The sequence below is a fragment of the Oceanithermus profundus DSM 14977 genome (genome assembly GCF_000183745.1).
Taxonomy (GTDB): domain Bacteria; phylum Deinococcota; class Deinococci; order Deinococcales; family Marinithermaceae; genus Oceanithermus; species Oceanithermus profundus.
In genome coordinates this window covers 1,830,128-2,054,010 of the sequence record NC_014761.1, presented here as the reverse complement: position 1 = coordinate 2,054,010, position 223,883 = coordinate 1,830,128, and the positions used below count along the sequence as shown (strand labels likewise).

Annotated in this window: 206 protein-coding genes, 5 tRNA genes and 2 rRNA genes (2 of these 213 running past the window's edge); 121 read left to right on the top strand and 92 right to left on the bottom strand. The window is 70.4% G+C overall.

Going from position 1 to position 223,883, the window contains the following annotated elements:
• The 6 genes from trpE to OCEPR_RS10180 all read right to left on the bottom strand — a co-directional run.
• On the bottom strand, positions 1–1,082 hold the 5' portion of the coding sequence (trpE, locus tag OCEPR_RS10205) for an anthranilate synthase component I (protein ID WP_013458642.1). 322 nt of this gene lie to the left of the window's left edge; the window shows 1,082 of its 1,404 coding nt (coding positions 1–1,082); it begins with the start codon at positions 1,080–1,082; its stop codon lies off the left edge, out of view.
• Positions 1,083–1,246: 164 nt separating this feature from the next.
• Positions 1,247–1,771 carry a hypothetical protein gene (locus tag OCEPR_RS10200; RefSeq protein WP_013458641.1) on the bottom strand — a complete coding sequence of 175 codons (525 nt, stop codon included), beginning with the start codon at positions 1,769–1,771 and terminating at the stop codon, positions 1,247–1,249.
• Positions 1,772–1,790: 19 nt separating this feature from the next.
• The gene (locus OCEPR_RS10195; RefSeq protein WP_013458640.1) at positions 1,791–2,660 is read right to left on the bottom strand and encodes a CPBP family intramembrane glutamic endopeptidase; all 870 of its coding nucleotides are present in this window, start codon (positions 2,658–2,660) and stop codon (positions 1,791–1,793) included.
• 1 nt (position 2,661) lies between these two features.
• Entirely contained in the window at positions 2,662–3,183 is a 522-nt protein-coding gene (locus OCEPR_RS10190) for a PH domain-containing protein (protein WP_013458639.1), read from the bottom strand.
• Complete coding sequence (locus OCEPR_RS10185; RefSeq protein ID WP_013458638.1) at positions 3,170–3,352, bottom strand: type II toxin-antitoxin system antitoxin; 183 nt, start codon at positions 3,350–3,352, stop codon at positions 3,170–3,172. Before OCEPR_RS10185 ends, OCEPR_RS10190 begins: the two co-directional genes overlap by 14 nt.
• Positions 3,353–3,501: 149 nt before the next feature.
• Positions 3,502–4,386, bottom strand: a complete 885-nt coding sequence (locus OCEPR_RS10180; RefSeq protein WP_013458637.1) for an SPFH domain-containing protein — start codon at positions 4,384–4,386, stop codon at positions 3,502–3,504.
• Positions 4,387–4,471: 85 nt separating this feature from the next.
• On the opposite strand from OCEPR_RS10180, the gene OCEPR_RS10175 reads away from it, so the two are divergent.
• The gene (locus tag OCEPR_RS10175) at positions 4,472–5,014 is read left to right on the top strand and encodes a GNAT family N-acetyltransferase (protein ID WP_013458636.1); all 543 of its coding nucleotides are present in this window, start codon (positions 4,472–4,474) and stop codon (positions 5,012–5,014) included.
• On the opposite strand, the gene truB is transcribed toward OCEPR_RS10175, so the two are convergent.
• Both truB and OCEPR_RS10165 read right to left on the bottom strand, forming a co-directional pair.
• Positions 5,011–5,946, bottom strand: a complete 936-nt coding sequence (gene truB / locus OCEPR_RS10170; protein WP_013458635.1) for a tRNA pseudouridine(55) synthase TruB — start codon at positions 5,944–5,946, stop codon at positions 5,011–5,013. The genes OCEPR_RS10175 and truB overlap by 4 nt on opposite strands.
• Before the next feature lie 15 nt (positions 5,947–5,961).
• Positions 5,962–6,960, bottom strand: a complete 999-nt coding sequence (locus OCEPR_RS10165; RefSeq protein WP_013458634.1) for an Lcl C-terminal domain-containing protein — start codon at positions 6,958–6,960, stop codon at positions 5,962–5,964.
• Positions 6,961–7,020: 60 nt separating this feature from the next.
• On the opposite strand from OCEPR_RS10165, the gene OCEPR_RS10160 reads away from it, so the two are divergent.
• From OCEPR_RS10160 to OCEPR_RS10145, 4 genes are all read left to right on the top strand, one after another.
• Positions 7,021–7,770: a pseudouridine synthase gene (locus OCEPR_RS10160; protein ID WP_049773544.1), complete on the top strand. Its 750-nt coding sequence runs from the start codon at positions 7,021–7,023 to the stop codon at positions 7,768–7,770.
• A gap of 79 nt (positions 7,771–7,849) precedes the next feature.
• A complete protein-coding gene (locus OCEPR_RS10155) occupies positions 7,850–8,074 on the top strand; it encodes a FeoA family protein (RefSeq protein WP_013458632.1) in 225 nt (74 codons plus the stop codon).
• 2 nt (positions 8,075–8,076) lie between these two features.
• Entirely contained in the window at positions 8,077–10,197 is a 2,121-nt protein-coding gene (feoB, locus tag OCEPR_RS10150; RefSeq protein ID WP_013458631.1) for a ferrous iron transport protein B, read from the top strand.
• Between the two features lies 1 nt (position 10,198).
• Positions 10,199–10,480, top strand: a complete 282-nt coding sequence (locus OCEPR_RS10145) for a helix-turn-helix domain-containing protein (RefSeq protein ID WP_013458630.1) — start codon at positions 10,199–10,201, stop codon at positions 10,478–10,480.
• Here the strand turns inward: OCEPR_RS10145 and mqnB are convergent.
• Positions 10,463–11,119: a futalosine hydrolase gene (mqnB, locus tag OCEPR_RS10140; RefSeq protein ID WP_013458629.1), complete on the bottom strand. Its 657-nt coding sequence runs from the start codon at positions 11,117–11,119 to the stop codon at positions 10,463–10,465. The two genes, OCEPR_RS10145 and mqnB, sit on opposite strands and share 18 nt — an antisense overlap.
• Before the next feature lie 2 nt (positions 11,120–11,121).
• Positions 11,122–11,328 carry a hypothetical protein gene (locus OCEPR_RS10135; RefSeq protein ID WP_013458628.1) on the bottom strand — a complete coding sequence of 69 codons (207 nt, stop codon included), beginning with the start codon at positions 11,326–11,328 and terminating at the stop codon, positions 11,122–11,124.
• A 107-nt stretch (positions 11,329–11,435) separates the two neighbouring features.
• Between OCEPR_RS10135 and infC the strand changes: the two genes are divergently transcribed.
• From infC to OCEPR_RS10100, 7 genes are all read left to right on the top strand, one after another.
• The gene (gene infC, locus OCEPR_RS10130) at positions 11,436–12,053 is read left to right on the top strand and encodes a translation initiation factor IF-3 (protein WP_013458627.1); all 618 of its coding nucleotides are present in this window, start codon (positions 11,436–11,438) and stop codon (positions 12,051–12,053) included.
• 288 nt (positions 12,054–12,341) lie between these two features.
• Entirely contained in the window at positions 12,342–12,539 is a 198-nt protein-coding gene (gene rpmI / locus OCEPR_RS10125) for a 50S ribosomal protein L35 (RefSeq protein WP_013458626.1), read from the top strand.
• A gap of 10 nt (positions 12,540–12,549) precedes the next feature.
• On the top strand, positions 12,550–12,900 hold the full coding sequence (rplT, locus tag OCEPR_RS10120; RefSeq protein ID WP_013458625.1) for a 50S ribosomal protein L20: 351 nt from the start codon (positions 12,550–12,552) through the stop codon (positions 12,898–12,900).
• 42 nt (positions 12,901–12,942) lie between these two features.
• On the top strand, positions 12,943–13,437 hold the full coding sequence (locus OCEPR_RS10115) for a COG2426 family protein (protein ID WP_049773606.1): 495 nt from the start codon (positions 12,943–12,945) through the stop codon (positions 13,435–13,437).
• Positions 13,438–13,475: 38 nt separating this feature from the next.
• On the top strand, positions 13,476–15,155 hold the full coding sequence (locus tag OCEPR_RS10110; RefSeq protein WP_013458623.1) for a glycerol-3-phosphate acyltransferase: 1,680 nt from the start codon (positions 13,476–13,478) through the stop codon (positions 15,153–15,155).
• Positions 15,156–15,207: 52 nt separating this feature from the next.
• Positions 15,208–16,050 carry a serine O-acetyltransferase EpsC gene (gene epsC / locus OCEPR_RS10105; RefSeq protein WP_013458622.1) on the top strand — a complete coding sequence of 281 codons (843 nt, stop codon included), beginning with the start codon at positions 15,208–15,210 and terminating at the stop codon, positions 16,048–16,050.
• Between the two features lie 52 nt (positions 16,051–16,102).
• On the top strand, positions 16,103–16,894 hold the full coding sequence (locus OCEPR_RS10100) for an SDR family NAD(P)-dependent oxidoreductase (protein ID WP_013458621.1): 792 nt from the start codon (positions 16,103–16,105) through the stop codon (positions 16,892–16,894).
• 394 nt (positions 16,895–17,288) lie between these two features.
• Here OCEPR_RS10100 and OCEPR_RS13050 read toward each other — a convergent pair whose 3' ends face one another.
• From OCEPR_RS13050 to OCEPR_RS10090, 3 genes are read right to left on the bottom strand one after another with little or no spacing between them, the layout of a single operon-like run.
• Complete coding sequence (locus OCEPR_RS13050; protein ID WP_187288492.1) at positions 17,289–17,462, bottom strand: hypothetical protein; 174 nt, start codon at positions 17,460–17,462, stop codon at positions 17,289–17,291.
• 12 nt (positions 17,463–17,474) lie between these two features.
• Positions 17,475–18,446, bottom strand: coding sequence for an Ig-like domain-containing domain (locus OCEPR_RS10095; protein WP_013458620.1), 972 nt, complete (start codon positions 18,444–18,446; stop codon positions 17,475–17,477).
• A gap of 11 nt (positions 18,447–18,457) precedes the next feature.
• Positions 18,458–19,429, bottom strand: coding sequence for an Ig-like domain-containing domain (locus OCEPR_RS10090; RefSeq protein ID WP_013458619.1), 972 nt, complete (start codon positions 19,427–19,429; stop codon positions 18,458–18,460).
• Positions 19,430–19,495: 66 nt separating this feature from the next.
• On the opposite strand from OCEPR_RS10090, the gene OCEPR_RS10085 reads away from it, so the two are divergent.
• A complete protein-coding gene (locus tag OCEPR_RS10085) occupies positions 19,496–20,305 on the top strand; it encodes a polyphosphate kinase 2 family protein (RefSeq protein WP_013458618.1) in 810 nt (269 codons plus the stop codon).
• 37 nt (positions 20,306–20,342) lie between these two features.
• On the top strand, positions 20,343–21,119 hold the full coding sequence (locus OCEPR_RS10080) for an enoyl-CoA hydratase/isomerase family protein (protein ID WP_013458617.1): 777 nt from the start codon (positions 20,343–20,345) through the stop codon (positions 21,117–21,119).
• Here the strand turns inward: OCEPR_RS10080 and OCEPR_RS10075 are convergent.
• Entirely contained in the window at positions 21,116–21,595 is a 480-nt protein-coding gene (locus OCEPR_RS10075) for an Lrp/AsnC family transcriptional regulator (protein WP_013458616.1), read from the bottom strand. The genes OCEPR_RS10080 and OCEPR_RS10075 overlap by 4 nt on opposite strands.
• A 107-nt stretch (positions 21,596–21,702) precedes the next feature.
• Here OCEPR_RS10075 and ald point away from each other — a divergent pair, with 107 nt between their 5' ends.
• From ald to OCEPR_RS10050, 5 genes are all read left to right on the top strand, one after another.
• Complete coding sequence (gene ald, locus OCEPR_RS10070; RefSeq protein WP_013458615.1) at positions 21,703–22,812, top strand: alanine dehydrogenase; 1,110 nt, start codon at positions 21,703–21,705, stop codon at positions 22,810–22,812.
• Positions 22,813–22,874: 62 nt separating this feature from the next.
• Positions 22,875–23,579: a DUF3108 domain-containing protein gene (locus OCEPR_RS10065; RefSeq protein ID WP_013458614.1), complete on the top strand. Its 705-nt coding sequence runs from the start codon at positions 22,875–22,877 to the stop codon at positions 23,577–23,579.
• Positions 23,580–23,601: 22 nt separating this feature from the next.
• Positions 23,602–23,943 carry an Asp23/Gls24 family envelope stress response protein gene (locus tag OCEPR_RS10060; protein ID WP_013458613.1) on the top strand — a complete coding sequence of 114 codons (342 nt, stop codon included), beginning with the start codon at positions 23,602–23,604 and terminating at the stop codon, positions 23,941–23,943.
• Complete coding sequence (locus tag OCEPR_RS10055) at positions 23,936–25,543, top strand: DAK2 domain-containing protein (protein ID WP_013458612.1); 1,608 nt, start codon at positions 23,936–23,938, stop codon at positions 25,541–25,543. The genes OCEPR_RS10060 and OCEPR_RS10055 overlap by 8 nt, the downstream gene beginning before the upstream one ends.
• Positions 25,544–25,628: 85 nt before the next feature.
• Positions 25,629–26,414: a hypothetical protein gene (locus OCEPR_RS10050; protein ID WP_013458611.1), complete on the top strand. Its 786-nt coding sequence runs from the start codon at positions 25,629–25,631 to the stop codon at positions 26,412–26,414.
• Here OCEPR_RS10050 and OCEPR_RS10045 read toward each other — a convergent pair.
• Entirely contained in the window at positions 26,404–27,072 is a 669-nt protein-coding gene (locus OCEPR_RS10045; RefSeq protein WP_013458610.1) for a hypothetical protein, read from the bottom strand. The genes OCEPR_RS10050 and OCEPR_RS10045 overlap by 11 nt on opposite strands.
• 187 nt (positions 27,073–27,259) lie before the next feature.
• On the opposite strand from OCEPR_RS10045, the gene OCEPR_RS10040 reads away from it, so the two are divergent.
• On the top strand, positions 27,260–27,694 hold the full coding sequence (locus OCEPR_RS10040) for a 3D domain-containing protein (RefSeq protein WP_013458609.1): 435 nt from the start codon (positions 27,260–27,262) through the stop codon (positions 27,692–27,694).
• 9 nt (positions 27,695–27,703) lie between these two features.
• The gene (locus OCEPR_RS10035; protein ID WP_013458608.1) at positions 27,704–28,831 is read left to right on the top strand and encodes an ABC transporter permease; all 1,128 of its coding nucleotides are present in this window, start codon (positions 27,704–27,706) and stop codon (positions 28,829–28,831) included.
• Here the strand turns inward: OCEPR_RS10035 and OCEPR_RS10030 are convergent.
• Positions 28,767–29,744: a Wzz/FepE/Etk N-terminal domain-containing protein gene (locus tag OCEPR_RS10030; protein ID WP_013458607.1), complete on the bottom strand. Its 978-nt coding sequence runs from the start codon at positions 29,742–29,744 to the stop codon at positions 28,767–28,769. The genes OCEPR_RS10035 and OCEPR_RS10030 overlap by 65 nt on opposite strands.
• A gap of 77 nt (positions 29,745–29,821) precedes the next feature.
• Between OCEPR_RS10030 and OCEPR_RS10025 the strand changes: the two genes are divergently transcribed.
• Complete coding sequence (locus OCEPR_RS10025; protein WP_013458606.1) at positions 29,822–32,086, top strand: endonuclease MutS2; 2,265 nt, start codon at positions 29,822–29,824, stop codon at positions 32,084–32,086.
• 3 nt (positions 32,087–32,089) lie between these two features.
• Here OCEPR_RS10025 and OCEPR_RS10020 read toward each other — a convergent pair whose 3' ends face one another.
• The 3 genes from OCEPR_RS10020 to OCEPR_RS10010 all read right to left on the bottom strand — a co-directional run bounded on the left by OCEPR_RS10020 (position 32,090) and on the right by OCEPR_RS10010 (position 36,550).
• Complete coding sequence (locus OCEPR_RS10020; RefSeq protein ID WP_013458605.1) at positions 32,090–34,729, bottom strand: PKD domain-containing protein; 2,640 nt, start codon at positions 34,727–34,729, stop codon at positions 32,090–32,092.
• A gap of 57 nt (positions 34,730–34,786) precedes the next feature.
• Positions 34,787–35,959: a glycerophosphodiester phosphodiesterase family protein gene (locus OCEPR_RS10015; protein WP_013458604.1), complete on the bottom strand. Its 1,173-nt coding sequence runs from the start codon at positions 35,957–35,959 to the stop codon at positions 34,787–34,789.
• A 63-nt stretch (positions 35,960–36,022) separates the two neighbouring features.
• Positions 36,023–36,550 (bottom strand): lipoprotein, encoded by a 528-nt coding sequence (locus OCEPR_RS10010; protein ID WP_013458603.1) that lies wholly within the window; start codon positions 36,548–36,550, stop codon positions 36,023–36,025.
• An 80-nt stretch (positions 36,551–36,630) separates the two neighbouring features.
• On the opposite strand from OCEPR_RS10010, the gene OCEPR_RS10005 reads away from it, so the two are divergent.
• The 3 genes from OCEPR_RS10005 (at position 36,631) to rlmN (ending at position 38,612) form a co-directional block, all read left to right on the top strand.
• Positions 36,631–37,083 (top strand): TlpA family protein disulfide reductase, encoded by a 453-nt coding sequence (locus OCEPR_RS10005; RefSeq protein WP_013458602.1) that lies wholly within the window; start codon positions 36,631–36,633, stop codon positions 37,081–37,083.
• A 14-nt stretch (positions 37,084–37,097) separates the two neighbouring features.
• Entirely contained in the window at positions 37,098–37,427 is a 330-nt protein-coding gene (locus OCEPR_RS10000) for a DMT family transporter (protein ID WP_013458601.1), read from the top strand.
• A 72-nt stretch (positions 37,428–37,499) separates the two neighbouring features.
• Positions 37,500–38,612, top strand: a complete 1,113-nt coding sequence (gene rlmN, locus OCEPR_RS09995) for a dual-specificity RNA methyltransferase RlmN (protein ID WP_013458600.1) — start codon at positions 37,500–37,502, stop codon at positions 38,610–38,612.
• Between the two features lie 9 nt (positions 38,613–38,621).
• Here the strand turns inward: rlmN and OCEPR_RS09990 are convergent, their stop codons facing one another.
• A complete protein-coding gene (locus tag OCEPR_RS09990) occupies positions 38,622–39,377 on the bottom strand; it encodes an ABC transporter permease (RefSeq protein ID WP_013458599.1) in 756 nt (251 codons plus the stop codon).
• Positions 39,361–40,293 (bottom strand): ABC transporter ATP-binding protein, encoded by a 933-nt coding sequence (locus OCEPR_RS09985; protein WP_013458598.1) that lies wholly within the window; start codon positions 40,291–40,293, stop codon positions 39,361–39,363. Before OCEPR_RS09985 ends, OCEPR_RS09990 begins: the two co-directional genes overlap by 17 nt.
• Before the next feature lie 164 nt (positions 40,294–40,457).
• Here OCEPR_RS09985 and OCEPR_RS09980 point away from each other — a divergent pair, with 164 nt between their 5' ends.
• The 5 genes from OCEPR_RS09980 to OCEPR_RS09960 all read left to right on the top strand — a co-directional run bounded on the left by OCEPR_RS09980 (position 40,458) and on the right by OCEPR_RS09960 (position 50,304).
• On the top strand, positions 40,458–41,843 hold the full coding sequence (locus OCEPR_RS09980; protein ID WP_013458597.1) for a glutamine synthetase family protein: 1,386 nt from the start codon (positions 40,458–40,460) through the stop codon (positions 41,841–41,843).
• Positions 41,844–41,915: 72 nt separating this feature from the next.
• A complete protein-coding gene (locus tag OCEPR_RS09975; protein WP_013458596.1) occupies positions 41,916–42,689 on the top strand; it encodes a glucose 1-dehydrogenase in 774 nt (257 codons plus the stop codon).
• Positions 42,690–42,698: 9 nt separating this feature from the next.
• Entirely contained in the window at positions 42,699–44,087 is a 1,389-nt protein-coding gene (locus OCEPR_RS09970; RefSeq protein WP_013458595.1) for an aldehyde dehydrogenase family protein, read from the top strand.
• A gap of 153 nt (positions 44,088–44,240) precedes the next feature.
• Positions 44,241–48,068, top strand: coding sequence for a hypothetical protein (locus OCEPR_RS12350; RefSeq protein ID WP_013458594.1), 3,828 nt, complete (start codon positions 44,241–44,243; stop codon positions 48,066–48,068).
• A gap of 262 nt (positions 48,069–48,330) precedes the next feature.
• Positions 48,331–50,304, top strand: coding sequence for an HD-GYP domain-containing protein (locus tag OCEPR_RS09960; protein WP_013458593.1), 1,974 nt, complete (start codon positions 48,331–48,333; stop codon positions 50,302–50,304).
• 234 nt (positions 50,305–50,538) lie between these two features.
• Here the strand turns inward: OCEPR_RS09960 and OCEPR_RS12885 are convergent, their stop codons facing one another.
• From OCEPR_RS12885 to OCEPR_RS12875, 3 genes are all read right to left on the bottom strand, one after another.
• Positions 50,539–51,642 carry a hypothetical protein gene (locus OCEPR_RS12885; protein ID WP_222829116.1) on the bottom strand — a complete coding sequence of 368 codons (1,104 nt, stop codon included), beginning with the start codon at positions 51,640–51,642 and terminating at the stop codon, positions 50,539–50,541.
• A 200-nt stretch (positions 51,643–51,842) separates the two neighbouring features.
• Positions 51,843–52,367: a peptide-methionine (S)-S-oxide reductase MsrA gene (msrA, locus tag OCEPR_RS12880; RefSeq protein WP_013458591.1), complete on the bottom strand. Its 525-nt coding sequence runs from the start codon at positions 52,365–52,367 to the stop codon at positions 51,843–51,845.
• Positions 52,364–52,873, bottom strand: coding sequence for a ferritin (locus tag OCEPR_RS12875; RefSeq protein WP_013458590.1), 510 nt, complete (start codon positions 52,871–52,873; stop codon positions 52,364–52,366). The genes msrA and OCEPR_RS12875 overlap by 4 nt, the downstream gene beginning before the upstream one ends.
• Before the next feature lie 89 nt (positions 52,874–52,962).
• On the opposite strand from OCEPR_RS12875, the gene OCEPR_RS09945 reads away from it, so the two are divergent.
• Positions 52,963–54,156: an MFS transporter gene (locus OCEPR_RS09945; RefSeq protein ID WP_041554211.1), complete on the top strand. Its 1,194-nt coding sequence runs from the start codon at positions 52,963–52,965 to the stop codon at positions 54,154–54,156.
• 45 nt (positions 54,157–54,201) lie between these two features.
• On the opposite strand, the gene OCEPR_RS09940 is transcribed toward OCEPR_RS09945, so the two are convergent.
• Together OCEPR_RS09940 and OCEPR_RS09935 are read right to left on the bottom strand one after the other, a co-directional pair.
• Positions 54,202–55,143 carry a branched-chain amino acid transaminase gene (locus OCEPR_RS09940; RefSeq protein WP_013458588.1) on the bottom strand — a complete coding sequence of 314 codons (942 nt, stop codon included), beginning with the start codon at positions 55,141–55,143 and terminating at the stop codon, positions 54,202–54,204.
• 52 nt (positions 55,144–55,195) lie between these two features.
• Positions 55,196–56,005 (bottom strand): DciA family protein, encoded by an 810-nt coding sequence (locus tag OCEPR_RS09935; RefSeq protein WP_013458587.1) that lies wholly within the window; start codon positions 56,003–56,005, stop codon positions 55,196–55,198.
• Positions 56,006–56,040: 35 nt separating this feature from the next.
• Between OCEPR_RS09935 and OCEPR_RS09930 the strand changes: the two genes are divergently transcribed.
• On the top strand, positions 56,041–56,520 hold the full coding sequence (locus tag OCEPR_RS09930) for a macro domain-containing protein (RefSeq protein ID WP_013458586.1): 480 nt from the start codon (positions 56,041–56,043) through the stop codon (positions 56,518–56,520).
• Positions 56,517–57,551 carry a DNA replication/repair protein RecF gene (gene recF, locus OCEPR_RS09925; RefSeq protein ID WP_013458585.1) on the top strand — a complete coding sequence of 345 codons (1,035 nt, stop codon included), beginning with the start codon at positions 56,517–56,519 and terminating at the stop codon, positions 57,549–57,551. Before OCEPR_RS09930 ends, recF begins: the two co-directional genes overlap by 4 nt.
• Here recF and dxs read toward each other — a convergent pair.
• From dxs to OCEPR_RS09910, 3 genes are read right to left on the bottom strand one after another with little or no spacing between them, the layout of a single operon-like run.
• A complete protein-coding gene (dxs, locus tag OCEPR_RS09920; RefSeq protein ID WP_013458584.1) occupies positions 57,548–59,407 on the bottom strand; it encodes a 1-deoxy-D-xylulose-5-phosphate synthase in 1,860 nt (619 codons plus the stop codon). The genes recF and dxs overlap by 4 nt on opposite strands.
• An 8-nt stretch (positions 59,408–59,415) precedes the next feature.
• Positions 59,416–60,078, bottom strand: a complete 663-nt coding sequence (locus OCEPR_RS09915) for a hypothetical protein (protein WP_041554209.1) — start codon at positions 60,076–60,078, stop codon at positions 59,416–59,418.
• A gap of 5 nt (positions 60,079–60,083) precedes the next feature.
• Positions 60,084–60,554, bottom strand: a complete 471-nt coding sequence (locus tag OCEPR_RS09910) for a hypothetical protein (protein ID WP_041554208.1) — start codon at positions 60,552–60,554, stop codon at positions 60,084–60,086.
• Positions 60,555–60,809: 255 nt separating this feature from the next.
• Here OCEPR_RS09910 and OCEPR_RS09905 point away from each other — a divergent pair.
• Together OCEPR_RS09905 and rrf are read left to right on the top strand one after the other, a co-directional pair.
• A 23S ribosomal RNA gene (locus OCEPR_RS09905) occupies positions 60,810–63,729 on the top strand.
• 141 nt (positions 63,730–63,870) lie between these two features.
• Positions 63,871–63,987: ribosomal RNA gene (rrf, locus tag OCEPR_RS09900) — 5S ribosomal RNA — on the top strand.
• An 888-nt stretch (positions 63,988–64,875) separates the two neighbouring features.
• Here the strand turns inward: rrf and OCEPR_RS09895 are convergent.
• Together OCEPR_RS09895 and OCEPR_RS12870 are read right to left on the bottom strand one after the other, a co-directional pair.
• Positions 64,876–65,265 carry a hypothetical protein gene (locus tag OCEPR_RS09895; protein WP_013458581.1) on the bottom strand — a complete coding sequence of 130 codons (390 nt, stop codon included), beginning with the start codon at positions 65,263–65,265 and terminating at the stop codon, positions 64,876–64,878.
• Positions 65,243–65,905 (bottom strand): nitroreductase family protein, encoded by a 663-nt coding sequence (locus OCEPR_RS12870; protein WP_013458580.1) that lies wholly within the window; start codon positions 65,903–65,905, stop codon positions 65,243–65,245. The genes OCEPR_RS09895 and OCEPR_RS12870 overlap by 23 nt, the downstream gene beginning before the upstream one ends.
• A 48-nt stretch (positions 65,906–65,953) precedes the next feature.
• Here OCEPR_RS12870 and ispE point away from each other — a divergent pair, with 48 nt between their 5' ends.
• Genes ispE through OCEPR_RS09875 form a run of 3 tightly spaced genes read left to right on the top strand, consistent with a single transcriptional unit; the run spans position 65,954 to position 68,475 of the window.
• Positions 65,954–66,805, top strand: coding sequence for a 4-(cytidine 5'-diphospho)-2-C-methyl-D-erythritol kinase (gene ispE, locus OCEPR_RS12865; RefSeq protein WP_013458579.1), 852 nt, complete (start codon positions 65,954–65,956; stop codon positions 66,803–66,805).
• Positions 66,806–67,195 (top strand): hypothetical protein, encoded by a 390-nt coding sequence (locus OCEPR_RS12345; RefSeq protein WP_013458578.1) that lies wholly within the window; start codon positions 66,806–66,808, stop codon positions 67,193–67,195. It begins immediately after the preceding gene.
• Positions 67,195–68,475, top strand: coding sequence for an MATE family efflux transporter (locus OCEPR_RS09875; RefSeq protein WP_013458577.1), 1,281 nt, complete (start codon positions 67,195–67,197; stop codon positions 68,473–68,475). Before OCEPR_RS12345 ends, OCEPR_RS09875 begins: the two co-directional genes overlap by 1 nt.
• A gap of 49 nt (positions 68,476–68,524) precedes the next feature.
• Here the strand turns inward: OCEPR_RS09875 and OCEPR_RS09870 are convergent, their stop codons facing one another.
• Both OCEPR_RS09870 and OCEPR_RS12860 read right to left on the bottom strand, forming a co-directional pair.
• Positions 68,525–69,040, bottom strand: coding sequence for a hypothetical protein (locus OCEPR_RS09870; RefSeq protein WP_013458576.1), 516 nt, complete (start codon positions 69,038–69,040; stop codon positions 68,525–68,527).
• A 30-nt stretch (positions 69,041–69,070) separates the two neighbouring features.
• On the bottom strand, positions 69,071–69,217 hold the full coding sequence (locus OCEPR_RS12860; RefSeq protein ID WP_013458575.1) for a hypothetical protein: 147 nt from the start codon (positions 69,215–69,217) through the stop codon (positions 69,071–69,073).
• 180 nt (positions 69,218–69,397) lie between these two features.
• Here OCEPR_RS12860 and OCEPR_RS13045 point away from each other — a divergent pair, with 180 nt between their 5' ends.
• The 9 genes from OCEPR_RS13045 to OCEPR_RS09825 all read left to right on the top strand — a co-directional run bounded on the left by OCEPR_RS13045 (position 69,398) and on the right by OCEPR_RS09825 (position 78,688).
• Complete coding sequence (locus OCEPR_RS13045) at positions 69,398–69,856, top strand: hypothetical protein (protein ID WP_013458574.1); 459 nt, start codon at positions 69,398–69,400, stop codon at positions 69,854–69,856.
• A 56-nt stretch (positions 69,857–69,912) separates the two neighbouring features.
• Positions 69,913–72,576 (top strand): ATP-binding protein, encoded by a 2,664-nt coding sequence (locus OCEPR_RS09860; RefSeq protein WP_041554204.1) that lies wholly within the window; start codon positions 69,913–69,915, stop codon positions 72,574–72,576.
• Between the two features lie 34 nt (positions 72,577–72,610).
• Positions 72,611–72,790 carry a hypothetical protein gene (locus OCEPR_RS09855; RefSeq protein ID WP_013458572.1) on the top strand — a complete coding sequence of 60 codons (180 nt, stop codon included), beginning with the start codon at positions 72,611–72,613 and terminating at the stop codon, positions 72,788–72,790.
• Positions 72,791–72,878: 88 nt separating this feature from the next.
• Entirely contained in the window at positions 72,879–73,307 is a 429-nt protein-coding gene (locus OCEPR_RS09850) for a ferritin-like domain-containing protein (protein ID WP_013458571.1), read from the top strand.
• A gap of 63 nt (positions 73,308–73,370) precedes the next feature.
• Entirely contained in the window at positions 73,371–73,844 is a 474-nt protein-coding gene (locus tag OCEPR_RS09845; RefSeq protein ID WP_013458570.1) for a Fur family transcriptional regulator, read from the top strand.
• A 47-nt stretch (positions 73,845–73,891) separates the two neighbouring features.
• Positions 73,892–75,142, top strand: coding sequence for a Na+/H+ antiporter NhaA (gene nhaA / locus OCEPR_RS09840; protein ID WP_013458569.1), 1,251 nt, complete (start codon positions 73,892–73,894; stop codon positions 75,140–75,142).
• Between the two features lie 101 nt (positions 75,143–75,243).
• Complete coding sequence (katG, locus tag OCEPR_RS09835; protein ID WP_013458568.1) at positions 75,244–77,448, top strand: catalase/peroxidase HPI; 2,205 nt, start codon at positions 75,244–75,246, stop codon at positions 77,446–77,448.
• Positions 77,449–77,501: 53 nt separating this feature from the next.
• The gene (locus OCEPR_RS09830) at positions 77,502–78,410 is read left to right on the top strand and encodes a ribokinase (RefSeq protein WP_013458567.1); all 909 of its coding nucleotides are present in this window, start codon (positions 77,502–77,504) and stop codon (positions 78,408–78,410) included.
• Between the two features lie 5 nt (positions 78,411–78,415).
• Positions 78,416–78,688 (top strand): hypothetical protein, encoded by a 273-nt coding sequence (locus OCEPR_RS09825; RefSeq protein WP_013458566.1) that lies wholly within the window; start codon positions 78,416–78,418, stop codon positions 78,686–78,688.
• 18 nt (positions 78,689–78,706) lie between these two features.
• On the opposite strand, the gene OCEPR_RS09820 is transcribed toward OCEPR_RS09825, so the two are convergent.
• Both OCEPR_RS09820 and OCEPR_RS09815 read right to left on the bottom strand, forming a co-directional pair.
• The gene (locus OCEPR_RS09820) at positions 78,707–80,461 is read right to left on the bottom strand and encodes a chloride channel protein (protein WP_013458565.1); all 1,755 of its coding nucleotides are present in this window, start codon (positions 80,459–80,461) and stop codon (positions 78,707–78,709) included.
• Positions 80,462–80,600: 139 nt separating this feature from the next.
• Positions 80,601–80,948 (bottom strand): hypothetical protein, encoded by a 348-nt coding sequence (locus OCEPR_RS09815; RefSeq protein WP_013458564.1) that lies wholly within the window; start codon positions 80,946–80,948, stop codon positions 80,601–80,603.
• A gap of 99 nt (positions 80,949–81,047) precedes the next feature.
• Between OCEPR_RS09815 and OCEPR_RS09810 the strand changes: the two genes are divergently transcribed.
• From OCEPR_RS09810 to OCEPR_RS09770, 9 genes are all read left to right on the top strand, one after another.
• Complete coding sequence (locus tag OCEPR_RS09810; RefSeq protein ID WP_013458563.1) at positions 81,048–81,518, top strand: S-ribosylhomocysteine lyase; 471 nt, start codon at positions 81,048–81,050, stop codon at positions 81,516–81,518.
• 1 nt (position 81,519) lies between these two features.
• Positions 81,520–82,221, top strand: a complete 702-nt coding sequence (locus OCEPR_RS09805) for a 5'-methylthioadenosine/adenosylhomocysteine nucleosidase (protein ID WP_013458562.1) — start codon at positions 81,520–81,522, stop codon at positions 82,219–82,221.
• Positions 82,222–82,239: 18 nt separating this feature from the next.
• Positions 82,240–83,160, top strand: coding sequence for a ribose-phosphate diphosphokinase (locus OCEPR_RS09800; protein WP_013458561.1), 921 nt, complete (start codon positions 82,240–82,242; stop codon positions 83,158–83,160).
• 136 nt (positions 83,161–83,296) lie between these two features.
• Positions 83,297–83,935, top strand: coding sequence for a 50S ribosomal protein L25 (locus tag OCEPR_RS09795; protein ID WP_013458560.1), 639 nt, complete (start codon positions 83,297–83,299; stop codon positions 83,933–83,935).
• A 98-nt stretch (positions 83,936–84,033) separates the two neighbouring features.
• Positions 84,034–84,651 carry an aminoacyl-tRNA hydrolase gene (gene pth, locus OCEPR_RS09790; protein ID WP_049773605.1) on the top strand — a complete coding sequence of 206 codons (618 nt, stop codon included), beginning with the start codon at positions 84,034–84,036 and terminating at the stop codon, positions 84,649–84,651.
• A gap of 294 nt (positions 84,652–84,945) precedes the next feature.
• The gene (locus OCEPR_RS09785) at positions 84,946–85,917 is read left to right on the top strand and encodes a D-alanine--D-alanine ligase family protein (protein WP_013458558.1); all 972 of its coding nucleotides are present in this window, start codon (positions 84,946–84,948) and stop codon (positions 85,915–85,917) included.
• Entirely contained in the window at positions 85,914–88,361 is a 2,448-nt protein-coding gene (locus OCEPR_RS09780) for an ATP-binding protein (protein ID WP_013458557.1), read from the top strand. Before OCEPR_RS09785 ends, OCEPR_RS09780 begins: the two co-directional genes overlap by 4 nt.
• 50 nt (positions 88,362–88,411) lie before the next feature.
• Entirely contained in the window at positions 88,412–89,491 is a 1,080-nt protein-coding gene (locus OCEPR_RS09775; RefSeq protein WP_041554199.1) for an ankyrin repeat domain-containing protein, read from the top strand.
• Positions 89,492–89,527: 36 nt separating this feature from the next.
• A complete protein-coding gene (locus OCEPR_RS09770) occupies positions 89,528–91,132 on the top strand; it encodes an ankyrin repeat domain-containing protein (protein ID WP_013458555.1) in 1,605 nt (534 codons plus the stop codon).
• A 53-nt stretch (positions 91,133–91,185) separates the two neighbouring features.
• Here the strand turns inward: OCEPR_RS09770 and ftsH (OCEPR_RS09765) are convergent, their stop codons facing one another.
• Positions 91,186–93,042 carry an ATP-dependent zinc metalloprotease FtsH gene (ftsH, locus tag OCEPR_RS09765; protein ID WP_013458554.1) on the bottom strand — a complete coding sequence of 619 codons (1,857 nt, stop codon included), beginning with the start codon at positions 93,040–93,042 and terminating at the stop codon, positions 91,186–91,188.
• A gap of 98 nt (positions 93,043–93,140) precedes the next feature.
• Here ftsH (OCEPR_RS09765) and OCEPR_RS09760 point away from each other — a divergent pair, with 98 nt between their 5' ends.
• From OCEPR_RS09760 to OCEPR_RS12340, 9 genes are all read left to right on the top strand, one after another.
• Positions 93,141–94,496 (top strand): hypothetical protein, encoded by a 1,356-nt coding sequence (locus tag OCEPR_RS09760; protein ID WP_013458553.1) that lies wholly within the window; start codon positions 93,141–93,143, stop codon positions 94,494–94,496.
• 58 nt (positions 94,497–94,554) lie between these two features.
• A tRNA-Pro gene (locus OCEPR_RS09755) sits at positions 94,555–94,631 on the top strand.
• A 55-nt stretch (positions 94,632–94,686) separates the two neighbouring features.
• Positions 94,687–95,016, top strand: a complete 330-nt coding sequence (locus tag OCEPR_RS12560; RefSeq protein ID WP_013458552.1) for a DsrE family protein — start codon at positions 94,687–94,689, stop codon at positions 95,014–95,016.
• A 2-nt stretch (positions 95,017–95,018) separates the two neighbouring features.
• The gene (locus tag OCEPR_RS09745) at positions 95,019–95,717 is read left to right on the top strand and encodes a DNA alkylation repair protein (protein WP_013458551.1); all 699 of its coding nucleotides are present in this window, start codon (positions 95,019–95,021) and stop codon (positions 95,715–95,717) included.
• Positions 95,718–96,307: 590 nt separating this feature from the next.
• Positions 96,308–96,384 (top strand) — tRNA-Arg (locus tag OCEPR_RS09740).
• An 88-nt stretch (positions 96,385–96,472) separates the two neighbouring features.
• On the top strand, positions 96,473–97,480 hold the full coding sequence (locus OCEPR_RS09735) for an LptF/LptG family permease (RefSeq protein ID WP_013458550.1): 1,008 nt from the start codon (positions 96,473–96,475) through the stop codon (positions 97,478–97,480).
• Positions 97,477–98,517, top strand: coding sequence for an LptF/LptG family permease (locus OCEPR_RS09730; RefSeq protein ID WP_013458549.1), 1,041 nt, complete (start codon positions 97,477–97,479; stop codon positions 98,515–98,517). The genes OCEPR_RS09735 and OCEPR_RS09730 overlap by 4 nt, the downstream gene beginning before the upstream one ends.
• Complete coding sequence (locus OCEPR_RS09725; protein WP_013458548.1) at positions 98,514–101,120, top strand: LPS-assembly protein LptD; 2,607 nt, start codon at positions 98,514–98,516, stop codon at positions 101,118–101,120. Before OCEPR_RS09730 ends, OCEPR_RS09725 begins: the two co-directional genes overlap by 4 nt.
• Positions 101,117–102,094, top strand: a complete 978-nt coding sequence (locus OCEPR_RS12340; protein WP_013458547.1) for a hypothetical protein — start codon at positions 101,117–101,119, stop codon at positions 102,092–102,094. The genes OCEPR_RS09725 and OCEPR_RS12340 overlap by 4 nt, the downstream gene beginning before the upstream one ends.
• Here OCEPR_RS12340 and OCEPR_RS09715 read toward each other — a convergent pair.
• Positions 102,073–103,110, bottom strand: a complete 1,038-nt coding sequence (locus tag OCEPR_RS09715) for a CE1 family esterase (protein ID WP_013458546.1) — start codon at positions 103,108–103,110, stop codon at positions 102,073–102,075. The genes OCEPR_RS12340 and OCEPR_RS09715 overlap by 22 nt on opposite strands.
• A 351-nt stretch (positions 103,111–103,461) precedes the next feature.
• Between OCEPR_RS09715 and OCEPR_RS12555 the strand changes: the two genes are divergently transcribed.
• A complete protein-coding gene (locus OCEPR_RS12555) occupies positions 103,462–104,532 on the top strand; it encodes a hypothetical protein (protein WP_222829115.1) in 1,071 nt (356 codons plus the stop codon).
• Between the two features lie 140 nt (positions 104,533–104,672).
• On the opposite strand, the gene OCEPR_RS09710 is transcribed toward OCEPR_RS12555, so the two are convergent.
• The 5 genes from OCEPR_RS09710 to OCEPR_RS09690 form a co-directional block, all read right to left on the bottom strand.
• The gene (locus OCEPR_RS09710) at positions 104,673–106,121 is read right to left on the bottom strand and encodes a TrkH family potassium uptake protein (protein WP_013458544.1); all 1,449 of its coding nucleotides are present in this window, start codon (positions 106,119–106,121) and stop codon (positions 104,673–104,675) included.
• A gap of 2 nt (positions 106,122–106,123) precedes the next feature.
• The gene (trkA, locus tag OCEPR_RS09705) at positions 106,124–107,467 is read right to left on the bottom strand and encodes a Trk system potassium transporter TrkA (protein ID WP_013458543.1); all 1,344 of its coding nucleotides are present in this window, start codon (positions 107,465–107,467) and stop codon (positions 106,124–106,126) included.
• Positions 107,468–107,482: 15 nt separating this feature from the next.
• Positions 107,483–108,814, bottom strand: coding sequence for a 30S ribosomal protein S12 methylthiotransferase RimO (gene rimO, locus OCEPR_RS09700; RefSeq protein ID WP_013458542.1), 1,332 nt, complete (start codon positions 108,812–108,814; stop codon positions 107,483–107,485).
• A 27-nt stretch (positions 108,815–108,841) separates the two neighbouring features.
• Positions 108,842–109,732, bottom strand: a complete 891-nt coding sequence (locus OCEPR_RS09695) for a RodZ domain-containing protein (RefSeq protein WP_013458541.1) — start codon at positions 109,730–109,732, stop codon at positions 108,842–108,844.
• A 62-nt stretch (positions 109,733–109,794) separates the two neighbouring features.
• Positions 109,795–110,682 (bottom strand): pseudouridine-5'-phosphate glycosidase, encoded by an 888-nt coding sequence (locus OCEPR_RS09690; protein WP_013458540.1) that lies wholly within the window; start codon positions 110,680–110,682, stop codon positions 109,795–109,797.
• Positions 110,683–110,841: 159 nt separating this feature from the next.
• Between OCEPR_RS09690 and OCEPR_RS13175 the strand changes: the two genes are divergently transcribed.
• A complete protein-coding gene (locus OCEPR_RS13175) occupies positions 110,842–112,239 on the top strand; it encodes a peptidase associated/transthyretin-like domain-containing protein (RefSeq protein ID WP_013458539.1) in 1,398 nt (465 codons plus the stop codon).
• 61 nt (positions 112,240–112,300) lie between these two features.
• Positions 112,301–112,843 carry an LOG family protein gene (locus OCEPR_RS09680; RefSeq protein ID WP_013458538.1) on the top strand — a complete coding sequence of 181 codons (543 nt, stop codon included), beginning with the start codon at positions 112,301–112,303 and terminating at the stop codon, positions 112,841–112,843.
• Here OCEPR_RS09680 and OCEPR_RS09675 read toward each other — a convergent pair.
• From OCEPR_RS09675 to OCEPR_RS09655, 5 genes are read right to left on the bottom strand one after another with little or no spacing between them, the layout of a single operon-like run.
• Positions 112,826–113,878, bottom strand: a complete 1,053-nt coding sequence (locus OCEPR_RS09675; protein ID WP_013458537.1) for an RMD1 family protein — start codon at positions 113,876–113,878, stop codon at positions 112,826–112,828. The genes OCEPR_RS09680 and OCEPR_RS09675 overlap by 18 nt on opposite strands.
• 5 nt (positions 113,879–113,883) lie before the next feature.
• On the bottom strand, positions 113,884–114,495 hold the full coding sequence (locus tag OCEPR_RS09670) for an XTP/dITP diphosphatase (protein WP_013458536.1): 612 nt from the start codon (positions 114,493–114,495) through the stop codon (positions 113,884–113,886).
• A 5-nt stretch (positions 114,496–114,500) separates the two neighbouring features.
• Entirely contained in the window at positions 114,501–115,223 is a 723-nt protein-coding gene (gene rph, locus OCEPR_RS09665; protein WP_013458535.1) for a ribonuclease PH, read from the bottom strand.
• Positions 115,220–116,002, bottom strand: coding sequence for a glutamate racemase (murI, locus tag OCEPR_RS09660; RefSeq protein ID WP_013458534.1), 783 nt, complete (start codon positions 116,000–116,002; stop codon positions 115,220–115,222). The genes rph and murI overlap by 4 nt, the downstream gene beginning before the upstream one ends.
• A gap of 16 nt (positions 116,003–116,018) precedes the next feature.
• Positions 116,019–117,149: an MFS transporter gene (locus OCEPR_RS09655; protein ID WP_041554193.1), complete on the bottom strand. Its 1,131-nt coding sequence runs from the start codon at positions 117,147–117,149 to the stop codon at positions 116,019–116,021.
• A gap of 33 nt (positions 117,150–117,182) precedes the next feature.
• Here OCEPR_RS09655 and OCEPR_RS09650 point away from each other — a divergent pair, with 33 nt between their 5' ends.
• Genes OCEPR_RS09650 through OCEPR_RS09635 form a run of 4 tightly spaced genes read left to right on the top strand, consistent with a single transcriptional unit; the run spans position 117,183 to position 121,500 of the window.
• Complete coding sequence (locus OCEPR_RS09650) at positions 117,183–118,130, top strand: ABC transporter substrate-binding protein (protein WP_013458532.1); 948 nt, start codon at positions 117,183–117,185, stop codon at positions 118,128–118,130.
• Entirely contained in the window at positions 118,127–119,896 is a 1,770-nt protein-coding gene (locus tag OCEPR_RS12335) for a sensor histidine kinase (RefSeq protein ID WP_013458531.1), read from the top strand. The genes OCEPR_RS09650 and OCEPR_RS12335 overlap by 4 nt, the downstream gene beginning before the upstream one ends.
• Complete coding sequence (locus tag OCEPR_RS09640; protein ID WP_013458530.1) at positions 119,889–120,551, top strand: response regulator transcription factor; 663 nt, start codon at positions 119,889–119,891, stop codon at positions 120,549–120,551. Before OCEPR_RS12335 ends, OCEPR_RS09640 begins: the two co-directional genes overlap by 8 nt.
• 46 nt (positions 120,552–120,597) lie before the next feature.
• On the top strand, positions 120,598–121,500 hold the full coding sequence (locus OCEPR_RS09635) for a c-type cytochrome (RefSeq protein ID WP_013458529.1): 903 nt from the start codon (positions 120,598–120,600) through the stop codon (positions 121,498–121,500).
• 287 nt (positions 121,501–121,787) lie between these two features.
• Here OCEPR_RS09635 and OCEPR_RS09630 read toward each other — a convergent pair whose 3' ends face one another.
• The 7 genes from OCEPR_RS09630 to OCEPR_RS12330 form a co-directional block, all read right to left on the bottom strand.
• Complete coding sequence (locus OCEPR_RS09630; RefSeq protein WP_013458528.1) at positions 121,788–122,234, bottom strand: hypothetical protein; 447 nt, start codon at positions 122,232–122,234, stop codon at positions 121,788–121,790.
• 291 nt (positions 122,235–122,525) lie between these two features.
• On the bottom strand, positions 122,526–123,647 hold the full coding sequence (gene ychF / locus OCEPR_RS09625; protein WP_013458527.1) for a redox-regulated ATPase YchF: 1,122 nt from the start codon (positions 123,645–123,647) through the stop codon (positions 122,526–122,528).
• 25 nt (positions 123,648–123,672) lie between these two features.
• Entirely contained in the window at positions 123,673–124,221 is a 549-nt protein-coding gene (locus tag OCEPR_RS09620; RefSeq protein ID WP_013458526.1) for a type 1 glutamine amidotransferase family protein, read from the bottom strand.
• 97 nt (positions 124,222–124,318) lie between these two features.
• Positions 124,319–125,617, bottom strand: coding sequence for a KamA family radical SAM protein (locus tag OCEPR_RS09615; RefSeq protein WP_013458525.1), 1,299 nt, complete (start codon positions 125,615–125,617; stop codon positions 124,319–124,321).
• Positions 125,618–125,750: 133 nt separating this feature from the next.
• Positions 125,751–126,605: an NAD(P)H-dependent flavin oxidoreductase gene (locus tag OCEPR_RS09610; RefSeq protein ID WP_041554872.1), complete on the bottom strand. Its 855-nt coding sequence runs from the start codon at positions 126,603–126,605 to the stop codon at positions 125,751–125,753.
• A gap of 38 nt (positions 126,606–126,643) precedes the next feature.
• Positions 126,644–126,961 (bottom strand): hypothetical protein, encoded by a 318-nt coding sequence (locus OCEPR_RS09605; RefSeq protein WP_013458523.1) that lies wholly within the window; start codon positions 126,959–126,961, stop codon positions 126,644–126,646.
• Between the two features lie 9 nt (positions 126,962–126,970).
• Positions 126,971–127,330, bottom strand: a complete 360-nt coding sequence (locus OCEPR_RS12330; protein WP_013458522.1) for a DUF309 domain-containing protein — start codon at positions 127,328–127,330, stop codon at positions 126,971–126,973.
• A 29-nt stretch (positions 127,331–127,359) separates the two neighbouring features.
• Here OCEPR_RS12330 and trxA point away from each other — a divergent pair, with 29 nt between their 5' ends.
• From trxA to OCEPR_RS09565, 7 genes are read left to right on the top strand one after another with little or no spacing between them, the layout of a single operon-like run.
• The gene (trxA, locus tag OCEPR_RS09595) at positions 127,360–127,686 is read left to right on the top strand and encodes a thioredoxin (RefSeq protein WP_013458521.1); all 327 of its coding nucleotides are present in this window, start codon (positions 127,360–127,362) and stop codon (positions 127,684–127,686) included.
• Between the two features lies 1 nt (position 127,687).
• Positions 127,688–128,665 (top strand): phosphate acyltransferase PlsX, encoded by a 978-nt coding sequence (plsX, locus tag OCEPR_RS09590; protein ID WP_013458520.1) that lies wholly within the window; start codon positions 127,688–127,690, stop codon positions 128,663–128,665.
• 4 nt (positions 128,666–128,669) lie between these two features.
• Positions 128,670–129,770: a mechanosensitive ion channel family protein gene (locus tag OCEPR_RS09585; protein WP_013458519.1), complete on the top strand. Its 1,101-nt coding sequence runs from the start codon at positions 128,670–128,672 to the stop codon at positions 129,768–129,770.
• Positions 129,767–131,320 (top strand): carboxylesterase/lipase family protein, encoded by a 1,554-nt coding sequence (locus tag OCEPR_RS09580; protein ID WP_013458518.1) that lies wholly within the window; start codon positions 129,767–129,769, stop codon positions 131,318–131,320. The genes OCEPR_RS09585 and OCEPR_RS09580 overlap by 4 nt, the downstream gene beginning before the upstream one ends.
• Before the next feature lie 41 nt (positions 131,321–131,361).
• Positions 131,362–132,018 (top strand): FAD-binding oxidoreductase, encoded by a 657-nt coding sequence (locus tag OCEPR_RS09575; protein ID WP_013458517.1) that lies wholly within the window; start codon positions 131,362–131,364, stop codon positions 132,016–132,018.
• Entirely contained in the window at positions 132,015–133,109 is a 1,095-nt protein-coding gene (gene nagA / locus OCEPR_RS09570; RefSeq protein ID WP_013458516.1) for an N-acetylglucosamine-6-phosphate deacetylase, read from the top strand. The genes OCEPR_RS09575 and nagA overlap by 4 nt, the downstream gene beginning before the upstream one ends.
• A gap of 4 nt (positions 133,110–133,113) precedes the next feature.
• Positions 133,114–134,136: an SIS domain-containing protein gene (locus OCEPR_RS09565; protein WP_013458515.1), complete on the top strand. Its 1,023-nt coding sequence runs from the start codon at positions 133,114–133,116 to the stop codon at positions 134,134–134,136.
• Here the strand turns inward: OCEPR_RS09565 and OCEPR_RS09560 are convergent.
• Together OCEPR_RS09560 and ftsH (OCEPR_RS09555) are read right to left on the bottom strand one after the other, a co-directional pair.
• Positions 134,133–134,768: a DUF1648 domain-containing protein gene (locus OCEPR_RS09560; protein ID WP_041554189.1), complete on the bottom strand. Its 636-nt coding sequence runs from the start codon at positions 134,766–134,768 to the stop codon at positions 134,133–134,135. The two genes, OCEPR_RS09565 and OCEPR_RS09560, sit on opposite strands and share 4 nt — an antisense overlap.
• Positions 134,769–135,157: 389 nt before the next feature.
• Positions 135,158–137,050: an ATP-dependent zinc metalloprotease FtsH gene (ftsH, locus tag OCEPR_RS09555; RefSeq protein ID WP_013458513.1), complete on the bottom strand. Its 1,893-nt coding sequence runs from the start codon at positions 137,048–137,050 to the stop codon at positions 135,158–135,160.
• 148 nt (positions 137,051–137,198) lie between these two features.
• On the opposite strand from ftsH (OCEPR_RS09555), the gene dnaK reads away from it, so the two are divergent.
• Genes dnaK through OCEPR_RS09535 form a run of 4 tightly spaced genes read left to right on the top strand, consistent with a single transcriptional unit; the run spans position 137,199 to position 140,866 of the window.
• Positions 137,199–139,070, top strand: a complete 1,872-nt coding sequence (gene dnaK, locus OCEPR_RS09550; RefSeq protein ID WP_013458512.1) for a molecular chaperone DnaK — start codon at positions 137,199–137,201, stop codon at positions 139,068–139,070.
• Between the two features lie 53 nt (positions 139,071–139,123).
• Entirely contained in the window at positions 139,124–139,699 is a 576-nt protein-coding gene (locus OCEPR_RS09545; protein ID WP_013458511.1) for a nucleotide exchange factor GrpE, read from the top strand.
• 52 nt (positions 139,700–139,751) lie between these two features.
• Complete coding sequence (locus OCEPR_RS09540) at positions 139,752–140,621, top strand: DnaJ C-terminal domain-containing protein (RefSeq protein ID WP_013458510.1); 870 nt, start codon at positions 139,752–139,754, stop codon at positions 140,619–140,621.
• On the top strand, positions 140,618–140,866 hold the full coding sequence (locus OCEPR_RS09535) for a chaperone modulator CbpM (protein WP_013458509.1): 249 nt from the start codon (positions 140,618–140,620) through the stop codon (positions 140,864–140,866). The genes OCEPR_RS09540 and OCEPR_RS09535 overlap by 4 nt, the downstream gene beginning before the upstream one ends.
• A gap of 68 nt (positions 140,867–140,934) precedes the next feature.
• On the opposite strand, the gene OCEPR_RS09530 is transcribed toward OCEPR_RS09535, so the two are convergent.
• Positions 140,935–141,291 carry a carboxymuconolactone decarboxylase family protein gene (locus tag OCEPR_RS09530; protein ID WP_013458508.1) on the bottom strand — a complete coding sequence of 119 codons (357 nt, stop codon included), beginning with the start codon at positions 141,289–141,291 and terminating at the stop codon, positions 140,935–140,937.
• Positions 141,288–141,935 carry an HAD family hydrolase gene (locus OCEPR_RS09525; protein WP_013458507.1) on the bottom strand — a complete coding sequence of 216 codons (648 nt, stop codon included), beginning with the start codon at positions 141,933–141,935 and terminating at the stop codon, positions 141,288–141,290. Before OCEPR_RS09525 ends, OCEPR_RS09530 begins: the two co-directional genes overlap by 4 nt.
• 116 nt (positions 141,936–142,051) lie before the next feature.
• Here OCEPR_RS09525 and OCEPR_RS09520 point away from each other — a divergent pair.
• The 3 genes from OCEPR_RS09520 to OCEPR_RS09510 all read left to right on the top strand — a co-directional run bounded on the left by OCEPR_RS09520 (position 142,052) and on the right by OCEPR_RS09510 (position 143,587).
• Positions 142,052–142,128 (top strand) — tRNA-Asp (locus OCEPR_RS09520).
• A gap of 5 nt (positions 142,129–142,133) precedes the next feature.
• Positions 142,134–142,209 (top strand) — tRNA-Phe (locus OCEPR_RS09515).
• Positions 142,210–142,354: 145 nt separating this feature from the next.
• Positions 142,355–143,587, top strand: a complete 1,233-nt coding sequence (locus OCEPR_RS09510) for a cation:proton antiporter (RefSeq protein ID WP_013458506.1) — start codon at positions 142,355–142,357, stop codon at positions 143,585–143,587.
• Here the strand turns inward: OCEPR_RS09510 and OCEPR_RS09505 are convergent.
• From OCEPR_RS09505 to OCEPR_RS09490, 4 genes are all read right to left on the bottom strand, one after another.
• Positions 143,584–144,744 (bottom strand): metal-dependent hydrolase family protein, encoded by a 1,161-nt coding sequence (locus OCEPR_RS09505; protein ID WP_013458505.1) that lies wholly within the window; start codon positions 144,742–144,744, stop codon positions 143,584–143,586. The genes OCEPR_RS09510 and OCEPR_RS09505 overlap by 4 nt on opposite strands.
• Before the next feature lie 309 nt (positions 144,745–145,053).
• Positions 145,054–145,878 carry an ABC transporter permease gene (locus tag OCEPR_RS09500; protein ID WP_013458504.1) on the bottom strand — a complete coding sequence of 275 codons (825 nt, stop codon included), beginning with the start codon at positions 145,876–145,878 and terminating at the stop codon, positions 145,054–145,056.
• Positions 145,875–146,792: an ABC transporter permease gene (locus OCEPR_RS09495; protein ID WP_013458503.1), complete on the bottom strand. Its 918-nt coding sequence runs from the start codon at positions 146,790–146,792 to the stop codon at positions 145,875–145,877. The genes OCEPR_RS09500 and OCEPR_RS09495 overlap by 4 nt, the downstream gene beginning before the upstream one ends.
• Positions 146,793–146,860: 68 nt before the next feature.
• Positions 146,861–148,378, bottom strand: a complete 1,518-nt coding sequence (locus tag OCEPR_RS09490) for an ABC transporter substrate-binding protein (RefSeq protein WP_013458502.1) — start codon at positions 148,376–148,378, stop codon at positions 146,861–146,863.
• A gap of 154 nt (positions 148,379–148,532) precedes the next feature.
• Here OCEPR_RS09490 and OCEPR_RS09485 point away from each other — a divergent pair, with 154 nt between their 5' ends.
• Positions 148,533–150,296, top strand: a complete 1,764-nt coding sequence (locus tag OCEPR_RS09485) for a menaquinone biosynthesis decarboxylase (RefSeq protein ID WP_013458501.1) — start codon at positions 148,533–148,535, stop codon at positions 150,294–150,296.
• 47 nt (positions 150,297–150,343) lie between these two features.
• On the opposite strand, the gene OCEPR_RS09480 is transcribed toward OCEPR_RS09485, so the two are convergent.
• A complete protein-coding gene (locus tag OCEPR_RS09480) occupies positions 150,344–152,131 on the bottom strand; it encodes an SBBP repeat-containing protein (RefSeq protein ID WP_013458500.1) in 1,788 nt (595 codons plus the stop codon).
• A gap of 86 nt (positions 152,132–152,217) precedes the next feature.
• Here OCEPR_RS09480 and OCEPR_RS09475 point away from each other — a divergent pair, with 86 nt between their 5' ends.
• The 4 genes from OCEPR_RS09475 to OCEPR_RS09460 are packed head-to-tail and all read left to right on the top strand — an operon-like array spanning position 152,218 to position 155,277.
• Positions 152,218–152,658: a hypothetical protein gene (locus OCEPR_RS09475; protein ID WP_041554186.1), complete on the top strand. Its 441-nt coding sequence runs from the start codon at positions 152,218–152,220 to the stop codon at positions 152,656–152,658.
• Positions 152,659–152,699: 41 nt separating this feature from the next.
• On the top strand, positions 152,700–153,611 hold the full coding sequence (gene hemC / locus OCEPR_RS09470; RefSeq protein ID WP_013458498.1) for a hydroxymethylbilane synthase: 912 nt from the start codon (positions 152,700–152,702) through the stop codon (positions 153,609–153,611).
• Between the two features lie 53 nt (positions 153,612–153,664).
• Positions 153,665–154,060: a manganese-dependent transcriptional regulator PerR gene (gene perR / locus OCEPR_RS09465; RefSeq protein ID WP_013458497.1), complete on the top strand. Its 396-nt coding sequence runs from the start codon at positions 153,665–153,667 to the stop codon at positions 154,058–154,060.
• A complete protein-coding gene (locus tag OCEPR_RS09460) occupies positions 154,057–155,277 on the top strand; it encodes a bifunctional folylpolyglutamate synthase/dihydrofolate synthase (protein ID WP_013458496.1) in 1,221 nt (406 codons plus the stop codon). The genes perR and OCEPR_RS09460 overlap by 4 nt, the downstream gene beginning before the upstream one ends.
• Here OCEPR_RS09460 and folK read toward each other — a convergent pair.
• From folK to folP, 4 genes are read right to left on the bottom strand one after another with little or no spacing between them, the layout of a single operon-like run.
• Positions 155,274–155,768 (bottom strand): 2-amino-4-hydroxy-6-hydroxymethyldihydropteridine diphosphokinase, encoded by a 495-nt coding sequence (gene folK / locus OCEPR_RS09455; protein WP_013458495.1) that lies wholly within the window; start codon positions 155,766–155,768, stop codon positions 155,274–155,276. The genes OCEPR_RS09460 and folK overlap by 4 nt on opposite strands.
• Before the next feature lie 14 nt (positions 155,769–155,782).
• Positions 155,783–158,425 carry a plasma-membrane proton-efflux P-type ATPase gene (locus OCEPR_RS09450; RefSeq protein ID WP_013458494.1) on the bottom strand — a complete coding sequence of 881 codons (2,643 nt, stop codon included), beginning with the start codon at positions 158,423–158,425 and terminating at the stop codon, positions 155,783–155,785.
• A 52-nt stretch (positions 158,426–158,477) separates the two neighbouring features.
• Positions 158,478–158,843: a dihydroneopterin aldolase gene (folB, locus tag OCEPR_RS09445; RefSeq protein ID WP_013458493.1), complete on the bottom strand. Its 366-nt coding sequence runs from the start codon at positions 158,841–158,843 to the stop codon at positions 158,478–158,480.
• Positions 158,844–159,614 (bottom strand): dihydropteroate synthase, encoded by a 771-nt coding sequence (gene folP, locus OCEPR_RS09440; protein ID WP_049773600.1) that lies wholly within the window; start codon positions 159,612–159,614, stop codon positions 158,844–158,846. It lies immediately after the preceding gene.
• A gap of 124 nt (positions 159,615–159,738) precedes the next feature.
• Between folP and OCEPR_RS09435 the strand changes: the two genes are divergently transcribed.
• Genes OCEPR_RS09435 through OCEPR_RS09420 form a run of 4 tightly spaced genes read left to right on the top strand, consistent with a single transcriptional unit; the run spans position 159,739 to position 163,862 of the window.
• On the top strand, positions 159,739–160,608 hold the full coding sequence (locus OCEPR_RS09435; protein WP_013458491.1) for a universal stress protein: 870 nt from the start codon (positions 159,739–159,741) through the stop codon (positions 160,606–160,608).
• Between the two features lie 30 nt (positions 160,609–160,638).
• Positions 160,639–161,868, top strand: a complete 1,230-nt coding sequence (locus tag OCEPR_RS09430; protein ID WP_013458490.1) for an MFS transporter — start codon at positions 160,639–160,641, stop codon at positions 161,866–161,868.
• Positions 161,869–161,928: 60 nt separating this feature from the next.
• Positions 161,929–162,489, top strand: a complete 561-nt coding sequence (locus OCEPR_RS09425) for a TRAP transporter small permease subunit (RefSeq protein WP_013458489.1) — start codon at positions 161,929–161,931, stop codon at positions 162,487–162,489.
• Positions 162,486–163,862: a TRAP transporter large permease gene (locus tag OCEPR_RS09420; RefSeq protein WP_013458488.1), complete on the top strand. Its 1,377-nt coding sequence runs from the start codon at positions 162,486–162,488 to the stop codon at positions 163,860–163,862. Before OCEPR_RS09425 ends, OCEPR_RS09420 begins: the two co-directional genes overlap by 4 nt.
• Before the next feature lie 84 nt (positions 163,863–163,946).
• On the opposite strand, the gene OCEPR_RS09415 is transcribed toward OCEPR_RS09420, so the two are convergent.
• The 4 genes from OCEPR_RS09415 to OCEPR_RS09400 all read right to left on the bottom strand — a co-directional run bounded on the left by OCEPR_RS09415 (position 163,947) and on the right by OCEPR_RS09400 (position 166,949).
• Positions 163,947–165,026, bottom strand: coding sequence for a TRAP transporter substrate-binding protein (locus OCEPR_RS09415; protein WP_013458487.1), 1,080 nt, complete (start codon positions 165,024–165,026; stop codon positions 163,947–163,949).
• 96 nt (positions 165,027–165,122) lie between these two features.
• The gene (locus OCEPR_RS09410) at positions 165,123–165,629 is read right to left on the bottom strand and encodes a DUF4384 domain-containing protein (protein WP_013458486.1); all 507 of its coding nucleotides are present in this window, start codon (positions 165,627–165,629) and stop codon (positions 165,123–165,125) included.
• 65 nt (positions 165,630–165,694) lie between these two features.
• Positions 165,695–166,288, bottom strand: a complete 594-nt coding sequence (locus OCEPR_RS09405; RefSeq protein WP_013458485.1) for a ribonuclease HII — start codon at positions 166,286–166,288, stop codon at positions 165,695–165,697.
• Entirely contained in the window at positions 166,281–166,949 is a 669-nt protein-coding gene (locus tag OCEPR_RS09400; RefSeq protein WP_013458484.1) for an LOG family protein, read from the bottom strand. The genes OCEPR_RS09405 and OCEPR_RS09400 overlap by 8 nt, the downstream gene beginning before the upstream one ends.
• A gap of 56 nt (positions 166,950–167,005) precedes the next feature.
• On the opposite strand from OCEPR_RS09400, the gene OCEPR_RS09395 reads away from it, so the two are divergent.
• On the top strand, positions 167,006–167,356 hold the full coding sequence (locus OCEPR_RS09395) for a DsrE family protein (protein ID WP_013458483.1): 351 nt from the start codon (positions 167,006–167,008) through the stop codon (positions 167,354–167,356).
• A gap of 3 nt (positions 167,357–167,359) precedes the next feature.
• Here OCEPR_RS09395 and OCEPR_RS09390 read toward each other — a convergent pair whose 3' ends face one another.
• The 3 genes from OCEPR_RS09390 to OCEPR_RS09380 form a co-directional block, all read right to left on the bottom strand.
• Positions 167,360–168,883, bottom strand: a complete 1,524-nt coding sequence (locus OCEPR_RS09390) for a PASTA domain-containing protein (RefSeq protein WP_148229290.1) — start codon at positions 168,881–168,883, stop codon at positions 167,360–167,362.
• Between the two features lie 84 nt (positions 168,884–168,967).
• Positions 168,968–171,505 carry a S8 family serine peptidase gene (locus OCEPR_RS09385; protein WP_013458481.1) on the bottom strand — a complete coding sequence of 846 codons (2,538 nt, stop codon included), beginning with the start codon at positions 171,503–171,505 and terminating at the stop codon, positions 168,968–168,970.
• 3 nt (positions 171,506–171,508) lie between these two features.
• Positions 171,509–173,161 carry a carboxypeptidase regulatory-like domain-containing protein gene (locus tag OCEPR_RS09380; RefSeq protein ID WP_013458480.1) on the bottom strand — a complete coding sequence of 551 codons (1,653 nt, stop codon included), beginning with the start codon at positions 173,159–173,161 and terminating at the stop codon, positions 171,509–171,511.
• Between the two features lie 164 nt (positions 173,162–173,325).
• Here OCEPR_RS09380 and OCEPR_RS09375 point away from each other — a divergent pair, with 164 nt between their 5' ends.
• Positions 173,326–174,267 (top strand): prohibitin family protein, encoded by a 942-nt coding sequence (locus tag OCEPR_RS09375; protein WP_013458479.1) that lies wholly within the window; start codon positions 173,326–173,328, stop codon positions 174,265–174,267.
• Positions 174,268–174,326: 59 nt separating this feature from the next.
• Here OCEPR_RS09375 and phnE read toward each other — a convergent pair whose 3' ends face one another.
• Genes phnE through OCEPR_RS09360 form a run of 3 tightly spaced genes read right to left on the bottom strand, consistent with a single transcriptional unit; the run spans position 174,327 to position 177,579 of the window.
• Positions 174,327–175,937, bottom strand: a complete 1,611-nt coding sequence (phnE, locus tag OCEPR_RS09370) for a phosphonate ABC transporter, permease protein PhnE (protein ID WP_013458478.1) — start codon at positions 175,935–175,937, stop codon at positions 174,327–174,329.
• Positions 175,934–176,683, bottom strand: coding sequence for a phosphonate ABC transporter ATP-binding protein (gene phnC, locus OCEPR_RS09365; protein WP_013458477.1), 750 nt, complete (start codon positions 176,681–176,683; stop codon positions 175,934–175,936). Before phnC ends, phnE begins: the two co-directional genes overlap by 4 nt.
• A gap of 17 nt (positions 176,684–176,700) precedes the next feature.
• Entirely contained in the window at positions 176,701–177,579 is an 879-nt protein-coding gene (locus OCEPR_RS09360) for a phosphate/phosphite/phosphonate ABC transporter substrate-binding protein (RefSeq protein ID WP_013458476.1), read from the bottom strand.
• Between the two features lie 188 nt (positions 177,580–177,767).
• On the opposite strand from OCEPR_RS09360, the gene OCEPR_RS09355 reads away from it, so the two are divergent.
• Together OCEPR_RS09355 and dnaE are read left to right on the top strand one after the other, a co-directional pair.
• Positions 177,768–178,565, top strand: a complete 798-nt coding sequence (locus tag OCEPR_RS09355; protein WP_013458475.1) for a class I SAM-dependent methyltransferase — start codon at positions 177,768–177,770, stop codon at positions 178,563–178,565.
• Positions 178,566–179,291: 726 nt separating this feature from the next.
• Complete coding sequence (gene dnaE / locus OCEPR_RS09345; RefSeq protein WP_013458474.1) at positions 179,292–182,960, top strand: DNA polymerase III subunit alpha; 3,669 nt, start codon at positions 179,292–179,294, stop codon at positions 182,958–182,960.
• A 539-nt stretch (positions 182,961–183,499) separates the two neighbouring features.
• Here the strand turns inward: dnaE and OCEPR_RS09340 are convergent.
• Positions 183,500–183,781: a hypothetical protein gene (locus tag OCEPR_RS09340; RefSeq protein ID WP_013458473.1), complete on the bottom strand. Its 282-nt coding sequence runs from the start codon at positions 183,779–183,781 to the stop codon at positions 183,500–183,502.
• Positions 183,765–184,037, bottom strand: a complete 273-nt coding sequence (locus tag OCEPR_RS09335) for a septum formation initiator family protein (protein ID WP_013458472.1) — start codon at positions 184,035–184,037, stop codon at positions 183,765–183,767. Before OCEPR_RS09335 ends, OCEPR_RS09340 begins: the two co-directional genes overlap by 17 nt.
• Before the next feature lie 135 nt (positions 184,038–184,172).
• Between OCEPR_RS09335 and OCEPR_RS09330 the strand changes: the two genes are divergently transcribed.
• Positions 184,173–184,613: a Fur family transcriptional regulator gene (locus tag OCEPR_RS09330; RefSeq protein ID WP_013458471.1), complete on the top strand. Its 441-nt coding sequence runs from the start codon at positions 184,173–184,175 to the stop codon at positions 184,611–184,613.
• A gap of 61 nt (positions 184,614–184,674) precedes the next feature.
• Here OCEPR_RS09330 and OCEPR_RS09325 read toward each other — a convergent pair whose 3' ends face one another.
• From OCEPR_RS09325 to OCEPR_RS09315, 3 genes are all read right to left on the bottom strand, one after another.
• Complete coding sequence (locus tag OCEPR_RS09325) at positions 184,675–186,861, bottom strand: transglycosylase domain-containing protein (RefSeq protein ID WP_013458470.1); 2,187 nt, start codon at positions 186,859–186,861, stop codon at positions 184,675–184,677.
• A gap of 10 nt (positions 186,862–186,871) precedes the next feature.
• Entirely contained in the window at positions 186,872–187,234 is a 363-nt protein-coding gene (locus OCEPR_RS09320) for a PleD family two-component system response regulator (RefSeq protein ID WP_187288490.1), read from the bottom strand.
• Between the two features lie 85 nt (positions 187,235–187,319).
• A tRNA-Gln gene (locus tag OCEPR_RS09315) sits at positions 187,320–187,393 on the bottom strand.
• A gap of 83 nt (positions 187,394–187,476) precedes the next feature.
• On the opposite strand from OCEPR_RS09315, the gene OCEPR_RS09310 reads away from it, so the two are divergent.
• Positions 187,477–189,129: a lytic transglycosylase domain-containing protein gene (locus tag OCEPR_RS09310; protein ID WP_013458468.1), complete on the top strand. Its 1,653-nt coding sequence runs from the start codon at positions 187,477–187,479 to the stop codon at positions 189,127–189,129.
• On the opposite strand, the gene mnmA is transcribed toward OCEPR_RS09310, so the two are convergent.
• Together mnmA and OCEPR_RS09300 are read right to left on the bottom strand one after the other, a co-directional pair.
• Entirely contained in the window at positions 189,126–190,235 is a 1,110-nt protein-coding gene (gene mnmA / locus OCEPR_RS09305) for a tRNA 2-thiouridine(34) synthase MnmA (RefSeq protein ID WP_013458467.1), read from the bottom strand. The genes OCEPR_RS09310 and mnmA overlap by 4 nt on opposite strands.
• Before the next feature lie 46 nt (positions 190,236–190,281).
• On the bottom strand, positions 190,282–191,166 hold the full coding sequence (locus OCEPR_RS09300) for a DUF1385 domain-containing protein (protein WP_013458466.1): 885 nt from the start codon (positions 191,164–191,166) through the stop codon (positions 190,282–190,284).
• Between the two features lie 65 nt (positions 191,167–191,231).
• Here OCEPR_RS09300 and OCEPR_RS09295 point away from each other — a divergent pair, with 65 nt between their 5' ends.
• Genes OCEPR_RS09295 through OCEPR_RS09285 form a run of 3 tightly spaced genes read left to right on the top strand, consistent with a single transcriptional unit; the run spans position 191,232 to position 195,046 of the window.
• Positions 191,232–192,686: a leucyl aminopeptidase gene (locus OCEPR_RS09295; RefSeq protein ID WP_013458465.1), complete on the top strand. Its 1,455-nt coding sequence runs from the start codon at positions 191,232–191,234 to the stop codon at positions 192,684–192,686.
• A 34-nt stretch (positions 192,687–192,720) separates the two neighbouring features.
• Positions 192,721–193,443, top strand: coding sequence for an RNA methyltransferase (locus OCEPR_RS09290; RefSeq protein WP_013458464.1), 723 nt, complete (start codon positions 192,721–192,723; stop codon positions 193,441–193,443).
• Complete coding sequence (locus tag OCEPR_RS09285; RefSeq protein WP_013458463.1) at positions 193,436–195,046, top strand: sensor histidine kinase; 1,611 nt, start codon at positions 193,436–193,438, stop codon at positions 195,044–195,046. Before OCEPR_RS09290 ends, OCEPR_RS09285 begins: the two co-directional genes overlap by 8 nt.
• A gap of 12 nt (positions 195,047–195,058) precedes the next feature.
• Here the strand turns inward: OCEPR_RS09285 and OCEPR_RS09280 are convergent, their stop codons facing one another.
• Entirely contained in the window at positions 195,059–196,402 is a 1,344-nt protein-coding gene (locus OCEPR_RS09280) for an MBL fold metallo-hydrolase (protein WP_013458462.1), read from the bottom strand.
• A gap of 68 nt (positions 196,403–196,470) precedes the next feature.
• Between OCEPR_RS09280 and OCEPR_RS09275 the strand changes: the two genes are divergently transcribed.
• The 9 genes from OCEPR_RS09275 to OCEPR_RS09235 are packed head-to-tail and all read left to right on the top strand — an operon-like array spanning position 196,471 to position 203,612.
• Positions 196,471–197,187 (top strand): PhnD/SsuA/transferrin family substrate-binding protein, encoded by a 717-nt coding sequence (locus OCEPR_RS09275; protein WP_013458461.1) that lies wholly within the window; start codon positions 196,471–196,473, stop codon positions 197,185–197,187.
• Positions 197,188–197,220: 33 nt separating this feature from the next.
• Entirely contained in the window at positions 197,221–197,880 is a 660-nt protein-coding gene (locus tag OCEPR_RS09270; protein ID WP_013458460.1) for a response regulator transcription factor, read from the top strand.
• Positions 197,877–198,782, top strand: a complete 906-nt coding sequence (locus OCEPR_RS09265) for a sensor histidine kinase (RefSeq protein ID WP_013458459.1) — start codon at positions 197,877–197,879, stop codon at positions 198,780–198,782. Before OCEPR_RS09270 ends, OCEPR_RS09265 begins: the two co-directional genes overlap by 4 nt.
• Positions 198,775–199,434: a phosphate signaling complex protein PhoU gene (gene phoU / locus OCEPR_RS09260; RefSeq protein ID WP_013458458.1), complete on the top strand. Its 660-nt coding sequence runs from the start codon at positions 198,775–198,777 to the stop codon at positions 199,432–199,434. The genes OCEPR_RS09265 and phoU overlap by 8 nt, the downstream gene beginning before the upstream one ends.
• Before the next feature lie 48 nt (positions 199,435–199,482).
• Positions 199,483–200,538 carry a phosphate ABC transporter substrate-binding protein PstS gene (gene pstS / locus OCEPR_RS09255; RefSeq protein WP_013458457.1) on the top strand — a complete coding sequence of 352 codons (1,056 nt, stop codon included), beginning with the start codon at positions 199,483–199,485 and terminating at the stop codon, positions 200,536–200,538.
• Positions 200,539–200,597: 59 nt separating this feature from the next.
• Positions 200,598–201,542, top strand: coding sequence for a phosphate ABC transporter permease subunit PstC (pstC, locus tag OCEPR_RS09250; RefSeq protein ID WP_013458456.1), 945 nt, complete (start codon positions 200,598–200,600; stop codon positions 201,540–201,542).
• Positions 201,539–202,366, top strand: coding sequence for a phosphate ABC transporter permease PstA (gene pstA / locus OCEPR_RS09245; protein ID WP_013458455.1), 828 nt, complete (start codon positions 201,539–201,541; stop codon positions 202,364–202,366). The genes pstC and pstA overlap by 4 nt, the downstream gene beginning before the upstream one ends.
• 26 nt (positions 202,367–202,392) lie before the next feature.
• A complete protein-coding gene (gene pstB / locus OCEPR_RS09240; RefSeq protein WP_041554177.1) occupies positions 202,393–203,139 on the top strand; it encodes a phosphate ABC transporter ATP-binding protein PstB in 747 nt (248 codons plus the stop codon).
• Positions 203,139–203,612, top strand: coding sequence for a SixA phosphatase family protein (locus tag OCEPR_RS09235; RefSeq protein WP_013458453.1), 474 nt, complete (start codon positions 203,139–203,141; stop codon positions 203,610–203,612). The genes pstB and OCEPR_RS09235 overlap by 1 nt, the downstream gene beginning before the upstream one ends.
• On the opposite strand, the gene OCEPR_RS09230 is transcribed toward OCEPR_RS09235, so the two are convergent.
• On the bottom strand, positions 203,607–205,106 hold the full coding sequence (locus tag OCEPR_RS09230; RefSeq protein ID WP_013458452.1) for a Ppx/GppA phosphatase family protein: 1,500 nt from the start codon (positions 205,104–205,106) through the stop codon (positions 203,607–203,609). The two genes, OCEPR_RS09235 and OCEPR_RS09230, sit on opposite strands and share 6 nt — an antisense overlap.
• Positions 205,107–205,132: 26 nt before the next feature.
• Here OCEPR_RS09230 and OCEPR_RS09225 point away from each other — a divergent pair, with 26 nt between their 5' ends.
• Complete coding sequence (locus OCEPR_RS09225) at positions 205,133–206,986, top strand: polyphosphate kinase (RefSeq protein WP_013458451.1); 1,854 nt, start codon at positions 205,133–205,135, stop codon at positions 206,984–206,986.
• A 34-nt stretch (positions 206,987–207,020) separates the two neighbouring features.
• Complete coding sequence (locus tag OCEPR_RS09220; RefSeq protein ID WP_041554175.1) at positions 207,021–209,198, top strand: sensor domain-containing diguanylate cyclase; 2,178 nt, start codon at positions 207,021–207,023, stop codon at positions 209,196–209,198.
• A gap of 6 nt (positions 209,199–209,204) precedes the next feature.
• Here the strand turns inward: OCEPR_RS09220 and OCEPR_RS09215 are convergent, their stop codons facing one another.
• Together OCEPR_RS09215 and OCEPR_RS09210 are read right to left on the bottom strand one after the other, a co-directional pair.
• The gene (locus OCEPR_RS09215) at positions 209,205–209,885 is read right to left on the bottom strand and encodes an ABC transporter ATP-binding protein (RefSeq protein ID WP_013458449.1); all 681 of its coding nucleotides are present in this window, start codon (positions 209,883–209,885) and stop codon (positions 209,205–209,207) included.
• Positions 209,885–211,024, bottom strand: coding sequence for an ABC transporter permease (locus OCEPR_RS09210; RefSeq protein WP_013458448.1), 1,140 nt, complete (start codon positions 211,022–211,024; stop codon positions 209,885–209,887). The genes OCEPR_RS09215 and OCEPR_RS09210 overlap by 1 nt, the downstream gene beginning before the upstream one ends.
• Positions 211,025–211,083: 59 nt before the next feature.
• On the opposite strand from OCEPR_RS09210, the gene alaS reads away from it, so the two are divergent.
• The 3 genes from alaS (at position 211,084) to mltG (ending at position 215,401) form a co-directional block, all read left to right on the top strand.
• Positions 211,084–213,771 (top strand): alanine--tRNA ligase, encoded by a 2,688-nt coding sequence (alaS, locus tag OCEPR_RS09205; RefSeq protein WP_013458447.1) that lies wholly within the window; start codon positions 211,084–211,086, stop codon positions 213,769–213,771.
• Positions 213,772–213,968: 197 nt separating this feature from the next.
• Complete coding sequence (gene ruvX, locus OCEPR_RS09200) at positions 213,969–214,376, top strand: Holliday junction resolvase RuvX (protein ID WP_041554173.1); 408 nt, start codon at positions 213,969–213,971, stop codon at positions 214,374–214,376.
• The gene (gene mltG, locus OCEPR_RS09195; RefSeq protein ID WP_013458445.1) at positions 214,373–215,401 is read left to right on the top strand and encodes an endolytic transglycosylase MltG; all 1,029 of its coding nucleotides are present in this window, start codon (positions 214,373–214,375) and stop codon (positions 215,399–215,401) included. Before ruvX ends, mltG begins: the two co-directional genes overlap by 4 nt.
• On the opposite strand, the gene OCEPR_RS09190 is transcribed toward mltG, so the two are convergent.
• The 3 genes from OCEPR_RS09190 to OCEPR_RS09180 form a co-directional block, all read right to left on the bottom strand.
• Positions 215,382–215,993 carry a VOC family protein gene (locus tag OCEPR_RS09190; RefSeq protein ID WP_013458444.1) on the bottom strand — a complete coding sequence of 204 codons (612 nt, stop codon included), beginning with the start codon at positions 215,991–215,993 and terminating at the stop codon, positions 215,382–215,384. The genes mltG and OCEPR_RS09190 overlap by 20 nt on opposite strands.
• Positions 215,994–216,055: 62 nt before the next feature.
• Positions 216,056–218,506: a TRAP transporter permease gene (locus tag OCEPR_RS12325; protein WP_013458443.1), complete on the bottom strand. Its 2,451-nt coding sequence runs from the start codon at positions 218,504–218,506 to the stop codon at positions 216,056–216,058.
• Between the two features lie 101 nt (positions 218,507–218,607).
• A complete protein-coding gene (locus tag OCEPR_RS09180) occupies positions 218,608–219,594 on the bottom strand; it encodes a TAXI family TRAP transporter solute-binding subunit (RefSeq protein ID WP_013458442.1) in 987 nt (328 codons plus the stop codon).
• A 238-nt stretch (positions 219,595–219,832) separates the two neighbouring features.
• Here OCEPR_RS09180 and OCEPR_RS09175 point away from each other — a divergent pair, with 238 nt between their 5' ends.
• The 3 genes from OCEPR_RS09175 (at position 219,833) to OCEPR_RS13040 (ending at position 223,219) form a co-directional block, all read left to right on the top strand.
• Positions 219,833–220,855, top strand: coding sequence for an aminopeptidase (locus OCEPR_RS09175; RefSeq protein WP_013458441.1), 1,023 nt, complete (start codon positions 219,833–219,835; stop codon positions 220,853–220,855).
• A gap of 11 nt (positions 220,856–220,866) precedes the next feature.
• Entirely contained in the window at positions 220,867–222,084 is a 1,218-nt protein-coding gene (locus tag OCEPR_RS09170; protein WP_013458440.1) for a CaiB/BaiF CoA transferase family protein, read from the top strand.
• A 148-nt stretch (positions 222,085–222,232) separates the two neighbouring features.
• Positions 222,233–223,219: a hypothetical protein gene (locus OCEPR_RS13040; protein WP_013458439.1), complete on the top strand. Its 987-nt coding sequence runs from the start codon at positions 222,233–222,235 to the stop codon at positions 223,217–223,219.
• Positions 223,220–223,267: 48 nt separating this feature from the next.
• On the opposite strand, the gene OCEPR_RS09160 is transcribed toward OCEPR_RS13040, so the two are convergent.
• Positions 223,268–223,883, bottom strand: the 3' portion of a protein-coding gene (locus tag OCEPR_RS09160) for a nitroreductase family protein (protein WP_013458438.1). The gene runs 344 nt beyond the window's last position; only the last 616 of its 960 coding nucleotides appear in the window; its start codon lies off the right edge, out of view; it ends in the stop codon at positions 223,268–223,270.

Here is a 223,883-nt window from a genome sequence, read left to right as displayed (position 1 = left end):
TTGTCCTCCTTCAGCTCCCCGGTCACGGTGCTGACGATGTGCATGACGTGCGAGTAGTGCTCCACCACCATCAGCTCGTCCACCTTGACGCTGCCGTGCTTGGCCACCCGGCCGATGTCGTTGCGGCTCAGGTCCACCAGCATCACGTGTTCGGCGCGCTCCTTCTCGTCGGCCAGCAGCTCCTCGGCGAGCGCGCGGTCCTCCTCGGGCGTCTTGCCGCGCGGCCGGGTGCCGGCGATGGGCCGCGTGGTCACGGTGCGGCCGCTGGCGCGCAGCAGGCTCTCGGGGCTGGCAGAGACCAGCGTCACCTCGCCCAGGTCCAGGTAACCCATGTAGGGGCTGGGGTTGACGCTCCGGAGCGCCCGGTAGAGGGCGAAGGGGTGCACGCCCAGCTCGGCCGAGAAGCGCACCGAGGGCACCACCTGGAAGATGTCGCCGGCGCGGATGTACGCCTTGCTCTTTTCCACGATGCGGGCGTAGTCTTCCGGGCTCAGGTTGGCGCTGAACGCGGTCCGGCGCCCGCCGCGCCCGCCCGGCACGCCCGGCAGCGGCCCCCGCAGCCGGCGCTCGGCGGCGTCCAGCAGCTCCCGGGCGCGGGCGGTGGCCGAGGGGCCGTCGCCCAGCGCCGGGGCCACCAGGTGCAGCACCTGCTTGAAGTGGTCGAAGACGACGACGAGCTCGGGCTCGACGAAGAGCAGGTCGGGCGCGCCGATCTCGTCGGGGTTCTCGTCGGGCAGTTCTTCGTAGTGGCGCACCAGGTCGTAGGCCACGTAACCCACCGCGCCGCCCCAGAACGGCGGCAGCTCGTGGCCGTTTTCCACCTCGCGGTGGACCGCTCCGTACAGGGTGGCCAGCGGGTCTGCGGCCTCCACCTCGGTGCCGTCGATGGTGAAGACGCCGCCGGCCAGCCGGAAGGTCCTGCGCGCCCCCACGCCGATGATCGAGTAGCGGCTCCAGCGCTTGCCCGCCTCCACCGATTCGAGCAAGAAGCTCACCGGCGCTTTTTCGGCGAGCTTGAGGTAGGCGGTCACCGGCGTTTCCAGGTCGGCGAGCAGGGTCTTGACCACGGGTTTCGTCTTCATCGTCGTTTCCCCTTCCTAAAAAGAAAAACTCCCGGCGTGCCGCACCCCGGGAATCAAGCAAACGCCGTCCGCCCCGGGGTTAACCGGGCCACCACCAGAAGCGAACGGCGAAGCGCTTCATTGCGCTCACTATAACCGCGCCCACGGCCGCCGGGCAAGCGGGCTCAGCGGGAAGCGTAGACGACGAAGGCGTAGCGGAAGCCGGGGCGGCCGCCGGAGACGTCCGTCGTGCACGGCGGGCAGAAATCGGGCACGAAGGCCCCGCTCCAGAAGAAGCGCTGCTTGGGGTTGGGGGAGGGGCGGTCCGCGTAGACGTAGATGCGGTAGGGCCGGCCGGGATGGACCCGCAGCGGGGCGTCGAAGGGGAGGTAGACCCAGCCGCTCGCGCGTACGGCGCGCACGAACCGGACCAGAACCGCGTCTTCCGCATCGCGGATCTCCACGATCAGCTTCCCCGGGTCCCCGACGACGCCCACGTGCAGGGCCAGAGCGCGCAGGCTGTCGTGGACCGGGTAGAACACCTGCCAGCGCGGCACGCTTTGGTCGAAGCGGAAGCCGTAGCCCACCTGGGTTTGCGCGACGTCCACGGGCCAGGGGACGTCCGCGGGTTGCCCCCGGACCGCAAGCGCGAGCACCGCGCCCAGGCACACCAGAAGCAGCGTCCAAGAACGCGCCGCACCCGCTTTCACCGCGACCTCCACCTTCAGCTTAGGACGGCCGGGATTCGTCTTCAAGGGGCCGCTCGGGCGGGCGCAGCCGCCGCAGGTACAGGTTCGAAAGCGCCAGCACCACGAACCCGCCCAGGCCGGTGAGGCCCACCAGGAGGTCGTTCGTGCGGGCCAGCGGATCGGCGCTGCCTGCGAAGACGAGGAGGGGCAGCCCGGCCACGGCGTTGAGGGTGCCGTGGAATAGGGCCGGCACCGCGACCGCCCCGCCCTTTTCACGCAGGTAGAGCATCCAGGGGGTAAGCAATACCGTGAAGACCACCATGAAGAAGACCCCCAGGAAGCGGTGCTCGGGGTAGTTGTAGCCCAGGAAGTAGACGAGCGGGGCGTGCCACGCGCCCCAGACGACGCCGATGTAGAGCGACGCGGGCCAGAAGCCGAGCTCGCGCGTGCGCTCCCAGAGGTAGCCGCGCCACATCAGCTCCTCGCCCAGCGCAAAGAGCAGGTTGATCGTCGCGCCCGCCAGCAGCCCCTGGACGATCAGCGCCGTCCACAGGGCCCACTCGGGCAGGCCCGCCCCTTCGGCCCCGGTGCGCGCGGCGATGGCCTCGCGGACCTGGGCGAGGCCCACGTAGGTGTCGAGGGGGAGGCTGGCGACGATGCTGGCGAGGGCAAACAGCACCGGCAGCAGAAGGGCGAGCAACCACCAGCGGTTCGGTCGGCTCCAGATCTGCAGGCGCAGCCCCTCCCGCCGCGCCAGCACCAGGGCGACGATGCCCGGAATCCACATGTAGACCAGGCTGAACCCCAGGAACCAGGGGCTCGAGAGCGTGCCCACCTCCACGTAGTAGACCGCGAACAAAAGCCAGCTGAGGACGATGGTCAGGGTTACGGCTCGGTCGGCTTGGTTCACCTTAGGCCTCCTCGGCGCCTTCGCGGGTTGCGCGCTGCAGCCGCGTCCGCATCAGACCGGCCCGCTTGGGGGCGAGCAGCACCTGCTCGCCGGTGTGGAGCACGAGCAGGAGCCCCTCGCCCGCGGCGCGTCCGGTGTAGGCGGTGACGCGGCCCAGGTTGCTCTGGAACCGCCCCACGTAGTACCCCGGCAACGCGGCGCTGCCGCTGCGGCGGCCCAGCGCGAAGGTGACTTCGTGGACCTCGCGCAGGTTTTCGAGCTGAATGCGGCGGCGGCCCAGAAAGTGCTGGATTTCCAGGGCCTCGTCCGACAGCGCGTACCGCAGCCGCGCCGGCATCCACCACAAGAGCCCCACGAAGACGGCCACGATCAGAAAGACCCAAAGCGCCACCAGCGCCCGTGCCAGCGGCAGCCCCGCAGCCGTGCCGTAGGCGTAGTAGGCCAGGGCGGCCCCCATGAGAAGCAGGCCGGCGGCGCGCAACGGGCGTCCGGCGGTGTCGAGGTCGGGGTCAAACGTCTCCACCTTGCGTCTCCTTGCGTTCCTCCTCCCGCGGAAGGCGGCCCGCCTCCTTCAGCGCCTTGGTGAGCAGGTACTCGATCTGGGCGTTGACGCTGCGCAGGTCGTCGGCCGCCCACTTGGCGAGGGCATCGTACACCTTGGGATCGAGGCGGAGGAGGAAGCGTTTTTTCATAGTTGGGATGTGGGATGTGGGTGGGGTGTAGGAAGCGGCATCCTCATCGCAGCTTCTTAGCTCGTTGCTTCCGGGGTAATGCGCAAGTGGTTACGTAAGAAATCTGCACGGGCTTCCTACCTCCTACCTCCCACACCCTTACCTCCTGCTTAACCGTAAAGGGTTCCGGTATTAATCACCGGACTCGCCGACTGGTCGCCGGTCAGCACCACCATCAGGTTGTTGACCATGGCGGCCTTCTTTTCTTCGTCGAGCGCGACCACGTTTTGGCGCTCCAGGTGCTCGAGCGCCTGCTGCACCATCCCCACCGCCGCGTCCACGATGAGGCGGCGCGCCGAGATGATGGCCTGCGCTTGCTGGCGCCGCAGCATCGCCTGGGCGATCTCCGGCGCGTAGGCGAGGTGGCTGATGCGGGCTTCGAGCACCTTCACCCCGGCCACCTTGAGCCGTTCCTGCACCTCGTCGGTGAGGGCCTGGGCCACCGCGTCGGGGCTGCCGCGCAACGAGAGCTCGTGCTCCTCGGCGTCGTAAGGGTAGCGGCTCGCCAGCGCCCGGATGGCCGTCTCGACCTGCACCCGGACGAACTCCTCGTAGTCGTCCACGTCGAAGACGGCCTTGGCCGTGTCCACCACCTGCCAGACCACCACGGTGCCGATCTCGATGGGGTTGCCGTGCTTGTCGTTGACCTTGAGCACGTCGGAGTTAAAGTTGCGCACCCGCAGGCTGACGGCCACCTTGCCGGTGAAGGGGTTGGCCCACCAGAAGCCGTCGTCGCGCACGCTCCCGGTGTACTTGCCGAAGAAGATGAGCACCTTGGCCCGGTTGGGCTGGACGGTGAAGAATCCGGGTACGAGGAGGAAGAAGGCGATCAGGGCGAGCGTGCTCCACGCGAGGGCGCCCCAGTTCGTGCGCAGGGTGATCTCGGCGAAGAAGCGCCAGCCCTCCCAGCCGCTGAAGACGAGCAGCGCGAGGACCACCAGCAGCATGGCGAATCCATTGATCTTGAACGCCGGTTTCTCGGCAATCTGTTTCATCCGCACCTCCTGGTATCAGGATGATATCATAATGATGTTATTCCCGTCCAGCGGTCCCGCCCTCGGACCCCGCGTACAATGAGCCATGCTGCGCGAAGACCTGGGGGCGGGGCTCGAGCTGGCTCTGGCCGTGCCCCAGCACGCCGAAGCCCTTTTCGAACTGATCGACGCGGGCCGCGAACACCTGCGCCGCTGGCTGCCCTTCGTGGACACCACGCGGGACGTCGACCACACCCGCGCCTTCCTGAAGGACCAGCTGCGCGAGCTGGCCGAGGGGCGGGCGCTTACCCTGGTCCTCTTCCACCACGGGCGGGCGGTGGGGGTGTTGGGGCTGAACCGCGTGGACGCGGTGAACCGGGTGGCGTCGGTCGGCTACTGGCTCGCCGAGGACGCCACCGGACAGGGGCTGATGACGCGGGCGGTGCGGCGCCTCGTCGAGCTCGCCTTCGCGCACTTCCCCGTGGACCGGATCGAGATCCACTGCGCGGTGGACAACCGGGCGAGCTGCGCCATTCCCGAACGGCTGGGCTTCACCCGCGAAGCGGTGCTGCGCCGGGCGCTGCGCGCCCACGAGTTCGTAGACGACCGTGTGGTCTGGGGGCTCTTGCGCGAGGAGTGGGAGGGTTAGTCCTCGGGCCGGAAGACGCGCCGCACCTTGAGCTTGAAACCGTCGCCCTCGGCCACGGCCACGAGCCGGCCCTGGCGGTCGGTAAGGGCAACCAGGCCGCGGGCGGGGATGGGCAAGGGTACGCCCTGGAGCACCCGCCGCACCTCGGTGTGGTCGAGTTCGACGGCGGGGAAGGGGAGCACCTCGGCCGCAGCCAGCGGGCGCGCCTGGGCGAGCGTCTCGGCGGGTACGGTCTGCTCGAGCCCCACCCGCCCCACGCGCGTGCGCACCAGGCCGCTGAGGAAGGCGCCGGTACCCAGCGCCGCGCCCAGGTCGCGGGCGAAGGCGCGCACGTAGGTGCCCGAGCCCACGACCAGCCGCACCACCGCGGTGGGGAGGGGCGCGAGTTCCGGCGGCAGCTCCACCGCCTGTCCCCGGGGGTCGGGCCGCCAGCCCTCGGCGCCCGGGGCGATGCGCAGCGGTTCGGGGCGCTCCTGCAGGGCCAGCAGCTCCACCTGGTGGTAGCGCACCGGCCGGGGCTCGAGCGCCAGCGCCTCGCCCCTGCGGGCCGCCTCGTAGGCCTTGACCCCGCCCACCTTGACCGCCGAGTAGGCGGGCGGTACCTGCTCTTCGAGCTCCAGGAACCTCGCCAGCGCCCGCCTCAGGGCCGCCTCGTCGGGCCGCCAGGGGGCGGCTGGCTCGAGCGGCCCCTCGGCGTCGAGGGTGGGGGTGCTGCCGCCGAAGCTGATCCAGGCGAGGTACTCCTTGTCCTCGCCCGACAGGAAGGGCACGAGCTTGGTGTGCGAGCCGGTGGCCAGCACCAGCACGCCGGTGGCCAGGGGGTCGAGGGTGCCGGTGTGGCCCACCTTCTTGGTGGCCAGCACCCGGCGCGCCGTCTCCACGACGTCGTGCGAGGTGGCGCCCAGGGGTTTGTAGACGGCGTAGACGGCCACAGCACACGGATTGTATCACCGCAGGCGGCGGACGCAGCGGTAGCCGTGGCGCGGGTTGCCCCAGTCCGCCGGCTGGTGGGCGATGCGGCCGCCGTAGCGCAGGCCGCCGGTGTAGGGCACGTACCAGGCCTCGCCCGCGGGCGCGGTGTCGGCCGTCCAGTAGTAGACCGCGGGGGCGGCCGGGTCCCAAAGCGGCCCCTCCTTGTTCGGCACCCGGTCGCAGTCGGCGCGGGACGCCCCCTCGCGGTAGCGGCAGCCCGCCAGCTCGCCGCCGCGCACCAGCGAGGCCGCCAGCTCGGCGCGCGTGGGCAGCCGCCAGACGCCCACGCGTTCGCGCGTAAGCCGCGTACCCGCAGGGTCCAGGAAGGCGCACAACCCCTCGCGCTCCGGGTCGTAGGGGCCCGGTTTCTCGGCGAGGCCCACCGGTTCCCGCCCGTAGGCGGCCAGCTCCGCCCACGAAGGGTAGCGCGCGCCGAGGCGCAGGTTCCACCCCGGCCCCGCGGAGGCCCACTCGAGCCCCCCCGCCGCGGTGGCCACCCGCCACGCTTCCGGTCGGGCGGGCGCGCGCCCGGAAACGTAGGGGAGGTAGTAGACGGCGACGGCCAGCACGACGGCCGGCGGCGCGGCCAGCGCCCAGAAGCGGCGGGCGCTCCGCGGCCCGGGTGCGCGGCCCTCGAGCCACCACAGCCCCCCCACCAGCGCCAGGGCCAGGCTGACCGGAGCGGTGCCGAGGGCGCGCTGCAGGTCGAAAAGGCCGCGTGCGGCCATCGACCCCCACCACCAGGCGGTGAAGCCCAGCCCCACGACCACGAGCGAGATCCCGCCCCAGCGGGGGTGCGCGAGCGCCAGCGCCCCCAGGAGCCACAGCGCCGCCGCCGGCACGAAGTAGGCCCAGCCGGGGTTCTCGGGCACCCCGTAGCCTTCGAAGAAGTACTCCCCCGCGCCCCAGTAGGCCCAGAGCGCGGCGGCCAGGAGCCACAGCGCGGTCGCGATCCAGCCGGCCCGGGTTTTCATGCCGTACCCCCCTCAGTATGCGCCTGTTCAAAACGGGAAATCTAGGGCAAAATGGTAAGGATGGACGGGATCCGCCTGCAAAAGTACCTGGTGCTCGCCGGGGCCGCACCCAGCCGCCGCAAGGCCGAGGACCTGATCCGTGCGGGCCGCGTCTCCGTCAACGGCGCCGTGGTGGGGCTGGGGGCCAGGGTCTACCCGGGGGACGAGGTGCGCGTCGGCGGCCGCCGGGCCGAGCTGCCCGAACGCCGGGTCGTGCTCGCCCTGCACAAGCCCAAGGGTTACGAAACCACCCGCCAAAGCCGCTCGGGGGCGCCCACGGTCTACGAACTGCTGCCCGACCTGCCCGGGCTGCACCCGGTGGGCCGCCTCGACCGCGACTCGGAGGGGCTTCTGCTTTTCACCAACGACGGCGCGCTCACCCAGCGCCTCACCCACCCGCGCTACGGGGTCAAGAAGGTCTACCGCGTCTGGAGCCGGAAGGGCACGCCCCCGCCCGACCTGCTGCGCAAGCTGGAGCGGGGGCTCGTCCTCAAGTCGGGCGTGCGCGTGCAGGCGCTCAAGGCCCGCCCCAAGGACGGCGGCGCCGTCATCACCCTGACCGAGGGCAAGAAGCGCGAGGTGCGCTACATGATGGCCGCGATCGGCTACCCCGTCGAGCGGCTGGTGCGGGTGAAGATGGGCCCGATCCGGCTGGGCGGGCAGAAGCCGGGAACCTGGCGCGAGCTCAGTGCTTCCGAGTTGAAGGCCCTAGACCGGGCGGCCTTCGGCCCGGAGGAGGACGAGGCGAAGCCGCGTTCCGCAAAGCGATAACGATTCGCATTCTCAAAGCCAAGAAATCCGACCGGCATTGACGGGATTCAACCCCCGGGACTAGAATGCCGGTGGAACGATGCGACGCCTATCCGACCTGCCCGAAGACACCCCCGCGCGCATCCGCGCGCTGCGCACGCCGCCGCTGCTCCGGCGGCGCTTGCTGGCGCTTGGGGTGCGGCCGGGGGCGGAAGTCCGCGTGGTGCGCCGGGCCCCCCTGGGCGACCCCATGGAGATCGCCGTGGGCGATACCCTGATCGCCATCCGCCACGCCGAGGCGGCGGGTGTGGAGCTGGAGGAGTAGGCGTGGGTTGCCCCGAGTGCCACGGAACGGTGGCCACGGCCCCGCGGACGGATGGGACCCGGGTCGTCACCGTGGGCAACCCCAACACCGGCAAGACGACGCTGATCAACGCCCTCGCGGGGTCCAACCTCAAGGTGGGCAACTGGCCGGGGACCACCGTGGACCGCCTGGAGGCGCGGCTGCGGTTGCCCGGGGGCACGGTCCGGCTCGTCGACCTGCCCGGAGCGTACAGCCTGAACCCCACCACCCCGGAGGAGGCGCTGGCCGCCCGCGAGCTGCTGGCCCATCCGCCCGACGTGGTGGTCAACGTCGTGGACGCCGGCAACCTCGAGCGCAACCTGCACCTCACCCTCGAGCTGGCCGAGCTGGGTCTGCCCATGGTGGTGGCCCTGAACCTCATGGACGAGGCCGAGGCCAAGGGGTACACCCTGGACCCGGCGGCGCTGGAGCGGGCGCTGGGGGTTCCGGTGGTGCCGCTCGTCGCCAGCCGCGGGCGCGGTACGGACGAGCTGCTCGCGGCGCTGGAGCGGGCCCGCGTCCCCGGGTTGCGCCTGCGGTACCCGGGGGAGCTGGACCGCGCGGCGGTGCGGCTCGCCGACCGGATCGACCACCCCGGACGGCGCTGGATCGCCCTTGCCCTGCTGGCGGGCGAGGAGGTGCCGCTCGAGCTGGACGGCGAGCTGCTCGAGCTGGCGCGGCGGCTGCGCGCCGAGCTCGAGCGCGTCGGCATCGACCCCTACCTCGAGATCGAGAACGCCCGCTACGTGCGGGCGCACGAACTGGCGCAGACCGCGCTCTTGGGGTCGGAACCGCGCCTGACGCTCACCGACCGCGTCGACCGCTGGGTGCTGCACCCGCTCTTGGGCGGGCCCATCTTCCTGCTGGGCATGCTGCTGGCGTTCCGCTTCACCTTCCTCTTTTCGACGCCCTGGGTGGACTTCATCGGCGCGGTGCAGGAGGTGCTGGCCGGCTGGATCGCCGCCCTGCCACTGCCCCCCCTCGTCGCCTCGTTCTTCGCCGACGGCCTCGTCGGCGGGGTGGGGACGGTGATCAGCTTTGCCCCGGTCCTCTTCTTCCTCTACGTGGCCCTCGCCTTCCTGGAGACGAGCGGCTTCCTCGCGCGCGCGGCCTTCATCGCCGACAAGATGATGCTGCTCGCGGGGCTTCCGGGCCGGGCCTTCATCCCCCTGATCCTCGGCTTCGGCTGCAACGTGCCCGCCGTCTACAGCACCCGCATCCTCACCGGGCGTTTCGACCGCCTGCGCGTCGGGCTCGCGATCCCCTTCATGAGCTGCAGCGCCCGGCTCGTCGTCTTCACCCTCTTCGCCGCGGTCTTCTTTCCCCGGCAGGCGGCCTGGGTGGTCTTCGGCCTCTACCTGCTGGGGATGGCCGTGGGTCTGCTCACCGCCTGGGGGCTGGGCCGGGCCGCGGGGCAGCCGGCGAGCAGCGGCCTCATGGAGCTGCCGCCGTACCGCCTGCCCACGATGCAGGTGGTGCTGAAGCAGGCCTGGGCCCGCACCCGCAGCTTCCTGGAGGGCGCGGGCGGCCCGATCCTGCTGGCGGTGCTCTTCGTCTGGCTGCTGCTCAACCTGCCGCCCGGCGACCTCGAGGGCAGCCTCTACGCGCGCGTCGCCGGTTGGCTGGCCCCGCTCTTCGCGCCGCTGGGGATCGGCGACTGGCGGCTCCTGGGGGCGCTCATCCCCGGCTTCGTGGCCAAGGAGGTGGTCGTGGGCACCCTCGCGGTCAGCTACCTGGGGGCCGAGCCCACCGCGGCGCTGGGCTTCGTGCAGGGCCTGGGGCAGATCCTGGCCACCTTCTGGGCCTCGCTCCTGACCACGCTGGGGGCGGTGCCCGCGCTCTTCGGCCTGCCGCAGCTGGCTCCTCCGCCGCCGGAGGCGCCCACCGCGCTGCAGGCGGCGCTGCGCGCCTCGGTGGCCCCGGCGGCGGCGCTCGCCTACATGGTCTACGTGCTGCTCTACACGCCCTGCGTGGCCACGGTGACCGCGCTCAAGAACGAGTTCGGGCGCTTCTGGGCCGCGGTCGCGGTGGTCTACGAGCTGATCCTCGCCTGGGTGCTGGCCTGGGGGGTCTACCGCCTGGCCCTGCTGTGGCTGGGGGGCTAGGGTGCTGCGCCGGGTCCTGAGCGAACTGGAGCGCCCGCAAACGCTGGCGCAGGTGGCCGCGCGGGTCGGCGTCGAGCCGGGCGCGCTCTGGGGGATGCTCGAGACTTTGCAGCAAGGCGGTTACGTGGGGCTGGCCTACTCCGAGAGCCCGGCCTGCAACGTCGCCTGCGGCGGGTGCGCCCTGAGGAACCTCTGCCCCGCGGCGGACAGCGAGACCCCGCCGCCCACGCCGGTCTGGCGCCTGACGCCCAAGGGCCGCCGCGCCCTAGAGCAGGGGCTCTAGGGACCGCGCCAGCGCCTCGAGGGCCCGGGGCACGTCCCAGCGGGTCTTGTCGCGCACGCCGGCCAGGTTCGAGACCGCCCGCACCTCGGCCCAGGGCACGCCGAACCAGAGGGCCGTCTGGGCCACCGCGGCCCCCTCCATGTTCTCCACCGCCGCGCCCCAGCGGCGTTCCAGCTCGGCCGCCTCTTCGTGGGTCTCGCTCACCGCGTCGCGGGTGAGGAAAGGGCGCGGGGTCAGGCCCAGGAGCGCGTGCAGCTGCGAGGTCCAGAGGGGGTCGGCGGGCAGGTGGTTGTAGTAACGGCGCGCCTCCAGTTCCAGGGCCGGCATGCCCAGCGACTCGAGCCCCCCGACGGTGCCCAGGTCGGCCTGGATCTCCTGGGCGGCCAGGACCACGTCCCCTGCGCGCAGGCCCGCGCCCGGGTAGGCGCCGGCGATGCCCACGAGCAGCACCTGGCGCACCTCCGGGTGGGCCTCGAGGAAGGCCCCCAGCGTCATCGCCGCGTTGGCCTTGCCCAGCCCCAGCTCCAGCGCCTGCCAGTCCCGCCCCACGAGCCGCTCGCGCCCGCGCCAGCTCGCCTGCTCCAGCGCGCGTTCGCGCAGAAAACCGGCCTCGCCGCGGGTGGGGTAGACGATCAGCATGGTCAGGTGTCCTGGTCGCGGTAGAGCTCGAGGTTCTCGAGCATGTAGAGCGCGTCTTCCAGGGGCCATTCGCGTCCGGTGCCGTCGCGCAGCACCCCGTCGGGCCAGGCGTAGAGGCTGCACTTGGAGTTGCCGTCGAGCCGTACCGCCTTCCCCGTGCGCCGTGCTTCGTCCAGGGCGCGTTCGATGCGGTCCTTGCGTTCTTTCACCCGCTCAGGCTACCAAACCTTGAATTGCGGTGCAGCGGCCGGGGCTGGTACACTCAGTTCGGCTGACCCGAACGACGGTTGGACCATTCACCTGGAGGTGAGCAAGGATTAGAAGAAGAGGAAGGGTACCCCCACCGACCAAGACCCAGCACCGCATCAACGAACAAATTCGCGTACGGCAGGTCCGCGTCATCGACGAATCCGGCGAACAGCTCGGCATCATGGAGACCCGGCAGGCCCTCGACCTGGCGAAGCAGAAGGACCTGGACCTCGTCCTGGTCGGCCCCACGGCCAGCCCGCCGGTGGCCAAGCTGCTCGATTACGGCAAGTGGCGCTACGAGCAGCAGCAGGCCGAGAAAGAGGCCCGCAAGAAGGCCAAGCGCCAGGAGATGAAGTCGATCAAGTTCCGGGTCAAGATCGACGAACACGACTATCAAACCAAGCTTGGCCACGTGCGCCGCTTCCTCGAGGCCGGGCACAAGGTCAAGGTGACGATCATGTTCCGCGGCCGCGAGATGGCCCACCCCGAACTGGGCAAGAAGATCCTCGACCGCGTGGCCGAGGACCTTTCCGAGATCGCCGTGGTGGAGATGAAGCCGCTGATGGCCGGACGCGACATGAACATGGTGCTCGCCCCCATCCCGCCCGAAAAGCGCGGCAAGGCCCGCCCCGAGCGCGAGGAGGCGGCCCCCCCGGCGCCCGAGCAGGAAGCGGCGCAGGAGTAACCCGAACCCTCACCCTTTCCGCGGCCCCCGGGCCGCGTTCGTTTTTTCCGCCCGCAGAGAATTCCGCTCCTCGTCGGGTTATGGGGTCGCGCGGGGAGACCTGCCGCTAACGACCTATTGGTGCAAAGGACGAAAATCGACACGTAACGTGTCGGATTTCAACACGCAGCGTGTCAATTTGCAGGTCCTGCAAGGTGACGGGGGCGGGGCCGGTGTGCTAGACTGGCGTTTGCTGCGTCCGGGCTCAGCAAGACCCTACGGGGCGCCCGGCCGGCGGAGGTAAGAGGAATGCCGAAGATGAAGACCCACAAGGGCGCCAAGGGGCGGCTGAAAGTGACCGCCCGTGGCAAGGTGATGGCATCCAAGCCCGGCAAGCGCCACCTCAACTGGCACAAGTCGGGCAAGAGGATCCGCAGCAAGGGCAAGAAGTTCGTGCTTGCCGAGGGCGAGGCGCGTCGCATCCGCGAGCTCCTGCCCTACGACTAGGAGGCGCGTCATGCCGAGAGCGAAAACGGGCGTCGTCCGCCGCCGCAAGCACAAGAAGATCCTCAAGCAGGCCAAGGGTTACTGGGGCAGCCGCTCCAAGAACATCAAGCGCGCCAAGGAGACCCTCCTCAACGCGGCCGAGCACAGCTACGCCGACCGCCGCAAGAAGAAGCGGGTCTTCCGCCGCCTCTGGATCGCCCGCATCAACGCCGCGGCGCGCCAGAACGGCCTCAGCTACTCCAAACTGATGCACGGCCTCAAGGCCGCGGGCATCGAGATCGACCGCAAGATGCTGGCCGACATCGCCGTGCGCGACCCCGAAGGGTTCGCGGCGCTGGTGGAGCAGGCCAAGAACGCCTGACCGCGCATGCGGCCCTACGGCGCGGCCGCGGCCGCGCCGTTTATGCTGGAGATCGTGACGCTTTCCGAGGTTTCCGCCTGGCTCTGGGTCGCCTTCGTGAGCATGCTCCCGGTGGTGGAGCTGCGCGGGGCGATTCCCCTGGGGCTGGGGCTGGGGCTTTCGCCGCTGGCGGCGCTGGCCGCGGCGCTTCTGGGCAACCTGCTCGTGGTGCCGCTGCTGCTTTGGCTGGTTCCGGGGGCGGTGGCCTGGCTCGAGCGCTTCCCCGCCTTCAAGCGCTGGTGGGACCGGCTCGAGGCGCGCGTGCGCCTGAAGAGCGAGGACACCGTGCAGCGGTTCGGAGCGCTCGGCCTGCTGCTCTTCGTGGCCGTGCCGCTGCCCGGCAGCGGCGCCTGGACGGGCGCGCTGATTGCCGTGGTGCTGGGGCTCAAGAAGCGGTTCGCCGGCCCCGCGATCGCGCTGGGGGTGCTGCTCGCGGGCGTGCTGGTCACGCTGGCGGCCACGGGCGTGCTCAAGGGGCTCGAATGGATGGCCCGCTAGCGGCCTGAAGTAAACTGGACCCGCTAGGGAGGCTCGACTTGACCTGGACCTTACTTCCCCTCGCGCTGCTCGCCTACCTGATCGGCGCCGTGCCGGTCGGCTACTGGGCGGTGCGCCGGCTCTCGGGCAAGAGCCCGCGCCTGGCCTCGGTCTACAACCTGGGCTTCGAGAGCGCCGCGCGCGTGCTGGGCGCGGGGCCGGTGCTGCTGGCCTTCGGCCTCGACGTCTTCAAGGGGTTCCTCGCGGTCTACCTGGCCCGGGGGCTGGGGCTTGAGGCCGCGCTCCTCTTCGCCGTGGCCGCCTACCTGGGCCACCTCTATCCGCCGCCCTTCCTCGCGCCCGAGCGCCCCTTCCGCCCGCGCGGCGGGGCGCTGCTCGTCGGCTTGCTCGCCGGCCTCTCGGTGACCGGCTACCCCTACCTGCAGGCCTTCCTGCCGCTCGTCTTCGCCCTCATCGTCTACGCCCTCACCGGCTACGCCTCGCTGGCCGTGGTCACGGTCGCCTTTTCGCTCGCCCTCGTCCTCATGTTCCTGCCCGTCGGTCCGCTCGCGCAGGGGCTCGCCTGGGTGCTGGCCGCCCTGGTCGTCTGGCGTTACAAGGAGAACCTGGGCCGCATCCTCGAGGGCACCGAGCCCAAGCTGGGCGAGCCCGCGCCGCTCCCTGGCGAGGACCAGGTCGTCTGCGCCTTCATGATCCACCCGCTCACCCTCGAGGACTTCTGGCAGAGCCCCCGCTTCGCCTGGCTGCGCCCGCTGGTGCGCGCCGGTCTGGTCCGGCAGGCCTGGGTCGAGCGCATCGCCGAGTTTTTCCGCCCGATGAAGGTGGGCGAGATCCGCGGGGTGCGCACCAAGGACGGGCGCGAGGTCCGCTGTTACCTCATCTCGGCCCCGCTCCTGCCGCACCAGATCACCGGCAAGCCCGAGCTGGCCACCCGCCGCGCCGTCCAGGGCGCGCGGCTGGCCGCCGAGCTGGGGGCGACGGTCTTCGGCCTCGGGGCCTTCTGGAGCGTGGTGGGCGAGAAGGGGTTGAAGGTGCAGGAGGCCGTGCCCGAGATCCAGGTAACCAACGGCGGGGCCTACACCGCCGGCACCGTCAAGGCGGCGATCCCGCAGATCCTCGAACGCTTCGAGCGCGAAGGCAAACCCCTCTCCGAGGTGACCGCCGCGGTGGTGGGCGCGAACGGGGTGGTGGCCTTCGGCATCGCCCGCCAGATCGCGCCGCTGGTGGGGCGGCTGATCCTGGTGGGGCGCAACCTCGAGCGCCTCGAGAAGAGCGCCGAGACGCTGCGCCGGCTGGTGGCCCGCAAGGGGGCGCAGACCGAGATCGTGACGACGACCGAGATCCCCGCCATCAAGGAGGCCGACCTGGTCTTCACCGCCACCTCCGACCCGGGCGCGGTTATCTTCCCCGACTTCGTCAAGCCCGGCGCCTGGATCTACGACGAGGGCGTGCCCCCCGACGTGGACCCGGCGGTGAAGGACGTGCCGGGCGTGCGCGTCATCCCCGGAGGGGTCGTGCGCCTGCCCGGAGAGGCCGAGGTGAACCTCGACCTGCGCTTCGGCGGGCCCGACCTGGTGCCGGCCTGCCTGGCCGAGACGATGATCCTCGCGGCCGAGGAGGCCTGGGAGCGAAAGAGCCTGGGCGGGCAGACCAAGAGCGAGAACATCCAGTTCTTCGTGGACCGCGCCGCCGAGCTGGGGTTCGAGGTGGTGGACTGAGCCGTGCGGAGTGGGTGCATGGAGCCCGCGGATTGGCGCTAAGCTGGACGCTATGAACGTTTCTTTGGAGGAGCTGGCCGCCCGATTGACGGAGGGCACGCAGGAGCTCCGGCTCGAGCGCCTGCCGCGCCCCGGTGTGATCCACGAAGCCGTGGAGCGGCTGCGGAGCCTGCTCTTTCCCGCGGGCGACGTGGAGTCGAACGCGCTGGCGGTGCTGCGCGAGGTGCGGGCCGAGATGGTGGTCCAGGTGGGCCGGGCGCTCGACTTCGCCCGGGTGCGGGCGCTGCCGCAGACCTCGCAACCCGAACCGCAGCACGACAGCCCCGAGGCCCTCGTGGACGCCTGGCTCGAGCGCCTTCCCGAGGTGCGGCGCATGCTCGAGCTGGACGCGCAGGCCGCCTACGAGGGCGACCCCGCGGCGACGAGCCCCGAGGAGGTGGCCTGCTGCTACCCGGGTTTCCTGGCGATCGCCTACCACCGCCTCGCTCACGAGCTCTACCGCCTGGGGGTGCCGCTGGTGCCCCGGGCCATCAGCGAGCGCGCCCACAGCCTCACCGGGATCGACATCCACCCGGGCGCCCGGATCGGCGAGCGGTTCTTCATCGACCACGGCACCGGCATCGTGGTGGGGGAGACGGCCGTGCTGGGGCGCGGCGTGAGCCTGTACCAGGGGGTGACCCTGGGGGCCAAGAAGTTCGAGCTCGACGAGCACGGCAACCCCGTCAAGGGCGTGCCCCGCCACCCCATCCTGGAGGACGGCGTCATCGTCTACGCCGGGGCGACGATCCTGGGGCGGGTGACGATCGGCCGCGGCTCGGTCATCGGCGGCAACGTCTGGCTTACCGAGAGCGTGCCGCCGGGCAGCAAGATCACCCACAGCAGCGAGAAGATCTAGCCTCCCCGCGGTCCGGCTTCGGAGTGCGCCCGGAGGGTACAATCGGGGGTACATGAGCGGAAAAAGGTTCCAACGGGTTTGGATCACCGGGGGCTCGAGCGGCATCGGGCGGGCCCTGGCGCGGCACTACGCCCGCCAGGGGGCGTACGTGCTGGTCTCGGGGCGCAGCGCGGAGCGCCTGGAGGAGGTGGCGCGCGAAACCGGCGGCGCGGCCTACCCGCTCGACGTCACCGACGCCGAGGCGGTGGCGCGGACGGTGGCCGCCGTCTGGGAGGACGCCGGCCCCCTGGACCTGGCCGTCCTGAACGCGGGGGCGGCGTTCAAGCGCGCCGGGCGCGACGACACCGCGGAAAACCTCAGGAAACACCTCGACGTCAACCTGCTGGGCGTGGCCTACGCCCTCGACGCCCTCAGGCCGCGCATGCGCGCCGCCGGTGGGGGCACGATCGCGCTGGTGGGTTCGCTGGCCGGCTACGTGGGCCTGCCGCGCACCAGCGGCTACGGCACCAGCAAGGCGGCGCTCGGCTACTACGCCGAGGCGCTGTGGGCCGAGCTGCAGCGTGAGAACATCGACTTGAAGCTCGTGAGCCCCGGCTTCGTGAAGACGCCGATCGTCGCCGCCAACGAGTTCCCCATGCCCTTCATGCTCGAGGCGGACGAGGCGGCGCGCATCATTGCCCGCGGGCTGGCGGGCCGCGCCTTCGAGGTGGCCTTCCCGCGCCGGCTGGCCTGGCCGCTGCGCCTCCTGCGGGCGCTGCCGGCGAGCTGGCGGGTGCGCCTGATCGCCGCGGCCGAACGCGCGGCCGCCCCGAAGGGCGGCCGCAATGGGGAGCGGAAAGCCTAGGGGCCCTAGCCGGCGAGCTCCAGCGCGGGCAGCAGGTCCGCGCCCACCGCGTCCTCGGCCCGCGGCCAGGCAAAGCCGAGGCAGCCGCGGACGCCGTGGTCGCCGGTGTTGTCGCCCCGGCCAGGTTGCCGGCGTCGGCCGCCGTCTGGCCGGGAACGGCGAAGCCGTCGAACGCCGCTTCGCTATACGACGTCGCCGTCAGCGTTCGCATCGTGCTGAAGGTGACCCGCAGCGGTTCGTCCAGGTGGCGGCCGTTCCGTCGGCCGGTTCCGTGCCCATCTCGAAGCCGTAGAAGGCGTAGTCGTCGGTGGGGCTGCAGGCCAGGGGCTTGCCGGGCTGGATGACGATCCTCCGGCCGCCGTCTTCGTGGACCCGTAGGCCTCCAGGAAGCGGTTCAGGCCCACCGGGGCGCCGAACCCGATCGTGATCGCGTCGGCCTGCGAAAGCCGTGGCAGCCGTCGGGCGGGAAGACGCGGGTGACCCGGAGCGGCCCCGGGGCCGGCGCGCCGCAGCCCGCCAGCCAGGCGGCGAAGAGCGCCAGCCGCGGCGGGGCCTTCCGCATCGTCACGTTCCTCCGTTCTCAGGGCGCCAGGAACTCGACGTAGACGTAGGGGGCGTTGCCGTTCGTGTCCTCGCTGGTGACGAGGGTTAGATAATCGTGCTGACCGTCGCCGTCGCTGCAGACGGGGAAACGGTAACGAACCTGGAAGTGCGCCCGGCCCGCCTCGAGGTCTCGACGCAGCCAGTCCTGCAGCACGGGTACGGCGTACCAGCCGCTCGTCCAGGCCGTGGCCACCTGGCGGGTCTCGGGGTCGCCGTTCGCGTCGGTGAGCGGCGGCAGGTCGGCGTCGGCGTCCTCCAGGGTTTCGCCGTAGTCCACGTGGTCGAGCTCGAGCGCCCCGCCCAGGTCGGCATAAGGGGTGCCGGCCGCTCCACTGGCGTAAACGACGAGGGCGGCGTCCTTCAGGGAGACGAGGTCCGCCGGGAGCGCGCCCGGGTCGAAGGAGAAGAAGGCGTAGGCGCACTTGCCGGTGTCGCGGTCGCCGACCCAGGCGTAGGTTGCGGTCGAGTTGCTCAGCTCGACGGTGCCCGAGGGCGCGAAGGTCATGCCGTCGATGGCCTCGGCGGGGAGCCGGGTCGTGAGCGTGCGCAGCGTCGTGAAACGGGCCTGGTGGGACCGCGGCAGGGGGTTGCCGGCGGGGTCCTTGGCGGTGTCCGCCAGCTTCCAGAGGAAGGTTTCGTCGTCGCTGTTGGGGCTGTAGGGCAGCGGCGGGTTGGGCTGGATGCGGACGCGGCGGCCGCCGTCCTCCCAGGCGTAGGTCACCGGCCACGCGGTCGCGCCGTCGCGCGTGAGCACGAAGGCGGCTTCGACGGAGGCGGTGTCCATGGGTTCGCTGAACTCGAGCACGATCTGCTCGCCCGCCTGGAAGCCGCGGTAGCCGTCGCCCGGGAAAGCCGAGAGCAGCTCGGGCGGCGTGGTGTCGGGGGGCGGGGTGCGTCCGCAGCCTGCGAAGGCCGCAATCAGAAGCAAGTAGGGCAGTAGCTTGCGCATCGTTTACCTCCTCAAGGTGCGTAGTAGCCGATCTCGAGCCGCGGCGGGCGGTCGCCGTGCTCGCCGGTGGTCGGGTTGACGCTGTCCTCGTTGCCGTCGTTGTCGCTCTCCTGCTCGAAGCGCAGCCGCACCTGCAGGTAGCGGTCGCCGGCGCTCATTGCGCTCCTGACCCAGTCGTCCACCGCCACCTCGACCGCCTCGCCCGTTGGCCAGGCGACCACCGGGTCCGCGCCGGCTGCGGCTTCGGCCGCATAGTCGCCGGCGTCGAGGCTACCGTCGTCCAGGTACTCGACCCGCTCGGGAATCAGGTTGCCCAGCGCGGCCGGGCCGAACGGCGCCCCGTAGACTGCGTTGTTGTACAGGCTCAGGTGAGCGAAGGCGACGTCGGAGGGGTCGAAGGTCAGCCCGTTCAGGTCGAAAGCGAAGAAGCTGCGCACGCCGATGTCGGCCGCGGTGTCCCCGGTGCGGGCCGTGGGGTAGAGGGAGGGGTCGTTGGGGTCGTTGTAGACGAAACCCCGTGCCGAAACCGCGCCGTCGAGGGCGGCCACGGAGTCGCGCACCACGGTCAGCGTCCGCAGGGTGCTGAAGGTCACGTCCAGCCCCGCCTCGAGCGCCACGCCTTGCTGGGAACGGGCGCCGGTCGAGAGCAGGTAGCGGTAGTTCAGGTACTGGTCGTCAGGACTGTAGGCCACGGGGTCGGTCGGGGTGGCCCGCAGGCGGCGGCCGCCGTCTTCCCAGGTGAAGGTCACCGCCACCGGGGCCCCGTGCGGGTCGAGCAGCTGGAAGGCCGCTTCGGTGGCCGCGGCGTCCATGGGTTCGCTGAAGGCGATCGCCACGGCCTCGCCGCGGCGGAAGCCGTGGTAGCCGTCGGGCGGGTAGAAGCTCAGCACCTGGGGCGGGGCCGCGCCCTGAGGTCCGCAGGCCACCAGGGCCAGGACCAGGGCCGCCGGGAGGATACGGACGAAGACCTTGCGCATGCTCATCACCGGTTCCTTGGTACCCTCCGGGGCGTCACAAGAGCGTCACAAGCCCAGGGCGTAGACTGGATCATGGACGTTTCCCGGTACCGCGTTCCTCCGGGCTCGGGCTTCGACCCCGAAGCCTGGCCCACCCGCGAGGACGACGACTTCGCGGGCGGCAAGAAGGAAGCCAAGAAGGAGCTGGCCCGCCTGGCGGTCCGGCTGGGCGAGCTGCAGGCGCGGCTCTACGCCGAGGGCCGGCAGGCGCTCTTGATCGTGCTCCAGGGGATGGACACCGCCGGCAAGGACGGCACCATCCGCCACGTCTTCCGGGCGGTGAACCCCCAGGGGGTGCGGGTGACCTCGTTCAAGAAACCCACGGCGCTGGAGCTGGCCCACGACTACCTCTGGCGGGTGCACCGGCATGCGCCCGCCCGCGGCGAGATCGGCATCTTCAACCGCAGCCACTACGAAGACGTGCTTGTGGTGCGGGTGCATGAACTGGTGCCGCCGGAGGTCTGGGGGCGGCGCTACGACCACATCAACGCCTTCGAGCGGCTGCTTGCCGACGAGGGCACCCGCATCGTCAAGTTCTTTTTGCACATCTCCAAAGACGAGCAGAAGCGCCGGCTCGAGGCCCGGCTGGAAAACCCCAGGAAGCACTGGAAGTTCAACCCCGCGGACCTCTCCGAGCGGGCCCGCTGGGGCGACTACGCCGCCGCCTACGCCGAGGCGCTCTCGCGCACCAGCAGCGACCGCGCCCCCTGGTACGCGGTGCCTGCCGACCGCAAGTGGCAGCGCAACCGCATCGTCGCCCAGGTGCTGGTCGACGCCCTGGAGGCCATGGACCCCCGCTTCCCGCGGGTGGACTTCGACCCCGCCTCCGTGCGCGTGGAGTAGGCGCGGGGTGCCCCGCGCGCTGGTTTAGGCTAGGGGCATGAGCGAAAACCTGGTTCTCCGCCACGACCACGGCCGCGTCCGGCTGCTCACCCTGAACGACCCCGAGCGTAGAAACCCGCTTTCCGACGCGCTGGCGGACGCACTGGAGGCCGAGCTCGCGGCCGCCGAGCGCGACCCCGAGGTGCGGGCCGTGGTGCTGACCGGCGCCGGCAAGGCCTTCTCCGCGGGGGCCGACCTGGCCTTCCTGAAACGCGTCCGCGCCGAGACCGCCGAGGCCAACCTGGCCCACTCCCAGCGGCTCGCCGACCTCTTCCTGCGCGTCTACACCTTTCCCAAGCCCACCCTCGCCGCCGTCAACGGCCCGGCGGTGGCGGGCGGGGCGGGGCTTGCGACCGCCTGTGACCTGGTGGTGATGGACGAGGCGGCGCGCATCGGCTACACCGAGGTGAAGATCGGCTTCGTGGCCGCGCTGGTGGGGGTGCTGCTGGTGCGGGCGGTGGGCGAGAAGCACGCCCGCGAGCTGCTGCTCGGCGGCGACCTGGTCGACGCCGCCACGGCCTACCGCATGGGCCTCGTCAACCGGGTGGCGGCTGCGGGCGAGAGCGTGGACGAGGCGCTCGCCTGGGCCGCGCGGCTGGCCGAGAACGCCCCCAGCTCGCTGGCGCTCACCAAGCAGCTGCTGGCCTCGTTCTACGGCATGGGCCTGGAGGACGCGCTGCGCTACGCCGCCGCCGCCGGCGCCTGGATCCGCCAGAGCGAGGACCTGCGCGAAGGCCTCGACGCCTTCTTCGAGAAGCGCAGGCCCCGCTTCTAGTCCTCGCGGCCGACCAGGGCCTCGAGGTCGAAGCGGGTCTTGATGATCGGGGAGGCCAGGGCCACCGAGGTGCGGGTGCTCCCGTAGACGCTCATCTCCTCGATGATGCGGCGCAGGTTGTCGATCGAGCGCGCGACCACCCGCACGATGAACGAGGCCCCGCCCGTCACGAAGTGGCACTCCTGCACCTCGGGGGTGCGGGCGGCGTAGCGGCCCACCTCGTCGTAATGGGCGGGGGTGGTCGTCAGCTCGATCAGCGCGATCACCGAAAAACCCAGCGCCGCCGGGTTCACCTGGGCGCGGTAGCCCTCGATGATCCCGGCCTCTTCCAGTTTGCGCACGCGTTCGGCCACGGCGGGGGCGCTGCGGCCCACGCGCCGGGCCAGCTCGCTGATCGAGATGCGGGCGTCGGCCTGGAGCTCGGTGAGGATGGCCAGATCGATCGGATCGATCCGACTTCGATTTCGTGAACCCATATGCCCATTATGCTTTATGAACCGAAAACCAAGGCCGGCTTCGGCCTTCGGTTTCCCCTTCCCTTTACGAATCCGCTTGGCGTAGCCTCGAATCAAGGAGGCCCGCTATGAAGATCGGAGTACCCAAGGAGATCAAGACGCTGGAGAACCGCGTGGCCATGACCCCTGGAGGCGTGGAGAGCCTGGTCAAGCGGGGGCACGAGGTCTGGGTCGAGCGCGGCGCGGGCGTGGGTTCGGGGCTGGCCGACGCCGAGTACGAGGCCGCCGGGGCCCGGCTCGTGAGCGCCGAGGAGGCCTGGAGCACCGAGATGGTGGTCAAGGTCAAGGAGCCGCTGCCCGAGGAGTACAAGTACCTGCGCTCCGACCTGATCCTCTTTACCTACCTGCACCTGGCGGCGAGCGAGGAGCTGACCCGGGCGATGCTCGAGTCGGGCGTGATCGGCATCGCCTACGAGACGGTGCAGACCGAGGACGGCGCGCTGCCGCTGCTCGTGCCGATGAGCGAGGTGGCCGGGCGCATGGCCACCCAGGAGGGCGCGAAGTACCTGGAGAAGTCGTTCGGCGGCCGCGGGGTGCTGCTCGGCGGGGTGCCGGGCGTGGCCCCGGCCGACGTGGTGATCCTGGGCGGCGGCACCGTGGGCATCAACGCCGCCAAGATTGCCGTGGGCATGGGGGCCCATGTGACGATCCTGGACGTCAACCACGCCCGCCTGCAGTACCTCGACGACGTCTTCGCGGGGCGCCTGACCACGCTGACCTCGACCGAGGCCAACATCAAGAAGGCGGTGCGCTACGCCGACGTGCTGATCGGCGCCGTGCTCATCCCCGGGGCCAAGGCGCCGCACCTGGTGACCCGCGAGATGCTGCCGACGATGAAGGAAGGCTCGGTGATCGTGGACGTGGCCGTGGACCAGGGCGGCTGCGTGGAGACGATCAAGCCCACGACCCACGCCGAGCCCACCTACGTCATCGACGGGGTGGTGCACTACGGCGTGGCCAACATGCCCGGCGCGGTGCCGCGCACCAGCACCTTCGCCCTCACCAACCAGACCCTGCCCTACGCCCTCAAGCTGGCCGAGAAGGGCGTGGCGGCGCTCGAGGAGGACCCCGCGCTCCTGAAGGGCCTGAACACCTACCACGGCCGGCTCACCTACGCCGCCGTGGCCGAGGCCTTCGGCCTCCCCTACACCCCGCCCGAGGACGCGCTGAACGGCTGACGCCTCCCCCTCCCCACCGCCCCGGCGCCGCGGCGCCGGGGCGGCCCCGTTAGAGTGGGGGTATGCGCCGTACCGTGGTGGGGCTGGCGCTCGCGCTGGCCGCCTTCGCCCTGGCGGGGTCCGACCTGCCCGAGCCTCCGCCCGTCCCCTGGCCCAACGGCGAGCGGCTCGTCTACGTGTTGCGCTGGAAGGGGCTGGTCGTGGGGCACCAGGCCATCGAGGCCGTCCGCACCGGGAGCGGCTGGCACTACGCCGGACGGGTCCGCGGCGGCGGGCTGGCGCAGCTGGTGGGCTTCGACCTGGTCTCGGACTCGTACACCCGGCGCGACCTCTTCACCCGCCGCTTTCAGCGGGACCTGACCGTGCCCGGCGAGGGGCGGCGCGTCCTCACCGCCGTGGTGGGGCAGGAAACCGCGGTGCGCTTCGTCTGGGTCACGGGCCAGGTGTACACCTTCCGCGAGCCACAGACCGACGTGCTGGACGATTTGTCGGTCCTGTATTATGTCAGGGTGCACCCCGAGCCGAAGCCACTTTGGTTGATCAACTACCCCCGTCTGGTTCGGGCCCCGCTCGAGCCCCTGGGGGTGCGGCGGCTTTCGTCGCCCGTCGGCCGGATCGAGGCCGAGGGCTACCGTTTCGAAGGCGAAGGGGCGCGCATCGAGGTGTGGTACGGGCGCAACGAAGCGCGCTGGCCGCTACGCATTTACTTCGGACAGCAGTGGGGCGGACTCTCCGCCGAGCTCGTCCGGGTGGAACGCATCCGTTGAAGCGAACGGGGAAGGAGATGCCATGAAGGGGAACATCACCGTAACCGAACAGGCCCTGGCGGCCATCGTGGGGCTGGCGGCCCACGAGGTCCCGGGCGTGGTGGGCATGAGCCCGGTGGGCATCCGTGACGGCCTCAGCCGCATCCTGGGCCGCAGCGAGGCCAGCCAGGGGGTCGTCATCAAGGCCGACCCCGCCAAGCCGGGCCACTACCAGGCCGACCTCTACGTCGTCGTGGCCTTCGGGGTCAAGGTGCCGACCGTGGTCGAGGGCATCGCCGAGCGCGCCGAATGGGCGGCCGAGAAGCTGGCCGGGGTGAAGCTCGAGCGCGTGCACGTCCACGTCGTGGGGGTCAGCCGTGGATAGCTGGACCCCCGAGCGGCTGGCCAGCGCCTTCCGCTTCGCCACCGACTGGTTCGCCGTCTACGTGGAGGAGGTCAACGCCCTCAACGTCTACCCCGTCCCCGACGGCGACACCGGCACCAACATGCACCTCACCCTGCAGTCGGTGCGGCGCGAGCTCGACCTCTGCGACAACACCAAGATGCGCGAGGTGGCGCGGGCGCTCGCCTACGGCAGCCTGCTGGGGGCGCGCGGCAACTCGGGCGTCATCCTCTCGCAGCTGCTGAAGGGCTTTTCCGAGACGATCAAGCGCAGCCCCGCGGTGACCCCCGAGCTGCTCGCCGAGGCCCTCGAGGCCGGGGCGCAGTCGGCTTACCGCGCGGTGATGAAGCCCGTCGAGGGCACCATCCTCACCGTGGCCCGGGGCGTGGCCGAGGGCGCGGCCGCGGCCGTGAAGGAGGGGGCCGACAGCCTGGAGGCGGTGCTCGCGGGGGCGCTGGAGCGCGGCCGCGAGCTGCTCGAGCAGACCCCGGAGATGCTGCCGGTGCTCAAGACCGCGGGCGTCGTCGACGCCGGCGGCAAGGGCTACCTCTACCTCGTCGAGGGGCTCGAGGGGTACGTGCTGGAAAAGCCCCTGCCCGAGCCCCCCAAGATCGAGAAGTACGCCCAGGAAGCCTTCGAGGAAGAAGAGTACGGCTACTGCACCGAGTTCCTAATGGAGGACGTCAAGGAGCCCATCGAGAAGATCCGCGAGCTCGTCGCGCCCTTCGGCGACTCGCTCCTCGTCGTGGGGGCCGAGGGGTTCGTCAAGGGGCACATCCACACCAACGAGCCCGACGCCCTGCTGGCCACCGTGGCGCGCTACGGCAGGATGAAGCGCACCAAGGTGGAGGACATGTCCGAGCAGCACTCGGAGATCCTCTCGGCGGTGGGCGCCGCCGACGAGGCTCCTCCGCCCACGGGGCTGGTGGCCGTCGCCAGCGGTTGGGGCGTGATCAAGGCCTTCCGCGGCCTGGGGGCGCGCATCGTCGCCGGGGGGCAGACGCAGAACCCCAGCGTGCAGGACATTCTCGACGCCATCAAGAGCCTGCCCAACCCCGAGGTGATCGTGCTGCCCAACAACAAGAACGTGATCCTCGCCGCCGAAAAGGCCGCCGAGCTGGCCGAGAAGGAGGGCAAGAAGGTGCACGTCGTGCCCACCCGCACCCTGGGCCAGGGGCTGGCCGCGGCGGTGCTCTACGCCCCCGAGTCGGACGCCGCGGGCCTGGTGGAGGAGATGAAGGAGGCGGCCGCGCACGCCGTGACCTTCGAGGTGACCCGCGCCAGCCGCGACGCGGTCGTCGAGGAGGTGGGCGAGGTCAGCGAGGGGCAGGTGATCGGGCTGCGCGACGGGAAGCTCGCGGTGGTGGCCGACGATCCCGACGAGGCGCTCTTGAACCTGCTCAAGCTGACGCTGGACGGCGCGGACGACTACGAGATCCTCACCCTCTTTCACAGCCCCGCGGTTCCCGAGGAGAAGGTTCGCGCGCTGGTGGAGAAGATCGAGTCCGCCTACGAGGACCTGGACGTTGAGGTGCACCCCGGCGGGCCGGACCTCTACGACTACCTGGCGGTGCTCGAGTGAGGCCGTCGCCGCGTTTAGGTTTTCTTAATCGTTTCCAAAGGATGGCCTCGGGGGCTGCGCTAGAATGGAACGGAGGAGGGGTTCGATGAAGAAGTGGATGCTGGGGGCGTTGCTCCTGGGGCTCCTGTCCGCCTGCAACATCAACATCATCCTGCCGGGGACGAGCGTCGTCGTGGACGGCCCGGCGGTCGAATCGGGGGTGCTGGGCGAGGGCGAGTCCGCGCGCTTCGAGCTGCTGGTGGGCACGGACCCGGTGCGCATCGACGCCACCGACGTGACCAACGGCGCCGCCGGCTCGCTGCGCCTGCGCGTCTTCGACGCCAACAACGCCGTCTACGCGCAGACGGTGAGCCGCCAGTACTTCACGGCGCCGCAGCCGGAGGTGCTGGACCTGGGCGCGGTCGGGCTCGGCATCACCCCGAACCCGATCTACTCGATCAACCTGCCCGCGAACTTCGGCAAGGCCTACGTCGAGGTCACGAACCTGAGCGCCGACCCCACGGTGGTCCGGGTCGCCGCGGTCACCCGGCAGGACGGCATCGAGAAGAACAACGCCTTCACCTTCAATGCCACCGTTACCGGCGCCCTGCTCTACCTGGGCCAGCTCGACACCTGGACCTATACCGGAACCGGTCCGGCGACGCTCGAGCTCGTGGGCGGCACCACCGTTCACGCCCGGGCCAAGGTCGTGCGCGGCTTCGACACCCAGACGGTCCTCGAGCCGGGTGAGGAGTTCACCGACCTGCAAAACGGCGACGTCGTCTACGTCCAGGCGCAGGGCAGCGGGGCGCTCGCGGGCTTCTGCAGCACCCTTCCAGGGTGCGCCGACGGCATCACCAGCGGCGAGTACACGCTGCAGGTTACTCCCTGACCTGCGCGAGCACCCGCGCGATCTCGGCGGCGCGTTCGGCGCCGCCCTTTTCCAGGCAGCCCGCGACGAGCTCGGGGTTTTGGGGATCGCTCAACGCGGCCAGGCAGCCCAGCTCGGCGTCGGTTAGCACCTCGGTGTTGACGGTGCCCAACTCGGCGGCGCGGAGGCTGCGCCAGCGGGCGAGGGCGCGGAAGACAGTCGCGTCGGCCCGCCTCGGCGCGGCGGGCGCCGGCGCGGCCGGCGGCCGCAGCAGCAGGTAGGCCCCGAAGGCCAGCAGCGCCAGGGCCACGAACAGACCCCCGGGCGACTCCCAGAAGAAGACCAGCGCCCCTGCGGCGAGGAGGGCCCCGCCGCCCCAGGCCGCGAGCTCCCGCCGCTCGAGTCCGCCCCAGAGCCCCAGGCCCAACCCCGCCCCCACCAGCTTGAGGGACTGCAGGCCGGTGGCGTCGGCGGCCAGCGCCCCCAGCGCCCAGCCGATCAAGAGGCTGCCGAGGCCCGCCGCCTCGGCCGGGGCGCCGCGCCGGGCCAGCAGCAGGAAGAGGCCGCCGCCCAACAGGCCCCACAGCCAGCCCGGTCCCCCGGGGGGCCGCCCCACCAGGTAGAGCACCCCCAGCGCCACCAGGGCGAGTCCGAGCCAGCCGTGCCGCGACGTCTTCATGAGAGTCCGGGTCCCCTCCTTAACCTAGCCGCAGTCTAGCATGGGCGGGGAGCGCCGTTGGGGACGCGTCTGCCGCAGGCGGGCGGGGTCGGCACGGCCGCGGGAACGCCAAGATGAGAAAATCTGCGTCCGGCTCTTAAACAATTTATTTGTTTTTTTCTACACTTTCGTTTGGGAGGTGAGGGGTATGCGGTGGATGCGAACGCTGGCTCTGTTGACGCTCGCCGTGGCGTTGCCGCTGGGCGTGCAGGCGTCGGGGCCCGAAGTGCTCGTGCTCAAGGCGACCGCGTACACCTCGTCGGTGCGCGAAACCGACTCGACCCCGTTCGTCACCGCCACCGGGGCGCGGACGCGCTTCGGCATCATCGCCGTGAGCCGCGACCTGCTCGGTTCCGACCTCCCCTACGGCTCCAAGGTCAAGATCGAGGACCTGGGCGAATGGCGCACGGGCCGCGGCAAGGGCCGCTTCGACGCCATGCTCAAGGACGTCGTCTTCGTCGTCGAGGACACCATGCACAAGCGCAAGCGGCAGCAGATCGACGTCTGGATGCCCGACCGCTCGCTCGCGCTCAAGTGGGGGGTGCGGCGGGTCCGCATCACCGTGCTCCAGCGCGGGCGGTAGAGTGAGGGCGTGCGTTTCGCCTGGTTCCTGGCCCTCAAGCACCTGACCTACCGGAAAACCCAGAGTCTGATCACGGTGCTGGGGGTGGCCGCGGGCGTGGCCGTGCTGACCACGGCGCTCTCGCTCACCAACGGCTTCACCGCGGGGTTGATCGAGGCGACCCTGCGCGCGGTGCCGCACGTGACCCTGACGGCGCTCGATCCCGAGGACGCGCCCCGCCCCGAACACCCCGAGATCGTCGCCGAGACGCCGGTGCTGATCGCCAAGGCGCTGCTCACCCGCCGCGCCGGCGAGGGGCGGCGTGCGGGGGTCGACTTCGGGACCCTGATCGGCGTGGGCCCGGGGGCGGCGCGGGTCTACCCGGGGCTGGGGCTCGAGGCGCTGACGCCGGGAGGCGTGATCCTCGGTTCGGCGCTCGCCCGTTCGCTCGGGGCCTGGCCCGGCGACACCGTCTACGCCCTGTCGGTCAACCAGCAACGGCGGCCGTTTCGCGTGATCGGCCGCTTCGTGACCGGAAACTACCTGATCGACTCGGTCTTCGCCTTCGCTCCGCTCGCGGACGTTCAGGCCCTGCTGGAGACGCCGGGCGCCGTCGGCGGCTGGCACCTGCGCCTCGCCGACCCCGAGAAGGCCCCGGAGGTGGCGCGGGCGCTGGAGGCCGACGGCCGCTACGTGGCCCAGACCTGGCAGGACGCCAACCGCACCCTGATCGAGCAGCTCGCCCTGCAAAAGCGGGTCATCGGCATCGTCGTCTTCCTCATCGTCGTCGTCGCGGCGCTGGGGATCGCCAACGTGCTCGTGCTCGTTGTTTTGGAGAAGAAGGCCGACATCGCCATCCTGCGCGTCCTCGGCGCCGGCGCCGGCCAGGTGGCGGGGGCCTTCGCGCTCGAGGCGGTGCTGCTGGGCGGGGCCGGGGTGGCCCTGGGCGACCTGCTGGGCTGGGCGCTTTCGAGCTACTTTGCCCTGCGGCCGGTGACGATTCCCGGCGAGCTCTACTTCATCACCCAGCTGCCGGTACGGATTCAGCCCGCCGACTTCGCCTGGGTCAGCGGGCTGGCGTTCGGCACCGTGCTTATTTCGGCGTGGTTGCCGCTTCGTCGGGCTCTAGGCGTGAAGCCGGGGCAGGTGCTGCGTTGACCCCGGGCTCGGCGGCCACCGCCTCGCGCAGGAAGGCGAGGAAGACGGCGAGCATCAGCGAGAGCACGGCGGCGAGCGCGGTGTTGAGCAGCACCCGGGGGGCGACCGGCTCCTTGGGGACGGCGGGCGGGCTGAGCACGTTCACCTGGGCGACCTGTTCGCTGAGCCGGCGCAGCTGGGCCGGGTCGCTGGCCAGGGCCTCGAGCGAGGCGATCTCGGCGTTGAGGTTGGCGAGCTGCGCCTGCTGCTTGGCGAGCTCGAGCCCCAGGTAGGCGAGCGCCGGGTTGCTGGCGCGGGCCACGTTGGGCGGCACGTCCGCGGACTCGAGCGCCGTCTGGGTGTCGGTTCCGGCGTTCACGCGCGGCACCTTGTCCAGCGAGGCCTCGAGCTCGCCGATCTGCGACTGCACCGAGGTGAGCTTGAGCCGCGACTGCGCGAGCGCGCCGGCCAGGTTGGCGCCGGCGCTTTGGAAGACGCGGTCCTTGACGTAGTCGTCGAAGGCGCTGAGCAGGTCGAGGGCGAACTGCCAGGTCTCCTCGGGGTCGCCGCCGCGCACCGTGATCGTGAGCAGGTTCTTCTTGTCGTCGAAACGGGCCTTGGCCTCGATGGGGGCGTTCCCCACGACCCGGGCCACGTAGGGGCCCTTGGTCTCGATCTGCTTGTTGAAACCGACCCCCAGCGCGGGGCCGGCGGGCAGGGTGCGGAAGACGTAGGCCGCCGCGGGGAAGCCGAGGTCGTTGCCGTCCTGGTTCAGCACCAGCGCCTGGGCCACTGCCTCGCTCTCGTAGGTGGGCGGCCAGAGGCTGCTGACGGCGAAGACCGCCGCGGTCACGAGGACGGTCACCGCCAGGATCCAGCGGCTCTGCCGCTTGAGCATCAGGTAGAGGTCGCGCAAGCTGATTTCGTCTTCCATGCTGCGTCCAGTATAGGTCCTTTTTCGGGAGTAAAAGATGAAAAACTCGAAACGGTATAGTTAAGGATGGTAACGCCGTGACGGACGATACGCTGCAGACCCTCGACTTCGAACGCATCCGCCGGGCGCTCGCGGAGCGGGTCTCCACGCGCCTGGGGGAGGACCGGGTGCGCGCCTGGGGGCCGCTGCCCACGCCCGAGGAGGCCGCGCGCTTCCGCCGGGCCACGCAGGAGGCGGCCGCCCTGGGCTACCGCCTGGGCGGGGTCTTCGATCCGCGGCCGCTGCTCGCGCGCATCCGCCGCGGCGAACGGCCCGAGGGGGCCGAGCTGGTGGAGGCGGCGGCCACGCTGGAGCGCGCCGCCGAGCTCAAGCGCGAGATCCTGGCCGCCGGCGAGGGCGAGCTGGCGCGCGTCGCCGCCCGCATCGGCGAGCACGCCCTCTTCCGCCGGCGCGTGGCCGAGTCGCTCGACGAGGCCGGCGAGGTGAAGGACGACGCCACCCCCAAGCTGAAGCGCATCCGCCGCAGCCTGAACCCCCTGCGCGAGCGCATCATCCGCCGCCTCGAGGCGGTGATGGACGCCCACCCCGAGGCCGTGCAGGAACGCTACGTGACGCTGCGCCGCGACCGCTACGTCATCCCCGTGCGCGCACAGCAGCAGCGCCAGATCGGGGGGATCGTGCTGGCCCAGTCCGACACCGGGGCGACCGTCTTCATGGAGCCCGCCTCGGTGGTGCCGCTGAACAACGAACTCGCGCAGCTGCGCCTGGAGGAGGAGGCCGAGGTCCTCAAGGTGCTGGCCGAGCTGGCGGGCCTCCTCGCCGGCGACGCCGAGCTCGAGGCCACGCTGGACGCGCTGGCCTGGCTGGACGCCGTCCGCGCCGCCGCGCTGCTGGCCGAGGATTGGGAGCTGACGCCGGCGCAGGACGGGCCGGTCGGCCGCTACCACCTCGTGGGGGCGCGCCACCCGCTGCTCGACGACCCGGTGCCCAACGACCTTCACCTGTCGGAACGCACCCGCATCCTCCTCGTCACCGGCCCCAACATGGGGGGCAAGACGGTGCTCCTCAAGACCCTGGGGCTGGCGGTGCTCATGCACCAGGCGGGGCTGTTCGTGGCCGCCGAGGCGGCCGAGCTGGGCTGGGTGCGCCGGCTCGAGGTCGACATCGGCGACGAGCAGAGCCTGGAGGGCGGGCTCTCCACCTTCGCCGCGCACCTGAAGAAGCTCGACCGCATCCTCGATTCCGCGGCCCCCGACGCCCTGGTGCTCGTCGACGAGCTGGGGTCGGGCACCGACCCCGAGGAGGGCGCCGCGCTCGCCCAGGCGGTGATCCTGCGGCTGCTCGACAAGGGCGCGCGGGGCATCGTGACCACCCACTTGACGCCGCTCAAGGCGCTCGCGGGCCGGGCCGCGGGGCTCGAGAACGCCAGCATGGGGTTCGTGCTCGAAGAGTTCCGCCCCACCTACCGGCTGCAGGTGGGCCTGCCGGGGCGCAGCTACGCGCTGGCCGTCGCCCGCCGCCTGGGCCTCGACGAGGAGGTGCTGCGCGCCGCCGAGCGTTTCCTGGGCGAGGGCGGGGCGCGCGTCGAGGAGCTGCTCGAGCGCCTGGAGCGGCAGCAGGCCGAGCTCGAAACGCGCTTGGCCGCGGCCGAGCGGGCGCGGCGCGAGGCCGAGGCCGTGCGGGGCGAACTGCAGGCGCGGCTCGAGCGGATCGACCGCGAGCGCGAGGCGCTGCTGGAGGCGGCCCGCGCCGAAGTGGACCGCATGCTCGAGGAGGCCCACCGCCAGATCCGCGAGCTGCGGGCGAAGGCGCGCAAGGGCGGGTCGGGCAAGCGCGACGCCTTGCGCGAGGTGATGGCGATTCGGGAGCGCACCAAGCCGCGCACCGCGGCGGGGGCGAACCCGCTGCCGGGGCTGGAGCCGGGGATGCTCGTCGAGGTGCCCAGCTACCGCCAGAAGGGGCGGGTGGTGCGCGTCGAGGGCGAGGAGACGCTGGTGCAGATCGGCCAGGTCAAGATCCGCGTGCCCACCGCGGAGCTGCGCCCCCGCGGCGAGGGGGCGCCCCGGCCCAAGCAGGCGGTGGTCGTGGAGTCGGGGTTCGAGACCGAGCTCAACGTGCGCGGCCTCACCGCCGCCGAGGCGCTCGAGGCCGTCCACGACTTCCTCGCCGAGGCCGTCGCCACTGGCAACTCCCCGGTGCGCATCCTGCACGGCAAGGGCACCGGGGTGCTGCGCCGCGAGATCCAGAACTTCCTGCGCCACGACCGCCGCGTCGAGCGCTTCCACGACGCCATGCCCAACGAGGGCGGCCACGGCGTCACCGTGGTGCACCTGCGGGTCTGAGGCTCAGTCGACGCGCAGCTCGACCGCGGCCAGGTCCTCGCCTCCGCCGGCGTCGGTCGCCCAGAGGACCGCGCGGTAGAGGCCGGGCCGCTCGTAGACGTGCCGGACGGCCAGCTGCGCGGGGCAGCCGCGCGGCCAGGTGCGCGGCGGGCTGCCGTCGCCGAAGTCCAGCGCGCAGGCGGTGCGGGCGCCGGGGGGCGCCCGCACGCCCAGCCGGAAGGTGACGGCCAGCGAAGCCGCCCCCCCGTTGCGGTCGGCCTCGAGCCAGGGAACGGCCCGCGGCCCCGGCTCGCAGACGACGTCGACGGGCACGACGACGGCGGGCAGATCCGGATCGTTGGTGTAGAGGGGCAGTGCGGTGGCGAAGCGGCCGGCGGTCTCCGGGCAGTCGGCGGTGAGCCGCTGGTAACCCCAAAGCCCGGCGGCGAGGGCCAGCTTGCGCGGCTGCGCCCGGACCGCCCCTTCGCGGGGCGTCCAGACCCGCAGGGTGCTGGTGAGCTCGACCGGCGTTCCGTCCGGGAAGACGCCGCCGAGGGCGGCGTTGCGGTAGCGCAACACCCCCACGGCCGCCCCGCCGGGCGCGCCGCGCAGCTCGAGCGCGAGCGGCAGGCCCTGGAGGTCGGGGCTCTGCACCAGGAGCCACGGGTCCGGCGGCCGCCCCGCGTAGGGATGCCGCGCCCCCACCGCCCCCAGGCGGTAGCGGAAGAAGACCTCGTACACCCCGCGGTCGTCCTTTTCGGGCCGCCAGACGAGCGGCCCGTCGGGTTCGTCGGTCGCGGCGACGCGCTGGAGCGGTCCTGAAAAGCAGTCGGCGGCGTTCGCGCAGGCGCCGCCCCGCAGCCAGACCTCCACCCGGCCGGCCTCGGGAGGGTCGGCCTCGAAGCTGAAGCGGGCCGCGGGTTCGGCGGCGGCCTCGCCCAGGTCGAGCCGCCGCACCCCGCCGGTGTCGAGGTGCCCCCAGACCCGCGGCGGCCCGGCCAGCCGCAACGGCGCGGTTCCGGAGCCGCCGGACGCGGGCGGGCGCAGCCCGGCCACCGAGGAGAGCAGGGCCGCCAGGCCGCCGGGGCCACCGGCGGCCCCGGGGGTCCAGGCGAGCTCCCAGTCGGGGCCGCGGTAGTCGGGGTCGGCGGGGTCGAGCGGCCCTTCGAGCGCGGCCGTGAGCAGGAGGGCCTCCTCCTGCGCGGCCAGCGTCCCCTCGCCGAGCGGCGTGCCCTGGGCCCGCACCTCGCCGGTGAGCCGCAGCCGCCGCTCGAGGCGCAGCCGCAGGCGGCCGGGTTCGGCGAACCCGATCCCCGGTTCGGCTTGCGGCCCGGGGGCGGCGGCCTGCGGGCCGCCCGAGGTCGCGGCGGCGGCGTCCCAGGTGCGCGCGGCGCGGAAGCGGACGCGCCCGCCGGGCCAGACCAGGCGCGCGGGCGCGGGGTCGGGGTCCAGGGCGCTGCGGGCGTCGAGCTCGGCGCCCAGACGGAGCGAGAAGAGCAGCCACGAGAGCGGGGGCAGCCGGGTCTCCAGCCGCACCAGGGTGCAGCCCGTCGCGGCGGCCGCGGTGTCCAGGGTGAACCCCGCGTCCTCGAGCTCGCCCGCGAGGTCCAGGTCCCAGCGCGCGGCCTCGAGGGCGCCGTCGACGACGCGCAGCTCCAGGGAGGCGCGCGCCTCGATCCGCCCGTCGGCGCCCGCGCCGCGCTCCAGCCCCGGGCAGGCCGCGGCCGCGGCCAGGCGCTCCCCGCCGTCGGCGCCCCGGGCCAGCTGCGCCCCCTCCCCGGAGGAAGCCGCCAGCGTCACCGGGTAGGGGGGCAGCTCCGCCCGGTAGTCGAGGTTCCAGAAGACGTCGCTCAGCCCCGCGGGGCCCAGGTCCAGCGCCAGCCGCGCCCCCTCGGCGTGGACCGCTTCGACCCGCCCCCAGACGCCGGCGCGGTCGCCGCTGAAGACGACCTGGCCCGGGCGCAGGGCCTCGGTCTCCGGGGTCCGCTCAAGGACGAGCCCGGTCCAGGCGAGGGCGTCCGCGTCCCAGGTCGCGCCCAGGATCCAGGCGTCCTCGAGCCGCGCCGTTTCGGGGCGCAGTTCGGCCGTCACCGCCCAGGCGTAGGTTTCAGCCTCCTGCGTGCGAATCCATAGCCGCACGGTGCCCGGATCGGCCGCGAGCGCGCGCACGCGCGCGGTCTGCGGCCCCGTCGCCTCCACGGCCACCCGCGTGGGGTCGTCGCTGCCGAAGCGGACCTCGGCCTCGGGGTCGGGCCGGCCGGCGGCGTCGTAGACCACCACCGCGAGCTCGCGCGTCTCTCCGGGGCGCGTGAAGACGAGGGCGAGGTCGCTGCGGACGCGGATGCGCGGGGCGAGGACGCCCGAGCCGCGTACGCGCACCAGCACCTCCACGCGTTCGCGCGGGTTGGAGCCGCGCACGACCTCGATCCGGTCGTCCACCGCGTAGTCGGGGGCGCGGTAGCGGGCCTGCGCCCCTTCGGGGATCAGGGTGCCGTGTTCGGCGGTCCAGACCAGGTCGTCGGCGTCTACGCCGGCGGCGGTGAGGACGAGCTCCTCCCCGGGCTCGAGCGTCGCTTCCGCGGGGCTGACGCGCAGCCCCGTCGGGGGGGCGGAACAGGCCACGAACAGCCCGAGCGCCAGCAGCAGCCAAAGCCAACGTCGCAACGCCTACCTCCGTGTAAACCGTAGTCTACGCAACCGCGCCGCGCCGCGGGTGAGGCGTCACCTGCGCCCGCAGGCGTCGAAGAAGGCCACCGTGGCCGGCCAGTCGGAGAAGATCGCGCGGACGCCAATCTCGTTCACCAGCACGTCGAGCACGCGGTAGACGTCGCCGTCCGAGCGGATCGCCGGCCGCACGCTCTGGTAGTACCAGCCGCCGCCGGACGCGAGCGGCCCCGAGCGCTCGAGCGTCCAGGGGACGAGCTCGAGCCCCGCTTCGCGCGCCGCGCGCGCGTAGGCCGAGGGAACGATCCCGCCGCCGGCGTCCAGCGTCAGTAGCACCCACAGCGGCGGGCTCAGGTAGCGCAGGCCCTCTTTCGCCAGCTCCTCCATCGTCGGCTCGAGCCGCTCGGGGTGCGCCGGGTCGAAGCCCCGTTCCTTGTAGCGGCCGTCGAGCCAGACGGCGTTCCTGGCGTACGCGGGGGCGTAGCGGCGCCAGTAGCGGATGTCGGCCAGGTCGAAGCTCTGCAGGAAGACCCGCTCGGGCGGCACGCCGAGTTCGCGGTAGTCGTCCACGATCCGCCGCCGGTAGGCCTCCAGGCTCAGCCCCGGCGGCCGCTCGGCCTTCTTGAGTTCGGGGATGAAGTTCACCCCGGTGGGCAGCAAGAGCTTGATGTAGCCGCGGTGGCTCATCACCGTGCCCGGGGCGTAGGCCAGGGTGCGCCAGGCGGCCGCGGCGCGGTAGTAGTCCTCGGGTCTGCGGGCGTCTTCGTTGCGGCCTTCGGGCCAGCCCTCCAGGCTCAGGAACTCGGCCAGGGTCAGGTCGGTGGTGCGGCAGTCGGGCCCCTGCCCCGGTCGGAAGCCGCGGCGGCACTTGGCGGCCAGGGGCGTGGAGAGGACGTTGGTGGTCTCGGCGAGGTCACGATCCGAGTGGCGGCAGACGAGCGCGCCGTCACGGGTCGGCACCGTGTCGCACTCCACGAAGCCCGCCCCCTGGCGCACCGCCGCCAGGTAGCCCTCGCGGGTGTGCTCGGGGAAGAAGAGCGCCGCGCCCCGGTGGCCGACGGCCAGGGGCGAGCGCGGGTAGGCCTCCGTGCGGGCGGCGCAGGCGGCCAGCCGCTCCTGGAGCGGACCCGCGGCCAGCCGGTCGAGCAGGTAGAAGGGGCGCGGCCCCAGCTGGGCGGGCTGGGCGAGCGCCAGACCCCCCAGGAGGAGCCCCAGCCACCAGGTGCGCATACCCCACTCTAGCGCGCGAAGGGGCGGCCCGAAGGCCGCCCCGGGATTCCCGTCCGCTGGAGGTTAGAAGAAGGCCACCTTTAGGACGAGCCGATCGAAACGGTAGCCCACCGTGGCCGTTCCGTTGGCCGTGCCGACGATGCGGGCGCCCACCGTGAGCGTACCCGACATCAGCGTGTCGATCTGCTGGGGGCTGAGCTCCAGGCTGCCGGAGAGGGTGGTGGAGGTCTGGCCGAGGTCCACCGCGATCGGGTCGCCGACCTGCTCCGAGGCGTTCCAGAGGTCGGCGCCGGCGGGGGCGAGGTAGAAGCGCAGCTCCGCGCCGCCGCTCAAGCCGCCGTCCTGTTCGAGGACCAGGGCGTACTCGAGCTTGACCTGGTTCGGGCGCAGCGAGGGCACCTCGTAGCCGCTCACCCCGTAGCCGCCCGCGTCGGGGAGCATCAGGTCCAGGTCCCCCGCGGCCGTGACCGTCTGGGTGCCGGCGTCGGCGCCGTTTTGCTGGAGGGTGGGCAGCAGGTCGATCGTGATCGGCGCCAGGCTGCACGCGGCGAGCGTCAGGCTGAGGCCCAGGAAGAGCAGGATCCGTTTCATGCCCTCAGCCTAGGCCGCCGCGGCCGTTGGCGGCACCCCAAAGTGGGGGATGGGCGCGTGTGCTAGACTGTCCGTTTGGTATGGGAGACTGGCCGACCGACTTCGTCTGGATGGACCCGGTGCCGCCACCCGAGCAGTGGGAGAAGCCCGGCATCGTGATGTTCTTCAACCTCGAGTGCCCGGGCTGCATCGCCCGCGGTATCCCTTTCCTTAAGCAGCTCGTCCGCGAGTACGGCGACCGGCTGCAGGTCCTGACGGTGCACACCGCCTACGGGCACAAGCGCTTCGAGCGCGACGAGGTCGTGCCTCAGCTCGAGTACTTCGCGCGCGACTACGCCAAACTGCCCTTCCCGGTGGCGCTCGACCTCACGGGCGAGCTGGCCCGGAGCTGGGGGGTGGAGGGCACGCCCCACTGGCTCGTCTTCGCTCCGGGCGGCGAGCTCTTGCGCAGCATCTACGGTTCGCAAGACAACGCGCGGATGCGCCTCGAGTACCTGATGGAAGAGCTGGCGGGCGAGCCCGCCGGCGACTGACCCCTTCTCACGCCATGGCCTACCTCTACCTGACCCTGGCGATCCTGGCCGAGGTGATCGGCACCAGCGCCCTCAAGGCCGCCGAGGGCTTCACCCGGCCGTGGCCCAGTCTGGCCGTGGCCCTGGGGTACGGGGCCGCCTTCTACTTCATGAGCCTGACCCTCAAGACGATTCCCCTGGGCGTCACCTACGCGGTCTGGTCGGGCGTGGGCATCGTCCTCATCACCCTCGCGGGCTGGTGGCTCTACGGCCAGGTGCCCGACCTGGCCGCGGTGGCGGGGATGGGGCTGATCGTCCTGGGCGTGGCCGTACTCTTCCTGTTCTCCAAAACGGTCCCGCACTAGCGCGGCGGCACGGCCTTCCAGCCCCGCGGCCCCCGGGGTAAACTCAGCGGACGGGGCGAGGCCCCCACGACCATGAAGAAGCCATCCTTCGAGTTCCACACCCCCGCCGCCGGCGAGGGCGGGGCCTGCTACGTGCCCGTACAGGCCCCGGAAGCGTTGGTGGCGGGCGACGACCGCAAGCCCATCCTGCTGCCCGCACCGCCGGACGAGCTGCCCGGCAAGGGCTACCGCAAGGGCCAGATCGCCAGCTGGCTCTACAAGAAGGGCGCGCGCGAGTTCGAAGAGATGACCGACCTGCCCCGCCGCCTGCGCGAGGCGCTGGAGCAGGACTGGCGCATCAGCGAGTTCGCCCTGGTGCAGGCGTTCCCCTCGAGCGACGGCTCGGTCAAGTACCTCTTCACCCTCCACGACGGCCGCCGCACCGAGGCCGTCTACCTGCCGTACGCCGACCGCAAGACGGTCTGCATCTCCAGCCAGGTCGGCTGCCCCGCCGGCTGCACCTTCTGCGCCACCGGCAAGATGGGCTTCGGCCGCAACCTGACGGGCCCCGAGATCCTCGACCAGATCCTGGCCGTCGCCTACCACCAGGGCCTGGGCCCGCGCGAGATCCGCAACGTGGTGCTCATGGGCATGGGCGAGCCGCTGCTCAACTACGAGAACATCGCCTGGGCGGTGCGGCGGATGCTCGACAAGAACGCCCTGGCGATGAGCCCGCGCCGCATCACCCTCTCGACCGTCGGCATTCCCGGAGGCATCCGCCGCTTGGCCGAAGGCGACCTGGGCGTCAAGCTGGCCCTAAGCCTGCACGCCCCCGACGACGAGACCCGCCGGAGGATCATCCCCACCGCCCACCGCTACTCGATCGCCGAGATCATGGAGGCGGTGCGGGCCTACTTCGACCGCACCAAACGCCGGGTGACGATCGAGTACACCATGCTGCGGGACGTCAACGACCGCGAGGAGCAGGCCCGCGAGCTGGCCCGGATCCTGAAGGGGCTGGTGGCCCACGTCAACCTGATTCCCTTCAACCCTTGGGAGGGCGCGCCGGTGGCGGGCAGCGGCAAGAAGCGGATTCAGCGCTTCGCCGCGGTGCTCGAGCGCGAGGGCGTGCCCGTAACCGTCCGCTGGAGCCGCGGCGTGGACGTGGGCGCGGCCTGCGGCCAGCTGGCGCTCAAAGAGGGCTAGATTTTCCCCTCAATACATGCTCAGATTGCCTTTGCGGCGCACCACCCCGTAGACCCAGCGGAAAAGACCGAGGCCGACGAGGAAGAGCGCGAGGGAGTTGATTAGCGCTGCGGTTGCCATGGCGGTCGTGATCGGCTCACCGCCCACGAAGGAGCGAAAGACCAGGTGCAGCGCCGGGGCCAGGGGCAGCAGCGCCTGGCCGGCGAAGGCGTCCTTCGCGGCCAGGATGAAGGGCAGGAAGCCAAATTGGATGATGGTAAACAGCATCGAAACGTCCTTGAAGTAGAGCGCCAGCGCTCCCAGCGCCAGCGACATCCCCACGACGCCCAACGCCAGGATCAAAAGTGTCGGCAGGCCGCCGAGATTGAAGTGCAGGCGGACGCCGGTCACCGTCTGAAGCGCGACCACGATGATCAGGGCCATCAGCAGCGAGACGACCACGGTGAACGCGCTGCGGACCACGAAGAGCGTCTCCAGCCGGTAGCGCCCCAGCGCCAGCTGTTCCAGGGTGCCGCGGGTGGCCTCGGTCTGGATTTCTTGGGCGATTCCGTGGAGGATGCCCAGGGTGAAGGTCCAGACCACGAACCCCAGTACCAGGCTGGAGAGGCTGTTGCCCTCGAGCGGGGCGCGAACGAAGAGGGCGATACCGTAAAACAGGCCGTAGAAGAACAGCACCATGATCCCGAGGCTGAGGAGGCTGTTGAGGAAGTAGCGCCGGAATTGGGCGAAGCTGAGGATCATTTCGGCTTTAAGAAGCGTCCACATCGTGGCCCTCCCCTTGAATTTCCATGAAGACGTCTTCCAGCGAGGCGGATTCCTTTTCCAGGGCCGTCACCTCAAGTTCGGAGGCGGCGCAGAGATCGCGCCGGAGCTCTTCCCAGTCGCCGGTGAAGATTAGGGTGTGCGCGTCCCTCCGCCGCCAGCGGCTTGCGCCTTGCCACGCCGGGGGCAGGTCCCCAACCTCTTTGGCGGTGCGCACCAAGTACCAGGGTTTCTCGTAGCGGCGGAGGATCCGTGCGGTGGCGTCGTCGAGCACTACCCTACCTTCGCGAATGAAGACCACGCGGTCTGCCGTGCGCTGGATGAACCCCAGGTCGTGGGAGGCAATCAACAATCCCTTGCCCGCGTCCACTAGGTCTCGAACGATCTTTTCTAGCTCGAGCCGGCTACCCGGGTCGAGCCCCAGGGTGGGCTCGTCGAGGATGACGAAGTCGGGATCGTGCAACAGGCTGATCGCCAACGCCGCCTTTTGCTGCATGCCGCGGGAGAAGGTGGCCAGCGGCCGCTGCAACACCTCCTCGTCCAGTCCGAACCGCGCCGCCCAGCGGCGGAAGCGCCCGGCGGCCATCCGCGGCGCGACGCCCCTCGTAGCGGCAAAATAGACGGCATTGGTCATCGCGGGGATGTTGGCGTAAAAATTTCGGTTGCCCTCCATGACCACGCCGATGCGTCCGGCTGCGACGCGCGCCTCGCCTTCGGCCGTACGCAGGAAGACCCGACCGGTGTCGGCGAGCAGGAGCCCCAGCACGATCTTGATCAGGGTTGTCTTGCCTGCTCCGTTGGGGCCCAGCAGCCCCACCACCTGACCCCGCTGGACTTCGAGCGAAACACCCTTCAGCGCGTGTTTCCCGTTGAAGTTCTTCGAGACACCGTCGGCCACCACCGCCTGGGCTGGTTCCATGTCACCTCCCCGCCCGTCACCCGCTCCCCTACGGAGGCGCGGGGCCGACGGGCTGCGCACATCGCCGCTGCCGTTCGGCTTATTTTAAACCATTTCCAGGGCTAGCGGTTCCGTGGTGCGGTGGCGGCCGTCGACGGACGGTATACTGACCCAAAGGAGCCAAGATGCCCCACCCACGCGGCAAACTCACGCTCGACGCCCTGGCCGGTCTGGTGGCCGAGGGTGAGATCGACACCGTCGTCGTCGCCTTCCCCGACCTCTACGGGCGCTTGATGGGCAAGCGCTTCGACGCCGAGTTCTTCCTCGAGGCGGCCGCCCGCACGGGCACCCACGCCTGCGACTACCTGCTCACCGTGGACATGGAGATGAACCCGGTGCCGGGTTACGCCTTCGCCAACTGGGAGCGCGGCTACGGCGACGTGCACCTGGTGCCCGACCTCGACACGCTGCGCCCCGCCCCCTGGCACTGGACCTCGAACAGCGCGATCGTCCTCGCCGACGTGGTGAGCACCGAGACCCACGAGCCCGTGCCCGTGGCCCCGCGCAACCTGCTGAAGGCGCAGCTCGCGCGCGCCGCCGAGGCGGGGTTCGCGGTCATGGCCGCTTCCGAGCTCGAGTACTACCTCTACGAGACCCCCTACCGCGAGTTCGCCGAACGCGGCTTCGCCGCCCTCCGGCCCGCGGGCTGGTACCTGGAGGATTACCACGTCTTCCAGGGCTCGCGCACCGAGACCTTCCACTTCGCCGCCCGGCGCGACCTGCGGGACGCGGGCATCCCCGTCGAGAGCACCAAGGGTGAGTGGGGGCGGGGGCAGCACGAGCTCAACCTGCGCTACACCGAAGCCCTGGAGATGGCCGACCGCCACGTCCTAATGAAGGAGGCGCTCAAGGAGATCGCCGACCAGCAGGAGATGAGCGTCACCTTCATGGCCAAGCCCGCGGGCGGTCAGGCGGGCTCGAGCTCCCACGTGCACATGAGCCTCTGGACCGGGGGGCAGAACGCCTTCGCCGGCGAGCGTTCCATCGGCCGCGCCCAGGTGTCCGAGACCTTCTTGCACTTCCTCGGGGGCCTGATCCGCTACGCCCCCGACTGGATGGTCTTCTACGCCCCCACGGTCAACAGCTACAAGCGCTACGAGGACGCCTCCTGGGCGCCCACGCGCCTGGCCTGGAGCTACGACAACCGCACCGCCGGTTTCCGGGTGGTGGGCGCGGGCGGCTCGCTGCGGGTGGAAAACCGCATCCCCGGCGCCGACGTCAACCCCTACCTGGCCTACACCGCCATGCTGGCCAGCGGCCTGGCGGGCATCAAGGAGAAGCTCGAGCCGCCGCCTATCTTCGAGGGCGACGTCTACGCCGCGGCCGAGCTGCCGCGGGTGCCCTACAGCCTGCGCGAGGCGGCCGACCTGTTCGAGGCCAGCGAGCTCGCCCGGCGGGTGCTGGGGGAGGAGGTGCACCGCCACTACCTCCACTTCTTCCGCACCGAGTGGAAGGCCTACGAGCAAGCGGTGACCGACTGGGACCGCAAGCGCTACTTCGAGCGCATCTGACGCCCCGCGCCGAGAAGCCCCTAGGATATTCTTCGCCCGCGCCGCGGTGTAGCCTGAGGCGTGGAGGTACGTATGCGACTTAAGGACAAGGTGGCCCTCATCACCGGCGCGGGCAGCGGCATCGGGCGCGAGTCGGCGCTGCTGTTTGCCCGCGAAGGCGCGGCCGTGGCCGTGGTGGACGTCAACGAAGAGTCCGGCCAGGCCGTGGTGGACGAGATCTTACGCCAGGGCGGCAAGGCCGTCTTCATCAAGGCCGACGTCTCCAAGGCCGCCGACGCCGAGCGCATGGTGGCCGAGACCGAGAAGGCCTTCGGCAAGCTGAACGTGCTCTTCAACAACGCCGGGGTGATGATCTCCTCGGACGGCGACGCCATCAGCACGCCCGAGGACGTCTGGGACCTGACGCTCGACATCAACGCCAAGGGCGTCTTCCTGGGCTGCAAGTACGGCATCCCGGCGCTCCGGCGCGCCGGCGGCGGCTCGGTGATCAACACCGCCTCCTTCGTGGCCACGCTGGGCGCGGCGACGCCGCAGATCGCCTACACCGCCAGCAAGGGCGCGGTCCTCTCGATGACCCGCGAGCTGGCGGTCATCCACGCGCGCGAGAACATCCGCGTGAACGCCCTCAGCCCCGGCCCCCTGCGCACCGAGCTGCTGATGAAGTTCCTCGACACCGAGGAGAAGAAGCAGCGGCGGCTGGTGCACATCCCCATGGGTCGCTTCGGCGAGGCCAGCGAGATGGCCAAGGCCGCGCTCTTCCTGGCCTCCGACGAGTCGAGCTACATGACCGGCGCCGACCTGCGCGTGGACGGCGGCATCACCGCCGCCTACGTCACGCCGGAATAGGAGCGGACCATGCCCAAGTTCAAGGTCGTCAGTCCAGTGGACGGTTCGGTCTACGTCGAGCGCGAGGTGGCGACGGACGCCGAGATCGAGGCGACGCTCGAGCGGGCGGCGCGGGCCCGCACAGGCTGGCGCGCCCGCCCGCTGGAAGAACGCCAGGAGCTGGTGCAGCGCGCCGTGGACTATTTGGTGGAGCGCGCGGACGTGCTCGCCGAGGAGCTCACCTGGCAGATGGGCCGCCCCATCGCCCACACCCCCTTCGAGATCACCCGCGGCTTCAAGGAGCGCGCCGACTACATGATCCGCATCGCCCCGCGGGCCCTGGCCGACCTGGTGCCGGAGCCGATGGAGGGCTTCACCCGCTTCATCCGGCGCGAGCCGCTGGGCACGGTGCTGGTGCTGGCGCCGTGGAACTACCCCTGGCTCACCTCGGTCAACAGCGTGGTGCCGGCGCTGGTGGCGGGGAACACGGTCATCCTCAAGATGTCCACCCAGACGCCGCTCGTGGCCGAGCGCTACCAGGAGGCCTTTGACGCTGCGGGGCTGCCCGAAGGGGTCTTCCAGTACCTGCACACCGGGCACAAGGCGGTGGAGCGGATGATCGGTGACGAGCGCATCGACTTCGTGGCCTTCACCGGCTCGGTGCCGGGCGGGCACGCGGTGGTCAAGGCGGCCTCGGACCGCTTCATCGGCACGGGGCTAGAGCTCGGGGGCAAGGACCCGGCCTACGTCATGGAGGACGCCGACCTCGACTTCACCGTGGAGAACACCGTGGACGGCGCCTTCTTCAACGCCGGCCAGTCGTGCTGCGCCATAGAGCGCATCTACGTCCACGAGAAGGTCTACGACGCGTTCGTCGAACGCTACGTCGAGCTGGTGAAGCAGTACAAGCTGGGCGACCCCACCGACCCCGAGACCACCCTGGGGCCGCTGGTGCGCACCTCCGCGGCCGACTGGGTGCGCGAGCAGATCGCCGAGGCCGTCAGCAAGGGGGCCAAGGCGCTCATCGACCCGGCGCTTTTTCCTCAGGCCAGGGAGGGCACCCCCTACCTGGCGCCGCAGGTGCTGGTGGACGTCAACCACCGGATGAGCGTCATGACCGAGGAGACCTTCGGCCCCGTGGTGGGCATCATGAAGGTTCGCAGCGACGAAGAGGCCCTGGCGCTGATGAACGACAGCAAGTATGGCCTCACCGCCTCGCTGTGGACGCGCGACCTGGAGCGGGCCGAAACGCTGGGGGCGCAGATCGAGACCGGCACGGTCTTCATGAACCGGGCCGACTACCTCGACCCGGCGCTGGCCTGGACCGGCGTCAAGGACACCGGCCGCGGCATCACCCTCTCCGAGCTGGGTTACCACCAGCTGACGCGGGTGAAGTCGTACCACTTGCGGCACCGCTAGCGGCGTCGCGGATCCTGCGGGGGCGCGGTTCGCGCCCCCGTTCTTCGTGGCGTTCACGCCGCGGTTCCGTGCGGGACATTGCTACCGAATACAAAATGCGATTGTAAACAAGAGGTACCATCCTCCAGCAGCAACTTCAGGCAGGAGGCCAGCATGCTGACACACCTTCGCTACCGCGTTCGGTTCGCCGCGTTCGTCCTCGGGGTCATGGGGTTGCTCGCGGCCTGTTCCCAGCCCGCCGGCGGCGCCGGCGGCTTTAGCCTGTCGCTCGAGCCCACCTCCGTTACCGTGGCCGCGGGCGGCTCGACCACGGTGCGGCTCGACGTGGGGAGCGAAGGAGGGTTCTCGGGCGAGGTGAGCCTGGCGCTCGAGGGCCTGGCCGGAGCGACCGTGAGCCCGGCCCGGGTGCAGGTGCCCGGCGGGCCCTACACCCTGACGCTCGCCGTAGACGACTCGGTGGCCCCCGGTAGCTACGACCTCGCCCTGGTGGGCGCTTCGGGCTCGCTCATGGGCCGGGCCACGTTTACCCTGGCGGTCACCGACGCCACCCCGGACTTCGAGCTCGCCCTCAGCGCGGTCGATCTCGCGGCCGATCCCGGCGGATCGGTAGGTACTGCGCTCACGGTCACGCCTTCGGGCGGCTTCGCGGGCACCCTGACCCTTTCCCTCGTCGACGCAAGCGACGCGCCCGCGGCCGGCTTCACGCTGGTGCCTGCGTCGCTATACGTGAGCGGGATCGTGCAGCAGCCCCTCTCGATCCAGGTGGCCGGCGACGTCGGGCCGGGCACCTACCCTTTGCGGCTCAAGGTGACGGGGGACGGCGTGACCCACTACGCCGACCTCGCCGTGACGGTCAGCGGGCTCGAGCTGGCGCTGACGAGCACCGAGCTCTACGCCCCACAAGGAGGGACCGCGACGGCGACGCTGCTCGTGAACGCCGTGGGGGTGAGCGGCGACCTGGCGCTGGCGCTCGCGAGCGCGGACGGCGGCCCCGCCCCTACGGGCCTGGCGCTGCAACCGAGCTCCGTGGCCGTTCCGGGCGGCCCCTACGCGCTCTCGCTCTCGGTGGACGCGGGCGTGGCCACGGGCAGCTACGACCTGCTCCTCAAGGGGACCCTGGGCAGCTTTGAGCGCAGCGTGGCGTTCACGCTCACGGTACAGCCGCCGCCGGAGTTCACCACCAGCGTGAGTCCCGACGCCCTCACCGTCGAGGTGGGGTCCTCGGGCACGCTCTATCTGGAGCTCACCTTCCAGGCCGACTTCAACGGGGACATCGGCTTTGCGCTCGAGTTGGCCGACGGTTCGGCCGCACCCGCGGGCCTCGCCCTCGACCCCACCGTCGTCAGCATGGCCGCCAACTCCGGCGACACCAACTACGTCGCGCTCGACCTGGCCGTGGCCGACACGATGGCGCCGGGCACCTACGCGTTGCGCGTCCGAGCCTCCTCGAGCAACACCACCCAGTACGCCGGCTTTAGCCTGACCGTTCCCGTGCCCCCCGACTTCACCCTGAGCCTCGATCCCACGATCGCCGACGTGGTGGCGGGCGGCTCGACCACGGTGCGGCTCGACGCCGTCCCCCACAACGGTTTCGCGGGGGTGGTGCAGCTTTCGCTGGTGGATTCGTCGAACGGCGCCGCGCCATCGGGGATGACGCTCGAGCCGACGAGCGTAGACCTCTCTGGAGGCGCGGTGAGCCAGACCCTGACCCTGCGGGTGGACGAGGGCGTGCTGGTGGACCGCTACCACCTGCAGGTCGTGGGCAGCGGCGGCGGCACGACCCAGACCGCGAACCTCTCGCTTTCGGTGCAGGACTTCAGCCTCTCCTTTGGCACCACCACCCCCTCGTTGGCCGCGGACCAGGGGGGCAGCGCCACGACGACCTTGACCGTGCAGGTGAGCCAGCCCGACACCTACAGCACCTTCCCCGGCCCGGTGGCGCTCGAGCTCGCCACCCAGGACGGATCGCCCCTTCCACCGGGCCTCACCCTCTCGCCGGTGAGCGTCGACCTCTCCTCGGGCTACGTCAACGTCAACCTGACCGTTACCGCGGACGCGTCCACGCCGCCCGGGAGCTATGCCCTGATGGTGATCGGCCGCGCCGGGGGCACGGCGCGCGCCGCCGCGTTCGGCCTGAACGTCCGCGGCTTCGATGTTGCGCTGGGCGCTTCCGAGCTCGCCTTCTGGACGGAAGGCTCGGGCGACCTCGGCCTCACCCTTACCCCCGGCGGCGGCTTCGACGGTACGGTGAGCCTCAGCCTGGAGGCGCAGGACGGCTCGGCCGCCCCTGCGGGCCTAACGCTCAGCCCGAGCAGCGTGAGCGTCTCATCCACCACCTCGGTGACGCTCAGCGTCGCCGCCGACGCCAGCGTGGCCGCCGGCGTCTACCCGCTGCGCCTCAAGGCCGTTTCGGGCAGCATCGTGCACTACGCCGACTTCACCCTCAAGGTGGGCGACTTCGACCTGGCGCTGGACGCCTCGTCCCTGGCCGTCTGGCAGAACGACCGGAGCGGGTTCGGGGTCACGGTCACGCCGTCGGGCGGCTTTGCGGGCACGGTGAACCTCTATCTCGCGCCCCAGGTTGGCGCCACCGGCCCCACGGGCGTTTCGCTGGATCCGTCCGCGCTCGACGTGAGCGGCGGCGTGAGTCAGACCGTCAACGTGGTGGCCGCGGATGCAGCGAGCCCGGGCAGCTTCGCCATGCAACTGGAGGCCCGGGCCTACCTCGGCGGCGTGGCGCGCTCGCGCACCGTGCCGTTTACGCTGGAGGTCAAGGGCTTCCTGGTCGAGCTTTCCGAAGATAACTACTTCGAGGCTCGCGGGGGCAGCGCCTCCGGCCAGCTCACGCTGACCGCCTACGGCCTCAACGACGTGGTGGCGCTCGCCCTGCTCGACCCCTCGGGCGCGGCGCCTGCAGGCATCGCGCTCGCGCCCGCCTCGGTCGCCGCCAGCGACGGCGCCGGTACCCACACCATCACGATCGGCACCGACGCGAACGTAGACTACGACCGCACCTATGGCCTCGACCTGGTCGCGACCTGGGGTTCGCTGGAAAGGCGCCTCGCGATCAACCTGACCGTCTACCGCCTGACGGAGTACTGGGTTCCGCGCGATCCCGGAACCGACTACGACCTGTGGGGCGTGGCCTACGGCGAGGTGAACGGTAGCGGCCTCTTCGTGGCCGTGGGCGGCGGGCAGCTGAGCTTGAACGGGTCGAGCTACGGCGTGGCCGCGACCTCGACCGACGGCGCCAGCTGGTCCCTGACCGAGGACATCAGCAGCAACCCGCTCCTGGGGATTGGCTACGGCGGTGGAACCTTCGTGGCCGTCGGCCGCGCTTGCGAGATCGTGACCTACGACGGTACCGGCTGGACCACACGCGCCAACCCGGACGCCTATTGCAGCGCCAACCTCAACGACGTCGCTTACAGTGGTACGCGGTTCGTCGCCGTGGGCGACAGCGGCACGGTCTTGTGGTCCAACGACGGCGCCAGCTGGTCCTCGGCAACGAGCGGCGTTTCCGGCGATCTGTACGCCATAACTTACGGCAACGGCACCTTCGTGGCCGTGGGCGCGGGCGGCACCGTGCTCACCTCCACGGACGGACTCAGCTGGTCGGCGCAGGCCTCCGGCACCACCGCCGACCTCAGCGGCATCGCCTACGGCGACGGCACCTTCGTGGCCGTGGGCGCGGGCGGCACCGTGCTCACCTCCACGGACGGCGCCAGCTGGAGCCTGGGCGACCTCGGCACTTCGGGCGACGCCACCGGGGTGGCTTATGGCTACGACTGGGACAACGTGGGCGTCTTCGTCGTCACCACGAACGAGCCCAACACCGGCATTCACACCTCGAGCGACGCGGGGTCCAGCTGGTCGTCGCAGAGCTCGGGTGGGCTCGGGGACGCGCTCGAGGCGGCGGGGTACGGTGACCACGTCTTCGTGGTCGTGGGGCAGCTGGGCGCCTTGGGGACCTCCCCCTGACCGACCCGGGCGACCGATTGGGGTCTCCGGTGGCGCAGCGTTTCCGGACGGCCGGGGGGCGCCCCCCGGCCGTCCGTCGCTGCCCGTGCAGTTTGCCCGATGCCGCGGCGGAGCCGCCCGGTACGGTCCGAACGTTTCCTTCACAACCGTTTCCTGTGATGGCAGCGAAGTTTCGGGTCATATCCCGTTGTGCGGTCCCGGCGGCCCATGATAGTACGGGTGATGTACGACAAGAACGGCGGGAAGGTTTAGCAAAGGGGCGGTGGCTACGGAGTTAACGATCGATCAGGTACGCGAGCGTGTAGCGGCGGAAGCCGCAACGCGCAAGCGCCCGCGGATCCTGCTCGTCGAGCTCGGCGAGCTGGCGCAGCAGACCCGGCTGCGGCACCTGCCGCTCTTTCCCACCCCCGAGGAACCCCTGCAGGTCGCCGCGTTGTACCTGATCCGCCTGTTCAAGTCGCTGCCGCACGAGCGGCGGGCGGCCTTCTACCGGGCCGCTTACCCCTTTTTCATTGCCGCGCAAGGACAGGAGGAGCTCGAGCGGCTGATCCTGAAAGGCGAGCTCAAGAAGTTCTTCCTGTCGCTGCAGGCCTTCCAGTTCCTGGCCTACTTCGGGGAAGCCCTGCTGCCCGAAGAAGCCCCCGGATACTGGAACGACAGCGTTACCCGCTCCATCACGCGCAGCAGCCTGGCGCTGCTGTCTGCGCACTACCTGCTCTCGCCCGCGTCGTTCGCGTTGCGCCTGCAGAAACTCTCGAACGAAGCGGGCAACGCCTTTGCGATGACCCTGGTGCGCAATGAGAAGACCTTCACCGAATACCTGTACGAACACGTCCCCGAGGCTCTGGTCGCCATCAGCGCGCTGTTCCCGCGCGACGTGGCCCAGTTCGTGCTCTGGGAAAACGCCCTGTTCACCGGCCTGTTTGTGCGGGGGTTGTACCCGGACCTTCAGGTGACCTACAGCGCCATTCCCAGGCCGGTCGGTGAGGGGGACGTCATCGTCTCGCCCCGAGCACGCCTGAGGTTTCCCAAGTCTTCATGGCTGCGCAGCTTCGCCGTGGTCAGGCGGAACCTGCTTCGTTTCGCCCGCTCGGTGGCGCAGAAAAAGCAGCGGGACGAAACCCTGGCCAGCGAGGGGGTCTTGATCGACAGCGACGCCGGCGCCCTTTTCCAGAAGTTGCTTCCCAAGTGGCACCGTCGCAGGGTCACGCTGCTGAACCGTTTCCGGTCTGGCGCGGCGCACGAGCCGTACTTCGAACTCCCCTTGTCCTGCCGGGTGGACAGCGTCAGACCGCAGACGACCTCGATCTTCGAGACCATCGAAGAGCAAGCCCACCTGCGCGCGCTCCGGGGTGCGAAGAGCCTGCGGCAGGAGCTCCTGGACACCAGCCTCCAGATCGCCGGGGGCGTGATGGGGCAGCTTTCGTTTACCTCGCTGGAAAGCCTCATCCGCACGACGCACGCGTTCTACCGCAGGCACGACCCCGACGACACCTTCCACGGCCACAGCCATCGGGTGGGCATGATCCTTACGGCGCTCGCGACCCTGTACCCCGACTTCATCCTGCCCTCGACGCTCCGGGTCTACGCCTTAGGACTACTGCACGACCTCGGCAAGCTGCTCATTCCTCCGGAGGTGTTGACGAAGAAAGGGCGGCTCGACGAGATCGAGTGGATGTTCATCCGCCTGCACCCCCTCGTAGGAGCCCTGCTTTTTTCGCCGTGCGTAAAGGAGCAGGGGCAGGTCACCTGCGTGCAGCTGGCGTTCATGAACCTGCTCCACCACGAGAACTGGGCCAGCGGTGGGTACCCCTACGGGATCGCGCTGCGCAGCGCCGGGGCGCTGCCGCTGGAAGACCGGCTTGCGGCCGAGGCGTCTTCGACCCGGTTCTTGGTCAGGCTCCTGCGCATCGCCGACAGCCTCGAAGCGATGATCAGCAAGGCGTTCCAACCCAAACCCGGCGAACGTGCTTACCACGTCACCATCGCGCAGGACGCGGACGAAGAAAGCCTGGTGCGCTACGTCGTCAAGGACTTGCGGGCTCGAGCCGGGGACTGGTACGACCCGGCGCTGGTCGACCGACTTTCGCGCGAGCGGATCGCCGCCCTGGTGGCCGCCTACCGCAGGTTGGCCGCCACGGGCGGGGTGCTCGTCCCGCCCGGGTTCGCGGACGTCCCCGGGGGACGAGCGCTCTTGGGGTTGTTGCGGGAGATCGGGATCTTCGCCCGGAAGTAGCCGCTTCGTATCGCGAAAACGAAACCGGCGATGCCGGCCCCTGGACCGGGGTCAAGGACCCAGTCGCGGCATCGCCCTCTCCGAGCTGGGTTACCACCAGCTTACGCGGGTGAAGTCGTACCACCTGCGGCACCGCTGAGTCTCCCGGGAGTGGTAGGGGAGGGTTTAAAAGCCCTCCCTAATATATGTATGAAATACAAAATGCAACTAAATTATAATTTTAATTAAGTTAACTTAATAGCTAAGATCAGGAAAAAGTGGCAATAAATGCCCCGAGCCTTCGTCGTATTCCCATTCGACTTCCCAAAACTGCCATTTTTCGCCATCCAGCTCTGCCCGACTAATTGTGAAACTGCGATAGTGCCCACTGTGCTTCCAGGCCTTGGGGCTTTTTCTGAGCCTAGCTGCTTTCTTCTTTAATAATTCGCAGATGGAGAGATAGACCCAAGCCATCTTCTCAGCCCGGGAGCCAAGTTTTGCGAACAACTTGGGCGCCGCCGTTTCGGGTGGGCACAGTCCGTGATAGCTTCCGTCAGCGACAAAGCGAACTGCTCCGAGGAGAAGGTCGGCAACTTGGAGAAGTTCACAGTCGTCGTAATCTCGAGTTCCAGGGGTATGCGTTTTAGGGTCGGAGTCAACCGCGCGGATTTCAAAGTCGGGTGAAATCGCGAGTCCCGGGCGAAGCTCCCCACGAAGGCGTTCAATCACGCGGTCTTGATCAATGGGCCGCTTTAAATGCTCATCACCATCGAGTATTAGTCCAAGTATTGTTACTTCGATTTTTGGATACACCTGTTCAAGATCTGAATATCCATAATGGAGAACTCCCTTGATAGCCATCCGCATGAGGGTTTCGAAATATTGAATCTTTTTTTCGGGGTCATCGCCTGAGTAGAATGTCCGTAGACTAGGTGTCTTGGGTGGAAAGAACAGCGCTCCAAACCGGAAGAAGGGGGCGGGAAGCTCGCCTTTGGGTCCCTTATGGCGGAGAAATTCTGATGCGAGATCAAGGACTCGAGCCCCACAGCATTCACGCTTTCCCCACTGTTTTCCACTCATACTGGAAGCATGCAGCTCGCCACTATATTGTGTGTCCGTTCGTATCTCCTGGATCCTGAACAGAAACTCACTTCTTGGTGTAGTCACCTCGGGATCAGCTTCGAACAGTGTCTGCATGCCGTGCGGCGACTCGAGAGTGAGCCTCTCAGGAACAACAAGGATTATGTGGGCGTGTCGCTTCCCCTCCTTTAGATCAGCATCTTTGGTCTCGTCGTGGTAAAGCCAGACTTCTAAAAATGCGTGCGGATTGGCAGCGCCCATTGTTTTAGTTTCCCACACCTGCAGCGATTGCCCTCACAATTTTGCACCCAATATGGCCCTTCCTCTCCCGATCGGGGACCGTATGACTCAACAATATGCGTTGAATAGGACATGTGCTTAATAAGCGCGAATCGACCTCGCCATCCTGATGCTGGCTCGACCGCGGTTAGGCTGGAGCACTTCTTTTCTTAGACGCTAACGCGGTTTTGCGCGCGTTCTTATTTCAGCAGCGGCCGGAAGCTCTGCACCACCTTGCGCACCTTCGGGGCGATGACGGCCTGGCAGTACGGGTCCTGCGGGTACTTGTCGTAGTAGCGGTGGTGCTCCGGTTCCGCGGGCCAGAAGCGCTCGAGCGGTTTCACCTCGGTGACGATGCGGGGCTTGAAGAGGCCGGAGAGCGCCCGGATCTTGCGCAGGGCCACCTCCTTTTGCGCCTCGTCTTCGTACAGGACGATCGAGCGGTACTGCGGCCCCACGTCGGCCCCCTGGCGGTCCTTGGTCGTAGGGTCGTGCACGGCGAAGAAGACGTCGAGCAGCTGCTCGTAAGTTATCGCGTCCGGATCGTACTCGACGCGCACCACCTCGGCGTGGCCGGTGGTGCCGGTCGAAACCTGTTCGTAGCTGGGGTTTTCGACGTGGCCGCCGGCGTAGCCCGGCACCACGTCGACCACCCCCTTAAGCGGGCGGAAGGCCGCCTCCAGGCACCAGAAGCAGCCTCCGCCCAGGGTCGCGGACGCGCTCACGCCCCCGCTTCGGCCCCGGCCTCGCCGCCGGCGTGCGGCGTGGGCAGGTAGTCCTGCGCCTGGAAGAGGTTGATGCCGCTCTGCACCAGGTCGAGCAGCTTGCCCATCGTGGCCTCCTCCTCGATCTGCTCGTTCAAAAACCACTGGAGCAGCGGCACCGCCCGGTAGTCGTTTTCTTGGTGGGCGATGGCCATCATCGCCTCGAACTGGGTGGTGACCGTGCGCTCGGCCTTGACCGCACTGGCCACCGCCTCCACCGCGTCGGTGAAGGCCGGCTTGGCCTCCGCCGCCTCGGGGATGCGCGGGGCCACGTCGTTGTCGAGCAGGAAGTGCAGGATCTTCATCGCGTGGCCCCGCTCCTCCTCGGCCTGACGGAAGAAGAAGTCCGCCCAGCCGTCGAGCGAGCGGTTCGCAAAGTAGACCGCGATGGCCAGGTAGTGGTTGTGGGCGCTGAGTTCGTGCCCGATCTGTTCGTTGAGGGCGTTCGAAAGCGTGCTGCTGATCATAAGGACCTCCTCGTACGCCCGCAGTATCCGCGAAATCCGGGTGAGGATCGTTATTGAAACAGGTTATCAGCAAGCGTAGAATGCCGTCTATGAGCCCGATGGCGCTCCTCTTCCTCACCCTCTTCAACAGCATGCTCGGCCTCTCGGTGCTGTTTCCCATCGTGGCGCCGCTGGCGCGCGAGCTGGGGCTCAGCGAGTTTCAGGTCGGGACCTTCTCCACCGCCTACGCGTTGATGCAGTTCCTGCTCGCGCCCTACTGGGGGCGGCTCAGCGAGGTGAAGGGGCGCAAACCCATCCTGCTCATGGGCATCCTGGGGTTCTCGATTTCGTTCTTCGCCTTCGCCTTCGTGGCCCAGCTGGGGCTCGCGGGCGCGCTCGGCACCGGCCTGATCTACGGTCTGATGCTCGCGGCGCGTCTGTTCGGCGGCACCTTCTCCTCGGCCACGTTGCCCACCGCCCAGGCCTACGTGGCCGACGTGACCGGCAAGGCCGACCGCACCGCGGGCATGGCCGTGATCGGCGCGGCCTTCGGCCTGGGGGTGATCTTCGGGCCGGCCATCGGCGCGGCGCTGGCGGGGATCAGCCTGCTCGTGCCCGTCTACTTCTCGGCCACGCTGGCGCTCTTCAACGCCCTCTTCGTCTGGTTCATGCTGCCCGAACCCGCGCGGCACGTTCACCTGCACAAGCCCCCCTCGCTCAGCTTCCTCGACCCGCGGGTGCTGCCGCTGCTGGTCGTGGGCCTGGCCGTTAGCCTGAGCTCGGTGGCCATGGAGACCACGGTGGCCTTCTACTTCCAAGACCGCTTGGGGCTGACCCCCGAGGGCACGGCGCGGGCCGTGGGCATCGCGCTGGTGATCTACGGGCTGGTGGCCGTCTTCGTGCAGGGCTTCTTGATCCGCAAGTTCAAGTGGCCGGCGATGGGGATGCTGAAAAGCGGCATCCCCATCGCCGCCGTGGGTTTCCTGATCTTCGTCTTCGCTTCCGGCTTTTCCTGGCTCACGCTGGCGCTGGTGCTACAGGGGTTGGGGCAGGGGCTCGCGGCCCCGGCGGTGACGGCGGCCCTCAGCCTTTCGGTGGGCGAAGGGCTCCAGGGGGCGGTGGCGGGGCTCAACTCGAGCGCCCAGGCGCTGGGCCGGATGCTGGGGCCGCTCGCCGGCACCTGGCTCTACCAGAACGTCGCCCACACCGCTCCGTACGTCTTCAGCGCGGGGCTCTTGCTGGTGGCCTGGATCTTCGTGATGTGGGGCCGGGCTTCGCGGGTGCGGGTGGACGCGGGCGACTAAAAAGAAGCCCCCGGCGCATGGCCGGGGGCGCTTTAACGGTTCTGGCTACTTCACGAACGTCAGCCACTTGCGGTACTCGGACCGCTGGCCGGTGACCGCCTCGAGGTAGACCTTGCGCAGCTGCATGGTGATCTCCCCGGCGCTGCCCGTGCCGATGGGGCGGTGGTCGATCATCGAGACCGGGGTCACCTCGGCTGCGGTGCCGGTCATGAAGACCTCATCGGCGGTGAAGAGGATCTCGCGGGTCACGCGGTAGGCCTCCTTGACGGTGAAGCCCAGGTCCTCGGCGATCTCGATGACCGAGTCGCGGGTGATGCCGGGCAGGTTGACCGAGTGCTCGATCGCGTGGATCACGCCGTTCTTGACGAAGAAGAGGTTCTCGCCCGAGCCCTCGGCGACGTAGCCCTCCTTGTCGAGCAAGAGCGCCTCGTCGGCTCCGGCGGCCAGCGCGTCCATCTTGGCCAGGGCGCTGTTGACGTAGTTGCCGCCGGCCTTGGCCTTGCCGGGCATCACGTCGCCGGGGAAGCGGCGCCAGGAGCTGGTGACCAGCTTTGCGCCCTTGCGGACGGCCTCCTCGCCCAGGTAGGCGCCCCACTCCCAGGTGGCGATCATCACGTCGGCGGGGTTGTTCGGCAGCGGGTTGACGCCCAGCGAGGTGGCGCCGAACCAGGCGAGCGGGCGGATGTAGCACGACTTCCAGCCGTTGGTGCGCACGGTCTCGACGATCGCGCTCGCGATCTGCTCCGGGGTGTAAGGGATCTCGAGGCGCAGGATCTTCGCGGAGTGGAAGAGGCGCTCGACGTGTTCTTCTAGTCGGAAGATCGCCGGACCCTCGTCGGTCGCGTAGGCGCGGATGCCCTCGAAGACGCTGGTGCCGTAGTGCAGGGCGTGGGCCAGCACGCTCACCTTGGCCTCTTCCTGCGGCACCAGCTCGCCGTTGAGCCAGATCTTGCCAGCGTGGATGCGGGTGTCACCGCCTTTTCCCATGGTGTCCTCCCCTGGCCGCACGCGGCGGCCCGTGGTTTCAGGATACTCGGGACTAACGCGGCTTTGCCAGGGAACGGGCGGCGGGGGAGAGGCGCTCGAGGCGCGCTTCGGGGGTCGCGCCGGCGATCGGGACCCGCGCGAAGCGCTGGACGCGGTCGTGGAAGAGCGCCCGCAGCCGCGGCTCCCGGGTCACCTGGGGGGCGAGTTCCTCGATCTGCCCGCGCAGGCGCTCGGCGGCCAGCCAGCGGGCGGCGGCGAGCAGGTCGCCCTCGAGCGGCTCGGCCTCGGGTTCGCGCTCGATCCGGCGGGCCGCCCGCCGCACCAGCGGATCCTCCAGCAGCGCCGCGCAGAAGCGGCAGGGCGTGGCCTCGCCGACCCGGCCGCAGACGGCGCAGACGTCGCCTTCCCGCTCCAGCTGCGCGGCCAGCACCGCGCGGCCGGCGCGCTCCACCGCACCCTGCAGCTCCTCGGGGACGGCGCGGGTCCAGGCTTCCAGCTTGCGGGCCAGCTCGAGCGGCAGGGCCACCGGTTCCGGCGCCGGCGCCGGCGCGGCGGCGGCCTCGGGGGCCTTCGGCCGCCCGGTCACGAAGCGCACGTTCGTCACCGTGCCCTCGCCAAGGCGGGCCGCGTAGCGGCGGACGAACTCCTCGCGCTGGTAGGTGAGCTGGTGCGCCAAGGCCGCGCTCTCGGCACGCACCAGGAGCTCGCCGCGCTCAAGCTTGAGCGGCTCGGTCAGCCGCGCCAGCATCTCGCCGGCGATCTCGGGCCAGAGCGCCAGCACCCGGCCGCGGCGCAGCCCGGCCTCGAGCTTGTAGCGCTTCAGCAGCTGGCCCAGCAGTTCTCCGGCGCGGTTTTCGCCCACGCCCCCATGCTAGCAGGCGCGGCTAGAATGAAGGCGTGGCGCTGATTCGTATAGCCAAGGGGGACATCACCACGTTCGAGGGCGACGCCGTCGTCAACGCCGCCAACGACCGGCTGATCCTCGGCTCCGGCGTGGCCGGGGCGATCCGCAAGAAGGGCGGGCCCGAGATCCAGGAAGAATGCGACCGCCACGGCCCCATCCGCGTGGGCGAGGCGGCGGTCACGGGGGCGGGGCGGCTGCCGGTGCGTTACGTCATCCACGCCGCGGTCCTGGGTTCGGAGCCGGCCAGCTACGACTCGGTTCGCCGCGCGACCCAGGCGGCCCTGGCGAAGGCGCGCGAGCTGGGGCTACGTACCGTGGCCTTCCCGCTGCTCGGCACCGGGGTGGGCGGCCTCGACGCCCAGGAGGTGGCCCGCATCATGACCGAGGAGTTCAAGAACGCCCCCGACGACCTCGAGGTCACCCTCTACGGCTACACCGACGCGGACGTGGAGGCCATCCGCCGCGCCCTATGATCCTCACCCGGCTGCGCCAGCAGAACTTCCGCAACCTGACGAGCCTGGAGCTGGTGCTGCCGCCGGGCCCGCTGGCGCTGGTGGGCCCCAACGCCAGCGGCAAGACCAACCTGCTCGAGGCCATCTTCCTGGCCCTGGGCGGCGAGGTGCGGGGGGCGCTGGCCGACCGGGTGCGCTTCGGCGCGGCCGAGGCGCGGCTGTTCGCCGAGGTGGAGACCCAGCTGGGGGTGGTGCGCTTCGAGCAGCGCTTCGGCCGCGGCGGGCGCGAGATCCGGCTCAACGAGGCCCCGGCGAGCCTGCGCGAGCTGGCCGAGTACGCCGGGGCGGTCTGGATCCGGCCCGAGGACATCGCCCTGGTGCGCGGCGGCCCCGAGGAGCGACGGCGCTGGCTCGACCAGGCGCTCATGCGCTTCTCGCCCCGCTACCGGGCGCTGCTCTCGGCCTACGAGAAGACGCTGCGCCAGCGCAACGCCGCCCTCAAGACGAGCCCGCGCGGCCTCGGGGTCTGGAACGAGCGGCTGGCCGGCTATGGCGAGCAGGTGCTGCACTGGCGGCGGCGCATCCTCGAGCGTCTGGCCCCGCTGGCGGCCGCGGCCTACCGCGAGCTCGACGCCGCACCGCTGGTGCTGGAGCTGCGCGAGACCGCCCCGCCCGAACGGCTGGCCGAGGTGCTGGAGGCCAACCTGCAGGAAGAGCTCGAGCGCGGCGTCACCCTGGCGGGGCCCCACCGCGACGACGTGCGCCTGTTGCTGGGCGGCCTCGACGCGGTCAAGTTCGCCAGCCGCGGCGAGGCCCGCAGCGTGGCGCTGGCGCTGCGCCTGGCCGAGCACCGGCTCCTGGCCGAACACCACGGCGAGCCGCCGCTCTTGCTCGTCGACGACTTCGCCGCCGAGCTCGACGCCCGCCGCCAGGCGGCGCTCCTGGCCTACGCGAGCGGGCTGCCGCAGGCGGTGCTCAGCGGCACCCACGCCCCGGAGGGGTGGTCCCGGACGCTGCGCATCGAGGCCGGGGTCTGGAACCTGGAAGGCTAGCCCGCTCGCGGCGCGGAGACGTTCACGTTCACGCCCAGCTCCGCCAGCGCCCGCCGGATCCCCGCGGCGTCGATGCCGGCTTTGGCGTGCAGGCTTTCGACCTTGCCCTGATCGGTGAAGCGGTCAGGCAGGCCGAGGCGGCGCACCTCGGGGCGGAGGCCCAGCTCCTCCAGGGCCTCGAGCACCGCGGCGCCGAAACCGCCGGCGAGCTGGTGGTCCTCGACGGTCACGAGCGCGTGGTTCGCGGCCAGCTCCGCCAGCACCTCGCGGTCCAGGGGCTTGAGGAAGCGGGCGTTCACCACGCCCACCCGGGGGTCGGCACCGGCCGCCTCCAGGGCGTAGCCCAGCGTTTTGCCGAAAGCGAGCAGGTAGACCTCGCTCCCGGGCTTGAGCACCTCCCAGCGGCCCCAGGCGCACTCGGGCCAGGCCCCCTCGGGGGCGGGCTCAACCGCCCCGCGGGGCCAGCGCAGCGCCACCGGGCCGTTTTGTTCGAGCGCGGCGGTGAGCATGGCCCGCAGCTCGAGCGCGTCCTTGGGGGCGGCGATCTGCATTCCCGGCACCGTGCGCAGGAAGGCGAGGTCGAAGACGCCGTGGTGGGTGGGACCGTCGGCGCCCACCAGCCCGGCGCGGTCGATGGCGAAGACGACGTTCAGCTTCTCGATGGCCACGTCGTGGATCACCTGATCCACGGCCCGTTGCAGGAAGGTCGAGTAGATGGCCACCACCGGCTTCATCCCCGCCAGCGCCAGGCCGGCGGCGGTGGTCACCGCCACGTCCTCGGCGATGCCCACGTCGAGGTAGCGGTCGGGCCAGGTCTGGGCGTAGCGCACCAGCCCCGAGCCCTCGCGCATCGCCGGGGTGAGCACGACCAGCTTCTCCTCGCGCTCCGCCAGCTCGGTGACGGCGTCGCCGAAGGCGAGCGACCAGGTGTAGCTGCCCTTCTTCTTGGTGGGGGCCTCGGGGTTGAAGGGGCTGGCCCCGTGCCAGTGGGTGGGGTCCTCCTCGGCCACCTTGTAGCCCTTGCCCTTCTTGGTGACGATGTGCAGCAGGGTGGGGCCGGAAAGGTCCTTTAGCTTTTCCAGCAGGTAGACGAGCCCCTTGAGGTCGTGACCGTCCACCGGGCCGACGTAGCGCAGGTTCCAGGCGTAGAAGGGGTTCTCCTGGTGCAGGATCATCTTGGTGGCTTCCTTGGCGCGGTCGGCCAGCTCGAAGAGCCGCGGCGAGATGCGCTCGAGGAAGCCCTTGCCCAGCTTCTCGGCGTCCTGCACCCACTTCTGCACCTGCAGGGTCTTGAAGTAGCCGGCGAGGGCGCCCACGTTGGGGCTGATGGACATCTCGTTGTCGTTAAGCACGATGAGCATGTCCTTGCCCATTTCGCCGATCTTGTTGAGCGCGGCCAGGGCCATGCCGCCGGTGAGGGCGCCGTCGCCGATCACGGCCACGATCTTGTGGTCCTGCCCCTGGAGGTCGCGCGCCACGGCCATGCCCAGGGCGTTGGCCAGGCTCGTGGAGGCGTGGCCCACGGTGATGGCGTCGTGCTCCGACTCGCTCACCTTGGTGAAGCCCGAGAGGCCGCCTTCCTGGCGCAGGGTGTGGAAGCGGTCCTGGCGGCCGGTGAGCAGCTTGTGGGCGTAGGCCTGGTGGCCCACGTCGAAGAGGATGCGGTCGCGGGGCGAGTCGAAGACGCGGTGCAGCGCCACGATCAGCTCCACCGCGCCCAGGCTGCTGGCCAGGTGGCCGCCGGTCTCGGCGGTGACGCGGATGATCTCGCTGCGCAGCTCCTCGACGAGCTCGTGGAGCTCTTCCTCGGACAGCGCCTTCAGGTCCTCGGGACCGCGGATACGGCTAAGCAGCATCGACCCTCCTAGAAGTTCTTCTCGATGAGGACCAGGCCCTCACGGGTGCGCACCTCGCCCACGTGGGGCACGAACCAGATCTCCTGCACCGTCTGGTTGCCCTTTTCGTCGGTCACGGTCAGCTCGATCACGTAGGCTTCGAACAGCCCCGCGGGCACCTCGACCCGGCTCTTGCCCTTGACCTCGTAGCTGTACTCGAGTTGCAAGGTGGCCTGCTCCTGCGCCCCGGTGGGCAGCAGGAAGACGCTCTGGGTCACGGTGCGCCCGCCCCAGCGGTACCCCGGGCGCAGCAGCTCCTCGGGCGGGTACTCGAGCATCGGGGGATCGAAGGAGACCCGCGTCAGCGTGATCTGCTCCTTGAAGCCCAACAGCTCCACCCCCGCCTCGCCGAAACGGCGGAAGTAGACGCGCTCCTGCCCGCGGCCCACGAACCGCATCTGGGTGGCGGGCTCCTTGTCCCACTGCCCCGGGCCCAGCACGCTCAGCTTGAAGGTGGGGTAGTCGGGCGGATCGGTCTGGGGCAGGTAGACCCAGTAGAGCCCGATGTTGTGGGGGTAGAACTCCACGGGTCCCTGCTCCCGGGCGAAGGGCTCCGGAGCGGGGGTCTGGGTTTGCGGCGTGCAGGCGGCCACCAGCACGAGCAGGGCCAGCACGAAGGTAAGGCGCTTCATCGGCATCAGTTTACCCCTTCTTTTTCCGCGGGCGATTCCAGGGCCTTCTGCAGGCCCAGCCGGGTCCGGGTCAGCCGGGCCGCGGCCGCGGGCAGGTCCAGGGGTTCGCGCGCCCACAGCTCGGCGGCCAGGCGCTCGAGCAAGGCCGCACCGGACTCGAGCTGCTCCTCCATCTCCGCAAGGCGTTCCTCCAGCCGCCGGCGGGCGACCGCGTCCAGGTCGCGCGCCCCCAGGAAACGCCGCAGTTCGCGGGCCTTGGCGTCGAGGCGCTCCAGGGCCGCGGCCAGCTGCCGGGCCTCGTCGAGCAGCGCCTTCTCTTCCGGGTGCAGGCGGCGGCCGCGGCGCAGCACCTCGCCAAGGGCGCGCCGCACCCGCCGTACGAAGCGGGCGTCGGGGTTCGGGGCCGTCGCCTGCAGCACCAGCAGCACGAACGCCACGAGGAGCGCCAGGAGGAAGAGCCAGCGGAGCAGGACCACCCTCCTATTCTGCCACCTTTCCAGCCCCAACAACCCCACCCCACCCCCCTTGACTCCCCCTCCCCCCTTTGATATCTTGAGTCTTGCGCCCAGTAAGGACCACGGTCCTCTACCCGGCGCAGGGATCTTGAAAGGTGGCGTGACGTAAGTACCGTCCTGAAGCGGACAAGCGGCGGGTGGTGGCTTTTTCTTTTCCCACATCCCACAACCCACCTCCTACATCCTGCTTGTCTGCACATCATCCTTGTCCTGAAAGGTCAAGATACGAAGGGCGCACGGTGGATGCCTTGGCACCCGAGCCGATGAAGGACGTGGCTACCTGCGATAAGCCAGGGGGAGCCGGTAGCGGGCTTCGATCCCTGGATCTCCGAATGGGGAAACCCGGCCGGTGGGAACACCGGTCACCGTCACCTCGGTGACGGGGGGAACGTGGGGAACTGAAACATCTAAGTACCCACAGGAGAGGAAAGCGAATGCGACTCCCTGAGTAGCGGCGAGCGAAAGGGGACCAGCCTAAACCGCAGTGCTTGCACTGCGGGGTTGTGGGGCCTCCAACATGCCGAATCCGTAGCCTAGCCGAAGCGTTCTGGGAAGGCGCGCCAGAGAAGGTGAAAGCCCTGTAGGCGAAAGGTGAGCGGATAGGCGGAGGTACCCGAGTAGCGTGGGGTTCGTGGAACCCTGCGTGAATCTGCGCGGCCCACCGCGTAAGGCTAAGTACTCCGGGTGACCGATAGCGAACCAGTACCGTGAGGGAAAGGTGAAAAGAACCCCGGGAGGGGAGTGAAATAGAACCTGAAACCGTGCGCTTACAAGCAATCACGGCCCTACGTCTTCGATTCGTCGAAGGCACGGGTTGTGGTGTGCCTATTGAAGCATGAGCCTGCGACTTACGTGGGCCGGCGAGCTTAAGCCGTCGAGGCGGAGGCGAAGCGAAAGCGAGTCCGAATAGGGCGACTGAGTCGGTCCGCGTAGACCCGAAACCGGGCGAGCTAGCCCTGGCCAGGCTGAAGCGCGGGTGAAACCGCGTGGAGGGCCGAACCGGTAAGAGATGCAAATCTTTCGGATGAGCTGGGGTTAGGAGTGAAAAGCTAACCGAGCCCGGAGATAGCTGGTTCTCTCCGAAATGACTTTAGGGTCAGCCTCAGGTGGCAACGTACGCCTGTAAAGCACTGCTAGGGCTAGGGGGCCTACCAGCCTACCAACCCCTGGCAAACTCGGAAGGGCGTACGTGAAGGCCTGGGAGTGAGGGCGCGAGCGATAACGTCCGTGTCCTAACGGCGGAACAACGCAGACCGCCAGCTAAGGTCCCCAAGTCTGGACTAAGTGGGAAAGGATGTGAGGGCGCCCAGACAGCCAGGAGGTTGGCTTAGAAGCAGCCATCCTTTAAAGAGTGCGTAATAGCTCACTGGTCGAGTGCCCTCGCGCCGAAAATGATCGGGGCTCAAGTCCAGCACCGAAGCTGCGGGTGCAGCGGGATGACCGCTGCGCGGTAGGAGAGCGTTCCCCATGCCGATGAAGGTCGACCGTGAGGGCGGCTGGAGGTACGGGAAGTGCGAATGCAGGCATAAGTAACGATAAAAGGGGTGAGAATCCCCTTCGCCGTAAGCCCAAGGGTTCCTACGCAACGGTCGTCGGCGTAGGGTTAGGCGGGACCTAAGGCGTACCCGAGAGGGGAAGCCGATGGACAGCCGGTTAATATTCCGGCCCCACTCCACTGGAGCGATGGGGGGACGCTTTAGGCTAGGCGGACCGGAGCCATGGATGAGCCCGGCCGCGGTCCGGGGGGCGCAGGGTAGGCAAATCCGCCCTGCACACGCTCGCCGGCCGCGGGGAAGCCCGTAGGGGTGATAACCCGCTGACGCCAGGGAGCCGAGAAAAGCCTCTAAGCGATGAAGGTGGAGTGCCCGTACCGTAAACCGACACAGGTGGGCGGGTGCAAGTGCACTAAGGCGCGCGAGAGAACCCTCGCTAAGGAACTCTGCAAAATGGCCCCGTAACTTCGGGAGAAGGGGTGCTGCGCGTAGGGTGATGAGCCCGAGGCAGCCGCAGTGAACAGGCTCTGGCGACTGTTTACCAAAAACACAGCTCTCTGCGAACACGTAAGTGGACGTATAGGGAGCGACGCTTGCCCGGTGCCGGAAGGTCAAGGGGAGGGGTGCAAGCTCCGAACCGAAGCCCCGGTGAACGGCGGCCGTAACTATAACGGTCCTAAGGTAGCGAAATTCCTTGTCGGGTAAGTTCCGACCTGCACGAAAAGCGTAACGATCGGAGCGCTGTCTCAGCGAGGGACTCGGTGAAATTGAACTGGCCGTCAAGATGCGGCCTACCCGTGGCAGGACGAAAAGACCCCGTGGAGCTTTACTGTAGCCTGGCGTTGGTCTTTGGACACGTCTGTGTAGGATAGGTGGGAGCCTGCGAACCCGGCCCGCCAGGGTCGGGGGAGGCGCCGGTGAAATACCACCCTGACGTGTTCGGAGGCCTAACCGGCATCGGCCGGGACAGCGCTTGGTGGGCAGTTTGACTGGGGCGGTCGCCTCCTAAAGCGTAACGGAGGCGCCCAAAGGTTCCCTCAGCGCGGACGGAAACCGCGCGGAGAGCGCAAGGGTACAAGGGAGCTTGACTGCGAGGCCTGCAAGCCGAGCAGGGACGAAAGTCGGGCCTAGTGAACCGGTGGTTCCGTGTGGAAGGGCCATCGATCAACGGATAAAAGTTACCCCGGGGATAACAGGCTGATCTCCCCCGAGCGTCCACAGCGGCGGGGAGGTTTGGCACCTCGATGTCGGCTCGTCGCATCCTGGGGCTGAAGAAGGTCCCAAGGGTTGGGCTGTTCGCCCATTAAAGCGGCACGCGAGCTGGGTTCAGAACGTCGTGAGACAGTTCGGTCTCTATCCGCCACGGGCGCAGGAGGTTTGAGGGGAGCTGCTCCTAGTACGAGAGGACCGGAGTGGACGTACCTCTGGTATCCCTGCTGTCCCTCCCGGGGCATAAGCAGGGTAGCCATGTACGGTCGGGATAACCGCTGAAAGCATCTAAGCGGGAAGCCCACCCCAAGATGAGACCTCCCACTGGGTCAACCAGGTAAGGACCCCGGTAGATCACCGGGTTGATAGGCCGGAGGTGTAAGCGCGGCGACGCGTTGAGCTGACCGGTCCTAATCGTCCGAGGTCTTGACCTTTTTCTGCACTCATAGAAGGACGGTCACAACTTCCTACATCCCACTTCCTACATCCCACGTCCCAACCGCGTCACGCCACCGAAAGATCCACTCGTGGAATCCACGTTCGAACCAAGAATCGAACGCACAACATCGGATTCCCCCCGTGCCCATAGCGGCGTGGTCCCACCCGTTCCCATACCGAACACGGAAGTGAAACACGCCAGCGCCGATGATACTTGGACCGCAGGGTCCTGGGAAAGTAGGGCGGTGCGGGGGGTTTTTCTTTTTATCAAAGGCAAAAACAGGATGTGGGAGGTGGGGTGTGGGAGGCGGGTTTTGTTTTTCAAAAGCACGCGGGCGAGCTTGAGTGCTGTCGGTCAAAGCACACAACCGGTCTTCCCACCTCCCACCCCCTACATCCCACCCCCTACATCCCACATCCAGGTAACGTGTCCCCGGCCACGCGGGTCACCTTGACCCGCGCGAGCCGGGCTTGCCCCGGACCTGATCCGGGGGCCCATGCCGTACCCAAAACTCCACGATTTTGTCGCCGAGAAAACGAATCTCCCTCCCCTTGGGGAGGGTTGGGGTGGGGGTTGTTGGCGCTAACGAAGCCATCGCCCATCATTCGAATCGTGGCCAACCCACATCCTACCCCCGACACACTTTATCCTCAAAAAACAACCCCCCACCGGCCTTCGGCCACCTCCCCCGAGGGGGAGGTTTCGGTGTCGTTCTGGGCCGAACCGTTTCGCTTGCCGCATTGCTTGAAGTGGCCGTTTTTTCCCCCGTGAGGAGGGCCGAGGAGGGGGTTGTTGGTGACGCAAAGCCTAAACGTTCCGCTCTTGTTGCATAATCTGCAACGCGTTTGCTGTCCGCAACCAAGTCCCGGATCAGCACCCAGCATGGACCCTGAATCAAGTTCAGGGCAGGCTCCCGGGTCTCGTTCGCAACATAGCTCACTCGCCCGGGGAAACGAAAAAGGTAGGGGCAGGAAGTGGGATGTGGGTTTTGTTTTGCAGGGCCGGTTATCGAGCCCAAGGTAACGTACCAAAACATGAAACTCGAACTTTCACTTCCTGCTTCCCAAGTCCTGGTTGGGGTACGAAGAAGGGGACCGAGGCTGGTGTGGCAGCGTTCTGTCGGGCAGCACGGCCGTTTCGGTCAACCGAAGCGGCGCTCTTCGATCAGGTTTCGGACCGCGGCCCGGTAGCGCTCGAAGCCGGGCGGCCAGGCGTCGCGGCCGGAGGCCTTGAGGGTGCGGCCGCCGTGCTCGATCCAGACGGCCCACTGGGTGCCGCCGCAGGTGGGGTATTCGGGTTCGTAGTAGGGCTCCCAGCTCCAGACGCCCAGCTCGTCGAGCGCGCGCCAGAAGGTGCGCCAGGCTTCTTCGCTGGGCCGGAGCCGGGCCTCTTCCAGCACGTCGCCGGCGCCGCTGGTGCGCTGCCATATGAGCGCGTCGCCGTCCCAGTAGACGCGGTGACCGTCCACGCTGCCAATGCCGAGGTCGAGCCGCTGGGGGAGGTGGGGTTCAGACGAAGCGGGCGGTTTCATCGAAGGCCTTCCTGCTGAGGACGGGCACCCGGGCCCCGTCCGCGGGGTAGCCGGTGACGACGAGCATGACCGGGCGTTCGTTTTCGGGCCGGTCCAGGATCTCGCGCAGGAAGTTCATGGGGCTGGGGGTGTGGGTGAGCGTGGCCAGGCCGGCGGTGTGCAGCGCGGCGACGAGCAGGCCGGCGGCGAGGCCGACCGATTCCTGAACGTAGTAGTGCTTGACCTTGTTGCCTTTTTCGTCCAGGCCGTAGCTCTGGGCGAAGACGGCGATCAGCCAGGGGGCGGTTTCCAGGAAGGGCTTCTCGGGGCCGGTGCCCAGGTGGTCGAGGGCTTCGAGCCACGCCTTTGGGGCGCGTTCCCGGTAAAACCGGCGCTCTTCTGCCTCGGCGGCGAGGCGGATGCGGCGCTTGGTCTGGGGGTCGGAGACGGCCGTAAAGAACCAGGGCTGCTGGTTGGCGCCGCTGGGGGCGCTGGCGGCGGTGCGCAGCGCCAGCTCGATGACCTCGCGCGGTACGGGCCGGTCCGAAAAGTCGCGCACGCTGCGCCGGGTGCGCATCTGCTCGTAGAAGGCGCGGGCGCGGCGCAGCATCTCGTCCGGTTCGGGCGGGGTGTAGGCCAGCGGCTGGAAACGGGCGGGCATGGCCCCATTAAAGCAGAGCCGGAGGGCGGAGGTGCCATACTGGAGGGCGTGGAGGGGGTCGTCGAGCACGCTTGCGCCAAGCTGAACCTGGGCCTCGCGGTGCGCGGCCGCCGCGCAGACGGCTACCACGAGCTGCACACGCTGTTCGCCACGGTGGACGTCTGCGACGAGGTGCGCCTCGCGCCCCGGGCGGAGGGCGTGCGCCTGCGGGTGGCCGGCGAGGTGGCCGTGCCCGAGGGGCCGGAGAACATGGCCTGGCGGGCGGCCGCGGCCTACCTGGAGGCCGCGGGCGTGCCGGGCGGCGTGGAGATCGAGCTGGCGAAGCGCGTGCCCGCGGGCGCGGGGCTCGGCGGCGGCTCGGCCGACGCCGCGGCGGTGCTGCGGGGGCTCGGGAAGGTGTATCCGGCCGGGGTGGACCTGGCCGCGCTGGCGCGCGGGCTGGGGGCCGACGTGCCCTTCCTGCTGCGCGGCGGGCTGGCCGAGGCGCGGGGGGTGGGCGAGGAGTTGCGCTTCCTGGAGCCCGTGGAGGCCCACTTCGTGCTGGTCAAGCCGCCCTTCGAGGTGCCCACGGCCGCGGCCTACGCGGCGCTCGAGCCGGGCGATTTCGGCCCCGAGCTGGACGTCTCCGGCATCCTTGGGGCCCTGTGCCGGGGGACGCCGCCGCCCTGGCGCAACGACCTGGAGCGGGCGGTCTTCTTCGCCTACCCGCCGCTCGCCGACCTGAAGCGGCTGCTCGAGGAACACGGGCTCGGAGGCGTGCTGATGAGCGGCAGCGGAAGCACCCTCTTCGCCCCGGTGGAAAGCCGGGAAATGGCCGGGCGGTACGCGGACGCGCTGGCGCGGCGCTATCCCGGGTTCTGGGTGCGGGCGGCGTCGCTGGTGGGCGGGGAGGGGGTTTGAGTGGAGCGCGTCTGGGCGTTTTCTTCGAGCGCCTTCCCCCTGGAGCCCGGCGAGGCGGAGGCGGTCAACCCGGGGCTGGGCGGCCGGGCGCTGTGCGGCTACCTGGCCGGGGCGCTCGCCGCGCGCGGGGTGGCGCCGGGCGCGCCGGCTGCGGAGGACTGGGGTTGGCGGCTGGAGCTCGCCTTCGAGGGCCGCCGTTTCTGGATGGGTTGCGGCGTCGTGACCGGCGAACCGGAAGGCTTCGTCGTATTCCTCAAGACCCGCCGGGGGCTGCGCGGGCTGCTGGCCGGCGCGGTCTGGCGCGCCAGCTTCGAGCGGCTCGCCGCCCTCGTCGAACAGGTGCTGCGGGAACACCCGGATATCCGCGACCTGGGGGAGGAGCCGGCTTGATGCGGCTGGGGCAGCTCGACCGCGAGATCGTCCGGCTGGCGCTGCCGGCGCTGGGGGCGCTGGCGGTCGAACCGCTGGTGAGCATGACGGACACCGCCTTCGTGGGGCGGCTGGGGGCCGAGCCGCTGGCGGCGCTGGGCATTACCACCGCGCTGCTGGCGCTCTTCTTCGTCGTCTTCAACTTCCTCTCCTACGCCACCACCCCGCGGGTGGCGCGCTCGCTGGGCGCGGCCGGGCGCGAGGCGGCGATGGAGCAGGCGGGGCACGCGTTGTGGCTGGCGCTGGTGCTGGGGCTCGCGGCCACGGCGGTGCTCGAGCTGCTGGCCCCCTGGCTGGTGCAGCTGATGGGGGCGGAGGGCGCGGTCGAGCCGCTGGCGCTCGGCTACCTGCGGCTCAGGGCGCTCGCGGGGCTCGCGATCCTGTGGCTGATGGCCGCCCACGGCATCTACCGCGGCCTCCAGGACACCCGCACCCCCTTCTGGGTCACCTTCTGGGTCAACGCCGCCAACGTGGTCCTCGACTACCTCTTCATCTTTCCGCTGGGGATGGGCCTCATGGGCGCGGCGCTGGCCAGCGTGCTGGCCCAGAGCGCCGGCGCGGTCTGGTTTTACCTGAACCTGCGCCGCCTGGGGGCGGTGCGGCCCTGGCCGGGCCCGGCTCCGCTACTGCCCTTCCTGAAGGTGGGCGGCGAGATGCTGGTGCGCACCCTCAGCCTGGTGGGGGCGATCACCCTGGCGGCGGCGGTGGCCGCGCGCGTGGGCACGGTGGCCGTGGCGGCGCACCAGGTGGCCTGGCAGATCTGGCTCTTCCTCGCCATGTCGGTGGACGCACTGGCCATCGCCGCCCAAGCGCTGGTGGCGCGCTTTCGCGGCGAGGACCCGGCGCGGGTGCGCGCCGTGGCCGACCGCCTGCTCGCCTGGGGGCTGGCGGTGGGCGTGCTGATCGCGGCGCTGCTGGCGCTGGGCCGCCCCTGGATCCCGCGCATCTTCACCGACGACGCCGAGGTGCTGTCCGCGGTGGGGGCGATCTGGGTGCTGCTCTGGGCGCCCCAGCCCCTCAACGCCCTGGTCTTCGTCTGGGACGGCATCTTCATGGCCGCCGAGCGCTTTCGCTTCCTCGCCGCGGCGATGCTGCTGGCCGCGGGCGCGGGCGCGGTGGAGATGCTGCTCGTCGTGCCCTTGGGGTGGGGGCTCGCGGGCGTGTGGTGGGGGATGATCCTGATCAACGCGGTGCGCGCGGCCACGCTGGCCTGGGGGTACTGGCGCACGCGGATGGTGTGAGCGCCGGCCCCCGCGGACCCGGCCCGCGGGGGCCGCGCGCGGCGGAAGCTCAGCGCACGACGGTGATGTAGAAGGCGGTGGCCACCGCGGTGCCGTCGTAGTTGAAGCAGTTGATCGTAACGGTGTCGGCGCCGCTCGAAATGGGGGTGTTGGTGCAGATCTGGGGCTTCGTCGAGTCGACGACGGCGAGCATCAGCCCGCTTTGGCTCAGGTCGAGGTTCTCGAAGGTGACCGTGTACTTCCCGGTCGCCTCGTAGGTGACGCTCACGGCGCCGCCCGTGGAGTTGAAGGCGTAGTAGAGGTTGTCCGCCGGGGCGTTGTTGTCGACGTAGGCGTAGGCGAGCACGCCGGCGCTCGAGGGCAGCGCCTTCTGCGCGGCCTGCACCTCCGAGAGCTTGGCCTCGAGCGCGGTCACCGCCTCGGCCAGGGTCTGGAAGTTCACGTTGACCTTGCTCGAGCTGACCACGTCCCCCTCGTGGAAGGTGTGGGGAACCGTCACCGCCACGGCCCAGAGGCCGAGGAGCACGACGAAGGCCCCAAGAAACACGTACTTCACCTGTTTCATGCTTCACCTCCCCTTTTCCTCCTTGCGGGTTCAGGGTCCGAAGACGGTGCCGGGATCGTCGAAGACGCAGCTTGGATGGTCGAACTCGGCGGGTTGCGGGCACCCCTTGGTCGTCGCCGGCCCGCCGCAGGCGGCGAGCACGATCGCCAGGGCCAGCCAGACCAGCCACCTCCGCATCGTTCTCACCCCCTCGTCCGTTACGCTAGGCGGCGCAGGGTCACAAGACCGTCACAAGCCGCAGCGCCGATGGCGACGGGGCGAACGGGCACCGCCGCCACAGACGGATGGGTACCTTCACGGGGTATCTCACCAGGAAGGCGGAGCGGACGTTTTACACTGGTTTGGAAAAGAGGCCGTATGCGACGCATCGTTTGGACGCTGTTCCTGGCCATTGCCGGCGGAGCCTGGGCCATCGGCGGCGCGGGGCTGTACGGCGGCTGGCCCGAGGTCTTCGGCATCCAGTTCGTGACCCCCGAGGGCTGGCGCATGAGCGTCGGCCTCGCACCCGAACGGGCCGACCCCACACGCTATTCGGTGGCCGTCTCGCTGGATCTGGTGCTGGCCGCGGGTACGCTCTACTCCGACGGCGGCGAGGCGGTCGACCTCGCCTACTACGCGGGGGCGGGCGCGACCGGCAGCCTCCTGAGGGCCGACCCCGAGGTGAACGGGCACGCGATGCTGGGGCTCGAGGCCTACTTCACCGCGATGAAGAGCGTGGGGCTGTTCGCGGAGATGCAGCTGGGCCAGCGCTTCTGGTTCGCGCCGCTCTCGACCCGGCCCTACCTGGGGTTCCGCCTGGGCGTCTCCCTGCGCTAGAGCTGGAGGAAGGGACGTTTGACCCGGGCGGGGCCGCGTCCGTAGAATCAGGCAAGGTGAGCCAACCGGGCGAAGTGCGCTTGCTGGGGCCGCCGGAGGTGCGTGTGGGCGGCGGCTGGCTGCCCCTGGCGGGGCGCCGGCGCGCCGCGATTCTGGCCTACCTGGCGGTCGAGGGCCCCAGCGAGCGAACCCTACTGGCCGAGATGTTGTGGGGAACCGAGCACGCCATGCGCAACCTGCGCGTGGAGCTGCACCGGCTCGAGCAGCGGTTCCCGGGGCTGGTCGTGCGCCGCGGCTCGCTGCTCGAGCTGGGGGTCGACGCCGACGTTCGCGCCTTCGAAGAGGCCCTCGAGCGCGCCGACTTCGCCCGGGCGCTCGACCTCTACCGCGGCCGCCTGCTCGAGGGGGCGGCCGCCGGGGTGCCGCCGGCGTTCGAAGACTGGCTGCTGATCGTGCGCGAGCGCTTTGAGGAACGCTACGTCGACGCCCTGGTGGCGCAGGCCGAGCGGCTGGCGGGCCGCGACCCGCGCGCGGCACTGGCCCTGCAGCGCAGGGTGCTCGAGCGCGACCCCCTGCGCGAGGCTTCCTGCCGGGCGATCATGCGCCTCTACGCCCAGCTGGGGGAGGTGCGCAAGGCGCTGGAGTTCTACGAGGGGTACGCCGACTTTCTGGACCGGGAGCTGCAGCTGCCCCCGGTGCAGGCGACGCGCCGCCTCGCCGAGGAGCTGCGCACCGGCAAGGCCCAGGTGCGCCGCTGGAAGCGCACTCCGCTGGCCGGCCGCGAGCACGAGCTCGAGCGCATGGAACGGGCGTGGCGCGAGGGGCGGCACGTGATCCTGCTGGGCGAGCCGGGGATCGGCAAGACCCGCCTCCTGCACGAGTTCGCCCGCGCCCTGGGGCGGCGGCCGCTGCTCCTGCGGGGCCGGCCCGAGGACCACGCGGTCCCGCTGGCCACGGTCGCGCGCGGCCTGCGCGTGGTGCTGGAGCAGCGCGAGCCGCTGCCGGACTGGGCGCGGCGGGAGCTGGCGCGGGTGCTGCCCGAACTGGGCGAGCCGCCTTCCGCCCCCTCGCCGCAGCGCTTCCTGGCCGCGATCGGCGAGCTGCTCGCCCCATTCGACGACGCGGACTGGTTCTGGGGGGTCGACGACCTGCAGTTCTTCGACGAGGGCAGCCTGGAGCTGCTGATGCAGCTGCGCTCGCTGGGGCTCACGCGCCCCCTGGCCGTGGCCTACCGCAGCGGCACCCTGAGCCCCCGGGCGCAGACCTGGATCCAGTCGCTGGTGGAGCGGCAGGGGGCGGAGCTCGTTGAGCTCGAGCCCCTGCCGCCGGACGCGGTCGCCCGCATGTTCGGCGACGGCGCGAAGCCCGAGGACGCCTGGGTGCGTGCGCTGCACCGCTTCACCGGCGGCAACCCCTTCTTCATCGTGCAGCTCTCGGAGTCGTGGCGGGCCCGGGGGGAGCCCCCCGAGGGGGCCAGCCCCGCACTGAGCGACCGCCTGCACGCGTTGCTGCGGCAGCGCATCGGCGCCGTTCCGGCGCGTGCGCGCAGCCTCCTGCGGCTGGCGGCGGTGGCGGGGGAGGCCTACTCGCCGCAGCTCGCGGGCGCGGTGATGGGGCTGGCGCCGCTGGAAGTGGCCGAGGCGGCCGACGTCCTCGAATACCAGGGGCTGTTCCGCCGGGGCCGGCTCGCCCACGACCTGGTGCGCGAGGCCACCCTGCGCGACCTCGACCCCGAGACGGTCCGGGCGCTGCACGCTCAGGTGGCCGAGCAGATCAAGGACCGGGCCGCCCCCGGCCTGGTGGCGGCCCACTACGAGCGGGCGGGGATGCCCGAGCGCGCGGTGCCGCTGCGCCTCAAGGCGGCCGCGGGGGCGATCCGCGGTTTCGCCTACCTGGAGGCCTTCGAGCAGTTCCACCGCGCCTTCGAGTTGTCGCAGGGGGAGGCGCGCGCCCGCCTGATCGCCCAGACGCTGATCACCCGCTACCGCATCGGCGTGGCCACCGGCGACTGGCCGCGGCTGGAGCGCGAACTCGACCTGACGGAGGCGGCGGCGCGCGAGCTGGGCGACGCCTACACCCTCAAGAACGTGCAGGTCGGACGGGTGGACCTCAACTTCCGCCGGCTCGACCTCGACCGGGCGGTGCGGCTGGGCCGGCAGCTGCTCGCGGAGGGCGGCCTGACGCCGGACCAGGAGGCGATGGCGACCTACGCGCTGGCCCAGGCCCTCCTCTTCCGCGATCCCGACACCCATCCCGAGGTGGCCCGCCTTTGCCGCCGCGCCCTCGAGCTTACCGACGAGGACTGGTACATGTGGGGCTGGCCGTTCACCACCCTGGCCCTGTGCTGCATCAAGGGGGGCGGGCTCGAGGAGGCGGAGGGCTGGTGCGCCAAGGCCGAGGCCCATTTCGCGGCCGCGGACGACCTCGCCGGGCTGGCCACGGTGCAACGCACCCGCGCCCTGGTCGCCTGGTGGCGGGGCGACGCCGAAGCGGCCGCCGCGGCCGCCGAACGGGCGCTGGAGCTGGCGCGCAAGGCGGACTTCCGCACCATCGTCTTCATGGCCCTCGACACCGCCGTGGGCCTCTACCGCGCGCTCGGCGACGAGGCGCGGGTGCGCGCGCTGACCGCCGAGGCCGAGCGGCGGGGGTTCCGCCTCGAGCGCGGCGATCTGTGGCGCCTGCGGCTCGAGCCCCCGCTCCGACCTGAAACGCTGCTGTAACGCCCGCCGTGCCAGCCTGGTTTCGGGAGGCGCTATGGAACGGCGCGTGCAGGTCTTCGTGCTCAGGTTGTGGCGCGACGAGGAGGGCGTGCGCATCGAGGTCCGGGACGCCGCGGAAGGCGTGCGCTACTTCCCCAACCTCGAACGGCTGGTCGAGCACCTGCGGAGCCGCAGCGCGGCGGAGCGCGATCCGGAGGCCGCGGACCCCTCTTGACGAGCGGGGCGGGCGGCCCCCGGGCGGCGGGACCGGGGGGTTGCAAAACATATGCATAACCGTTATGATTATATTCGAGGTGATGAGGATGACCACGAAGCAAGAACTTATCGACGGACTCAACCAGGACCTGGCCCACGAGTACCAAGCCGTGATCGCCTACACGGTCTACGCCGCCGAGGTGGCGGGCCCCTTCCGCCCCGCGCTGCGCGACTTCTTCCTCGCGGAGGCGGCCGACGAGTTGAAGCACGCCCAGGTGCTGGCCGACAAGATCTCGGCCCTTGGCGGGGTGCCCACGGCCGAGCCGGCCCCGGTGGCCAAGGCCACGACCCCGCGCGCGATGCTGGAGGCGGTGCTCGCCGCCGAGACCGAGACGATCGAGCGCTACACCCGCCGCATGGCCCAGGCTGAGGAGGCCGGGGAGCTGGCCCTGGTGGCGCAGCTGCACGACATGATCGTGGACGAGACCCACCACAAGGAAGAGGTCGCCAAGCTGCTCGAGGGCTTCCCGGAGTAAGGGACGTGAAAAGAAAGGGGGCTTCCATTGTGAGGCCCCCGTTTTGTCATAATGGAAGTGTTTATGGCCTGTAACCGCGAGCAGTTGACCCAACTCATCGAGCAGAGGCACCTTCGGGCCACCGAGGCGCGTTGCCGCATCCTCGAGCTCCTGCACGAAACCCACGAGCACTACACCCCCGAGGAGATGCTGGAGGCGCTGCGCGAGCGCGGCAAGCCGCTCTCGATCGCGACCCTCTACCAGAACCTGGCCAAGCTGGCCGAGGCGGGCCTGATCTCCCGCTTCGTGGGGCCCGACGGCCATACCCGCTACGACGTCAACACCGAGCCCCACCACCACCTGGTCTGCAAGATCTGCGGGCGCATGGTCGACGTGGGGGTCGAGGGGCCGCTCGAGCGGCTGCGGCCCACGGCGCTCTTCGAGGAAGAAGAAGACGAGGTCGCGGCCTGGAGCGTGGGCGACGTGCACCTCGAGTTCCACGGGGTCTGCCCCGCTTGCCGGGCCAAGATGGCCCACGAAGAAAAACGCACCGCGTGAGCCCGGCGACGTCCGGTTTCCGTCGACCTGCGGGGTAATCTATACCTATGCGCCCAATCAAACGACTGGTTGAACAATTCCTGGAAAGCGAGGCCAAGGGCGGGATCCTGCTGTTCACCACCGCCCTGATCGCTTTTCTGCTGAGCAACTCCCCCTGGGCCCAGGCCTACTTCGACCTGCGCGACGTCTACCTCAAGCTGCAGGTGGGCGACTGGGTGCTGAAGAAGAGCCTGCTCCACTTCGTCAACGACTTCCTCATGGCCTTCTTCTTCCTGCTGGTGGGGCTCGAGCTCAAGCGCGAGCTGTTGCAGGGCGAGCTCAAGAACCCCAAGCAGGCGGGCCTCGCCGTCGCCGCGGCGCTGGGGGGGATGGTCACCCCCGCGCTCATCTACACCGCGCTCAACTACGGGGGCGCGGGGGCGGCGGGCTGGGGCGTGCCCATGGCCACCGACATCGCCTTCGCCCTGGGGGTGCTCTCGCTTTTGGGCAAGCGGGTGCCGCTCTCGCTCAAGGTCTTCCTCACCGCGCTGGCCATCGTCGACGACCTGGGGGCGGTGCTGGTGATCGCGCTCTTCTACACGAGCAACCTCGACCCCGGGGCGCTGGGCGTGGCCGCGCTGGTCTTCGGTTTCGCCCTGCTGCTGGGGGCGCTGCGGGTGCGCTCGCTGCCGGCGTACCTGCTCGTCGGCCTGGTGCTCTGGTACTTCGTGCTGCTTTCGGGGGTGCACGCCACCATCGCCGGGGTGCTGCTCGCGTTCGCGGTTCCGATCGGCAAGGCGCGGCCGCTTCCCGACCACAGCGACGCGGCGGCCGCCGACCCGGAGCTGCAAGAGGCGCGGCTCGAGCACCTCGAGGACGCGGCGCGCGAGGCCCAGTCGCCGCTGCACCGGCTGGAACACATGCTCCACCCCTACGTGGCCTACTTCATCATGCCCGTCTTCGCCTTCTTCAACGCCGGGGTGGCGCTCGAGGGCACCCAGGTGGGGGCCGTAGCCCTCGGCATCTTCCTGGGGCTGCTGCTCGGCAAGCCGCTGGGCATCCTGCTCTTCGCCTTCCTGGCGGTGCGCCTGGGCCTGGCCAAGCTGCCCGAGGGGGTGAGCTGGCGGGCGATCGGGGGCGTCGGGCTGGTCGCGGGCATCGGCTTCACCATGGCCCTCTTCATCGCCGGCCTCGCCTTCGACGCGGCGCTGCTGGACGAGGCCAAGCTGGGCATCCTCTCCGCCTCGGTCACCGCGGCGGTCCTGGGGGTCGCCGTGCTCTGGCGCACGGGCGGCGGGCCCGCCGCGCGCCGGGCGTAGCCGGAGCAAAAGGGTCCCCGCTCACACTCGAGGGCTCGGGCGGGGGCTATAGTGTAGCTACATATTCATAGCGGTAATGAATATGTACCAAGGAGGACACGATGGCTAGCGAAGCGGAAAGCAAGTGCCCGGTCACGGGCGACGCCTACAAGCACACCACCCTGGGGGGCAGCCTGGTTCGCAACTGGTGGCCGAACCAGCTCAACCTGAAGATCCTGCACCAGAACCCGGCCGAGCTCAGGCCCACGGACCCGGACTTCGACTACGCCGAGGCCTTCGCCAAGCTCGACCTCGAGGCCGTCAAGCAGGACCTGCGCGAGCTGATGACGACCTCGCAGGACTGGTGGCCCGCCGACTACGGCCACTACGGCCCGCTCTTCATCCGCATGGCCTGGCACTCGGCGGGAACCTACCGCGTCTTCGACGGCCGCGGCGGGGGCAACACCGGCAACCAGCGCTTCGCCCCGGTGAACAGCTGGCCCGACAACGTCAACCTCGACAAGGCGCGCCGGCTGCTCTGGCCCGTCAAGAAGAAGTACGGCGACGCCATCTCCTGGGCCGACCTGATGATCCTCGCGGGCAACGTCGCCCTCGAGTCGATGGGCTTCAAGACCTTCGGTTTCGGCGGCGGCCGGGTGGACATCTGGGAGCCCGAGGAGGACGTCTACTGGGGCCCCGAGTCCGAGTGGCTGGCCGACGAGCGCCACCCCGAAGGCGAGCTCGAGAAGCCGCTGGCCGCCGACCACATGGGCCTGATCTACGTCAACCCCGAGGGCCCGGGCGGCGAGCCCAACGTGCTCGAGTCGGCCAAGCACATCCGCGAGAGCTTCCGGCGCATGGGCATGAACGACGAGGAGACCGTGGCGCTGATCGCCGGCGGGCACACCTTCGGCAAGAGCCACGGCGCCGCCAGCACCGACCACCTGGGCCCCGAGCCCGAGGCCGCGCCGCTCGAGGAGGTGGGGCTGGGCTGGAAGAACAGCTATGGGAGCGGCAAGGGCCCCGACACCATCACCAGCGGCCTCGAAGGCGCCTGGACGCCCACCCCCACGAAGTGGGACAACAGCTTCCTCGAGCTCCTCTTCAAATACGACTGGAACCTGGAGAAGAGCCCGGCCGGCGCCTGGCAGTGGGTGGCCGTCGATCCCGATCCCGAGGACATGGTCCCCGACGCCCACGACCCCGAGAAGAAGCACAAGCCCTTCATGCTCACCACCGACCTGGCGCTGCGCATGGACCCCGAGTACGGCAAGATCGCCCGCCGCTTCCTCGAGGACCCCGACGCCTTCGCCGACGCCTTCGCCCGCGCCTGGTTCAAGCTGACCCACCGCGACATGGGGCCGCGTTCGCGCTACCTGGGGCCCGAGGTGCCCGACGAAGAGCTGATCTGGCAGGACCCGATTCCGCCGGTGGAGCACGAGCTGATCGACGAGGCCGACGTCGCCGAGCTGAAGAAGCGCCTCCTCGCCTCCGGCCTGAGCGTGCCCGAGCTCGTCTACACCGCCTGGTCGGCCGCCTCCACCTACCGCGACTCCGACAAGCGCGGCGGGGCCAACGGCGGCCGCCTGCGCCTCGAGCCTCAGCGCGGCTGGGAGGTCAACCGCCCCGAGCGGCTGGCGCGGGTGCTCGAGGTGCTGGAAGGCATCCAACAGGCCTTTAACGCCGAGCAGAAGAACGGCAAGCGGGTCTCGCTCGCCGACTTGATCGTCCTCGGCGGCGTGGCCGCGGTGGAGAAGGCGGCGCGCGACGCCGGCTTCGAGGTGGCGGTGCCCTTCACCCCCGGCCGCACCGACGCGAGCCAGGAGCAGACCGACGTCGAGTCGTTCGGCTACCTCGAGCCCGTGGCCGACGGCTTCCGCAACTACCTCCACCCCGCGTGCAAGCTGCCCGCCGAGCAGGCGCTCGTCGACAAGGCCCAGCTGCTCACGCTGACCGTGCCCGAGATGACCGTGCTCGTCGGCGGCATGCGCGTGCTGGGGGCGACCTACGCCGACAACCCGCACGGCTACTTCACCGAGCGCCCGGGAACGCTTTCCAACGACTTCTTCGTCAACCTGCTGGACCTGGGGCTCGAGTGGAAGCCGGCGGACGAGGACGGCCAGGTCTTCACCGGCCAAGACCGCGCCACCGGGGCGCTCAAGTGGACGGCCACCCGGGTCGACCTGGTCTTCGCCTCCAACTCGCAGCTGCGGGCCCAGGCCGAGTTCTACGCCGAGGACGACAAGAAGGAAAAGTTCGTGCGCGACTTCGTGCGCGCCTGGGACAAGGTGATGAACCTCGACCGCTTCGACCTGCGCTGGCGCTGAGCCGCACCATTCGAAACGGCCCCTGCGGGGGCCGTTTCTGCGTACCATGGGGCATGGAATCCGCGAGCGTGCTGGTGGTCGGCAGCCTCAACATGGACCTGGTGGTGCCGGTGCCGCGCCACCCCAAACCCGGGGAGACCGTCGTCGGCGGCGACCTGCGGCGCTTCCCCGGCGGCAAGGGGGCCAACCAGGCGGTGGCCGCGGCCCGGCTGGGGGCGCGGGTGCGGATGATCGGCCGCGTCGGGGCCGACGCCTACGGCGCCGAGCTGAAGCGCGGCCTGGAAGCCGAGGGCATCGCGACCGAGGACGTGGCCGAGCTGGACGTGCCCACCGGCGTGGCCCTGATCAGCGTGGGTGAGGACGGCCAGAACGCCATCGTCGTCTCGCCCGGGGCCAACGCCCGCCTGTGGCCGGATGACCTCAGCCCCGAGCGGTTCGCGGCGGCCGGGGTCGTCGTCTTGCAGCTGGAAACGCCGCTCGAAACGGTCCAGCGGGCCGCCGAGCTGGGGCGGGCGGCGGGGGCGCGGGTGCTGCTCAACGCCGCGCCGGCGCAGCCGCTACCGGAAGGGCTCTTGGGGGCGCTCGGCGTGCTGGTGGTCAACGAGTTCGAGGCGGCCCGGGTGGCCGGCGCGCGGGAACCCGCAGGGCCGGAGGAGGCGCTCGCCCTGGCCCGCGTGCTGGCGCGCCGGGTTCCGGTCGCGGTCGTCACCCTGGGCGCGCGCGGCCTGGTCTGGGCCGGGGCCGAGGGCGCGGGCACCCTGCCGGCCTTCGAAGTCCGGGCGGTGGACACCACCGCCGCCGGCGACGCCTTCGTGGGCGGGCTGGCGGCGGCGCTGGCCGCCGGCGAACCCCTGGTGCGGGCGCTGCGCTTCGGCAGCGCCGCCGGGGCGCTCGCGGCCACGCGGCCGGGGGCGCAGCCGTCGCTGCCGACCGCGGAGGCCGTTCGTTCGTTGCTATCGTAGGGTTCATGGAAACGTTCGAGGGATCCTTGGTTCCGGCCGAAACCTTCGAGGTGGAGGCGCGGGCCGAGCGGATCGGCCGTCTGCTGGAGGCCATCGGGTACCCGGTGGCTTGGGTGAGCGACCGGAGCCGTTTGCGCGACTTCGTCAACGACGCGACCGGGCGCGAGGAGCTCGTGGAGCGGGTGCGGCGCGCCTACGGCGTTACCCTGCTGCCGGAGGACTTCGAACGCTTCCTCTGGCAGCTCGTCGACGAGCTCGAGCGCCGGCCGCGGGCGTGACCGCGGCCGCGGCCCCCGTCAAACGTAGAGCTCGCTGACGTCGAGCGTCAGGCGGCCCAGCTCCGCGGCGGAGACCACCCCCACCACGCCGCCGTTCGTACCCCCCAGCACGAGCGCCGCCGCAGCGCCGTGGCGGCGCATCGTGGGCACGAGGTTGAACAGCCGGCGGCGCTCGCCCACCAGCACGAAGTCCCGCGCCAGGTAGGCGGCGACCGGCTGCCCGGGGTCGGCCTCGAGCGCCAGCCCCAGCGCGTCCTGCGGGCGCAGGTAGCCCTGCGGCCGCCCGCCTTCGTAGGCCACGAACCAGTGCGTCGCCAACCGGCCGCGGTGCGTCTCCAGGAACGTCGCGACCGGAACGTCGGCCTGGACCCGCACGACCCGCCGCTCCATGATCTGGGCGACCGGCTGCATGTAGGCGAAGTTGGTCTGCAGCGCGTCGGGCATGGGGTGGCCGCGGCGCTCGAGCTTCATCGTGTAGATGCTCTCGGCCAGGAGCGCCTTGCGCAGCCCGTAGCTGGCGGCCACGGTGATGGCCATGGGCAGCACGGCGCTGTAGTCGAGCGTCATCTCGAAGATGATCACGATCGCGGTCACCGCGGCGCCGGTGGCGCCGCCGATGACCCCGGCCATGCCGGCCACCGCGAAGGCCGGCGGGCTGATGTTCAGGGCCGGGAAGACCTGCCCCAGGATCAGGCCGTAAGCGCCGCCGAGGGTGGCCCCCATGAAGAGCCCGGGCGAGAAGATCCCGCCCGAGGCGCCCGAGCCCAGGGTCAGGCCGGTGGAGACGAGCTTGAGGACGAAGAGCAGCAGCAGGAAGCCCCAGCCGTTCAGACGCCCCATCAGCACGTCCTGCACGGTCGCGTACCCCACGCCCTGGGTGTAGTAGTGGCCGCTGTACTGCGCCAGCAACACGAAGATCGCGCCCACCAGCGCCATCCCCAGCGCGTGGCGCAGGTAGGGGCGGCGGCGGAAGCGGCGGTTGAAGAAGTCCTCGAAGCCGTAGATCGTCCGGATGTAGAGCGCGGCGGCGGCGCCCGCGAGCAGCCCCAGCCCCAGGTAGGCGAAGAGCACCCAGGGGTTGGCGAGCTCGAAGTAGGGGGTCTCGAAGCTGGGGATGACGAAGGAAGGGTGGGGCCCGAAGAAGAGCTGGCCCAGGTAGGTGGCCGTGGCCGTGGCCAGCGCGACCGGGACCAGGGTGCGCACGCTGACCTCGTGCAGCAGGATTTCCAACGCGAAGAGCACCCCGCCGACCGGGGTGTTGAACGTCGCGGCGATCCCCCCACCGGCGCCCGCCGCGATCAGGGTGATCCGCTGGGGCAGCGGCAGCCGCAGGTAGGCCGAGGCGATCGAACCAAAGGCGGCCCCGATCTGGATGATCGGCCCCTCCCGGCCCACCGACCCGCCGCTGCCGATCGAGAGCGCCGACGCCAGCGACTTGACGACGGCCACGATGGGCCGGATCCGGCCGCGGTGGTAGTAGATGGCGTCCATCACCTCGGGCACCCCGTGGCCGCGGGCCTCGGGTGCGTAGTTCTGGGTGAGGAAGACGACGAGCAGGGCCGCCATCACCACCAGGGCCACGACGCCGAAGCCCAGCGGGCTCAGGGCGGTGTGCTGGTTGGCGTCGTAGTAGGTGGAGAACCGGCCGAGGAAGACGAGGTTGTGGATCAGGGCGATGAGGGCGCGGAAGACGACGGCCCCCAGCCCGGCCACCACGCCGATGGCAATGGAGGTCAGGGCCATGGCCAGCGGGTGGAGAGAACGTTCGTTCATCGCGCCGAACCTTCACGTTCAGGCTAGCACCGACCCCGGCGGACGCACGTCCCACGGCGCGAGGGCCGTCGCGCGTTCCGCGGAGAAAGGCCCACGCGCACCGACCGGGCGGGCGCGCGTTCCAGGCCGTCGCGGCGGTTCAGCCTTCCGGGCGGCGGCGGTAGACGACGATCCAGGGGCTGCCGAAGCGTTTGCGCTCCTCCGGCGTGGCGCGCCGCAGGAACGGGCTTTCTTCGGGCTTCCAGCCGCGCGGCGTCGGCAGCAAGAGCGGCCGTCCCTTGCGGCGGGAGTAGGCGCCAAGGCGGTTGCCCAGATAGGTGAGCGCCGAGTAGCGGGTGACCGATCCGTAGAGACCGTAACGTTCCACCAGCTCGGCCCAGCGCTCGGGCCGCACCTCGGCCAGCCGGTCCGCGAACTCGAGGACGGTGAACGCCTCGGGCATGAGCCGCACGACGGCCTCCAGGTCTTCGTCGGGCAATAGGGGCATCGCTCACATCATAGAGTGGGTGCGCCCATTGCAGCGTGAGAGAGGCGAGCCGGTTGCCCCTGGGGTTCCCCGCGTCCGCCACGCCACTACAATGGACCCATGGCCAAGGTTGCCTCGTTCGATCTGGATCACACCAAAGTGCGGGCGCCGTACGTGCGCCTGGCCGACCTGAAGTACACCCCCGGCGGGGAGGTGATCAGCAAGTGGGACCTGCGGGTGGGCCAGCCCAACCGCGAGGTCATCGGCACCGGGGCGATGCACACCTTCGAGCACCTGCTCGCCATGAAGATGCGCGACCACCTGGAGGGCATCGTGGACGTGAGCCCGATGGGCTGCCGCACCGGCTTCTACGCGGTGATCATCGGCCAGCCCGCGCCCGAGGCGGTAATGGAGGCCTTCGCGGGGGCCCTGGCCGACATCGTCGCCCACGAGGGGCCGGTGCCGGCGGCCAACCCGCTCGAGTGCGGCAACTACCGCGACCACGATCTGGAAGAGGCCAAGTACTGGTCGCGTCGCGTGCTCGAGAAGGGGTTGCACGTACAAGAGACGATTCTTATCGAGGGGCGCTGAGATGGAAGGCCCGATCCTGCTCCTGGCCGCCGAGGGCGAAGAGGCCGAGGCGGTGCTGGCGCGCATGGGGCGCGCCGAGAAGCTCGAGGCCCCCTGGCCGGCGTTTGCTGGCGAGCTGGGCGGGCACGAGGTGCGGCTCTTGGAAAGCGGCATCGGCAAGGCGGCCGCCGGCGCCGTGGTTGGCTGGGCGGTGGCCCGCTACGCGCCGTCGCGGGCCGTCTGGCTGGGGGTGGCGGGTTCCCTCAACCCCGAGCTTTCCACCGGCGACGTGCTGATCGCCGACGACGCGGTGCAGTGGGACATGGACCTGACCCCGCTGGGCCGCGAGCCGGGCGAGCTGGACAGCGGCGAGCGCTTCATACCCGCCGACCCCGCCCTCGCGGGCGCGCTGCACGCCAGCGCCCAGCGGCTCGGCTACCACCACGTGCGCGGCCGGGTCGCCAGCGGCGACAAGTTCGTGGCCGACCCCGAGACCGCCCGCTGGATCCGCGCGACCTTCGCCGCCGACGCGGTGGAGATGGAAGGGGCGGCGGCGCTGTGGGCGGCGCGCAAGCTGGGGGTGCCGATGGCGCTGGTGCGGGCCGTCACCGACGCCGCCGACACCGCCGCGCCGGGGGCGTTCGAGGCCTTCTTGGTGGAGGTCTCGCAGAAGCTGGCCGCGCTCGTCGAGGACACCCTGGCCCACCTCGACCGGGTAGATTGAGGTACGAGGGGTGGGGCTATGAAGCTGTTTTCGGGGAACGCCAACCGGGCGCTGGCCGAGAAGATCGCCGGTTATCTGGGGTTGCCGCTGGGGGAGTCGCTGGTTCAGCGCTTTCCCGACGGTGAGGTGCGGCTGCAGCTGGGGGAGAGCGTGCGCGGCAACGACGTCTACGTCATCCAGCCCACCGCGCCGCCGGTCAACGAGAACTTGATGGAACTCCTGCTCTACGCCGACGCGCTCCGGCGCTCGAGCGCCGGCCGCATCAACGCCGTGGTGCCCTACTTCGGCTATGCGCGCCAGGACAAGCAGAGCATCGGCCGCGAGCCCATCAGCGCCAAGCTGGTGGCCGACCTGATCGAACGGGCGGGGTACCACCGGGTGATCGCCATCGACCTGCACGCCCCGCAGATCCAGGGCTTCTTCAACATTCCGGTCGACCACCTGCGCTCGGTGCGCCTCTTCGCCGAGTACATCGAGCGCGAAGGGCTCGTGGACGGTTCGGTCGTCGTCAGCCCCGACGCCGGCCGCGCCGAGGAGGCGCGGCGGCTGTCCAACCTGTTGGGCCTGCCCATGGCCATGCTGGCCAAGCGCCGCACCGGCCCCACCGAGACCGAGGTGACCTACGTGATCGGCGACGTGGAGGGGCTCCGGCCCCTCATCATCGACGACATCGTCTCGACCGGCGGCACGATCCGCCGCGGGGTGGACGCGCTGGTGGCCGCGGGGGCCAAGCCCGAGGCGGTGGTGATGGCCACCCACGCGGTGCTCGTGGGGCCGGCGCGCAGCAACCTCTCGCACATGGGCATCGAACGGGTCGTCTTCACCGACACCATCGCCCTGGACGCCGGCGAAGGGTACGAGATCCTCTCGACCGCGCCGCTGCTGGCGCAGGCGATCCGGGCGGTGCACACGCACCAGTCGGTTTCGGCGTTGATCTAGGAAGCGGGTGGTGGGGCGGCCCCGCTTCCCGGCCGCGAACGGTTGACCCCGGGCCCACCGTCCGCGTACAATCGGGTTTGCGTGCCGGAGTGCCGGCGCCGTGTGCCCCCGCCGCGCACGCGGCCTAGGAGGAAGCATGGAGTACAAGCTCAAAGCCTATTACCGCGAGTCGGAAAAACCCAAGGTGCTGCGGCGTGAAGGCAAGCTGCCCGGCATCATGTACAACAAGAACGTCAACAAGAAGCTCTACGTCCACCTGGGCGAGTTCGACAAGGTCTTCCGCAACGCCGGGGTGCACCACGTGATCACGCTCGAGCTGCCCGACGGCGAGACCGTCGACACCGTGGTCCGCCAGGTGCAGCTCGACAAGCGCCGCCGCCGCCCCGAGCACGTGGACTTCTACGTCCTCACCAAGGGCCAGACCCTGGACATGTACGTCAACCTCAAGTTCGTGGGCGAGGCCAAGGGCGTCAAGCTGGGGGGCGTGCTTTCGACGCCGCTCACCGACCTGGAGGTGCGGGTGCTGCCGCGCAACATCCCCGGCTTCATCGAGGTGGACGTCTCGGAGCTGGAGATCGGCGACGTGCTCCACGCCTCCGACCTGGCCCTGCCCGAGGGGGTCGAGCTGCTCACCGACCCCGAGGCCGTGGTCGCCACGGTGGTGCCGCCCGAAGACATCGAGAAGCTCGAGGCCGAGGCCGCCGAAGCCGAAGGAATGGAAGCCGAGCCCGAGCTGATCAAGCGCGGCAAGGCGGAAGAGGAAGAGGCCGAGTAACCCGAAGCCTGCACCCACGGGGAGGCTGCGGCCTCCCTTTTTCGTAGACTGGGCGGGTGGACTGGGGGAAGCTGAAACGCTGGCTGGCCGGGTTCGCCATGCGGCCCGACGTGGAGTTGGACGAGGGGGATCCTGACGTGAGCGCGCGCTTTCTGGTGGTGGGGCTGGGCAACCCCGGCCCGCGTTACGCGGAGACCCGCCACAACCTGGGGTTCTGGGTGGTCGACCGCATCGCCCGGGAGGAGCGCCTCGCCTGGAAGCAGCAGGGCCGGGCCTTCACCACCCGCTGGGGGAGCGGCTGGCTGATGAAGCCCACGACCTTCATGAACGCCTCGGGCGAGGCGGTCGCGCCCTTCGTGCGCTACTACAAGATCGCGCCCGAGCGCCTGCTGGTGGTGCACGACGACATGGACCTGCCCCTGGGGCGGCTGCGCCTGCGCCGCGGCGGCAGCGCCGGGGGGCAGAAGGGGGTGCGCTCGATCATCGAGCAGCTGGGCACCGACCGCTTCGACCGCCTGCGCCTGGGCATCGGCCGGCCGCCGGCCGGTTGGGACGCGGCGAGCTGGGTGCTCTCGAAGTTCTCGCCCGACGAGCGCGGCGTCGCCGACCGGGTGGCGGCGGCGGCGGCGGAGGCGGTGCGAACCTGGCGCGACCAGGGGCTCGAGGCCGCCCAGCAGCGCTTCAACGGGCTGGATTTGCGGGAAAGCGGCAGCTAGTCGATAGTGCGCGGTGCGTGGTTAGCTAAGCGCCCGTGGCTTGTAACTTGTGGTAATCGGCTTGTAGCTCGTGGCCTGTAGCTTGTGGTGTTTTCTTTTCGTTGCAGTGATATAGCCTTCGGTCCGGTTGCGGCGCATTAAGACTCCCTCCCCCTGGGGAGGGCCGGGGTGGGGGTCGCGGGCGCTGATAAAACCGAAGGTTTACCTTCTGCATCGCAAAAACCTACATCCCACCTCCCACCTCCTGCATCCCGCTTCCTGCACCCCACCTTCCGGCCGAAGTATCCTGACGGTGTGAAGCCGAAACGCATTCTGCTCGTGGCCGGGGGGCGCTCGGGGGAGCACGAGGTCTCGCTGCAGTCGGCCCAGGGCGTGCTCGAGGCCCTGCCCTTCGACGCCGACCCCGCCGTCATCGCCAAGGACGGCCGCTGGTTGCTGGGGCGGCTGGCGCTCGACGCGATCGAGGCCGGCCGTGCCCCGCGGGGCGACCATCCCTTCCCGCCTCCGGTCGCCTGGCGCGACTACGACGTCGTCTTCCCCCTGCTGCACGGCCGCTGGGGCGAGGACGGCACGATCCAGGGGTTTTTCGAGATGCTGGGGGTGCCCTACGTGGGCGCCGACGTGACCGCCAGCGCCGTCTGCATGGACAAGGACCTGTCGAAGCGGATCCTCGCCCAGGCGGGGCTGCCGGTGGTGCCCTGGGAGGTGCTGCGCAAGGGCGAGCCCGTCTTTGTGGGGCTCGAGCCCCCCTTCTTCGTCAAGCCGGCCCGGGCCGGCTCCAGCGTGGGGATCGCCAAGGTGCGGCGCTACGCCGAGCTGCGCCCGGCCCTGGACGAGGCCTTTCGCCACGACGACAAGGTGGTCATCGAGCAGGCTGTACCGGGGGTGCGGGAGCTCGAGGTCGCCCTGCTCGGCAACGTCGAGGCGGAGGCCAGCGTGGTGGGCGAGGTGCGTTACCAGGCGGAGTTCTACGACTACGCCACCAAGTACACCGCCGGCGCCGCGGAGCTGGACATCCCCGCCGCCCTCGACCCCGGCACCCAGGAGACCGTGCAGGAGATGGCGGTGCGGGCCTACCGGGTCCTGGGCGTGCGCGGCATGGCCCGGGTCGACTTCTTCCTGGCCGAATCCGGCGAGATCTACCTGAACGAGCTGAACACCATCCCCGGGTTCACCCCCTTCTCCATGTACCCCAAGCTGTGGCAGGCCTCGGGCCTCCCGTACCCGGAGCTGCTTACCCGCTTGGTAGAATTGGCATTGGAATGAAGCGACGTTTCTACCTGGGCCGCCTTTACGACGACGCGGCCGGCGACCTCGGCGAGACCCCGTTCACCTACGACCCTGACGACCTGACGACCCACGGCGTCATCCTCGGCATGACGGGCTCGGGCAAGACGGGGCTGGGCATCGGGCTGCTCGAGGAGGCGGCCAGGAAGCGCATCCCCGCGCTGATCCTCGACCCCAAGGGCGACCTGACCAACGAGCTCTTGCATTTCCCCCGCCTGGCCCCGGAAGACTTCGAACCCTGGGTCAACCCCGACGAGGCCCGGCGCGCGGGCAAGACGACGGGCGAGCTCGCCGCCGAGAAGGCGGCGCTGTGGCAGAAGGGGCTGGCCGGGTGGGGGCTGGGCCCCGAGCAGATCCGCGAACTGGACCGCGTCCGCTACGCGGTCTACACCCCCGGCTCCACGGCCGGGGTTCCCGTTTCCATCCTGGCCTCGCTGCGCGCCCCGGCGGGTGACTGGCGGACCCAGGCCGAGGAGCTGCGCGAGCAGGTGGCCAGCACCGCCACCGCCCTTCTGGGTCTGGTCGGCTACTCCGACCTCGACCCGGTCACCAGCCGCGAGCACATCCTGGTCGCGCGCATCCTCGAAGCGGCCTGGCGGGCGGGGCGCGACCTGGACCTGGGCGAGCTGATCATGCAGGTCCAGAACCCGCCCTTCGCAAAGCTGGGCGTCTTCGACACCGACACCTTCTTCCCGCCGCGTGAGCGCTTCGGGCTGGCCATGCGCCTCAACAACATCCTGGCCGCGCCCGCCTTCCAGGTCTGGACCGAGGGCCAGCCGCTCGACGTCGGGGCGTTGCTCTACGCCAAGGGCGGCACCCCGCGCCACAGCGTCTTCTACATCGCCCACCTGAGCGACGAAGAACGGATGTTCTTCGTCACCCTGCTGCTCACGGCGCTGGAGAGCTGGACCCGCAGGCAGTCGGGCACCACCGCGCTCAGGGCGCTGCTCTACTTCGACGAGATCTTCGGCTACCTGCCGCCGGGCCAGGACCCGCCCAGCAAGGGGCCGCTGCTGCGGCTGCTCAAGCAGGCCCGCGCCTTCGGGGTGGGGCTGCTCCTCGCCACCCAGAACCCGGTCGACGTCGACTACAAGGCGCTGACCAACGCCGGCACCTGGTTCATCGGCCGGCTGCAGACCCAGTACGACAAGCAGCGCTTGCTCGACGGGCTCGAGGGCGTTTCCGGCGGCCTCGACCGCGAGGCGTTCGACCGGCTGATCTCCAGCCTGGGCAAGCGCGTCTTCCTGGCCAAGAACGTCCACGAGAAGGCTCCGGCCCTCTTCGGTACCCGCTGGGTGATGAACTACCTGGCCGGTCCGCTGACCCGCGAGCAGATCCCGGCGCTCAACCGGCTGGCGGGCGCCGGGGAAGCGGCCGCGCCGCAGGAGGCTGCGCCCGCGCAGGCCGCCGCGGTCCGGGAGCCGGAGGCCGCCGAGCCGCCCGGATTCGCCACCCGGCCGGCGGTGCCCGCCGGGGTGGAGGACTACGTGCTGCCGGCCACCGTCGCCTTCGCCGATGCGGCGCGCCGGGCGGGCGTGCGGGCGGAGGGGCCCGCGGCCGTCCTCTACCGGCCCGAGCTGCTGGCCCAGGCCGAGGTGCGCTTCGCCCGCCGCAAATACGAGCTGAACACCGTCCTCAAGACCGCCGCGCTGGTGCCGCCCGAGGAGCTCGCGGGCCTGGTGCGCTGGGAGGACCACCCCCACGCACCCTTCGACGAGGGCGTGCTCGAGGGCAGGCCCGCGCCCGACGCCCGCTGGGAAGAGCTGCCGGGCGAGCTGGCCGACGGTCGGGCGCTCGCCAAGCTGGCCCGCGGCTTCAAGGACTGGGTTTACCAGTCGGCCGAGGCCCGGGTCTGGCACAACCCCTACCTGAAGCTCTACGGCGGCCCCGAGCTGGGCCGCGAGGAATTCCTCGAGCGCTGCCGCAAGGAAGCCGAGTGGAAGGCGCGCGCAGAGGCCGAGAAGCTGCGCAAGAAGTACGAGCGCAAGGTCGCCAGCCTGAGGAAGAAGCTGGAGCGCGAGCGGCGCGAGCTGGCCGAGGACGAAGCCGAGCTTTCCCGCCGCAAGATGGAAGAAATGGGCGGCTACCTGGACACCGTGATCGGCCTCTTCGGCGGCCGCAAGCGCGCGCTCACCGGGGCGCTCTCCAAGCGGCGGATGACGGCCCGCGCCAAGGAGGACGTGGAGGAGTCGAAGGCCGAGATCGCCGCGCTGGAGAAGGAGATCCAGGCCCTGCTGGACGAGCTGGAAGACGAGGTCGGCGAGATCGAGGACCGCTGGGAGGAGCTGGCCGAGGACGTCGAGCCGATCCCGGTGACGCCCTACAAGAAAGACGTCGCCCTCGAGTTCTTCGGCGTCGCCTGGGTGCCCCACTACGTCGTGGGCGAGGGGGCGGCCCAACGGTTGCTGCGGGCGGCCCCCTAGGCCGCGCCGGCGGTTTCTGTGGAGGCATCACCGCGTGGTATAAAGCCGGTATGAACAAGGCTGGGATGATTGCGCGCATCAGCGCGCCCTGGCTCCTGCTCTTGGCGCTGGCGGCGGGGGCGCAGGGCGCGCGGTTCGGTGAGGCTTACTGGGCGGCGGCGGACTACCCGCGGGTCGCGCGCGACTTCGACACCCGGGCCAAGGTGCAGGCGCTCTTCCCGGGCGGCAACACCGCGCTGCACTACGCCGCGGCCTTTTCCCGCGATCCGCGGGTGATCCGCTACCTGGTGCAGCGAGGCGCCGACCCGAACCGCGCCAACGCGAAGCGGCAGACCCCGCTGATGTGGGCCGCGGCCAGGAGCACCGCTCCGGCGGCGGTGCAGGCGTTGATCGAGTCGGGGGCGCGGCTGGACCTGAGCGACGACCGGGGGCGCACCCCGCTGCACTACGCGGCGGCGCTCTCGCGCACGCCGGGGGTCCTGCAGGTGCTGGCCTACTTCGGGGCCGACGTCGGCGCCCGCGACCAAAGCGGACGTACCCCGTTGCACGCGGCGGCGGCGAGCAATGCCGACGTCGGCGTCTTTCGCGAGCTGCTGCGCATGGGGGCGCGGATCGAGGAGCCCGACGCCCAGGGGCTGCCGCCGCTGGCCACCGCGGTCGTCGCCGGCAACGCGCCCGGAGTCGAGGTCCTCTTGAAGCTGGGCGCGGACCCGACGCTGGGCGACCGGCTGGACCGCTCGGCGCTGTACCTGGCCGCCCAGGCCACCCGCGAACCCGAGGTGGTTCGGGTGCTGGTCCGCCGGGGGTTGGACGTGAACCGGCGGACGGCCACCGGCACCCGGCCGTTGCACATCGCCGCGCGCGACAACCCGGAGCCCGCGGTGATCGAGGCGCTGATCGACGCGGGGGCCCGCGTCAACGCCACCGATCCGCTGTGGAAGACGCCGCTGATCTACGCCGCCTGGAAGAACCCCAACCCCGAAGTGGTGCTGACCCTCCTTCGGTTGGGCGCCAACCCGCGGTTGCAGGACGCCGCGGGGATGACCGCGCTCGACTACCTGCTCATGCACAACGTCAGGCTGCAGGGCAGCGAAGCCGAGGCCGCGCTGCGGAGGGCCACTGGTCGCTGAACCGTCCCCGCCGCGGCATCATGCTAGCGTAACGGAGTGAAACGGCTTGCATTTACCGTAGTTCTCTTTTTCTTGGTATCGGTTTCCATCTCTGCGGCCGGCTCCGGAGGCCGCCTGCTCGAGCCCGGATTCTGGCGCACCGCGTCCCCGGACCGGCTCGAGCCGTTGCTGCGGGAAACGGCGGGCTGGCCCGACCTCGTGGACGACGAGGGCGAGACGCCGCTGCACCTGGCGGCCCGGTTCGCGAATCCGGCGGTGCTGGAGGTCGTGATCGACGGTTGGCGCGCGGCGGGCCGTTCCCTCGATCCGCGCGACGGCGAGGCGTTCACCCCGTTGATGCGTGCGGCGGCCGACAACCCCGACCCCGGAGCGCTCCGCCTGTTGGTCGCCGCCGGGGCCGACGTTCGCCTGACCAACGGGCTGGACGAGACGCCGCTGCACCTGGCGGCGCGGCTCAACCCCGAACCGGAGGCGGTCCGGGAGCTCGTGCGCCTGGGCGCGGACCTGGAAGCGGTGGACGCCGACGGCTGGACCCCGTTCTTGAGCGCGGCCTCCTCGGGGCGGGCCGACAAGATTGCCGTGCTGCTCGAGGCCGGGGCCCGCACCGGCGTGCGCGCGGACGACGGCGCGACCGCGCTGCATCTGGCCGCGGCCGCGGCTCCCGACGCCGAGGCGGTGCGCCGGCTGCTGGGCGCGGGGTTGGATCCGAAAGCGACCGACGGCGACGGCTGGACCCCGGTGCACGCGGCGGCGGCGCTGAACGAGGGGGAGGGGGTGGCGGACGTGCTTGCGGCCCTGCTCGACGCGGGCGGGTCGCTGGAGGCCCGCAGCGGAATCGGTGAAACGCCGCTGCACCTGGCGGCCCGGGTGGGCGGCCGCCCCAAGGCGGTGGCGTTGCTGCTCGACCGCGGCGCCGACGTGGCCGCCCGCGACGAGGACGGCTGGACGCCCCTGCACGGAGCGGCCACGGCCGACTCCACCGCCGTCGTGCGTCTGCTCGCCCGGGCGGGCGCCGACGTGAATGCACGCGACCTCGAGCAGAAGACCCCGCTCCTGCTGCTGGCCGACTGGGGCGGTTCGATAGAGGTCGCTCGCCTGTTGGTGGAGCTGGGGGCCGATCCCGCCGCCCGCGGCCGTTGGAACTGGAGCGCGCTTCATTTCGCAGCCGCCCAGGGAAGCCCCGACCTGAAGGCCTGGGTGCGCCTGGGGCTCGATCCGGCCGCCCGCAACGACCTCGGCGAAACCCCGCTGCACGTGGCCGCCCGCCTGGGCGACGACTCCGGGACCCTGCGCGAACTGGTGCTCCTGGGGGCCGATCTGGAAGCCAGGGACGGCGACGGCTGGACGCCCTTCCTCGCAGCCGCGCGCGCCGGTAACGGCGCCGCCCTGCGGGCGCTGGCGGAGCTCGGCGCCGACGTGAACGCCCGCAGCAAGCTGGGGCGCAACGCCCTGCACCTGGCGGCGCTGTTCGCCGAAGACGAGGCGGTGCCGACCCTGCTCATCGAGCTGGACGTCGCGGCCGTGGTGCAGGACGCGGCGGGCGCCTACCCCTGGAACCTGCTGATGAAGAACCCTCAACTGGCCGAAACCGACCTGACCGTGGGGCTTTACCCGATCGGGATGCACCCGGAAGACCGCTAGGCGGAAACGGCGAAGGGCCGCGCCCCGAGGGGCGCGGCCCTTCGTGCAGCGGCTCAGGCTTCGGCCGCTTCGCCGCTCGCGGGCGGTTCGCCGCGGAGGATCTCGCGGACCCGGTCCCCGGGGATCGTCTCCTTGGCGAGCAGCTCCTCGGCGATCTTGTGCATCGCCTGGTCGTGCTCTTCCAGGATCTTGCGGGTGCGCGCGTAGGCCCCGTCGAGGATCTTGCGCACGTCCTCGTCCACCAGCTCCGCGGTGCGCTCGGAGAAGTCCTTGCGCCGGGCGATCTCCTCGCCCAGGAAGACCGGGCCCATGCCGGCGTCCCAGGCGATGTGCTTGAAGTGGTCGCCCATGCCCCACTCGAGCACCATCCGCTTCGCGGTCTCGGTGGCCCGCTTGAAGTCGTCGGCGGCCCCGGTGGTGATCGTGCCCGTGAACAGCTCCTCGGCGGCGCGGCCGCCCATGAGGACCGAGAGCTCGTCCATCAGGTGCTCGAAGGAGACGAGGACGCGTTCCTCGGGGCGGTGCCAGGTCACGCCCAGCGCCATGCCGCGCGGCACGATCGAGACCTTCTGGGTCTTGTCGGCGTTGGGCAGCACCTCGCTGACCACCGCGTGGCCGGCCTCGTGGTAGGCGATGGCGCGCTTCTCCTTGTCCGAGAGCTTGAGCGAGCCGCGCTCGAGCCCCAGCACGATCTTGTCGAGCGCGGTCAGGAAGTGCTGCTTGTGGATGCGCTCGCCGTTCTCACGCGCCGCCTGCAGCGCCGCCTCGTTGACCAGGTTCTTCAGGTCGGCGCCGCTGAAGCCCGGCGTCATCTGCGCCAGTTCCTCGACGTCCACGTCGTCGGCGATGGGCTTCCCGCGCATGTGCACGAGCAGGATCGCCTTGCGCTCCTCCAGGCTGGGCAGGCCGACCATCACCTTGCGATCGAAGCGGCCGGGGCGCAAAAGCGCCGGGTCGAGGATGTCCGGGCGGTTGGTCGCGGCCATGACGATGACCGAGGTGTCCTTCTCGAAGCCGTCCATCTCGGCCAGGATCTGGTTCAGCGTCTGTTCGCGTTCGTCGTGGCCGCCGCCGATGCCGGCGCCGCGCTTGCGGCCGATCGAGTCGATCTCGTCGATGAAGATGATCGCCGGCGCGTTCTTGCGCGCCTCCTCGAACAGGGTGCGCACGCGGCTGGCGCCGACGCCCACGAACATCTCCATGAACTCGCTGGCGCTCACCGAGAAGAAGGGCACCCCCGCCTCGCCGGCGACGGCGCGCGCGAGCAGCGTCTTGCCGGTGCCCGGCGGCCCCACCAACAGCACCCCCTTGGGGATCTCGGCCCCGATGGCCAGGTACTTCTGCGGGTGCTTGAGGAAGTCCACGACCTCCACGAGCTCGCGCTTGGCCTCCTCGTGGCCGGCCACGTCCTTGAAGGTGGTGGAGACCTGCTGTTCCTTGCCGTACATGCGCGCCCGCGACTGGCCGAACTGCATCACCCCGCCGCCGCCGCCCGCGGCGGGCCCGCGCATGAAGAAGAACCAGAAGAAGCCCACGAGCAGCAGCACCGGCAGGAAGTTGGCGAGGATGAGCAGCCAGGGCGAGGTGGTCTTGAAGCTGAACTCGACGCCGTGCTTCTTGAGCAGCGCCGGAAGCTCCAGGTCGGGCACCTGGGGGATCGGGGGCGTGGTGACGAAGCGTTTGGTGGTGATGACCTTGTCCTTGCTGGTCACCCGCTCCGGGCTCTTGAACTCGCCGGTGATGCGGTCTTCGGCGATGAGCACCTTCTGGACCTTGTTCTCCGTGACGAAACGGACGAAGGTGTCGTAGCTGATGGGCGGTGCGGCTCCGGCGTTGCCCATAAGCGAGTAGAGCCAGAGCCCAAAAATAAGGAAAAGGACGATCGTCCAAGGGTTGATCCGGTTTGGCAAAGCGACCTCCGCTTCCGGGCGGCATGCGCCCTGAGCCCTAACAGTTTATACGAACGGCGGCTGAGAGGGTCTTGAGGCGGGCGTGCTATGCTTTGGGCGTGACGCCCCGTATCGAGGAATGGTTACACCAGGGCGAGTACGACCGCGCCTACGACGCCCTCGTTGCGGCGGCCGAGCGCCGCTTCACCACCTCCGCACGCGCCGCCGAGGCCCTCGTGGACCTCGCCGAGTTCTACAGCCTCTACGGCGAGGCCGAAGCCGAGGCCTGGCGCGCGGCCCTCGACGAAGCGGGGGCGCGCTGGCCCGGCGTCGAGCGCAACGAACGCTACGCCGCGCTGCGGTTCGAGCTGGAGGCGCTGGCCGGCCAGACGCTGGAGCCGCCGCCCGTGGAGCAGCCGCGCGCGGCCTACCACGTGGCCCAGGGGCTGGCCTACCTGGGGCGGATGGAGGCGGCGCTGGAGGCCCTGCCCGATCCGGAGGTCCTGCCCCCCTTCCTGGAGGCGCGCGCCTGGGCGCTTTCCGGCCGGGTGCACGAGTCGCTGGGGCACCTCGACGCCGCGGCCCGGGCTCACGAGCGGGCGGCGGGGCGTTCCCACGGCAAGGAGCGCTTGTGGAGCCTGCTCGACGCCGCGGCGCTGTGGCTGGAAACCGAGGCCGCGGAGCAGGCGCAGACGCTGCTGGCCGAGGCGGAGCCCCTGCTCGGGGAGGGGGAGCTCTCCGACCGCGCGACCTACCGCTACCTGCGGGCGCGGGTCGAGCTCTTGCTGGGGAACCCCGAGCGTGCCGCCGAGGAGATCGTGCAGGCCGAAGGGCTGGAGGCGGCGGGCGCCGGGCTGAGCCACGGCACGGCGATGGTGCGGGCCCAGGTGCACCAGCGCTTCGGCCGCCTCGAAGCGGCGCGCGCGGCCTACCAGGACGCCGAGAAGCGCGCTGCGGCCGGGGACCTGCCCTTCGTCTGGCACGAGTGGGGGCTGTTCGAGCTCGACCACGGGGACCTGATCCGCGCCGAGGCGCTGCTGCGCAAGGTCGCGAGCGACGAAGCCTACCCCCACCGGGCGCACGCCCTCGCCGACCTGGCCGAGGCCTACTACCGGCTGGGCGACGGCGCCGCGGCCGACGACGCGGCGCGGCGGGCGCTCGAGCTGGGCACGGTGCCGGCGGCCCACCTGATCCTGGGCAACCGCGCCTACGACGTGGGGGCGTGGGACGAGGCGCTGGCGCACTACCGCGCCGCCGCCGCAGCGGCGCGCGAGGGCGACCGCGACTGGGTGACGGCCACCGAAATGATCGTGGACGTGCTGGCCCAGACGGGCTACCCCAACCCCGCCGAGGTGGCCGAGCTGGCCGAGCGGCTCCTGCCCTACCTGCCGCCCTCCGACGAGTGGCGCGAGACGCTGCGCGGCTACGCCGACCGCGCCCGCGAGCTGGCGCTCAAGGGGCGGCTGCTCAACTGAACCGCGGCGGGGGCTTCGTTGACAAGGGTTTGGCCCCCGGCTAAACTAAGGGACGCTGCGGGGCGTAGCGCAGCCAGGAAGCGCACCTGAATGGGGTTCAGGTGGTCGGAGGTTCAAATCCTCTCGCCCCGACCAGAAGAAGCAGGCCCTTTGGGGCCTGCTTCGTTTCGTGCGGGTGCTAAAGTCGGATATGGCCAAGATCCTGGTGCTCATCAACAGCGGACCGACCGAAGCGCTCAAGGTGCGTTCGGGCCTGACCTTCGCCCGGGTCGCCCACGACCGCGGAGCGGAGGTGCGGGTGATCTTCTTCGCCGACGGGGTGCGGGTGCCGCTTACTCGGGACCCCGACTTCGGCGAAGCCCTGAGCGCGCTGTCCGAACGCGGGATCGTGCCCCTCGTCTGCCGGCGGATTCTGGAGACCACCGGGGGGCCGCTCGAGCTCCCGGGTTTCGAGGTGACCTACATCGGCGCCGACCTGGTCGGAGCCGTGGACGAAGGCTTCCAGGTCATCAGCTTCTAGCCGTGCGCGCCGCGGACGTAGCGCGCGAGCTGGAAGCGTTGGGCGACCCCGGTGCCGCCGCCCACGCCCGGCGCTACTTCAAGGCGGGCCCGGGGCAGTACGCCGAGGGCGACCGCTTCCTGGGGATCCGCGTTCCGGTGCTGCGCGGGCGGGTGCGGCGCTTCCGCGAACTCCCCCTTTCCGAGGTCGAGCACCTGCTCGGCTCGCCCTTCCACGAGGCGCGCCTGCTGGCCCTGTTGTTGCTCGTGGACCGTTTCCGCCGCGGTGACCCGGCGGCGCGCGCGGCGGTTGCGGAGATGTACCTGCGGAACCTGGACCGCGTCAACCACTGGGACCTTGTCGACGCCAGCGCCCCGCACATCCTGGGGCCGTACCTGGAAGGCCGCGACCGCTCGCTGCTCGACCGGCTGGCCGCCTCGCCCTCGCTTTGGGAACGCCGGGTCGCGGTGATGGCCACCTTTCACTTCATCCGCCGGGGCGCGTACGCGCCCACCCTGCGCCTGGTCCGGCGGCTGCTGGACGATCCGGAAGACCTGATCCACAAGGCGGCGGGTTGGATGCTGCGCGAGGTAGGGAAGCGCGACGAGGAGACCCTGCTCGCGTTTCTCGAGGAAAACGCCGCCCGCATGCCGCGGACGATGCTCCGTTACGCCACCGAGAAACTGGACCCGGAGCGGCAACGCCGCTTTCGCCGGGCGTGAGCCGGCCGCGGTCCGGCTGCGGCCCCTGCGGGCTCCGGCCTTCGCCGTTCGGGCGGCGGGCCACCGCGAGATCCCGGATCAAGTCCGGGACAGGCCCCGGATCTCGCCCCGCTCGTCCGGGGCGACGAAGGTGGGCAAGAAAACATTTCGTCGTTCCGGACAAGGGAGCCGCGAGGCTCCCGCGATCCGGAACCTCGCGGCGGGCAGGGGTCACCGGACGCCTTCGTTGTCGGCAATGGCGAGACCTTGAATCTCGTCCAGGGCAGGCCCCGGATCTCGTCCAGGGCAGGCCCCGGATCCTGCTTCGCTCGTCCGGGGTGACGAAACAGGGGGGCTCGTTCGGGGTGAAGAAATAGGGCGGGCCCCCGGAACTTCCGTACGTGCAGGGGCAACCGAGCACGTTTCGTAAACAGCACCTCCGAGATCCCGGATCTCGCCCCTCCGGGGCTCGTCCGGGATGACGGGAAAAATGCAGACTCGTCCGGGGTGACGAAACGTGGCGGGGCTCGTCCGGGGAGACGGGAAAAAGCAGGGCCCGTCCGGGATGACAAGGCGCCCTATGCGCTGCCGTGCTAGAATTTCCCTCGCGGGCGCCCGTAGCTCAGTCGGATAGAGCAAGCGCCTCCTAAGCGCTAGGTCGCAGGTTCGATTCCTGCCGGGCGCACCAGCGAGCGGGCTGCGGCCCGCTTTTTGTTTTTATCCTCCCCAGGGCGGTTCCGGCGCTTTCTCATGCCCCGGCTGCCTATAATTTTTTCGTGCTCCAGCGCTACCTGCTGCGCGAGATCCTGACGCCCTACCTGCTGGGAACCCTGCTCTTCATCGGGCTCGTGACCACCGACCTGCTCTCGTCGCTCTCGGGGGTCTTCCTCAGCCGCGGCACGACCTGGACCCAGGTCGGGGAGCTGGTGCTCTACCGCATGCCCTACACCCTGGGGGTGGCGCTGCCGCTGGGCCTCGTCTTCGCGGTGCTGGTGGCGCTGGCCCGCTGGATCCGCGACTCCGAGCTCAAGGCCGTCTACGCCGCGGGCATCGCACCCGTGCGGCTGCTCGCACCGGTGTTGGGCCTGGCGGCCTTCGTGGCGGCAGTCGCCTGGGTCAACGCCGGCTGGGTCAAACCCGAGGCCCAGGCGCGCTACGACGACCTGATCTACGAGATCTACTACGGGCACGCCCCCAGCGGCGTGCTCACCAACGCCGCTTACGCCCCTCAGGGGCTCGGGGTCTACTACGCGCGCCGCGTCTACCCCGACGACGCCGGGGGCGGCCGCCTTCAGGGGGTGCGCGTGGTCACCCCCGACGGCGCGGTCTGGAGCGCCGACGAGGGGGTCTGGAAGGACGCCAACTGGGTGCTCAAGAACGCCTGGAAGACGGCGCCGGGGGCGCGCCCCGAGTTTTGGGAGACGATCCCGCTGCCCTTCCCCTCCCGCTTCGTCGAGAAGAAGACGACCTACGAGTCGCTGCCCATGGCCGAGCTGCGCGAGCTCGCCAAGGTGGACCCCCAGGCCCGTTTCCCGCTGCAGCGCCGGCACGCCGACGCCGTGGGGGTGATCGCGCTCGCCTGGCTGGCGGCGGTGGTGGGGCTTTCGCTGCGTGAGGCCGCCTGGGCCTTCGTGGCCGTGGTGCTGCTGATCTTCGGCTACTACGTGCTCTGGACGCTGGCGGCGCAGCTGGCGCGGTTCGCGGTGGTGGGGCCCTACGGCGCCTGGCTGGCCGACGTGGTCTACTTCGCGCTGGCCCTCGCGGGCACACGGAGGCTGCTGTGAACACCCTGAGCCGCTACCTGCTGCGCGAGGTGGGGGCCTACCTGCTCGGGGGGCTGGCCGTGGTCGTCCTCCTGTTGCTCGGCGGGGTGCTCTTCGAGGTGCTGGCTCCGCTCTTGGCGCGCGGCGCCGACCCCCTTTCGATCGGGCAGTACCTGGCCCACCGGGTGCCCGAGGCGCTGGTGCGGGGCCTGCCCATCGCCTACCTGTTCGCGTTGCTGCTGGCGCTCAGCCGCATGGCCGAGGACTCGGAGCTCAAGGTGCTGCTCGCTTCGGGGATCCCCCGGGAGCGGGTGCTGGGGGTACTCGTCGGTTTTGGAGCGCTGCTGGCGCTCGTGGGCTTCGTGGCCGGGGAGAGCTGGGTGCCGCGCGAGTTGCAGCGGGCCAACCAGGTGCTGCGGGAGGCGATCCTGGCCAAGCCGCGGGCGTTGCTGCAGCCGGGGACCTTCTTCCGCGACGCCTACGGCCGCACGATCTACGTGGGGCAGGTGGACGGGCAGGGGTTCGGCGACGTGCGGGTGCTCTCGGAAGGCGAGGTGCTGACGGCCAAGCGCGGACGCTTCGAGCCGGGGCGGTTGGTGCTCGACGCAGGAATGCGCGTGACCTTCGACGGTTCCCGCCCGCGCACGATCACCGAGTTCGAGCGGGGGCTGCTGCCGCTCGAGGACCTGGCGGTGAGCCCGCCGACCAAACCCGCGGACCTGCCGCTGGCCGAACTGCGCCGCCGCATCGCCGAGTACAAGAAGTTCGGCCGGCCCTACCACGCCGAGGCCACGGCCTACTGGCGCAAGTGGGCCGAGCCGGCGGCGAGCGTGGCCTTCGCGCTCTTCGCGGTGGCCCTGGCGTTTTGGATGCTGGGCGGCAGCCGCAGCCTGGGCATGGTGGGCGTGGTGACGCTGACCTTCTTCTACTACGCGACCTGGAGCGTCTTCCGGATCATGGGCGAACAGGGGGTGCTCGCCCCATGGTTCGCCGCCTGGGGGCCGGACCTGCTCTACGCGGGGGTGGCGGGCCTGCTCCTGCTTGGGGGCAAGCGGTGAGGGCGGGGGTCTGGGCGCTGGTCGTGCTGCTGGCGGGGTGGGCGCTGGCGGGGCGGATCGAGGTGACCCAGGCCGACCGGCTCGAGCTGCGCAAGGTGGGCGACAGCGAGCTGGTGGTGCTGGTGGGCGCTCCGGTCATCCTCGAACTGGAGAAGGGCGAGGAGGTGCGCGCCGACCGGGTGGAGTACGACCGTTCGGCACGGCGCCTGATCCTGATCGGCCAGGTCTACTACCAGGACGCAGAGGGGCGGGTCACCGAGGCCGATTACCTGGAGCTCTACCTCGACGACGAGAGCCTCGACGCCCTGGAGGTGCACATCCAAAGCGGCGGCATCGACCTGTGGGGCCCCGAGGCGACCCGCGTGATGGGCCAGATCCTCCTGACCCAGGGGGAGTTCACCCCCTGCGCGCGCTGCGGCCAGGACCCCTACGACTACAGCTTCAAGGCGCGCAAGGTGATCCTCTACCCCGGCGACCGCCTGGTGGCCTACGACGTGACCGTCTACACCCGGGGCGAGGTGACCTTCTACTGGCCGGTGCTGCTGTTGCACTTCTCCGAACGGCGGCCGCGGGTCGAGGTGGGCAGCGACCCCACCGACGGCTGGTTCGTGAGCGCCGACCTGCCCTACGTGACGCGCGGCGGCCTGGGGTTCACGCTGCTGCGCTGGTTCCAGAACCGCGGTTGGGGTCTGGGGGTGGACCACTGGGGGGCGGGCGCGGCGTATGAGCACTACCGCGCCCTCTACCTGCCGCCCGAGGTGGGCGCCGACCGCGGCACCCTCGAAGCCCAGCTCGACTACCGCATGGGCGACAAGAACCTGCGCGACCTGCCCTTCTACCAGGCCACCGCCTTCAAGTGGACGAGCGCCGACCAGGCCGCGGAGCCGCCGCGATGGAGCCTCAAGGCCGAGTACCGGCTCAAGGAGGACGGCTGGCGGCACGAGCTCAGCCTGGAGCGGCGCGAGAACACCGCCTCGGGGCGGGTGCGCCTCAAGCTGAGCAGCCGCGCCCTGGGGCGGGAGGAGCCGCGCGCCGAGTTCCGGCTGCAGACCTACCTCGACCTGGGCGAGGCGGGGCCGCCGGCGGCGCGGACCGTCCCCGAGATGGTGCTGCGCTGGACGCGGGGCTGGAGCGGCGGCGGATTCAGCGTCAAGGGCAGCCTCTACGCGGGCGGGTACTTCGACCGCACCAACGAGCTCAACCGCTCGGCGCGCGCCGCCGGGGTCTGGGCCAGCGCCGGGCGGATCTACGTAGACCACCTCGACGTCTTCCGGCCCTCACCGCCGTGGAAGGGGTTCCGCCTGAGCGCGGAAAACCGCTTCAAGGGCTGGTACTACGACACCGGCGAACGCCAGGTCGACTGGCGCAGCACCCTGCGGGCGTCGCAGACGCTCGGGGGGCTGCGGGTGGAGGCGCGGCTCGAACGGCGGGTGGCGGAGGGCGAGGCCTTCTTCGCCCGCGACTACATCCGCCCCGAACGCAAGCTCGACTTCAAGGCCAGCTCGCGCTGGAGCGTGCTGCCCGGGCTCGTGCTCACCGCTTCGGGAGGGCGCGACCTCGAGCAGGCCGTCTACGCGCCCCTCAAGGCCGGGCTCGAGGCGCGGCCGGGGCCGCTGACCCTGAAGCTCGACCACCTCTACGACCCGCAGGCGGGGCGGCACCAGGCCACCACCGGCCGGCTAAGCCTGCGCCTGGGCGACCTCGCGGCGAGCGCCCAGAGCGGCTACCGTTACCCGGACGCGGCCTACGACGACCTGCTGCTGCGGGCGAGCTACGCGCTCCCCGGCGGCAACCTGAGCCTGACCCACAAACGCGACCTCAACCAGGGCCGGCCGCGGGAGACCCGCGCCGCCTTCGAGCTGCGCCCCGGAGGCGCGCGCTACAGCCTGAGCGAGACCTACGACCACGACGGCCGGCGCCTGAACGGGCGGATCGGCGCCGGGTGGGGGCCCTTCTCGGTGCGGCTCGACCACACCTCGTTCTTCACCGACGACCCCGGCGACCCGAACTTCCGCGACCACCAGCTCACCTTCACCGCGGCCTGGAAGGAGCACCGCCTCACCCTCCTGGAGCGCTGGGACGGGGCGCAGGGGCGCTTCGGCCCCGGCTCCCTGCGGTTCGGCTCCCGCTTCGCCGACCTGAGGAGCACCTGGAACGTGAGCGCCGCCTGGCACCTCCCCGAGACCGGCGACGAGGAGGTCTACCTCGAAGAGGCCTCGATCAAAGGGGGGTTCGACGTCTGGTCCGGCGGCGACACCTGGCCGGCGCTGAGCGTGCAGGGCGGGTTCGAGTACGCCCGGTACGCCGCGGACGACCGCAAGCTCTCGTTCAAGGACTTCGGGTTCACCCTGGGCTGGCGCGGTGAGGAGAACACCCGCCTCTACCTGAGCGCGCTGCTGACCCAGGAGGTGCGCACCTCGGAGGGCTGGCCGCCGCTCCAGCCCCGCTTCGTCGTCACCCTCGACCGCTGCTGCTGGGCGCTGCGCTTCACCCTGGACGCGGCGGCGCCCTCGGCGCGGATCGCCTTCCTCTACGGCGATCAGAGCGCGCGCTTCCTCTTCGACGAAAGCGGCATCCGCATGCCCTGGGAGGGGGGATTATGAAGCGACTTTGGGGACTTGCCGCGTTGTTGTGGCTGATCGCCGCCTGCACCGGAACCCAGGAGCCCCCGCTCGAGCTGCTGCTCGCGGTGGGCGAGGGGGAGCGGGTCGTCTTCTACCCCGCGGGGACCGAGCCCGCCGCCGCCCTGGGGGATTGGGATCTGGGCGTCACGGTGCAGGACCTCGCCCGCCCCCCCGGGGACACCCGGCTTTGGGTCCTGGCGCCCGACGCGCTGCGGGCCTACCCGGTGGGCGGGGCACAGGTCGACCGGGCGCCGGATCCGGCTCCGCCCGAGGTAGAGCTGCCGTTGGGCGTCGTCTGCGCGGACGGGGGGCTGCGGGTCGGCGAGAACCACCTGCTCGTCGACTGCGGGGCCTCCGGCGTCTGGACGGTGGCGCTGGCGAACCCGGCGCTCGAACCCGTGGACCGCAGCGGCGACCCCGAGGGCACCCGCTACCTGCTCGGCCCCGACGACCGCGTGGTGCGGCTGCGGCCGGGGCTGCAGAAGTTCACCCTCGTCTACCCCGACCCCCCCGGAGACCCGATCGAACACGAGGTCGCGGGCCTGGTCACCGTGGAGGCGCTCACGGCGGACTGGGACCGGCAGCAGCGCCTGGGGATCGCCGTCGACCGGCTCTCGGACGTCGTGCTCTACACCTGGGAGGCCGGCAGCAGCGACGCTCCGGTCTACCGCGGGCCCGCGCTCGCCCTCTCGGGCCTGCGCTGGATCCGCCCCCTTCCCGCGGGCTGGCTGGTGGCGGCCGACTCGGGCTACGCCCTGCGGCGCAGCGGTCAGGACGACCTCCTGCGCTCCGGCGACTTCCGCGACGCCGTGATCACCCCCGACGACTACGCCTACCTGGTGGGGCCGGGCCGGCTGCTGGTGCTGGACCTGCTGGACCCCAACCTCGCCGAGCACTACCGGCTCGCCGGCGCCCAGGCGCGCGCGATCGCCTATCTGCCCGCGGGGCCCTGAGCCGGCGCCGCCGCCCGGAAGAAGCGCCAGATCTCTTCCACCGCCTCGATGTCGTGGTTCTGGTGGCCGAAGTAGCGTTCGAAGAGCGCCGAATAGCGCTCGCGCAGGCTGGGGGCGGCGTGCCCGCCGCCGCCCACGGTGTAGAGCCGCACCCAGACGCGGCCGCCGGCGGTGTGGTCGCGCCGGGTGACCGTCCCGCCGTCGTCGGGGTCGAGGTCGGGGTAATGCACCGGCGCTTCGGCGCGGGCCCCGGCGAGGTCGGCCCAGAGCGCCACCGAGTCGGGGGTGCTCATCGCGGTGCCGTGGCTCGCCTTTGGCGGGTTGCTGAGGGTGCCGCCGCCGTAGGGCATGTAACGGTCGGCGGTGCCGTTCATGAAGAGCACCGGCAGCGGGCACCGGGGCGCGCCGCAGCCGCTCACCGCCGGCATGGCCGCGCCGATCGCGGCCACCGCGGCGAAGGTGTCCGGCGCCTCTACCGCCAGGCGCAGGGCCATGAAGCCGCCGTTGGACATCCCCGAGGCGTAGACGCGGCGGCGGTCGGTGGGGTGTTCGGCGGCCACCTCCTCCAGGATCTGCAGCAGGAAGCCGACGTCGTCGGCGCTCGAGCTCACCGTGCAGTCGGCGCGGCAGTCGTTCCAGGTGGGCTTGCCGTAGGCCCCGGGCAGCCCCTCGGGGTAGACGACATAGAACCCTTCGCGGTCGGCGAGGTCCATCCACAGCTTGAAGGGGCTCTTGTAGCGCGTGCCCAGCTGGTCTTCCAGCACCACCCCGCCGCCGTGCAGCGAGAAGACGAGCGGCAGTGGAGCCTCGCCCGCCTGCGCGGGCACGTAGAGCGCGTAGCGCCGCTCCTGCCTATCGTGCTCCAGGGTGAAGATGTGCAACCCCGTTTCCGGCTGAGCCTTACCCTCGTGCGGCGGAGCCTGGGCACAGGCCGCAAGCGCGCCCAGCCACAACACCAGCCCCGCCGCCCGGAGCAAAATCCCGGCGCAGAGACGCAGAAACAGAACCTGTTTCAACGACTCTAGCCTATCACTAGTGGAATACGCAGACTGACCCAGAAAGCGAATAGGCTAAGTGAGGAAGTTGTAGGGATGGGCGTAGCTCCACAGCCTGTTTGGTAGGCTTGCAGTAAGTTTCCACCGCCTTTACGGGCAGTTCTAGGGGTTGTAGTGCAATTCATAAATGCTAGGTAATATCTATTTATTATTAGAAAATGAATAGGGATGTTTATAAATATAATAGTATGTTCAACTAGTAAAATGCGGACATACTAAAGTGGGTGTATAGAACTACAGGGAAACATATTTTCTGATGGCTCTCAGCAAATATATATTGGGTGTCATCTACAAAGGCCAAGGGTATTGGGCATGTTCAGCTTTGAAATAAAACACGGTGATGTTGAGTTACGTCGTAGAGGAAGAAGGGGGAGAGACCTTATGGGGTGGAAGGGCACACTGCGAGCTATAGCTGCTGCACAGCGACGCATGGAGCGGGAATCAAAAAGAAGGCAGCGAGAATTGGAGCGCGAGCGAAAGCAGGTCGAAAGAATACAGGAGTTGGAACAAGCAGCATACGACGTCCAGGTATTCGAGAATTATATAGAAGTACTTACATCGGTACACAAAGATTGCGGTGAAGAATGGGACTGGGCAGAAATCAGTGCTACGGCACCACCTGAAAAGCCAGTGCGGCAGGATGTTTTTCAAGAGGAAGCTCTGAATAGACTTGAGGCGTATCGGCCCAGTGTGATGGATAGAGTTTTACAAAGGGCTGAGGGAAAAAGGCGAAAATTAGTCAAGGCGGTAGAGGCCGGAAAAAGTAAGGATGAAGACCTATACCTAAAGGCACTGAAAGAGTACGAGAGGAATTATGCTGATTGGGAAGCAACCCACTCACTCGCGGTAAGAATTCTATCAGGCGATAGAGAGGCTTATGTCGAAGCTATATCAAGAATCAATCCCTTCAGGGAAATAAGCGAGCTAGGTTCCTCAGTAGAGTTTCATGCAGTCGATAGTAAGGTACTGGAGGCGACTATATACGTAAATGGAGAAGAGGTAGTGCCCACCGAGGCCAAAGCGCTCTTACGGAGCGGAAAATTATCTGTGAAGAAAATGCCTAAAACTAAGTTTTATGAACTGTATCAAGACTATGTGTGTGGAGCAGTACTCCGTGTTTCACGCGAATCATTTGCGCTTCTTCCAATACAGATGGTTATCGTCACAGCAGTAAGTGAAATCTTGAATTCCAAGACAGGCTATTTAGAAAACCGCCCTATTCTATCGGTGGCAATTCCAAGAAAAACATTAGAGCGGCTGAATTTTGCTGCTCTGGACCCCTCAGATGCAATGGATAACTTTCTTCATAGAATGAAGTTCCAAAAGACAAAGGGGTTTCTGCCAGTTGAGCGGATACTGCCTTCGGAGATAGAGCCGCTGTGATCATCGAGATGCTTCACCGAAGATATGCACCCATCCGCTACGCTTCTGTTGAGCGGCAACGGCGACGATTATGAGTAAACGTCTGTGTTTTAGAGCAGCCCCGCTTGGTCTTACCTTGATCTTGCAGTAACACTAGTCCATTACCGGCTCCGCCGCAGCGCCCGCCAGGTGTCGGGGTGGAAGAGCAGCAGCACCGGGATCAGCTCGATGCGGCCCGCCCACATCTGGAAGATGCCCACCAGCTTGGCCAGCGGGTGCAGCTCGGCGAACGAGCCCATGGGCCCCACCGCCCCCAGACCGGGCCCGACGTTGCCGATGAACGCCGCCGAAGAGGTGAAGGCGACCACCAGGTCGCCCTCGGTGAAGACGATCACCATCGTGCCCAGCACGAAGACGAAGAGGTAGAGGATCACGAACGACGAGACCGAGCGCAGCACGTCCTCGCCCACCGCCTTGGTGCCCAGCCGCAGCGGCAGCACCGCGTTGGGGTGCAGGGTGCGCTTGAGCTCGCGCAGCACGTGGTTGGTCATCACCAGCCAGCGCACCGACTTGACCCCGCCCGCCGCCGAGCCGGCGCTGCCGCTGACGAACATCAGGAAGATCAGAATCGCCTGCGCGGGGACGACCCACTGGGTGTAGTCGACCGAGGCGTAGCCGGTGCTGGTGAGCAGCGAGGCCACCTGGAAGAAGGCGTGGCGCAGCGCGGCCTCGATCCCGTAGTCGTGCAGGTAGACGTGGTAGACCGCGAGCAGCAGCGAGCCCGCGAGGAAGGCGCCGCTGTAAACGCGGAACTCGGGGTCGCGCCAGGGCGTGCGCGAGGCGCGCCCGAAGAGGGCGCTGGCGATGAGCAGGAAGTTGGCGCCGGCGAAGAACATGAAGACGACGGCCACCCACTGGGCCGCCGCCGGGTAGCCGGCGAAGCTGAGCGGGTTGGGGGAGAAGCCGCCCGCGGGCATGGTGGTGAGGGCGTTGGCCACCGCGTCGTAGAGGGGCATGCCGGCGAGCCAGTAGCCGAGCACCGCCAGCCCCGTGAGCAGGACGTAGACGCGCAACACCATCTCCGCGGTGTGGCGCAGCCTGGGGGTCAGCTTTTCCTTCTGCACCCCGGTGGACTCGGCGAAGAAGAGCTGGCGGCCGGCCACCGCGAAGTGCGGCAGCACCGCGACGAACAAGACGATGATGCCGACCCCGCCGAACCACTGGGTCAGCCCCCGCCATAGGAAGAGGCTGCGGTTGAACAAGGTGAAGTCGGGCAGGATCGTGGCCCCGGTGGTGGTGAAGCCGCTCATGGCCTCGAAGTAGGCGTCGAGCAGCCCCACGTGGCCGCTGACCCAGAAGGGCAGCGCCCCCAGCAGGGGGACGAGCAGCCAGATCACCGCGACGATGAACAGACCCTCGGCGCGCCTGGGCTCGGCCTTGGGGGTGCCGGTCATGCGCAGCAGCTGCCCCAGGGCCAGCCCCACGCCGGCCCCCAGCAGGAAGCCGCGCACGTCCTCGCTCCAGGCCCAGGCGACGAGGACGAAGGCGAGCATCACCAAACCCACCGCGCGCAGCGCGGTGCCCAGGGCGTAACGGACGAAGCCTCCCATGGTCAGCTCGTCTTGAACAGCTCGGCCACGTGGCCGACTTCTTCACGCGCGGCCATCAGGATGAGCTCGTCGCCGGCCTTGAGCTGCAGTTCGCTGGCCGCCAGAACCACGCGCCAACCGCGCATCGCCGCCACCACGGTGGTGTGGGGCGGCAGCTCCAGCTCGGCGACGCGCCGGCCGTCGAGCTCGGGGGGGACGCGCACCTCGATCACCTCGACGCTGTCCTCGATCAGGGCGATGCGTTCGACGCCCTCGGGGTTGAGGTGGGCGAGCACCTCGCGCACCGCGGCCTGCCGCGGGGTGAGGGGGATGTCCACGCCCACGCGCTCGAAGAGGGTGCGGGTCTCGCTGCGGCTCACCCGGGTGACCACCTTCTCCACCCCCAGCTGCTTGGCCAGCAGCGAGACGAGCAGGTTCTTCTCGTCGTTGTCGGTGACCGCGATCATGGCGTCGGCGTCCTCGATGCCCTCTTGCTCGAGCAGCGAAAGGTCGGTGCCGTCGCCCTGGATCACCAGCACCCCACCCAGCTCTTCCGAAAGGAACTCGCAGCGTTCGGGGTCCTGCTCGATGAGCACGACCTCGACCCGCGTCTCGCGCAGCCCCTTGGCGATCATGTAGCCCACGGTGCCGCCGCCCACGATGAAGACCCGGCGCACCTGCTCGCGGCCGGCGAAGAGGGCGTGCAGCACCGGGAAGGCCTCGGGGGTGGTGACAAAGACCAGGTGGTCGCCGGGTTCGATGACCAGGTCGCGGAAGTCCTCGTCCAGCGGCGTGACGAACTGCCCCTCGCGCAGCACCCCCAGCAGCTTCACGCCGCGGGGCCAGTCGAGGTCGGGCACCAGCCGGTGGGCGTAGCTCGACTCGACGTCGATCATGTACTCGATCAGGCGCAGGCGGCCGCCGGCGAGCAGCTCGGTGTCGAGCGCCTTGGGGATGAGCACCACCTCGAGCACTTCCTTGGCGAGCGCGCGCTGGGGCCAGAAGACGCGGTCGATGCGGGTGCCCAGGATCTCCATGGTGCGGGGGTCGGTGAGCACCTCGACGTAGTAGGCCTTGCCCAGGAAGGTGAGCGACTGCGCCGCCCCCAGCCCCTTGGCCAGCATGGCGGCGATCAGGTTCACCTCGTCGGAGTTGGTGGTGGCGATGAAGGCATCGGCGTGGTCCACGCCCGCCTCGCGCAGCGACTCGGGGTCGGTGGCGTTGCCGGCCAGGACGCGCACGTCGAGCACCGCCATGCGCTCGGCCACGGCCGGGTTGCGGTCGATGACGACGACGTCGTGGTTTTCGTGCAGCGACTGGGCGATCAGGGTGCCGATGTCGCCGCCGCCGGCGATTACGATGTACATACCGCTCCCTTCATATCACCTCCCGGCCGGGACGCGGGCCACGACCTCGCCCTCGAGGTCGTAGACGTCCGCGGCCGTGATGCGCACGGGCACGATCTCGCCGACCCGCACGGTGCCGTCGCTGGTGACCCGCACCGTGCCGTCGATGCCGGGGCTGTCGGCGTAGCTGCGCCCCACGAAGACGCCGGGCTCGTCCGCGGGTTCGTCGAGGATCACGTCCAGGACGCGGCCCACCTTGGCGCGGTTCTTCTCCAGGGAGAGGCGTTGGGCGAGCTCCATGACCCGGGCCCGCCGCTCCTGCTTGACCTCTTCCGGCACCGCCCCCGGCAGCTCGTTCGCCGCCGCTCCGGCCACGGGCGAGTAGGTGAAGACGCCCACGCGCTCGAGCCGGGCCTCGGCCAGGAATTCCAGCAACAGCTCGAAGTCGTCCTCGGTCTCGCCGGGGAAGCCGACGATGAAGCTCGAGCGGATCGCGAGCTCGGGAACGACCGCGCGCCACTCGCGGATCGTCTTCAGGTGGCTCTCGGCGCCGCCCGGTCGCCGCATTGCCCGCAGCACCCGGGGGCTCGCGTGCTGCAGCGGCACGTCCAGGTAGGGGAGCAGCCGCCCCTCGGCCATCAGGGGCAGCAGCTCGCGCACGTGGGGGTAGGGATAGACGTAGTGCAGCCGCACCCAGGGCACCAACCCGCTCAGCTCGCGCACCAGATCGGTCAGGTGGGCGCGGACCGGCCGCCCCGCCCAGTCGCTTTCGCGGTGGCCCAGGTCGACGCCGTAGGCGCTCGAGTCCTGGGCGATGACCAGCAGCTCGCGGGTGCCGCCCGCGGCCAGGCGCGCGGCCTCGGCCAGCACCTCGGCGGCGTCGCGGCTCACCAGACCGCCGCGCAGCTGCGGGATGATGCAGAAACTGCACTTGTGGTCGCAGCCCTCGGCGATCTTCAGGTAGGCGTAGTGGCGCGGGGTCAGCTTGACCTGCGGCGGCACCAGGTCCAGAAAGGGGTCGCGCTCGGGCGGGGCCACCTGCGCCACCGCCGCCAGCACCCGTTCGGTTTCGGCGGGGCCGCTGACGTCGATCACCTGCGGGTACTTTTTGCGGATCACCTCGGGACGCGCCCCCAGGCAGCCGGTGACGACGACCTTGCCGTTCGCCCCGAGCGCTTCGCCGATGGCCTCGAGGCTCTCCTCGATCGAAGGGGTGATGAAGCCGCAGGTGTTGACGACCACCACGTCGGCTTCCGCGTAGTCCGCGGCGAAGCCGTAGCCCGCGGCCTTGAGGCGCGAAAGGATCTGTTCCGAGTCCACCAGGGCCTTGGGGCAGCCCAGACTGACGAATCCAACTTTAGCGGCCATAGACCTCCAACCGCACCAGTATACGCACTAGGGCGCGGGCGCGTCGAAGCGGCGCTCCACCACCAGCCCCTCGCCGCCCATGGGGCCCAGGTCCTCGCCGCCCAGGACCGCCCGAACCCCTGCGGCGTTGCCGGTGCGCACCACCACGGGCAGGGGGAACTCGAGCTCGCTGCCCACCTTGGGGATGCCCTCGTAGAGCTTGGCGCCTTCGGGGGTGGTGACGCGCACCCAGGCGCGCTCGGTGAAGCGCAGCACCAGCTTGGGCGGGCCCGCGGGCGCGGGGGCTTCGGCGGCGGGAAGGGGTTCCAGCGTGACCTTGAGGCGGCGGGTGCCGCCGGGCTCGAGCAGGAGCGGCGCTTCGTAGGGGACGTAGCCTTCGGCTTCGACCCGCAGCGTGCGCTCGCCGGCCGAGAAGCGGCCGCTCACCGGCGCCTCGCCCAGGCGGAAGCCGTCGAGCCAGACGGTGGCGCCCGGGGGAACCGTCTCCACCGAGAGCTCGGCGTCGCTCGGGGGCGGCGGCGGGGGTGGGGGCGCTTCCAGCTCGATGGCGGCGGGCTCGGGCGGCGGGGGGCTCTGCAGCGCCAGCCAGGCGCCGGCGGCGAGCGCCAGCAGCACGGCGACGCCGACGATCCAGAGCCAGGGCCGGCCGCGCCGGCGCTCGGGGGTGATGACGTCGTCGGGGGTGAAGGTGGGCCGCACCGGGTACTGCGCGAGCAGGGGCTCGGGGTCGAGGCCCAGCGCCTCGGCGTAGCGGCGCAGGTGCCCTTTGGCCAGGACCGCTTCGGGCAGGTCCTCGAAGCGGCATTCCTCGAGGGCGCGCAGGTAGTCGCTCTTGATGCCCAGCTCGCGGGCCCAGTCGCGGATCGAGCGACCGCTCTCCTCGCGGGCCACGCGCAGCATCCCACCGATCTCGCACATACCCCTACATCTTACCGCCCCGGGCCGGAGGTCCGCTCCGGCGCCGGTTCCGGCCGCCCGCCTCAGGCGGGGTCGGTCAGCTGCCGGGCGATGCGCGCCGCGAGGCGCGCGTTCTCTTCGAGCAGGCGCAGGTTCACCTCGTCGGTGCGCCCCCGGGAGAGCTCGCCGAGGCGGCGGAGCAGGTAGGGGGTCAGGTCCTTGCCGCCGATCCCCGCGGCCCGGGCCTCCTCGTTCGCTTGGTCCACCCAGGCCATGACCTGACGGTAGGGGATCCCCTCGCTCACGGGGTTGAAGACCAGCGTCGCCGACTCGAGCCCCAACGCCCGGGCGGCGCGCCAGGCTGCGGCGGCCTCGGCCTCGCTCCAGACGGTGGCCGGCAGCTCGAAGGGCGAGTCGGGCGAGTGGAAGGCGGGCAGGTGCTTCGTCTTGTAGCCGACGACGCCCACGCCGTAGCTCTCCAGCCGCTCGAGGGTGGCCCCCAGGTCGAGGATGCTCTTGGGGCCCGACGAGACCACCGCCACCGGCGTGCGCGAAAGCCCCATCAGATCGCTCGATTCGTCGAAGGGGACGGGGTGCACGCCGCCGATGCCGCCGGTGGCGAAGACGCGGATTCCCGCCCGGGCGGCCAGGTGCGCGGTGGTGGCCACGGTCGTGCCCGCCCACCGCCGGCGGGCGACGACGGCCGCCAGGTTCCACAGGCTCGCCTTCTCGACCGCGTTGCGGGTGGCCAGGGCTTCGAGCTCGTCTGCGCCCAGGCCCACCCGCACCTCGCCCTCGAGGATGCCAATCGTGGCGGGGACGGCGCCCTCCTCGCGCACGGCGGCCTCGAGCCGGCGGGCGGTCTCGAGGTTGACGGGAACGGGAAGGCCGTGGGTGATGACGGTGGACTCCAGGGCGACCACGGGGGCGCGGGAGCGCAGGGCGGAGCGGACTTCATCGCTGACGTGCATCCGTCAAGTCTACCGCACATGAGAATGGAATGCATACAACATGAATATAAAAACCCATTCCTAAGGGGAACACTAGGAAGTTTGTCCTGCGGGCGCCGTCCTAGACTGCTCGATGTAGCGAACGTTTCGCATTCGTCGTGCGGCTACGAGGAGGCATTTATGAATAGCAAACGCGGTTGGTTTCTGGGAACATTGGCGGCAGGACTCTTGTTGTTGGCCGGCTGCGGCAATCAGAACGCCGGCGGGTTCCAGGTGCAGGGCAAGCTGCTCGATCTCTGCGGACAGCCCCTGCCCTACAAGACGGTCTTCGTGCCCGGGCACGACCCGGTGCTGACGGCCGAGGACGGCAGCTTCACGATCAACGGCGTGGCGGCCCCCTACGACCTCGTGATCAGCAACGCCTACCTGATGCCCGAGGAGGTCCAGGAGGTGCCCGTCCTGGTCTACAAGGGGCTGACCAAGCCGGATCCCGTGGTCTGGGCCAACGACGCGGCGGCGCCGCGCAACGAGACTTGCGCGCACGCCAGCGCCAGCGGGGCGATCACGCCCGCCCAGACCACCGACGACTTCCGCAACGGCGCGGCCCTGGTGGTCGGCCCCTACGTGGGCGGAGGCGAATTCGCCTACGACGCCAGCCCGAACTACGACGTCGGCGTCTACTTCGATCCCGACCTGGCGGGCGAGAACAACGCCACCCTCTTCGGCATCCAGTGGCAGCGCGACACCGCCACGAACGACGCCACCGCCTTCCTGGCGGCGAAGAAGCTGACCGTCAGCCTTGGCGACGGCGACGCGCTCGGTCAGGACCTGGCGCTCACGGAGATCGGCAGCCGCGACCTCAACGTGAGCGTGCAGCTCCCCGGCGTCATGGACCTGGATCAGGTGGAGCACCACGTCACCGTCGACGGTGTGGCCCTGCCCTTCGCGACCGCCCAGATGAACGCCGACGAGGCCGGTGCGGACGGCGGCTTCGCCATGGCGGGCCCGGTGGGCGAGGGCCTGGGCTCCCTGGTCGTGGCCACCGCGAGCTACGGGGGCGGCGGCCTTTTCCTGGGCGGCGCCTACGGCGCGCTCGACCTCGCAGGCATCTACGGTGACGCCGGGGTGTGGCAGCAGGCGGCTGCGGACTCGAACGACGTGTCGCTGAGCTTCCCCGACCCCGTGGTGCCCATCGTCCCCCTCAACGGCGCGACGATCGACCCCGACACGACCTTCCGCTGGGCGGGGCCCGAAGGGACGCTCTACGACGTGGTCTTCATCCTTGATCTTAGACCGGACGTTTCGGTTGAGGTGGTCACCACCGAACCTCAGCTCCAGCTGCCCGACCTGAATGGAATGGGCATGCGCATCGACAGCGCCTTCCGCGGGTACTGGCTCCTCGCGGCGCTGGGCGGCGAGGCGGTTCCGGGCAGCGTCGACGAGCTGGCGAGCGCGTCCGCCCGGTCGGCGCTCGTGCCCTTCTACCTCGAATACGGCGCGCCCCAGGGGAGCGCGGGCTACTTCTTCTTCGTCGACGCGGGCGGCTTCAGCTTCGCGTTCGACGCACTCGGAAAGTAGCACAGGAGCGACCGGTACACCCCGCCCGGGGAGGCTCCCCGGGCGGGTTTACAATAGCGGCGTGGGCGTTCCCGTCGTCGCCGTCTTCGGCTCCTCGCGCACCGCGCCCGGCACCGCGGCCTGGGCGCAGGCGGAAGCATGGGGCCGGCTCGTGGCCGGGCACGGCTTCGCTGCGGCCACCGGCGGCTACGGCGGCAGCATGGAGGCCGTGAGCCGCGGGGCCAAGGCCGCGGGCGGGCTGGTGATCGGGGTGACCGCGCCCGACCTGTTCAAGTCGCGCAGCGGGGCCAACGCCCACGTGGACCTCGAGCTGCCCGCGCCCACCCTGACCGGCCGCATCGAACGCATCCTCGAGGTCAGCCGCGCCGCCCTCGCCCTGCCGGGCGGGCTCGGCACCTTGACCGAGATCCTGGTCGCCTGGAACCTCGCCTACATCCAGCGGCTCCAGGGCGAACCCCCCTTCCCCATCGGGGTGGACGCGGCCTGGCGGCCGCTGCTGCGCCCGCACCTGGAGCTCTCCGCGCGCGAGCTCGACCTCCTCACCTTCCTCGAGGGCCCCGGCGACGTCGCCGCCTTCCTCGCGCGGCTACATCCGGCCGAGTAGCACCCACACGACCTCCAGCGCGATCAGCGCCAGGATGGCCACCTCCACCGCCTGGCTGCGGCGGAACTGCATCTCCTCGCTGACCATCTGGTAGATGGCGGTGAGCGCCTGCAGCTTGGCCTGCACCGCGGCGGCCAGCTCGGCGGCGCCGTAGACCTCGGTGGCGTCGCGGTGGATGCGGGCGTAGAAGAGGTCCTCGGTGATGCGCAGGGCCCCGGCCAGCCGCGTCTGCACCTCGGTGATCTCGGCGCGGCGCTCCATCAGGCTGCGCCGCAGCCGCGCCAGGCGGCCGTAGCGGCCCCAGCCGAGTTCGCGCAGCACCTGCGGCGCCCCCTCAAGCGCCCGCGCGAGCACGCCGTCGTAGTAGTCGAGCTCCAGCAGCTCCGCGTGCACCCATTCGACCAGGTCGGCCACGTCCCAGATGCCCTCGCGGTCGTAGATGAAGACCCCGTCGAAGCCCAAGAGCGCCAGGTCGCCGGTCGAGTAGCTGAAGGCGTGGCGGGCCAGGTCGGCGCGCAGCTGCGCGGAGGCGGCGACCCGCTCCCCCAGCACCAGCGGGGCCAAGTCGAGTTCTTGCATCAGGGCGTCGGCGGAGAGCTCGGGCTCGAACCCCTGGACGTGGACGGCGTAGAACCCCTCCTCGCCCGGGGCCGCGAGCGGCCGGGCGAGGGCTGGCGCCAGCTCGGCGCGCAGCGGCGCCAGCCGTTCGCGCATCCAGGCGTCGAGGCCGGGGGCGCCCACCAGCTCGAGCGCCGCGGTTTCCAGCTCGGCCCAGGACAGCCGCTCCCCGAGGCGCACCCGCCAGGCCAGCGCGACGATGCCGAAGGGGTAGACGCGGGCGCGCAGCCGGCCCCCGCGCCCCGCGAAGCCGTGGTCGCCCAGGTCGAGCTCGACCGGCGGTTCTTCCAGGCGCACCGCGCCGCTGCGGCCGCGCCGCAGCGCGAACCGGGTCCCCGCGACCCGGTCGGTGTCGATCTCGTCGGCCAGGTCGAAGAGGCGCCAGACCGCGACGTGCGGCTCGCGAACCGTGGGCATGGGGCTTACTCCAGGGGCCAGATTTCCCGCGGGGGCGGGCCGTCCTTCCAGGCTTCGAGCAGCTTCGCGAGGGCCCGGGCGCGGTGGGAGTGCCGCGCCTTCTCCTCGGGGGCCATCTCGGCGAAGGTGCGCTCCAGCTCGGGCAGGTAGAAGAGCGGGTCGTAGCCGAAGCCGCCCTCGCCGCGCGGGGCCTCGAGGATCACGCCCTCGACCTCGCCGCGGTAGCTCTCCACGTGGCCGTCGGGGTAGGCGAGCGCCAGCACCGCGACGAAGCGGGCGGTGCGCTGCTCGGGAGGCACCCCGCGCAGGCGCTCGAGCAGGTAGACGTTGCGGTCGCGGTCGTTGGTGCGGCCGCCGTAGCGCGCCGAATAGATTCCCGGCTCGCCGCCCAGCGCGTCCACGACCAGGCCCGAGTCGTCGGCCAGGGCCGGCAGCCGCGTCTTCTGCGCCACCGTGGCCGCCTTCATGAGCGCGTTGTCCTCGAAGGTGGTGCCCGTCTCCTCGGGCAGCTCCACGCCGAAGTCGGGCAGCGGGCGCAGCTCCCAGCCCAGCGGTTCCAGACCCCGAGCCAGCTCGCGGTACTTGCCGGGGTTGGAGGTGGCGATCACGACCTGCATCATTCCTACGATACCCCTTCCGCCAGCTGCTTGTGCACCTCGGCGACGAGTCCAGGAATCTGCCGCAGGCCTTCGTCCACCATGCGGTCGTAGATCGCCCGCGGCACCGGCCGGCCCTCGCCGCCGCCGTGGATCTCGATCAGCTCGCCCTCGGCCGTGCCCACCACGGTCAGGTCGGCGTGCACGCGGTCGTCCTCGCGGGCGTCCAGGTCGACGAGGACCTCGTCGCCGCCGGCCCAGCCGAGGCTGATCGCAGCGAACTCGGTGAGCGGCCAGTCGTCGAGCCGGCCCGCACGCACCAGCGCGTCGAAGGCCTGCACCAGTGCGGCGTAGCCGCCCAGGATGGCGGCCACCCGGGTGCCGCCGTCGGCCTGGATCACGTCGGCGTCGACGACGATCGTCTGGTTCGGCAGCAGGTCCAGGTCCACCGCCGCGCGGAAGGCGCGGCCCAGAAAGCGCTGCACCTCCTGGGTGCGGCCACCCAGCTTGAAGCGCTCGCGCTGGGTTCGGCTCTCGGTGCTGCGAGGCAGCAGGTTGTACTCGGCCATCAACCAGCCGCTGCGCTTGCCCTGCATGTGCCGGGGGACGCCAGGGGTGAGGCTCACGGCCACGAGGACGCGCGTGCGCCCCAGTTCGACGAGGGCCGACCCCTCGGCGTAGTCGAGGTAGCGGGGGGTGATCTTGAGGGGGCGGCGCCCGGTGGGGCTGCGGCCGTCGGGTCGATTCATAGCGCTCCTAACTCTACTTTACGCACCTCGCCGGCGGGCACGCCCAGGCGCGCCGCCAGGGCACGGTAGGCCTCGGGGTCGCCGGTGACGTAGTGGACCACCCGTCCCGATCCCGGCCCCGCCGGCAGGCTGCGGGCCACGGCGCGCGCCGTGGGTTCGGCCGAGTCGATGAGCGTCAGGCCGGGGCGCAGGCGCTCGAGCAGGGGCTTCAGGTAGGGGTAGTGGGTGCAGCCGAGGATCAGGGCCTCGAGGTCGTCCGGGGCGCCTTCCAGGTAGTGCCGCGCCACCAGCTCGGCCACCCCGTCGCTCCACAACCCCTCCTCCACGATGGGGACGAAGAGCGGCGTGGCCAGCGACCAGACCCGCTTCCCCCGTGCCTCGAGCCGGCTCTGGTAGGCGCCGCTGGCCACCGTGGCGCGGGTGCCGATCACGCCCACGTGGCCGTAGCGCTCGGCCTCGGCCACCGCGGGGTCGATCACGCCGGTGACGGGCACCCCCAGGCGCGCGAGGTCCGCGAGGGCCACGCTCGAGGCGGTGTTGCAGGCCACCACCAGCGCCACCGCCCCCTGGCGCAGCAAAAAGCCGCTGATCTCCCAGGCGAAGCGGCGCACCAGCTCGGGCGGCTTCGAGCCGTAGGGCACCCGCGCGGTGTCGCCGAAGTAGAGGAAGTCGCGCCCGGGCAGGGCCCGGCGCAGGGCTTCGAGGACGGTCAGGCCGCCGACGCCGGAGTCGAAGACGCCGATGGGTTGTTCGAGGGGGGCGTGCGCATCTGGGCTCATCGTCGCGGCTACCATCCTACCGCGGCGGCCGGAGCAGCAGCGCCGCGCCCAGCAGCGCCAGCCCCGCCGCCAGCCCGAAGGCGGCGACGTGGCCGTGCACCTGCCAGAGCCAGCCGAAGACGGCGCTGGCGGGGAAGAGCAGCACCCCTTCCACGGTGTGGAAGAGCCCGATCGCCCCCGCGCGCTCGCGCTCGGGCGCGACCTGCGCGAGGTAGGCCCGGCGCGCGGGCTCGAAGAGCGCGATGAAGGCCGCGTACGCCGCGAAGAGGGCCAGCCCCGCCGCCGCCCCCGGGGCCAGGCTCCAGCCCGCGAAGACGGCGGCGTACGCTCCCATGGCCAGCGCGGTGGCGCGGCGGGGGCCCAGCCGGTCGGCGAGGGTGCCCATCGGGTAGGCGAGCGCCGCGTAGAGCAGGTTGTACCCGGCGTAGGCGAGCGTCGTCTGCCGCGGCGAGAGGCCCAGCTCCCCCAGGCGCAACAGCAGGAAGGCGACGGAGACGTAGCCCAGGGTGAAGACGGCCGAAGCCAGCAGGAAGCGCAGGTAGGGCGGGTTTCGCACCGCCGCCAGCAGCGGTTCGCGGGCCGGCGGAACGCGGCGCTCGCGCACGAAGAAGACGACGACGCCCGCGGCCGCGGCCGCGGGGAGGAGCGAGAGCCAGAAGACGCCGCGGTAGCCGAGCAGCGGCAGCAGGGCGAAGGCGAGCAGCGGTCCGATCGCCGCCCCCAGCGTGTCGAGGGCGCGGTGCAGCCCGTAGGCCTTGCCGTAGTCGGCCTCCTGGCTGACGTCGGCGATCAAGGCGTCGCGCGGGGCGGTGCGCAGCCCCTTTCCGGTGCGGTCGAGCAGGCGGAAGCCCAGCACCTGCCAGGGGTGCGCGGCCAGGGCCAGCAGCGGCCGCACCAGCGCCGGCAGGCCGTAGCCGGCGATCAGGAAGGGTTTGCGCACCCCCAGGCGGTCGGAGAGGCGGCCGCCCACCACCTTGAGCAGGCTGGCCGTGCCCTCGGCCAGGCCTTCGATGAGGCCCACGGTCTCCTTGCCCGCGCCCAGCACCACGGTGAGGAAGAAGGGGAGGAGCGGGTAGACCATTTCGGAGGCGACGTCCATGAAGAAGCTGACGAGCCCGAGAACGGCGACCGAACGGGGCACCCGCACGTCTCTAGCGTAATCCGGGGCTAAGCTTGGAGCATGAAGACGCGTACGGCGTGGACCGCCTGGCTGCTCCTGCTCCTCCTCCTGGGGGGCTGCAGCAAGGCGCCCGCGGAGCGCGAGGTGCGCGTCGTGGTGTCCGGCCCCGGCCGGCTGGCGCGCGCCCAGGCCTTCGCGGAGCGGCTGCGGAGCTACGGGCTCGACGGCGTGCGCGTGCGGGTCTGCGACGCCGGGGGCGAGGCGGCGCGCCTCGCCGACTGCCTGGGCGGCTCCGTGGCCCTCTACGTCACCGTCGGCGGGGTGGAGACCCGCACCGCGGTGGAGGGCGGCGGCGACGCGCCGGTGCTCTACGTCGGCCTCGCCGCCTCGCTGGACTGGGGTTTCGTCGAGCGGCTCAGCCGGCCCGGCGGCCGGGTCACCGGGGTGGACAACAACTACGCCGAGCTCTCGGGCAAGCGCCTGCAGCTCCTGCAGCTTGCGCTGCCCGAGGTGCGGCGGGTGCTGGTGCTCTACCAGCCCGGGGTGGTGCCCACCGCACGCGGCCTCGCCTCGGTGCGCGCGGCCGCGGAGGGGTTGGGGCTCGAGCTGGCCTACCGTCCGGTGCGCGCGGTCGGCGACCTCGCGGGCCTGAGCGCGCAGGTCGCGGAAACGGGCGCCGACGCGGTGCTGCTCTTGCCCAGCTACGTGCTGGAGAACCACCTGGATGACGTGCTCGCCCGCACCAACGCCGCCGGCGTTCCGCTGGTGGGGCTCGACGCCGCCCAGGTGCGCGCGGGGGCGTTCCTTGCCTACGGCGCGAGCGGCGCGGCCATGGGGCGGCAGGCGGCGCGGATGGCGCGCCAGCTGCTCCTGGGCTACCCGGTCGCCGAGATGCCGGTCGAGCGTCCGCAGCAGATGACCCTGACGATCCACCGGGGCGTGGCCCGGCGGCTGGGCCTCGAGCCGGATCCGCGCGCGCTCGACCTCGCCGACGAGGTGCTGCCGTGAGGCGGGCGCCCTGGCTCGCGCGGCTCGAGGGGCGGTTCACGCTGGCCGCCGCCGCGGCGGGGCTGCTGCCGCTGGTGCTGGTGGGCGCGGTGGCCTGGTACGGCCTCAGCCGCAGCTACCTGGGGCTGGCGGGGGCGCGGATCGAGAGCGAGGCGGCGCGGTTGCAGGGCAGCCTCGACGGCCGCCTGGAAGCGATCGTGGGCGTGCTGGGCGAGGCGCTGGACGCCTCCGCGGGCGGGCCGTGGCCTTTGCGCTTCGCCGCGGCGCGGCTGCCCGAGGCGGTGACCCTGCAGGTGCGCGACGCTGGGGGCGTGCGGGCGCTCTGGTCGCGGTTCGAAGTGGACCCCGCCCCGCTCGCCCCGCTGGCCCGCGCCGGGGTGCCGGAGACCTGGGGGGCGGTGCGCCGCGACGACTGGGGCGAGCCCCGGCTGACCCTGGGCCTCGCGCGGCCGAGCGGGCGCTTCCTGGAGGCCGTGCTGCGCGCGCCGGTGCTCTGGGACGCGCTCGTGGAGCTGCGCGACCCGGAGCTGCACGCCTACCTGACCGACGGCTCCGGGCGCATCCTCGCCAGCTCCGACCGCGTCGAGGTGCTGCGCGGGGAGCGGGCTCCGCGGGAGGTGCGGCACGGCGTGACCGGGCGGGTCTTCCGTTACCGCGACGACCGCGGCGCCTGGCGGCTGGCGGTCGCGCGCGACGTGGACCGTCTCGGCGGGCGGCTCGTGGTGGAGGCCCCGGTGCGGGGGCTGCTGGCCCCGCTCTCGGTTCCGCTGTGGACGCTGCTCGCGGCGCTGCTGCTGGCGATGACGGCCAGCTACGTTCCCGGCTGGCGGCTGGCGCGTTCGGTGACCCGGCCGCTCGACGAGCTGGCGCGGGGCGCGCGCGAGCTCGAGCGCGGCCGGCTGGAGCGGCCCCTGGCCGAGTCGGGTCCGCCGGAGGCGCGGGCCGCGGTGCGCGCCTTCAACCGTATGGCCGCCGAGCTCGAGCAGGGCCGCCTCGAGCTCGAGGACTACGCCCGGAACCTGGAAGACCGCGTCGCCGAGCGCACCGAGGCGTTGCGCCTGGCGCTCGAACGGGCGCTGGAGGCCGACCGCGCCAAGACGCGCTTCCTCGCTTCGGTCTCCCACGAGCTGCGCACCCCGCTGGCGAGCATCAAAGGGTTCGCCAGCACCCTGCTGGCTCCCGACGTGGCCTGGAAGCCCGAAGAGGCCGCGGAGTTCCTGCGCATCATCGAGAGCGAGGCCGACCGCATGCACTACCTCGTCAACGACCTGCTCGACCTGGCCCGCGGCGAGCGGGGCGCCTTCGCGGTCAGGCCCGCGCCCCACGACGCGGTGCGGCTGCTGCGCGAGCTCGAGCCGCGGCTGCGGCGCCTGGCGCGCGGCCGCCGCTTCCGCGTGCGCCTGCCTACGGGCCCCCTCTGCGTGCGCCTGGACGCCGAGCGGATCCGCAGCGTCCTCGTCAACCTGGTGGAGAACGCCGTCAAGTACGGCCCCGCGGACGGCGAGGTGGCGGTGGAACTGGACGAGCTCCCCGAGGCCGTGCGCTTTCGCGTGAGCGACGCCGGGCCGGGGGTCCCCGAGGGGCTGGAAGAGCGCGTCTTCGAGCCGTTCTTCCGGGCCGACGACGCCACCCGCGGCTCCGGCCTGGGGCTGGCCATCGCCCGCACCATCGTCGAAGCCCACGGGGGCGCGATCGGGCTGACCCGCGAGGGCGGGCGAACCGTCGCCTGGTTTACCCTGCCCAAAGGAGGGTGCGAGGATGCCTGAACGGGTGCTCGTGGTGGACGACGACCCCAACCTGCTGCGCCTGGTGGAGGCCAACCTGCGGGCCCGCGGCTACGCGGTGGACACGGCCGCGAGCGGGGAGGCGGCGCTCGAGCGGCTGCGCATGGCCGGCTACGCCTGCGTGCTGCTCGATCTGATGCTTCCGGGCGTGGACGGGATGACCGTGATCCGCGAGGCGCGGGGTTTCTGCGACGTGCCCATCGTGGTCATGAGCGCACTCGGCGAAGAGGAGCGCAAGGTCGAGGCTCTCGACCTCGGGGCCGACGACTACCTGGTCAAGCCCTTCGGCGTGGCCGAACTGCTGGCGCGGGTGCGCGCGGCGATCCGGCGCTACGGGGTTCTGGGGCCTGCGGAGGGGTTGCGGGCGGGGGTGCTCGAGCTCGACCCCGGCGGCGGCTACGCCCTCGTCGCGGGCCGGCGGGTGCGGCTCACCCCCATGGAGTACGCGCTCTTGCGTCAGTTCGTGCTCGCCCGCGGACGGACGCTCACCCACGAGGAGCTGCTCGACGCGGTCTGGGGGCGCGGCGCCGGCGAGGACCACTACCTGCACGTCTACGTGGGCCGCCTGCGGCGCAAGCTGGGCCCCTCCGTGGCCATCGAGAGCCTTCCCGGCGTCGGGTACCGCCTCGACGTTTAGGACTTGTTGAGCCGCCTGGGCGTGAAATGTGCCTGAGGTGATGCCGATGAGAAAAGCGTACCTGAGTTTGCTGGCGCTGGCCGTCCTGGCCTTGGGCGTCGTCGCGGCCGGCGGTTTCCCCTGGCCCAGCCAGAACTTCCCGAAGGAAGTCCCCGATCCGCCCGCTTCGTACCCGCCCGGTGAGCTGGGCGAGATGGTCAAGCTGGGCGAGGCCATCGTCATGAACACCAACACCCACCCGCTCACCAAGGACTACGTGGGCAACGACCTGCAGTGCAAGAGCTGCCACCTGCAGGGCGGCAAGGGCAAGAACCGCTACGCCACCTTCGTGGGGGTGGCCACCTCCTACCCCGCCTACAGCCCCCGCGAGAAGGCCGTGGTCAGCCTCGAGGACCGTATCCTCAACTGCTTCATGCGTTCGATGAACGGCACCCGTCCGCCGGTGAGCTCCAAGGCCTCGATCGCCATGGCCGCCTACATCACCTGGCTCTCGACGGGGCTGCCCGTGGACCAAAACCCCAACAAGCCCGTCGGGGCCTACAACACCCCCTGGCCCGACCCCGCGATCGTCAAGCTCGTCAAGGCCGGCCGCGTGGACGCAGGCCGCGGCAAGCAGGTCTACGAGGCCCAGTGCGCCGCCTGCCACGGCGCGGACGGCCAGGGCGTGGGCGCCTTCCCGCCGGTCTGGGGCGACCGCTCCTACAACGCCGGCGCGGGCATGGCCAACGTGATCAAGGGTGCGAGCTGGGTCAAGTACAACATGCCCCTGGGCAACGCCCACCTGAGCGACCAGGACGCGGTGGACGTGATGGCCTACGTCAACAGCCACCCGCGGCCCAGCTTCAAGCTGACCGACCACCTGGCCCCGGCCGGTGAAGCGGGCGTTTACAACAGCAACGTGCCGCAGCAGATCATCGAAGCCCCCACCTGGCCGCCCAAGAAGAAGTAGGACGCCCTGCCTCCCCGCACGCGGCGCCCCGAGGCGCCGCGTGTCCTCTTCGGGATGGGAGGCAGGCAGCGGGAGGCGGGGGTTTCCAGGCGATGAGCCGATCGCCCGCTACGTACCGTCCACCGCCGTTGCCCGTCATTCCGGACGTGCGGGCCTCCTGCACCTACGGGCGCCGCATAGCCGCCCAGGCAGCCGGGCGCCGGTCTCACGGCCGGGGGTTTGTGTGAACGACGCATTCGGACCGCGCGGCGGGTCGCCGTACGTTGGTGTCGGCAGGCGCACCCACCCTAGAATCCCGACCTCAGGACCCTGTTGAGGAGCTGTCCGTAGAGCCAGAGTGCGGGGACGAAGGCGACGTTGATGAAAAGGTAAGCGCCGAGCGCCGGGGGTTGCCAGGCGCCGGCGGCGTAGGTGGCGTAGTCGAAAACCAGCGCCGCGTAGACCGAGACCGTGAGCGTTACCAGACCCAGGGGGAGCGCCCAGCGTCGCCCGGTGAAAAGACCCCAGACGAAGACGAGGCTCAAAAGGGCGTTGACCAGGTCGAGCGCGGCCATCCCGGTAAAGAAGGCCAGCGCCTGGGAGTCCCATCCCCCCGGCGGCGGTGGCGCCGGGAAGTCGAGGGCGCCCCGGCCCCGAAGCAGGATCAGGCCCCGCACGTTGACCGGGACGTGTACCGCCTGGTAAAGGCCGTACCACGCGGCCAGGAGCAGGGTTCGTCTGGAATGCCGGACCATGAGCACCTCCGGTACGATCCCGGTCGCACCCGCTACGCCACGGGCTGGCCGGCGTTTTTACCAGGATACCCACCGCGGCCGAGGGGCGCCTCGCAAGACCGGTTTGCCCCCGGCCACGGCCCGGCCAACCGTCGATCGGCGGAGGGTTCCGGTGTTCTCGCTTCTGGAAACCGCCTGCGCGAGTGCGGCAACGCGTTCCGCGGGGTCCCCGCTCCCTTCCCTGGCGGTTGCGCCAGAAGCGAGCAGGGAAGGGGCGGTGGCGCCTCCCCGACGGATGGCGGCGTAACGGGCTTACACGTTGAAGAGGATCAACATCACGTCGCCGTCCTGGACGACGTAGTCCTTGCCCTCGGTACGCACCCAGCCCTTCTCCTTGGCCGCGGCCCAGCCGCCGGCCTCGACCAATTTCTCCCAGTCGATCACCTCGGCGCGGATGAAGCCGCGCTCCATGTCGGAGTGGATCGTCCCCGCGGCCTGGGGGGCCTTGGTGCCCCGTTTGACCGTCCAGGCGCGCACTTCCTTCTCGCCGGCGGTCAGGAAGGTGATCAGGTCGAGCGCGCGGTAGCCGGCGAGCACCAGCCGGTCGAGGCCCGACTGCTCGAGCCCCAGCTCGGCCAGGTATTCGCGCGCCTCCTCGTCCGAAAGCTCGGCCAGCTCGGCCTCGATCTTGGCCGAGATGACGACCAGCTCCGCCCCCTCGCGCGCCGCCAGCTCGCGCAGCTTCTCCACGTGCGCGTTGCCCTCGGGCAGGTCCTCCTCGCCCACGTTGGCCACGTAGACGACCGGCTTGGCGGTGATGAGGCCGTACTCCTTGAAGACCCGGCGCAGCAGCTTGTCGTGCTCCTCGTTGCCGGTGCGGAAGGTGCGGGCGGGCTCGCCCGATTCCAGGTGGGCCACCAGCGGCCTCAAAAGCTCCACCAGCGCCGCGTCCTCCTTGCTGACGCGGGCGCTGCGCTCGAGCTTCTCCAGCCGGCGCTCGAGCGTGCCCAGGTCGGCCAGCGCCAGCTCGGTGTTGATGATCTCGGCGTCGCGCAGCGGGTCCACCGAGCCGTCCACGTGGACGACGTTCGGGTCCTCGAAGCAGCGCACCACGTGGGCCACCGCCGCGACCTCGCGGATGTTGCCGAGGAACTGGTTGCCCAGCCCCTCGCCCCGGTGCGCCCCCTTGACCAGCCCGGCGATGTCCACGAACTCGACGTAGGTGGGCACGACCGGAGGGCGCCGCTCCCCCTTGGCGAAGACGTCCGCCAGCTTTTCCAGCCGCTCGTCGGGCACGGTGACCACGCCGACGTTCTTGTCGATGGTGGCGAAGGGGTAGTTGGCCGCGAGCGCGCCCGCCTTGGTGATCGCGTTGAAGAGGGTGGACTTGCCCACGTTGGGGAGGCCGACGATGCCGATGGAAAGGTTCGCCATACAAAGGCCCAGTATACGGCCGGGGTCAGTCGAAGGCCAGCGCCATCTGCCCGAGCACGGGCTCGATGTCGAATCCGGCCGACTGCAGGTGGTCCAGCAGCGCCCCGAGCAGGAAGAGGTAGCCGGCGGTGGTGGTGACCTTGCCCACGGCGTAGGCGGTCTCGTGCCCCAGCTTGGCGTAGCGCCTCACCTCGTCCGCGTAGGCGGGGTGCGCGGCCACGAGCTGGGGGGCGCGCCCCAGCTCGCCCAGGAAGACCGGGCCGTTCGCGCCCAGGAAGACGGCCTCCAGCCGGGGCCAGACCTCCTCGAGCCAGAGCTCGATCTGCAGGTCGCGCGCCGCGCGGGCGAGCCCCTTGCTTCCGGGGACGACGAGCACGTCCAGCTCGGGGCGGGCGGTGAGGGCGTACTTGGCCGTCCAGACGGTGCCCGCCGCCCCCTCGAGGGCGTGCCGGCTCTTGGCCAGCGTGAAGCCCTCGACCGCGGCCCCCGCCTCGCGCAGGATGCGCACCGCGTCGAGGACCGGCGCGGCCTCGGCCTCCAGGAACCCCATGGTGAGCAACACCCCGATGCGCATGGCTCCATCTTCGCACAACCGGCGCCTGGGAAGGATGGGAAATCGCGCACGAAAACCCGCCCGCGCAGAGGCGGGCGGGCGCGGCGGGGCGCCTAGGCTACCCCTCGAAGAAGAAGCGTTTTTCGCCCAGGGCCGGCTCGAGCTCGTCGAGCCAGGTGGCCTCCTCCGAGAACTTGGCGAAGAAGGGCCGGCCCACCCAGGCGGGGTCGCGCGCCTGCAGGAACTCGAGGACGAAGACCTTCTCCCCGGCCACCTCGGCGGTGCCGACGACGCGCACCTTGCCGGGGAAGGCCGACATGCTGGGGCCGCGCACGGTGCGGGCGAGGCCCGAGACCTGGCGGTAGGCGTCCGCGAAGATGCGCTGCGCCTCGGCCAGCGGCACCTCGAAGTAGCGCTTGGGGCCGGTGTCGCGCTCGACGAACATGTAGTAGGGAATCAGACCCAGGCGCACTTCACGGCGCCACTTCTCGGCCCAGACGTCGGCGTCGTCGTTGACGTGGCGGATCAGCGGCGCCTGGGTGCGCACCACCGCGCCGGTGGCGAGTAGGTTCTGGATCGCGGCCTGCACCTGCTCGGTCTCGAGCTCGCGCGGGTGGCTGAAGTGGGCCATGAAGGCGAGCTGCTTGCCCGCGGCCGCCACGCGCTCGAAGAGGCGCAGCACCTCGGCGGCGTCGGGGTCGGTGGTGAAGCGCATCGGCCAGTAGGCCAGCGACTTGCTGCCGATGCGGATCGTGCGCAGCGTCTCCACCTCGAGCAGCGGCTCCAGGTAGCGCGCGAGCAGCCGGGTCTTCATCACCATCGGGTCGCCGCCGGTGACGAGCACGTCGGTCACCTCGGGGTGGGCGCGCAGGTAGCGCACCAGATCGTCGACTTGGCTCGATTCGAACTTGAGTTCGCGGTCGCCCACGAACTGGGCCCAGCGGAAGCAGTAGGTGCAGTAGGCGTGGCAGGTCTGGCCGCCGGCGGGGAAGAAGAGCACGGTCTCGGCGTACTTGTGCTGCAGGCCGTCCAGCTTCCGGCCGTCCAGCTCGGGCACGTTGTGGGTGAGCTGCCCGGCGGGGTGCGGGTTCATGGCGCGGCGCGCGTTCCAGACGGCTTCGACGAGCGCCTCCCGGTCGCCCGAGGTCAGGGCGGCCTCGACGCGCGCGTAGGTCTCGGAATCGAGCATGCCCCGCTGGGGGAAGACGAGCTGGAAGATCGGGTCCTCGGGGGCCCGGTCCCAGTCGATCAGCTCGTCGAGAACGTAGGGGTTGGTGCGGAAGGGCAGCACCTGGGCCGCCACCTCCAGCTCGCGACGCAGGCTTTCCGGGAGCCGGCGGTAGGCGGGGTGGCGGTGGATGTTCTTCAGGGTTACCGGTTCGTAACGTCCGTACGCGTCCACGGGCGTGGGGTACATGTACGACCTCCTTTCGTGGTCTGGGTCGACACGGGCGCGCGCGCCGAAGCGCGGGCGGGCCCGGTTGGCTTCTTCCCGAATCAGTATACCACGTGACCTGAAATTCTTATGAAATATGCGTCCTGGACGGCGTTCAGGGCAGGCGCGCCTTGGCCTCGCGGAATTCCCGCACCAGCCGTTCGACGAGCTCGGCGGCCGGGGGCACGTCGCGGATGAACGCGACCCCGTGCCCCGCGCTCCAGACGTCCTTCCAGGCCTTGGAGTCGTCGGCGCGGAAGCGCTCGAGCGAGCCCTTCAGGAAGTTCGCGGGCACCCCGGTCACCTCCGGGGTGTAGACGACGTCCTCGGGCCGGGCCTGAACGAGCGCCCGTTTGTAGGCCTCGGACGCGCCCGCCTCCCGGGTGGCGATGAAACGGGTGCCGAAGTAGCCGCCGTCGCCCAGGGCCAGCGCCGCGAGCAGCTGGGCTCCGGTGGAAAGCCCTCCGGCCACGAGGACCGGCAACCCCGTTTCCTCGCGCAGCCAGGGCGCGAGCACGAAGGGGCTGATCGTGCCGGCGTGGCCGCCCGCCCCCGCGGCCACCGCCACCAGCGCGTCGGCCCCGGCCGCGGCGGCCTTTTTGGCGTGGCGCAGCCCCACCACGTCGCACCACACCTTTCCGCCGTAGCCGTGCACCGCCTCGATCACCGGCGTGGGGTCGCCCAGGCTGGTGACCACGAGGGGCACCCGGTGCTCCACCGTGGCCGCCAGGTCCTCGGCCAGCCGGGGGTTGTCCTTCAGGATCAGGTTCACCCCGAAGGCGAGCCCCTCGGGCCAGGCCTCCAGGAAGGCGCGGTAGTCGGCGTGGGTGCGGAAGTTGAGGGTGGGCACGAGCCCGATCGCGCCCGCGCGGGCCACGGCCTCGAGCAGCGGCCGGTTCGAGACCAGGAACATCGGCGCCACCACGATGGGGTAGCGGATCCCCAGCATGCGGGTGACCCGGGTTTCGATCGCGTCCATGCCTGAATTGTACCCGGTCAAAGGAGGCTTCAATTGGCGACGCTGCTGCGCCAGTCGCCGTAGGGCATGAGCCGGCGGGCGTCGTAGTAGAAGACGAGCGCGTCGCCGTCCTCGTCCACGAGCAGGCAGCGCACGGTCAGCGGCTCGCGGAAGTAGGGCGAACCCGAGTCGGCGGTCTGGTCGTAGACCGGCTCGTCGAGCACCTCGACCACGACCATGGGCTCGCCGTAGTCGGGCATCTTGCGGTTGCGCAGCCCCGGCTTCCAGGTGACCAGATCGCCCCGCTGGAAGCGGTGTTCCCGCAGGTAGTCTTCGGCGAGCTGGCTGAGGCGGCTAAGGTCGCTCATGCTCCGCGATTATACCGGACCCTCCGCGAGGGCCGGGTCCGCCTCTTCGTCCAGGGGCCAGGGCGGCGGGGGCGCGCCTTCCAGCGCCCGGCCCACGCCCTCAAGGAAGGCCCCGAGCCGGGCGTCGGGGGGCGTCAGCGCGCGCCACCGGCGCACCGCCTTGGCCAGGTTGCTACGGGCCCCGCGTTCGTGGCCGCGCCGCCGCGCCTCCATCGCCGCGGCCGCCAGGATCAGGGCGTGCAGGAAGTCGCGTTCCGGCCCCCGGGCCGCGAGCCAGGCGGGCTCGAGCACCTCGTGCACCTCCCAATAGGCCCCCTCCCGCCAAAGGCGGCCGGCTTGCTCGAGGGCTTCGCGGTTCGGTTGGCGCATCGTTGCCTCGATGCTACAGTAAGGGGCGTATGGCGAAACCGATCGTGGTGTCCGACAGTACCTTCGACCAGGAAATCAAAGACGGCCTCGCCCTCGTCGACTTTTGGGCCGAGTGGTGCGGACCGTGCCGGATGATCGCACCGATCCTCGAGGAGCTGGCCGCCGAGTACGAAGGCAAGCTCAAGGTGCTCAAACTCGACGTCGACGAGAACCCCAAGACCGCGATGCGGTTTCGGGTGATGAGCATCCCCACCGTCATCCTCTTCAAGAACGGCGAGCCGGTCGAGGTCATCATCGGTGCGCAGCCCAAGCGCAACTTCGTGGCCCGCATCGAAAAGCACCTGCCCAAAGCCTGAGATGAACGCGCCCGTCGCCCTCGACGCCATGGGCGGGGACCACGCGCCCCGGGAGACGGTGGCGGGGGCGCTGGCGGCCGCGGCCGCAGGCGTGCCCGTGGTCCTGGTGGGCGACGAGGCGCGCTTGCGTGAGGAGCTGGCCGCCCAGGGCGGCGAGCTGCCGATCGTGCACGCCCCCGAGGTCATCGACATGCACGCCCACGCCACCGAGGTGCGCCGGCGGCGCCAGGCCTCGATCAACGTGGCCATGCGCCTGGTCAAGGAGGGCGAGGCCGAGGCGGCGGTGAGCATGGGCCACTCGGGGGCGACCATGGCCTCGGCCCTCTTCACCCTCGGCCGCGTCCGCGGCATCGAGCGCCCGGCCATCCTCGCCGAGATCCCCTCCCAGGCCCCTTCGGGCCGGGTGCACCTGATCGACGCCGGGGCCAACGCCGACGTGCGTCCGGCTCACCTGGTGCAGTTCGCGCGGATGGGCGCGGCCTACGCCGAGCGCATGAGCGGGGTGGCGCGGCCGCGGGTGGGGCTGCTCTCGATCGGCGAGGAGCCCACCAAGGGCAACCAGCTCGTCCTCGAGGCCCACCCGCTGCTGGCGGAGGCGGGCCTCCACTTCGTGGGCAACGTCGAAGGACGCGACGTCCTGGCCGACGCCGCCGACGTGATCGTGACCGACGGTTTCACCGGCAACGTCGTGCTCAAGCTGGCCGAAGGCGAGGCTAAGATCCTCTTCGGCTGGATCAAGGAGGCGCTTGCGAGCAGCTTCAAGGCCAAGCTGGGGGCGCTGCTGGCGAAGGACGCCCTGCGGAGGCTGGCCGCCCGCATGGACCCCGCCGAGTACGGGGCGATGCCGCTTCTGGGGGTGCGCGGCCCCGCCTTCATCGGCCACGGCGCCTCGGACCGGCGTGCCGTCAGGAACGCCCTGGCGCGCGCCCACAAGATGGCGCGCTCGGGCCTGGTCGAGGCCCTGGCCGCCGTAGAATAGCCGTATGGAACCCTTCAACCCGGTGCAGCTGCAGGGGACCCAGCAGTGGATCAAGTTCCTGCTGGCTTTTTTCGCCCTCGGCGTCGCCTACACCGTGGGCCGCGCCGGTTCGCGGCTGGCCCACTGGGTGGCCCGGCTGACCCCCGACCGCCGCGACGACGCCTTCTGGCGGGTCGTGGGCTGGGTGTGGTGGGCCGTCGTGCTCTTCGCGCTCGTCTCCTTCGGGCACTTCCTCTTCGAGATCAAGGTCGAGCCGCTCTACACCTGGGGCCTGCTGCTGGCGCGCTGGATGGGCTCTCGGGGGCTCGCGGTGCTGCTCATCCTGGCGGCCACCTACTTCGCCTACCGCCTCGTCGAGGTGCTGGTGCGCCGCATCAAGATCCCCCAGAAACCCGAGTTCGAGCGCGAGCAGGTGCGCATTCAGACGCTGATGGCGGTGATCGAGTCCACCCTCAAGGGCGGGGTCATCAGCGTCGGGGTGCTGCTCGCCCTCGCCAACATGGGGCTCAACATCGGGGCGCTGATCGCCGGGGCGGGGATCGCCGGTCTGGCCATCTCGTTCGCCGCCCAGAACCTGGTGCGCGACGTGATCAACGGCTTCTTCATCCTGCTCGAGGACCAGTACGGCGTGGGCGACGTGATCAAGGTCGGCGACATCGCCGGCGGGGTCGAACGCATGAACCTGCGCCTCAGCGTGCTGCGCGACCTGGAGGGCAAGCTCCACTTCGTGCCCCACGGGCAGATCAGCACGGTCACCGTGCTCAGCCACGTCTGGGCACGCGCGGTTGTCGACGTAGGGGTCGCCTACGGCGCCGACGTGGACCGGGCGATCGCGGTGATCGAGGACGAGGCGCAGAAGTTCTACGACGACCCGGAGTGGCGCGAGAAGTTCACCGACGAACGGCCCCAGGTGCTGGGGGTCAACGAGCTGGGCGACAGCGCCGTGGTGATCCGGGTGATGTTCACGGTGCAGGCCAAGCAGCAGTGGGGCGTGGGGCGCGAGTTCAAACGGCGCATCAAGAACCGCCTCGACGCCGAGGGCATCGAGATCCCCTTCCCGCAGCGCACCGTCTGGCTGCGCCAGGACCAGGAACCGCAGGCGTGAAGCGGGTCCTGCTCGCGCTGCTCCTGCTCGCCGGCCTGGCGCAGGCGGGAGGCGGGGCCGTGCGGGTGCGGCTGCCGGGCGGCTGGGTGCAGGGCTATGCGGAGGCGGACGTCCTCGTCTTCAAGGGCATCCCCTACGCCCGCGCCGAACGCTGGCGGGCTCCGGAGCGGGTGGACGCCTGGAGCGGGGTGCTGCGCGCGGAGCGGCCGGGTCCGATCTGCCCCCAGAAGGGGTCGATCACCGTCCGGCTCGGCCGGCTCGCCGGCCGCTACCTGCCGCCGGCGGACGAGGACTGCCTGAACCTCAACGTCTGGGTTCCCGCGGAGGACCCGCCCCCGGGGGGCTGGCCGGTGATGGTCTTCGTGCACGGCGGCAGCTACACCGGCGGCAGCGGTTCCGAGCCCATCTACGACGGCGCGCGGCTGGCGCGGCGCGGCGTCGTCGTGGTGACCTTCAACTACCGGCTGGGCCCGTTCGGCTTCCTGGCGCTGCCGTCCCTGGCCGCGGAGGACCCCCACGGCAGCACCGGCAACTACGGCCTGCTCGACCAGATCGCCGCCTTCGCCTGGGTGCGGCGGCAGATCGCGGGCTTCGGGGGCGACCCGCAGAACGTGACCGCCTTCGGTGAGTCGGCGGGGGCGATGTCGATCTGTACGTTGCTGGCCAGTCCCCTCGCGCGCGGGGCCTTCGACCGGGCGGTGCTCGAGTCGGGCGGCTGCAACTTCGTCTACACCCCCCAGGAGGCCTACGCCCACGCCCGCGACTTCGCGCGCGCCGTGGGCTGCGACCCGGGCGACCTGGCCTGCTGGCGCGCCCTGCCGGCCGAGCGGTTGGTGGCCCTGGTGCCCTCGGAGACCGACTTCGAGAAGGTACCCTTCAAGCCCGTACTCGATGGCTACGTGCTCGAAGAGCCTCCGGAGCGGGCCCTGGCCGCGGGGCGTGCCGCGGCGGTGCCGCTCTTCGTGGGCGCGACCGAGGACGAGTACCGGCTCGACGTGACCGCGCCCGAAGACCCCGCCAAGTCGACCTGGGCGGGGGTGGAAGCCCTCGTCCGCGAAAAGGAAGGGGGCCGCGCCGACGCGGTGATCCGGCACTACCGCGCGCGCTTCGACCGCGCGCTCGACGCCTACTACGCCTACATGGGCGAGCGGATCCTGATCTGCCCCACCTACCGCGCGGGGCGGCTCGCCGCCCGCCACGCCCCGGTGTTTGGCTACCGGTTCGCGTACGCGAGCCCGCTGTGGCCCGAGCTGGGCAGCATGCACGGGATGGAGCTGCCCTTCGTCTTCGGCACCCGCGGCGTCTGGCCGTTCTGGGCCTTCTTCGCGTCCACGGACGTCCAGGAGCAAAGCGGCGGGCTCGTCCGGGCGGTTCAGCAGGCCTGGACGGCGTTCGCGTGGGGCGAGGCGCCGCGGGCGGGTTGGGCGCCGGCGCCGCGGCTGGGGAGCGGCTGGCTGCTTGGGTTCGACGCGCGTTGGGGCTGGCGTGCCGACGACTGGGCGGCGCGCTGCGCGCTCTGGGGCGCGGGCGAACCAATACCGAACCGTTAGCGTACCAAAACAGGGTTCCGGGCTTGGAGTAAGCTGAGAACATGCCGGTGCTCGAGCTCAACCAAGAGGACCAGTACCTGGTCGCCAGCGGCGAGACCCCGTTGCTCGAGGTGTACGCGGCCCTGCCCGAAAGGCTCTTCCCGCCCTTTCCGCCCGTCGAGCTTCCCGGCGGCGTGGGCGGGTTGGTCGAGCGCGGCGGCTTCGCGCAGACCTTCTTCTTTCCCGCGGACGTGCTGGGCCTGACCTTCGAGACCCCGTCGGGGCAGCGGATCGTCGCCGGGGGGCGGGTGGTCAAGAACGTTCAGGGTTACGACCTGGTGCGCCCCTTCGTGGGCAGCTTCGGCGTGCTGGGGCGGGCGCTCGAGGTGGTGCTGCGGCTGCGCCCCGCGCGCGCCGCGGCCTTGTGGCGCTACGAGCGCACGGGAGAGCTACGCCCGCGCTTCGTCTGGGAGGCGGAGGGCGACCGCCTGGCCTTCCACTGGGGGCACCCGCGCGAGCTGGAGCGCGCGGGCTGGTCCGCCGAGCTCGAGCTGGAGCCGGGCATCGACTACACCCCCCTCTTTCCCGAGGGCATGGGCGTGGGCCAGGGCGGTCCCCTGCGCGACGATCGCTTCGCCTGGGCCGACGGGGGCGGCCGCCCGCCGCTGCCGCCCGCCTTCGCGAAGCTGGCGCAGGCGCTCGACGGAGGCGGGGCGTGAGCGCGGTCAGCGGCCGGGTGCTCCTGCCCGCGGGCTGGGTCGAGGGGCGGCTCGAGCTGGAGGAGGACAAGGTCGCGCGCTTCGTTCCCGACCGTGCCCCGGCCCGCTACGTGGTGCCGGGCTTCATCGACCTGCACGTCCACGGCGGCGCCGGCGGCGACGCCATGGCCGGCGAGGCGGCGGCGCGCACCGCGGCGCGCTTCCACGCCGCTCACGGCACCACCCGCATGCTGCTGGCCACGGTGACCGCCCCCGAAGAAGACCTGACCCGGGCGCTGGACGGCATCCACGCCGTCATGGAAAACCCCGGTCCGGATGAGGCGCGGGTGATGGGGGTGCACCTCGAGGGGCCCTTCATCAGCCCCGACAAGCTCGGAGCCCAGCCCCCCTACGCCCGCGACCCCGATCCCGAGGAGGTGCGCCGGTTGATGGCGCACGCCAGCCTCCAAGTGGTCACCCTGGCGCCGGAGCGGCCGGGGGCGCTCGACTTCGTTCGTTTCCTGCGCGCCCACGGGGTGCGGCCCCAGATCGGCCACACCGCGGCCACGGCGGAGGAGGCGTTGCGCGCGCTCGAGGCCGGCGCCAAGGGGTTCACCCACCTCTACAACGCCATGAGCCCCCTGCACCACCGCAACCCCGGGGTGGTGGGCGCGGCCTTCGCCCGCGGCACCTGGGCCGAGGTCATCGCCGACGGGCTGCACGTGGACCCGGTGGCGGTGCGCGCGGCGATGCGGGCGGTGCCCAACCTCTACGTGGTCACCGACGCGGTCGCGGCCGCGGGCATGCCCGAAGGCCCCTACCGGTTGGGCCGCTACACGGTGCACCGGCGGGGAAACGGGGTCTTCCTGGAAGACGGCACCCTGGCGGGGAGCGCCCTGACCATGGACCGGGCGCTGCGCAACCTGGTGGATTGGGGGCTCGACCTGGCCGAGGCGGTGCGCCGCCTCAGCGGCCTGCCCGCGCGCTACATGGGCTGGGCCGACCTGGGGCGCATCCAGGCCGGGGTGCAGGCCGACCTGGTGGTGCTCGACGGCGATCTGCAGGTGGAGGAGGTGTACGTCGGTGGAAGACGCGTCTTCGTCCGCGCCTAGCCGCATGTTCGCCGAGGCGCTCGAGGCCCCGGCGGCGGTCGAGCGGCTGCTCGCCGAGAACGCCGCCGAGGTGCGTTCGCTGGCGCGGTTCCTGCGCCGGCGCCCGCCGGCCTTGGTGCAGACGATCGCGCGAGGCAGCTCCGACCACGCCGCGCTCTTCGGCAAGTACCTCTTCGAGGTGCGTTTGGGCTGGGTCACTGCGAGCGCCGCGCCCTCGGTGGTCACGGTCTACGGCGCCCGGCCCAATCTGCGCGGGGCGCTGGCGGTGGCCCTTAGTCAGTCGGGGGCGAGCGAGGACCTGGTGGCCTCGCTCGCGGCGGCCCGCGCCTCCGGCGCCCTGACCGTGGCCCTGGTCAACGTCGAGGACTCGCCGCTGGCGCGGGCGGCCGAGGTGGTGCTGCCGCTGCACGCGGGCGAGGAGAAAAGCGTGGCCGCGACCAAGAGCTACCTGACCATGATTGCGGGGCTGGCGCAGCTGGTGGGCGCGGTCGAGGAGGCCGCCGACCTGGAGGAGGCGCTGCCGCAGCTCCCCGAGCGCATGGCCGCGGCGGCCGGGAGCGACTGGAGCACGGGGCTCGAGCTCTTCGCCCCCGCGACCGACGCCTACGTGATCGGCCGGGGCTACGCCTTCGCCGCCGGCCAGGAGGTGGCCCTAAAGCTCAAGGAGACGAGCGCGCTGCACGCCGAGGCCTTCTCCGCCGCCGAGCTGCTGCACGGGCCGGTGGCCATCGTGGGGCCCGGCTACCCCATCCTGGCGCTCGCCCCCTACGACCGGCCCTACCCGCAGCTGCTCGAGCTCCTGGGCGGGTTGAAGGCCAAGGGGGCCGAGCTGGCCGTGGCCGCGAGCGAGCCCGAGGCGCTGGCGCTGGCGGATGCGCCGCTGCCGCTGCCGGGCCGTTTCCACCCCGTCCTTGACAGCGTGCTTGCGGTCCAGGCCTTCTACCCCTTCGCGGACGCCCTGGCCCGCGCCCGCGGCTTCGACCCCGACCGCCCGCGCAACCTGAAGAAGGTCACGCACACGCGCTAGCGAGGCGGGCGCGGCTCCAGGGTACGTTTGAGGTAGACGCAGAGAAAAACGCCCAGAACGACCAAGCCGCCCACCAGGTAGGCGGTGATCCAGGCGGGCGGCGCGCCAAGCAGCGCGAGCAGAACCACGACGCCGCCGTGCACGGCGATGGCGCGGCCGCTGATGCGCGCCCCCTTCACCCGGGTTTCCAGGTCGGGCACGGGCGCCGAGCTGGGAAGGCCACAGATGGGTTGCGGCGGGGCGGTGCGGGTCAGCGCGGGCAGGCCGAGCCCGATGGCCACGACGAGCAGTCCGATGCCACCGTCGAGCAGGCGGGCGAAGGCGGGGCCGTCGCCGCCGGTCAGGTAGAGGCCCAGCGGCTGCAGCAAGGCGAACAGGGCCCCCACCGCGGCGAAGACGGCAAGGCCGCGGACCGTCGCCCCGCTCCACTCGATGGGGGCGGCGAGCAGGATCGGCAGGGTCGCGAGGACCACGAAGGTGAAGATCAAGGGCAGGGCCAGCGCCTCCGGTTTGGACCCCCAGCGATCCACCTGGCCCGCGGCGTTCAGGTGGGCGGGCACGGTGTCGGGCAGGGCCAGGTAGACGGCTCCGGCCACTAGCCAGACCAGCGCGACCGCGCCGAGCAAGATCAAAACCGCCTTCGTACGAGGTTTTATACGGCCCCTATCCATAGAGCCAGCCGTCGAGCGCGGGCCCGCCCACCGCCACCGTAGCGAGTGCGCTTGCGGGGTGCGAAGAAAAAGGTCGGTCCCGCGACCGTGAGCGCGGGAAGGAGGGTTTGCCGGGCGGAGGGCTCCATACCGTTCACCTCAGAAAACGAAGGCCACGGCCTCGAGCGACGCCAAAAACGATCGCGATCCAGCCCTAGCGCCGTCGCGACCGCGAGGCCTGCCGGGTGGGCGGCGGCCATGGCGAGGCCGGCCGGTCCATCGCCGCCCCGGGGAGGGGCAGCCGACGAGGCCGAGCGCGGTTTCGCCGAAGAGGGTTTCGGCCACGCCCCTAGTTTAGAACGAAAGCGGGTTCAGGCGCCGCCCAGCCCCGGCTCCCCGCGAATCTTGGCCTTGGGGATGACCTGGGTCTCGCCGTCGCCTTCCTTTTCCGGTTCGCTCTCGGCTCCCGCCTCCTCGAGCGGCTCGCCGGCGAGGACGCGCAAGAACTGCTCGGCGTTCAGCGTCTCCACCTCGAGCAGCGCCGACGCCACGCGCTCGAGCTCGGCCCTCCGGTCGCGCAGCAGCCGCAGGATGCGCTCGTACTGCTCGTCGATCAGCGCCTTGACCGCCTCGTCGATGCGGCGCGCGGTCTCCTCGGAGTAGTTGCGCACCTCGTAGCCGCCCAGGTAGGTGTCCTGCCGCTCCTGGTAGGCCACCTGGCCGAACTCGGGGTGCATCCCCCACTCGGTGATCATCCGCCGCGCCAGCTCGGTGGCCTGGCGGAAGTCGTTCTCGGCGCCGGTGGTCACGTCGTCGAAGACCAGCTCCTCGGCGGCCCGCCCCGCGAGCGCCACCGCGATCTGGTCGAGCAGGCGCTTCCGGGTCCAGTGCAGCACGTCCTCGCGGTCGGGCATCATGAAGCCCAGCGCCCGCCCGCGCGGCATGATCGTGATCTTGTGCACCCCGTCGGCGTGCTCCAGGAAGTGGGCCGCGAGCGCGTGCCCCGCCTCGTGGTAAGCGGTGATGCGCTTGTCCGCCTCGGTGAGCACCATGCTCTTCTTGGCGGGGCCCATCATCACCCGGTCCGCGGCCTCCTCCAGGTCCTTCATCGTGATCTTGCGCCGCCGCTCGCGCGCGGCGAGCAGCGCCGCCTCGTTGAGCAGGTTCTCCAGGTCGGCGCCCACGAAGCCGGGGGTGCGCCGCGCCACCACGGCCAGGTCCACGTCCTCGGCCAGGGGCTTGCCCACCGCGTGGATGCGCAGGATCTGTTCGCGACCCCGCACGTCGGGGGCGTCGATGGCCACCTGGCGGTCGAAGCGGCCCGGGCGCAGCAAGGCGGGGTCGAGCACGTCCGGCCGGTTGGTCGCCGCCATCACGATCACGCTGGTTTCCTTGTCGAAGCCGTCCATCTCCACGAGGAGCTGGTTCAGGGTCTGCTCGCGTTCGTCGTTGCCGCCGCCCATGCCGCTGCCGCGCTTGCGCCCCACGGCGTCGATCTCGTCGATGAAGATGATGCAAGGGGCGTTCTTCTTGGCCGTCTCGAAGAGGTCGCGCACGCGGGCCGCCCCCACGCCCACGAACATCTCCACGAAGTCGGAGCCGCTGGCGGTGATGAAGGGCACGCGCGCCTCGCCGGCGACCGCGCGGGCGATGTGGGTCTTGCCCGATCCCGGCGGCCCCACGAGCAGCACCCCCCGGGGGATGCGGGCGCCCATGCGGTGGAAGCGCTCCGGCGACTTGAGGAACTCGACGATCTCCTCGAGCTCTTCCTTGGCCTCCTCGGCGCCGGCCACGTCTTCGAAGGTGGTCTTGGGCGCCTCGGCCAGCACCCGCGCCCGGCTCTTGGTGAAGTTGAAGGTGCCCGAGCCGTCACCCCCGCGGCTGCCGCGGGAAAAGTACCAGAAGGCGAGGAAGACGAGCCCCACCACGAAGAGGGGCAGGAGGATGCTGGCCAGGGGGTTGGCGGTGCGCGGGGGCTGGGCGCTCACCTCGATGCCGCGGGCGATCCAGCCCTCCACGGTGTCGGCGCTGGGGGGTGCCGGCAGGTAGGTGGTGAAACGGCTGCCGTCGTCGAGCACGCCGCGGACGCGGTTGCCCTCCACGACGAGCTCGCGCACCTTGCCCGACTGCACCTCGTTCATGAAGGTGGAGAGCTTCAGGTCGGTCGTGGGGCTGGCGGGGCTGGTAAGGGCGATGTTGATGGCCCAGACCGCTCCGATGATGATCAGAAGGACGATCCATACGTTGAGTGGCGGTGTCTTCATCTTGGCTCGGTTCAAGCCTACACCTTCCGGGCATGAGGAGTCCAAAAAGAAGGGGCGGCTCGGATATGATATGATTACACTCAAGTCTGTTGACACCCACATGCCGCAGTGATATACTTCATGTGGAGTTAAGAAAGGAGCGTGAATTATGGCTAAAGCCGTAGGAATCGACCTGGGAACGACCAACAGCGTGATCGCAACCATGGAGGGCGGGCAGCCCGTCGTCCTTGAAAATGCCGAAGGGGAGCGCATCACCCCTTCCGTGGTGGCCTTCAAGGAGGGAGAGACCCTCGTAGGGCGCCTGGCCAAGCGCCAGGCCGTGCTCAACCCCGAGGGCACGATCTTCGAGGTGAAGCGTTTCATCGGCCGCCGCTGGGAGGAGGTGCAGGAGGAGGCGGGCCGCGTGCCCTACCGCGTCGAGAAGGGTCCGGACGGGGGCGTGCGCATCCGCGTGGGCGACAAGCTCTACACCCCCGAGGAGATCAGCGCCTTCATTCTGCGCAAGCTGGTGAGCGACGCCAGCAAGAAGCTGGGCCAGGAGGTCAAGCAGGCGGTCATCACCGTGCCCGCCTACTTCAACAACAGCCAGCGCGAGGCCACGGCCAACGCCGGTAAGATCGCCGGGCTCGAGGTGCTGCGCATCATCAACGAGCCCACCGCCGCAGCGCTGGCCTACGGCCTCGACAAGAAGGGCAGCGAGACGGTGCTCGTCTTCGACCTCGGCGGCGGCACCTTCGACGTGACCATCCTCGAGGTCGGCGAGGGCGTCTTCGAGGTCAAGTCGACCGCCGGCGACACCCACCTGGGCGGCTCCGACATGGACCACAAGATCGTCGACTGGCTCGCAGGGGAGTTCAAGAAGGAGCACGGCGTCGACCTCAAGGCCGACCGCCAGGCGCTGCAGCGCCTGATCGAGGCGGCCGAGAAGGCCAAGATCGAACTCTCCAGCACCCCGGAGACGACGATCAGCCTGCCTTTCATCGCCATCGACCCCAACACCAAGACCCCGCTGCACCTGGAGAAGAAGCTGACCCGGGCGCAGTTCGAGGAACTCATTCAGGACCTCCTGAAGCGCGTACGCGGGCCGGTGGAGCAGGCCCTCAAAGACGCCGGCCTGAGCGCGAACCAGCTCGACGAGGTGATCCTCGTGGGCGGCGCCACCCGCGTGCCCGCGGTGCAGCGGATCGTCAAGGAGATGCTGGGCAAGGAGCCCAACCAGCAGGTCAACCCCGACGAGGCGGTGGCCCAGGGCGCGGCCATCCAGGCGGGCGTGCTCACCGGTGAGGTGGAGGACGTGGTGCTCCTCGACGTCACCCCGCTCAGCCTCGGCGTGGAGACCAAGGGCGGCGTGATGACGGTGCTCATCCCGCGCAACACCACGATCCCCACCCGCAAGTGCGAGACCTTCACCACGGCCGAGCACAACCAGACCGCGGTGGAGATCCACGTGCTCCAGGGCGAGCGCCCGATGGCCGCGGACAACAAGTCGCTGGGCCGCTTCAAGCTCGAAGGCATCCCGCCGATGCCCGCCGGCGTGCCGCAGATCGACGTCTGCTTCGACATCGACGCCAACGGCATCCTGCACGTGACGGCGAAGGAGAAGACGACCGGCAAGGAGGCCTCGATCAAGATCGAGAACACCACCACGCTCTCCGAGGAGGAGATCGAGCGGATGGTGAAGGAGGCCGAGGCCCACGCCGAAGAGGACAAGCGGCGCAAGGCGCACATCGAGCTGAAGAACAACCTCGACACCGCCCGCATCCAGGCCGAGCGCCTGCTCGAGGAGAAGAAGGCCGAAGGCGAGCCCAAGACCCGGCTCGAGGCCGCCATCGCCAAGGCCAAGGAGCTGGTGGAGAAGGACGCGCCCGACGAGGAGCTCAAGTCCGCCACCGAGGAGCTGCTCGCGGCCGTTCAGGCCTACGAGCAGGCGGCGGGTGCGACCGCCGCGCAGGCGGGCGCCGAGGCCAAGGGTCCCGAGGGCGAGGACGTAATCGACGCCGACTTCAAGCCCGCGGAGTAATCCGCGGGGGCCGGGCGCGGGTCTCCGCGCCCGGCCGGCCCTGGGGGTGAACCATGGCGAAGGAGCAGACCCCGAAGCCCGAGAACGACCTGAACGCGCGCGTCGAGGCCGAAGAGCGCGAGGTGGCCCTGGAGGCCGAGAAGGTGGCCGCCGAACTGGAGCGCGCCGAGGGCGAGCTCGCAAAGGCCCGGAAAGAGATCGAGATCTTGAAAGACAAGTACATGCGGCTTCTGGCCGACTTCGACAACTACCGCAAGCGCATGCAGGCCGAGGTGGAAGCGGCGCGCAAGGACGGCGAGATCAAGGCCATCCGCGCCCTGCTGCCCGTGCTCGACGACCTGGAGCGGGCGCTCGAGCACGCCGGCGCCAAGCCCGAGGCCGTTGCCGAGGGGGTGCGCGCGGTGCACCAGGGCTTCCAGCGCATCCTCAGCGGCCTGGGCGTGGAGCCGGTGCCCGGCGAGGGCGAACCCTTCAACCCCAGCGTCCACGAGGCCGTCGGCATCGTCGAGGGCGAGGAGGACGAGAAGGTGGCCCAGGTCTACCAGAAGGGCTACCGCTACGGCGAGCAGCTCATCCGCCCGGCACGGGTGGCGGTAACGAAAAAGAAGGAGGTGGGAGGTGGGAAGTAGGGGGTAGGTATTTTCCCACGCCCCACCTCCCACACCCCACACCCGGATAACCATGGAATACAAGGACTACTACGCCATCCTCGGAGTACCGCGCACGGCCAGCGAAGAGGAGATCAAGCGGGCCTACCGCAAGCTGGCGCGCAAGTACCACCCCGACGTCAACAAGGACCCGGGGGCCGAGGAGAAGTTCAAGGAGATCGGCGAGGCCTACGCGGTGCTCTCGGACCCCGAGAAGCGCAAGATCTACGACCAGTACGGCACCACCCAGGCCCCGCCGCCCCCGCCCCCCGGCGGCTGGCACGTCGAGGGCAATGTGGAGGACTTCTCCGACTTCTTCCAGACCCTCTTCGGCGGCGGGTTGGGCGACCTCTTCGGCGCCGGCACCCGGCGCGCGTCGCGGGGTCCGCGGCGCGGGCGCGACTACGAGGCGGAGATCGCCATCCCCCTGGAGGTGGCCTACCACGGGGGCGAGCAGACGATCCAGCTGAACGGCGAGCGCCTGACCGTGACGATCCCGGCGGGCGTGCGGCCGGGGCAGCGGATCCGCCTGCCCGGCAAGGGCGGCCCCGGCCAGCCTCCGGGCGACCTCTACCTGACCGTGCGCCTCGCGGCCAGCCCCACCTTCCGGCTCGAGGGCGACGACGTCTACACCACCATCGACGTGCCCGCGCCGATCGCCGTGGTGGGGGGCAAGGTCAAGGTGCCCACGCTCGACGGCTTCGTCGAGCTCACCATCCCGCCGCGCACCCAGGCGGGGCGCAAGCTGCGCTTGCGCGGCAAGGGCTGGCCCAAGCGGGGCGGCGGCCGGGGGGACCAGTACGCCGAGGTGCGCGTGGTGATCCCCGAGCACCCCACGCCCGAAGAGGAGCGCCTCTACCGTGAGCTCGCCGAGCTGCTCAAGAAACGGGGGGTGGTCGCGTGACCACGCTGGTGCTGCACGAACGCTATCCGGCGGCGCTGCTCGCGCGCGAGGGGCTGGCGCTTTCCACCCTCGAGGCCTACGTGGAGATCGGTTTCGTCGAGCCGGCGGTGATCGCCGGCGAGTGGTACTTCACCCGCGAACAGGTCGAGCGGCTTTACCGCGCCGAGCGCATCCGCCGCGAGCTGGGGGCCAACCTCATCGGGGCGGCGCTGGTCGTCGAGGTGCTCGAGCGGTTCGGTTCCTGACGCCGTTTCACGTTTCTTTCGGTCCGGGAGGGCGCGCGGCGCCCTCCCGGGTTCGTGGTCCGCGCGGGTCAGGCCCCGCTCTCGTCCGAGCGCGCCAGGAGTTCGCTGAAGACCTTCATCGCGCCCAGCGCCCGGGGGAAGCCCAGGTACAGCGCGCTGTGGATGATCGTCTCGCGCACCTCGCGCTCGGTCGCGCCGCTGGCGAGCGCGCCGCGCAGGTGGGTTTTCAACTCGTCCGGGTTGCCCAGGGCGATGAGCGCGGTGACGGCCAGCAGCTCGCGGGTCTTCAGGTCCAGCCCCGGCCGCGCCATCACCTCCTCGTAGGCGAAGTCCTGGATGTAGCGCGCCAGGTCGGGGTCGATGGCCTCGAGCCGCCGGGCGATCTTTTCGGCGTGCTCGCCCCAGATCTTCTTGCGAACGCTCATGCCACCTCCAGCACCGTGCGCAGGTCGCGCTCGGGGTTAGTGGGGTCGACGAGCAGCGGGGCGATCCCCACCGCCGCCGCGCCCCCGGCGTCGGCCTCGGGGCTGTCGCCCACGTGCAGCGTTCGTTCGGGTCGGGCCCCGGCGCGCGCGAGCGCCTCGTGGAAGATGCGGGCGTCGGGTTTGGCCGCCCCCACCAGGGCCGAGACCACCACGGCGTCGAAGTAGGGGGCGAGGCCCACCACCTCGAGCACCCGGGGCAGGAGCCCGTCCCAGTTCGAGACGACGACCAGCTTCTTGCCGCGCGCCTTCAGGGCCTCCAGCACCTCGCGGGCGTGCGGGGCCAGCGGCCAGATGGCCGGGTCGTCCCAGGCGGCCACCAGCCGGTCGGCCACCTCCCCGGCGTCCTCCACGCCCAGGCCTTCCAGGATCGTGCGGTCGGTGGTGCGCCAGAGCTCCAGCGCCTCCTCGAAGGAGCGCGCCTGGAGGTGGTGGGCGTTGTAGAACTCGAACGCCGGCGGCGCGGCCTCGGCGAGGCGGCTCCAGTCGGCGGCCACCCCCCAGCGGTCGAGGATGGGCTTGAGCCAGTGGAGCGGGTGGGCGAGGATGAGCGTGCCCCCCACGTCGAAAAAGACGGTATCGGCCACGTGCCCATCGTACAAGATGGCGCGTGCCCACGCGGAAAAACCGCCTTGACATGGCCCAGGCGCTTCTTTATGATGAATTCCGCTGCTCCGGCCGCGGCCGGCAGTACAACACGTCTGGCCCCGTGGTGTAGTCGGTTAACACACCCGCCTGTCACGTGGGAGATCGCGGGTTCGAGTCCCGTCGGGGCCGCCAGAGGTGCCGAGGTAGCTCAGTTGGTAGAGCATGCGACTGAAAATCGCAGTGTCGGCGGTTCAATTCCGCCCCTCGGCACCAAACTTTTTTCCTCCAGGACGACGCAGACCAAGGGGGCCGGTTTCGGCCCCCTTTTGCGTTGGCGTCCGAGCGGCATCCAAACGACGTTCGGCCGGTGCGAGGCCCGTCGCGGCGGCGGGCGCAGGCGGCCGGTAAACTGAACCCCATGGGCTTCTTCGACGCCATGGGGGCGCTCTTCACCCTCACCGCGGTCTTCGCCTACCTGAACTACCAGTACCTGAAGCTGCCCACGCCGATCGGGGTGATGCTCGCGGGGCTGCTGCTCTCGCTGGGGCTGCTCCTCGTCGGCGGGCCGGCGGAGGCCTGGGCGCAGGGGCTCGTGGCCTCGGTGCCCTTCGAAGAGGTGTTGATGCAGGGGATGCTGGCCTTCCTGCTCTTCGCCGGGGCGCTGCACGTCAACCTGGAGGACCTGCGGCGGCGCTGGGTCTCGATCCTCACGCTCGCCACCCTGGGGGTGCTGGTGAGCACCTTCGTGGTGGGCACCGGAGTTTACTACCTGGCTGCGTGGCTGGGGCTCGAGCTGCCCTACGTCTACGCCCTCCTCTTCGGGGCGCTGATCTCGCCCACCGACCCGATCGCGGTGCTGGGCCTGCTCAAGAAGGCCGGCGTTCCCAAGGACCTGGAGACCCTGATCTCGGGCGAGTCGCTCTTCAACGACGGCGTGGGGGTCGTCGTCTTCGCGGTCATCCTCAGCCTGGCCACCGCCCACGGCCACGCCGGGGCGAGCGCGGCGGCGGTGGCCGGATTCTTCGCCCAGGAGGCGCTGGGCGGGCTGGCCCTCGGCCTGGTGCTGGGGCTTTTGGCCTTCTACATGCTGCGGCGCACCGACGACTACTCGGTCGAGGTGCTGATCACCCTGGCGCTGGTCAGCGGCGGCTACGCGCTGGCGGCGAACCTGCACACCTCGGGGCCGCTGGCCATGGTGGTGGCGGGCCTGCTGATCGGCAACCACGGCCGCGCGCTGGCCATGAGCGAGCGCACCCGCGAACACCTCGACACCTTCTGGGAGATGACCGACGAGATTCTCAACGCGCTGCTCTTCGTGCTGATCGGCCTGGAGGTGCTGCTCGTGCGCTACACCCCGGGGTACCTCGAGCTCGCGGCGCTCAGCGTTCCGCTGGTGCTGGGCGCGCGTTTCCTGAGCGTGGGCCTGCCCATCGGGGCGCTGCGGCTGGTGCGTCCCTTCGCCGGCTACACGGTGCGGTTGATGACCTGGGGCGGCCTGCGCGGCGGCATCTCGGTGGCCCTGGCGCTGGGCCTGCCTCCGGGCCCCGAGCGCGAGGTGATCCTGGCGATGACCTACGGCGTCGTCGTCTTCAGCGTGCTGGTCCAGGGCCTGACGATCGGCCGGCTGGCGCGCTTCGCCGCGAGCCGCTAGCAGGCGAGGCGGCCGCGAACCACGGTGGCCAGCGGCCGCGCGTAGGCCGCGGCGCTTTCGAGCGGGTCGCCGCCCAGGGCCACCAGGTCGGCCGCGTACCCGGGGGCGAGGCGGCCGAGCTCGGCCTCGAGCCCCAGCGCCCGGGCGGCCACGACGGTGGCGGCCTTCAGCACGTCGGGAAGTTCGACCCCCACCTCGGCGAGCAGCTCGAGCTCGCGCGCCAGGTTGGGGTGGCCGTTCAGGGGCGTGCCGGCGTCGGTGCCGGCCGCGACGGGCACCCCCGCACGGTACGCCTCGAAGGTGTTCGCGCGGTGCCGCTCGGCAATGGGGCGGGTCTTTTCCACCATGAAGGCGGGGACGCGGCCCTCGCCCTGGAGGATGCCGTCGGGGGCGGCCAAGGTGGGCACCAGCACGGTGCCCTGGCGCTTCATCAGCTCGAAGACCTCTTCGTCCCAGGCGTCGAAGGCGCCGTGCTCGATGGTGCGCACCCCGGCGCGCACGGCGTTCTTGATGCCCGCGAGCCCCTGGGCGTGGGCGGCGCTCACCGCTCCGCGCTTCTCGGCCTCGCGCACTCCGGCGCGCATCTCCTCCTCGTCGAACATCTCGGCCCCCGCCTTGACCCCCGGGGTCATCACCCCACCGGTGGCCATGAACTTGATCGCCCCGGCCCCCTGCTTGAAGACCGTTCGGGCGGCCCGCCGCACGCCTTCGGGGCCGTCGGCCTCGAGCCCGAACTTCCAGCCGTGGCCGCCCGTGGGGGTGATCACGGGCCCCGCGGCGACGATGCGCGGCCCTTCCAGAAGCCCTTCCGCCACCGCCTGCGCGAGGCCGATCGCGCCGCCCTCACGCGAGCCCAGGTCGCGTACCGCGGTCACCCCCGCGGCCAGGTAGCGCCGCAGGTACCCCGCCGCCCGCGCCAGCAGGAAGGCGTCGCTCTTCTTTTCCAGGTCGGCCGTGGGGTCGAGGCCGCCCGACATCGTCAGGTGCACGTGGGCGTCGATCAACCCCGGCACCACCACGCCCGGCAGCGGCGTCACCTCGGCGCGTTCGGGTGCGCGGCGGTCCAGGCCGGCGATGCGGCCGTCCTCCACGCTCAGGTAGCCCTCGAAGGGTTCGAGCTCGACAGGATCGAGAAAGGTGCCCTTGTAGGTTTGCATGCCTCCATCGTAGCGGGTAAGGACGGGCGGCAGGCCCGCGCGCGGTCGCGGGTCAATTGGGGTGTGGGAAGTGGGGTGTGGGATGTGGGATCTAGGTTTTTACGATGCTGAAGGTGAACCTTCGGCTCCATCGGCGCCCACGACCCCCTCCCCGGCCCTCCCCAGGAGTAGGGCGTCCTTGGCGCTGCAACCGGACCGAAGGCTATGACGGCCACGAAGAAGTCAGTACACCACGAGCCACAAGTTACAAGCCACGGACTTCTTTATCACCACGTACTACGTACCACGCACCACGTACCACGCACCCATTCACCTGCTCCTCGGGTCCAGCACCTCGCCCAGCGCGTCGCCCAGCAGGTTGATGCCCAGCACCACCAGGCTGATGGCCACGCCGGGGAAGGTGGCCACCCACCAGCCGCCGAAGTAGAGCACCTCGCGGCCGTCGGCCAGCATCTGGCCCCAGCTGGGCACTTCGGGGGGGACGCCCGAGAGGCCCAGGAAGCTGAGCGCCGCCTCGCTGACGATGATGCGGGCCAGCTCGAGCGTCGCCACCACGATCAGCGGGCCCGCGGCGTTGGGGAGCAGGTGGCGCGTAAGGATGCGCTGCGTCGGCGCCCCCAAGGCCCGCGCCGCCTGCACGAAGTCCTGCTCCTTGAGCGAGAGCACCGAGCCCCGCACCACCCGGGCGTAGACGACCCAGCTGGTGACGCCCAGGGTGAGGATCGTGTTCGTGAGGCTCGGACCCAGCGCGGCGATGATGGCGATCACGAGCAGGATGAAGGGCAGCGAGAGCTGGATGTCGCCCAGGCGCATGAGCAGGTCGTCGAGCCGGCCGCCGACGTAGCCGGAGACGAGGCCCAGCGGTACGCCGATGGCCATGCCGATGAGGACGCTGCTGATGGAGATGAGCAGCGAGAGCCGGGCGCCGTAGAGGATGCGCGCGAGCACGTCGCGTCCCAGGCGGTCGGTGCCGAGCAGGTGGCCCTCGGTGCCGGGGGGCTTGAGGCGCTGCGCCAGGTCCTGCAGCGTCGGGTCGTGGGGGCTCATCAGCGGCGCCAGCGCCGCGGTGAGCAGGAAGAGGCCGATGATCACCATTCCGGCCAGGGCGGCGGGGTTCCTGAGCAACCGTTTCATGCGTACCGCACCCTCGGGTCGAGCCACAGGTAGGCGAGGTCGACGATCAGGTTAACGAGCGCGAGCAGCAGCGCGAAGACGACCACCGTCGCCTGGACGACGGGGAAGTCGCGCTGGCTCACGGCGATGAGGACGAAGCGGCCGATGCCCGGCCAGGCGAAGATGGTCTCGGTGATCACCGCGCCCGAGAGCAGGGCCCCCAGCTGCAGACCGATGATGGTGACCACCGGAATCGCCGCGTTGCGCAGGGCGTGCTTGTAGACGACCACCCGGCCCGCGAGCCCCTTGGCGCGGGCGGTGCGCACGTGGTCGCTGCGCAGTTCCTGGATGACCCCGCTGCGGGTGAGGCGTGCGATGGAGGCGGTCACGAAGGTGCCCACGGTGATCGTGGGCAGGATCAGGTGCTTCCAGCTGCCCGCGCCCGAGATGGGCAGCCAGCGGAGCTCGAGCCCGAAGACCAGGATCAGCATCAGCCCCAGCCAGAAGACGGGGATCGACTGGCCCAGGAGCGCCAGCGTCATCGTCGCGAGCTCGGCGAGGCTGCCCTTGCGCACCGCCGCCAGCACCCCCGCGGGCACCCCCAGGGCCACCGCGAAGGCCAGCCCCCAGCCGGCGAGCAGCAGCGTGGGCCCCATGCGCACGAGGACCAGGTCGAGGGCCGGTTCTTCGGAGCGCAGGCTGGTGCCGAAGTCGCCCCGGGTCAGCTTGAGCAGGTAGCGGCCGTACTGGACGTAGAGCGGCTGGTCGAAGCCGTAGGCGCGGCGCAAGTCCTCGCGGGCCTCGGGGCTGGCGTCGAGGGGGAGGAGCAGGTTGACGGGGTCGCCCGAGAGGTAGAGCAGCCCGAAGGCCAGCGTGGCTGCGCCCCAGACGACGACGAGGACGAGCAGGAGCCTGCGCAGAACGTAGGTCAGCATCGGCGGCCCTCGGTTAAACCCCTCCCCCGATAACGCGGGGGAGGGGCGAGGCTTCGGTCATCGTTCCCCTACTTCACGATCTCGGCGTCGAAGGCCCAGATGAGCTCGTCGGGGCGCGGCTGCCACTTGACGCGCTTGTTCACGCCGTAGATGTCCTCCTGTTCGTAGAGGAAGATCCAGGGCGCGCCCGCACGCACGCGCTCGAGCGCCTGCTTGTAGAGCGCCTGGCGCTTGGCCTGGTCGACCACCGACTGGGCTTCGAGCACCGCCTTGTCGAACTCGGGGTCGGCCCAGTAGCTGAAACGGGTCTGCGGCGGGCCGCCCTCGACCGTGCCGCCGTAGAGCAGGGTGAAGAGGGTGTTGTCGGCGTCGAACTGGGCGTTGCCCCAGCCGATCAGCCAGGCGTCCGTGGGGATCTTGCGCTCGAGGATCTGCCCCACGTAGCTGCTCCACTCCTGCACCCGCAGCTCGACCTTCACGCCCACCTTGGCCAGCTGGCCCACGATGGCCTCGGCGACCTGGCGGTCGTTGAGGTAGCGGCCCGAGGGGCTGCCCATGGTGAAGCTGAAGCCGTTCGGGTAGCCGGCCTCGGCCAGCAGCTGCTTGGCCTTTTCGGGGTCGTAGGGGAAGGGCTCGCAGAGGGCCTCGTCGTAGCCGAAGATGTAGGGGTTGAGGGGGCAGCCCACGGGCACGCCGTTCCCGCCCAGCACGTGCTCGATGATGGACTTCTTGTCCACCGCGTAGTTGAGGGCCTGGCGCACCTTGGGGTCGTGCAGCGGTCCCTCGCCCTTCACGTCGAGGACGACGAAGATGTTGCGGATGCTGGGCACGGTGCGGGCCTCGGCCACGCCCGATCCGTTGACCACGGCCACGGCCTCGGGGGCGAGGTTGGTGATGATGTCCACGCCGCCGGTCATCAGCTCGGCGACCCGGCTCGAGGCCTCGGGGATGGGCCGGAAGACGACCTTCTTGATCCTGGGCTTGCCCGCCCAGTAGTCCTCGTTGGCCTCGAGGACGATCTCCTGGTCCTTGACCCAGCGCACGAACTTGTAGGGCCCGGTGCCCACCGGGTGGTTGGCGAAGTAGGCGTCGCCCTTCTCCTCGATGTACTGCTTGGGCACGACCCAGAAGTAGGTCAGGCGGGTGAGGAAGAGCGGGAAGGGCTTCTCGGTGGTGACCTTGAGGGTGTAGGGGCCCGTCACCTCCACGCTCTTGATGGGCTTGAAGTAGGTGCTGTACTTGAGCGGCTTGTCGGGGTTGAGCAGGCGGTCGAAGTTGAACTTGATGACCTCGGCGTTCAGCTCCTCACCGTTGTGGAACTTCACGCCCTTGCGCACGGTCAGTTCCCAGGTGAGGTCGTCCAGCGCCTTGGCCTCGCCCAACCAGGGTTCGTACTTCCCGTCGGGCGTGCGGCGGTAGAAGTTGTCGAAGATCTGAGCGGTCACGTTGCCCGTGGGCGTTTCCTGGTGGTTGACCGGGTCCAGGGTGGTGGCGTCCACACCCTGGGCGATCACCAGGGTGTCGCCGGCGGCCCAGGCGGGCAGCGCAGCGAGAATAAAAACCAGCAAGATCCCTATTTTTCGCATAATTACCCCCTCCTTGAGGATTCAGCCTAGCAGGAAAGCCCACACCGTTCAAGATTTTCGTATTTCTGCAGAACGTCGTGGGCGGGTAATCTTACGTCTTTCCGGCGGCCGCCGCCGAAGCCGTGGGGCGAGGCGCGGCTGGTAAGGTGGGGGCGTGTTCAGGAACCTGGGCGAATACCTGAAGGAGCTCGAGCGCCGCGGCGAGCTGGTGCGCGTGCGCGACGAGGTTTCCGCCGAGCTCGAGATCACCGCGCTGGCCGACGCCGCCTTCAAGTCGGGCGGGCCGGCGCTGCTCTTCGAAAACGTGCGCGGGCGCGACTTCCCGCTGGTCATCGGCCTCTACGGCACCCCCGAGCGCACCGCGCGGGCGTTGGGGGTGGAGAAGCTCGACGAGCTGGCCGCCAGGGTCCAGCGGCTGCTCGAGCTGAAGCCCGCAGGCGGCCTCGCCGGGGCGCTGGCGATGCTGCCCAAGCTGGGCGAACTCAAGGGGCTTTTCCCCAAGAAGGTGCGGCGCGCGCCGGTGCAGGAGGTGGTGCTTACCGGCGAGGCGGTCGACCTCGGCCGCCTGCCGGTGCAGACCTGCTGGCCCGCGGACGGCGGGCCCTTCGTCACCCTGCCCCAGGTCATCACGCGTGACCCCGAGACCGGCGAGTACAACGTGGGGATGTACCGCATGCAGGTCTTCGGACCGCGCACCACGGCGATGCACTGGCAGCTCTACAAGACCGGGCGCAAGCACTTCGAGAAGGCGCGGGCGCTGGGCCGGCGGCTCGAGGTGGCCGTGGCCCTGGGCGGCGACCCGGTGCTCGGCTACGCCGCCACCGCGCCGCTGCCCGAGCTGCCGGGGCTCTACGAGTACCACCTGGCCGGTTTTTTGCGCGGCCGTCCGGTCGAGCTGGTGAAGGCCAAGACGGTGGATCTGTGGGTTCCGGCCGAGGCCGAGTTCGTGCTCGAGGGGTACGTGGACCCGACCGAGCCCTTCGTCACCGAGGGGCCGTTCGGCGACCACACCGGCTTCTACACCCCGCCCTCGCCCTATCCGCGCTTCCACCTCACCGCCCTCACCCACCGCCGTGATGCGGTCTACCCCAGCACCATCGTCGGCCCCCCGCCCATGGAGGACGCCTGGCTGATCGAGGCCAGTGAGCGCATCTTCCTGCCGGCGGCGCAGCTGGTGATCCCCGAGATTCGCGACTACCACATGCCCCCCGCGGGCGTGGCCCACAACTGGGTGAACGTCGAGGTCGAAAAGGAATACGCCGGGCAGGGGTTCAAGGTGGCGAGCGGGCTCTTGGGCCTGGGGCAGATGATGTCCACCAAGGTCGTCGTCGTCACCAGCGACGCGCCGCCGAAGCCCGGTTTTGCGGCCCTTCTCGCGGCGGTGCGCCACCTGCGACCGGAGCGCGACGTGATCTTCGGCAAGGGGCCCACCGACGAGCTCGACCACGCCCCGCTGGCGGTGGGCTTTTCCGGCAAGTTGATTTTGGATGGGACCGTCAAACTCGCCGCCGAGGGCGGCCCTGCGCCCAAGCCGGGCCGGCCCGGCCCGGTGCCCCACCCCGATGTGGTGGCCCAGCACGCCTGGCCCGGGGTGCTGGCGGTGGCCGTCGAAAAGACCCGGCCCGGGCAGGTGCGCGAGCTGGCGCGCGCGCTGGCGGCGGACCCGGCGGTGCGCCTCTTGCTTGTGGCCGACGCCGAGATAAGCGTAAAAGACCCCGACGCGCTGATGTGGTGGGTGCTGGCCAACCTGGACCCGGCCCGCGACGCCTGGGTCGAGGCCGGGCGCGCCCTGGTGCTCGACGGCACCCGTAAGCTGCCCGAGGAGGGCGCCCGCCCCTGGCCCGAGGTGGCGCGGCTGGACGAGGCGACGCTCGAGCGCACCCGTCCGCTCGCCCGCGAGCTAGGCCTGGAGGGTTGACGAACGGGCGCGGAGTTCCGCGCCCGTTTGCTAAGGGGCCAGAGGGCCTAGTGCTGCACCTTGATCACGAAGGCGTCGTCTCCGCCCAGCGCGCTCTCACCGGGGTAGACGCCCTGGGTCGTGCCCGCCAGGTAGGCGTTGCCGGCGGCGTCGAGGCCGAAGCCCGCGATCCAGTCGCGGTTTTCGGTGGCGCCGTTGTCTTCGCTGGAGAGCTGGGTCAGCCAGATTTGCTGGCCAGTATCGCTCGCAAAGGCGGCAACCACCACGTCCATCCGGCCGTTAAGGGTAAAGCCGGGGAAGCTGCCCTGGGTGCGTCCGCTCACGATCAGGCGGCCGTTCGAACCCAGCGCCATGGTTTCTTTTTGGTCGTACTCAGAGGTTCCGAACTGGGTCGCCCAGACCATGTCTCCCGCGGAACCGGTTAGCTTGGCCACGAAGAGGTCGCTGTCGCCAAAAGCCGTCTGGCCGTCCAGGCTGCCGTTGGTGCTGCCCAGCAGGTAAACGTTGCCCGAGGCATCTACGACGATTTGCCCGGCGGACTCCCTGCCCGGGCCGCCAAACTGGGTGAGCCACAAAAGGCTGCCACTGCCGTTTAACTTGGCTACGTAGACGTCGTCGAGGCCGGCGTTGGTTTGGCCTGGAAAGCTCCCGGCGGTGCTTCCGTAGACGAAGACGTCGCCCGCCGCATCTACCAGGGTATCTCCGATGGTGACGTTGGAGTCGGCAACGAGGTCGTAATGCCAGAGGAGCCCCCCGTTCGCATCGGGGTCTCGCTTCTCGACGAACGCGTCCCTCCTGCCGGTTTGTGAATCTATCGTTCTGCCGCAATAGATCAGGTTGCCGTCCGGATCGAGGTCAAGAGTTTGGGTGCTGGCGAAGCTTAAGCTGCGGTCGAAGGACCAGGCCCACAGCGTTTCGCCGCTGGCGTCGAAGGCGGCCAGAAAGTTCGTTGGGTCGCTGTAGTCGGCGTTGGAGTCGGAGAAATCGCCGTAGGTTTCTCCGGCGACGTATATCTTTCCACCAGGACCGACGGCGTAGTCAGAGAGATACTCGTCTCCGGGGCCCCCGCTTTCCAGCTGGCTCTTCCAGGCGATGCTGCCGTCGGCGTTCAGTTTGAGCAGGATTACGTCGCTCGATTCGCCGGGGTTGCCGCCGCTGCCGTCGAAATCGCTTTGGGTGGTACCCATTGCGTAAACTTCTCCTAACGCACTGACGAATAGCTGGTGCAGGTTGTGGCTGTCGCCGTCGGAGTCGAACTCGGTTTTCCAGACCAGGTTTCCGTCGGCGTCGTGCTTGACCAGGAAGACGTTGCCTACAAAGCCGGTGTTCGTTCTCCTGCTATTGCTGCCGACCACGTAGGTATTTCCGGGGGCGTCGACGACCATGCCGCGAACGTCGTCGTCGTCTTCGCTGCCGAACTGGCTTGCCCAGAGCAGGGTACCGGCCACGGGGGCGCATTCGCGGGTCACCTCCACGGCCAGCGTGGCCGCGCCGCCCACGGTGAGCGTACCCGTTTGGGTGCCGGCCTCGGTGCAGGTCTCGGCCGAGACCTGGAGGCTCGCGGTCGCCCCGGCGTCGAGGTCGCCCGAAGCGGGGGCGACGTGGATCCAGCCGGCGCTGGCGCTCAGCGTGAACGGCTGGGCGCCGCCGCCGGCGTTCTTGAGCGTCAGTGTTTGCGCCGGGGGCGCCGCTTCGCCCACCTGCCCCGAGAAGGTGAGGGCGGTGGGGTCGGCCTGCCAGGCGGGCTTGGGCGAGCAGGCGTTCAGCACCAGCAGTGCCAGAGCGGCGAGTGCAGAGGTACGAATTCGCAGGTCGTCGTGGAAAGATTTCAGCATGTATAATTCCTCCTAAAAACGCTTGAGCATACCCAACGGGTCGAGGACGAACGTCCCCTTCGCGATGGACGTGTAGAATGCAGGCGATGAGAAAGCTCCTTCCGTTCGTGCTGGCCCTGTTGGCGCTGGCGACGGTGGCGCCAGCGCAGACCCTCGTCGAGGTGCAGCTCGTTACCGCCACCGCGCTGAAGCTGGACAGCCAGATCCGCTTGCCCAGCGGCTCCTACCGGGCCCTGGGCCCCGGCGTGAAGCGCTGGGTGGCCAAGGTGCGCGGCCGCGAGGGCTTCGGAAACTGGGAGGCCTACGCGGCCCGGGGGATCGCCAGGAACCTGCAGAACGCCTACGTCCACCAGGTGGCCAGCGCCTTCGCGGTGGCCGGCTACCTGCTGGGCGAGCAAAAGACCTTCCAGGTAGGCCAAGAGCGGCATACCCGCTACGTCTTCGAGTCCATGGACGGAAAGCGCGCCCTGCTCTACGTGATCGAGGCGCCCGACGCGCTCGTCTGGCTGGTGGGATGGGCGGGCTGACCTTTGCGCCCCGGCGGCGCGGCCATTAATATGGGGTGCGTATGCGCGTTATCGTCGTAGGCACCCGCGGGAGCCTCCTTGCCCTTACCCAAACCCGCTGGGCGGTCGAGCGGCTGAAGGAGAACTGGCCCGAGACCGAGTTCAAGATCAAGACGATCCAGACCAAGGGCGACCGCGGCGCCGACCCGCGGGAGCAGAACATCTTTGTGGGGGAGCTGGAAGAGGCCCTCCGCCGCGGCGAGATCGACATCGCCGTGCACTCGCTCAAGGACCTGCCCACCACCCAGCCCGAGGGCCTGGTGATTGCGGGAGTGCCCCGGCGGGTGGACCCGCGCGACGTCTTCATCGGGCGCAACAGCGTGGCCCGCATGGCCGACCTGCCCAAGGGGGCGCGCATCGGCACCAGCTCGGTGCGGCGGCGGGCGCAGCTGCTGGCCTGGCGCGACGACCTGGAGATCGTGCCGCTGCGCGGCAACGTCGATTCACGGCTCAAACGGCTGGTGAGCGAGGACCTGGACGGGATCATCCTGGCCGCGGCGGGGCTTTTGCGCCTGGAGATGCGCAACCGCATCGGCGAGTTCGTGGACCCCGAGATCCTGCTGCCGGCCCCGGGTCAGGGGGCGCTGGCGCTGGAGGTGCGCGAGGGCGACGACATGGCCGACGAACTGGCCTACAGCCTCAACCATGCCCCGACGCGTGCGCGGGTGCTGGCCGAGCGCGGCTTCCTGCACGGTCTGGGCGCGGGCTGCCTGGCCCCGGTGGGGGCGCTGGCGCAGATCGAGGACGACGTGCTGGTCCTCGACGCCGGGGTGCTCTCGCTGGACGGCAAGACGCTGATCCGCGGAGAGATCGAGGGGGACCCCGAAGAGGCCTGGGAGCTGGGGCTGGAGCTGGCCCGCGACGTGCTCGAAGCCGGCGGCCGCGAGGTGCTGGCCGAGGCGGCGGGCAACTAGTTCTCATACGCATTACTGAAAACCATCAGAATTTCCCGTATACTGGGGGCACTATGGCGATGAAGCGCCTGACGCGCCAACGCAAAGCCGTGCTCGACGTGGTGCAGAAGGCCCGCAACCACCCCGACGCCGCCTGGATCTACCAGGAAGTGCGCAAGATCGTGCCCAGCATCAGCCTGGGGACCGTCTACCGCACCCTCGAGGCCCTGGTTTCGGAGGGCCAGATCGCGGTGCTGGCGCGCGCCGGCGAGGCGACCCGCTACGACGCCAACCCGGTGCCGCACCACCACCTGATCTGCGAGCGCTGCGGCGAGATCGTCGACCTCGAGGTCGAGCTGCCCGACCTGCTCGCCCCCGCGCGCGCGGCGTACCCGGAGCTCACGATCCACGAGGCCAAGGTGGAGTTCCGCGGGCTCTGCCCCGCCTGCCGCCAGACCCTGCGGTCTTGAGCCGGGAGCTGCTCGAGCGCCTGGCCCGCCGGGGGATGACCCCCGGACTCGAACGCATACGCGATCTGCTCGCCCGCCTGGACCACCCGGAGCGGGCGTTTCGCGTCGTCCTGGTCGGCGGCACCAACGGCAAGGGCAGCACCGCCCGGGCGCTGGCGCGCATCCTGCAGGCCTCCGGCGAGCGGGTGGGGCTGTTCACTAGCCCCCACCTGCTGGACGTGCGCGAGCGCATCGAGGTGAACGCTGCGGCGATCGCCCCCGAGGCCCTGGACGACCTGCTGGTCCGCCTTGCGCCCCGGCTGGAGGCCGGCGGCGCCAGCTACTTCGAAGCCCTCGCCGCCGCGGCCCTCGTCCACTTTGCCGAGCAGGGGGTCACGACCGCGGTCCTGGAGGTGGGGTTGGGCGGACGTTTCGACGCCGTGAACGCCGCCGATCCGGTGCTTTCGATCATCACCAACGTGGCCCTCGACCACACGGACTGGCTGGGGCCCACGCTCGCCCACGTCGCCCGGGAGAAGGCGGGGATCCTGCGTCCGGGCCGGCCCGCCCTCACCGCGGCGACCGGCGCGGGCGCGGACTTTCTGGCGGCCGCGGCGCGGGCACGGGGCGCCCGGCTCGAGCGGGTGGCGCCGTCGCACGTCGAGGTCCACGGCTACGGCGTCGCCTTCGCGCTGGGCGGCGGGGTCTACGCCGCGCCGCTGATGGGCCGGCACCAGGCGGCGAACCTGGCGCTGGCGGTGCGCGCGGCGCGGGAGCTGGGCGCGGACGAGGCCGCGGTGCGCGCGGGGCTGGCCGCGGTGCGCCATCCGGGGCGGCTCGAGTACCGCCCCGCGGAGCGCCTCCTCCTCGACGGGGCCCACAACCCCGCCGGTGCCCGGGCGCTGGCCCGGGCGCTCGCCGACTACTTTCCCGCGGGCCCCAAGATCCTGGTCTTCGCGGCCTCCCGCGACAAGGACGCGTCCGGCATGGCCGCGGCGCTGGCGCCGGCGTTCGAGGCGGTCTGGCTCACCCGTTACCCGGGCGCGCGCGCGGCCGATCCCGCGGCGCTGGCGCGTTTCTTCCCGGCCGCCCGCGTTGAACCCGACCCGCAGGTCGCCCTCGAGCGCGCGCTCGAGGCGCGTCCGCCCGGGGGGCTGGTGGTGGCCGCGGGCAGCCTCTACCTGCTGGGGGCGCTGATGCGGGAACGCGCGGGCTTCCCCGCCGAACCTCCGCGCTAGGCGGGCCGCCAGGGCCGGACCCCGCCCGCGTCCATCCCCGAGAGCAGCTCGGCGGCCGTCCGGTCCAGGAGCGGGTGGCGCCAGTCCGGGGCCACGTCCGCGAGCGGCACCAGCACGAAGGCGCGCTCGTGCAGGTGCGGGTGCGGCAGCGAGAGCCCCGGGAGCTCGAGCACCCGCCCCCCCAGGTCGAGCAGGTCGAGGTCGAGGGTGCGCGGGCCCCAGCGTTCGCGCCGCACCCGGCCGTGGGCGCGCTCGATCGCGAGCAGCGCCTCGAGCAGCTCCAGGGGTTCGAGCTTGGTTTCCACGGCCAGCACCGCGTTGAGGTAGGGCCCCTGTTCCCCGGGCCCCACGGGCTCGGTTTCGTAGACGCGCGAGAGCCCCGCGAGCCGCACCCCCGGCCGGCGCGCGAGCGCGGCGACCGCGCCGAGCAGGTGCCCGGCGCGGTCGCCCAGGTTGGATCCCAGCGCCACGAGGGCGCGCGTGCCCGTCACGCTCCCAGCCTAACCTAGCTGGGTTCGACGATGCCGCGGCGTTCGAGGTAACGGTAGACCGAGACCTTGACGAAGTCGTTGAAGAGGAACCAGACGAAGGCGTAGACCCAGAGGAAGGCCGCCCAGCTCCAGCCCATCGGGGTCATGACGTGGCCGAAGAACCAGCCGTAGACGCCGATCAGGGTCCCCAGCACCGCCGTGGACATCGTGGCCCAGAAGAGGATGGCCGAGGGGTAGGGTTTCGTCCAGAACCAGCGGTCGTAGGTGCGGGTGTTGTAGAGGGTGCCGTGACCGGCGACGATCAGCTTGACGAAGAAGATCGTCTGGATCAGGTCGTGCGGCAGCTGCCAGACCACCACCGTGAGGTAGAAGAGCAGGAAGGAGGAGAGCAGGCCCGCCACCCCCATCCAGCCGGAGACCGAGAGCACCTCGTGCATGTTCCAGCGAACCGGGTTCCGGGCCACCTTGGCGTTGTCGTAGGCGATCGTCAGGATGGGCAGGTCGTTGAGCAGCGCCAGGATGATGATCATCAGCGCGGTGACGGGGTAGAAGTTGAAGAAGGTGATCGTGGCCCACATCAACAGCACCACCCGCACGGTCTCGGCGATGCGGTAGATGGAGTAGCTCTTCATGCGCTCGAAGATCTGGCGCGCCAACTCCACCGCCTCCACCATGACCCGCAGCCCCGGCGCCAGCAGCACCAGGTCGGCCGCGGCGCGGGCGGCGTCGGTGGCGCCCTGAACGGCGATCCCGCAGTCGGCCTTCTTGAGCGCGGGCGCGTCGTTGACGCCGTCGCCGGTCATGGCCACGTAGTGGCCCGCCTTTTGCAGCTTGTCGACGATGAAGTACTTGTCCTCCGGGTAGACCTGGGCGAAGCCGTCGGCGCCCTCGACGAGCTCCACGATCTCGGATTCGTGGCGGTGCACCGTGCCCAGGTGTTCGCGCTCGAAGATCTGGGTCAGGTCCTCGACGACCCGGTGGGTGAAGCGCCGCACTTCGGCCTCGTCGGCGTCCGGTTTGAAGGCCTCGAAGAGGTCGCGGGTGAGCACCTCGGCGAGGACCTGCCACTCCTTCATCCCCGCCTCGCGCAGCTCGCGCACGTCCAGGATCCGCTCGCCAATGCCCAGCACCCGGGCGATGTAGCGGGCGATGGCGACGTGGTCGCCGGTGATCATCTTGACGTCGAGGCCCAGCTTGCGCGCCTGGGCCACGACCTCGGCGGAGTCGGGGCGCGGGGGGTCGTAGAGGGGGATGAGGCCCACGAAGCGCGTCTTCCCGTTCCCCTCGCGCACGGCCACGCCCAGCACCCGGAAGCCGTTTTCGGCGAGGCGCTCCAGCTCCTGGTTGACCGCGTCGGCGTCGTCGAGGCTTTCCTCGCAGAGCTGCAGGATGACCTGGGGCGCCCCCTTGGTCACCCACAGCTCCTTTCCGTCGCAGCGCACCGTGGCTTCGGTGCGCTTGCGCACCGGGTCGAAGGGGACGAAGTCGGTGACCTGGCAGGCGCCCAGGCGGCGGTCGAGGCTGAGCTTCTTGGCCTCGTTGAAGATGGGTTCCTCGATGGGGTCGTGGTTTTCCTCGCGTGAGGCCAGCAGCGCGTAGAAGATCACGTCGGCCGCCTGGAAGGGGGGGTGGGGCCGGATGCGCTCGATCGTCATGCGGTTCTGCGTGAGCGTTCCGGTCTTGTCCGCGGTGAGGACGTCCACCCCGGCCAGCTCCTCGATGGCGGCGAGCTTGCGCACGATCGTCTGCCGCTTCGCCAGCTCGAGGGCGCCGACGGCCATGGTCACGGTCAGCACCGCGGGCAGCGCCACCGGGATCGAGGCCACGGTGAGCACCAGGGCGAAGCGCAGCAGCTCGAGCAGGTTTTCCTGCCGGAACAGCCCCACGATCAGGATGATCACCACCAGCGCGATCGTCATCACGATCAGCGCGTCGCCGATCTGGATGACCGCGCGCTGGAAGTGGCTGCGCTCCTCGCGCTCCGCCTTGGCGACGAGCGCCACGGTGCGCCCGAAGTAGGTGTGGGTGCCGGTGGCCACCACGACGGCCCGCGCTTCCCCTTGCTTGACGACGCTGCCGGAGTAGAGGGGGTCGCCGGCCTTCTTGCTGGCCGGCAGCGACTCCCCGGTGAGCGCCGACTGGTCCACCTGCAGGTAGGTCTCGTCGACGAGCACGGCGTCGGCGGGGATCAGGTCGCCCATCCGCAGCCGCAGCACGTCGCCGGGGACGAGGTCGCGCACGTCGACTTCCTGCCAGCGGCCGTCGCGCAGCACCCGCGCTTTGCGCGCCAGCCGCTGCTGCAGCACCTTGAGGGCGGAGATCGCCTTCGACTCCTGCCAGAAGTCCACCCCGGCGTTGACGAAAAGAAGGACGAGGATGATCGTGAAGTCCTCCCACTTGCCCACGAGCGCCGAGAGCAGCGCGGCCACTTCGATCATCCAGGGGATGGGCCCCCAAAACCGCTTCAGCAGCCGTATCCAGACGCTCTCTTCCCGTTCCGGAACCTCGTTGGGGCCGTACCGCTCGAGCCGCGCCTGCGCCTCGCTCTCCGTCAGGCCCTTTTCCAGCGAGGTCGCCAGCCGACCCGCCAGCTCCTCGGGGTCAAGGCCCTTCAGCTCGTCCACGCGAAAAGGAGCGGCGTTCTTGGTGTCCGGCATAAACGACACCTCCAGCCCTTAGGGTACTGCGCTCAAGTTTTATTATATAGGGTCATTCGCCCGCAGGACGTTTCTTCGTCACCTCGGCGTAGACGTCGCGGAAGACCCCCGGCAGCGGCGCGTGGGGCTTGTGCACCCGCACGACCAGCGCCTCCACCTTGGGGAAGGCGCGCAGCAGGCGCTCGGCCAGCGCGTCGGCGAGCGCCTCGATCAGGTAGAACCGCTCGCCCGTGACCACCTCGGCCACCAGCCGGTGGACCTCGGCGTAGTCCACGGTGGCCGCCAGCCGGTCGCCCCGGCCCTCGTAGGCGATCTCCAGCTCGACGTCGACGATGAAGCGAGCGCCGAGCGCCCCCTCCTCGGGTTTGACGCCGTGCCGTCCGTAGAACTCGAGCCCCGTGAGCGCGATCTTGCCCATCTAGCCCTCCACCGCGTTCCAGACCGCCAGCGCCTCGGCGTGCGCGGCCACGTCGTGCACCCGCAGGATCCGGGCCCCCCGCCGCGCCGCGGTCAGGTGGGCCGCCACGCTGCCGCAGACGCGGTGCTCCGGCGCTTCCACCCCGGTCAACTCGCCGATCGTGCGTTTGCGGCTCAGCCCCACGAGCAGCGGGTGCCCCAGGGCGGCGAGCTCGTCGAGCCGCCGCAGCAGCTCGAGGTTGTGCTCGAGCCGCTTCCCGAAGCCGAAGCCGGGGTCGAGCACGACCGCGGGTACCCCGGCGGCCAGCGCCCCTTCGGCCTGGTGCCGCAGGAAGCCCGCGACCTCGCGCACCACGTCGGCGTAGCGGGCGTGCTGCATCATCGTCTGGGGGTCGTTCACGGGGCTGTGCATGATCACCACCGGCGTCTGGTGCTCGGCGGCCAGCCGCACCATGCGCCCGTCGCGCAGCCCCCCCACGTCGTTGAGCAGGTGCGCCCCCAGCGCCAGCGCCTCAGCGGCCACTTCGGGCTTGCGGGTGTCGATGCTGACGGGCAGGCCCAGCTCGAGGACCGCCTCGAGCACCGGCAGCAGCCGCCGTTTCTCCTCGCTCGCGCTCACCGGCGCCGCGCCGGGACGGGTGGACTCGCCGCCGAGGTCGATCAGGTCGGCCCCCTGGGCCTTCAGGGTCCGGGCCCGGGCGAGCGCGGATTCCACGTCGAGGTAGCGCCCGCCGTCGGAGAAGGAGTCCGGGGTGACGTTGAGGACCCCCATCAGCCGGGGGCGGCTGAGGTCGAGGGTGCGGCCGCGGAGTTGCAGTTTCACCCCGGCATTATACGCGGGGCACCGGTCCCCGGCCGCCTGCGCTAGGCTGAGGACAGGAGGAAAGGAGGCCCTGATGAGCGGAGTTCTCGCAGCCGTGGACCTGGGCTCGGGTTCGGAAGCGGTGCTCGCGAGCGCGGAGGTGCTGGCGCGGGCGCTGGGGCGTCCGCTCGTGGCCATGCACGTGGTGGCCGACGGCTACCTGCGCTCGGCGCCGCGGCGTTTCGCAGAGGTGTGGGAGCCGGAGCTGGAACCGCTCTTCGAGCAGGCCAGCGCGGCCCTGGGTCGGCTGGCGCGGAAGAAGCTCGAGCGCCTCGCCCCCGAAGGGGCCGAGCTGAAGCTGCCGCACGGCAACCCCACCCAGGAGGTGGCCGCGGAGGCGCGCCAGCAGGCGCTGGCGGTGCTGGCCTCCGAGGGGAGCACACCCCTCGAGCGGGTGGCCCGCGGCGGCGTCTCGCGTTACCTGATGCACCGGGGCGAGGTGCCCGTGCTCTCGGTGCGGCCCGACCGGCCGCTCCAGCGTTTGGGCCGGTTGGGCGTGGCCGTCGACGATTCCAGCGCCTCGCTGGCGGCGCTCCGGGTCGCGTCGCGGCTGGCCGAGGCGGCGGGGGGCGAGCTCGTGGCCTTTCACCTCGTCAGCGTGGGGCCGCAGAGCTGCTGCGTGCCCCAGTACCTGCCGCCCGAGGCGCTGGAGGCCGCCGACCTCGACCGCCGGGCCGAGGCGGCGCTGCGCGAGGCGCTGGGCTACGAGGGGCCGCTCGTCGTCGCCCGCGGCGAGGAGATCGAGGGGCTGCTCGAGCTCTCGCACGAACACGGCGTGGACCTGCTGGCGCTCGGTTCCAAGGCCAAGAGCAGCCACTGGACGCGATTGGGCCGCAGCGTCGTCGGCCTGCTCTACAAGGCCGACCTGCCGCTCCTCGTCGTTCCCGAGGCCGCGCACCTCTAGCGCCCTGGCTCAGACGCTATACTGGGTCCAGTGAGGCCCCATACGACCCCGTGGTACCTGAGCCTTTCGGCCTACTGGTTCGCCACCAGCTTCAAGTGGTTCCTGGTGCTGCTCGTGCTGCTGCCGGCGCGGGTGGCCGAGCTGGTCGACCCGGCCGAAAAGGCCACGCGGCTGGGCTGGCTGTTCGCCGTGGGCGCGGTCATGGCCTTCGTGGGGCCGCCGGTCTTCGGCTTCCTGTCCGACCGCTTCCCCTCCCGCTGGGGTCGCCGCATGCCCTACCTGGGCGCAGGGGCGCTGCTCACCGCCGTGGGGCTGGTCTGGATGGCCTACGCCCCCAGCTACTGGAGCCTCTTCGTCGCCTACATCGTTCTGCAGCTCGCCGACGATCTGGCCACCGGGCCGTACTCGGCGCTGATCCCCGACCTGGTCCCCCACGAGCGCCGCGGCACCGCCTCGGGGTGGATGGGGGCGCTGCAGGTATCGGCGCAGATCGCCGCCGGAGTGGTGGGTTTTACCGTCGCCCACCTGCCCCTGCTCTTCTGGATCACCGCCGGGCTCAACCTCGTCGCCGCGGCCTGGACGTTGCTGGTCATCCGCGAAGCGCGGGGGGTTCCCGGCCGGCGCGAGGGCTTCGTGGAAAGCATGCTGGCGCCCTGGAAGAACCCCGACTTCCGCTGGGTCTGGGGCACGCGCTTCCTGGTGATGTTCGGCCAGTACGTGGTGCAGACCTACCTGCAGTACTACCTGGCCGACGTGGTGCGCGTCTTCACGCTCTGGGGCCGCAGCGTCGCGACCCAGGCCTTCCAGGCGGTGGCGCTCTTGGGGCTGGTCATCTCCGCGGGCGCGGCGGTCAGCTCGGTGCCCGCGGGCCGCTGGTCCGACCGGGTGGGGCGCAAGCGGCCCATCTACCTCGCGGGCGCGGTGATGGCCTTCGTGATCCTCCCCCTGCTGCTGGTCCCGCGCTACGACGTGCTCGTCTTTGTGGCCCTGCTCTTCGGCCTCGGCTACGGCGCCTACACCGCCGTGGACTGGGCCCTGGCCACCGACGTGCTGGGGGCGCCCGAGGCGCACGCGACCGACATGGGGATCTGGCAGACTTCGATCGTCCTCCCCCAAATCCTGGCCGGCTCCCTGGGCGGAATGGTGGACCTGCTCAACCGTTCGCAGCCGGGTTCCGGGTACACCGCGCTGTTCCTGCTGGCCGCGGCGGGGTTCGTGCTGGGCACCGTGCTGGTTCGTCAGGTGCGCAGCGTTCGTTAGGTTGAATATCCATGCACACCCCGGGTAGCATTAGGGGGCTGGCGAGGAAGGAGGCCCCGAGTGGATTTCCTATTAAGCTTTTCCCGCCTTATCGACGCCCTCAACGAGGCCGTGGGCCGCTTGGTGTCCTGGCTGACGCTCCTGATGGTCGTCATCGGCGTGTACAACGCGGTCACGCGAAAACTTTCGCAGACCATCGGCGTGGACCTGAGCTCGAACACCTACATCGAGCTGCAATGGTACATGTTCGCCCTCGTCTTCATGTGGGGCGCGGCCTACACCCTCAAGCACAACGCGCACGTCCGCGTGGACATCATCTATTCCCGCCTGTCGGAACGCGGTAAGGCCTGGGTCGACGTCTTCGGCACCGTGCTCTTCCTGCTGCCCTTCACAGCGGTGGTGCTCTGGACCGCCTTTCCGATCGTCTTCGAGTCCTGGAAGATCCACGAGATGTCGCCCGACCCCGGCGGGCTGCCGCGCTACCCCATCAAGGCGGCGCTGATCGTCGCCTTCGTGTTGCTCTTCCTGCAGGGCCTTAGCGAGCTGATCAAGCGCATCGCCCTGCTCACCGGCCATCAGGTCGCGCTCGCCTCCGGAAGCGAAGAGGAGCCCTCGCTATGAACCCCGATCTTCTTGGCCCCTTGATGTTCGCCGCGGCCTTCGTCTTCATCTTCACCGGTTTCCCCGTGGCGTTCTCGTTGGCGGGCACCGCGCTCGTCTTCATGCTGATCGGCATCTCGCACGACATCATGAGCTTCAACCTGATGTCGGCGCTGCCCGAACGCATCTTCGCGATCTACGAGAACTACACCCTCCTGGCCGTGCCCTTCTTCATCTTCATGGGCACGATGCTCGAGCGCTCCGGGCTCGCCGAGAACCTGCTGCGTACGATGGGCATCCTCTTCGGCCCGCTGCGCGGCGGGCTCGCCATCAGCGTGGTCGTGGTGGGCACCCTGCTCGCCGCGGCGACCGGCGTGGTCGGCGCCACCGTGGTGGCCATGGGGTTGATCAGCCTGCCGGTGATGCTGCGCTACGGCTACTCCAAGGAGCTGGCCACCGGGGTGATCGCCGCCTCGGGGACGCTGGGGCAGGTGATCCCGCCCTCGATCGTGCTCATCGTGCTCGCCGACCAGCTGCAGGTCTCGGTGGGCGACCTCTTCGTGGGCTCGCTCATCCCGGGCCTCAGCCTCTCGGCGATGTACATCCTCTACGTGGTGGCCGTGGCCCTCTTCAAGCCGAAGGCCGCGCCCGCGCTGCCGCCCGAGGAGCGCGACCTTCACGGCTGGCAGTTGTTCAAGGAAGTCATGCTGGTGATGATGCCGCCGCTGGTGCTGATCCTGTTGGTGCTGGGCAGCATCTTCGCCGGGCTGGCCACGCCCACCGAGGCCGGCGCCTTCGGCGCCCTGGGCGCCATCTTCCTGGCCATGCTCTACCGCAGCTTCAACCTCAAGGCCCTCGTCGACACCATGGACGCCACGGCCAAGCTTACCAGCATGGTGATGCTGATCCTGGTGGGCTCCACGGCCTTCTCGCTCGTCTTCCGCGGCCTCTACGGCGACATCTGGGTCGAGGACCTGCTCCTCAACCTGCCCGGGGCCGAGGTGGGCTTCTTGATCACCGTCAACCTGATCATCTTCATCCTCGGCTTCTTCATCGACTTCTTCGAGATCGCCTTCATCATCATTCCGCTGGTGGCGGGGCCCGCGGCCACGCTGCTCGCGCCGCTCTTCCCGGAGGCGCTCGAGCCCACCCGCCTGGCGCTCGTCTGGTTCGGGATCATGATCGGCATGAACCTGCAAACCTCGTTCCTGACGCCGCCCTTCGGGTTCTCGCTCTTCTACCTGCGCGGGGTCTCGCCCCCCGAGGTCTCGACGATGCACATCTACCGCGGCGCGGTGCCGTTCATCGCCATCCAGATCATCGGCCTCACCCTGATGATCGTCTTCCCGCACATCGCCACCTGGCTGCTCACGGTGACCTCTTCGGGCTACTAGGGCGGCCGTCCAGGCCCGCCGACCAACTCAAACGCACCCCCGGCCGCGGCCGGGGGTGCGCTCGTATTTCGCGTGGCGCCGGTTCTAGGAGCGCGAAGCGACGTACTGCAGGTAGGCGGATTCGGCGGTGCCGTACCAGCGGTAGATGTCCTCGCGGAAGGCCTTCCAGTCGGTGTAGACCTTCTCGTAGAACTTGTCGGAGGAGGCCAGCTCGTCGAAGAGGGCGAAGGCTTCCTTGCGGGCCGCGTCCATGATCTCGTTGGAGAAGCGGCGCAGCTTCACGCCCTTGGCCAGCAGACGCTTGAAGGCCGGCGGGTTCTTGAAGTCGTAGTCGACCATCATCTGCTGGTTGGCCTCGGCGGCCGCGGTCATGTAGATCTGCTGGTACTCCTTCGGCAGGTCGTTCCAGGCCTTGAGGTTGACGAAGGTGTGCAGCGTGGGGCCCGGCTCCCACCACCCGGGGTAGTAGTAGTACTTGGCGACCTTGTAGAAGCCCTGCTTCTCGTCGTCGTAGGGGCCGACCCACTCGGTGGCGTCGATGGCGCCGCGCTCGAGCGCGGGGTAGATCTCGCCGCCCGCGAGCACCTGCACGGTCACGCCCAGGCGCGCCATCACCTTGCCGCCCAGGCCGGGGATGCGCATCTTGAGGCCCTTGAGGTCGGCGACGCTGTTGATCTCCTTACGGAACCAACCGCCCATCTGCACGCCGGTGTTGCCGGCGGGGAAGCCGATCATGTTGAAGTCGGCGAAGAGCTCGTTGAGCAGCTTGTTCCCGTTGCCGTCGTAGAGCCAGGCGTTCTGCTGACGGAAGTTGAGGCCGAAGGGCAGCGCGGTGGCGAAGGCGAAGGCCGGGTGCTTGCCGATGTAGTAGTACCCGGCGGTGTGGCCCGCCTGCACGGTGCCCTGCTGGACGGCGTCCACGACCTTGAGGCCGTGCACGATCTCGCCGCCTGCGTAAACGCGGATGTCGAAGTTGCCGTCGGTCATCGCGCGCACGCGGTCGGCGATCGTTTCCGCGCCGCCGTAAATGGTGTCCAGCGCCTTGGGCCAGCTGGTGGCCATGCGCCAGCGGATCTTCTTCTTGGTCTGGGCGAAGACCGGACCGAAGACGGTGCTCGCAGCGACGCCGGCCGCTGCCTTCTTCATAAAATCACGACGTTTCATTCCATGCCCTCCTTTTAGGTACCGCGTTGTTACGGCTCGATTATACGGTCACAGCCGAAACCTGCGCAAGGCCGGCTGCGACGGCGTCGGAAAGAATTAGTATGCAATGTAGAAATAGGTTTCCTTCACGTCGCGCACCTGAGCGTAGCTCTGTTTGAAGTACAGCCGCAGGCGGTCGTTGAACCCGTCGGTGCTGTACACGCCGCGGAAGTAGACGCTTCCCGGGCGGGTGTCGGTGTAGATCGCCCGCACCCGTTGCTCGCCGGTGGGGTAGTCCACGACGTAGCGGCGCCGCATGCTGGGCAGGGGCAGCACGTGCGTGCCCGCGGTAAGGTAGACGCCGTGCTCGAACTCGTAGGTGCGGCCGTCGGGGTCGATGGCCACGAGGCTGACGTAACCGGGCCGGCGCAGCGTGATCACGAACTGCACCTCCTCCCCGACGCGGTAGGTGGCGCCCTGACCGCGGTCGGGTTCGAAGCGCGCGATCACGTCGGCCAGGCCGAACTCGACGGAGACCCCCACCTGGACGTCTCCGGGCCGGAGGGTGATCGTACACGCAGACAGCAGGGCGCTGAGCCCCAAGAGCAAGAGCATCCTTTTCATGGCACCTCCCCAGTTCCAGTCTAGCCGCCGCGGATGAAAGCCGCGGGCGGGAAGATTAAGGCGCTTTAAGGCGGATCCCACAAACCCGCCTGGGCCACCGGAGCGAAGCGGCGGCGGTGCTGGGGGCAGGGGCCCAGCCGCGCCAGACAGGCGAGGTGTTCGGCGGTGCCGTAGCCCTTGTGCCGTGCGAAGCCGTAGCCGGGGTAGCGGCGGTGCAGGCCGACCATGATCCGGTCGCGCACCACCTTGGCGAGGATGGAGGCGGCCGCCACGCTGGGGCTTTGCGCCTCGGCGCGGGCGGGGGCCAGCAGCGGAAGTTCGGTCTCCAGGAAGAGGTAGTCGGTGACGAGCGCCTGGGGCGCGATGCGCAGACGGGCCAGCGCCCGCTGGGCGGCGCAGTGGGTGGCGCGCAGCACCCCGAGCCGATCCACCTCGGCCGCGCTGCAGGCACCCACCCCCCAGGCCAGCGCGTGCCGCTGCAGGTGGTCGAGCAGCTGCTCGCGCCGCCGCGGCGTCAGCCGCTTCGAGTCGCGGTAGGGGTGCCGCCCCGGGGCGAGCACCACCGCGGCGGCTACGACGGGGCCGGCGAGCGCCCCGCGGCCGGCTTCGTCGACCCCGGCGACCCTGAGGCCCTGGCGCCAGAACTCCCGCTCAAGCACGGCTGCGCTCTTCGAGCTCCTTCCTGAAGACCTCGATGACCTCTTCGGGGCGGTCGGCGAGCCGCAGCAGGCCGGGATCCTGCGGGCCCACGGCCTGGCGTTCGGCCAGCGTGTCGTGGATCCAGGCCTCGAGCCCCCGCCAGTAACCGCGGTCCATGGCGAAGAGGGGGAAGGGGTGCACCTTGCCCGTCTGCAGCAGGACGAGCACTTCGGTGAGCTCGTCGAGGGTTCCGAACCCACCCGGAAGCACCACGAAACCCACCGCGTAGCGCACGAACATCACCTTGCGCACGAAAAAATAGCGGAACTGCAGGCTGTGGGTCTGGTAGTGGTTGGGGTGCTGCTCGTGCGGCAGCTCGATGTTCAGCCCCACGGACACCCCTCCGGCTTCGTACGCCCCCTTGTTGACCGCCTCCATGATGCCGGGGCCGCCCCCGGTGACCACCCCGAAGCCGGCCTTGGCGAGCTCGCGCCCCAGCTCCTCCCCCAGCGCGTACGAGGGGTGGTCGGGGCCGAAGCGCGCCGATCCGAAGACCGAGACCAGCGGCACCTCGATCCCCGAGAGCAGCTCGAAGCCGTCCACGAACTCCGCGAGGATACGGAAGAGGCGCCAGGAATCCGTGTAGTGCAGCCGGTCGATGACCCCGCGTTCGTTGACCATGCCCTCAGTGTAGGCCAGCCGACGCGGGGGAGGCGCCGTCCGGCGTACAACGGGGCATGGAGCTAGCCGTCGTCGTTCTGGCCGGTACCGAAACCCACGGCGACCTGGGGCGCCTGGCGAACGCTTTGGAAACGGCCGCCGAAGCCGCGGACGCGGGGGCGGACGTCGAGCTCGTCTTCGACGGCGCGGCCGTCCGCTGGGTCGCACGGCTCGAGGACCCGGACCACAAGCACCACGCCCTGTGGCGCGGCTTGAAGCCGCGCGCCGGAGCCTGCGTCTACTGCGCCCGCGCCTTCGGGGTGCTCGCGGTCGTGCGCGCGGCGGGGGTAAAACTGCTGAACGAGCACCGCGGCCACCCCAGCCTTTACGGCCGGCTGGCGCGGGGCGCCGCCGTCCTCACGTTTTGAGGTTCAGGGGGCCGGGCTCGTCCACTCCTGATAGAGGAAGCCGTCGAGGTAGAGCTTGAACCGGGCGTCGCCCTTCACCCGGACGCTGCCCTCGAGGGTGCTGCCGCCCTGGGCGAAGGTGTCGATGGGCGTGCGTTCGCCGCCGTCGTCGGCGACGACGAGGCGCACGTGCACGGGGGCCTGGGTCCCGCTGGCGGGCAGCGGCACCCGGATGGGGACGATGCGTTCTCCAGGGGCGAGGTCGGGCGGCGGCGGCGTTTCGGTTTCCGTCGCCGGGGTCTCGGGGGGCGTTTCCTGCGGGGCCGGCGGCGCCATGAATCCCTGCTCGGGGAGCAGCACCTCGCCCCGCCCGGCCACGGTCACCACCACCGGGCTGCCCACGTCGAGGGCGACGCCCGCGGGGGGCGACTGGGCCAGCACCGTGCCCTCGGGCTGCGGGGAGGGCAGGGTCTGCACCTCGCCCAGGCGCAGCTCCGCGACCGAGATCAGGTAGCGCGCCTCTTCCAGGTTGAGTCCGGTGAGCTCGGGCAGCACGGTCTTGCGCGGCGCGGGGCCGTCGGAGGTGAGGAGGCGCACCGTGGCCCCCTGGGGCAGCGGCGCGTCCGCGGGCGGCGCGCTGGCCAGCACCGTGCCTTCGGGCTCCTCGCTGTATCCCGTGGCCGCGGCCCCGGGCAGGTAGCCGGCCTCTTCGAGCGTTCGTTGCGCGTCGCTCAGCGGCTGCCCCGCGAGCGGCGGCACCCGGCCGTCCTTGGGCCGGTTGAGGACGAGCTCGAGGGCGCGTCCGGGTTTGACCCGGGTCCCCGGAGGCGGGTTTTGTTCCAGGATCAGATCGCGCGGCCGGTCCGGCTCGCTGGCCATGGTGAAGGTGACCTTGAGCCCCATGTTCTTGACCGCTTCCAGCGCGGTGCGCGGGTCCTGGCCGCGCAGGTCGGGGATCGTGAACTCGGGAGGGTTCAGGTAGCGCGCGCTGCCGGCGGCGAAGAGCCACAGCCCCAGCACGGCCAGGAGCAGCCCCGGCACCCAGGAGGCGGCGCGGTTCCCGCGCCCCGGCCGCGCCGAGGGCAGGGCCCGCAGAAAGCGCCCGCCGAGGCGCTCGATCTCGGCCTCGTCGTGCTCGCTCAGAGGGTCGAGGGCGGCCACGCGCACCCCGTCCTCGTTCAAACGCAGATCAAGGTCCGGCAGCGCGAACCCCAGCGGCCTGAGCGCCTCCAGGATTCGGCCCACCTCACGCACGACCTTGCGTCCCTTGGCGGGCAGGGCCGAAGGGGCCTCGCAGGACGGCCAGAAGACGTAGTACTGCCCGGGTTTGGCGCTGATTTCCAGGCCCTCGGGCAGCACCCCCAGGGCGGAGAGGGCCTTGAGCGCCTTGCGAAAACGGAAGAAGACGGCGCGCGCCTCGGGGCCCCGGACGTCGAACCAGTACAGGCGGCCCTCGGCGCCGGACGGGCTTCGTGCGCGCCACACCGTGAGGAAGTCTTCGCGGCGTTCCTGCTGCACGGTTTCGTAGGGGCCGTAGCGCTCGGGCATCTCCATAGAGTATAGCGCCGGGTGTAATAAACGCATGAAAACCCGGCGGCCTCACGGCCGCCGGGTCGGTCGCGCCGAACGGGGCTAGGGCACGTCGAGCTGGGTCAGGCTCAGGACGTAGTTGCCGGTGGTGCTGCCGCCGGCGTCGCCGTCCCAGGCGGTGACCAGCACGTAGTAGGTGCCGTCGGCGGAGGGCGTGAACTCGAGCCGGGACTCGCGGCCGGTGAAGTCGTCGTTGAAGGCGACCTGGTTTCCGGCGCTGTCGTAGACGGCGAGCATGGTGTCGGGCTCACCGCTGTTCACGGTCTCGACGTCGACGACCAGGGTGGTGCCCGCGGTGAGCGTCAGCATGAAGATGTCGTCGTCGCCCGCCGGGCTGATCGAGGCGTTCACCGCCGAGCCGAGCGCCACGCCCTGGGCGTTCGTGAAGTCGACGCTGGAGATGTTGGTGCCGCTCACGGACGCCGAACCGTTGGGCTCGCTCTCGGCCACCACCGGGCTGGCGATGTCGAGGGCGTAGCCGTTGAAGGGGCTCGAGGAGCCGTTCAGGTCCTCAACCCGGATGTAGACGGTGCCGTTGGCGGACGCGGTGAAGCTGACCCACGCGTCGCCGGTGAAGGACTGGTTGTTGTCGTTGGAGGCGATGACGGTCGTGCCGTCGCTGGCGTAGACGGTGATGGCGAGGTCCATCTGGCCCGAGAGCGACTCGGTGTTCAGCACGTACTCGCTACCCGCGGTGACGGTGAGGGCGTAGAAGTCCACGTCGCTGCCGGTATCGGGGTTGTAGATGATGCCCTTGTAGGTCGTGCCTGCGGTTACCGGAGTGGCCGTCGAGGCGCTGTCGTTAGGTTCGTAGGGGTCGCTGGGGAGCTGGATGTTCAGCGGGACGGTGAACCCCTGGCTGCCGCTCGAGACCAGCACGATCCCCTCGGCCGCCCCGGGGGCGACCCCGCTCTTCTTGTGCGGACCGCCCACCATGACGCGGTAGTAGCCGGGGTCGATCTGCAGGAACATCGCGGTGCCGTCGCCGAAGAGGCCGGTGCCCGTGGTTTGCGTGGGCAGGATGGGGCGGTCGGGCAGCGGGTTGCCCTGGTCGTCCAGGGGAACGAGGGTCACGCTCGTCATCGGCAACGGGGTGCCGGTGTTGGCGTCGACGACGTCGACGTAGAGGTTCGCGCCCGCGGCGGGGGCGGGCTCGCTGCCGTCGGCGATGGTCTTTGCCTTGACCACGGCCGCGCCGGCGTCGACGATGCCCCAGCCCAGGTCCTCGTCGAAGCCCGGAAGGGTGTCGGCGTTGGCGTCCCAGGCGGTCTGGGTCAGGATGGCGCGCACCTGGCGCGCGTCGAGGCTGCCGGGACCGCCCGCGGCTTCGAGGATGAGGGCCACCGCGCCCGCGGTGGCGGGGCTGGAGAACGAGGTGCCGGCGATGTAGGTGTAGTCGTCCTCGTTACCCGTGCAGCTCGCGCCCGTGGGGTCGTCGAGGATGCACTGGCGGGTCGTGGGCACCCAGATGTTCTGGCCGGGTGCGGCCACGTCGAGGTGAACGCCGCGGTTCGAGAAGTCGGTCCGCTGGCCGTCGGCGCGGGTGGCGGCGACGGTGATCAGGCCGGGGTGCCAGGCGGGTTCGGCGAAGCCGGTGGTGGGGGTGTTGCCCGCCGAGGTGACCAGGACGATGCCCGAGCTGAGCATCCAGTCCATCAGGTCCTTGATCACCTGGTCGTAGGCGCCGCTGCCCCAGGACATGTTGAGGACGTCCACGTAGGGACGGCCAGGCGGCGGGGAGTAACCGTCACCGCAGCCGTCGGGCACGGTGATGCCGAGGCCGTCGGGCCCGTAAATGGCGAAAAGGCCGCCGTTCACGATGCCGGAGAGCGTCAGGTACCCCTCGACCGGGTGGTCGATGGCGATGGGCACGATGCTGGCGCCGTAGGCGATGCCGCGGCCGCCGATGTCGTTGGCCACGGCGGCGGCGGTGCCGGCCACGCTGGTGCCGTGGGTGCCCAAGCCGTTGTGGGGGGTGTCGGGGCAGATCAGCTCACCCGTGGTGCCGTAGAAACCCGGGTAGGCGATGTTGGCCTGCAGGTCGGGGTGGGTGTGATCGATGAAGTCGTCGTGGATGGCGATGCGCACGCCGGCGCCGGTGATCCCCGCGCCCCAGGCGTCCGGAGTGTTCATCTGCCGGTGCATCCACTGCTTGTCGAAGTCGGGGTCCGAGTACGGCGAGTCGGCCAGGGCGCCGACGCCCATGCCGGTCGTGTTGACCGTGCTCACCGGCTCGGGTTCCTTGACGAGCCGGTTGGGGACGGCGTAGCGCACGTCGCCGCGACGTTCCAGCATGCCAAGCGCCTTCTCCACCGACATGCCGTCGGGAAGCGCGACCAGGGCGGCCTTGATCGGGGCCCAGTCGCTGATCAGGCTTCCGCCGAGGGCGTTGAGGATCGTGTCGAGGTCGGCCGCGTCGCGGTAGCCGACGATCACCTGCCCGAGGACGTACTGCTTCGTCACGTCCACGGCCGGTGCGCCGTCGTTGCTCCCCGGAGCCCCGGTCTTGGGGGGGACGACGCCGGTGCTGCAGGCCGCGAGCAGCAGGAGCAGGCCAGCAAGATAGAAGAGTTTCTTCATGATCTACCTCCCCTCCGCGTTGGCGGTGGCGGCGACGCCGCTGCCCGTGACGAAGGTGTTCACGGGACCGTCCTCCACGCCGAAGGGGCCCCAAAGTCCGAAGAAGTCGGAGCCGATCGAGACCGCGTCCATATCTCCGTTGTCGTTGACGTGGGCGGTCACGGCGAAGGGCTGCCAGTCGTAGGTGTGGAAGGGCTGGAGGATTTCACCCGAGAACCCGTAGCCATTGCCCAGGTCGATCAAGCCGTGGGGGATGCCGGTGTAGCCGTAGTTGGCGAAGGGATGGAACTCGCCGTCCGCTCCGTTCACGACGAACAGGGGCGATTGGTACTCGACGTTGAATCCGTCCACCTGCACGCGGTCGAGGACGATGGCCATGAAGTAGTTGATCGTCGAGGAGTTCTCCACCGAGATGACGTACCCCGGGGCCAGGTCCACGTCGGTCACGTTGTCGCCGGGGGACACGGCCTGCACCTTGAAGACCGGGAGCGGCGTCACGCTGTACGCGTCCGAGGCGGCCCGCTTGTCGCCGTTCACGGCCTCGACGCGGTAGGTCAGCAGCACGCCGGGAAGGGTGCCGGGGGTGGCGTCGCGGAAGCTGTACGAACCGGGGATCGGGTCGCCGTTCTCGTCCAGGTTCTGGGCGTCCTCGGCGGCGATGCGGCCGATGCGGTAGAAATCTCCGTTCTCGCCGTTCTTGCGGAAGATCTCGAAGGCTTCCGGCGCGGCGGCGTTGGGATCGTAGCCCCAGTTGAGGTCCACCCAGGTGATGGCCTTGTCGAGGCTGCCGCCCTGGGGCGCGGCCGTCCCTTGTTTAGCGGCGCTCTGCACCGCTTCGCCCAACCGCTTCAGCGCCGCGACGTCGCCCGACTTCATGGCGTTCACGATGGCGTCGCCGGTGAGGCCCGGGACGCTCAGGGTGCCGAAGACGGCCACGTCGCCGAAGGTGACCGCCTGCGCCTTCAGGTCGGTGGGGTTCGCGGGAGCGGCGGCGGTGAGGTCGGGGCTGCGGTAGAGGTAGCCGATGGCTTCGGTGCGGTTGCCGTTGACGTCGTAGGCGACCGCGTGCACGGTGACGAAGTCGTTGTAGCCCGTCGTGTCGATCGTGACCTCTTTGTCGCTGCCGTCGAAGTCGAAGAAGCGCTGATGGCGCACGTAGCCGTTCAGGTAGCCCGAGCTGCCGCCCTGCTGCCCGAGAGCCACGTCCAGGAACTGGAAGCCGTTGGTGTCGGGGTCGGCGACCGATCCGCTGACGGTGACCGTGATCTCCTGACCCGGCTCGTACCAGTCGGGAATGTCGAGGTTCAGCTCGGGGGGTTCGACGGTGGCCTGGGGATCAAACACCGGGCGAAGGATGGTGCTGTACAGGGTCTTCTCGTCGAGCGTCAGGAGCCCCGTCACCTTCGAGGTCGCGAAGCCGGCCTTGGTGAAGACCAGGGTGTAGCGGCCCCGCTTGGTGTCGATCGAATAGTAGCCCTGGGCGTCCGTCGTGGCGGATTCGCCGGTTTGGACGATGGTCACGCTGACGCCCTCTACGGGTTCGCCGGCCTTCATGTCCACCACATAGCCGCTGATCGTGGCGTTCGGGGTCACGAACTCCCCGCAGGCGGCGAGTACCAACATCAACAGTGCTCCGATGAATAGTTTCAACCTCATGCGCTCACCTCTTTCCTCCTGCGATCCAAGTAGGGTCCTGCGATCGTTAATGCCACAGCGTTGCTCAGTTTTCACCTCCGCGCAATGATGATAAAGCTTTAAGACAAATTAAACGTGGTTTTGTATCCCAATGTCAACCGGTGCCCCTGGGTTAGAGTGGGCGCATGGGAATCTTGCTGATCGTGGCGCTGGTCGCCGTGGTGTTGGGCATCGGGTTGCTGGCCCAGCCCGGGCGCCGCAGCCTGGGCACGGCGTTGATCCTTACCGGGTTGCTCCTCGGGGTGGTCTCGCGCAGTTTCGTGGTCGTCCCCGCGGGGCACGTGGGCGTCGTTTTCAACGTCTTCTCGGGCGTGCAGCCCGACGCCCTCGACGAGGGGCTGCACTTCGTCCTGCCGCTCGTGCAGGAGGTGGTGCTCTACGACGCGCGGCTGCAGGAGGTCACCCTCTCGAAGTCCAACGCCCGCCGGGTCGGCTTCGGCCCCATCCAGGCGCGCAGCAAAGAGGGGCTGGACATCGGGGTTGACGTGACCGTGCAGTACCGCATCGAGAAGGCGAAGGCGCCGCTCTTGCACAAGGAGGTGGGCCCGGCCTACCGCGAGACGATGATCGTGCCCCAGATCCGCAGCAAGGTGCGCGACGCCGTCGGCCTCTTCAACGCCGCGGAGCTGATCAGCACCCGCCGCGGCGACCTGGAGCGCTCGGTGACCACCGCCCTGCGGGAGGCGCTGGCGCAGAAGCACATCATCCTCGAGTCGGTGCTGCTGCGCGAGATCCGCATCCCCGACACGGTGGCGCGTGTGATTGAGGAAAAGCAGACGGCCGAGCAGCAGGTGCAGATCGAGGAAAACCGCCGCCGCCAGGCAGAGATCGCCGCCCAGCGGCGCGTCATCGAGGCCCAGGCCGAGCGCGACGCAGCTATCCTCAAGGCCGAAGGCGAGGCCAAGGCGCTGGAGCTGCGCGGTGAGGCGCTGAAGCGCTACCCGCAGGTGATCCAGCTGACCGTGGCCGAGAAGCTGGCCCCCAACATCAAGACGATCATGCTGCCCACCGACGGCAACTTCCTGCTCGACCTGCGCAAGCTGGAAGAGGCGGCTCCGGCCCGCTAGTCGCCAGAAACGTGCCGACCGCCGCGGATCAATCCCGCGGCGGTCGTTGCCGTTCCGGCTCAGACCAGCTTGCTGCGCAGCCAGGACGAGCCGAAGTCGATCAGGTTGACGACCAGGACGATGGCGATGATGCCGATGATCATCTGGTCGTACATCCCGCTGGCCATAGCGTTTTGGATGAAGAAGCCGATGCCGCCCGCACCCACGAAGCCGAGCACGATGGAGACGCGGAAGTTGATCTCGAAGCGGTAGAGGGTGTAGGCGACGAAGAGGGGCAGCACCTGCGGCAGGATGGCCCAGCGCACCACCCCGGTGCCCGAAGCCCCCACGGCCTCGAGCGCCTCGATGGGCCCCTTCTCCACGTTCTCGATGGCCTCGGAGTAGAGCTTGCCCAGGTCGGCGATCGAGTGGATGGCCATGGCCAGCACCCCGGCGAACGGCCCTAGGCCCACGGCCGCCACGAAGACGAGCGCCAGGATCAGGGTGTCGACGCCGCGGTCGACGTTGTAGAAGGCGCGCATCAGCGTGAAGACCGCGCGCGTGAGGGCGCTGCCGCGGGTGAGGTTGCGGGCCGCCAAGAAGCTGGTGGGCACGGCGAAGAGCATGGCCAGGAAGGTGCCCACCAGGGCGATCTCGACGGTGAGCGCCATCTGGCTGGCCACCTCCTGCAGCGGGAAGACGTTGTGCGCCGGGTCGGCGAGGCGCGGCGGCCAGGCGCGGTCGAGGAAGTTGACGAAGAAGGGCCAGCCCTTTACCAGCTTGGCCAGGCTGAACTCGGTCGCGTAGAACGAGGGCACGAGCACCGCGAAGACGCCCGCGGCCACGAGGCCGCCGGTCAGGTCGCCCTCCTCGGCCAGCTCGGGTTTGCGGGCCAGGAAGAAGCCGCTCGCCAGCATCAGGCCGGCCAGGAAGAGCGCGGCCAGGGTGCCGTAGCGCAGGCTCGGGGGCCGTACCAGCCGCACCCCCTCGCGGGCCAGATCCTTGGGGAGGCCGCCCTCCAGGTCGGCGAGCGACCCTATGGGCTCGAGCTTCTTGAGGCCGATCTCGGCCCTGAGGGCGTTGGCCTTCTCCAGCCCCGCGTTGTAGCGTTCGATCAGCGCTCGGGTCTCCGGTTCGGAGACGGGGGTGAGCAGCTTGTAGTACCCCACGAGGCGCGGGAAGTAGGTGTGCCCCGTGGGCCCCGCCAGCAGGACGTAGCTCCCCCCGCCGACGAGCAGCGCAACCAGTAGGCTTACGATCCATCCGCGGCCGCGGGCGGCCAGGCCGACGAGCAGCGCCAGCCCCAGGGCGATCGCCCCCTCCATCACCCCGGGCAGCGGCACGACCCGGGCCAGGAAGACCGGCCGGGCCAGCCAGCCGTAGATCAGCGCCAGCACCGCCAGCCCCGCGAGCGCTCCGACCCAGCCGTGTAGGCGCCGGGGCCACGGCGCCAGCGCCGCCAGCCCCGCAAGCGCGATCAATCCCAGCAAGGGGTAGCTGGGCAGCAGGCCTGCGGGTGTGGGGTGCACGGCCTCACGGCTCAGGTAACCGAGGGCGCTGGAGAAGGGGAAGGCGAAGAAGAGCACGAGCAGCCCGAGGCCCGAGGCGTAGAGGTAACGGCGCGCCGAGCCGCGCGAGATGGAGGTGAGCACGGCGACCAGTGCGCCCAGCACGGGGAAGACCCAGGTCATAGCGCCTCCAGGCTGCCGGCGTAGATCTGCGCGGCCAGGTCGTCGGTCAGGGTTTCGGTGGGGCCGTCGAAGACAAGGCGGCCCTGGTTGAAGGCGAGCACCCTGCGGGCGTAGCGGCGCGCCAGCTCGAGCACGTGGATGTTGACGAGCACCGTGACCCCGTGGGCCTCGTTGTAGTTCTTGAGCAGGCCCAGGATCACGTCCGAGAGCCGCGGGTCCAGGCTGGCCATGGGCTCGTCGGCGAGGACCAGCTGGGGCTGCTGCGCCATCGCGCGCGCGATGGCCACCCGCTGCTGCTGCCCCCCCGAGAGGTTGTCCACCCGCACGTGTTCCTTGCCCGCGAGCCCCACCTCATCGAGGTAGCCCGCCGCCAGCTCGTAGTCGCGTTCGCTGTAAAGGCCCAGGATCCCGCGCCAGGTCGGGAGGTAGCCCAAACGTCCGTGCAGCACGTTGTCGAGCGCGGTCAGCCGCGTGACCAGGTTGAACTGCTGGAAGATGAAGCCCACGGTTCGGCGGAACTGCGCGAGCGAGCGGCCGGAGAGCCGGTTCACCTCGACCCCGCCCACGCGCACCGTCCCCGACGTGGGGCGCACCAGACCGTTGAGGGTGCGCAGGAAGGTGGACTTGCCGGCGCCCGAAAGGCCGATGACGGCGACGAACTCGCCGTCATCGATGGTTACGTTGATGTCCCGCAGCGCCTCGGTTCCATTGGGAAAGACGACGCCGAGACCCTTCGCTTCGATCATGGAACCCTTCGCGCCTCCTACTTGTCGAGGCCCAGCAGCTTGCGGGCTTCGCGCACCACGTCGTAGTCGGCGTCGGTGGCGGGAACCATGTAGTCGATGCGGTAGAGGTTCTTGAGCAGGTCGCAGCCTTCCTTGACCTTGCAGGTCATGATCGCGGCCTTGATCTTCTCGGTGAGCTGCGGGTACTGCTGGGCGAACTCCTTGGAGACCGAGAAGGTGTCGCCGGGGATGGGTTTGGTGTAGAAGATCGCGTGGATCTGCGCCGCTTCCTCGGGCGAGAGGAACTGGGTCCAGGCGCCCGACTTGTTCTGGTCGTCGTTGGCGAAGACCGCGGCGGCGTCCACCGACTTGTTGAGCACCGCCAGCACCGCGGCGTCGTGTTTGCCGGCGAAGACCTGCTTACCGAAGAACTCGTCGGGGTTGATGCCCGCGGCCAGCAGCGCGGCCCGCGGGAAGACGTAGCCGGCGGCCGAGTTGGGGTCGACCCAGGCGATGGTCTTGCCTTCCAGGTCGGCGATGGTGTCGTAGCCCGAGTCCTTGCGGACGATGATCGCGCTCCAGTAGAAGGCGTTGCCGAATCGGACGCTCTTGAGCAGCACCTTGGCGCCGGCTTCGCGCGAGGCGATCACGTAGCCGTCGGGCGGGAAGAAGGCGAAGTCGAGGTTGCCCGAGCGCATGGCCTCGACCAGACCGCGGTACTCGGTGGGGAGAAAGACCTCCACCTCCACCGCGCCGCCGAGCTGGTCTTCGATGAAGTCGGCGATGGCCTGCGCGGCCTGGCTGAGCTGGTCGGAGTTCTGGGTGGGGTTGAAGCCGATGCGAACCTTGAGCGCGCTCTGCGCCATCACGCCGGTGAGGCCCAAAAGGACCAGGAGCAAGACCCATATTCTTTTCATAGCGCCTAACTTTACCATGCCCACAGGGGGAACACGGTCATCTGGGCGGGATTTGACTCCAGGAGAAACCGCGTGGTCTACGCAAAACCTGAGGGTTTACTGGACAGAAGTATTAATTCTTAATATTATACATTTTGAACGTCGGGGTTGTCATAAGCCTGGCCCGGAGAGGAAGTGCTGCTCGCTCGATGACGTTGAACTTTGGCCGCGTGGCCTACGCCTACGACCGAACCCGCTACCACCCGCCCGAGGTTTCGGGGCGGATCGCCACCGCCATCATCGCGCCGGTGGAGGACCGTTTCCGTGAGCCGGTCTTCCTCGAGCTGGGCGTGGGCACGGGCCGCGTGGGCGTGCCCATCATCGCGCGGGGTCACAAGTTCGTGGGCGTGGACGTGAGCCCGGCGATGCTCGAGGTGATGCGCTACAAGATCGCCGGGGTGGCGCGCAAGGTGCGCCTGGTCGAGGCCGACGCGCGCAGCCTGCCCTTCGCCAAGGACAGCTTCCACGCGGTCATCGGCGTGCACCTGTGGCACCTGATCCCCGACTGGCAACGGGCCCTGCTCGAGGCGCTCAGGGTCCTGGCTCCCGGGGGCATGCTCTACGAGGGCTGGGATGTTTCCACCGGGCCCAGCGAGGACTGGAACATCCAGGAGCGTTGGCGCGAGCTCTTGGCCGAGATGGGGTACGAGCTCAAACGCGGTGCGCACACGCGCCGGCTCGACGAGGTGGAGCGGGCGCTGGAGCAGTTGGGGCTCGAGCCCCAGACCCAGGCGGTGGCCGAATGGGTAGAGGAGCGGACCCCGCGGCAGACGATGGAAATCCTGGAAGAGCGCCTCTACTCCTACACCTGGCAGGTGCCGCCCGAGGTCTTCCGGCCCTCAATCGAACGCCTGTGGGCGTGGGTGCAGGAGACCTACCCCGACCTAGACCAGCCGTACCCGATTCCCTGGAAGTTCATGCTGCGCAGCACCCGGCTGCCGGAGTAACGCCACCGTGTTGCGGCGCTACGGCCGTTGCCTTGGATCGACGCTTGGTTGGTTTGGAACCGCCGCGCTTTTCCTCTCCCTTTTCTACCAGCTCCTAATCTCCGCCTTTTCCTGGATCTCCTTCGTTCCCAGCTTCGTCGTTTTGGGCCTGCCCCTGCTTGTCGTCTTCGCCCTGGCGCTGCACGACCCCGCCAGGCGCGCCTGGGGTCGCCGTATGCTCCTCGCCAGCGCCTTCTTGCTCCCCTCGCCGCGCTCTATGCCTTCTTCCCGGGCCTGCCCGTAAGTGCCAGGAGCGCCGTCAAGCTGGTCGGCCCCGAAGGCGGCCAGGTGATGACCCCCGACCGCATGGCCCGCGCTGTCGTGCGGCCCGCTTCCTTCCCCGCCCCCTGCACCTCATGGTCACCCACTCACCTCGTCACGCCGGACGAGTGAAGCAAGGTCCCGGGTCTTCTAGGTGATGGGGACCGGGAAGATTGCGCGGCGGTCCTGCCTAACCGCCAGCTCGATGCGGCGCGTCCGTCGAAGTTCCGGGTCTGCCCCGGACTTGATCCGGGATATCAGGAACCTGTGGTTTTCTCGCCCAGAGCGACGGAAATTCGCCTTTTCGGTTCGGCGCCAAGTGCGTACCGACACGCGCCAGGCTGCAAGGCCGAAAGCCCTGCCTCCACATCCGTGAAGGCCCTGCCTCCACATCCGTGGGCGTGCTCCGGCCGGTAAACTGACCCCATGAAGTTCGCCCACCTGCACCAGCACACCCAGTTCTCGTTGCTCGACGGCGCGGCCAAGCTGGACGAGCTGATCCAGTGGGTCAAACAGACGACGCCGGACGATCCGGCGCTCGCGACCACGGACCACGGGAACCTCTTCGGGGCGGTGCAGTTCTACAAGAAGGCCACGGCCGCCGGGGTCAAGCCCATCATCGGCTACGAGGCCTACGTGGCCGCCGAGAGCCGCTTCGACCGCACGATGCGCAAGGGCCTCGACGGCGGCTACTTCCACCTGACCCTATTGGCCAAGGATTTCAAGGGCTACCAGAACCTGGTGCGGCTCGCGAGCCGGGCCTACCTCGAGGGCTTTTACATGAAGCCCCGCATCGACCGCGAGATCCTGCGCGAGCACAACGAGGGCATCATCGCGCTTTCGGGCTGCCTGGGGGCGGAGATCCCTCAGTTCATTCTGGCGGACCGCGAAGACCTCGCCGAGGAGCGGCTGAACGAGTACCTGGAGATCTTCGGCGACCGCTACTTCATCGAGATCCAGGACCACGGGCTCGAGGAGCAGAAGAAGGTCAACGCCGTGCTGCGCGAGTTCGCGCAGAAGTACGGCCTGGGCATGGTGGCCACCAACGACGGCCACTACGTCAAGCAGGAGGACGCCCGCGCCCACGAGGTCCTCCTGGCCATCCAGTCGAAGGCGACGCTGGCCGACGAGGACCGCTGGAAGTTCCCCTGCGACGAGTTCTACGTCAAGACGCCCGAGGAAATGAAAAAGGCGCTCCCCGACTGGCCCGACGAGATCTTCAGCAACAGCGCCGAGATCGCGGCGATGTGCAACGTCGAGCTGCCGGTGGGCGACAAGATGACCTACCGCATCCCGCGTTACCCGCTGCCCGAGGGGCGCGACGAGAACCAGTACCTGCGCGAATTGACCTTCAAGGGGCTCTTGGAGCGCTACCCCGACCGGGTGAACCCGGCGCTCTACCGCGCCTACCTGACGCGGCTCGAGATCGAACCGGCCGAGGACGAGGAGGACCTGATCCTGCAGCTCGCGCGGCTGGACCGAAAGGCGCGGGAGCGGGTGGACTTCTTCCCCGACGTGCGCAACGTTCAGGAGTGGGACGGCTGGGCCACGTTGGCGCGGGCCGAGTACGAGCTGGGCACGATCGAGCAGATGGGGTTCCCCGGCTACCTGCTGATCGTGCAGGACTACATCAACTGGGCCAAGAACCACGGCATCAGCGTGGGGCCCGGGCGCGGCAGCGCCGCGGGCAGCCTGGTGGCCTACGCGATCCGCATCACCAACATCGACCCGCTCGAGTTCGGCCTGCTCTTCGAGCGCTTCCTCAACCCCGCGCGCGTGAGCATGCCCGACATCGACACCGACTTCTCGGACGTGCGCCGCGACGAGGTGATCGACTACGTCCGCGAGCGCTACGGCGAGGACAAGGTGGCCCAGATCGCCACCTTCGGGACGCTGGCCTCCAAGGCGGCGCTCAAGGACGTGGCCCGGGTCTACGGGCTCGAGTACAAGCGCGCCGAGCAGCTGGCCAAGCTGATCCCGGTGCAGTTCGGCAAGCCGCTGCCGCTGGCGCGGGCGATGGAGCAGATCCCCGAGCTCAAGGCGGCGATGCGCCAGGACGAGACGGTGCGCGAGGTCCTGGAGATCGCTCAGCGCCTTGAGGGGCTCAACCGCCACGCCTCGGTGCACGCCGCCGGCGTGGTGATCGCCGACGAGCCGCTGACCAACCTGGTGCCGCTGATGCGCGACACCCGCGGCGACGGCGTCGTCACCCAGTACGACATGGGCTCGGTGGAGGCGCTGGGCCTTTTGAAGATGGACTTCCTGGGGCTGCGCACGCTCTCGTTCCTCGACGAAGCGAAGCGCATCGTCAAGGAATCCGCGGGCGTCGAGCTCGACTACGACAACCTGCCCCTCGACGACCCCAAGACCTTCGAGATGCTGGGGCGCGGCGACACCAAGGGCGTCTTCCAGCTCGAGGGCACGGGGATGACGAACACGGTCAAGGCCTTCAAGCCCGAGCGGCTGCACGACATCATCGCCATCGTCTCGCTCTACCGGCCGGGGCCGATGGACAACATCCCCACCTACCTGCGCCGCCGCCACGGGCAGGAGCCGGTGAGCTACGCCGAGTTTCCCCACGCCGCCGAAATGCTCGAGCCCATCCTGGCCGAGACCTACGGCATCCCCGTCTACCAGGAGCAGATCATGCAGATCGCCAGCGCGGTGGCGGGCTACACCCTGGGCGAAGCCGACCTGCTTCGCCGCGCGATGGGCAAGAAGAAGGTCGAGGAGCTGAAGGCCCACCGCGACCGCTTCATCACCGGCGCCGAGAAGCGGGGCGTGCCCCCCGACGAGGCCAGCCGCATCTTCGACCTGCTCGAGGCCTTCGCCAACTACGGTTTCAACAAGTCGCACGCCGCGGCCTACTCGCTGATCTCGTACCAGACGGCCTACGTCAAGGCCCATTTCCCGGTCGAGTTCATGGCCGCACTGCTCACGGTGGAACGCCGCAACTCGGACAAGGTGGCCGAGTACATTCGCGACGCCGAGGCCGGCGGCATCCACGTGCTGCCGCCCGACATCAACCGCTCGGGGGCCGACTTCCGCGTCGTCGGGCGCGAGATCCTTTTTGGCCTTTCGGCGGTCAAGAACGTGGGCGAGGGCGCCGTGGAGAGCATTTTGAACGAGCGCGAGAAGGGCGGGCCCTTCCGCAGCCTGCCCGACTTCCTCAGGCGGGTGGACCTGCACCACGTCAACAAGCGGGCGCTCGAGTCGCTCATCAAGGCCGGCGCCTTCGACGCCTTCGGCGAGCGCGGCCAGATGCTCGACGCCATGGAGGGCCTGCTCAAGTGGGCCGCCGCCGAGCAGCAGAAGGCTGCGGGCGGCCTGACCGGCCTCTTCGACGACGGCCTCACCGAGCCGCCGCTGCCCGAGACCGCGCCGCTCGAGGAGGTGATCCGGCTGCGCTTCGAGAAGGAGGCCCTGGGCATCTACGTGACCGGGCACCCGCTCGAGCACTACCCCGGCCTCGCCGAGGCGGCCACCTGCCAGGTCACCGAGCTGGCGCGCTGGTACGAGCAGAACTCGGGCTCCAAGTCGCGGGTGCGGGTGCTGCTCGCGGGCATGGTCGAGCAGATCACCCGCCGCTCCACGCGCTCGGGCGGGATGATGGCGCGCTTCAACCTGGCCGACGCCTCGGGGGCGCTCGAGGTGGTCGTCTTCGGCCGCGCCTACGACCGGGTGATGACCCGGGTCAAGGAGGACATGCCGGTCATCGCCGTCTGCGACGTGGAGCCCGACGCCGACGGCGAGAGCCTGCGGGTGATGGTGCAGGACGTCTTCCTCTACGAGGAGCTGGACGGCCTGCCCCAGGTGCTCGAGCTGGGCTTCGACCTGAGCCTGATGGACGACGAGCGGTTGCTCGACCTGCGCAGCCTGCTCGACGAGTACCCGGGCGTCGTGCCCGTCTATCTGAAGGTGCGCGGCCCCGGGGGCTGGGCGCTTCTGGAGGCGCGCGAGGTGCGCGTCGACCCCGGCGTTGCGCCCGAGCTGGAAAAGCTGGAGGGGCTCGAGGTGCGCTCGCTGCCCGACCGCGAAGCGCTGCTCGCGGGCAAGCTGGGCGGCGAGGGCCAGGCGGAAGTGGTGCCTTTCTAAGCGGCGAACGGTACGCAGTTCGTAGCGCGCAGCAACGGCGTGGCCTGTGGCCTGCAGCCGGTGGCCTGTGGAGGGCTCGTTACGGAGAATGGGGGGGGGGGGGGCGGTTGTCTGTGCGGGGTTCATGGTGCGTAGCGCTTGATAACGGTAGGGAAGGATTTAAAACCTTCCCCTAGATCTATTGGCTTTTCCTGCAGTGACGAAATCCCGGCGTCGCGTACGGCGTGGGGCCCCGGATCATGTCCGGGACAGGCCTGGAATCTTAATGCCCGCGGTTTAGGGGCCGGTTACTCGAAATGCAGGAGGCGAAGACGGTGCGCCGGTTCGTCCGCAACCCACAGCAACGCCAAGACCCCCGGTCTCGGCGTTTTGCGCCTCGTCGGGGACGGCGGCAGCGGGGGCGGTCGGCAGGGGGTGGGAGGGGGCATGAAATCCGCAGGAGAGGTCCGGCGCATGCGGCAACCCAACCTCCCCCTTGCCGCTCCGGTCCCGATCGGTTCACCCACTACCGACCACGTGCTGCGCGCCGCGCACCGCCGTTACGCCCGCATGGGCCGCGGCGGGCGGCCCTGCGGCTGGTCGGGGTCCTCCCAGGCGATCTCCACCAGGTCGATCAGGTCGCCCACGGGCACCCCCCAGCGGGCGCTCAGGCGCGCCAGGTGCCGGCCCAGGCGCTTGAGCTGTTCGATATAGGCCGGGTCCTCGCCCTCCATCTCGTCGGCCAGTCCCACCAGCCAGGCCAGAAGGTCGCGGGCCTCGTCGTCGGTGAGGCCCTCGGTCAGGGTTTCGTCTTCGAAGAAGACCTCAGCGGGATGGGGCACGCAGCACCTCTTCCGGGTAGACGTAGCCAAGTGCGCGCGCCTTGGCCTCCAGGTAGGCGGGGTCGTCGGCGTGGGCGAGCTCGCTCTTCAGCGCCGCCACCTCGGCGGCGAGCGCCTCTAGCTGGCCGTCGACGATGCGGACCTCCTGCCGCAACGCCCAGCCGCGCTGGGCCTCCACGCCCACCAGCAGGAGCAGGTGGGCCGTTCCCAGGGCGAAGAGAACGTAGAGGACGCGGCCGACGATGCCTTGCTTCATCGTCGTTCATTATAAGGAACCGCAGGCATGCAGGGGATTGCATCTTCATTCATTAAGAAAGCCCCCACCCTTGACACTGGCAGGTGGAACCAGTGTAAGGTATACTTACAATTGACGAGATTGGAGGCACGAAGCATGGCTAAAACAAAAGAAAAAGAAGTCTACCGCTCTCGATTAAAGGCCGTTGGATTGCGCCACACCCTGCCCCGCGAGCGCATTCTCGCCTACCTGGACCGCAAGAACGTGCACCCGACCCCCGAGGAGCTCTACCAGGGCCTCAAGAAGAAGGGGTACTCGATCGGCCTCTCGACCGTCTACCTCAACCTGCAGGTGCTGCGCGACGCCGGTCTGCTCTGGGAGTTCAAGGACCAGCAGGGGCACACCCGCTACGACGGCTTCACCAAGAAGCACCATCACCTCTTCTGCACCAGCTGCGGCCGCATCGAAGACGTGATGGAGGACGAGCTTCCCGAATTCGACGCCGAAAAGGTGGCGCGCGCCGTCGAGTCGCGCACCGGCTGGTTCGTGGGCGACCCCCGGGTCGAGCTGCGCGGGCTCTGCCCCGACTGCCAGTAAACCCGACGCGTCATGGAGCGGCCGGCCCGAGGGCCGGCCGTTGCTTTGGCGGAGCCGGGGATCAGTCGCAGCGGTAGCGGGCCACCTCGCCCGGGGGCACGGCTTTCCAGCGCAGCTGCTCGGGGGGCCACTCGGGGCCAGCGAGGCAGTCGCGCCCGGGCTCGAGCCCGATCAGGATCGAGGCCCCGACCGGGAGGGTGCTGGGCATCGGGGTGTGCCCGATGCGGAAGTAGGCGGGGGTGCCGATGGCGTTCGCCTCGCCGTTGAGCAGGTCCATGCGCACCTGAACCAGGCCCTCGGGCGCCGCGGGTTCCCCCGCGGGGCGGCCCCGCAGGGCGTTCTCGACGAACTGCCGCCAGATGGGCGGGTTGACGACCGAAGACGACGGCTCGCGCCCGTTCATCTGCATGGGCTGGTTGTCGTCGCGGCCGATCCACACCACCGCGCTCATGCCGCGGGTGGCCCCGGCGAACCAGAGGTCGCGGGCGTTGTTCGAGGTGCCCGTCTTGCCGCCCACCACCCTGCCGGGAATGCGCGCCCGCCAGGCCAGGTTGCCCCGCCCCAGGGGGTCCTCGTCGTAGACGTAGCCCTTGAGCATGTCCCAACCGAGGTAGGCGACGTCGGGGTTCCAGAGCCGCTGCCGCAACGGTCGCGCCTCGTAGAGCACGTGCCCCTGCTGATCCTCCACCCGCAGGATCAGCTGCGGCTCCACGCGCCAGCCGCCGTTGACGAAGGCGGCGTAGGCGGCGGCCATCTGCAGCGGCGTGGCGCCGATGCCGCCGCCGATGGCGATGGAGAGGCCCGGGTTCTTGGGCACCTGGAAACCGGCGGCCTGCAGCTCGCCCGCGAGGCGGCGCACCCCCAGGGCGTCGGCGGTGAGGATGGCGGGCACGTTGAGCGAACGGTCCATGGCGTAGCGGATCGTGACCGCCCGGTCCAGGTAGGTGCCGTCGTAGTTCTTGGGTTTCCAGACGCCGTCGGGCTGGGTGGGGTCGGGGAAGCTGACCTCCTTGTCCTCCACCATGCTGGCCTGGCTCCAGCCCGCGCCCAGCGCGGCGGTGTAGACGAAAGGCTTGATCGCCGAGCCGGGGCTGCGTCCCTTGCCGTCGCCCAGCTGGGTGGCGCGGTTGAACTCGCCTTCGGTGCCCGGCAGCGCCCCAAGCAACGCGTAGACCTCGCCGGTCTCGGGGTCGAGGCCCACCAGCGCCAGCTGGGCGCCCTCGGGAAGGCCGCGCTTCACCGCGGCCTGGGCGGCCTCCTCGGCGGCGCGCTGCATCTCCACGTCGAGCGTGGTGTAGACGCGCAAACCGCCCTGGCCGAAGACCTTGGCGCGGCCGAAGCGGCGGATCAGCTCCTTGCGAATCTCGTAGACGAAGTGGGGGGCCACCTCCACCTCGAGGTCGGGCAGCGAGTTGGCGCCGGGGTCGAGCAACTCGGCGGAGACCAGGTTCCCTTCCGCGTCGTACTCGGCCTTCCAGCCGTTGGGCACCACGGGCTCGCGCCAGGCGGCGTCGGCCATGGCCTGGGTGATCCAGCCTTCCCGCACCATCTGCTCGAGCAACGTCTTCATGCGCCGGCGCACCCGCGGCAGGTCGCGGAAACGCGCGTTGGGGCCGGGGATGAGGGCCGCGAGGTAGGCGCCCTCGGCCAGCGTCAGCTCCGCCGGATCCTTGCCGAAGTAGGCCTCGCTGGCGGCGCGGATGCCCCAGAGGTTGCCGCCCCAGAAGGAGACGTTGAGGTACATCTCCAGGATCTCTTCCTTGGAGTAGAGGCGCTCCAGCTGGATCGCCAGCGGCAGCTCCTTGAACTTGCGCTCGAGGGTGCGCACGCCCGAGAGGTTGCGCAGCAGGGTGTTCTTGATCACCTGCACGCTGATCGAGGACCCCCCCTGGAGGTTGCCCCGGAGCGTCTGCCAGAAGGCGCCCGCGATGCGGATCCAGTCGATGCCGTAGTGGCGGAAGAAGCGCTGGTCCTCCGAGGCCACGATCGCGGCCACGGCGGCGGGGGAGACGTCCTCGAGCTTGACCAGCATGCGGGTGATGGTGATCCCGCCCTCCTCGCTGGCCAGCTGGGCGATGGGGGTGCCGTCGCGGGCGAAGACGGTGGTCGTCGAGGTCAGGCGCAGGTTTTCCAGCGCGTCCAGGCTGGGGAGGTCGCGCGTCCAGCCGCGCACGACGATCGCCGCCGCTACGGCCGTGCCCAGGAAGACGGCCAGGAACGCGAGCAGGAGGTAGCGGCGCAGCTTCACGTTGCCCAGTCTACCGGCTGATGCTGAGAAGGTTTTCAAGCAGCTTGCGGAAACGGCTGTTCTTGATGGGCAGCTCGACGATGTGGTCGGCCCCGGAGATCTCCATCGTCATGCGCTCGCGTTCGCTCGCCTGGTGCACGATCTGGATCGTGGGCACGTTTTTCAGGCGCTTGACGCGCTTGATCCGCCAGACGAAGCCGGCGGCGTCGAGGCCGTCTTCGGAGAGTTCGTCGAGGACGATCAGCCGCGGGGTGTGTTCCTTGAGGTAGGCGAGGCCGTCGTGCAGAGTTTCGACGGTGTCCGGTCTCAGGCCGGCGTCTTCCAGGGCCAGCTCGAGGTAGGCCTTGAGTGCGCTGTGGGAAGTTACGATCAAACCGCGTTTTTCATCGTCCGCCATACCGACCGTCCAATGCTGAACCGCGTCACCTTATGAAACAATATACGGCCAAACGTAAGAATGGCTGGGGCGCGTGGATTCGAACCACGACCGGCGGTTCCAAAGACCGCTGTCCTACCCTTAGACGACGCCCCAAAGCCAAGGCCCATCATAGGCAACGCCGCGCGCGGGCGTCAACGCCCTGCGTTTTTCATCCCGGTCCGCCCTATAGTGGGCCCATGTTCCGCAGGCTTGCGACGTTGGGGTTGCTGTTCCTGGCGCCGGTCTGGGCGCAGCTGCCCGCGCCCTACCGCGCCTACGAGCAGGCGCGCCAGGCCGAGGACGCGGGCGGGCTCGAGCGCTTGCTCGCGGAGCCCGGCTACGTGCAGGTCCTGGCGGCGCGGGCGCTCTCGCGCATGGCCGCGCTTTCCCCCAGCCGGCGGCTCGAGCTGGCCGAACGCGCCGCGCGCTTCGAGAACGCTGCGGGCGACTGGCTCTGGGTGGGGCGGCTGCGCGAGGTGCTGGGCGACGCGCCCGGGGCGGCGGAGGCCTACGGCAAGGCGCTGCCGGAACCCGAGGCCGAGGCCGCGCTCGTGCGGCTGGCGCGCGCAGGGGTGCGGCGCGCCTACGCCGCGCTCTATGCAGGCCGCGCCTACGAGGCGCTGCTCGATGCGCTGCCGGCCGAGGGCGAGGCCGCCTGGCGCGCCCGCGCGCTGGCGGGGTTGCACCGCTACGCCGAGGCCCTGCCCCACTTCCGCGCCTGGGCCCGGGACAGCCGCGAGGGGCGGCTGGCGCTGGGGCGCTTGCTGCTCGAGTTAAAACGCTACGCCGAGGCGGAGGCGGCCTTCCGCGATGCGGGCGGGGCCGCGGGCGCCTTCGGGCGGGGGCGGGCGCTCGAGGCGCTGGGCCGGTCCGAGGCGGCCGTGCGCGCCTACCTCGAGGCCCGCACCCCCGAGGCGCTGTGGCGGGCGACGGCGCTATTGGAGCGCGCCGGGCGGGCGGCCGAGGCCCTGCCGCTCTACCGCGAGCTCGCCACGGGCGATTCGCAGTACGCCGACGACGCGACGCTGCGGCTGTGGGTGCTGGCGCGCCGGCGCGGCGACGCGGCGCTCGAGGCCTGGGCCTACGCCCGTTTGGACGGGGGGCTGGGGCTGCTCGCGGGGCGGCCTTACCCGCGCCCGCCGTCCGGCGGGGCGCCGCCGGTCGCCGCGGCCGGTGCGGAGCGCGCCGAGGCGCTCTTTGCCGCCGGGCGCGAGGCCTGGGCCTGGGGCGAGGCGCGCTGGTGGGCGCGCCGCTACCGCCAGGAGGGCCGCAGCGAGCAGCTCGCCGCCGTCGTGGCCGAGCTCGAGCGTTGGGGCTGGTGGGGCCGGGCGCTGCGGCTGCTCCACGGGCTCCCGCTTCGGGATGGGGGCGGGGACCTGCTGCGCCTGGCCTACCCGCGCGCCTACCCCGGGATCGTGGAGGCGGAGGCCCGGGCCTTCGGGCTCGAGCCCGAACTGCTGTGGGCGGTGATGCGGGTGGAGTCGCGCTTCGACCCGGAGGCGGTGAGCCCCACCGGCGCCAAGGGGTTGATGCAGTTCGTCGCGGCCACCTGGAGCGACGTCGCCCGGCGGCTGGGCGAGGAGGGGGCCGACCCCTTCGACCCCGAGGCGGCGGTGCGCTTCGGCGCGTACTACCTGCGCCACCTGCTCGACGTTTGCGACCGCGAGCTCGTCTGCGCCCTCGCCGGCTACAACGGCGGCCCCGGCTACACCCGGCGGGCGCTCGCGGCCGAAGACGGCGACGTGTGGGACTTTCTGCGCTTCCAGCCGCGCGACGAGCCGCGCGAGTACGTCGAGCGGGTGCTCTGGGCCTACCAGGCGTACAAGGCGCTCTACCGCGCCGCGCCCTAGCCGGCGCGCGCCAGGGCGTTCTCGCGGGCGCGTTCGATGAAGCCGCCCCCGAGCAACCGGTCTCCGGCGTAGAGCACCACCGACTGGCCCGGGGCGACGGCGAACTGGGGCCGCTCGAAGCGCAGCCGGAAGCGGCCCGCTGTGGGGTCCAGCTCCAGGACGCGCGCCCCCACCGGCCGGGTGCGGTAGCGCACCATCGCCTCGATCCGGTCGGGCAGGCCGGCGGGGTCGAGGAGCAGGTTGAGGCCGGAGGCCTCGAGCCCCCACCACTCCACCGCGGCCCGCGGACCCACGACCACCTCGTTGGTCTCGGGGCGCACCTCGACGACGTAGCGTTCCAGGTGGCTCTTCCACAGCCCCAGGCCCTTGCGCTGGCCCACGGTGTAGAAGCGGGCCCCGGCGTGTTCGCCGATGACCTCGCCACTCTCCAGGTCCACCAGCGGGCCCGGCTCGCTGGGAATGTGTTTGGCCAAGAAGTCGCGCAGCGAGCCGCGCACGAAGCAGATGTTCTGCGACTCGGGCTTCCGGGCGGTGATCAGGCCGCGCGCTTCGGCCAGGCGGCGCACCGCGGGCTTTTCGAGGTGGCCCACCGGGAAGAGCAGGTGGGGCAGGGCGGCGCGGGGCGTGCCCCAGAGGAAGTAGGTCTGGTCCTTGGCCGCGTCGCCGCCGCGCCACAGCTCGACGCCGGCGGGCCCTTCCACCCGGCGCACGTAGTGGCCGGTGGCCACGTACTCGGCGCCGATGGCGCGGGCGTGCTCGAGCAGGGCGTCGAACTTGACGTCGGTGTTGCACCAGACGCAGGGGTTGGGGGTGCGGCCGGCGGCGTAGCCCTCGAGGAAGGGGGTGACGATGCGCTCGTCGAAGGTCTCGCGGTAGTCGAGGAGCTCGAAGGGGATGCCCAGCTGGCGCGCCACCCAGCCGGCCTCGAGCGCGGCGGTGGGGGTGCAGCAGCTCGACTCGCTGTTGCAGCTTTCGGCCAGCTCCTCGTCGGACCAGAACTTCATCATCGCGCCCACGACGTCGTAGCCCTGCTCTACCAGCAGGGCGGCGGCGACGGAGGAGTCCACCCCTCCGCTCATGGCGACGAGGACGCGCGGCTTCTTCACGAAGCTCTATTCTACCGGTTCGCTCGGGTTTGGGCCAGCGCCGGGCTCAGGCCACCATCTCGCTTTCGCGCGGCTCGCCGGCGCCCGCCGCGGCCCGGGTGGAGGCGATGGCCACCTCGATCATGGCGTCGTCCGGCTCGCGCACGGTGAGCATCTGGAAGCGGAAGCCGAGCCAGCGCAAGAGGCGCGAGACGGGGTCGTCGTGGCTCGAGGAAAAGCGCAGCAGCTCGAAGGCCAGCGCCGCGACCAGCGGCAGCAGCGCCACCCGGCCGAGGAGCAGCCACCAGATCACGTCGGGCCAGGGCAGGAAGCTGTAGACGACGATGCTCGTCACGATCACGAAGGCGATGAAGGTGGTGCCGCAGCGGGGGTGGAACTTGGGCTGGGCGCGCACGTTCTCGACGGTGAGCTCGAGCCCCTTTTCGTAGGCGGCGATCGCCTTGTGCTCGGCCCCGTGGTACATGAAGTAGCGCTGGATGTCGGGGAAGCGGCCGATGAAGGCCAGGTAACCCACCAGCAGCCCCGCCTTGAAGAGGCCGGCCAGCGCGTTGTAGAGCACCGGGCTGGCGGCGGCGTCGATGAAGAGGCGCGAGATCGCGGCTGGAAGCACGATGAACAGCCCGATCCCGATCAGGGTGCTGAGGGCGATCGTGCCGTAGAGGGCCCAGCCCGCGAGCTCTTCTTCGTCCTCCTCGCCCGCCAGCTGGGCGCTGCGCGAGAGCGCCCGGTAGGAGACCGAGAGGGCGTCGATGAGGGCCACCACGCCGCGGATGAGCGGCAGCTTGGTCCAGGGGTACTTGCGATAGAGGGAAGGTTCCTCGTGGCGCTCCACGTGGATCTCGCCGCTGGGGAGCCGCACGGCCAGCGCCCAGGCGTCGGGCGCCTTCATCATCACGCCTTCCATTGCGGCCGAGCCGCCGATCTGCTTCATGGGCTGTATTCTGCCACAGACGGGTGAGGGTTTGGTGGAAGGGCGCGTGGTAAGCTCTGGATGTTATGGCGATTCGTGTCAAAACCACCCGTAGGAAAGTATTCGAACACGAGGCCCCCATGCGCGTCGTGGCCGTGCTGGGCGGCGAACTCACCGAAGAGGGGCGCTGGCTGGATTCCGAGCTGGGCGGCGCGCTCACGCGCATTCTCAAGGAAACGCGGTTCAAGGGCGATTTTGGAACCACCCTGTACGTACCGCTGGCAGGGGTTCAGGTCCTGCTCGCCGGCCTGGGGAAGCGTCGGGGCCACCGCCTGGGCGACGTGCGGCGCGTCGGCGTCAAGGTGGCCGAGGTCGCGGTCGAGCGCGGCGTGCGCGAGGTCGCGGTCGAGAACTTCCTCGCCGAGCGCTTCGGCAAGCGCGAGACCAGCCGGGTCCTCGCCGAGGGCCTCCTCCTTGGCGGTTACCGCTTCACCAAGTACCAAAGCGAGGCCAAGCCGCCCCGGGTGCGTTTCGTGATCGCCCAGGGTTACGGCCCCGTCGTGGAGGAGGCGGCGGCCGTCGCCGAAGGGGTCTGGCTCGCCCGCGACCTGGTCAACGAGCCGCCCAACGTGCTGAACCCGGCGGAGCTGGCGCGGCGCGCCGAGAAGATGGCCGCCGAGGCGGGCCTCGAGGTGCGCGTGCTCGGCCCCGAGGAGATCCAGGAGCTGGGCATGGGCGCCTACTGGGCGGTGGCCAAGGGCTCGGCCAACGAGCCGCGCTTCATCGAGCTCGTCTACCGGCCCGAGGGCGAGCCGGTGCGCAAGCTGGCCCTGGTGGGCAAGGGGCTGACCTTCGACACCGGGGGGTATTCGCTCAAGCCGCCCGAGTCGATGAAGACGATGAAGGGCGACATGGCCGGCGCGGCCGCGGTGATCGGCGCCATGAAGGCCATCGCCGCCCTGAAGCCGCCCGTCGAGGTGCGCGCCTACGTGGCCGCCGCCGAGAACATGATCAGCGGGCACGCCTACCGCGTGGACGACGTGATCCGGGCGATGAACGGCAAGACGATCGAGGTGCTCAACACCGACGCCGAGGGCCGGCTCACCCTGGCCGACGCCCTGGCCTACGCCTCGCGCGCCGAGCCCGACGCGATCGTCGAGCTCTCCACCCTCACGGGGTCGTGCGTGGTGGCGCTGGGCCGCGAGGTCGCCGGCCTCTTCGCCGCCGACGAGGCGCTGGGCCGCGAGGTGCAGCGGGCCGCCGAAGCGGCCGGAGAGAAGGTCTGGCCGATGCCGATGGAGGAGGCCTACAAGCGCAAGCTGAAGAGCAAGGTCGCCGACCTGGCCAACGTGGGCGACCGCGCCGGCGGCGCGATCCAGGCGGCCCTCTTCCTGGCCGAGTTCGCGGACGCGCCCTTCGTGCACCTCGACATCGCCGGCCCCGGCTTCGCGCCCGCGGCCGAGGACCACGCCTTCGGCCCCGCCGGGGGCACCGGTTTCGGGGTGCGGACCCTGGTCGAGTGGGCCCGGCGGCAGGGCTAGGTCGAACCGCCCCGCCCGCGGTAGGATCGGAGCAATGATCCGCGTCGTGCTGGTGGAGCCGCGCGAGCCCCGCAACGTCGGGGCGGCGGCGCGGGCGATGAAGAACTTCGGGCTCGAGGAGCTGGTGCTCGTGAATCCGGAGCGGCCGCTCGACGAAGCGGCCTACCGGCTGGCCACCCGCGGCGCGGCCGACGTGCTGGAGCAGGCGCGCACCGTGGCCACCCTGGACGAGGCCCTCGCGGGCGCGGTCTACGTGGTGGCCACCAGCGCCCGCGCCCGCGAGGGCTACGCCGGCGAGGTCTGCACCCCCCGCGAGGGGGCGCCCCGGGTGCGCGCGATGACCGCCGAGGGGCCGGTCGCCCTGCTCTTCGGCCGCGAGAACTTCGGGCTTTCCAACGAGGAAATGGACCGGGCGCACGCGGTCTGGCGCATTCCCACCGGGGGCTACGCCAGCCTCAACCTGGCCCAGGCGGTGCTGCTCGTGGCCTACGAGGTCTTCCTGGCGCGGGCGGAGCTGACGGAAACGGCCCGCCCCCGGCCCGCCGCCGCCGAGGAGCTCGAGCGCTTCTTCGCCGACCTGGAGGCCTACCTGATCGAGATCCGCTACACCGACGAGCACCGCCTGGAAGGGGCGATGCGCGCCTTCCGGCGCATGGCCCACCGGGCGCTGCTCAGCTCCAACGAGGTGCAGCGGCTGCGCGGCCTCTTGCGCCAGAGCCGCTGGGCGATCGCCCATGGAGGGGAGCGGGTTGACTAGGTCGCGGACCCGCCCCGGCGCCTACGGCGAGCTCTACGCCCGCATCCGCTGGGCGCGCAAGGTGCTGCCGCCGCTGGTGGGCGGCATCGTGGTTGCGCTCGAGTGGTGGCTGCACCTGCTGCCGCCCGACCCCTGGCTCTTCTACCTGCAGATCGTCTTCTACGGCGTCGTGGGGCCGCTGGTGATCTGGCTCACCCTCGACTGGGTTTCCGAGGAGGTGCGCGAGCGCGCCGAGGCCGAGGCCAAGCTGCTCGAGGCCAACCAGCGCCTGCGGGCGCTGCGCGAGGTGCTCAGCCGTTCGCTGGCGACCGAGAACCTGGAAGAGGTGATCCGCGGGGTCGTCAACGCCCTCGCCGACGTGCTCGAGGCCGACGCCTCGCTCGAACTCGAGGGCTACCACTGGTCGACCCCCTCGTTCTACACCCGCCGCGGCCTGCCGGTGCAGCGCCTCGAGCTGGTGCGCAGCGGCGGGCGGCTCGAGCTGATCCTGCCCGACGGCGAGAGCGACGCCGAGTTCCTCGACCTGCTCGCCGCCGAGGTGGACAGCCTGCTCGAGGCCGCCAAGGCGCGCACCCGCGACTTCCTCACCCTCTTCGAGGTGGACGAGGCCATGGGGGCCGAGGCCAACCTGGAGAAGCTGCTCGCCGGCCTGCTCTCCAAGATCATCGACTGGGCCGGGGCCAAGGGGGGCGTCGTCTACCTGCTCGACGCCGACGGCATCCTCCACCCCTGGGCCGAGGTGCACCTTCCCGAAGCGCGCCACTCCTTCGCCCCCAGCGGCCGCTGGGAGGAGGCCAAGCGCGCCCCCACCTTCGTCGAGCCCAACCTGCTCGCCATCCCGCTCTACGACAAGGACCCGGTGGGGGTGCTGGTGCTGCGCGGCAACGCCCGCCACCTCAAGGAGGAGATGCCCTTCCTGCGGCTGCTCGCCCGCCAGGTGGCCCTGGCGGTGCGCAACGCCCAGGCCTACCTGCGCGCCGAGGAGCTGGCCATCAACGAGGAGCGCAACCGCATCGCCCGCGAGATCCACGACGGCATTGCCCAGGCGCTGGCCTTCATGGCCCTCAAGCTGGACCTGGCCACCCGCCTGCTCGACCGCGACCCGGGGCGCGCCAAGCAGGAGATCGGCCAGGTCAAGGAGACCCTGCGCGGGCAGATCCGCGAGGTGCGGCGCAGCATCTTCGCCCTGCGCCCCATCGACCTGGAGCGCTACGGGCTGGTGCAGTCGATCGAGCGCTACGCCCGCGCCTTCGCCGAGCAGGTGGGGTTGGGGATCGGGCTCGAGCTCGCCGACGACGTCAAGCTCACGCCCGCCTCCGAGGTCGTCCTCTTCCGGGTGTTGCAGGAAGCCCTCAACAACGTGGCCAAGCACGCCCGCGCCGGCGGCGTGCGCGTGCGCCTGAAGGCCCTGGGCGAGAAGGGCGCGCGGCTGGAGATCTGCGACGACGGCGTCGGCTTCGACCCCGACCAGCCGCTGAGCGCGGGGCTGGGCGGCTTCGGCATGGCGCAGATGCGCGAGCGCGTCGAGGCCCGCGGCGGGCGCTTCGAGGTGCGGAGCACCCCCGGCGAGGGCACCTGCGTCGACGCCGAGCTTCCTTACTGAAGATCGCGCCGTTCAGACTTCGAACCGCTGCCCCAGGCGGGCGCGGGTCACCTTGGCGCCGCGGGCGCGCAAGGCGCGCGCCAGGCGGACGCGCGCCGGATCCTCGCCGTGCACCAGGACGATGCGCCGCTCGGCGGCGAGCCAGTCGAGAAGCTCGTCGCGGCCGGCGTGCCCGGAGAAGCCGCCCAAGGAGTAGACCTTGGCCCGCACCCGCACGTCGTGGCCGTGGATCCGCACCTCGTCCGCGCCCTCGATGATGCGGTGCCCCAGACCGCCGCGCGGCTGGTATCCGACGAAGACGAGGGCGTTGCGGGCGTCGGGCAGCTGGTGGCGCAGGTGGTGCAGGATGCGCCCGCCCGAGAGCATGCCGCTGCCGGCGATGATGATCGCGGGCCCTTCCAGGAAGTTCAGCCGCTTCGACTCGTCCACGCTCTGGGTGTAGCGCAGCTTCTGCGGCGCGAAGGGGTCGAGGCCGCGGCGGTAGAACGACTGCACCAGGGGGCTGAAGGCCTCCTGGATCTGGCCGTAGATCTCGCTGATGCGGGTGGTCAGGGGGCTGTCGACGTAGACCGGCACGCTGGGGATGGCGCCCTCGGCCTCGAAGCGGCGGATGTAGAAGAGGATCTCCTGGGCGCGCTCGAGCGCGAAGGAAGGGACGATCACCTTCCCGCCGCCGTCGAGGGTCTGGGCCAGCACCTCGGCGAACTCGACCAGCGTGGCCTGGAAGGGGCGGTGGGGGCGGTCGCCGTAGGTGGACTCGCTGAGGACCAGGTCGGCCACCCGCGGGTAGTCGGGATCGGGCAGGGTCTCCTTACGGCGGTTGCCGAGGTCGCCCGAGAAGACGAGGGTGCGGCCGCCCGCCTGCACCTCCACGAAGGCGCTTCCGGGCAGGTGGCCGGCGTTCCTGAGGGTGATCCGGAAGGGCCCGACCTTGCGCGGGCTGTAGTAGGGCACGGGTTTGCTCCGCCCCAGCAGCGCGTGCACGTCGGCCTCGTCCCAGAGCAGCTCGGGAACGGGAAGCCCCTTGCGCCGCGCGCGCTTGATGTCCTCCTTCATGAGCTTCAGCGCGTCTTCGAGGATCGGCCGGATCAGCTTCAGCGTGGGCGCGGTGGCGTAGACCCGGCCCTCGAAACCCAGGCGGTAGAGCCGCGGGATCCGCCCCACGTGATCGAGGTGGGCGTGGCTCAGCACCACGGCGTCGACCGCGCGGGGGTCGAAGCCGAAGGGATCGTAGTTGTCGCTTCTGGGCTCCCCCTGGTACATGCCGCAGTCGAGCAACAGCTTGAACCCCTGGTGTTCGAGCAGGTGGCAGCTTCCGGTGACCGTACCGCAGGCGCCCCAGGTGGTCAGTTGCATGCTCTCATTCTACGTCCGCGTGCCCCAAGGGCGGTTCAAGGCAAAAGTCCCGGCATATACTTGTAGCAATGGAGACCCCAACGCTCACCGCCAGCGCCTGCCCCCACGACACCGCCAAGAACCTGCCCACCTGGATCGAGTTCTTCCTGGTGCTGGGGCAGCTCAGCGGCCTCGAGATCGGCTACGCGCACGCGGCGGACTTCCCCGAGTTCTACGCCCGTTTCGACGAGGTCGACCTCGTCTACGCCAACCCCCTCGACGCGGTGCGCATCGAGCGCGCGCGGGGTTTTCTGCCCGTGGCCATGTCCGACAACTACGACGAGGTCGTCTTCGTCGCCGCCGAGGACACCGGGGGCGGCATCGCCGCGTTCGCGGGGCAGACGTTCGGGGCGGTGGAGGGGCAGTTCGCCACCCTGCTCGCGCAGACCCTGCTCCACGAGGAGGGGGTGTCCGCCACCGCGCGCTACTACCCTTCCTGGGGCGAGGTGCTGGCGGCGCTGCGGCGCGGCGAGGTCCGCCACGCGGTGCTCTACAAGGACTTCTACGCCCAGCTTGAGGAGCTCTCCCTCGAGGGCGTCTGCACCCTGCGCGTCTCCGACGCCCGCCGGTTCGCGCACCTGGTGATGCTGGCGCCCGAGCGGGCGGCGCTGCTTCCGCGCCTGCGCGAGGGGCTCGAGGCCATGGCCCGGCACCCCCTGGGGCGCTTGATCCTCGACGACCTGCGCATCGGAAGCTTCCGGCCCCTCGACACCACCGCCCCCATCCGCGCCCTGCAGCCGGGCTGACCTTGCGCTGACGCCCGCCCGTAAACTGAGGCCATGGCCCGGGTGTTGCTGGTCGAAGACGAGCCCAGCCTGCGCTTTGCCCTGGCGCACGGGCTCCGCCAGGCGGGGTTCAGCGTCCTCGACGCCGCCGACGCCCGCGAGGGCTGGGCGCGGCTCGACGAGGCCGAGGTGGTCGTCCTCGACCGGATGCTGCCCGACGAGGATGGCCTGAACTTCCTGGCGCGCCTCCGCCGCACGCCCCGATACGAGCGGATGCCGGTGTTGATGTTGACGGCGCGCGCCAGCGAACGCGACCGCGTGGAGGGGCTGCTGGGAGGCGCCGACGACTACCTGACCAAACCCTTCTCCACCGCCGAGCTGGCGGCCCGGTTGGTGGCGCTGCTGCGCCGCAGCCGCGGCGCGGAGGTCCTGCGGCGCGGGGAACTGGTCGTGGACACGGAGCGCGGCCGGGTGACGCTTGGGGGGCGCGAGGTGGGCCTGACGCGGCGCGAGTTCGATCTGCTCGCTTTCCTGGCGCGGGATCCGGGCCGGGTTTACGACCGGGAGACGCTGCTCGAGCGGGTCTGGGGTCCCGACTTCCTGGGCACCCTGCGCACGGTGGACCAGCACGTGGCCCAGCTGCGGGAGAAACTGGGGGGGCGTTGGATCGAGACAGTGCGCGGCAAGGGCTACCGCTTCACGGAGGCCCCATGAACCCCTGGCGGGCGGCCTGGGAGGCGAGCGAGGAGGGGGTGGTCCTCTTCGAGGGGGAGCGGGTGCGTTACCTGAACCCCGCGGCGGCGCGGCTGCTTGACACCGACGCCGGGCGCGCCGTCGGCCGCCCCGCCGCCTTCGTGCTGCGGCACCACCGGCTGCTCGAGCTGGTGCGCTGCGGCGGGGCGACCTCCCTGACCCTGCACGGCCGCCGGGTGGCGGCGCGTGCCCGGGGGGAGGCGCTCTTCCTGCGCGACGAAACCGAGACGGTGCGGGCGCGCGAGGTCCTGGAGCAGGAGCGGCGGCTCCTCGCCCACGAGTTCCGCACCCCGGTGGCGGGGCTGCTGGCGCTCTTGGAGGTGCTGGAGTCCGGGCCCGAACCCGGCGATCGCGAGCAGGCGCTGGCGCTGATGCGCGAGGAGGCGGCCCGTCTGCTGCGCCTCGTCCAGGGGCAGGGCCAGGCGCGCACGCCTCCGTGGCGCCTCGACGAGCTGCGGCCGCGGCTCGAGCGCCTGCTGCCCGGGGCGCGCGCCCTGCGCTGGTCCACGCCCCACCCGGTCACCGCGGGCCGCGACCCGATCTTCCAGGTGCTGCTCAACCTCGTCGAGAACGCGCTCCGTTACGGAAAGCCGCCCGTCGAGGTGCGCACCCGGGTCCACGCCCCGGGGGTGGTGGCCGTCGAGGTGGTGGACGCCGGGGAACCGCTCGCCGACTACGAACGGCTCTTCGTACCCGGCGGGCGGGGCATGCACGCCGCCGGCGTGCGCGGCAGCGGCCTGGGCCTGGCCCTGGTGCGCCGCATCGCGCGCGGCTGGGGCGGCGAGGCCTACGGCCGTAGGCTGGAGGAGGGCAACGCCTTCGGGGTGACCGTGCCCGAAGGGGAAGGGGTGGAGGATGCGTGAAGCGTTGGACCGTGACCTGAACCGGATTACCGAGCACTTCCTGCGCATGGTCAGCCTGGTGCGCGAGCAGCTGCAGCTGGCGACCGCCGGCCTGGTGGAGCAGGACGTGGAGCGCGCCAAGGCGGCCGTGCGGCTCGATCGCGAGGTGGACGCGCTCGAGCTCGAGATCGAGAACGAGGTGCTGGCGGCGATCGCCCGCCACCAGCCGGTCGCCCGCGACCTGCGCTTCCTGGCGACGGTGCTCAAGGCGCTGACCGACCTGGAGCGCGCCGGCGACTACGCGGCCCACGTGGCCGAGGACGCCCTGGCGCTCGCGGGCGAACCGCCGCTGAAGAAGTACATCGTCCTCGGCGAGATGGCCGAGCGCATCGAGACGATGCTCGACCTGATCGCCAAGGCGATCGCCGAACGCGACCTGCACGCCGCGCAACGGGTGCTCAAGATCGACGACGACGTGGACGACCTCTACGAGCAGATCGTGCGCGAGCTGCTTACCTACATGATGGAGGACCCGCGCACGCTCTCCAAGGCGCTCACCCTGATGCGCGTGGCCCGCAGCTACGAGCGCCTCGGCGACCACCTGGAGAACATCGCCGAGCGCGTCTTCTTCTGGCTCACCGGCAAGCTCGAGGGCGCGGACGGGGGGTCCTGACCTTTTCCTGACACGGCCGCGGCATCCTGGACGCGGAGGACGATGCCCATGAAGAAGCTCGCTCTGACGGTTCTCGCGCTCACCCTCGGCCTGGCCCTGGCCCAGGGCGTGACCCTCAACGGCGCCGGCGCCACCTTTCCCTTTCCGCTCTACGCCAAATACTTCAGCGTCTACCACAAGCTCACCGGCGTACGCGTCAACTACCAGTCCATCGGCTCCGGTGGCGGCATCCGCCAGCTCTTCTCGGGGACGGTGCACTTCGGGGCCAGCGACGCCCCCCTCTCGGACGCCAAACTGGCCGAGTTCGAGCAGAAGTTCGGCACCCAGGTGATCCACGTGCCCACCGCGCTCGGCGCCGTGGTGCCCACCTACTACCTTCCGGGCGTGACCCGGCCCCTCAACTTCTCCGGTCCCGTGCTGGCCGACATCTTCCTCGGCAAGATCCGCAAGTGGAACGACCCCGCCCTCGCCGCGCTGAACCCCGGCGTCAAGCTGCCGCCGCTGCCCATCACCGTGGTGCGCCGTTCCGACGGTTCCGGCACCACCTACATCTGGACCGAGTACCTGGCCAAGGTCTCGCCCGAGTGGAAGGCCAAGGTGGGCGTGGGCAAGAGCGTCGCCTGGCCCACCGGCCTCGGGGGCAAGGGCAACGAGGGCGTGGCCGGCCTGGTGCGCCAGACCCCGGGGGCGATCGGCTACAACGAGCTGATCTACGCGGTGCAGAACAAGATCGCCTACGGTGCGGTGCAGAACCGCGCCGGTAAGTTCGTGCTCGCCGACCTGGCCTCGGTCCGGGCCGCCGCCGAGCTCGAGGACTTCCCGGCCGACACCCGCGTCTCGATCACCGACACCCCAGCCCCCGAGGGCTACCCCATCGCCAGCTTCACCTGGATCCTGGTCTACCGCGACCTCGACAAGGACCGCGCGGTCAAGTCCGCCGCCGAGGCGAAGGCGCTCGCGGCCCTGCTCGACTGGATCGTTCACGACGGCCAGCGCTACAACGAGGCGCTGCACTACGCGGCGCTGCCCGAGGTGGCCGTGCGCGCAACCGAGGCCAACCTGAAGCGACTGCGCTACCGCGGCGAGCCGGTGGCGGCGAAGTAGAATCGTAGCCGACCGCGCCCCGCTGCGGTCGCCGCAGCGGGGCTACCGGGGAGGAACGCGTGCGAAGCCGGCTGTACGGAAAACTGGGCGACCGGGCCTTCACCGCCCTGCTCGTGGTGCTGGGCCTCGCGGTGATACTCGTCGCCGTCCTGCTGGCCTGGGAGCTGGCCTCGGGCGGTGCGGAGGCCTTCCGCACCTTCGGCTTCTGGGGGTTCGCGGCCGGCAGCGCCTGGAACGCGGTGGCGGGGCAGTTCGGGGCCTGGCCCTTCCTGCTCGGTACCGTGATCACCAGCGCCGCCGCCCTGACGCTGGCCTTCCTGCCGGCGCTGGCCTCGGCGATCGCCGTCGCCGAGTACGCCCCGCGCTGGCTCGCGGAGGTCGTGGCCTACCTGATCGACCTGCTGGCGGCGCTCCCGAGCGTCGTCTACGGGCTGTGGGGCATCTTCGTGCTGGTGCCGCTGGTGCGCGACCACGTGGAGCAGCCGCTCTTCCTCTGGAGCGCCGAGCACGCGCCCGCCCTCCTGGGGGTGCTGGGGCCGCCCACCGGCATCGGCATGCTTTCGGCGGTGCTGGTGCTGGCGCTGATGATCGTGCCCTACGCCTCCTCGCTGGCGCGCGACGCCATCCGCATGGTGCCGCGCGACCAGCGCGAGGCGATGTACGCCCTCGGCGCGACCCGCTGGGAAGTGGTGCGGCGGGTGGTGCTGCCCTACGCGCGCGGAGGCATCTTCGCGGGCGTGGTCCTGGCGCTGGCCCGCGCCATCGGCGAGACGATGGCCGTCACCATGCTGATCGGCAACTCGGGCCAGCTGCCCTACAGCGTCTTCGGGCCGGCGGCGACGATGGCCAGCCTGATCGCCAACGAGTTCGCCGAGGCCGAGGGCGGGCTCCAGCTTTCGAGCCTGCTGGCCGTCGGCTTCCTGCTGCTGCTGCTTTCGCTGGCGGTCAATCTGGTCGCCGACTTCATCCTGCGGCGCATGAGCGTGGGGGAGGGGCGCAAGTGAACCTGCGCCGCCGTTACCTGCGCGACCGCGTCATGGTCGCCCTCGTCTACCTGGGCACGCTGCTGGTGCTGCTGCCGCTCGGGTTCATCCTGCTGCACGTCTTCACCCAGGGGATCGGCGCCCTCGACTGGGCCTTCTTCACCCAGCCGCCGGCCCCGCCGGGCGAGGGCGGCGGGGGCATGCTGCCGGCGATCGTGGGCACCTTCGTCATCGACCTGATGGCGCTGGCCATGGGCGGTCTGCTCGGATTGGGCGGGGGCGTGCTCATGGCCGAGTACCCCGACCATCCGCTGAACCGGCCGCTCAGGCTCGTGGCCAACGTGCTCGGCGGCGTGCCCGCGATCCTCATGGGGTTGTTCGCCTTCGTCCTCGTCGTCGAGCCGATGGGCGGGTTCTCGGCCTTCTCGGGCGCGGTGGCCCTGGCCATCCTGATGATCCCCATCATCATGCGCGCCACCGAGGAGGTGCTGCGCATCCTGCCCTGGGAGCTGCGCGAGGCGGGCCTGGCCCTGGGGCTGCCCCGCTGGCGGGTGACCCTCAGCCTGATCCTGCCCGCGGCCAAGGGGGGCATCGTGACCGGGTTGCTGCTGGCGCTGGCGCGCGCCGCTGGGGAGGCGGCGCCGCTGTTGTTCACCGCCTTCGGCAACCCCTTCCTCTCGTTCGACCCGCTGGGGCCGATGGACAGCCTGCCCCTGAAGATCTACGTCTACGCCATCTCGCCCTACGAGGACTGGATCCGCCAGGCCTGGGGCGCGGCGCTGCTGCTGGCGCTGATGCTGATGGTGACCAATTACCTGGCGCGCCGGGCGATGCGCCGGAGCTGAGAGGAGCGTTCGTGGAACCCTTGCGCATGGAGACCCAGAACCTGACCGTCCACTACGGCAAGAGCGCCGGCGTGCGGAACGTCAGCCTCCCCGTGCACGACCGCAAGATCACCGCGCTCATCGGTCCTTCGGGCTGCGGCAAGACCACCTTCCTGCGCGCCCTCAACCGCATGCACGACCTCAACCCGATCGTGCGCATCGAGGGCCGGGTGCTGCTCGACGGCGAGGACCTCTACGCCCCGGGGGTGGACCCGGTGGCGATCCGTCGGCGGGTGGGCATGGTCTTCCAGCGCCCCACCCCCTTCCCCACGATGAGCATCTTCGAGAACGTCGTCGCCGGACTGAAGCTGGTGGGGGTGAAAGACCGCGACCGCCTCATGGAGGTGGCCGAGCGCTCGCTCAAGGCCGCGGCGCTGTGGGACGAGGTCAAGGACCGGCTGAACGAGCCCGCGGTGGGGCTCTCGGGGGGGCAGCAGCAGCGCATCTCGATCGCGCGGGCGCTCGCCGTCGAGCCCGAGGTGCTGCTCATGGACGAGCCCACGAGCGCCCTCGACCCCATCTCCACCCAGGCCATCGAGGACCTGCTCGCGGGCCTCAAGGAGCAGGTCACGATCGTGATCGTGACCCACAACATGCAGCAGGCCGCGCGCGTTTCCGACTACACCGCTTTCTTCCTGAACGGCGACATGATCGAGTTCGGGCCCACCGAGCGCCTCTTCACCAACCCCGGCGACCCCCGCACCGAGGCCTACATCACCGGGCGGTTCGGCTGATGACCGAGGTGCACCTGATCCGCCACGCCCGCGCGCAGCCCCGGCGCGAAGGCCTTCCCGACGACGAGCGCGCCCTCACCGCGGCGGGGGAGGCGCAGGCGGAGCGGCTGCGCGCGGCGCTCGAGCGCCTGGAGGTCCGCTACGCCCTGCTCTGGACCAGCCCGCTCTTGCGGGCGCGCCAGACCGCCGACCACCTGGCCCCGCTCGCCGAGGTGGTGGCCGAGGAGCCGGCGCTCGCGGGCGGCTGGGGGCCGGAGCTGCTCGAGCGCCTGATCGTGCGCGGCCGCACCGTGGCCGTCGTGGCCCACGAACCCGACCTCGGCCGGGTGGCGGCGGCCCTGCTCGCCGGCGATGCCGGGCGGACGGACGCTTTCGCCTTCAAGAAGTCGGGGCTGCTGGCGCTGCGCCTCCGCCGCGGCGGCGCCGAGCTGCGCTACCTGCTCACGCCCGGGGTGCTGCGCCGGCTTTCATAGGCTTTGCACCTCGAGGCGCAGTCCGAAGGCGCGCTCGAAGAGCGCGGCGTCTTTTTGCGCCTCCCAGACCTCCACCCAGGGGTTCTCGGGACCGCCCACCCGCAGGGTGACCGCCTCCGCGCCGAGTTCCACCTCCAGCCGCCGCACCCGGCCGCTGCGGGCGCGCTCCAGGTGCTCGGCGAGCCGCAGGATCGCCGCCAGGCGCACCAGGCGTTCTTCGTCGCCGGGTTCGAGCACCGCCGCGAGCGCCCCGGGCCGCGGCCGCCCCTTGCGGTGGTAGCGCACCAGCAGGGCCAAAAGCGCCTGTTCGCGGTGGCTCCAGCCGGCGAGGGGGTGCTGCAGCACCAGGTAGGCGCCGTGCTTATGGTGGTCGTAGAAGTCGATGGCCAGGCCGACGTCGTGCAGCCGCGCCGCGGCGTCGAGGAGGCGGGCGTCGCCTTCGTCCAGCCCGTACCGCGGCGCCAGCGCCGCGAAGAGCCGCGCGGCCAGGTCGCGTACACTCTGGGTATGCGCAGCGGGTTGGGGGAAACGGGCCTCGAGGCTCGCGAGGTGGAGTTCGCGCACGCACGCGGGCCGGTGCGGCGGCGGCAGGAAGTGCCGGAAGAAGGCGCCCTCGCGCACGCCCAGCCCCGAGATCCACAAGCCGGGGAGTCCGGCCGCCCGCAGCAGGGTGCGGTAGACCAGGGCCCCGGCGACGATCACGTCGGCGCGGTCGGGCGAGAGGCCGGGCACCCGCCGGCGGCGGGCGGCGCGCAGGCCCAGCAACCGTTCGGTCAGCTCGTCCAGGTCGGCGGCGCGCAGGAAGTAGCCGTGGAGGCGCTCGAGCGGGTAGCGGCGGGCGCGTTGCACCGCCCGCGCCAGGTTGCGCACCGTGCCGCCCATGGCCACGAGCGGCAGCGGCCGCGCGCGCAGCTCGGAGACGACGTCCTGCAGCTGCCCGTTCACCTCGGCGGTGAGCGCCTCCACCTCGCGCGCCCGCGGAGGGTCGTGGGCGAGGAAGCGCTCGCTGAGCCGCACCGCCCCCAGGGGGTAGGCGGCCCCGCCGGCGAAGCCGCGGCCGCGCATCCGGCTCAGCTGGGCGCTGCCGCCGCCCAGGTCCACGACCCAGGCGTCTTCGAAGGTGAAGCCGGCGGCGACGGCCAGCACCCCGTAGCGGGCCTCTTCGGCCCCCGAAAGCACCCGCACCTCGATCCCCATCCGCCGCGCCGGCTCCAGCAGTTCGCGGGCGTTCGCGGCGCTGCGCACCGCGCTGGTGGCGAAGGCGTCGATCCGCTCGAGGCCGGTGGCGCGGGCGTAGTCCTGCACCGCGGCCAGGAAGCCCAGCGCCCGCCAGGCGGCCTCGGGCGCGATCCGGCCCGTGGCCGCGAGCCCCTGCCCCAGCCGCACCGGTTCGCGCAGCTCGTCGACGAGGCGGTAGTGGCGGCCGGGTTCGTAGGCGTAGACGACGAGCCGGGCCGTTCCCGACCCCAGGTCCACGATGCCCACGCGTTCCATGCCCCACCCTACCGCGCGGAGGCCCGGTGAAGCTCGGCCGCGAACGCTCCTGGTTCCGTTTCAACCACCGGGTGCTGCTCACCGCCCGGCGCGACGACGTGCCCCTGCTCGAGAAGCTGCGTTACCTGGCCATCTTCGCCGCCAACACCGACGAGTTCTTCTCCGCCCGGGTCTACCGCCTCTTCCGGGCCTCGCGCGAACGCCCGCGGGTGCCCCGCGAGTACCGGGCCCTACTGGGCGAGGTGCAGGCGTACGTCCGCGAGGCCCGCGAGCTCTTCGGCGAGCTGCGCCCCCGGCTCGAGGCCGCGGGCCTGCGCCTGCTCGAGCCGCGCCAGCTCAGCGCCACCGAGGCCCGCTACTTCGGGGCCTACCTGGCCGAGGAGGTGGCCCCCAAGACCGACCTGCTCGACGCCGCCCAGGTGCACGACCTTTCCTCGGGGGCGCTGTACTTCGCAGCCGGGCACCGGCGGTTGCGCTACCTGCTGCGCCAGCCCGAGCAACGGCGCTTCCTTCCCGTGCCCGGCCGCCCCGGCGCCTTCGTGCGGCTGGGGGCCCTGGTGCGCGCGCGCAGCGACCTCTTCCTGCCCGAGCCGATGCCGATGTACGAGCTGCGGTTGACCCGCATCGCCCAGCTCGAGGCCGCGCGCATGGACTGGGAGGAGCTGCCGCTGGCCCTGGAGACGCGGCTCGACGGCGCCCCCAGCCGCCTCGAGCTGGAGGCGGGCTTCCCCTGGCGCACCGCCCTCGCCCGCAGCCTGGAACTCCTCGACGACGAGGTCTTCGAGCAGCCGCCCCCGCTCGACCTGCGCGCCCTCTTCGAGCTCGCGGACCTGGAGGTGCCCGGGCTGCGCTTCCCCCCGCTGCGCCCCCGGCGCCGCCGCGGCTTCGCGAGCGACCCCTTCGCCTGCCTGCGCGGACGCGACGTCACCCTCTACCATCCGCGGGACGACTTCGGCCAGGTGGTCGGTTTCGCGCGCGCCGCGGCGCGCGACCCCGGGGTGCGCCGCCTCCGCGCCACGCTCTACCGCGTGGGCCGTGAGAACCCCATCCTGGACGCGCTGATCGAGGCCGCCGACCGCGGCAAGGAGGTCGAGGTGCTCCTCGAGGGTCGGGCCCGCTTCGACGAGCTGGTCAACCTCTACTGGCGGCTGCACTTCGAGGGGCACGGGGTGCGGGTCCTCGACTACCCGCCCGGGGCCAAGGTGCACGCCAAGCTCTTTCTCGTCGAGGCCGAACACGGCGTCTACGCCCACCTGGGCACGGGAAACTACAACCCCCACAACGGCCGCCTCTACACCGACCTCTCCTACTTCACCGCCCGGCCGGAGCTGACCGCCGACGTCGCCGGCTACTTCGACGCCCTGGCCGCGGGGCGGACGCCGGAGCCGAAGACCCTGGCCAGCGGTCCCGCGGCCCGCGAGCTGCTGCTCGCCAAGATCGCCGCCGTGGCGCGCGACCGCGGCGAGGTGATCGTCAAGGTGAACCACCTCACCGACGCCCGCCTGCTGCGCGCGCTCGCCGCGGCCGCCGACCGCGGGGCGCGGGTGCGGCTGGTGGTGCGCTCCACGCTCACCGCGCTGCACCCCCGCTTCGAGAGCATCAGCCTGGTGGGCCGCTTCCTCGAGCACGCCCGGCTCGCCGCCTTCAGGACCGCGGAGGGCTGGGAGGTGTGGGCCTCGAGCGCCGACTGGATGGAACGCAACTTCGACCGCCGGCTCGAGGTCTTCTTCCCGATCGCCGACGCCCTGGCCCGCGAGCGGCTGCTGCGGCTGCTGCGCGCCCAGCTCGCCGACGACGTGAACGCCTTCGTCCTCGAGGCCGACGGCGCCCAGCGGCCCCGCTGGGCCGGAAAGCGCGACAGCCAGCGAAGGCTCCTCTAGAGGGGAAAGGGTTCGCATGTATACAATACGGAAAATGCGCGGACCCTGGGTGCCTGTCCTGATCGTCGTGCTCCTGCTGTTGCTGGGGTACTGGACCGAGTCCATGACCTTCGGCGCCTTCGCCGTCTTCATGGCCGCCTGGTTCTGGGGCGGCCTCGCCGGTCTGGGCGCCGCCGCGGTCACCTGGCTGATGTACCTGGGGCACGGCCTCTCGGACCGGACGATGCTGCTCGACGCCCTGGGGCTGGCGTTCGTGGCCGTGGGCGGCCACCTGCTCAAGCGCCGCGCCGACGCCCTCAGCCTCAGGCAGGCGCGCATCCGCGGCAGCCTGCGGGCCATCCTGCACGCCTCCAAACGGGTGGCCCGCTTCGAGGACCCCGACGAGCTGTTGCGGCGCGCGCCTCGTTTCTTCGAGGAGGGTCCGGCGCGCGGGGCCTGCGTGCTCCGCGTCGAGGACGACGAGGTCCGCGTCGAGTCGGGCGACTGCCGCCCCGAGGAGTGGCGCGAGCCGCTGCTGCGCGCCAGCCAGAGCGACGAACCCCTCTACCTCGACGGCGGCGGCCGCGGCCCCTACCGCTTCCTGGTGCCCATGTGCGACCGCTACGTGCTCTGCGTCGAGCCGGCGGGGCCCCTGGAAGAAGACGAGCGCGACCTGATCACGGCCTTCGCCAACCTGGTCTGCCTGGTGCGCCGGCGGTTGCAGGAGAACCGCGAGGCGGAGCAGTTCAGCCGCCTGATGACCGCGCTGGCCTCCAGCCGCAGCCTGACCGAAGCCTCGGAGAAGGTGATCCAGCTCCTCCTGCCGGTGCTGGGGGCCTCGTCCGGCCTGGTCGTGATCTTCCGCGGGGGGCGTTTCGAGCCCCTGGCCATGGTGGGCCGGATCCCCGAGGCCGAGCGCGAGCTGCTGGAGAACGGCCTGCCCGCCGGCTGGGGCGGGGTCTGGCGCAGCTACATCCAGCGCCGTCCGCTCTTCATCGACGACTACGGGGCCTTCGACCTCAAGGTCGACTCGGTCTACGAGGCGGGGGTGAAGTCGCTGGCCTTCGTGCCGGTTTCCGGCGAGCGCCGCGCCCGCATCGTCCTCGTTATCCAGGACGAAAAGGTGCGCTCCTGGGAGGACGAGGAGCGCGACTTCCTGGTCCTGGTGGCCCGCGGCCTCGGGTTGATGGCCGAGCAGTTCCTGACCCGCGAGCGCATGAACGCCCTCCTGCGGCTCGAGCGCGAGGTCTTCGACTCCCCCATCGAGCTGGCCTACGACCGCCTGCTGGCCTACGCCGTCCGCCTGGTGCCCGGTGGCGAGGCCGGCAGCCTGCTGGTGCGCACCCCCGAGGACGACTTCCGCTACACCGCCTCCCTGGGCTACGAGCAGGAGGGGCTGAAGAAGATCCGCTTCAGCCTCGAGGACGTGCGCGACGTCTGGTACGGCGCCGGCGAGGAGGCCTGGAGCCGCGGCGAGCCCCGCGTCTTCTCCGCGGTGGAGCAGGACATCGCCGAGGTGAGCTACAAGACCGCGCCGATCGAGGTCATCGACCAGGCGGGGCGGGTGCGCGAGATCAAGGCCAACCTCTGCCTCCCGATCGTCTACCAGGGGGAGGTGCTGGCCGTCCTCAACATCGAGTCCTTCTCCGACCCCGAGGCCTTTGACGACGAGTCGATCGAGGCCGCGCGTTTCTTCGCCCAGCAGGCGGCGCTGCTGCTGCACGAACAGCACTACCGCAACCTACTCGAGCGGGCGGCGCACACCGACCCCCTCACCGGTCTGCCCAACCGCCGCGCCTTCGACCGCGAGTTCACGGTGATGTGGCAGAGCGCCGAGCGCTACGGCTACCCGCTCTCCATCCTGGTCATGGACCTGAGCCGCTTCAAGGAGGTCAACGACCGCTACGGCCACGCCGCCGGCGACCAGGTGCTGGTGCGCGTGGGGCGGGTGCTGAGCGAGATCACCCGCAACGGCGACCGCATCTTCCGCTGGGGCGGCGACGAGTTCGCGGTGCTCATGCCGCACACGGCGCTGCTGGGCGCCGTGCGGGCGGCGGAACGCTACGCCCGCGCCATCGAGCAGGTCTGCGTCGAGACGACCTGCGTGGGGGTGAACATCGGGGCCGCGGCCTTCCCCGAGGACACCCGCGACCCCTCCGAGCTGATCAAGCTGGCCGACGCCCGCATGTACCAGGCCAAGCGTTCCGGCCTGGTGGTCGAACCCCGTTCCTGAACCCCGCTAGACGGCGGCGGGCTCCTCGATCTTGACGAGCCGGCCGTCGCGCAGGTGCAGCACCCGTTCCGCGCGGGCGGCGATCTCGAGGTCGTGGGTGACGAGGACGAGCCGGCGCTCGCCGACGGCGTGCTCCAGCAGCAGATCGAGCACCCGGTGCCCGGCGGCGGAGTCGAGGTTGCCCGTGGGTTCGTCGGCGAAGAGCACCGCGGGTTCGAGCGCCAGCGCCCGGGCGATGGCCACGCGCTGCTGCTCGCCCCCGGAGAGCTGGTTGGGTCGGTGGTGGGCGCGGTCCGCGAGCCCCACCTGCTCGAGCAGCGCCATGGCCCGTTCGCGCCGCACCCCCGCCGCCACCCCCGCGAGCAGCAGGGGGAAGGCGACGTTCTCGAGGGCCGTCAGGGTGGGCAGCAGGTTCCAGCTCTGGAAGACGAACCCCGCCTGCTCGAGCCGCACCCCGGCGCGCTCGTCCTCGCCCAGGCGGTCGAGGCGGGCGCCCCCCAGCTCGACCTCGCCCTCGGTGGGCAGGTCGAAGCCCGCGAGCAGGTTGAGCAACGTCGTCTTGCCGGATCCGCTCGGCCCCACCACGGCCGTCGGACCGGGGGGAAACTCGTAGCTGAACCCTTCCAGGGCGGTCACGGTGACGCTGCCCTGGCGGTAGCGTTTGGTCAGGTTCTCCGCGCGCAGCATCAGACCCTCCCCAGCGCTTCGGTCACGGGAATGCGGCTGGCCCCGCGCGCCGGCAGCAGGCCCGCCAGCAGCCCCAGCACCAGCGCAACCGCCATCGAAAACAGCGCCAGGCGCGGGGTGACCGCCGAGAGGGCGAGCCCCACCGCCTCCTGGGTGTAGGCGTTGATCGCCGCCGAACCGAGCACGCCTGCGAGCACGCCCGCGAGGCCGCCCGCGAGCGCCAGGAAGAGCGCTTCGGAAAGCACCAGACCGAAGATGAAGCGGCGGCGCGCGCCGATGGCGCGCATCACCCCGAACTCGCGCGTGCGTTCGTAGACGCTCATCATCACGGTGTTGGCGACGAGCAGCCCGCCCACCACCAGCGCGACCAGGCTGATGCCGAAGCGGATCAGGTCGCCGATGCGCAGCGAGCGCTCCGCGAACTTGAGGGCCTCGTTGGTGCTCTGGGCGTCGATGCCGGGGATGGCCGCCTCCAGCTTCCGGGCCACCTCTTCGACCTTGGCGTCGGGGTCGAGGAGGATCATGAAGACGCCGTAGTTCTTGGTGCCCAGCACCTGCTGCAGCGTCTTGAGGGGGACGAAGATCAGGCTGTCGACCAGCCCGCTCGCGGGCTCGAGGATGCCCACGACCGGCACGGTGACCTCGCGGCTCAGCCGCAGCGGCTTGCCCAGCGTCAGCTTGCTCAGCTCGGCCTTCTTCGCCCCCACCACCGCGCCGTCGGGATGGGGGTCGAGCCTGCCCGCGGCCGCCTTGGCCGGCGGGTAGAAGTCGCGCGGGTCCGCGCCTTCGGGCAGGCCGTGGAAGATGAAGCTCGACGTCGGGTCGAACCCGCCGCGGACCAGCATCACCGAGGGGATGATCTTGCGGATGCCCAGTTCGGGGGCCATGGCCCGGATCTGCTCGAGCATCTCCGGAGGCAGCTCGGGCTGGGGCGGGCTGAAGACGTCGGTACCCTCGGCCACCACCCGGATCTGGGGACCGAAGTTGCCCATCTCGCTGACGAGCGCCTGACGCAGCCCCTCGCCGAAGGAGAGGAAGAGCACCATCGAGGCCGTGGCCACGGCGATGCCCAGCCAGGTGAAGAGGCTGCGGGTGAAGCGTGCGGTCAGGTTGCGCCAGACCAAGAGAACGAGTTCCACGCGGCCGAGTCTAGCCCAGGAGCGCGTGAATAAAAGTAGAGCGCGGTATAATCCCGCTGATGACGACCGCCGAGATCCGCGAAAAATACCTGCGTTTCTTCGAGGAGAAGGGGCACCTGCGGCTGCCGCCCTTCAGCCTCATTCCCGAAGACGACCCCACCCTGCTCTTCATCGTCGCCGGCATGGCGCCGCTCAAACCCTACTTCATGGGGGCCAAGCCGGTCTTTCCCGGGCACGAGGGGGAGCATCGCCGGGTGGTCACCTGCCAGAAGTGCCTGCGCGTCGGCGACATCGAAAACGTCGGGCGCACCGCCCGCCACAACACCTTCTTCGAGATGCTCGGCAACTTTTCCTTCGGCGACTACTTCAAGAAGGAGGCCATCGCCTGGGCCTGGGAGTTCGTGACCGACCCCAAGTGGCTGGGCCTCGACCCCGACCGCCTCTACGTCACCGTCTACAAGGACGACGACGAGGCCTACGCCATCTGGCGCGACGTGGTGGGGGTGCCCGAGGAGCGGATCAGCCGCTGGGACGAGGACGAGAACTTCTGGCCCGCGGGCGCGATCAGCGAGGGGCCCAACGGCCCCTGCGGCCCTTGCAGCGAGATCTTCTACGACCGCGGCCCCGGCTTCGGCAGCCCGGACGAGACCGGGCCCAACACCGGATCCGGCGACCGCTTCGTGGAGATCTGGAACCTGGTCTTCACCCAGTTCAACCGCTCCGGCCCCATCCCCGGAGAGGGGGTGCTCGAGCCCCTGCCGCAGAAGAACATCGACACCGGAATGGGCCTCTACCGGGTGGCCGCCATCCTGCAGGACGTGGAGGACTTCTACGCCACCGACACCTTCAAGCCGCTCATCGACCTCGTGGCCGAGCGCTCGGGCGTGCCCTACAAGGGCGCGCTGAGCGTGAGCCACCGCGTCATCGCCGACCACGTGCGCGCCGTGGTCGCCGCGCTCTCCGACGGCGCCACCTTTTCCAACACCGGGCGCGGCTACGTGATCCGGCGCCTCCTGCGCCGGGCGGTGCGCCACGGCTACCTGCTGGGCATCAAGGAGCCCTTCCTGCACGAGCTCGCCCCGGTCGTCGCCGAGCTGTTGGGGGACTACTACCCCGAGATGAAGGAGCAGCTCGCCAGCGTCCAGCCGGCGATCCGCGCCGAGGAGGCGCGTTTCCTCGAGACCCTCGAGCAGGGCATCCGCAGGCTCGAGTCGCTCCTGGCCGGCCTCAAGGAGGGCGACGTCCTCCCCGGCGAAGAGGCCTTCCGGTTGCACGACACCTACGGCTTCCCCCTCGACCTCACCGAGGAGATCGCCGCCGAGCGCGGCGTCAAGGTGGACCGCGAGGGCTTCGAGCGGGCCATGCGCGAACAGGTCGAGCGCGCCCGCGCCGCCAGCGCCTTTTCGGGCGACGTCTTCGCCGCCGCCGCCCCGGCGCTCGAGCGCGTCTTCGAAGACCACGGCGCCACCGAGTTCACCGGATACGAGCGCCTCGAGGACGAGGGCAAGGTGCTCCTCATCCTTCAGGGCGAGGCCGAGCTCGACCGCCTCGAGGCCGGCCAGGGCGGCCAGGTCGTCCTCGACCGCACCCCCTTCTACGCCGAGGGCGGCGGTCAGGTGGGCGACTCGGGTTACCTCGAGTGGCCCGGAGGCCGCGCCCGGGTCGTGACCACCAAGAAGAGCAAGCAGGGCCTGCACCTGCACGAGGTCGAGGTCGAGGAGGGGGCGCTTGCCGTCGGCGCCGCCGTGCGCGCCGTCGTCGACCCCGAGCGCCGCTGCACCGAGAAGAACCACACGGCCACCCACCTGCTGCACGCGGCCTTGCGGGCGGTGCTGGGGCCGCAGGTGCGCCAGGCGGGCAGCCTGGTCGCCCCCGACCGGCTGCGCTTCGACTTCACCCACGCCGCCGCCCTCAGCCCCGAGGAGGTGCGCAAGGTCGAGCTGCTCGTCAACCGCTGGGTCCAGGCCGACTTCCCGGTGAGCTGGACCTTCATGCCCCTGGAGGAGGCCAAGAAGGCCGGCGCCATGGCGCTGTTCGGCGAGAAATACGCCGACACCGTGCGCGTCGTCAAGGTGGAGGGCAGCCCCGACACCGCCGGCATCCTCGAGGCCGAGGTGCGCTCGATGGAGCTCTGCGGCGGCTGCCACGTGCGCCGCACCGGCGAGATCGGCTACTTCGTGATCACCGCCGAGGAGGCGGTCTCCGCGGGCGTGCGCCGCATCGAGGCGCTCACCGGCGAGGCGGCGGTGCGCTACGCCCGCGACCTGCTCGACCGCGACGCGGCGCTGGCGCGGGCGCTGGGCACCAGCCTCGAGGGGCTGCCGCAGCGCATCGAGAAGCTGCAGCAGGAGCTCAAGCAACTGCGCCGCGAGAACGAGAAGCTGGCCGCGGACCTGGCGCGCGCCCAGCTGGGCGGCGGGGGCGCCCCCGCGGTGCGCGAGGCCGGGGGCTGGCGCTACGTGGCCGCGGCCTTCGCCGGCCTCGATGTGCCGTCGCTGCGCCAGGTGGCCGACGAGATCCTCGAGCGCTACGGCGTCGACCTCGTCGTCGTGGGGGCGGGGGGCGCGCTCATCGTCAAGGTGAGCCCCGACGCCGTCCAGCGCGGCCTCGCCGCCGGGCAGGTGATCCGCGCGCTCGCCGAGCGGACCGGCGGGCGCGGCGGCGGCAAGCCCCACCTGGCCCAGGGCGGGGGCTTCGACGTGGAAAAAGCGCTGGCGGCGCTCGACGAGGTCCTGGCCGGGCTCTGACCGGCCTCCAGCGGAAAACGCCCGGCATCGGCCGGGCGTTTTCCGGGAAAGGAGGTGGTGCGCTCGCGCGCAGTACCAGGAGCAATACGTTGGGGGATCAGCGCTCCGTAACCTCAGGCTAGGCCCCAAAGCGCCGCGGCGGTACCCCCGAATGAGGGCCCCAAAACGGGGGTGTCGGCGTTTGCTAGCATGGGGGCGTGAAGGTGCTCGGGCTCGACGTGGGGGATGCGCGCATCGGCGTGGCCGTGGCCGAGGAGGGGCGGCCGCTCGCCTTCGGACGCGGCTGGATCGAGCGCCGGGACCTCGAAGACGACGTGGCCCGGGTGTGCGAGCTGGCCCGCCGTGAGGAGGCCGGGCGCGTCGTCGTGGGGCTGCCCCGGCGCACCGGGGGCGAGGAGGGGGCGCAGGCCGCCAAGGTGCGCGCCTTCGCCGCGGCGCTCGAGGCCGCGGGGCTGGAGGTGCGCTTCGTCGACGAGCGCTTCACCACCCGCGTCGCCGCCCAGGCGCTGGCCCACCTGCCCCGGAAGAAGCGCCAGCAGAAGGGACGGCTCGACGAAGCCGCGGCCGTGGCCATCCTCGAGACCTACCTCGAGAGGAACGCGTGAGCTCCGAGACCCCGCCGCGCCCCCGCAAGCGCCGGATCTGGCCCTGGGCGCTCGCCGCTTCGGGGCTGCTGCTCGCCGTCGGCGCCGCGGCCTGGATCGGCTGGCTGCTGGGGCCCACCGGGGCCAGCGCCATCGTCGAGATCCCCGAGGGGGCGGGCGCCCAGGCCGTGGGCCGCATCCTCGAAAGCAACGGGTTGGTCCGCTCCGGGCGCGCCTTCGCCCTCTACGCCCGCTGGAAGGGGGCGGCCGCCCGCCTGCAGAGCGGTTACTACAAGCTCGAGGGCCGGGGCGTGCCGCGGCTGGTCGAAGACCTCACCGGCGGCCGTGCACCGGTGATGGTGCGGCTCGTCTTTCCCGAGGGTTGGCGCGCCGTCGACTACGCCGAACGCCTTGAAGCGGCGGGTTTCGACGGGGCGGGCTTCCTGTCGATCGTCCGCAACCCCCCCGCCGAGTGGACCCCCGCCTACGTCGAGGGGCCGACGCTCGAGGGCTACCTCTTTCCCGACACCTACGACCTGCCGAAGGGGGCGGATCCCGCGGTGGTCGTCACCGTGATGCTGCGCCGCTTCGACCGCGAGGTCACCCCCGAGCGCGTCCGCGCCGCGGAGGCCCTGAAGCTCAGCATTCACGGCTGGGTGACGCTGGCCTCCATCGTTCAGGCCGAGGCGGGCGGCGCCGAGGAGATGCCCGCCATCGCCGGGGTCTTCCTCAACCGGCTGGACGCCGGGATGCCCCTGCAGTCCGACCCGACGGTGGCCTACGCGCTGGGCAAGAAGCTGCCCGAGCTCGACCGCTACGCGGGGGACTTCGACGTCGATTCGCCCTACAACACTTACAAACACCCCGGGCTCCCCCCGGGGCCGATCGACAACCCCGGCCTGGAGGCGTTGCTCGCCGTCCTGAACCCCCAGCGCACCGACGCCAACGGCCTGCCCTACTTCTACTTCTTCCATGCCGGGGGCCGGCTCTACCTGAGCAGCACCTTCAACGAACACCTGCGCAAGCTCAACCGCTACTACTACTAGCCTCCAGCAGCAGCACCGGCAGCCCTCCGGGCGCGGCGTAGGCGGCCATGCGCCCCCAAGGGACGCTGCGCGTCCAGACGGGGAGGAGGTCGTGCTCCCGCAGGCGCTCCACCTCGGCGGCCGCGTCGCGGACCCCGAGGGCCAGCATCGCCGGGGTGTCGAGGTCGGGGGCGAAGGCCAGGACGACCCGGCCGCCCTCGGGATGCTCCAGTTCCGCCCAGCCGGTGTCGGCCTCGGAGAAGACCTCGGCGAGGCCCAGATGCCGTTCGTACCAGGCGAGGCTGCTGGGCAGGTCCACGACGGGCAGAACCGGGCCCCAGACCCGGGCCTGGCCCCGGGAGACGGCGCCCCGCGGCGGGGGCGCGTACCGCAGGGGGTTGCCCTCGAGGTCCTCCCGCGGCCCCAGGCCGTCGAAGACGGGCACGAGGGCGGCGCCGCCCCCTACGCTTTCGAGCTGCAGCTCCGGACCCGAACCGGGGATCAGCCGCGCGTGCGGCTCCTCCAGTTCGCAAAGCGCGTACCCGAGGACCTGGAAGAAGCCCAGGTCGGCCTCCAGCTCGGGTGTGGCGAGGTGCAGCGTGTGCAGCCCCATGGGCCCATCCTAGCCAGAAAAGATGAGCGCCCCCAAGGGGGCGCTCCCGGCGGCTTCGGGCCTCAGGCCGGCTGGGGTTCGCGGCGGATCCGCGCCCGCTGGCTCAGGAAGACGGCGGCGATCAAGATGGCGGCGATGATGGCGTAGGCCAGGTCGGGGAAACCGTCGAGGACGTGCATGCCCAGGGTGTTGCGCAGGAAGTCGGGCAGGTTGGCCAGCGTGTCGATGCCGATGGCGTGCAGCATCCGCTGGGTGGTGAAGAGCAGGAAGGAGGCGAGCAGCAGCCCGATGCGTTCGGGCCAGGTGGCGCGGGTCAGCCACCAGCCCTGGGTGCCCGCGACGAAGAGCAGCATCGCCACGAGCGCGGTCAGGACGACGTAGACGACGTAACCCCAGTGCCCCTCGGGGTGGATGAGCAGCAGCGCCGGCTTGAAGAAGAAGATGAAGGGCAGGATTGCGGTGCGCATGTCGTAGATGAAGCCCTGGACGCCGGTCTTGATCGGGTCGCTGCGGGCGATGGCCGCGGCCGCGTAGGCGGCGAGGCCCACCGGCGGGGTGTCGTCGGCGAGGATGCCGAAGTAGAAGACGAAGAGGTGGACCGCGACCAGGGGAACGGCGAACTCGGCCTTGTCGGCCAGGTGGGCGATCACCGGGGCGATCAGCGAGGCCATGACGATGTAGTTCGCGGTCGTGGGCAGCCCCATGCCCAGCACCAGGCTGGCCACCGCCGAGATGAGCAGCACCAACATGATGTTGCCGCCGGACATCGCCTCGACGATGTCGGCGAGGCCGAAGCCCAGGCCGGTCATCGTCACGATGCCGACGATGATGCCCGCCGCGGCCGTGGCGATGGCGATCGAGGTCATGTTGCGCGCGCCCGCCTCGAAGCCCTGCACGATGTCGACGAAGCCCTCCCAGAGACCCTTGAGCGTCCCCATCCCGATGTCGGGGTGTTTGGCGCGAAGGGCGAGCACCCATTCCTGGACGACGAAGACGACGAGCGCGATGGGCACCGCGTACTCGAACTCCATCTTGAAGTACTGCTTGAAGGCGAGCATCAACCCCATGGGGATGACGTAGTCGGCGAAGTTGCCCTTGTGGCCCCGGATCACGACGGCGATGCGCTGCATGACGATCATGCCGATCAGCATGAACATGGCGTTGAGCGCGGAACGTTCCGGGGTGTGGCGCAGCCCCACCAGCTCGTACATCAGCCAGGCCACCGGGATCAGGTACTGCGCCCCCGAGAAGAAGGTCGGCCAGAACGGCGGCAGCTCGCTCTTGGGCAGGCCCTTGAGGCCCAGCTTGAGCGCCTCCAGGTGCACCACGTAGAAGAGGCCGATGTAAGAGAGGACCGCGGGCACCGCGGCGTAGATGATCAGCTTGTAGTAGGGGAGGTCGAGGAACTCGGCCATGATGAAGGCCGCCGCCCCCATGACCGGAGGCATCAGCTGGCCGTTGGTGGACGAGCCCACCTCGGTGGCGCCGGCCTTTTCCGGTGGGTAGCCCACCTTCTTCATCAGCGGGATGGTGAAGGTGCCGGTGGTCACCACGTTGGCGATGGAAGAGCCCGAGATGATGCCGGTGAGCATGCTGCCCACCACCGCGGCCTTGGCGGGGCCGCCGCGGTAGGTGCCCAGCCCGGAGTAGGCGAGGTCGACGAAGTACTTGCCGGCCCCCGCCTTGTCGAGCAACGCCCCGAAGAGGACGAAGAGGAAGACGAAGCGGGCGGAGACCTGGATGGGGGTGCCCCAGATGCCCTCGGTCGTCAGGTAGAGCTGCTCGACGATCCGCCGCCAGGGGTAGCCCGAGTGCAGGTAGATGATGTCGGGCAGCTCGAAGGGGATCAGCCCCTTGGGGCCGGTGACGGCGTAGAGGATGAGCACGCCCGAGATGGCGAGGAGCGCCACCCCGACCACGCGGATGGTGGCGAGGAAGAGCGCCGCCAGCGCGATCGTGCCCATGACGATGTCGGTGGTGTTGGCGACGCCGCCGCGCTGGAGGACGATGCCGTTGAAGTCATAGACGATGTACAGGGCCCCCGCCAGCCCCATGGCGAGCACGGCCCAGTCGATCCAGGGGACGCGGTCGCGCGGGGCCCGCTTGGGCGAGGCGTACCAGATGGCCACGCCGGCCAGCAGGGTGACCAGCGCGATCCAGACGAAGAACTTGCCGGCGGTGAGGATGTTGAGCACCACGCCCGCCGTGAGCACGACGACCGCCGCGTCGCGCGGCGGGTTCTTGGAAGGGTAGGCCAGGAACGCCAGCGCGAAGGCGAAGGCCAGGTGGATCGAGCCCAGGATCAGGATGTCGAGGTTGCCCTTCCAGGTCGCCCAGACCTGAAAGGTGCTCCAGGCGACGGCGATCAGGAAGATCAGCCATTTCTGCCAGGCGGCCCGGGGGTCGCGCGCCCCGTACTCGACCTCCTGCATCAGCTCGACGGCCTTGTCCAGGTCGCCGGTGTCGCCTGCGGGCGTAGGGTTGGAACGGATATCGGACTCTTCCGGTTTCATAGATCACCTCGCAAAGGGCGGGGGCAAGCTCGCCTGTACGCTAACACAGTATACAAATACCCCCGGCCGTAAGGCCGGGGGCTAAGGTACCGACGCAGGATTTAGTCGATCGGCTTGGCGGCGTCGGGAATGGCAATGCCTTCTTCCTGGTAGAACTTGGCCGCACCCTTATGCAGCGGGATGGGCATCCCGTCGAGGGCCTTGTCCACGGAGAAGTGCTGAGCGATCACGGGCTTGATGGCCTTGAACTGGTCCACCTTGTCCTTGAAGATCAGCTTGGCGATCTGGTAGACCACGTCCGCGTCCAGGTCCGCCGAGGCGGCCAGGGTGGCCTTCACCGCGACGGTCTGGAAGGGCTTGTCCTGGCCCTTGTAGGAGCCGGCCGGGATGATGATCTCGGCGTAGAAGGGGTACTTCTTCTTGAGGAAGTCGATCTTGGCGAACTCGATGGGCAGGAAGACGATGTCGGTGGTCAGCGCCGCCTGGGCGATGGCGCTCGAGCCCACGCCGGCGGTGTAGAACATCGCGTCGATGCGGCCGTCCTGCAGCAGCTGAGCGGCCTGCTTGGGCTTACCGCGCACGGCGGTGCCGAGGTCGTCGAAGGTCAGGCCGTAGGCCTCAAGCACCTGCTTGGCGTTCTGCTCCACGCCCGAGCCGATGTCGCCCACGTACACCTTCTTGCCCTTGAAGTCGGCGATCGAGGTGATGCCCGAGTCCTTGCGGGCGAAGACGTGCACGGGCTCGGGGTAGATGGTCGCCATGCCGCGCAGCTTGTCGGCGGGCTTGCCGATGAACTTCTCGACGACGATGCCGTTGAACGCGTAGTAGGCGATGTCGTTCTGGATCATCGTCATCTGCAGGTCGCCGGTCTGGATCGCGCCGGCGTTGTAGACCGAGCCACCGGTGGAGATGGCGTTGGCCTTCACGTCGGGCAGGTTCTCGTTGATAATCTTGGCGATACCGACGGCGGTGGGGTAGTACGTCCCCGTGGTGCCGCCGGACCCGATGGTGATAAAGGTCTTGGCCGATACGCCCATGGCGAGGGCCATACCCAGCACGACTGCGAGAATCAACTTGCTCTTTTTCATGCACTTACCTCCTTGGCGATATTCTTGGCATTGCCAGTATCTACTTTAGCGTGTGGAGATGAGAGGGTCAATTCGCTTGGGTCCGGGGCGCCCAACGGGTTTGCGTTCCTCTATATAGGGCCGGCTAAAAAAGCAAGACCGGGTATAACTATGCAAGACGGGGCGCGCACCCCCTTTTCTTTTGCGGTTGGTTGTGCCAGATTATGGGGTAGTCGAACGACCCTCCCGAGGAGGCGGCATGAACCGACAACGAATCATCGACGCAATCGACCTGGCCCATCGGATCGTCCGGCAGCATCTGAGCGTGCAGCCGGGCGAAAATGTTTTGATCGTGGCCGACCCCGAGACCGAGATGGAGATCTACCTGGCGCTCGCGGGGGCGGTGCAGTCGGTGGGCGCCGAGTTCACGGTCTCGTTGATGCCCACGCGCGGCCGCGACCGCGCCACCTACCTGACGCGGCCCATCGAGCACGCCCTCGACGCCTCGGACGTGCTGATCGGGGTGACCAAGGCCTCGGGCGCGCCCACCTACGCGCGCAAGGTGGCCCAGCTGCTCAGCGCCAAGAAGATCCGCGCGCTCTCGATGGTGATGCGCGAGCTCGACAACTACCTCAAGGGCGCCGCCACCGCCGACTACGAGGAGCTCGAGGACCTGGGGCAGCGGGTGGCGGGGCTGTGGGCCGCGGCCGACGAGATCCGCATCGAGACCCAGCGCGGCACCCGCTTCCGCGCCGGCGTGACCAAGGAGCCGGTGATGGGCCAGCCGGTCATCGTCGAGTGCGGTCTGGCCCGCGAGCCCGGGCGCGAGGCGGCCTTCTCCGACGGCGAGGTCTCCCAGCGCCCGCGCGCCGGGACGGCCGAAGGCAAGCTCGTCATCGACGGTCCGGTGGCGGGGATGCGCGGCCTCGACCCCTTCGAGGTGGAGGTCGAGGGCGGCGAGGTGGTGCGCATCGCCGGCGGCGGCAACCGCACCCGCCAGCTGGCCTCGGTCTTCGCGCGCCTGCCGTGCGCCAAGCACATCGCCGAGATCGGCCTGGGGCTCAACCCCGAAGCGCTGCACAACGGCGACTTCGAAGAGGAGAAGAAGGCCCAGGGGAACGTGCACGTGGCCCTGGGGGACGACATCTTCTACGGCGGTTCCCACGGCTGCGACATCCACTGGGACATGGTGCTCTACGACGCCACCGTCTGGCTCGACGACTTCCCCCTCTTCAAGGAGGGCAAGCTGCAGCTCGAGGAAGTCCTCGAGACCACGCGATGAGGGGGACGGGCATGGGGGCGCTCGACGGCCTCGTCGTGCTCGACCTCTCGCGCATCCTCGCCGGCCCCTACGCCACCCAGATGCTCGCCGACCTGGGGGCCGAGGTCTGGAAGGTGGAGTCGCCCTGGGGCGACGACACCCGGCGCTGGGGCCCGCCGTTCCGCGAAGGGGAGAGCGCCTACTTCCTCTCGACCAACCGCGGCAAGAAGAGCCTGGCGATCAACCTCAAGGACCCCCGGGGGCAGCGGCTCGTACGCCGGCTGGCCGAGCAGGCCGACGTGCTGGTGGAGAACTTCAAGGTGGGCGACCTCGCCCGCTACGGCCTCGACTACCCCAGCCTGGCCGAGGTGAACCCGCGCCTCGTCTACGCTTCGATCACCGGCTTCGGGCAGACGGGGCCGCGCGCCGCCGAACCCGGCTACGACGCGGCGCTGCAGGGGATGACCGGGATCATGAGCGTGACCGGGGAGCCCGACGGCCCCCCGACGAAAGTGGGCGTCGCCTGGATCGACGTGCTCACCGGGCTGACCGCCGCGGTGGGCATCCTCGCCGCGCTGCGCGAACGCGACGTGAGCGGCCGCGGGCAGCACCTGGACCTGGCGCTCTTCGACGTCGGTGTCGCCGCGATGGTCAACCAGGCCCAGGCCTACCTGATGACCGGGGTCGCGCCGACGCGCATGGGCAACGCCCATCCTCAGATCGTGCCCTACCAGGCCTTCGCGGCCCGCGACAAGTGGTTCATCCTCGCCGTCGGCAACGACGCCCAGTACCGGCGGCTGACCGAGGCGCTGGAAAGGCCCGACCTGTGGGAGGACGCGCGCTACCAGACCAACGCCGGACGCGTGGAGCACCGCAGCGAGCTCGTGGCCGAGCTGGCGCGCATCTTCCGCAGCCGCGACCGCGCCGTCTGGCTCGAGTTGCTGCGCGCCGCCGGAGTGCCGGTCACGCCGGTGAACGACGTGGGCGAGGCGCTCGCCGACCCCCAGGCGGAGGCCCGGGGGCTGCTTTGGGAGCTCGCGCACCCGCGCCTGGGCCCCACGCCGCTTCTGGCCAGCCCGCTGCAGCACATGAGCCGCACCCCCGCCGCCCCCACCGCGGCCCCCCCGCTGCTGGGCCAGCACACCCGCGAGGTGCTCGCCGGGGCGCTGGGGCTGGACGCGGCGGAGCTCGGGCGGCTGGAGGCCGAGGGCGTGATCCGGAGCGCCCCCGTGGATGAGAACCCCGGCTGACCCACCCGACCCACCCGACGAAAAGGCCGCCGCGGGCGGCCTTAATGCGTTCTTAATCAACGCTCAAAATTAAGAACCCTTTAGCCGTTTTTCAAGTGCTTCCCCCATGGTCGGGCGCAAGCTGAGGCTGCACACAGGGAGGTGCACGATGAAAAGGTACTTCGGGATGATGGCTTTGTTGGTGCTGGTTTTGGCGGCCTGTTCGACGACGGGAACCCTGGGTGACGGCGAGAGCCTGGACGCCGAGCAGCTGGCGATCGAGACCGACCTGAACCTCGACGCCGCGATCTTCGAGGACCTGGGCGGGGCCGCGGCGGCCTCGGTGCAGTCGGTCGAGGACCAGGACGTGGCCGACTTGGCGGGGGCCTGGGGGCTTCCCACCGTGGCGGTGCGCTTCCTGAAGGCCTGGGGCGTGCGGCTGCCGCGCCCGGGCGACGCCGACGGGCAGTGCAACATCGACGTGAACACGAACGGCTACGCCGACGCCGACGGTGACGGCGTCTTCGACCTGGTGGACGCGAGCTTCGACTGCAGCGGCACCCTGGGCGGCGGGCAGGCCTTCGCGGTGAGCGGCGGCTTCCACTTCGAGGACAAGGACGGCGCGTTCACCGGCTTCGCCATGACCCTCAGCGACTTCACCGTCAGCCTCACCACCACCCGCGGCGAGCACACGGTCCAGCGCACCCGCACCCTGAACGGCAGCGTCGACGTCAGCGGCAGCCCGGCCGAGGGCTACGTCCTCACCAAGGACCTGAGCATCCACTTCGTGGTCGAGGTCGACGGCGAGGTGCTGCACGAGGCCACCTGGACCGCCCAGAAGACCAAGACCTACACCCCCGACGACCCCGACGCCCCCGCCGTGGGCGGCGTGGTTTCGATCAGCGGCAACGCCACGCTGACCCGCGACGGCAACACCATGGAGTTCCAGGTCTCCACCTCGACCGACGTGGAAGGGGAGACCCCGCTCCACTGGAGCCGCGACTGCTGGCGCGCTGCGCGCGACGCCGGGCGGCTGGGCCACAAGATGGGCGGCTTCGACGCCGGCTGGATTTTGCACGAGAACCTGACGACCGGCGACTACACCAAGGTCACCTACAACGGCTGCGGCAACGTCAGCGTCGAGAAGAACTTCTGAGCCCGCTTCGCCTCCGCGGCCGGGCCCCGAGGGGCCCGGCCGCCCGTTTCACTCCTCGGTGGGCAGGGCGGCCTCCACGGCGCGGCCCAGGGCCTCGCCCGGGGTCTTGCCCTCGCCGCGTTCGGCGGCGGTTTCGTGCTCGAGCCAGACGACGCTTTCCTCGAAGGGACCCCTTCCGAAGAGCACCCCGCGCCAGCCGTGGCCCAGCAACGCTTCCAGGGCCTCGCCCAGGCTGCCGGCGTCGTGGCCGCGCACGAAGAGCGCCTCGGCTGCCTCGGGCGGCCAGTCGGCCACGAAGCCCTGGCGGGCGGCCAGGAACCCGTAAGCGGGGTCGCGCTGTTCCATGGTGCCGCCGCGGGCGAAGTAGCGTTCGAGCACGAACAGCCAGTCGCCCCGCCGGCTCGCCGGCGCCATGGCGGCGTAGGCGGCGTCGAGGTCTGCGGGCGTGTAGGTGCGGTAGCGGTTCTCGTGCACGACCAACGCCTCGGGCAGGCGCGGACGGGGCGCGGGGTCCTCGTCGGGCACGCCCACGACCAGGCCGCTCACCGGGACGACCCCGCGGGGCAGCTCGAGCAGGCGCGCCACCTCGGCGGGGCGGTTGAGCAGCCCGCCGATCCAGCAGATGCCGTAGCCGAGCGCCTCGGCGGCCACGGCCAGGTGCGCG

Bases quoted from the DNA above. Each gene is read 5' to 3' on its own strand.
- OCEPR_RS09805 (WP_013458562.1), top strand. From the start codon at position 81,520: ATGGAAGGCCCGATCCTGCTCCTGGCCGCCGAGGGCGAAGAGGCCGAG.
- OCEPR_RS09230 (WP_013458452.1), bottom strand. From the start codon at position 205,106: ATGGAACGCGTGGGCATCGTGGACCTGGGGTCGGGAACGGCCCGGCTC.
- OCEPR_RS09450 (WP_013458494.1), bottom strand. From the start codon at position 158,425: ATGCCGGACACCAAGAACGCCGCTCCTTTTCGCGTGGACGAGCTGAAG.
- OCEPR_RS09270 (WP_013458460.1), top strand. From the start codon at position 197,221: ATGGCCCGGGTGTTGCTGGTCGAAGACGAGCCCAGCCTGCGCTTTGCC.
- nhaA (WP_013458569.1), top strand. From the start codon at position 73,892: ATGCGCCCAATCAAACGACTGGTTGAACAATTCCTGGAAAGCGAGGCC.
- OCEPR_RS10040 (WP_013458609.1), top strand. From the start codon at position 27,260: ATGCGGTGGATGCGAACGCTGGCTCTGTTGACGCTCGCCGTGGCGTTG.
- OCEPR_RS10165 (WP_013458634.1), bottom strand. From the start codon at position 6,960: ATGAAAACCCGGGCCGGCTGGATCGCGACCGCGCTGTGGCTCCTGGCC.
- OCEPR_RS09670 (WP_013458536.1), bottom strand. From the start codon at position 114,495: ATGCAGGTCGTGATCGCCACCTCCAACCCCGGCAAGTACCGCGAGCTG.
- OCEPR_RS09390 (WP_148229290.1), bottom strand. From the start codon at position 168,883: ATGCCCGAGCGCTACGGCCCCTACGAAACCGTGCAGCAGGAACGCCGC.
- OCEPR_RS10160 (WP_049773544.1), top strand. From the start codon at position 7,021: ATGGACGGGATCCGCCTGCAAAAGTACCTGGTGCTCGCCGGGGCCGCA.
- OCEPR_RS09435 (WP_013458491.1), top strand. From the start codon at position 159,739: ATGAGCGGAGTTCTCGCAGCCGTGGACCTGGGCTCGGGTTCGGAAGCG.
- OCEPR_RS10115 (WP_049773606.1), top strand. From the start codon at position 12,943: ATGCTGGAGATCGTGACGCTTTCCGAGGTTTCCGCCTGGCTCTGGGTC.
- OCEPR_RS12555 (WP_222829115.1), top strand. From the start codon at position 103,462: ATGTTCAGCTTTGAAATAAAACACGGTGATGTTGAGTTACGTCGTAGA.
- OCEPR_RS09855 (WP_013458572.1), top strand. From the start codon at position 72,611: ATGGAACGGCGCGTGCAGGTCTTCGTGCTCAGGTTGTGGCGCGACGAG.
- OCEPR_RS12340 (WP_013458547.1), top strand. From the start codon at position 101,117: ATGAAGCGACTTTGGGGACTTGCCGCGTTGTTGTGGCTGATCGCCGCC.
- ftsH (WP_013458513.1), bottom strand. From the start codon at position 137,050: ATGAAGACACCGCCACTCAACGTATGGATCGTCCTTCTGATCATCATC.
- OCEPR_RS10075 (WP_013458616.1), bottom strand. From the start codon at position 21,595: ATGGGTTCACGAAATCGAAGTCGGATCGATCCGATCGATCTGGCCATC.
- OCEPR_RS09690 (WP_013458540.1), bottom strand. From the start codon at position 110,682: ATGCACGTCAGCGATGAAGTCCGCTCCGCCCTGCGCTCCCGCGCCCCC.
- ald (WP_013458615.1), top strand. From the start codon at position 21,703: ATGAAGATCGGAGTACCCAAGGAGATCAAGACGCTGGAGAACCGCGTG.
- OCEPR_RS09215 (WP_013458449.1), bottom strand. From the start codon at position 209,885: ATGCTGCGCGCGGAGAACCTGACCAAACGCTACCGCCAGGGCAGCGTC.
- OCEPR_RS09175 (WP_013458441.1), top strand. From the start codon at position 219,833: ATGAACCGACAACGAATCATCGACGCAATCGACCTGGCCCATCGGATC.
- OCEPR_RS09630 (WP_013458528.1), bottom strand. From the start codon at position 122,234: ATGGTCCGGCATTCCAGACGAACCCTGCTCCTGGCCGCGTGGTACGGC.
- OCEPR_RS09635 (WP_013458529.1), top strand. From the start codon at position 120,598: ATGAGAAAAGCGTACCTGAGTTTGCTGGCGCTGGCCGTCCTGGCCTTG.
- OCEPR_RS10060 (WP_013458613.1), top strand. From the start codon at position 23,602: ATGAAGGGGAACATCACCGTAACCGAACAGGCCCTGGCGGCCATCGTG.
- OCEPR_RS09265 (WP_013458459.1), top strand. From the start codon at position 197,877: ATGAACCCCTGGCGGGCGGCCTGGGAGGCGAGCGAGGAGGGGGTGGTC.
- OCEPR_RS10050 (WP_013458611.1), top strand. From the start codon at position 25,629: ATGAAGAAGTGGATGCTGGGGGCGTTGCTCCTGGGGCTCCTGTCCGCC.
- OCEPR_RS10005 (WP_013458602.1), top strand. From the start codon at position 36,631: ATGGGAGACTGGCCGACCGACTTCGTCTGGATGGACCCGGTGCCGCCA.
- murI (WP_013458534.1), bottom strand. From the start codon at position 116,002: ATGAGCCCAGATGCGCACGCCCCCCTCGAACAACCCATCGGCGTCTTC.
- folB (WP_013458493.1), bottom strand. From the start codon at position 158,843: ATGGGCAAGATCGCGCTCACGGGGCTCGAGTTCTACGGACGGCACGGC.
- phoU (WP_013458458.1), top strand. From the start codon at position 198,775: ATGCGTGAAGCGTTGGACCGTGACCTGAACCGGATTACCGAGCACTTC.
- OCEPR_RS12560 (WP_013458552.1), top strand. From the start codon at position 94,687: ATGGCCAAGATCCTGGTGCTCATCAACAGCGGACCGACCGAAGCGCTC.
- trkA (WP_013458543.1), bottom strand. From the start codon at position 107,467: ATGTACATCGTAATCGCCGGCGGCGGCGACATCGGCACCCTGATCGCC.
- OCEPR_RS09620 (WP_013458526.1), bottom strand. From the start codon at position 124,221: ATGCGCATCGGGGTGTTGCTCACCATGGGGTTCCTGGAGGCCGAGGCC.
- hemC (WP_013458498.1), top strand. From the start codon at position 152,700: ATGCGCGTTATCGTCGTAGGCACCCGCGGGAGCCTCCTTGCCCTTACC.
- OCEPR_RS09275 (WP_013458461.1), top strand. From the start codon at position 196,471: ATGGAGACCCCAACGCTCACCGCCAGCGCCTGCCCCCACGACACCGCC.
- rimO (WP_013458542.1), bottom strand. From the start codon at position 108,814: ATGGCCGCTAAAGTTGGATTCGTCAGTCTGGGCTGCCCCAAGGCCCTG.
- OCEPR_RS09795 (WP_013458560.1), top strand. From the start codon at position 83,297: ATGGAGTACAAGCTCAAAGCCTATTACCGCGAGTCGGAAAAACCCAAG.
- OCEPR_RS09530 (WP_013458508.1), bottom strand. From the start codon at position 141,291: ATGAGCGTTCGCAAGAAGATCTGGGGCGAGCACGCCGAAAAGATCGCC.
- folP (WP_049773600.1), bottom strand. From the start codon at position 159,614: ATGGGGGTCCTCAACGTCACCCCGGACTCCTTCTCCGACGGCGGGCGC.
- OCEPR_RS09985 (WP_013458598.1), bottom strand. From the start codon at position 40,293: ATGGAACCAGCCCAGGCGGTGGTGGCCGACGGTGTCTCGAAGAACTTC.
- alaS (WP_013458447.1), top strand. From the start codon at position 211,084: ATGACGACCGCCGAGATCCGCGAAAAATACCTGCGTTTCTTCGAGGAG.
- OCEPR_RS09895 (WP_013458581.1), bottom strand. From the start codon at position 65,265: ATGAAACCGCCCGCTTCGTCTGAACCCCACCTCCCCCAGCGGCTCGAC.
- OCEPR_RS09400 (WP_013458484.1), bottom strand. From the start codon at position 166,949: ATGGTCAACGAACGCGGGGTCATCGACCGGCTGCACTACACGGATTCC.
- OCEPR_RS09575 (WP_013458517.1), top strand. From the start codon at position 131,362: ATGCCGGTGCTCGAGCTCAACCAAGAGGACCAGTACCTGGTCGCCAGC.
- OCEPR_RS12860 (WP_013458575.1), bottom strand. From the start codon at position 69,217: ATGCGGAGGTGGCTGGTCTGGCTGGCCCTGGCGATCGTGCTCGCCGCC.
- ychF (WP_013458527.1), bottom strand. From the start codon at position 123,647: ATGGCGAACCTTTCCATCGGCATCGTCGGCCTCCCCAACGTGGGCAAG.
- OCEPR_RS09360 (WP_013458476.1), bottom strand. From the start codon at position 177,579: ATGAAAAGAATATGGGTCTTGCTCCTGGTCCTTTTGGGCCTCACCGGC.
- OCEPR_RS09330 (WP_013458471.1), top strand. From the start codon at position 184,173: ATGGCTAAAACAAAAGAAAAAGAAGTCTACCGCTCTCGATTAAAGGCC.
- OCEPR_RS12330 (WP_013458522.1), bottom strand. From the start codon at position 127,330: ATGCGCCAACCGAACCGCGAAGCCCTCGAGCAAGCCGGCCGCCTTTGG.
- OCEPR_RS12875 (WP_013458590.1), bottom strand. From the start codon at position 52,873: ATGATCAGCAGCACGCTTTCGAACGCCCTCAACGAACAGATCGGGCAC.
- OCEPR_RS10090 (WP_013458619.1), bottom strand. From the start codon at position 19,429: ATGAGCATGCGCAAGGTCTTCGTCCGTATCCTCCCGGCGGCCCTGGTC.
- OCEPR_RS09170 (WP_013458440.1), top strand. From the start codon at position 220,867: ATGGGGGCGCTCGACGGCCTCGTCGTGCTCGACCTCTCGCGCATCCTC.
- phnE (WP_013458478.1), bottom strand. From the start codon at position 175,937: ATGACCTGGGTCTTCCCCGTGCTGGGCGCACTGGTCGCCGTGCTCACC.
- dxs (WP_013458584.1), bottom strand. From the start codon at position 59,407: ATGCTGCTTAGCCGTATCCGCGGTCCCGAGGACCTGAAGGCGCTGTCC.
- rph (WP_013458535.1), bottom strand. From the start codon at position 115,223: ATGAATCGACCCGACGGCCGCAGCCCCACCGGGCGCCGCCCCCTCAAG.
- trxA (WP_013458521.1), top strand. From the start codon at position 127,360: ATGGCGAAACCGATCGTGGTGTCCGACAGTACCTTCGACCAGGAAATC.
- OCEPR_RS10000 (WP_013458601.1), top strand. From the start codon at position 37,098: ATGGCCTACCTCTACCTGACCCTGGCGATCCTGGCCGAGGTGATCGGC.
- OCEPR_RS10065 (WP_013458614.1), top strand. From the start codon at position 22,875: ATGCGCCGTACCGTGGTGGGGCTGGCGCTCGCGCTGGCCGCCTTCGCC.
- OCEPR_RS09415 (WP_013458487.1), bottom strand. From the start codon at position 165,026: ATGAAACGTCGTGATTTTATGAAGAAGGCAGCGGCCGGCGTCGCTGCG.
- OCEPR_RS12870 (WP_013458580.1), bottom strand. From the start codon at position 65,905: ATGCCCGCCCGTTTCCAGCCGCTGGCCTACACCCCGCCCGAACCGGAC.
- OCEPR_RS10045 (WP_013458610.1), bottom strand. From the start codon at position 27,072: ATGAAGACGTCGCGGCACGGCTGGCTCGGACTCGCCCTGGTGGCGCTG.
- rplT (WP_013458625.1), top strand. From the start codon at position 12,550: ATGCCGAGAGCGAAAACGGGCGTCGTCCGCCGCCGCAAGCACAAGAAG.
- OCEPR_RS09310 (WP_013458468.1), top strand. From the start codon at position 187,477: ATGTTCCGCAGGCTTGCGACGTTGGGGTTGCTGTTCCTGGCGCCGGTC.
- OCEPR_RS09780 (WP_013458557.1), top strand. From the start codon at position 85,914: ATGAAGCGACGTTTCTACCTGGGCCGCCTTTACGACGACGCGGCCGGC.
- OCEPR_RS09545 (WP_013458511.1), top strand. From the start codon at position 139,124: ATGGCGAAGGAGCAGACCCCGAAGCCCGAGAACGACCTGAACGCGCGC.
- OCEPR_RS09915 (WP_041554209.1), bottom strand. From the start codon at position 60,078: ATGAAGCGCCTTACCTTCGTGCTGGCCCTGCTCGTGCTGGTGGCCGCC.
- OCEPR_RS13045 (WP_013458574.1), top strand. From the start codon at position 69,398: ATGCGACGCATCGTTTGGACGCTGTTCCTGGCCATTGCCGGCGGAGCC.
- OCEPR_RS09970 (WP_013458595.1), top strand. From the start codon at position 42,699: ATGCCCAAGTTCAAGGTCGTCAGTCCAGTGGACGGTTCGGTCTACGTC.
- OCEPR_RS09190 (WP_013458444.1), bottom strand. From the start codon at position 215,993: ATGGGGCTGCACACGCTGCACCTCGCCACACCCGAGCTGGAGGCCGAC.
- OCEPR_RS09820 (WP_013458565.1), bottom strand. From the start codon at position 80,461: ATGAACGAACGTTCTCTCCACCCGCTGGCCATGGCCCTGACCTCCATT.
- OCEPR_RS09220 (WP_041554175.1), top strand. From the start codon at position 207,021: ATGCGCGGACCCTGGGTGCCTGTCCTGATCGTCGTGCTCCTGCTGTTG.
- phnC (WP_013458477.1), bottom strand. From the start codon at position 176,683: ATGATCGAAGCGAAGGGTCTCGGCGTCGTCTTTCCCAATGGAACCGAG.
- OCEPR_RS09420 (WP_013458488.1), top strand. From the start codon at position 162,486: ATGAACCCCGATCTTCTTGGCCCCTTGATGTTCGCCGCGGCCTTCGTC.
- OCEPR_RS09990 (WP_013458599.1), bottom strand. From the start codon at position 39,377: ATGTGGACGCTTCTTAAAGCCGAAATGATCCTCAGCTTCGCCCAATTC.
- perR (WP_013458497.1), top strand. From the start codon at position 153,665: ATGGCGATGAAGCGCCTGACGCGCCAACGCAAAGCCGTGCTCGACGTG.
- OCEPR_RS09565 (WP_013458515.1), top strand. From the start codon at position 133,114: ATGTTCGCCGAGGCGCTCGAGGCCCCGGCGGCGGTCGAGCGGCTGCTC.
- OCEPR_RS09775 (WP_041554199.1), top strand. From the start codon at position 88,412: ATGAACAAGGCTGGGATGATTGCGCGCATCAGCGCGCCCTGGCTCCTG.
- OCEPR_RS09945 (WP_041554211.1), top strand. From the start codon at position 52,963: ATGAGCCCGATGGCGCTCCTCTTCCTCACCCTCTTCAACAGCATGCTC.
- OCEPR_RS09505 (WP_013458505.1), bottom strand. From the start codon at position 144,744: ATGCAAACCTACAAGGGCACCTTTCTCGATCCTGTCGAGCTCGAACCC.
- OCEPR_RS09940 (WP_013458588.1), bottom strand. From the start codon at position 55,143: ATGGGAAAAGGCGGTGACACCCGCATCCACGCTGGCAAGATCTGGCTC.
- OCEPR_RS09975 (WP_013458596.1), top strand. From the start codon at position 41,916: ATGCGACTTAAGGACAAGGTGGCCCTCATCACCGGCGCGGGCAGCGGC.
- dnaE (WP_013458474.1), top strand. From the start codon at position 179,292: ATGAAGTTCGCCCACCTGCACCAGCACACCCAGTTCTCGTTGCTCGAC.
- OCEPR_RS10095 (WP_013458620.1), bottom strand. From the start codon at position 18,446: ATGCGCAAGCTACTGCCCTACTTGCTTCTGATTGCGGCCTTCGCAGGC.
- OCEPR_RS09410 (WP_013458486.1), bottom strand. From the start codon at position 165,629: ATGAAAAGGATGCTCTTGCTCTTGGGGCTCAGCGCCCTGCTGTCTGCG.
- OCEPR_RS13175 (WP_013458539.1), top strand. From the start codon at position 110,842: ATGAATAGCAAACGCGGTTGGTTTCTGGGAACATTGGCGGCAGGACTC.
- OCEPR_RS09290 (WP_013458464.1), top strand. From the start codon at position 192,721: ATGATCCGCGTCGTGCTGGTGGAGCCGCGCGAGCCCCGCAACGTCGGG.
- OCEPR_RS09380 (WP_013458480.1), bottom strand. From the start codon at position 173,161: ATGAGGTTGAAACTATTCATCGGAGCACTGTTGATGTTGGTACTCGCC.
- OCEPR_RS09675 (WP_013458537.1), bottom strand. From the start codon at position 113,878: ATGCCCACGGTTCGCGAGCCGCACGTCGCGGTCTGGCGCCTCTTCGAC.
- OCEPR_RS09480 (WP_013458500.1), bottom strand. From the start codon at position 152,131: ATGCTGAAATCTTTCCACGACGACCTGCGAATTCGTACCTCTGCACTC.
- OCEPR_RS09510 (WP_013458506.1), top strand. From the start codon at position 142,355: ATGGGCTTCTTCGACGCCATGGGGGCGCTCTTCACCCTCACCGCGGTC.
- pstB (WP_041554177.1), top strand. From the start codon at position 202,393: ATGGAGACCCAGAACCTGACCGTCCACTACGGCAAGAGCGCCGGCGTG.
- OCEPR_RS09540 (WP_013458510.1), top strand. From the start codon at position 139,752: ATGGAATACAAGGACTACTACGCCATCCTCGGAGTACCGCGCACGGCC.
- OCEPR_RS10080 (WP_013458617.1), top strand. From the start codon at position 20,343: ATGAGCGAAAACCTGGTTCTCCGCCACGACCACGGCCGCGTCCGGCTG.
- dnaK (WP_013458512.1), top strand. From the start codon at position 137,199: ATGGCTAAAGCCGTAGGAATCGACCTGGGAACGACCAACAGCGTGATC.
- OCEPR_RS09180 (WP_013458442.1), bottom strand. From the start codon at position 219,594: ATGAAAAAGAGCAAGTTGATTCTCGCAGTCGTGCTGGGTATGGCCCTC.
- OCEPR_RS09710 (WP_013458544.1), bottom strand. From the start codon at position 106,121: ATGGGAGGCTTCGTCCGTTACGCCCTGGGCACCGCGCTGCGCGCGGTG.
- OCEPR_RS09650 (WP_013458532.1), top strand. From the start codon at position 117,183: ATGAAGACGCGTACGGCGTGGACCGCCTGGCTGCTCCTGCTCCTCCTC.
- OCEPR_RS09490 (WP_013458502.1), bottom strand. From the start codon at position 148,378: ATGCGAAAAATAGGGATCTTGCTGGTTTTTATTCTCGCTGCGCTGCCC.
- OCEPR_RS10185 (WP_013458638.1), bottom strand. From the start codon at position 3,352: ATGAAAAAACGCTTCCTCCTCCGCCTCGATCCCAAGGTGTACGATGCC.
- OCEPR_RS10030 (WP_013458607.1), bottom strand. From the start codon at position 29,744: ATGGAAGACGAAATCAGCTTGCGCGACCTCTACCTGATGCTCAAGCGG.
- epsC (WP_013458622.1), top strand. From the start codon at position 15,208: ATGAACGTTTCTTTGGAGGAGCTGGCCGCCCGATTGACGGAGGGCACG.
- OCEPR_RS13040 (WP_013458439.1), top strand. From the start codon at position 222,233: ATGAAAAGGTACTTCGGGATGATGGCTTTGTTGGTGCTGGTTTTGGCG.
- OCEPR_RS09845 (WP_013458570.1), top strand. From the start codon at position 73,371: ATGGCCTGTAACCGCGAGCAGTTGACCCAACTCATCGAGCAGAGGCAC.
- OCEPR_RS09800 (WP_013458561.1), top strand. From the start codon at position 82,240: ATGAAGCTGTTTTCGGGGAACGCCAACCGGGCGCTGGCCGAGAAGATC.
- mqnB (WP_013458629.1), bottom strand. From the start codon at position 11,119: ATGCTGATCGTCTACCCCACCCGCGGCGAGGCCGGTTTTCTGCGCGAA.
- OCEPR_RS09695 (WP_013458541.1), bottom strand. From the start codon at position 109,732: ATGTGCGAGATCGGTGGGATGCTGCGCGTGGCCCGCGAGGAGAGCGGT.
- OCEPR_RS10155 (WP_013458632.1), top strand. From the start codon at position 7,850: ATGCGACGCCTATCCGACCTGCCCGAAGACACCCCCGCGCGCATCCGC.
- OCEPR_RS10100 (WP_013458621.1), top strand. From the start codon at position 16,103: ATGAGCGGAAAAAGGTTCCAACGGGTTTGGATCACCGGGGGCTCGAGC.
- OCEPR_RS09875 (WP_013458577.1), top strand. From the start codon at position 67,195: ATGCGGCTGGGGCAGCTCGACCGCGAGATCGTCCGGCTGGCGCTGCCG.
- OCEPR_RS09235 (WP_013458453.1), top strand. From the start codon at position 203,139: ATGACCGAGGTGCACCTGATCCGCCACGCCCGCGCGCAGCCCCGGCGC.
- OCEPR_RS10175 (WP_013458636.1), top strand. From the start codon at position 4,472: ATGCTGCGCGAAGACCTGGGGGCGGGGCTCGAGCTGGCTCTGGCCGTG.
- OCEPR_RS09500 (WP_013458504.1), bottom strand. From the start codon at position 145,878: ATGAAACGGTTGCTCAGGAACCCCGCCGCCCTGGCCGGAATGGTGATC.
- OCEPR_RS09825 (WP_013458566.1), top strand. From the start codon at position 78,416: ATGGAAACGTTCGAGGGATCCTTGGTTCCGGCCGAAACCTTCGAGGTG.
- OCEPR_RS09300 (WP_013458466.1), bottom strand. From the start codon at position 191,166: ATGAAGCAGATCGGCGGCTCGGCCGCAATGGAAGGCGTGATGATGAAG.
- OCEPR_RS09495 (WP_013458503.1), bottom strand. From the start codon at position 146,792: ATGCTGACCTACGTTCTGCGCAGGCTCCTGCTCGTCCTCGTCGTCGTC.
- pth (WP_049773605.1), top strand. From the start codon at position 84,034: ATGCGGCCCGACGTGGAGTTGGACGAGGGGGATCCTGACGTGAGCGCG.
- OCEPR_RS09355 (WP_013458475.1), top strand. From the start codon at position 177,768: ATGACGTTGAACTTTGGCCGCGTGGCCTACGCCTACGACCGAACCCGC.
- plsX (WP_013458520.1), top strand. From the start codon at position 127,688: ATGAACGCGCCCGTCGCCCTCGACGCCATGGGCGGGGACCACGCGCCC.
- OCEPR_RS09640 (WP_013458530.1), top strand. From the start codon at position 119,889: ATGCCTGAACGGGTGCTCGTGGTGGACGACGACCCCAACCTGCTGCGC.
- OCEPR_RS09385 (WP_013458481.1), bottom strand. From the start codon at position 171,505: ATGAAGAAACTCTTCTATCTTGCTGGCCTGCTCCTGCTGCTCGCGGCC.
- katG (WP_013458568.1), top strand. From the start codon at position 75,244: ATGGCTAGCGAAGCGGAAAGCAAGTGCCCGGTCACGGGCGACGCCTAC.
- OCEPR_RS09830 (WP_013458567.1), top strand. From the start codon at position 77,502: ATGGAATCCGCGAGCGTGCTGGTGGTCGGCAGCCTCAACATGGACCTG.
- OCEPR_RS09810 (WP_013458563.1), top strand. From the start codon at position 81,048: ATGGCCAAGGTTGCCTCGTTCGATCTGGATCACACCAAAGTGCGGGCG.
- OCEPR_RS09280 (WP_013458462.1), bottom strand. From the start codon at position 196,402: ATGCAACTGACCACCTGGGGCGCCTGCGGTACGGTCACCGGAAGCTGC.
- OCEPR_RS09475 (WP_041554186.1), top strand. From the start codon at position 152,218: ATGAGAAAGCTCCTTCCGTTCGTGCTGGCCCTGTTGGCGCTGGCGACG.
- OCEPR_RS09605 (WP_013458523.1), bottom strand. From the start codon at position 126,961: ATGAGCGACCTTAGCCGCCTCAGCCAGCTCGCCGAAGACTACCTGCGG.
- pstS (WP_013458457.1), top strand. From the start codon at position 199,483: ATGAAGAAGCTCGCTCTGACGGTTCTCGCGCTCACCCTCGGCCTGGCC.
- OCEPR_RS09335 (WP_013458472.1), bottom strand. From the start codon at position 184,037: ATGAAGCAAGGCATCGTCGGCCGCGTCCTCTACGTTCTCTTCGCCCTG.
- OCEPR_RS10180 (WP_013458637.1), bottom strand. From the start codon at position 4,386: ATGAAACAGATTGCCGAGAAACCGGCGTTCAAGATCAATGGATTCGCC.
- OCEPR_RS09295 (WP_013458465.1), top strand. From the start codon at position 191,232: ATGGCGATTCGTGTCAAAACCACCCGTAGGAAAGTATTCGAACACGAG.
- OCEPR_RS10015 (WP_013458604.1), bottom strand. From the start codon at position 35,959: ATGCGCACCTGGTGGCTGGGGCTCCTCCTGGGGGGTCTGGCGCTCGCC.
- OCEPR_RS09870 (WP_013458576.1), bottom strand. From the start codon at position 69,040: ATGAAACAGGTGAAGTACGTGTTTCTTGGGGCCTTCGTCGTGCTCCTC.
- OCEPR_RS09815 (WP_013458564.1), bottom strand. From the start codon at position 80,948: ATGCCCCTATTGCCCGACGAAGACCTGGAGGCCGTCGTGCGGCTCATG.
- OCEPR_RS09585 (WP_013458519.1), top strand. From the start codon at position 128,670: ATGGAACCCTTCAACCCGGTGCAGCTGCAGGGGACCCAGCAGTGGATC.
- OCEPR_RS12325 (WP_013458443.1), bottom strand. From the start codon at position 218,506: ATGAAACCGGAAGAGTCCGATATCCGTTCCAACCCTACGCCCGCAGGC.
- OCEPR_RS12350 (WP_013458594.1), top strand. From the start codon at position 44,241: ATGCTGACACACCTTCGCTACCGCGTTCGGTTCGCCGCGTTCGTCCTC.
- rpmI (WP_013458626.1), top strand. From the start codon at position 12,342: ATGCCGAAGATGAAGACCCACAAGGGCGCCAAGGGGCGGCTGAAAGTG.
- OCEPR_RS09980 (WP_013458597.1), top strand. From the start codon at position 40,458: ATGCCCCACCCACGCGGCAAACTCACGCTCGACGCCCTGGCCGGTCTG.
- rlmN (WP_013458600.1), top strand. From the start codon at position 37,500: ATGAAGAAGCCATCCTTCGAGTTCCACACCCCCGCCGCCGGCGAGGGC.
- OCEPR_RS09375 (WP_013458479.1), top strand. From the start codon at position 173,326: ATGGGAATCTTGCTGATCGTGGCGCTGGTCGCCGTGGTGTTGGGCATC.
- OCEPR_RS09850 (WP_013458571.1), top strand. From the start codon at position 72,879: ATGACCACGAAGCAAGAACTTATCGACGGACTCAACCAGGACCTGGCC.
- OCEPR_RS09395 (WP_013458483.1), top strand. From the start codon at position 167,006: ATGGAGCTAGCCGTCGTCGTTCTGGCCGGTACCGAAACCCACGGCGAC.
- OCEPR_RS10085 (WP_013458618.1), top strand. From the start codon at position 19,496: ATGGACGTTTCCCGGTACCGCGTTCCTCCGGGCTCGGGCTTCGACCCC.
- OCEPR_RS09615 (WP_013458525.1), bottom strand. From the start codon at position 125,617: ATGTACCCCACGCCCGTGGACGCGTACGGACGTTACGAACCGGTAACC.
- OCEPR_RS10010 (WP_013458603.1), bottom strand. From the start codon at position 36,550: ATGAAACGGATCCTGCTCTTCCTGGGCCTCAGCCTGACGCTCGCCGCG.
- recF (WP_013458585.1), top strand. From the start codon at position 56,517: ATGATCCTCACCCGGCTGCGCCAGCAGAACTTCCGCAACCTGACGAGC.